The organism is Nonomuraea sp. LPB2021202275-12-8 (assembly GCF_037044575.1).
In the GTDB taxonomy this organism is placed as follows: Bacteria; Actinomycetota; Actinomycetes; order Streptosporangiales; family Streptosporangiaceae; genus Nonomuraea.
The window spans coordinates 281,797-483,527 of the sequence record NZ_JBAHWD010000005.1; the positions used below are offsets into that span (position 1 = coordinate 281,797).

Here is a 201,731-nt window from a genome sequence, read left to right on the forward strand (position 1 = left end):
GACAACTTCATGGAGACGCTGACCTGGCTGCTCTATCAGGTGGCGGGGCACGCGCCGATGATCCCGCTGGACCGTCAGCTGCGGCCGACCTGGCTGTTCGGCAAGACGGTGCACGAGGGGTGTGACCGGGCCGGTTACTACGAGCAGGGTGACTTCGCCCACGACTACAACTCGCCGAAGTGCCAGGTGAAGATCGGCTGCTGGGGGCCTGTGGTCAACTGCAACGTCACCAAGCGCGGCTGGATGGACGGCGTCGGAGGCTGCCCGAATGTGGGCGGCATCTGCATCGGCTGCACGATGCCCGGTTTTCCGGACAAGTTCATGCCGTTCATGGACGAGCCTCCCGGGGGGTCGTTGTCGGCGGGGATGGCGTCGGTGTACGGCGGGCTGGTCCGCAGCCTGAGGGCCGTCACCAACAAGTCGGCCAACAGGGAGCCGAAGTGGCGCCACAACGGCCGGAGACTGACAAGTGGCTACGATCCCCGCTGGCGGGGCTAGGAAGGGGAACGTCGAGGTGACGGCCCGATCAGTGCAGGCGCAGGAGTCCCGCGAGCTCGTGGAGATGTCCTGGGACCCGATCACCAGGATCATCGGAAACCTGGGGATCTATACGAAAATCGACTTCAAGAACCGCGAGGTCGTCGAGTGCAAGAGCACCTCGTCGCTGTTTCGCGGCTACAGCGTGTTCATGAAGGGCAAGGATCCGCGCGACTCGCATTTCATCACCAGCCGGATCTGCGGCATCTGTGGTGACAACCATGCGGTCTGCTCGATCTACGCGCAGAACATGGCGTACGGGGTCAAGCCGCCGCCGCTGGCGGAGTGGATCATGAACTTGGGCGAGGCCGCCGAGTACATGTTCGACCACACGCTGTTCCAGGACAACCTGGTGTTCGTCGACTACTGCGAGCAGATGGTCAAGGAGACGAACCCGAGCATGCTGCGCAGGGCGGAGACGACGGAGGCGCCGCGGGGCAGCATCCACGGGTACCGCACGATCGCCGACATCATGCGGGCCTTCAATCCGTTCACCGGTGCGATGTACCGCGAGGCGCTGCAGGTGAGCCGGCTCACCCGGGAGATGTGCTGCCTGATGGAGGGCCGGCACGTGCATCCGTCGACGCTGTATCCGGGTGGTGTCGGCACGATGCCGACGCCGCAGGTGTTCACCGATTATCTGGTCCGTCTGATCAGGGCACTGGACTTCGTCAAGAAGGCGGTGCCGATGAACGACGACGTGTTCGACTTCTTCTATCAGGCGCTGCCCGGGTACGAGGAGGTGGGCCGGCGGCGGGTCATGCTGGGCTGCTGGGGGGCGTTCCAGGATCCGGCGGTGGTCGACTACGAGTACCGGCACATGGCCGAGTGGGGGCGGGCGATGTTCGTCACGCCCGGCATCGTGCTGGACGGTGAGCTGCTCACGACGGACCTGGTCGACATCAACCTCGGGATCAGGATCCTGCTGGGCAGTTCCTTCTACGACGACTGGCAGCACGAGGAGACGTTCGTCGATCGGGACCCGCTGGGCAACCCGGTCGACCAGCGGCATCCGTGGAACCAGACGACGCTGCCCAAGCCGCAGAAGCGTGACCTGGACGGCGGCAAGTACAGCTGGGTGATGAGTCCCCGCTGGTTCGACTCGCGCACCGGCGACTTTCTCGCCCTCGACACCGGCGGCGGGCCGCTGGCCCGGTTGTGGACGACGGCGCTGGCGGGGCTCGTCGACACCGGCGGCGTCCGGGCGACCGGGCACAGCGTGCAGATCAACCTGCCCAAGAGCGCGTCGTTCCCGGAGATGCAGTTCGAGTGGCGGATCCCCCAGTGGGCCAACACGATCGAGCGCAACCGGGCCCGCATGTACTTCGTCGCCTACGCGGCGGCGATGGCCTTCCACTTCGTCGAGCAGGCGATGACGGAGGTGCGGGCGGGGCGGACGATGGTGTTCACCGACTTCGAGGTGCCCGACGAGGCGATCGGCTGCGGTTTCCACGAGGCGGTGCGCGGGGTGCTGTCGCATCACATGGTGATCCGCGACGGGAAGATCGCGAACTATCATCCGTACCCGCCGACTCCGTGGAACGCCAGTCCGCGGGACATGTACGGGACGCCGGGCCCGTACGAGGACGCGGTGCAGGGCATGCACATCTTCGAGGAGAACGGGCCGGACGACTTCAAGGGCATCGACATCATGCGGACGGTGCGCAGTTTCGACCCGTGCCTGCCCTGTGGTGTGCACATGTACCTGGGTGACGGGAAGGTGCTGAGGCAGGTGCACTCCCCCACGCTCGGCGCGAGCGTCTCCGGTCCGGCCGGCTGATGGACGACCAGGAGGTGGCCGAGCGGGTGGGCAGGGTGGAGGTCCTGCTGGAGGCGGCCGACGCGGGTGCGGTCGAGCTGGCGGGGGCGCTGCTGGACCTGTACGGCGAGGCGCTCGCGCGGGTGATGGCGGCGGCGGGTGACGGGCCGGACGGTGCCGGGGTGGCGGAGCGGATCGCCTCCGACGGGCTGGTCTCGCACCTGCTGCTGGTGCACGGCCTGCACCCGGTGGAGGCGCGGGCCCGGATCGAGCGGGTGCTGGCCGCGATGGGCGGCCGGCTCGGCTCGGCGGTCGTGGAGGTCGTGGCGGTGGAGGCGGACGTGGCCCGGCTGCGCCTGCGGCGTGCGGCGGGGGGCTGCGGCTCGTCGGGGGCCGCGCTCGGCGCGGCGCTGGAGGAGGCGGTACGGGACGCGGCCCCGGAGATCGAGCGGGTCGAGATCGAGTCCGTGGACAGCGCGCCGCCTGCCGTGGTGATCCCGGTCGAGAGCCTGTTCCAGGCTCCGGTACGGGACGCGGGCGCCGGGGTGAGGCGGGCGCGATGAGCGCGAGGAGCGCGAGGATCGCCGACGGCGCGCTGCGCAGGCTCATCGCGGGCAAGCCGTTCCGGCCACCGGTGGACCAGCCGGTCGCGAGCCGGCCTCAGGAGGAGCGGTGCGAGCTGTGCGCCGTCCCTGTGGAGCCGCGCCACCGGCATCTGCTCGACCTGACCAGCCGCGAGCTGTGCTGCGCCTGCCGTGCCTGCGCCGTGCTGTTCGACCGCCCGGCCGAAGACCCTGACCCGGCTGGGGACACGCCTGGGGGTACGGCTGGGGGTGCGGCTGCCGGGCGGGGTGGGGCTGACCGCTATCGGCTCGTGCCGGATCGTCGCCGGCTGCTGGAGGGGTTCGTCCTGGACGACGGCACCTGGGCGGCCCTGGACGTCCCGGTGCGGATGGCGTTCCTGCTGTGGGATTCGGCGGCGGGGCGGGCCGTGCTGTTCTACCCGAGCCCGGGCGGGGCCGTGGAGTCCGCTCTGGAGGAGGCCGTCTGGGAGCGGTTGTCGTCGGCCAACCCGGTGCTGCGGCGGTTGCTCCCCGACGTCGAGGCGCTGCTGGTGAACCGGACGGGCGCCGCCAGGCAGCACTGGATCGTGCCCGTCGACGACTGCTACACGCTCGTCGGCCTGCTCAGGACCCGCTGGAAGGGGCTCGCCGGCGGGCCGGACGTGTGGCGTGAGATCACGAACTTCTTCACCGAACTAGCCCGGCGGTCCACGACCGTGACGCCGGCCGACGACCACCTTCGCACCTGAGGGGATCCCACGATGGCCAGGAAGCGCGACGAGCACATCACCACGGGCCGTACCCACGTCCGCCCGGACACGCCCTCGCACGTCAAGGGCGTCCCGGAGGGCAACGCGGTCGGCAACTACGAAAAGCACGCCGGGCACCTGCCCGACGGGCGGTCGACCGCGGCGCGGTCCACCGGCATCAACGTCGCCGACCGCGATCCGATCGACCCCGACATGCCCAACCTGTCTCCCGCCTGACGTCGTGGACCATCCGATGACGGCCGGTGCGCCGGCCCTTTCGATCAGGGTGGACGGGGTGCGGCCGGCGGAGTTCGCGGCGGTGCCCACGCTGGAGTTCACGCTCGGGATCGTCCACGAGGGCGGGCCGGAGGTGCGCTCGCTCGCGCTGGACTCCCAGATCCGCATCTCCCCCGCCGGCCGCGCCTATGACGAGGCCAGCCGGGCGCGGCTGGCCGAGCTGTTCGGCCGCGGCCAGGAGTGGGGCAGGAACCTGCGGAGCCTGTTGTGGGCGCAGACCGTCACGCAGGTGCCCGCTTTCACCGGCGAGACGTCGGCGCTGGTGCGGGTGGCCTGCACCTACGACTTCGAGGTGGCGGTGGCCAAGTACTTCGACGGCCTGCGGGACGGCGAGGTGCCGCTGGAGTTCCTCTTCAGCGGGACGATCTTCTATCTGGTGGAGGGCCGGCTGCTGGCCGCGCGCATCGGCTGGGACACCGAGGCGCGCTTCCGGATGCCGGTGAGCGCGTGGCGGGACGCGATGGAGCGTCACTTTCCGGCGAGCGCGTGGCTGCGGCTGGATCGCGGCACGTTCGACCGGCTGTACGCCTACCGGGCGCGGCACACGCTGACCGGCTGGGACGACGTGGTGGACCGGCTTCTGAAGGAGGGCGGAGGGTGATGGACAGGGTTACGGACAGGGTCACCGACGAGGTGAGACGGCTGGCCAGGGCCGTGCTGTACGAGGGGTACCTGTTGTGGCCGTACCGGCAGTCGGCGCTGAAGAACCAGCAGCGCTGGACGATCGGTGGCGTCCACCCCGAGCCGTACGGCAGGGCGCATGACGGCAATGCGTGGGTGATGCGGACCGAGTGTCTTCTGGAGGACGGCGCGGTGCGGGAGGGCGGGGTGGCGGTCGATGTGTCGGTGCGTTTCCTGCATGTCGTCGCCTGCGAGGGGCTGCCCGGGGTGGGCGGCCGGCGGTTCGTGCCGCGGGAGGAGGCGGTGGAGCGTGAGGTGGCCGTGTGCGGGCTCGGCCTCGACGTCCTGCTGCGGGAGCCGTACCGGATCGAGATCGACGTTCCGGCGGGGCGGGAGACCGGGGAGCTGGACGGCGGCGGGGTGCTGCGCAGCTGGCAGGCGTTGCGCGGGCACGCGGAGGTGTCGGCGCGGCGGCTGCGGCCGGGGATCGTCCGGCTCACCGTGCGGGTGGTCAACACGACCCCCTGGAACGGCGAGGTCCGCGCCGAGGCGATGAGGCACACCCTGGTCTCCGCGCACACGGTGCTGCAGGTGGCGGGAGGAGAGTTCGTCTCGCTCATGGATCCGCCCGAGGAGCTGCGCATGTTGGCGGAGGGCTGCCGCAACGTGGGCGCCTGGCCGGTGCTGGTCGGCGAGGACGGGGACCGGCACACGATGCTGTCGGCGCCGATCATTCTGTACGACCACCCGCGGATCGCGCCGGAGAGCCCCGGCGACCTGTTCGACGCGACGGAGATCGACCAGTTGCTCACGTTGAGCGTGCTGGCCCTCGGCGAGGAGGAGAAGCGGGAGATCCGTGACGGTGATCCGCGCGGGCGGGAGATCCTGGACCGGTGCGCCTCGCTCACTGCGGAGCAGCTGATGCGGCTGCACGGCATCCTGCGTGAGGAGCCCGCGTCATGACGGCGATGGACGACTCCACCGGTACGGACTTCGCGGGGACAGACTTCGCCGGTACGGATTTCGCGGGGGTGGATTTCTGGGCGCGGATGGAGCGGCGCGGCCCGGCCGAGGTGGTGGTGGACGGGCGGCCCGTACGGGAGGGCAGCAGGGTGCGGTTGCGGCCGTCGAGGGTGGGGTCGCAGGCGGACATCATGGACCTGGTGCTCGACGGGCGGGTGGCCGTCGTCGAGTCGATCGAGCAGGACGAGGAGGGGGTCTTTCACTTCGCCGTGACGCTCGACGACGATCCGGGGCGCGATCTCGGGGAGGCGCGGCTGCCGGGGCACCGGTTCTTCTACTCGGCCGAGGAGATCGAGCCGGTCGGGGCGCGGGACGAGGCGGAACGGGTCGCGCGGGTGCTGGTCGCCGGGGTGGGCAACATCTTCCTCGGTGATGACGGTTTCGGCGTCGAGGTGGTCCGGCGGCTCGCCGAATCCGGGCAGGCGGCCGGGGCGGGCGCGCATGTGGATGTGGTCGACTTCGGCATCCGCGGCATGGATCTGGCCTACGCGCTGCAGCGGGACTACGACCTGGTGATCCTCGTCGACGCGGCGGCCCGCGGGCAGGCGCCGGGCACGATCACCGTGCTGGAGCCGGACCTGCCGGGCTCAGACCACGGGGGCACGCCCGGAAACGCGCCCGGGGGCATGCTCGGGGGTGTCCCGGTGGAGGGGCACGGCATGGACCCGGTCAGGGTGCTGAGGCTGGCCGCGGAGCTGGGCCGGGTGCCGGAGCGGGTGGTCGTGGTGTGCTGCGAGCCGGCCGCGGTGCTGACCGGCGGCCCTGATGAGGACGTGCTGGTGGAGTTGAGCGAGCCGGTGCGGGCGGCGGTCGGCCCTGCCGTCCGCCTGGTGATGGACATGATTGCGGAAAGTGCCGGGCCTGGCTCCCGGCCTGAGAACGCGGGATGAGGTGACCTGACATGAGGATGTCGCGTATCGCGGCGCTCGTCGTGACTTTTGGGCTGGTGGCAGTGGTTGTCCACCAGTGGCCGGAGATCCACCGGTATCTGAAGATAGAACGGATGTAGCCGTATGCATGAGCTCGGGATGTGCGAAGGCCTGGTCGACCTGATCCAGCAGCGAGCCGCCGGCAGGCGGATCACCGGGGCGCGGGTGCGCGTCGGCACCCGCCACGCCGTCGTCGGGGACGCCTTCGAGCAGGCCTTCGCGCTCGCCGCGGCGGGCACCGCGGCCGAGGGCGCGGTGGTGGATCTCGTCGTCACGCCGGTCACCGTCGAGTGCCGCTCCTGCGGTGGCCGCAGCGAGTCCCTGGACGTGCTCACCGTCTGCCCGCCGTGCGGCAGCGCCGAGGTGGACGTCCGAGACGGTGACGAGCTGGTGCTGGAGTCCGTCGACTTCGGGAAGGAGCCGGCCGATGTGCCTGGGGATTCCCGGTGAGCTCGTGGCGGCGGCCGACGAGCACCCCGACCTGGCGGTGGTGGACGTCGGCGGGGTGCGCCGCCGCATCAACGTGGGCCTGCTGGCCGACGAGGACCTGAAGCTGGGCGACTGGGTGCTGGTGCACGTGGGGTTCGCGCTGTCGAAGATCTCGCAGGCGGAGGCGCAGGCCGTGCTCGGCTACCTGGAGGGTCTCGGGCAGGACTACGACGACGAGCTCGACGCGCTGAGGGGATCGGACATCACATGAGGGGGGCCCGTGCGGTTCGTCGATGAGTACCGGGACGCCGGCAAGGCCAGGGAGCTGGCCGCGGACATCGCCGCGCGCTGCGAGCCGGGACGCCGGTACACGTTCATGGAGGTGTGCGGGGGCCACACCCACACGATCTACAAGCACGGGCTGGAGGACCATCTGCCGCCGGAGGTGGTGCTGGTGCACGGGCCGGGCTGCCCGGTGTGCGTGATCCCGATGGGCCGGGTGGACGACGCCGTCCACATCGCCTCCCAGCCGGATGTGATCATGACGTCGTTCGGCGACATGATGCGGGTGCCGGGCGGCAAGGGGTCGTTCCTGGACGCCAAGGCGGCCGGCGCCGACATCCGGATGGTCTACTCGCCGCTCGACGCTCTCAAGATCGCCAGGGAGAATCCGGGGCGGCGGGTGGTGTTCATGGCGATCGGGTTCGAGACGACCGCGCCCTCGACCGCGATGACGGTGCTGCGCGCGGCCGCCGAAGGGGTGGAGAACTTCTCGGTCTTCTGCAACCACGTCCTGATCATTCCGGCGATCAAGGCCATCCTCGAATCGCCCGACCTGCGGCTGGACGGGTTCATCGGGCCCGGTCACGTCTCGGCGGTGATCGGCTGCCGGCCGTACGAGTTCATCGCGAGCGAGCACGGCAAGCCGCTGGTGGTGGCGGGGTTCGAGCCGCTGGACATCCTGCAGTCGGTCCACATGCTGCTGCGCCAGCTCGGCGAGGGGCGGGCCGAGGTGGCCAACCAGTACGGGCGGGTGGTGTCGTGGGAGGGCAACCGCACCGCCATGGAGGTCATCGGCAAGGTCATGCGGTTGCGGCCGTACTTCGAGTGGCGCGGGCTGGGATTCATCTCGCACTCGGCGCTCGGCCTGGCCGAGGAGTACGCGGCCTTCGACGCCGAGCGGGTGTTCGACCTGCCCGGGCTGCGGGTCGCCGATCCGAAGGCCTGCCAGTGCGGAGAGGTGCTCAAGGGGGTGCTGAAACCGTGGGAGTGCAAGGTGTTCGGCACGGCCTGCACCCCTGAGACGCCGATCGGCACCTGCATGGTGTCCTCCGAGGGCGCCTGCGCGGCGTACTACAACTTCGGCCGGTTCAGCCGCGAGCGGGTACGGGAGGCGAGCCGGGCATGAGGCGTGAACCGGTTTCCGAGGGGCGGGCCGAGTGGGCGGAGCGGGCGGTGCTCGAAGCGCACGCCGACAGCGATCCGGTCGACAGCGGGCAGGCCGTGCCCGGTGCTCCGCATCGCGGGCGAGAGCAGCAGGTCCTCGATCGCATCGCCCGGGTCAGGCGGCGCAAGGCGGTCGTCAGGGAGGAGCGGATCACGCTCGCGCACGGCTCTGGCGGCAAGGCGACGCAGACGCTGATCCAGGCGGTGTTCCTGGAGGCGTTCCGCAACCCGATGCTCGCTCCGCTGGAGGACGGGGCGACGTTGCGGCTCGACACCGCGCGGGCGGTGTTCACCACCGACTCCTTCGTGGTCTCGCCGCTGTTCTTCCCCGGCGGTGACATCGGCGACCTGGCGGTCAACGGGACCGTGAACGACCTGGCGATGTGCGGGGCGCGGCCGGCGTTCCTGTCGGCGGGGTTCATCCTGGAGGAGGGCTTCCCGGTCGCCGACCTGCGGCGGATCGTGGGCTCGATGGCCGCAGCGGCGGCCGCGGCGGGGGTGTCGATCGTGACCGGCGACACCAAGGTCGTCGAGCGTGGCAAGGCAGACGGCTGCTACATCACCACCTCGGGTGTCGGCCTGCTGGAGCGGCCGGTGGAGCTGTCCGTGGCCGGGGTGCGGCCCGGTGACGCGGTCATCGTGTCCGGTCCCATCGGCGAGCACGGCGCCGCGATCATGCTGGCGCGGGGCGAGTTCGGGATCGAGGCGCCGATCGTCTCCGACACCGCGCCGCTGCACGGTCCGGTCTCCGCTCTGCTCGACGCGCTGCCGGGCGGGGTGCGGGCGCTGCGTGACGCCACGCGTGGCGGGGTGGCCACCATCCTCAACGAGGTGGCGGCCGCCTCCGACGTCGCGGTGGTGGTGGATGAGGAGGCGCTGCCGGTGCGGGCCGAGGTGACGGGCGTGTGCGAGCTGCTCGGCATCGACCCGCTCTACGTCGCCTGCGAGGGCAGGTTCGTCGCGGTCGTCGACGGCGAGCACGCCGGCCGCGCCGTGGAGGTGCTGCGCGGGCACCCGCTGGGCGCGGGCGCGGCGATCATCGGCACCGTGCGTGACGATCCGCCGGGCCTGGTCCTGCTGCGGACGGCGTTCGGCGGCACCCGCATCGTCGATCTGCTCGTCGGCGACCCGCTGCCGCGCATCTGCTGACGGACGGCGGCCCCTCGGCCTGTCCACGGCGGCCCGGCGGCCCGCTGTGCCTGGCGGCCCGCTGTGCCTGGCACTGCCCGAGCCGCCGCGGACCGGCGAGGCCCGCTAGTGGACGGCTCGCCTGCTCTCGTACCAGGCGTCGCCCACCGGTTCGCCGGCCATGTTCCAGCTCCAGGAGACGGTCGGGGTGATGCGGACGTAGATGCCGGGGCCTCCCATTCCGGTCCGTTCGACCGGCTGTTCGGCATGGCCGTAGACCCGGATGCCGCGCGCGATGAAGGGCTGCAGGGACACCAGGTCGTCGACGACCAGGGCGACCTGGTGGTGCCCGGCCCGGACGTTGCGGAACTTGCGGGTGTCCAGCACCGACGGGCCGGTGCCGCCGATCCAGAAGCACGCGCCGTCGAACTCGAACGCGAGCGGCACCACGTCGGGCTGCCCGTCCTCCGACAGGGTCGCGACGCGGGCGAGCGGCTGGGACCGCAGGTAGGCGATCTCTTCGTCTGTGAACGGCATGAAGCGGCTCCTTGCCGGGATCGGGCCGGACCCGGGCCGGCCGAGGTTCACCTGGACAGTTTCGTCACCTGCTACACGAATGGCATCCCGTCGGATCGACATCCTGGCGAGACGTTCAGCTCCGGGTTCTCAGCCGGGCGGCCGCCGCCACCGCCTGGCCGAGGCTGATCCCGCCGTCGTTGCCGGGCACCCGCTGGTGCGTCAGCACCCGGAACCCGTCGCCGCGCAGCCGGTCCGCGACGCCGCCGAGCAGCAGCAGGTTGGCGAACACGCCTCCGGACAGCGCGACCGTGGCGAGTCCGGTGTCCTCGGCGACCAGGCGGACCGCCGAGGCCACCGCGGCGGCCAGCCCGTGGTGGAACCTCGCCGCGACCACGGCCGTCGGCACCCCCTGGCGCAGGTCCGCCGCGACCGCCCGCACCAGGTCGGTGCTCCTGATCACGACGGGCCGGCCGCCGGTCACGGTGACCGGGTAGCCGTCGCCGGCACTCCGGTCGGCGTGCTGCTCCAGCTCGACCGCGGCCTGCCCCTCGTAGGTGACCGTGTCGCCGATCCCGGCCAGCGCGGCCACCGCGTCGAACAGCCGCCCGGCGCTGGAGGTGAGCGGCGCGGCCGGGCCGCCGGCCCGTGCCAGGGCCGTCACGGCCGGCCAGGCCGCCGCGTTGCGGGCATACACCTGGAGGCCGGTGGCGGGCTCGCCGGCGGCGTGCAGGAAGGCCGCCGCCATCCGCCACGGCTGGCGGATGGCTGTGGCCCCGCCCGGCATCGGCACCTGCTCCAGATGCCCGGCCCGGTCGAACCCCGCCAGATCGGCCACCAGCAGCTCGCCACCCCAGATGGTGCCGTCGGCGCCGTACCCGGTGCCGTCGAACGCGACGCCGATGACCGGGCCCGGCTCGGCGTGTTCGGCCAGGCACGAGACGATGTGCGCGTGGTGGTGCTGCACCCCGACCGGCTCCACGCCGTCGAGGTCGAGGGCGTGCTTCGTCGACAGATACTCCGGGTGCAGGTCGTGGGCGACGACGGCGGGCTCGATGCCGGTGAGCCGCCGCAGGCGGCCGATCTCGGTGATGTACGCGGCCAGCGTGCGGTGGTCGTCGAGGTCGCCGAGGTGCTGCGAGATCACGGCATGTCTGCCCTTGGCCAGGCAGAACGTGCTCTTCTGCTGCGCTCCGCAGGCGAGCACCGGCTGAGGGAAGGGCCAGGGCAGCGCCAGCGGCTCGGGGGCGTACCCTCGGGCGCGCCGCACCGGCAGCGGGGCGCCGCCGAAGACACGGACGACCGAGTCGTCGACGGGTGCGTGGATGGGCCGGTCGTGGCCGAGGAAGGCGTCGGCGATGCCGCCCAGGCGCCGCCGGGCGTCCTCGTCTTCGTAGGCGATGGGCTCGCCGGAGACGTTGCCGCTGGTCAGCACGTACGGCCGGGCGAACAGGCGGGCGAGCAGGTGGTGCAGCGGCGTGTACGGCAGCAGGACGCCCAGCTCGCGGCTGCCGGGCGCCACCGAGGGGGCGACCGGTGCGCCGGGGCGGCGGGGCAGCAGCACGATGGGCCGGCGCGGGCCGGTCAGCAGGTTCGCGGCGGCGTCGTCGAGCTCGCACAGCCGCCGCACGGCGGGCAGGTCGGCGGCCATGATGGCGAACGGTTTGCCGGTGCGGCGCTTGCGTGCCCGCAGCGTCGTGACGGCGGTGTCGTGGGCGGCGTCGGCGGCCAGGTGGTAGCCGCCGAGGCCCTTGACCGCCAGGACGGCTCCGTCCGCGAGCAGCGCGGCCGCTTCGGTGACGGGGTCGCCGGTAAGCCGGGTGCCGTCCGGGGTGTGCAGTGTCAGCTCCGGCCCGCAGCCGGGGCAGCAGACCGGCTGGGCGTGGAAGCGCCGGTCGCGCGGGTCCCGGTACTCCTGGGCGCAGCGGGCGCACATGGTGAAGCCCGCCATGGTGGTGGTGGCCCGGTCGTACGGGACGGCGGTGATGATCGTGAACCGGGGGCCGCAGCCGGTGCAGTTGACGAACGGGTAGCGGTGGCGGCGGTCGGCCGGATCGAACAGCTCGGCCAGGCAGTCGTCGCAGGTGGCGACGTCGGCGGGGATGAGGGGCCGGCCGGCGCCGGTGGCCCTGCTGGGCACGATCCGGAAGCCGTGCGCCCCGGTCGGCGGGACGGGGGTGACGCTGACCCGTTCGACGACGGCCAGCGCGGGCGCCTGGTCGCGGACCGCCTCCACCAGCGCCTTCACCGCGGACGGCGGGCCCTCCGCCTCGATGAAGACTCCGCCGGCGTCGTTGCCGACCAGCCCGGCCAGGCCGTAGGAGGAGGCGAGGGCGTGCACGAACGGCCGGAAGCCGACGCCCTGGACGATGCCCTCGACCTGGATCCGTGAGCGGACCCGGCCGGTCACGGCGCCGCCGGCGCCTGCTGGACCAGCTGCCACAGCACGTGGCAGGCGGTGGTCTGGGCCTCCTGGATGCGGTGCACCGACGGTGACGGGATGACGAACAGGTGGTCGGCGAGTCGCTCTTCGGCCATCCGGCCGCCGCCGGAGCCGGCGAAGCCGACGGTCACCATGCCGCGGCGCCTGGCCTCCCGCAGTCCGCGCAGGACGTTCGCCGAGCCGCCGCTGGTCGACAGGGCCATGGCGATGTCGCCGGGGCGGGCGAGGGCGGCCAGTTGACGGGCGAAGACCACGTCGAAGTCGACGTCGTTGGCCAGGGCGGTGAGCAGTGCCGCGTCGCCGGTCAGGGAGATCGCCGGCAGGCCGCCGGGTCCGGTGGCCGAGAACAGCTGGGCGACGTACTGGGCGTCGGTGCTGCTGCCGCCGTTGCCGAAGGCGAACAGGGTGCCGCCCGCGCGAAACGCCGACGACAGCGCGCCGGCGCAGGCGGTCAGCGAGGGGCCCAGATCCCGCAGCAGGCGCAGGCGCAGGTGCAGGCTCTCGGTGGCCTTGGCCGCGGTGGAGCGGGTGACCTCCTCCTGGGTGGTGGCGTCGCCGGAGGTGAGGAAGGGGTAGAGCGGTCCGGTCATCGGGTGTCACCGCCGAGGACCGCGATGGCCTCCTTGGCGTGGACCAGGACCATGTCGCCGACCTGTGCTTCGACCAGGGCGACGCTGATCTCCTCGGTGTCGCCCTCTCCCCCGCTGGCGGCGTCGAGTGCGGCCAGGGCGAGCCTGCCGGGCCGTAGCTCGGTGATGCGCGCGGGCACCGCGGTGTCGGCGCAGGTGAGGCAGGTGTCGTCGGTCCGGCAGGCGGGCTGGCCAGGCGGGGTGGGCGGGTCCGTGCCGGGGGTCTCCAGGAAGACGTGGGCCAGCTCCCAGAGCAGGTGGTAGGTGGTGATGTGGATCTCGCGGGCGATCAGGGGATCGCCGGATCGCGCCGCGAGCACGTGGTCGGCGTCCACCTCGGCCGCCATGCCGCCGCCCGCTGTCAGCGCGACGGTGAGCAGGCCGAGCTCGCGGGCCGCTCGCAGGGTGTCGAGGGCGCCGGGGCATGGGGCGCCGGTGAGGATGGCCATCGCGATGTCGCCGGGCCGTCCCAGCAGCCGCAGCCGGGCGGCGGGGCTGCCGGCGCCGCCGGTGAGGGGGCCGGTGATGGGGCCGGCGTCGTTGGCCAGCGAGAGCGCGGGCAGTGCCCGCTTGCCCACGATGACCGGGTGGGTGAACTCCACGGCCACGTGCCCGGCGTCGGCGGCGGAGCCGAAGGTGAGCAGCCTGCCGCCGTGCCGGAAGCGGGCCGCCATGTCGCGGGCGGCGGCGGCGACGCGGTCGGCGTCGTCGGCCAGGGCCCGGCCGGGGACGGTGCGGGCCGCGGCGGCGCGGTCGAGCGGACTGGTCGTGGGTGCGTGCTGATCCATCGCCGTTCCCGTCGCCGGATGGGTGGTCACCTTTCGGATGCCATGGTCCATCGGCGTCTCGCCGGCGGCGGGGTCCGGGCGGGCCGGGGCCGTTCAAGGTCGGGCCAAGGTTCGCCCAGGCACGTCAGAGCACGTCAGGTCAGGTCAGGTCAGGTCAGGCGTCGCCGTCGAGGGCGCTGCCCTTCTTCCACTCCTTGAACGACATCTGCCAGTAACCCCAGCCGTTGTTCCACTCGAGCGCGCGGTTGGTGCCGGTGATCTCGACGACGTCGCCGCGCTGGAACTCGTCGTAGAACCATCGGGCCTGGTCGGGGCGGGCGTTGATGCAGCCGTGGCTGACGTTGCGGACGCCCTGGGCCCAGGTGTTGTTCTTGGCGTGGACGTACTCGCCGCTGTTGGAGATGCGCACGGCGTGGTCGATCATGACGTCGTAGTAGCCGGGGTCGCCCTTCTTGCGGCCGGGCGAGATCATGCGGACCGGGCTGGCGCGCTCCATGGTGAGGTGGACGCCCGAGGTGGTGGTGTATTCGCGGGTGGTGGCCATGCCGGCGCTGATGCGCATGGTCTGCACGCGCTTGCCGTCGCGGTAGACGTACATCATGTGCTTGGAGGCGCTGATCTTGGAGATCATCTTGGCGCCGATCTTCATGCTGTAGTCGTAGTCCTTCATGCCGTACAGGCCCTTGCCGGCTTTGACGCCGTCGAGCTCGGCGTTGAAGGTGACCTTCTGGTGGGCGGGCCAGTACTTGGCGGGGCGGTAGATGGCGAAGCTGTCGTCGATCCACCGCCAGGCGCCGTCGACGGGCTTTTCCGCCTCGACCTTCAGGGCGCGCTCGACGGTGGACTTGTTGGTGACGGGCTGGTTGAACCTGACCATGATCGGCATGCCGACGCCGACGGTCTCGCCCTTGACGTTGGGGGTGACGTCGGCGATCTGCAGCACGCGCGCGGGCTTGACGGTGGTGAAGGTGCTGGCGGCGGTGGTGACGCCGGACTTGGCCGTGACGTTGTAGCTGGCGGACGGCTTCAGGGGGGTTCGCGAGATCCAGCGGGTCTTGTCGGAGCTGTACTTGCCCTCGATCTGCTCGCCGTCGCCTTCGACGACGACCTCGTCCAGGGGGCCGCCGGCGGCGGTGACGACGACCTTCTTGTCGGGGCTGACCTTGGCGCTGCCCTCTTCGGGGGTGATGGAGATGGTGGGGGCCGCGGGGGTGGCGGAGGCGGTCGCCTCGGAGGCGGCCGGGCCTGCGCCGGGGGCGCCGCCGGAGCACGAGGCTGTCAGGGCTGCCGCGGTGGCCAGGGCCACACCTGCGACGGCCTTTCTCCAGCCGGTCTCAACGTTCAACACGGACCCTCTCCCCCACTATCACGCAACGCACTAAAAACCTTAATGCTCCTGCATGTATGACGCGGATTAGTTTGGGAGAGTTCGGTCACATTTAGATCACTTCTCGTAGCGAGCCCCAGGTCAGAAAGGGTCAAGGCCCGGTAAACAACTTAACCCCCGATCAGGGCCGGTCCAGCCGGTGGGTGAGGCTCGTGTGCCGCCGTCCCGCACCCTTCGTCCGTACGGCCTGAGCCAGGGCACGGCGCGAGCCGACGATCACGACGAGCCTCTTGGCCCGGGTGATGGCGGTGTAGAGCAGGTTGCGCTGCAGCATCATCCAGGCGCTGGTGGCCAGCGGGATGACCACGGCCGGGTACTCGCTGCCCTGGGAGCGGTGGATGGAGACGGCGTAGGCGTGGGCGAGCTCGTCCAGCTCGTCGAAGGCGTACTCGACCTGCTCGTCCTCGTCGGTGAGCACGCTCAGCGCGCTGTCGTCGGGCCGGATGTCGGTGACGATGCCGACGGTGCCGTTGAACACGCCGGCGGCGCCCTTGTCGTAGTTGTTGCGCAGCTGGGTGACCTTGTCACCGACGCGGAAGACGCGGCCGCCGTAGCGGCGTTCGGGCATGCCGTCGCGGGCGGGGGTCAGCGACTCCTGCAGGGCGATGTTGAGGGCGCCGGCTCCGGCGGCGCCGCGGTGCATGGGGGCGAGCACCTGGACGTCGCGGCGCGGATCGAGGCCGAACCTGCGCGGGATGCGCCGGGCCACCACGTCCACGGTCATGGCGGCGATCTCCTCCGGCTCCTCGCACGGGAACAGGAAGAAGTCCTTCATCCCCTCCAGCACCGGATGGCGGCCGGTGTTGACGCGGTGGGCGTTGACGACGACCCCGGACTCCTGCGCCTGGCGGAAGATCTGGGTGAGCCGCACGCGAGGGAGGTCCGTGGCGGCGAGCAGGTCCTTGAGGACCTCGCCGGCCCCGACGGAGGGCAGCTGGTCGACGTCGCCGACGAACAGCAGGTGCGCGCCGGGCGCGACGGCCTTGACGAGCTTGTTGGCCAGCAGCACGTCCAGCATGGACGCCTCGTCGACCACGACCAGGTCGGCGTCCAGGGGATTGTCGCGGTCGAAGGTGGCCTCACCGCCGGGGCGCAGCTGCAGCAGCCGGTGCACGGTGGTGGCCTCGTGACCGGTCAGCTCGGCCAGCCGCTTGGCGGCCCGGCCGGTGGGGGCGGCCAGGATCACCTTGGCGCGTTTGGCGCGGGCCAGGGTGACGATGGAGCGCACGGTGAAGCTCTTGCCGCAGCCGGGACCGCCGGTCAGCACCGCGACCTTGTGCGTGAGGGCCAGCCGGACGGCCTGACGCTGCTCGGCGGCCAGCTCCGCGCCGGTCTTGCCCTGCAGCCACCCCTCGGCCGCCTCCCAGTCGACGTCGGCGAACGCCTTCAGCCGGTCGTGGCCGCCGTGCAGCAGCGTCAGCAGGCTTCCGGCCAGGGACAGCTCGGCGCGGTGGAAGGGCGGCAGGTAGACGGCCGGGACGAGGTTGTCACCGGCCGGGATCTGCTCGCGCACCGCGCCCTCCTCGGCGACGAGCTCCTCCAGGCAGGTGGCCACCAGCGGCGCCTCCACCTCCAGGATCTTGACGGCGTCGCCGATCAGGTTGGGGGCGGGCAGGTAGCAGTGGCCGTCGTCGGCGGCCTGCGACAGGGTGTAGCGCAGGCCCGCCTTGACCCGCTCGGGGCTGTCGTGCGGGATGCCGACGGCCTGGGCGATGGTGTCGGCGGTCTTGAAGCCGATCCCCCACACGTCGTCGGCCAGCTTGTACGGCTGCGCCCGCACGACGTCGATCGACTGCTCGCCGTACTGCTTGAAGATGCGCACCGCGATCGAGGTGGAGACGCCGACCCCCTGCAGGAAGATCATCACCTCCTTGATGATCTTCTGCTCCTCCCAGGCGGCGGCGATCATCTTGGTGCGTTTGGGGCCCAGGCCCGGCACCTCCACCAGCCGCTGCGGCTCCCCCTCGATCACCTCGAGGGTGTCGGTGCCGAAGTGGTCGACGATCCGCTCGGCCATCTTGGGGCCGATCCCCTTGATCAGGCCGGAGCCGAGATAGCGGCGGATGCCCTGCACGGTGGCGGGCAGCACCGTGGTGTACGACCACACCTCGAACTGCTTGCCGTAGCGGGGATGGGAGGTCCAGCGGCCGGTCAGCCGCAGCGACTCGCCCACCTGCGCGCCCAGCAGCGGCCCCACCGCCGTCAGCAGCTCGGCCCCGGACCGGGCGGTCGCGATCCGCGCGATCGTGTAGCCGGTCTCCTCGTTGGCGTAGGTGATGCGCTCCAGGACGGCTTCAAGGTGTGAACCGGGAGGACCATCCGCGCCAGGCTTCACCGAAAACCCCTTCTTTCGACCGCTTCGGGGCCAGGGTAGAGCAGCGCCGAACTATCTGCTGGAACCCCGGAAGCCGCATGCCCGATGCTGTCACTGCCCGTGTGCTCTGGTGTGTATCTGTGTGGAAGGCGTGGGAACCTGTCGTCATGAAGACCCGTGAGGATGCGCTCGCCGCTGCCGGCCGGATCCTTGCTGAGGCGCGCGCCCGCCGCGACGCCCTGTCACCGGAGGAGGCGGCCCGCGCCGCCTACGTCCCGGGCGGCCGGTACATGGAGGAATTGGCGGCGATCATCAACGGGCAGCGCCGGAGGGCAACGCGAACAATGCGGCCTGATTTCGATCAGGCTGGGTTCCCTCCGGGTTCCTAGAATGTCGTTGTCGCATCCCACTGGGAGAGCTTCTTCAGCAATCTTGAGTCGGAGAGCCCCTTTGTCTCGCTCAGGTCGGTCCCGCGCAGATCGGCCCCAGCGAGGTCGGCCCCTGTCAGGTCGGCCCAGGCTAGATCGGTTTCACTCAGGTGGTCATCAATGGATCTTTTTCGCGCTTGGCGCGGGTGTCTCGCTCCCCGTTGGCATCCTCGCGGGGCGGCGCCCACAAAATCACCCCACACACCGCCAGCATGACCCATGCAAGATCTATAGGGGATATATCGGCATTAAAGCGATTTAAAGTCCATCCCACGTAGCCTGCCGCCATGATGGTCAACACCAAACTCAAGGCGATCCTCGCCACCGCCACCACCGTTGCCAGCTTCTCGTTCGTCGGCGCACCACCCGCCCACGCAGCAGCCCTCTACAGATTCCGCAACGCGCACGTGCTTTTGGGGCGTGGGCGGCGGTGACGGCGAGGTAGGCGTGCGCGAGCATGGCCAGGGTGATGTGGCGGTGCCAGCCGTCGTAGCGGCGGACCTGATACTGGTCCAGGCCGACCTCGTTCTTGGCGGACTGGAAGCACTCCTCGATGGCCCAGCGTGGGCCGGCGATGCGCACAAGCTGATCCAGCGGGGTGCCCGCAGGTCCGAAGCACAGGTAGAAGGCGTTCTCCAGCTCGCCTTGTTCGTTCGGTGTGAGACTTCGGCGCACCAGCAGCCACCGCTGGAAGCCACCGGGCCCGCCCAGATGGTCGTCGGCGTGGGGTGGCAGGGTGGCCATCGCCCAGTCATACAGGCGCGGCCCCTTGGCAGGCGGAACTTGTGGTCCTGGCCGTAGGCCTCGTCCGCGTTCCTGCCCGGACAGGTGGGCGCCGCGCTTCACCTCCGAGTGCAGAGTGACCCACCACCGCTCGCTCGTCTTGTTGTCCAGGCCATGGGCATCGGCCCTGCTAGATCGGGAAGCGGCCGCGGCGCCAGTGCCAGTGGCGGCCGGCCTTCAGGTGGTCGACGATCGCGCGTTGGAGCACGGTGCGGCGCGGCAGCTGGTCGAGCGGCGTGGTCAGGGTGCGGAACACGAACCGCAGCACCTCAACGTCGGCGTCCGGCCCTTCCGGCTCCTCGTAGGGCTCCAGCTCGAACCTCCGCTGGAACCGGACGATGTTGGAGTCCCCGGGCAGGTACTCCTGCAGCTGCGGGTCGAGCAGCCACGAGCCGCAGGAGAACGCCGTGTAGCGCTCGTCGGGAAAGTGGCGCGGGAAGAACGTGCGGGCCTCGTCGAGCGACGCCGCGATCGCCTCCGGGGTCATCGGCCCCGACTCGGGGATGTGCAGGTCGATGGTGGTGCCGCCGCGATGGTGCTGCAGCCGGCCCAGCTCGTAGACGCCGCCGCGCGCGTGCAGCGTCAGCCAGCTCTGCATGACCGGCCAGCCCTCGCGGTGCATCCGGCGGTCGATCGCGAGGTTGCGGCCCAGATCCGCGAGGGTCACCCACGACACGGCATCGGCGATGCCGTGGTCGCGGTGGTACCTCGTGACGACGTCGACCAGGGCCAGGTACGCGTACACGTAGAGATGCCGCCAGGCGGGGCCCCGTTCGCGCGGCAACTCCGGACCGGGCGACAGCCAGCCGTGGCCCCCGAGATCGGCGCGGACCAGGGCGATCGAGCGGTCGAGCAGCCAGCGCAGCTCCGGAGTCCACAGTGGAGAGTCGGGGTCGGGCCAGCCCGCCATGATCTCGGCGGCGTCGGGCGGCGGCACCGCGAGCCGGTCGAGGATCGCGGGCGCGTCGGCCTTGGCGGGCAGCGGAGCGGACGGCCGGTCGCCGGCGAGCCGGTGCACGCGGTCGACGTCCTCGACGGATACCCCGAGCCGGGCGGCGGTGTCGTCCAGATCCACGCGGACGATTCTACTTACCCCGTGTCCTAGTTGATCTCCTGCTCTCTTCGGCGCGGCAAGTGAAGAAGCTCCAGCAGGCGCTCAAGGACCTGCTCAAGATCCATGATCGCAGGCGGGGCAGCCGCGGGTTGGCGCAGCGCTCATCATGGGGAGATGAAGTTGCGGGCGCACCCGATCGTGCGTGGCTGCGTGGCTCTGGGAGGGCTCGTTCACATGGCGCTCGGCCTGTTCTGGGCGACGACCGTGCTGGGTGTCGAGGACGGCCGCTCGCTGCCGGAGCACCTGGTCCATGCATCGTCAGTCGTCCTGGTGGCGGTGGCCGTCGTCTCGGTGCCCCTGCTGGCGGTCGGCGTCCTGGCCGTGGCGCGGGCGGCGTTCGTGGGCGTCACCTGCACCGACGCCGAGGTCAAGGTGCACAACGTGATGTGGACCCGCCGGGTGCCGGCCGAGAGGGTCATCGACGTCCGCCGTACCTGGACGGGCAAGACGGATCTGTGGTGGAGGGGCGAGAAGGGATGGCCGCGTTGGACACGGATTCCCGCGTTCAGCCTCTACCTCAGCACCCACAGGAGCGTCCGGCAGTGGCTGGAGCCGTACAACGAGCAGTGCGTCGGCACGTTGCGACAGTGGATCGACGAGCGGCGCCCGGCATGAGTCGTCGGTGAGAAGGGCCGGACGGCCCCGCGTGGGGCCGCCCGGCCATTTCGCCGTGATGGACAGGGGTCAGCTCACCGTGCGCTGTCAGTCCTCCCAGGCGCAGATGACGTACGCCGTCACGCTCCACTCTCTGTCGTCGCCGTGCATCTCGGCTGTTTCGACCCGGGCCAACGTGTTGATCGAGTAGAACGCGTCGAGGGCGATCCCACCGCGGACGCCGCCGTCGATCTCGAACCCGCTCCCCAGGGCTACCTGCCTGTCACCGGCTCCCCCACAGGCGGCTTCGACCCGCTTGGGCTCGGCGCTGCTGGGACTGGTCTCCGAGTAGATCCACAGCCCGGCGGGCGGCTCGTCGGCGCAGATCGCGTACACCCGGAGCGACCAATCGAGGGGATACGTTGTGGCCTGTTCGTTCGCTGCCCCGTACACACTGTTCAGTGTCGGGACGAGCGCGGCCATTCTGGCGCCGCCGCGAGCGCCGTCGAGTTCGTATCCGGCGCCGAGCAGCCACTCGCCCGGCTCGCAGGTGACGGTCAGCGCGTGGTACGGCGGCGAGTATCGCCCAGTTTCCACGGAGCGCGTACGAATGGCCCCGCGCACAGTGCCGCAGACCGCCCACGCCGTGATCGTCCATGAGCTCGAAGTGGAGTTGCCCTCGACCCCGAACACCTTGACCTTGTCAGCGCTCGGAATGATCTCGTCGATGACGATGTCGCCGCTCGCACTGGCCGCGCCGTCGCTGACCCAGGCGCCCCCGCTGAGTACGTGCGTCCCGTTGGGACAGGTGGCCTCCGCCCCCTTGTCGTCGGAGTTCCAGTCACTGGTGTCCTGGGCGTGGGTGAAGTTGGGAATGTCTGCGGTCGAAGCGCTGGCCGGCACGGCCACGAGGGTGGCGGCCAGCGCGATGATGAGGGAAACGGCGGTGGCCCGGCCGGGCTTTGTTGTGATGGGCATACAGCCCTTCCTGAATTGCGGGCTCGCGATTTCTCCTCGACGACCGAGGAGTACGTGCCCTGACTCCCTTCAGCATCGCCCTCAAAATTGTCTGGGACAGCGTATCTTTACCCGCTGTGACCTGGCATTTCACCCTTCGGCAATTGCGTCGTTCGTGATAGCATTAATATGAAACTTTGAGAGTATTCGGACCGTGCCTGACATGCGACAGTCAGTGATACTCGATATTCGCTGCTCTGCCTGACGCGCATGCTGATCGCTCGCTCATGGATCCCCTTTGAGCCTCGGTGACTGCGTTTCGGTGCGGCAGTTCAGAGTGACTTGAGGAAAGCGGCGCTCGCGAACATTCCGCCGGTTCGGCCCCACATGAACGCAGTCACCTCGCGGCCCGTGACCGAGAGGATGACGACCACGATGAGGACCGCGGCACTGAGCGCGCCGTAGGCCACGACGAATTCCTTCACCTTGCCTGGTTGGGTGTTCGGGTGGTAGACGTGGCCGGCCTCGGCCGTGGTGCGGCTGGGGGTCCCATGCTCTTCCTTCCATTCGCCGGTCGTGGTGCCGACGTTGGGAACCGAACGAGTTGCCCGGTATCGGCCTGGACGCACGGGTGGGTGGGGGTAGCCCCACTTCCCGGCTGACCAGGGCAGTAGCGGGCTCCGCGCGGTGCACAGTGGAAGCACCGAACGGAAAGCGAAGGAAGAGACATAATGGTCCGCTTCCTCGTCGCGAGATGGACCGCCACCGTCATCCCCCGAGCCCTCGCTCGGTCAGCTACGAGCGCACCAGCCGCGACGCCCTCAAGTACTTCGGGATCGCCGAGCTGTTGACCAACGCGGTCAAGCACGCCCATGCGTCCCGGGCGCGAATCTTCATCGCCCGGGACGACACCGGCATCGTCGTTGACGTCGAAGACGACGGCCGGGGCGGGGCCGGCGTGCGAGCCGACGGCGGGCTCGCGGGGCTACGCCGCCGCCTCGCGGGGCTACGCCGCCGCCTCGCGGTCTTCGACGGCACCCTGGAGATCACCAGCCCGTCAGGCGGTCCGACCAGCGCAAGGATGATGGTGCCATGCGCATCGTTGTGGCCGAGGACCTTTACCTCCTGCGTGACGGAATGATCCGCCTCCTCAAGGCGTACGGACACGAGGTGGTGGCGACGGCGAGACCCGAGACGCTCGACGCGCTGCTGACGTGGCGGCCGGATGTCTCCATCGTCGACGTCCGCATGCCGCCGACCCAGTCGGACGAGGGCCTGAGGGCAGCTCTCGCCGCCCGCCGCGAACTGCCTGGACTGCCGGTCCTGATCCTCTCTCAGCACGTCGAACAGCTGTATGCCCGCGAACTCCTGGCGGCATCGGCTATCTCCTCAAAGAGAGCGTGTTCGACGCCGATCAGTTCATCGATGCCCTGGAACGCGTCGCCGATGGCGGGACCGCCATGGACCCGGCCGTCATCGCGACCTTGCTGTCCTCACCTACCTGAACAAGACCTGATGTACCGCCTGCAGATCATCGACGCGACCCCTGGCGCGGCACCCGCCTGGGCCGGCACCCCGGCGAGAGGCCGCGCCAGGACGGGCTGCCCGACCATGCGTGAAACAGCTCATGATCGAGATCGCCGGAAGGCCCGGGAGGCGCTCCCGAAGTTGACCTTTGAACGGCTTCGGCGGGGGTAGTCGGAGTGCATGTCCCCCACTACCGGCCGCACCGTCGCCGTTGTCGCGCATCGCAAGAAGACCCTCGGCGCGGGCCTGGACAGGCTCCGCATGCTGATCAGCGAAGAGGATGTCGGCGAACTGCTCTGGTACGAGGTGCCGAAGAGCAGGAAGGCGCCGAAGAAGGTCCGCAAGGCCCTCAAGGCGGGCGCCGAGCTGGTGTTCGTGTGGGGCGGCGACGGCATGGTGCAACGCTGCGCCGGCGCGCTGGCCCACTCCGGGGTGCCGATGGCGATCCTCCCGGCGGGGACCGCGAACCTCTTCGCCGGCAACGTCGGCATCCCCACCGACCTGGAGGAGTCGGTCCGGATCGGCTTCCACGGCCGCCGGGAGAGGCTGGACCTCGGGCTGCTGAACGGCGAGCACTTCGCGGTGATGGCGGGAGCCGGGTTCGAGGCCGAGATGATCGCCGACGCCGACGGGCAGGAGAAGCAGCGGCTCGGCAAGATGAGCTACGTCAAGGCGGCCGTCCGGCACGTCGGCGGGCCGCTGGTGCCGATGACGGTCAAGGTCGACGGCGCGGTCTGGTTCGAGGGCGAGGCGAGCTGCCTGCTGCTGGGCAACGTGGGCACGATCGCCGGCGGCATCGAGGCGTTCGACGACGCCCGGCCGGACGACGGCTGGCTGGAGGTGGGCGTCTCCACCGCCCAGGGCCCGGTCCAGTGGGCCCGCGTGCTCGGCCGGATGGCCACCGGCCGCTCGGAGAACTCGCCGTTCGTCCGCGTCACCCGCGCCAGGAAGGTGTCCGCCCGGTTCGGCTCCCCGCTGCTGTACGAGCTCGACGGCGGCGACCGTGAGGCCGTCACCCGGCTCAAGGCCAAGGTGGCCCCGGGCGCCCTCACGGTGTGCCTGCCGCCCGGCTCTCAGCCGGGAGCTGTGAGCGAGCCGTCGTAGACGCCGCCTCTGCCGATGTACGGAAGGTGTCGTGTGCTTGAACTCTGCCCGTCCGCATGACCAGGCAGCACCTGCGCCCTCGGTGAACGGTGGTAAGAAATCTTGTGAGGCGCGGTGGGGCTGATGGGACGGATGTGAATGGGCGAGGAGTTCCGCCTGGCCATGGAGGACATGGCCAGGGAGTACAACCGCCAGGCGGCGCAGCTGAAGCAGGCCTATGCGGAGCTGCGCGAGCTGACAGCGGTCGGGCGGTCGCGGGACGGCATGGTGACCGTGACGGTGGGCCCGCGAGGCCAGGTGCGGCGGATCGAGCTCAATCCGCGCGTCTACGCGAAACTTTCCCCCTCGGAGCTGGCCGATTCGATCGTCGAGCAGGTCTCGGCGGCCACGGGTGAGGTGGCGGAGCGGACCAAGGAGCTGATGGCGCCGTTCGTCCCCGAAGGGCTGCCGCTGCAGGAGTTCTTCGGCGAGGACGCCTCGCTGGAGGCGCTGCTGCCCCAGCCGATCGAGGTCGAGGCCCGCCAGTGACTCCGCCGCCGGGTTACCTCGTGCGCACGTCGGGGCTGCGCTCGCGCGCCGGCCACGCCGACGGGGACGCGGAGACCATGCTCCGGCAGAGGAACACGCTGAGGGACGAGTTCCTGTTCGAAGGCAACCCCCTCGGCCACGACCAGTACGGCGCGGAGCTGGCCAAGCGGCTCCCACAGATCCGGGACGGCATCATGGACGCCTTCGACGCCTGCGTGACGGAGGCCGAAGGCATCCGCGACAGGCTCGGCGAGAACGCGTGGACGTACGACACGGCCGAGCACGGTATCTCCCGCACCACCGGAGGCTGAGCCGGCATGGGCTTCGACGGCCTTCTGGTGCCGGACTGGGCCAAGCCGTATGTGGGCTGGGCGGTGGGGACGCGATGGCCTGAAGGCGACGAGTCGGGCTGTTTTCGGCTCGCTGACGCGTGCGCGGCGTCGGCGAGGAACGTCATGTCACAGGACGGGCCGGAGCCGATCGCGGCACGTGGCGACGACTGGGACGGCGCGGCGCTGGAGGAGTTCCTCACGTTCGCGCGCGGCGTGTGGGGCGGCACGCGGCTGGAGCTGGTGGAGCGGCTGGTGGCGGCGGCGCTGGAGTTCAACCGGGTCGGCGTGCAGGTCGAGTACACCAAACGGATGATCGAGGTGTCGGTCTGGTTCCTGATCTTCCAGATCGCCTGGCTGCTCGCGGCGGCGATGGGCCCGTGGGGCGGGGTGTCGCTGGCGATGATCGGGCCGCGGCTGCAGCTGACCAGGATGGCCATCGCGCAACTGGGCGAGCGGCTGCTCATCAACGTGGGCCTGTTCGGCGCGCTGCTCGGCGGGATGGACCTGGCGGTGCAGGCTTCGCAGTCGCGCCGCGACGACATCGACTGGGAGCAGGTGCTGGCGTCCGCGGGTACGGGCGCGCTGACGGGGGCGTTCCTGACCGGGTTCACCGGCTTCTTCCCCACCCGGTCGATGTGGGGGCTGATGACGCGCTCGGGGCTGGCAGGCGGCGCCACCGCCGGGACCGCGGAGCTGCTGAGCGGCCGGCCGCTGGACGAGAACATGCTCCGGACGGTGTTGATGAACGTGACCGCCGGATTCGTCGGCGGGGCGGACGCGCACTGGGCGAGCTGGAATCCCTCGACGGGCACCGTGGGCGGCGGGACTCCTTCGGGGGCCGGCAACGGCGGCGATGCCACCCCGCATGCGATGGGCGGCCCCTCCGGGAGCGGTCCGGCGACGCCGTGGCTCCACCCGGCGCCGGTCACCGGCGACGCGCCGCAGCGGGCGGGAGGCATCCATGACCTCGCCGCCGCCCACCCTCCCACCGCGGCGGCTGCCGCCCACAACACGGCCTCCGCCTTCGGGCGGGGTCTGTCGGAGCTCGCGCAGACCGCCCATCCGGCCGCGAGACCGGCAGACGCCCCCGCCGGCCCCTCTCCCGTCACCGGCGCAGACGGCCACGGACCGGCGGCCGTCAGGCCGGAGCCGATCTCCGGCACGACCGCCCCAGGAGCTCGCCCCAGCATCGACTCGCTGATCAACGGCCCGGTGACGCCTCACGCGCCCGCCCCGCAACCGTTTCCCTACAGCGGCCTCACCGCCGAGGGGACCCGAACGTTCGCCGGTTCGCTCCAGAACTTCCTGGCCTCGAGCCACCTTCCCTTCGGGCCGGGAAGGCATGTCCACCTCGACGAACCCTTCGGGGCACGGATGGTCGCGGCGACGTTCGGCACCACGGTCTGGGGCCGCGTCGTCATGAGCCTGACGGACGATCAGCTGAACGCGCTCAGGGAGTACATCAGTACGTCCTACGAGATCAACGCCGTGTTGCGGGACGACGCGCTGTGGCCCGATCACAGGCAGTCGATCTTGAGGCAGGCCGAGCACATCGACGCGGCCACCCGTGTCCGTCCGCTGCCCCAGACGATCGACGTCCACCGGGGAGTGGACCGCTTCTCCTTCGCCGGCCCCCTGGACGAACTGCCGGGCACCGTACAGAGAGACCCGGGGTTCATGTCGACCAATCTTGGTACGAGACCGTCTGTCGACCGAAGTGAGGTGTATTTGCATCTGCGAGTGCCCGAGGGAACTCCGGCGATCTACCTCGGCCCGATCAGCACGTTCAAGCGGGAGCGCGAGCTGCTGCTGGGCAGGGACCGGTCCTGGTTCGTCGAGGACGTCCGGCACCGCGACGGCGTCTGGCACGTCTACGGCTGGGTGCTCCCGCAGGAGTAAGGAGAGACGACAGTGTCACGCGAGGACGAACCGCGATTCCGCACCACCTTCTCACCCGAGAGCTACGCCCGGACGACGGACTCCGCCGTCCGGTTCGTACCCGTCGGCATGGGCGGCACCGTCCTCGGCTACCTGTGGGCGTCCACCACCGACGAGGCCGCGAAATACGTCGCGCGGCGGGACGCGGGCGACGCCGGCGTCAACGCGGGCGTGGCCTGGGTGCAGAGACTACGCTGGGCCAAGGCCACCGGCCTGACCCCCCTGCAGGCCCTGCGGCACTGGGCCGGACAGCCCGAGGACACCCGCGCCGGACGGATCGACCCCGACACCGAGCGGGTACTGCCGAGCCTGCGGGCGCTGGAGGACCTGGCCGCGGACCGACCACGGAGATGATCACGAGCATTCCCCTCGTCCACCCGCCGGCGGCGTGCCGGGCACGCGAGATCCTCGACCGCGAACCGTCCATCCCGTCATGCCGCCGCACGTCGAGTACACGCTCACCACGATGGGCCGCACCCTGCTCGGCGTCGTGGGCGGCCTGGTCACCTGGGCCGAGCACAACCTCGACCAGATCGACGCCGCCCGTGCCGGCTTCGACGCCCGGGCGGCGCGAACCGGCGCGCCCGGATGACTCCGGGCGCTGGTGGTGACACCCCGCGGTCCTGCCTCAGGCCGGGGCGCGGAAGTCGATGATGTACGGCGCGGGCAGAGGCTCGTCCTGCGTGCCGGGAGCGGGGCTGCGCTCCAGCAGCCGGGTGCCGACCACGTGCCCGGCGAACACGGCGTGGAGCCTGACCGTGCCGCCCGACGTGTTGCGGAACCCGTGGGCGACCCCGGGCGGCACCATGATCACCGCGCCTGGGCCGACAGTCTGCCACTCGCCGTCGTAGAATGCCTCCGCCTCCCCCTCATCGATGATCAGCACCTCCTCGTTCGTGTGCACGTGCACCGGGATGATCTCGTCCGGCGCGAGATGTTCGAAGTTCAGCACCAGGTCCTTGACGTAGTCGCCATCGGGGCGGACCGGATCGAGCACCAGGCGGTAACGCGAGTTCGGCTTGTAGTTGTGCGGATCCTCGGGGAAGGGCAGGTGATCCAGGCCCTTGATGATGGTCATGGAACGAGCATGAGCGCCGACGCCCTCGGCGGGGAGAACGCACTTTTTCGTAACCGTGGACCGGCTCTCCACGGATTCCGAGCCGCTCATTGAGCACCTGTCCGGCACGTGGGATGGTGAACTGCGGCGAAAGGACTGCTCCATGAGATCGTTCGCGGGAAAGCTGGCCGTCGTCACCGGAGGCGGCACCGGGATGGGGCGCGAGCTGGTCGTCCAGCTGGCATCCGAAGGCTGCTCGGTCGCGGCATGCGACGTCAACGACGTCAACCTGGCCGACACGGCGGAGCGCGCCCGCAAGACCGCGGCCGGGGACGTGCGCGTCACCACCCACCGCTGCGACGTGTCGGACGCCGCCCAGGTGCGCAGGTTCCGCGACGAGGTCGTGGAACGGCACGAGACCGGGCACATCAACCTGCTGTTCAACAACGCGGGCATCGGCGGCGGCGGCAGCTTCGTCACCAGCCCGCAAGCCGAGTGGGAGCGCACGTTCAACGTGTGCTGGGGCGGGGTGTACAACTGCTCGCGCGCTTTCGTGCCACTGCTGATCGCGAGCGACGAGGGCTGTCTCGTCAACACCAGCAGCGTCAACGGGTTCTGGGCCTCCCTCGGCCCCGGCATCCCGCACACCGCCTACAGCAGCGCGAAGTTCGCCGTCAAAGGCTTCTCCGAGGCGATGCTGGCGGACTTCCGCGTCAACGCCCCCCACGTACGGGTCGCGCTCGCGATGCCCGGCCACGTCGGCACCGACATCGTGATCAACTCCCGTCGGGCGCACGGCGGCTCGGAACCGGAGGACATGACCGGCGAGGAGATCGAGGAGGCCCGCGCGCTCATCGCCGCCGGCTCCGGCCTCCCCGCCGGGCAGGTGAGCGACGACATGGTCCGCTCGACGATCAAGGCCATGGGCGAGGGCTTCCGCGACAACGCCCCGCTGTCGGCCGCCGACGCCGCGACCGTCATCCTCGACGGCGTCCGCGCCGGCACCTGGCGCATCCTGGTCGGCGACGACGCCCACGCCCTCGACGCCGCGGCCCGCGCCGACCCGCTCGCCCTCTACGAGCCGGACAACCCCGCCCTCGCCTCGATCCTCGGCATGCCGCTCCCCCAGGACACCTGACCCCGATCAGGGGACCAGCGTCTGCGCCCTCGCCGGTCACGTGTCTGTGACGTACGTACGAGTCCGGCCAGGCTCCCGTCCCGCGCCTGTCGCTCGTCCGACAGCAGCCCGATCGCCGAACGAGATCGCGGCCACCACGAGCGCGGGACCGCTCGGCGCGCGAGAAGGTCGTGTGGCAGTCTGGAGGCTTGATGATCGCGCGCGTGTTCGGGGTGGCGTCGGCGGCGCTGCTGCCGGTGCTGCTGGTGGCGGCCGACTGCGGTGCGCGCCCGCCCGTGCCCGACAGGCCCTCCGTCTCGGCCGCCCCGTCGGCGGCGCCGCCGGCCGGATGCGCGGGCGGGCCGCGGCTGAAGGCGGGGCGGCACGAGCTGGAGTTCGGCGGCGGCACCCGCGCCTTCCTGCTGTCACTGCCCGAAGGCGACGGGCCGCACCCGGTGCTGCTCAACCTGCACGGGCTCGGCTCCACCGCCCGCCAGCAGGCCGCCTACAGCCGTCTGCCCGAGGTCGGCGCCCGGCGCGGCTACATCGTCGCCACCCCGCAGGTGGCCGAGGACCGGCTCGCCTGGACCCTGCCGCACACCTACGGCCCCGACGACACCGGCTTCCTCGGCGCTCTGCTCGACCGCCTGGAGCAGCGGCTGTGCGTGGACCGGCGGCGCGAGTTCGCCGCGGGCCTGTCCTACGGCGGCGGCATGGCCACGGCGATGGTGTGCGGACTGGAGGGCCGGCTGGCCGGGGCGGCGGCCGTCGGCGGCGTCAACATCGTCCAGCCCTGCCGGCAACCGCGGCCCACCACGCTGGTCGCCTTCCACGGCACCGCCGACCGCGTCGTCCCCTACGAGGGCGGCCACCCGCTCCGCAACTCCTCCGGCGACCTGCGCAAGCTCGCCGACCTGGTGACGCTGCAGCCGGTCGAGCAGGTGACCGGCGGCTGGGCGGGCGCCCTCGGCTGCGCCTCGCCGCCCGCGCGCTCATCCCCCGTCCCCGGCGTGCTGCTGCGCACGTGGAAGGGCTGCGCCGAAGGCGCCAGTGTGCGCCTGTACGCGATCGACGGCGGCGGCCACACCTGGCCGGGGCCGATCGAGGTGCCCAGGCTCGGCGCCACCAACCGTGACCTGGACGCCACCCGGCTCATCCTCGACGCCTTCGACGCCGCCCCGCCCACCTGAACGGCTCCCGCCCGGCCATTAGGCTTGGCCCTCATGAGTCAGGTGGAACAACAGACGGCGCGGGCGCTGCTGCGCAGGCTGGCCGTCGAGCAGGCCGAATGCCGCATACCGTCGGTGACGGCGGCGATCGTGCGCGACGGCGAGATCGCATGGCAGGCGGGGCGCGGACAGGTGGGCGGGCAGCCGCCGACGCCCGCGACCCAGTACCGGATCGGGTCGATCACCAAGAGCGTCGTGGCCGTCACCGTCATGCGGCTGCGCGACGAGGGCCTGGTCGATCTGCTCGACCCGATCGGCAAGCACCTGCCCGACACCCGCTTCGGCGAGGCGACGATCGCCCAGTTGCTCTCGCACACCAGCGGCCTGACCGCCGAGCCGCCCACCGCCTGGTGGGAGCGCACCCCCGGCGTCGAGATGCCCGACCTGCTCACCCGCGTCGGCCCCGGCGAGGTCAAGCACCGGCCGGGCCGCCGCTACCACTACTCCAACGTCGGCTTCGCCCTGCTCGGCGAGCTCGTCGCCCGGCTGCGCGGCATGCCGTGGCTGACGGCGGTGCAGGCCGAGGTGCTCGACCCGCTCGGCATGGACGCCACCACCGCCCGGCCGCGCCCCCCGCACGCCACCGGCTACGCCGTCCACCCCTACGCCGACGTGCTGCTGCCCGAGCCCGAGCACGACGCGGTCGCCATGTCGCCGGCGGGGCAGCTCTGGTCCTCCACCACCGACCTGGCCCGCTGGGCGGCGTTCGTCGCCGGTGACACCGGCGGCGTGCTGTCGCCCGGCACGCTCGCCGAGATGCGCGAGCCCGCCATCGTCGACGACGCCGACGCCTGGACCTCCGGCTACGGGCTCGGCCTGCAGCTCACCCGGCACGCCGGTCGCCGTCTGGCCGGGCACACCGGCTCCATGCCCGGCTTCCTGGCCACCGTCTGGGCCGACCCCGCCGACCGCGTCGGCGTGCTGTTCATGGCCAACACCACCTCCGGCATGAGCCGCACCCTGCTCGCCGACCTGCTCGGCATCCTCGACGAGCACGAGCCCCGGCTGCCCGAGGAGTGGCGGCCCGGCGGCGCCGACCCCGCCCTGCTGGCGCTGACCGGGCTGTGGCACTGGGGCCCCACCCCCTATGTGCTGCGGCTGCTGCCCGACGGCGGCCTGTCGCTCGAGCCGATGCGCGGCGGAGGGCGCGCCTCCCGGTTCGAGCCGCAGGACGACGGCACCTGGCTGGGTCTGGACGGCTACTACGCCGGCGAGACGCTGCGCGCCGCTCCCGACCATCTCGACCTCAACACCTTCATCTTCACCCGCGAACCCTACGACCCGGCCGCCCCCGTCCCCGGAGGCGTCGAAAGCTGGACCTGATTACTTGACGTCATACGTCAAGTACTTGCTATCGTACGTCAAGCAGTGGTCGGGCGAGACGTAGGAGGCGGCATGCCGCAGGACGAGCGGGCCGAGCTCGCGCAGGACCTGGTCCGGCTGGTGACCAGCAGGCTGCTGGACCCGCTGGACATCCTCCTGCAGGCCGACCCCGCCATCGAGGCCATGCGCGACCGGGTCCGGGCCGACGCCGACACCTGGGCGGCCGAGCTGCTCGGACCCGACCCGCAGCGCGCCACGTACATGGGCGTGCGCCTGGTCGCGGTGCTCTACCCCGGTGACACCGCCTTCGACCCGCCCGCCGACTGGTGGCGCACCCCGCTCGGCAGGGCCATCGCCCGCCGCGTCGGCCACCCCTCGGCCGAGCGGGTCTCCTTCGCGGTCGCCGGAGCCATGCTCGGCATCACCCGGCAGGGCGTCCACGACCTCGTACGGCGCGGCAAACTGCGCCAGCACCCGGACGGCGGCGTCACCACGCTCTCGATTCGCCAGCGACTTGACACGCGAGACCTCGGAGGGGTCCATGGATGACGAACAGATGATCACGGGGACGGTGCCCATCGCGGTCCGCGACCACGGCGGCACGGGCACGCCCTTACTGCTGCTGCACGGCGCCGGCGGCAACCTGCTCCACTGGGAGCAGACAGTCCCGCACCTCACCGCCGCCTTCCGGGTGGTCACCGTGGACCTGCGCGGGCACGGCCACTCCGGCGACGGGCCATGGACCTGGCAGGCCGTCCTCGACGACCTCGACACGGTGGTGACCGCGCTCGCGCCCACCGCCCCAGCCGTCGCCGGCCACTCCCTCGGCGGGATGCTCGCCGGCATGTGGGCCAGGCGCCACCCCACCTGCCCGGCCGCCGTCAGCCTGGACGGCCACCGCGCCGCCGCCACCCACCCCGCCAACTACGCCGGCCTGGACCCCGAACGCCTCAAACAGGACCTGGCGGTGCTGAACGAGGCCTTCGCCACCCAGGCCGAGATGATGGCCAGGCCCATGACCGTCGAGCAGGCCGACGCGTTCCTCCAGGGCCAGCGTGCGTTCGCCGTCGCCCAGGGCGTCGACGCCGACGCGTGGGTCGCCTCGGCCGCGCGCGGGCTGGCCGAACGCGACGGCCACACCTGGATGAGACCGGGCCCCGGCATCACCGGCGCGCTGCGCGAACTGCCGGAGTTCGCCGACTCGCTGCCGATCTTCCGCGAGGTCACCAGCCCCTTCCTCATCGTGGCCGCCACCCGCAACCCGCCCGTGCCGCCCGCACTGTCCGCCCTCATGGACGCCTTCCGCGCCGGCCTGCGCCGCGACCTCGCCGACCTGGCCGCCTCCCGACCCAACATCGAGATCCAGGAGATCGACGCCGGCCACGGCATGGTCGCCGAGCAGCCCGAGGCCATCGCCCGGATCATCACCCGCTTCGTCCACGCCCACACCCCGCGGTAATCACGCCCCCGGGCGGCCGGGGCCGCGGTCAGGCCGCCAGCTCCGCCGCCAGCTCCGCCGCCGGGCCCGGCGGCAGGGCGCCGTGCAGCAGCTCCACCCGGTGCACCAGGCGGGGCGCGGCCAGCGGCACGCCCAGCCCCACCGACGCCGGCAGCAACGTCAGCCCGTGCCCCGCCGCCACCAGATTCAGCACTGTGTGCACGTCGTCACCCGTGTAGGCCAGGCCCGGCCGGAAACCGTCCCCCGCCAGGTCCCGCAGCCGCTCCACCGGGCACAGCGGCGTCTGCAGCCAGCGCGCGTCCACCAGGTCGGCCAGCCGCAGCCCTGCCCGGCCCGCCAGTGGATGATCGTCCGGCAGCGCCACCACCAGCGGCTCCTCGGCCACCCCCACCGTGGTGAGCGGCCCCACGTCCGGCAGGCGCAGCGGGTCGCTCGGCGCCGTGATGCCGTCGGCCAGCCCCAGCTCCGCCCGCCCGCGTGCCACCTGCCCGGCCACCTCCGCCCGCCCGGTCGTACACACCGTCACCGACAGCCGCGGCTGAGCGGCCCGCCCCCGTGCCAGCCGCACGGCCAGCATCGCGTTCAGCGCCAGCGGTGTCGCCGCCAGCGTCAGCCGGTGAGCCGGGGCCGCGGCGGTGCGAAGCACGTCGGCGCGGGCGGCCTCGATGCGCATCAGCAGCGGCCCGGCATGCTCCAGCAGCCGCGCCCCCGCCTCCGTCGGCGCGACCGGGCGGCGCAGCAGCAGCGGCATGCCCAGGTCGGTCTCCAGCGCGGCGATCTGCTGGGAGACCGCCGACTGGGTGTAGCCGAGCTCGGCGGCGGCGTCCGAGAACGAGCCGTGGCGGGCCACGGCCACGAACGTACGCACCAGGTGAGGATCCATCAGCAACGCTTATAGCACGTACAGATATCATCGTTGGCGCTTAAGCCTGGTCGTCGGCGAGCATGGAGGCATGAAAATCGCCCTGGTCGCAGACCGCTCGCCCGGCGTACGCTCGCACGTGCGCATCCCCCTGCTGATCGAAGCGCTGCGCGAGCGGGACGGGATCGCGCTCGATCCCTACTGGATCCCCACCCCGGACGCCGGCGACCTCGACGGGTTCGACGGCATCTGGATGCTGCCCGGCAGCCCCTACCTCAGCGAGGCCGGCGCCGTCGCCGCCATCCGCACCGCCCGCGAGCACGGCATCCCCTACCTCGGCACCTGCGCCGGATTCCAGCACCTGCTGCTGGAGTACGCGCGCCACGTGTGCGGGATGGACGCCGCGCACGCCGAATACCAGAACGCGGCCGAGGACGCCGACGTCCTGCTGACTCCTCTGGCGTGCTCGCTGGCCGGCCACGAAGCCGTGGTGAAGCTGGAGCCGGACTCCCTGATCGAGAGCATCATGGGCGTCACCGACACGGTCGAGTCCTACAACTGCTCCTACGGGCTCAACGAGGCGCACAAGCGGACGCTGACCGCCCACGGACTCGTCTTCTCCGGGCACGCCGACGACGGGACGGTGCGGGTGGCGGAGCTGCCCGGCCACCCGTTCTTCCTCGGCACCCTCTTCCAGCCCGAACTGGCCGGCGACGGCAGCCGCCCGCACCCTGTCATCTCCGCCTTCGCCGCCGCCGTGGCCCGGCGCGCGGCCACGCGAGAGGCGGCCCTGGCGACGCGGTGACCCGCGCGGCGGAAGTCGGCATCGAAGGCCCTGGCGGCCGGCCTTCTTCCTGCCGGGCAGCATGGTGCCGCTGGCTTCGCGGCGCTTGGCGGCGATTCCCTCGGCCTGACGCTCGGCGCGCAGCTCCGGCTCGTACTCCTCGGCCGCGGCCAGGACCGCGAACATGAATCGGCCCTCCTTCGTGCCCAGATCGAAGTTCTCGGTCAGCGACACCACCTTGATGCCGCGGTCGCGGAGCTCGTTGACCGTGGTCAGTACGTGTCCCGCCGAGTGACCAGGTCGGTGTGGCCGCGCACCAGGTGGTCGCTCGGGGGCGGTCAGCCGTCCGCTCCCGGCATTGAGGAGGAGCGCCTTGTTGGTGTCGGCGGCGGGCCGAGTAGGGGCGGTCACCGGAATCGGCTGAAATGAGCCGCGCTCTTCTCGACCTACGTTCCTGAACGGTGTTCGTGCAGGTGAGCCTCTCGTCCCGCACGTCCACGTTTCTGGACACCGGGTCTCATGAGGTGGGAAACCGCAGTCCGGACGGGTAGGCAACCGAAATCGCCGTATGCCGGTGACGTCCCTGGTCGGGGGCCGTATTCACGTATGACCGCCAAGTGGGGAAGGCCGTGGTGACGGTGCGTCTGATCGGGGGATCAACGACGGTGATCGGGAATTGCGGGCGAGGCCGCTGACCGGGCCGGCCGGCTGTGTCCGGAGCCTCGCGCCCGGAGACACGACCACCGTTTGAACAGGCCGACCCGTGCGGCGCCGCGCGCCCTCATCCGTACGAGAAGAAAAGAGACACCCATGAGCACGCAGAAAGTCGCCGCCATCACCGGCGCGTCCCAAGGCATCGGCGCCGCGCTCGTGACCGCGTACCGTGAGCTCGGCTACGCGGTCGTCGCGAACTCCCGCTCCATCGCGCCGTCCGACGACCCCATGATCCTGACCGTCGCGGGCGATATCGCCGACCCGGCCGTCGGCGCTCGCGTCGTCGAGCAGGGCCAGGCCGCGTTCGGGCGCATCGACACGCTGATCAACAACGCCGGCGTCTTCGTGGCCAAGCCGTTCACCGACTACACCGATGAGGACTACGACCTGGTGACCGGTGTGAACCTGCGCGGGTTCTTCGAGGTCTCGAAGCGGGCCATCACCGCGATGATGGCCCAGGGCGGCGGGCATGTCGTGAACATCTCGACCAGCCTGGTCGACAACCCCAACATGAATCTGCCGTCCGCTCTGGCGTCGCTGACCAAGGGCGGTCTCAACGCGGTCACCAGGTCCCTGGCGATCGAGTACGCAGCCCGCGGCATCCGGGTCAACGCGGTCTCGCCCGGTGTCATCCGGACGCCGATGCACCCGGCCGAGACCCACGAAGCCCTCGCCGGCCTGCACCCGATCGGTCGGCTGGGCGAGGTCAGCGACATCGTCGACGCGATCATCTTTTTGGAGAACGCCCCGTTCGTCACCGGGGAGATCCTGCACGTAGACGGCGGCCAGAGCGCCGGCCACTGAGTCCACGCCGTGGGGACACCGCGAGGGCAGCGCGCCGCGTCACCGCTTCCCGCCCCTCCTCGGACCACCTCGGACCTCGCCGTACAGGCCGCAGCGGCCGGTGCGGCGGCACAACTGAGACCTGCCCGACCACCCGCCCAGCAATGGAGGCCACCCATGACCGGCACAGAGGTTGAGATCCTCCGGACCGTTCTCGATCAGTGGAAGCGCGCCATCGGCGACCACGACCCGAAGCGCGTCGCGTCGTTGTTCACCGAGGACGCGATCTTCCAGGGCCTACGCCCGTACAGCATCGGCCCGGAAAGCGTGGCCGAGTACTACGACGCGCAGCCGATCGGCTTGACTGCCGTGTACGACATCCTGGAAACCCGGCGCCTCGCCGGCGATCTGATCCTCGGCTACCTCGGCGTCGACTTCGCCTTCACCGACCGGTCGCTGGTGACGGTGAATCTCAGCGTGATCGTGCGCCGGATCGGCGAGGCGTGGCTGATCAGCCACTACCAGGTGTCCCGACTCGGTTGATCGCGCCTGATCGGCCTCCGGGGGAAATCGGATCTCGGCGCGACGCTGAGCACTCCCCGGCCAGGGCCGCCGCGCTCCTCGCGGTCACCCAGCCTTCTCGCACCGGCAGGCGCCTTTCTCCCCCGATCGCGGGGTTCTGAGCTGGAGGGGCGTCAGTCGGCGGTCTCCGGGATGGAGGCCGCCAGTCGCCAGCCGCCCTGCGGCAGGGGACCGGCCTCCACCGTGCCACCCGCCTGGGACAGGCGCTCGGCCAGGCCGCGCAAGCCGCTGCCACCCTCGCCGGCGGAGGTGGCGGGGCCGTTGTCGGTGATCGTGACGGACTGGCCCGCCAGGGTGATCTCGGCCCGGGTGGCGCCGCTGTGCCGGATGACGTTGGTGACGCCCTCGCGCACCACCCAGCCGAGCAGCGTCTGTGCCTGACCGCCCGGCGCGGCGCCGGTCCTGCTCACCACCGGCTCGACGCCGGCTGTCCGCAGCGTGTCCGCGGCCCGGTTCAGCTCGCCGTCGAGGCTGGACGTGCGGTAGCCGGTGACCGCCTCGCGGACCTCGGCCAGGGCCTGCCTGCCGACCGTCTCGATGTCGGCGGCCTGCCGCTGGACCTGTCCGGGATCGCTCGGGGCCAGGCGGCGCACCGCCTCGGCCTTCACCACGATCACCGACAGCGTGTGCCCGAGCAGGTCGTGCAGGTCGCGCGCGAACCGCAGCCGCTCCTCGGCGACGGCGGCCTCGGCCAGCCGCTGCCGGGTGTCCCGCAGTTCGCCGATCAGGGCGTGCAGGTGCAGGATGAAGGCGGCGACGATGCCGGCGCTGAACGTCCCCCACGCGAACGCCATGATCGTCTCCACGTTCCCGCCGCCGTCCCACACCACCAGCGCCGTCACCGCGGTCAGGGCCAGCAAGGTGATCTGGACACGCCTGCCGTACAGCACGGTCCCGCACGCGATGCCGACCATCGGGAACAGGTAGAGCCAGCCCTCGCCGAAGCGGGCCGCCATGACGGTCACCACGGCGGCGAGCGCGGCGAGCGACGCCGTGGCGGGAGCGGTACGTCCCCGGAACGCCAGCAGTACCGCCGCCATGTACAGCGCGGCGGCCGCGGCCAGGCCGGACCAGGCCAGCCAGGCGGGCCGGCTGGCGCCGATGGCGGTGTCCCAGACGGCCGCGACGCCCAGCAGGACGAAGGCGAGGAGCCCCTTGGCGTCGGGCGGCCCGTACGGTTTGCCGTCCGGCGGACGGAGGTGGTCGGCGAGCATCGCCTCCACGTTAGACGGCCCGGGGCCCCGGCAGGCACGGCCGGGTGCCGGAATGACCTTGCCGTTGTGCGTATCACGCCACAGAAGCGCGGGCCCGGAGAGGCTCTAATCGGTGCGGGCCGAACGGCCCCCGGAAGGCACCGTACGGGGGGCCATCCGGACGAACGCACCAGAAGGGACACGATGAACATCACCATGACACGGTCGATCCGCGGCAGGGCGGCGCGGGCACTGGCCATCGGCACGCTGGCGGCAGTCCCGCTGCTGGCCCTGGCCGGCCCCGCGCAGGCCACCACCAACGTGTCGGTCTCCGGGGGCAAGCTGCTGGTCAACGCCGGCAACGTCGGCGACACCATCAGGATCAGCAGGCTCGGTAGCACGATCACCGTGAACAACGCCGCCGACACGCTGTCCACCGGCGGCGTCTGCGCGAACGTCAACGCCAACACGGTCAACTGCCCGGCCGCGGTGATCACCAGCCTCCAGGTCAACACCCAGGGCGGGGACGACTTCGTGACCAACGCCGCGGGCCTGCCGCTGCGCGGGTTCATGGGGGCCGGCAACGATTCCTACACCGGCGGCACGGGCCGTGACATCGTCAACGGCGACCTCGGCGACGACATCCTGCGCGGCGGGGGCGGCGACAACGACATCGTCAGCGGCGACGCCGGGTTCGACCAGGGCAGCGGCGGCAGCGGCACGGGCGACATCTGCGAGACGGAGTTCCGCAGCAGCACCTGCGAGGGATAAAGGACCTCCCCCGGCGGGCCCACGCGGCCCGGCCGCGAACCTCCCTCCAGACAGAACCAAGCCCCACAGGACACGGGTGCACTGTGGGGCCCCTCCGGTGCTACGAGGCCAGCCGGGTGTTCTGGTCGTGGACGAGCAGCCAGCCCTCCGGGGCGCGGGTGAAGACCAGGCTCACCAGGTTGCGGGCGTGCACGGCTCGCCTGCCTCGTCGACGTCGCGGTAGTCGGCCTCGAACAGCGCCACCACGGTCCCCGCCGCCTCCACCAGCGACACCTGGCGCATCTCCTGAGACCAGTCGAGGTCGGCGAACCAGTCGCGGTGGAAGTCCTCCACGGCCTGGCGGCCCTCCAGGAGGCGCCCACTGGGCAGGACCACGACGACGTCGTCGTGCAGGGTGGCGGCGTAGGCCTTCAGGTCCCGCTGCGCGATGGCCGCGAGGTGGGCGTCGAGTGTCGATCCGGCGTCAGTCATCGCCCAAGACTAGAAGATCCGCTCGCCCGCTCGAGAAGGGTCCTGGCCGCGGCTGCGGCGGGCAGCCCGGCCGTGTCCCCGGGGGTCTCCACCACCCGCGCCGCCAGGTGGCTGCCGAGCAGGGCGGCCTCCTCGTGGACGTCCCGCACGATCCCACCGGCACCCGCTCGGGTACGGTGCGGATGCCGGGAACGGGGACGGTGGCCGGCCGGGCCCACCTGACGAACACCGACCCGTCCGCGAGCGGGCCCCTCGTGGCCCGCGTCCACGAGATCGAGGTGCTGACCGTTGACTGACCACCGCTGGCGACTGACCGGCCGGATCGTCGCCGACCGGGTGATCGGCATCATCCGCGCTCCGTCGGCCCGGGACGCGGTCGAGTCGGGCACCCGCCTGACCAGTGCGGGGCTCGGCGCCATCGAGGTGTCGCTGTCGACGCCGGGCGCGCTCGCCGCGATCGGCGGGCTCGCGACCGGCGCCACGCTGGTGGGCGCGGGCACGGTGCTGGACCCGCAGCAGGCCGTCCTCGCGATCGAGGCGGGCGCCCGCTTCCTGGTCTGCCCGGCGCTCAACCCCGAGGTGATCAGGACCGCCCACCGTCACGGCGTGCCCGTCGTGGCGGGGGCGGCCACGCCCACGGAGATCCTGGCGGCGCTGGAAGCCGGAGCGGACCTGGTCAAGCTCTTCCCCGCCTCGCAGAGCTCACCCACGGTGCTGCGCGACATCCTCCAGGCCCTCCCGCAGGCCCCGCTCGTCCCCACCGGCGGCATCACGGCGCGAACGGCGCCCGAGTGGATCGCGGCGGGCGCGGTCGCGGTCGGCATGGGCGGCGAGCTGACCCGCGGCGCCCCTCAGGACGTCGGACCTCGCATCAGCGACCTGCTGGCGGCACTGCGTTCGCAGGAGTGAGAAGGGGGTCAGCGTGAAAGCAGCCGCCCCAGCTTGCGCAGCGAGTGGCGGGCCAGCATGACCGTGAGGAGACGCGCCAGCGGCCACAGCGCCCGGCCGAGGACGCCGAACGGGGGCCGCAGCCGCTCGCCCCAGATCACCCGGCTGCCGCCCTCGCACGCCTGGACGCGGATGACCCCCTCGCCGCGCACCAGGCGGCCGATGTGCCGCATCCGCACCAGCGACGGCGGATCCCAGGCGGTGATCGTCATGACGTCGAGGAATCCGAACGGCCGGATGCCGGTGTAGGCCTCGATCCGGTCCTCGGCCACCTGCCGCGCCGAGGTCATGAACATCCACTCGCGCTGCCTGGGCCAGTCGGTGACCAGTGCGAACACCTGCTCCGGCGGCGCCGGCACGTGCACCGCAGCGGCCGCGTACACGTACTCCCCCACTCAGATCCCCCTGATGTCGTGCACCTTGCCCGGCTCGGCGAAGGCCAGCAGCGCGGCGGCCTCCGCCCGGATCTCCTCTGCCTGCCCCGCCGTCACCGGCGCGAACATCTCCACCGTCACCACCCGCTTGTCCCGCTTCCACACGCCCTGGACGAAGCCGTCGATCAGGACGGTGCCGAGGACCTGGCCGTTGATGGTGATGACGCGCTTGCGGTGCTCGTCGGAGATGACGCGGGTGCGGTCGGCGTGGCTGAGCAGCACGTTGTCGAACGGCGCCAGCAGTCGCACGGGCGCGGGCGTGTCCGGGTCCGGCCTGGGCGCCTCCGGCAGGTCGAACAGCTCCTTGCCGCGTTCGTCGGTCAGGACCACGAGCCGGGGGCGCAGCCGGTCGAGGACCTCGCGCAGGCCGGTCAGCCCGGACCAGGCCTGCACGTCGGCGGCGGAGGCGGGGCCGAAGGCGGCCAGGTAGCGGGTCACCAGGTCGTCGAGCGACGGCGACGGGTGCGGTGCGCGGCCGAGCCACGACTCGACGGTGGCGTAGGCGGTCTGGCCTGCTTTGCCCCACACTGCCCGGGGTGGCACCTGCACAAGCGGCTCCAGGATCCGCATGATCTGCGACAGGTCCGCCGGGTCGGCGCCGGGGAACCGCTCGGCCAGCCTGACGCCGAGCTTGGCACCGGTCAGCGGCCCTTCCTTCAGAACCTCCCGGCCCGCCGCGACGATCATGTCCGGGTCCAGCGAGCCGATGGCCTTGCCGTATGCGCTGTGCAGGAATCTGGTGAGCATCGGCTGCGTCAGCGGCCGCAGGGTCAGGCTGTCGGCCGCGCTGACCAGGTGGACGGTGCCGCGCATGAGCACGATCCTGACCACTTCGCGCTCCTCCAGGAGCCGCGCCAGCTCCGCGGGCTGAAATCCGGTCAGGCGCGACCAGAGCCCGAAGTACGGCGGGAACGGCGCCTGGGCCTGTAACCCGACCAGGTGCTCCACGGCCTGGAGCGCGGGCATGGCGTGGCGCCGCAGCAGCAGCTGGCGGTCGAGAGTGGCGCGGTTGAGCGCGCGACGGCTGAGCACGGGGACCACCCTAGACGCACCGGAACGCGGACCTGATCCGGCGTGGAACACGCGCGGGCGAAGGTCTGGAACGCAATGACGCCATGGCCGCGCTGGCCCGCTACGAGCTCGCCCCAGCCCGGGGCCAGCCGTTCGAGACGCTGTCGGGCGGTCAGCAGGCGCGGCTGCAGATCCTGCTGCTGGAGCTGTCCGGCGCCACGCTCCTGCTGCTGGACGAGCCTACCGACAACCTCGACCTGGCCAGCGCCGAGGCGTTGCAGCAGGGGCTGGCCGCCTTCGAGGGCACCGTCCTGGCGGTCACCCACGACCGCTGGTTCGCCGCCGACTTCGACCGCTACCTGATCTTCACGGCCGGCGGCCGGGTGGAGCACGGCTCCGAGCCGGCATGGGACCGGTGACCCATCCCCCGTCACATCCGCCCGGTCCTCCGGGTCAACCCCATGACACGACGTGACGGGAGAATGTGACGCATGAACGGCAGCGAATTCCTGGCCGACCGGTTCGAAGCGCACCGCGCCCACCTGCGCGCGGTGGCCTACCGGATGCTCGGCTCAGCGAGCGAGGCCGACGACGCGCTCCAGGAGGCGTGGCTGCGGGTCAGCCGCGCCGGCGCCGACGACGTGGCCAACCTGGGCGGCTGGCTGACCACGATCGTGGCCCGGGTCTCGCTGCACGACATGTTCGCCGTGCCGTTCGACGAGATCGCGCCCATCGTCGGCCGCTCCCCGGGCGCGACCCGGCAGCTCGCCAGCCGCGCCCGCCGCCGGGTGCAGGTCGCGGCCCCGGCCCCGGACCCCGGCCTGGCCCGCCGCCGCGAGATCGTCGCCGCCTTCCTCGCCGCCTCCCGCGGCGGCGACTTCGCCGCCCTGCTCGAGCTGCTCGACCCGGACGTGGTGCTGCGCGCCGACGGCGCGGCGGTGCACGCGGGAGCCGAGGAGAGGGTGCACGGCGCCCTCGCGGTGGCCACCGCCTTCTCGGGCCGGGCCAGGGCGGCACAGCTCGCGCTCGTCGACGGCGACGCCGGAGCGGTGTGGGCGCCGGGCGGGGCGGCGCGCGTCGTCGTCGGCTTCACGATCACCGACGGCAGGATCACCGCTATCGACCTGCTCGCCGACTCCGACCATCTGCGCGAGCTCGACCTGGTGATCGGTGATCCGCTCGGCTGAAAAACGGGGAGGCCGCCCCTAGCGGATCGTCCCGATCAGGCGCACCGCCCCGTCCAGCGCCGCGCTCTCCTGCGGGGACATGTGGGGATCGGCCGCCCGCCTGGCACGCGCTCGCGGCAGGTGACCGCCGAGGCTGGGGCCGGCGGCCAGCAGGGACGCCAGCAGTGGCCGCACAGCCTCCTGGCCGGCGAGGCCGGTGACGGCCGCCTGCGCCAGGATGAGCGCGGACATCGCCCAGTCCAGCTCCGGCTCGCCCTCCTCGGTGTTGCACCAGTCGATCACGACCGGGCCGCGCGGGGTCAGCAGCACGTTGTCGGGGTGCAGATCCAGGTGCAGGATGCGATCCCCGGGCCGCGCCGACGGGGGCGGCGCGACAGCGTGCAGCCGGTGCAGCAGCTCCGCGAGAATCCGACCGGCCCGGGCGGGGGCCATCGTGCCCTCCAGCAGCGCCGCCAGCATCGTCGGCCCGGACAGCCGCTCCATCACCAGGTCGGTGGGTTGCGACGCCCCCGGAAAGATTCTCGGCACCGGGAACCCGCCTGCCGCCAGGTGCGCCATCACCGCGCCCTCGCGGCCGGCGTCGCGCCCGGCCCGGTAACGCCGCAGCACCCGATGCCCGTCGACGGCGAACACGTCGGCCGTGCGGCCGGTGCCCAGGAGCTCCCCGATCTGCATGCCGCGATCGTAACGCCGCCCCGCGAGTCAGCTTTCGAGCAGCAACTGCCGCAGCCAGCGCAGCCGGGCCGCCCGGGCGGCCTGCGACAGCGTGGCCTGCGGGACCAGCATGTCGAAGCCGTGGAATCCGCCCGGCCACACGTGCAGCTCGGCCTGGCCGCCGGCCTGCCAGATGCGGGAGGCGTAGGCGACGTCCTCGTCGCGGAAGGTCTCGGCGGAGCCGACGTCGATGATCGCCGGTGGCAGCCCGGACAGATCGGTGGCGCGAGCCGGGGCGGCGTACGGAGACACCTCCGGCCCGCCGCGCGCGTCGCCGAGCAGCGCGCCCCAGCCGGTGTCGTTGGACGTGCGGTCCCACACCCCGAGGCCGGCCATCTGCGCGGCGGACGCGGTGTCGTTGCGGTCGTCGAGCATCGGGCACATCAGCACCTGCCCCACCAGGGCAGGGCCGCCCTGGTCACGGGCGAGCAGCGCGAGCGCCGCGGCCAGCCCGCCACCCGCGCTGGCGCCGGCCACCAGGATGCGGCCGGGATCGACGCCCAGCTCGCCGGCGTGCTCGGCGGTCCACACCAGGCCCGCGTAGCAGTCCTCGATGGGCGCGGGGTGCGGGTACTCGGGGGCGAGCCGGTACTCGACCGAGACGACCACGAGCCCCAGTTCGAGCGCCCAGTCGAGCAGCTCGTCGAGCCCCGTGCGGTGGTCGCCGGCGATCATGCCGCCGCCGTGCGTGTGATAGACCACCGGCAGCGGGGTGGTGACCCCGGCGGGACGGCACACCAGCAGCGAGATCTCGGGCGCCCCTGCCGGGCCGGGGACCAGGTGCTCCTGGACGGTGAACAGCCCGCCGCGGCTGAGTTCCTCGTCCGTGACCTGCTCCATCTCCACCCCGCCCAGCCGCAGGCCGGAGATCATCTCCGGGGTGATGGCCGCGGGCAGGTGCTCTCCCATCACGGCCAGGGCCGCTGCCAGCTCGGCGTCGAAGGGCGGCGGCGGGCCGACGGGGGTGGCGGACAGCTCTGTGGTCACAGAATCTCCATTTGCGGCGTCATGGGGACAACAGGAGCTCCCCATTATCGCGAGCTACGGCGGGACGCCAGGTGGCAGGGGCCGCTGAACCACCGCCCGCCACTGCCGGACGGCGGTCAGAGTACGCGACGAGCCGGCGGCAGGCTCCGGACGAACGACGCCAGAGCCCAACACAGCGGCAGCGCCGCGGCGGACACCATGGCGAACTTCACCAGCGGATCGGCCCGGACCCCCGCGAACGCCATGGAGACGGCGACCAGCACGAGCGCGTGCAGGACGTACACGGCGTAGGCATTGCCGGCCAGGAACCGCGCCCGAGCACCCAGCGGTCCGGCGAAGCGGCGGCCGAACAGCCCGATGATCCCCACGGGCATGCCGGCGCAGTAGACGCCGTCGTACAGCCCGTGCGCGAGCTGGGCGAGCGGCAGGCCCGGATCGCTCACGGGTCGAGGCCCTGACCACCAGCCGGGCCCAGGTCAACGACCAGGCGTAGAGGGTGCTGGCCGGGGAAGCTGCTGCAGGAGGGAACCGGGCGAAGGAGCCTCTCGGTACGCGGTGACCGTTGTGGGCCACCCATGCCGTGAAGGGGCGCGGCCCAGGAGCCGCTCGGCGAGCCGAGATCATGGCAGAGGTGCCGGTCGGTGTCTACACTGTTCAGTGAGATGACTAACTCTACGAAACAGAAGCCGGGCAAGCGCGACCGGCTGGTCGCCGCCGCCGCGCGGGTGCTGCACGAGCAGGGTGTCGAGAAGACGACGCTCGCCGACATCGCGCAGGCGGCCGACGTCCCCGTGGGCAACGTCTACTACTACTTCAAGACCAAGGACCAGCTCGTCGAGGCGGCCATCGGCGCGCACGCGCAGCATCTGCACACCCTGACCGCCTCGCTGGAGCAGCACGCGGCCACACCGCAGGATCGGCTGAAGGCGCTCGTGCAGGGCTGGGTGGAGCAGCGCGAGCTGGCCGCCCGCTACGGCTGCCCCACCGGCACCCTCTGCTCGGAGCTGGACAAACGGGCCGGCGGCCTCGACCGCGTGGCCGCCGGCGTCATGGGGCTGCTGATCGACTGGGTCGAGCAGCGGTTCGCCGAGATGGGCCGCGCCGACTCCCGCGAGCTCGCGGTCGCCCTGGTCGCCGCCTATCAGGGGATCTCGCTGCTCACCAACACCTTCCGCGACCCCGAGCTGATGGTCGCCGAGGGCCGCCGCCTCGAGCGCTGGATCGACTCGCTCGCCTGAGTCACCGGCCGCCCAGCGGGACCCGGCGCGGCACGACCCTGCGATGCGTGATGCGCCAGCCACGGTCACCGCGCGCGATCACGTCCTCGTAGGTGACGCTCGCGCAGGTGCCGTCCGCGTGGATGCCTATGCCCTTGGACATGCCCCGCACCGTGCCGTCGGGCAGCCCGGTGAGGACGATGTTGGTGACGTGGTGGCCCACGGGGTTCGCCTCGCCCAGCGTGAGCGCCGCCTCCTTGAGCGCCGCCAGCCCCCGGATCGTGCCGCCGCCGAGCTCGGAGACGTCGTAGCGGATGTCGGCGGTGTAGAGCTCGTCGAGGCGGTCGAGCTCACCGCCGTCCACGAGGTGCCCGTGGAGCGAGATCAGCTCGGTGATGGCGGTACGGTCCTCTGCGGTCAGTGTCATCCCACTCCCCTCGTCGCAGAGCCACGTTACGACGCGGCAGCCCGAAACGCCTGCTCCCTCACCGCTCGGCCGAGCCGTCGGGGCGTACGTGCCGCAACAGGACGGCGGCCGGGACGGCGACCAGCGCCATGACGGCGGCGGCCGTGACGGACGGGCACGCAGCCCGGACACGAACGCGGCGGAGGCGGCCTCCAGCAGAGGCCCTCCCAGGCTTCCGGAGATCTGCTCGGCCACGGCGGCGGCCCCGGCCAGTGTCTCGCGGGCCGTCTGGGCCAGCTCGGGCGGGACGCCGGGCAGGGCCGTCGTCGCTCCCGCGACGCCGAGCAGCGCCCTGGCGGCGATGAGCTCCTGCGCGCTGGAGGAGTACGCCGCCACGGCCGAGGCCAGGCCGAACGCCGCCGCGCCGATCATCAGCAGGCGTCTGCGGCCGATCCTGTCGCCCAGCGTGCCCATCGTGATCAGGAGCCCGGCCAGCAGGAAGCCGTAGATGTCCATGATCCAGAGCGTCTGGGTGGCGGTGGGCGCGAGCTCGGAGCTCAGCAGCGGAAGCGCGAAGTACAGCACGGACATGTCCATCGAGACGAGCACGCCCGGGTGCGGTGCGGCGCTGACGGCTCCCCCGCGCGGACGCCGCCCCACCTACTGCTCACGTGCCTGCCAGGCGCGGGCCTACCGGGCACGGGCGGCGGCGCGCGGGGGAGCGTGATCGGCAGGAGGTCGCACCGGCCGGAGGAGAGCTCGACACCGGGGGCGGGCTCAGCCTGGAGCGGATCGTCAGGACGGGCATCGCGATCGCCGACGCCCAGGGGCTGGAGGCGCTGTCCATGCGGAGGGTGGCCGCCGAGCTGGGCGCGGGCACCATGTCGCTCTACCGCCACGTGCCGGGTAAGGACGAGCTGGTCGACCTCATGGCCGCCGCCGTGCTCGACGCGGCCGAGGTCGGGCCCGAGGATCCGGACGGTTGGCGCGCTCGCATGGAGTCCCACGCCCGCGCCATGTGGGGCCTGTTCCGGCGGCACCCGTGGCTGCTGCAGGTGCTGACGGTGACCAGGCCGAGGCCGGCGCCCGGCGGGCTGGTCAGGACGGAGTGGCTGCTGCGCGGCGTCGAGGGGCTGCGCGGCGACCTGCCCACCATGGCCAGGGCCGCCGTGACCGTGACCGGCTACGTGCAGGGCATGGCGATGTTCCTGGTCGGCGACCTCGAGGCCGAGCGCCGCACCGGCGTCGGCAAGGAGCAGTGGTGGTGGGCGAACCGGGAGCGCTTCCACGCCCTGATGGCCGGCGGACCGTACCCGATGCTGGCGATGATCGCCGAGGCGGGCCAGGACGACGTGGGCTTGGACGAGGAGTTCGAGTTCGGCCTGCAGCGGATGCTCGACGGCCTCGCCGCCCACCTCGGCGACGCCTAGCCGCGACGGGCGGTGGATCCCGGCCACGCCGGACGCGTGACCGGGAGCCGCCGTCCTACGGCTGGTCCACGTACATGCGCAGGTGCTGAGCCGTCAGGGACTTGCCCTCGCCGACGAGCTCGGCGGGGGTGCCGGTGAAGACGACCTGCCCGCCGTCGTGGCCGGCTCCCGGGCCGAGGTCGATGATCCAGTCGGCGTGGGCCATCACGGCCTGGTGGTGCTCGATGACGATGACCGTGTTGCCGTCGTCGACCAGGCGGTCCAGCAGGGCGAGCAGGTGGTCCACGTCGGCCAGGTGCAGGCCGGTGGTCGGCTCGTCCAGCACGTAGGTGGTGCCGTTCCTGGCCATGTGGATGGCCAGCTTGAGGCGCTGCCGCTCGCCACCGGACAGCGTGGTGAGCGGCTGGCCGAGGCCGACGTAGCCGAGCCCAACCGCGTCGAGGCGGTCGAGGATGGCCCCTGCCTGGCCGTTGGTGAAGAACTGGCGCGCCTCGGCCACCGGCATGCCGAGCACCTCGCTGATGTTCTTGCCGCGCAGCTTGTACGACAGCACCTCCGGGGTGAACCGCTTGCCCTCGCACTCCTCGCACACCGTCGCCACCTCGGCCATCATGGCGAGGTCGGTGTAGATCAGGCCGATGCCCTTGCAGGCTGGGCAGGCGCCCTCGGAGTTGGCGCTGAACAGGCCGGGCTTGACGCCGTTGGCCTTGGCGAACGCCGCCCGGATCGGATCCAGCACTCCGGTGTAGGTGGCCGGGTTGCTCCGCCGGGAGCCCCGGATCGGCGACTGGTCGGCGACGATCACGCCCTCCCGCCCGGAGACGTAACCGTGGATCAGGGAGCTCTTGCCCGATCCGGCGACACCGGTGATGACGCTGAGCACGCCCAGCGGGATGTCGACGCTCACATCCCGCAGGTTGTGCAGGGTGGCGCCCCTGATCGGCAACTGCCCGGTGGGCTTGCGCACGTCTTCGCGCAGCGTCACGCGGTGGTCGAGATAGCGGCCGGTCAGGGTGCCGGACTTGCGCAGCCCGTCGAGGTCCCCGGCGAAGCAGAGCGTGCCGCCCGCCGAGCCGGCGCCGGGACCGAGGTCGACGACGTGGTCGGCGATCTGGATCGTCTCCGGCTTGTGCTCCACCACGAGCACCGTGTTGCCCTTGTCGCGGAGCTGGAGGAGCAGGTCGTTCATCCGCTGGATGTCGTGCGGGTGCAGTCCGGCGGTGGGCTCGTCGAAGACGTAGGTGACGTCGGACAGGCTCGAGTTGAGGTGCCGGACCATCTTCACCCGCTGCGCCTCCCCACCGGACAGCGTGGCGGACTCCCGGTCGAGACTGAGATAGCCGAGGCCGATCTCCACCAGCGAGTCGAGCGTCTCGCGGAGGCCGTCGAGGATCGGCCCGACGGCGGCGTGCCCGATGCCCCGGACGAACTCGGCCAGGTCGCTGATCTGCATCGCGGAGCACTCGGCGATGCTGACGCCGTCGATGGTGGCGGACCGGGCGGCCTCGTTCAGGCGGGAGCCGCCGCAGTCGGTACAGCCGGTGAGCTTGACGGCCAGGTCGGCGAACGCGCGCGCCTGACCCTTCATCGACTCGCGGTCCTTGCCGAGATACTGCCGCCGGACCTTGGTCGCCAGGCCCTCGTAGGTGAAGTTGTTGGCCCCGAGCTTCACCTTGACGGACGGCTTGTGCAGGAAGTCGTCCCACTGGGCGGCCGTGTAGTCGCGCAGCTTGGTGTCGGGGTCGAAGAAGCCGGAGGCCACGATGATCTGCCACGGCCAGGTGTCGACGCCGTAGCCGGGGGCCCTGATCGCGCCTTCGTTCAGCGACAGGTCGCGGTCGACCAGCTCGCCGACGTCGATGTCGGTCACCTTGCCGAGCCCCTCACACGCCGGGCACATGCCCTGAGGGGTGTTGAAGCTGAAGGCGAAGGCGGGGCCGACATGCGGGGTGGCGATCCGGCTGAAGACGATGCGCAACATCGTGTAGGTGTCGGTCGCGGTGCCCACTGTCGAGCGGGCGTTGGCGCCCATCCGCTCCTGGTCGACGATGATCGCCGCGCTCAGGTTCTGCAGCGCGTCGACGTCCGGGCGGCTGAGACTGGGCATGAAGCCCTGGAGGAACGCGGTGTAGGTCTCGTTGATCATCCGTCGCGACTCCGCCGCGATCGTGTCGAAGACCAGGGAGGACTTGCCGGAGCCGGAGACTCCGGTGAAGACGGTGAGCCGTCGCTTGGGGATGTCCAGGGAGACGCCGGTGAGATTGTTCTCCCTCGCGCCACGGACCTGGATCTGGTCATGGCTGTCCGCGTCGGTGTGATCCGATCCGCGGAGGCCGTCGTGGGGGCGAACGCTGCTGTCTTGCTGACTGGGAACCAAGGAACCCTTCCATCCTCGACTGCCGACATTCATCCGTTCAAGTGTCTCATTGATGCACTGATCTAGACTTTTCATGGCACGTTCCCCCATATTCCGAGGAACAGTTCGAACAACCTTCAAATTGCTGTGTAAGCCCAGCTGTCACCAGAATGGGATCATGACAGGGTTTCGCCCCATCGATCTGGCACGCCTGGCGGGCGTCTCCACCCAGCAGATCCGCAACTACGCCACTGAGGGCATCCTGCCTCCGGTGCCGCGGACGGCGTCCGGTTATCGCACGTTCGGGGCCGTGCACCGGTGGGCCCTGCTCACCTACCAGGCTCTCTCGAGGGGATACGGCAGGGACACCGCCCGGGCGGTCATGCAGGCCGTGCACGCCGGCGAACTCCCCCTGGCGCTCACGCTCGTGGACGCCGGCCATGTCGCGCTGCACGACGAGCGGCTGTCCCTCCAGGCGGCGGGCGCGGCGCTCGAAGCGGTCGCGGAGCAGAGCCCGGACGAGGCGCCGCTGCCGCGCTCCGGCATGCGCATCGGCGAGGTGGGCGCCTATCTCGGCGTGCGTACCTCGACGCTGCGCCTGTGGGAGTCGGCCGGCCTGCTGGCCCCCAAACGCGAGCCCGGTACCCGCTACCGCAGCTTCGGCCCGGCCGACGTGCGGGACGCCCGGATGATCAACATGCTCCGCCAGGGCCGCTATCCGTTCCCCCAGATCCGGCTCGTCCTCGACGGCCTGCGCCGGACGGGCAGCAGCGACGCCCTCCGCGCCGCCATCGCCCAGCGCCAGGCGCAGCTGACCCGGCGGGCGAGGGCCATGCTCGACGGCTCCAGCCACCTGCACCACTACCTGGAGGGCGAGGCCCCTTCCCCCTAATAGGGTGCCGCTCGCCGCTCGACGAGGCCGCGTTGAAGGCCGTCGAGGCGCGGATCAGACCTGTGCTGATGTGGCGCTCAGCACCGAAACCGCACTGGACGGTTGCCGCTAGGATCGCCGGATCATGGAGGCGCGAATCGAGACGGTCGCCGTCCCGCCGGGGCAGGTGACGCTGTCGGGCGGGCGAACGCGGCGCAGTTGGACGGTCGAGCTCGCGCCCTACGAGCTCGCCACGGTTCCGGTCACCCAGGCTCTGTACGCGCGGCTCACGGGTCGGCACCCGAGCACCTCCCGAGGGGATCGGTTGCCCGTCGAGGGCGTTTCCTGGTGGGACGCGGTCCGGTTCTGCAACGCCCTGTCCCGACGCGACGGGCTCGCTCCCGCCTACCGCCTTCCTGCCGACGCCGAGGGCGTCGAGTGGGACGCCGACGCCGAGGGATACCGACTCCCGACCGAGGCCGAGTGGGAGCACGCCTGCCGTGCCGGCACGACAGGACCGCGCTACGCGCCGCTCGACGAGATCGCCTGGTACCGCGGCAATTCACATGAGCGCATCCGCGACGTCGGCGGCAAGCGACCCAACGCGTGGGGCCTTCACGACATGCTCGGCAACGTCTGGGAGTGGTGCTGGGACATCCACGACGCCGAGGTCAAGGAGACCTACCGGGTGCTGCGTGGAGGCGGCTGGTTCGACGAGCAATGGAGCTGCCGGGCCTCCGCACGACGCCGCAGTCACCCGACTTTCCAGGTCGACGACGTCGGCTTCCGCATCGCCCGTTCCCTGGTCCGTTGACCGTGTCCTGACCTGCTCAGAGCAGGACGATCGGCTCTGCGCGGAGCGCGATCCCGAGGGCTCGCACCGAACTGCCTGGCTCGTGGTCAGCCGTCGATGCCCAGCAGTTTGCCGAGGAGGGCGGTGAGCTGGTCGCGTTCTTCGGGATCGAGGTTCGTGAAGGTGCCGTCGAGGAAGGCCGGGACGGACGCCTCGGCCTCGTCGAGGCGGTGCCGCCCCGCGTCGGTGACGGTGACGGCGTAGGAGCGCCTGTCGTGGGGGTTGCGTTCGCGGCGTACGTAGCCGGCCTTCTCCAGATCGTCGCAGACGCTGACCATGACGCTTCGGTCGATGCGCAACTCCTCGCTGAGGGACTGCTGGGAGCAGGGGCCGACGGTGGTGAGCATCTTGAGCACCAGGTGCTGGCCGACCCCGAGGCCGTGCTCGCCGGCGTGGGCCTCGGCAGCACGCGCCACGGATGCCGAGGCCCGGCACAACGCGATGTCCGGCCGTTCGGCCGCGAGCTGCGGAAAGTAGGTCGGTCTGGTGCGGTCGGCGGGCTTGGTCGGCATCGATCCCCTCGTGTCTCGGCGGGCCGAGCCTACCATCAACCATCTTATCGTCAATTGTTTGACAGCAGATGATTTGTGGTCATACGGTTCAGCATCACTGCCGCCCGACCGTGAGGAAACACATCATGACCTTGGATCTCACCCCCGATGAGCTGCTGTCGACGACCCGCGCGGTGCGCAGGCGCCTCGATCTCACCCGGCCCGTCCCGCGCGAACTGATCGAGGAGTGCGTGGACCTGGCCACCCAGGCGCCGACCGGCCGCAACCGGCAGCGCTGGCACTTCCTCGTCGTGACCGATCCCGGCCGGCGGCGAGCCGTGGCCGACATCTTTCTCCGTGCCCTGGCCCAGGCGTCCGGCCAGCCGCTGACCGGACGTGACCTCTGGCGCATGGACTATCACCCCGGCTCGACCGAGCGCGTCTTCGACGGCCTGCGGCACCTGGCAGACAACATCCACCAGGTGCCCGCGTTCGTCATCCCGGCCATCGAAGGCAGGACCGACCGTGCCTCGGTGGCCGAGCAGGCCGGGACCTGGGGATCGATCCTCCCTGCCGTGTGGAGCTTCATGCTCGCCGCCCGCGCCCGCGGTCTGGGCACCACCTGGACCACGGCGCAGGCACCGCTGGAACGCGAGCTGGCCACCGTCCTCGGGGTGCCCTACGACAAGGTCATGCTCGCCGCGTTCATCCCGCTGGCCTTCACCATCGGCACCGACTTCAAGCCCGCCCGGCGCATCCCCCGTGACCAGGTCCTGCACTGGGACCGCTGGTAGGAGTCGGCGCGGGGAAAGCGCCTGCCAGCGCACATCGCGGCCCGGCGACGAGGTGGGCCGAACATCAACCGACGACTCGATCGACATTGACAATTAATTTTGTCGGCGAGAAGGTGATGATCTCAACCACCGGGACATCGACATGACGGAAGACCAGGTCGCCGACGCCCTCCCGCACGCCCGGCGGCACACCCTCGCCGGTCAGCCGCACAACGTGGCGCCCGACGCCATCGCCCCGGCCCTGATCGACTTCTTCCGGGCATAAGCAGTATTCCGGGCATGCGTGGTCGGTTCGGGGGCGTGTTCAGGTAATAGCTGAAGGAGATTTGCCATGAGGAAGCTCATCGAGTCGACGTTCGTCACCCTCGACGGCGTCATCAGCTCGCCGCATGTCTGGGGGCCGCCGTACTGGGACGAGGACCACAACGACTACGCGGGCAAGCTGCTGTTCGCCGCCGACGCGCTGCTCCTGGGCCGTGCGACCTACGAGGGGTTCGCCCAGTCCTGGCCCGGACGAAAGGGCGACCCCTACGCGGACCGGATCAACAGCCTGCCGAAGTACGTCGCGACCACCTCGTTGGAGGAGGCCGATGCCTGGAACGGCACCGTGATCCAAGGGGATGTCGCCACCGCGGTGGCCGAGCTGAAGCGGCAGCCGGGGAAGAACATCCTGAAGTTCGGCACCGGAGAGCTCGACCGCGCGCTGATCGCCAACGGGCTGGTCGACGAGTTCCACTTCTGGATGTTCCCCGCCGTCGCCGGGAGCGGCGACCGGCTCCTCGACGGCCTGGACATGACCCACCTGGACCTGCTCGAGACCACGCGGTTCAAGTCGGGCATCGTCGTCCTCACGTACGGGCTCAAAGGCCGCTGAGCAGGCTGAGTGCCGAAATCGGGCGCAGCGATGATCATGGATTCATCGGTCCACGTGTGAGGCGCTTGGCCGGGGAGCGCATGCCGGACCTGAAGTGGCAAGCTCGCGCCGAACGGATCCCAGCTCTCCGGACGCTCTCAGCGGCCGATCCCGGCGATGAGCTCCAACTGGTCGATCTGGGTGTCGAGGGTCGGCGCCGCGAGGCGGCAGACGAGGTGTTCCGCGCCCGCCATCGCGTAGTGGGCCAGCGTGGCGGCCACCCGCTCGGCCGGCCCCGCGACCATCGCCTGGATCGTCCGCACCCTCTCGTACGGCAGGCCGTACGTGGCCCGGCAGTAGGCGTCGAGCTGCCGCTCCCCCTCTTCCACGTCGTCGGTGACCAGCACTGTGATGAACAGCGCCGCGTCCACCCGGCGCCCCGCCGGCGCAGCCGCGCGCCGTACCGCCGCGAGGCCCGCCCGGTAGTCGGCGGGATCGGGCGGGTAGGGCAGCCATCCGTCGTAGAGCCGCCCGGCGCGCTCCAGCGCCGACGGGCTCGCCCCGCCCAGCCAGATCGGCGGCCCGCCGGGCCGGTAGGAGGGCGTGGACTCGGGCAGCTCGTCGAAGCGCAGCACCTCGCCGTGGAAAGCCCGCTCGCCCGCCCACAGCGCCCGCCACAGGGCCACCGTGTCGTCCAGCCGTCCGAAGCGGCGCTCCCACGGCACCTCCGACACCGCGTACTCGATCTCCGACCTGCCGGGGAAGCCCGCGCCCACGGTGACGACCAGTCGCCCGGCGGACAGGTGGTCGATGGAGGCGAGCTCCTGCGCGGCCGTGACCGGACGGCGGAAGGCGGGCAGCAGAGTCGCCGTGCCGAGCGTGACACGCTCGGTCGCCGACGCGAGGGCGGCGAGCATGGCCAGCGGCTCGACGCGCGGGCCGAGCAGGGTGTCGTTGGCCCACACCGAGTCGTAGCCGAGCCGTTCGGCGCGGGCGCCGAAGTCGACCAGCCGCCGGGCGTCGTCCCACTGGCTGCGGTTGGTGGGGAGCAGGACCCCCAGTCGCGTGTTCATGGGAACGATCGTGCTCCGCTCCGGGAATGGCGACAATTCCCTCGAAGGAATGGCAGGGCCGGCACGCTGGGCTCCGGCAGCGCCGCCGTCCCAGCCGGCTCGGACTCGCACTGCGGGCAGGCACGACGCAACGCCACCGCCCGCCAGCAGCAGCAGTCCACCTCCTGGGGCGCGTGACCTCATCGACGCGCGGTGGCCCGAGACACCGGCCTTCATCACCCTGGTCGAGGGCTTCTTCTAACTGCCAATCGACGCGCAGGCGTTCGAGTGTCGCGGCCTGGTCCCGGAGCTTCTTGGCGAAGTAGATCCTGGAGGCAGCCGCTGCTTGGGATGGTCACGCTGTCCGCGTCGTCCGGGCTCGTGTGTGGCCCGAGGTCCTAGGTCCAAGGTCGCTGTCGGCATAGGTCCATCGACCGATGAGCGTCCGGGGACATCGGAGCGATCATGGAACCTCCTCGATCCAGGGTGGGGGGAGTCATGCGGGTGAAACTGGTGGACTGGGTCGAGATCCCGGCCGGAATGCTGCGTCGGGGTACGCCCGCCGAAGAGGTGGAGGAGGTGGCACACCGCTACGCCGACACCGGGGTACCGGTGGAGTGGTATCGAAAGGAAGCCCCGCGCACAGAGATCCACCTTCCAGCGTTCCGGATCGCCCGCACCCAGGTCACTGTCGGGCAGTGGACGCTCTTCGCGCAGGCCACCCGCAGACCGGCGCCGCAGGCACCGGTGGACCACCCGGTCATCGGCGTGACCTGGAAGGAGGCAATGGACTATTGCCGGTGGCTGGAGGAACAGTTCGGCGGCCTTGACGTGCGCTTGCCCACCGAGGACGAGTGGGAGCGTGCCGCCCGCGGTGACGACGGCCGGGAATTCCCATGGGGCAACGAGTACCGCACGGGCCTGGCCAATCTGGTGGACCTGGGCATCGGCACCACCACGCCGGTCGGTTCGTTCCCCGAGGGTGCCAGCCCCTTCGGGGTGCTGGACATGGCGGGCAACGCCGATGAGTGGACCTCCACCCGCTACGCCCCTTACCCGGGCGCTCCCATCGAGGTGCCGAGCGCGGAGGACTGGGCCTTCGACCCGCATGTCACCCGGGGCGGCGCGTTCCGCCACGACCGGGACCTGGCCCGGTGCGCCCGCCGGCACGGCGCCTACGAGCAGGACCTGACGGCGATCGGCGTGGGCTTTCGTCCAGCGGCATCGGCGAGGTGAGGGGCAGTCCCGCCACCACCCGGGCCAGCACGAACCGGCCATCACGCCATGGCGGCGAAGAACGCGAAGAGTGCGGCGCCGTTGGAATCTTCTGCGTCCGAGTCGAGACGCGGGCGTGGCCGAGGCGGACCTAGAAGGCAGGACAGACTACGCGGCACACAACGCATAGCGATCAAGATGTTACAAAGCGAGCATTCCAACTGCCCACCCCAGATCCGGTCCAGCTGCGCGCGATCGGCGTGGGCGGGCTGTTCGCGGCGGTCCACCTCCAGGTCGACGGCCTGCGCTGAGGGAGAGCCGGCGCCAGCGCGATGTGGGCGAGCGGGCCGCCCTCGCGCTGTGGCGGGCCGGGAAGCGTGAGAGCGCTGCACACCTGGAGCCAGGGAGCCTCGATGCTCTTCATGGGCGTCTTGATCGCGGGTGTCGTCATCGCGGGGATCATGTGGGCGATCGATCAAGCAGGTGCGGACTCGAACGCCCAGTCTCTGCAGCTCTAGTGATCATCCGCCAGTGCTCGGCGTATGCCGGCCAGGCCGTATTCGAAGGCGCGGTCGACGTCGCCCCCGAGCCGGAAGGCGCCGATGAGTTCCATCTCGATGAAACCGGTGGCCCAAGCCGTCACCAGGCGCGCGGCTTCAAGGGCGTCCCGTTCGCCCACGAGTTCCCTTGAGACGTGCAGCACCGGGGCGGCCAACCGGGCGAGGGCCTCGGGCGGCGCGTCCGCGGAGAGCATCAGCCGGAACCCTTCTGGCCAGGAATGGGCGAACTGCCGGAAGCCGTGCGCCAGCCCCTCGAGCGACCCGTCGGTCGAGTTCAGCCGGGCGACCATGTCGTCGATGGTGGCCTCGGCGACGGCGGTCAGCAGGGCCGCGCGGTTGCCGACGTGCTTGTACAGGGACGGGGAGCGCACTCCCACCCGTTCGGCGACGCTCTGCATCGTCAGTCCCTGCTGACCGCCCGCCTCCAGCAGATCGCGTCCCGCAGCGACGATCCTGTTGAACGAGGTCTTCTCAGGGGTCGGCATCGTTCGTCCCTCCCGCAATGAAAACTATTGACGTTAGCCATCATAGCTAATTACCTTAGCCATGGAGGATCTCCCGTCCAGCCTCCCGAAAGAAGCCCCATGAAACTCGCACCCCATCTGCACCGCCTCGGTAACGATCTCGTGGCGTGCTATCTCGTCGACACCGCCGAGGGCATCACGCTCATCGACGCGGGACTGCCCGGCCACTGGCGGGATCTGCAGCGCGAACTCGGCTCCCTGGGCAAATCTGTCGACGACATCCGCGGACTCGTACTGACCCACGGCGACTCCGACCACATCGGCTTCGCCGAACGCCTACGAAGCGAACACGGCGTACCGGTGTTCGTGCATGCCGACGACGCCGTCCGCACCCGCACGGGAGAAAAGCCCAAGGTCGCGTTCGGCCCCATGCGTCTCGGCCCGACGCTCGGATTCTTCGGTTACTCCATCCGGAAGAACGGCCTGCGCACCCGCTATGTCGGCGAAGTCACCGAGTTCGGTGACGGCGACGTCCTGGACCTGCCCGGGAATCCGGTGATCGTGGGCCTGCCGGGGCACTCTCCGGGAAGCGTGGCGGTGCACGTCCCGCTCGCCGACGCGGTCTTCGTCGGCGACGCCCTGACCACGCGGCACGTCCTCACCGGGCGCGGAGGCCCGCAGCCCGCGCCCTTCACCGACGACCCAGCCCAAGCACTCTCCTCCCTCGACCGGATCGCCGGACTGTCGGCATCCTGGGTGCTCCCGGGCCACGGCGCCCCCTGGCGCACCTCGCCAGCCCAGGTGAGCGAGGCGGTCAGGAAGGGCTGAGACGCCCCTCATCCAGGCTCAGACGTCCGGGAACGTCAGGCCGGTCTTCCCGTCCCGTCCGGGAGCCGATCGGGGGTCATCCCTGCCTGACCGCCCAACAGCCCGCACACTCGCCCGAGCCCGCAACGTAGGTCTGAACACTTTCGCTTCGGCTGCTCGAACTCGCTCTGCGATGTCGGTGGCGTGCCTGTCCCGTCTCAACGAACGTGGTGTTCGAGGAAGTCGTGCCGAACGCAAACGTGCTGGAGACGTCGGCGATGCCGCTGTTTCATGGATCACGGCGCAGGCGCTCGTGCCAGGGGTGTGTGCCGTGCTCAGTCTCCAGCGCCTCGTCCAGCCAGCGCCGTTGCCCGTCGCTCAGCAGTGGGAGGACCGCCTCGAAATCGGTCTCGTCCTTCGGCCGGCTGCCCTTGGCCTTGTAGAGCAGTTGCACCTCCGGTGCGAGCCGGTGGAAGCCGTCCTCCTCGAGTGTCAGCTCGGCGAGCGGGCGGTGGATCCGGGGGTCACGCACGGTGTCGTCGACCACCTTGCCCCAGCCCTCGGGGCCGGAGTCGCCTTCCAAGTAGGTCAGGACTTCGCGGCCTTCCTCGTCGATCCCCAGGACGCGCGGCGAGTAGGGGAAGGCGACGGCTTGGAGATGACGGAGTAGGGCGTGAACGGCCGGTGTCCACGGTTGGACGGGCCTGCGGACGGTGTCGCCTATCCGCACCACCCGGCGATGCGCTCCGTCCTGCAACACGTCATCCACTGCCATGGGCTTCGAGCCCATCCCCGGGAGAGTGCCGTAGATCGGAGCCGACCGCGTCGGCGGTGATCTCTTCCCCGCCACGCACGAGAGCGTGAGACCATCGGCGATGGCTCCAGCAGCCCCTCTTCCGCTGCGATCACCAGGTGACTACGCGGCTCCGCCGGCGAACGGGGCCTCGCCCTCCTTGAGCGGCCTGAACCGCAGCGCCGACCACACCTCGTCCACCGCCACCTGCCCGTTCGGCCGCAGGCCGTACTCACCCACGATCGGCCAGAGCGTGTCGCGGTTGATGTCGGCCTGGTTGCCCTTGGGGTAGGCGACCCAGAAGGTCGCGGGCCCGGTCAGCCGGTCGTGCTGCTCGTCGAGAAGGCTGCGGGCCGAGGCGGCGTCGGCGGCGAAGAGCACCGCGACGGCGGCCTCGCGCAGGTCGTCGACGCGCTTGGCTCCCTCGGGCAGCGGGCCGAGACGGGACTCGTGCTCGTCGTGGGAGATCCACACGGTGCCGCCCGGCTTGACGAGCAGCTTGTCGGCAACGGTCTTGGTGGTCATTGTCAGGCCCTTTCGTAGGTCAGGTCGAGCACGCCGGTGTTGAAGGACTCGGACGCCGTCAGCTTGAGCGGGATCTCCCCGATCCCGTCCTCGAACAGCCGCTGCCCGCTGCCGATCACGATCGGGTGCACGAGCAGGTGCAGCTCGTCCAGCAGGCCGTCGCGCAGCAGCGAGGTGACCAGCGTGGGACTGCCGGAGATCGTGATGTCCTTGCCGGGCTGGCGCTTGAGCTCGGTCAGGCGGGCGGCGACGTCGCCGCTGATGATCGTGGTGTTCTGCCAGGAGGCGGTGTCGAGCGTGCCGCTGACGACGTACTTGGTGATGTTGTTCAGGGTCGCGGCGAGCGGCTCGGCGGGGTCCTGGTGCGGCCAGTGGGCGGCGAACTCCTCGTAGGTGCGGCGGCCCAGCAGCAGGACGTCGGCCCGCTCCATGAGCCAGCCCACGGATCGCCCCATGTCCTCGTCGTAGTAGGGGAAGTGCCATTTCTGCGGCGCTTCCACGACGCCGTCAAGCGAGATGAACAGCCCTGCGACGATCTTCTTCATCGGTCTCTTCCTTAACTTGGGGTGTGTGTCACTACCGTCTCACCGACAAATAAAATTGTCAAGACGGCCGTGATTGTCCGATCGATCCGTGCAGGAGGAGGGAGGACTCCAGGAGCGGCGCGGTCTCCGCTGAGCGACTCGGCATCACTCACGCCGGGCAGCGGGTCTTCATCGCCGGCCGCTGGTGGACCGTGACCGGATGCCGGCCCCCTGCCGCTGTCGCCGACCGCTCGGCACTGGTGGGTGAGGAACTGCCGGGCTTCGACGGCCACCCGTCCACGGTGCACGTACGCGCCACCGACGAGGCACTGGCCCGAGCGTGGTCGGTGCTCGCGGCGACGGCCGATCCCGAGCGCCCGGACCAGGTCGCGGTCAGCCGTCCCTCCGACGCGCCGGCCACTCGTTCTGCCTGGTCAGGCCCTGGCCGGGGGCGGGCTGGCGGCGCTCTGTGCCGGCGTGCTGGCCGGCCTGCATCCGGCCCGTCGCGCCGCCCGGCTCACCCCCACCCAGGCGCTCGCCCACAGCTGACTTTCCCGCTCCAGACTCAGACGACCAGCCGCAGGAAGACGATCCCGACCGGCGCGGTGACCGCTGCTCCCAGGGCCACCGCTCCCAGGGCCACCGCGCCGAGGATCCGCGCTCCCTCAGCGAGGGGCCGCATGCCGTCCCTTGCGCCGCTCGCCCAGCCGTACCCCGATGAAGACCAGCACCGCCAGGACGACCAGGCCCAGCACGACCTTCGACCCGATGCCCGCGTACGTCTCCACCAGCTCCCACTGCTCGCCCAGGAGGTAGCCTGCCATCACGAAGATGGTGTTCCAGATCGCGCTGCCCGCCGTCGTCAGCAGCAGGAACGTCACCAGCGACATCCGCTCGACCCCGGCGGGCACCGAGATCATGCTGCGGAAAATGGGGATCATGCGTCCGAAGAACACCGTCGCCTTGCCGTGCCTGAGGAACCACGCCTCGGTCTTCTCGATGTCGGAGATCTTGACCAGCGGCAGCTTGGCGGCGATCGCCAGCGTGCGCTCGCGGCCGAGCAGCGCCCCGATCCAGTAGAGGGCCAGCGCGCCGACCACGGATCCCATCGTGGTCCACAGCAGGACGTCGAGCAGGTCCATCTTCCCCCTGCTCGCCGTGAACCCCGACAGCGGGAGGATCACCTCGCTCGGCAGCGGCGGGAACAGGTTCTCCAACGCGATCGCGATCCCGGCCCCCGGCGCCCCGAGGGTGTCCATCAACTCCACAACCCAATCAACCATGCCCATAAGGCTACGGATGATCGTCCATATCGCGGTATGAGGAAGACGGCCGCCCCTGGCTGTGGTAAACCGCACCCCTCACGTACCGTACACTGTACGGCCGTGAGCCTCACACACGATTCCGTACGGCACGCGGTCGTCTTCGAACCCAGCGATCCCCCCAGATCCGGGCGAATGGCCTTCCTCGACCCTCAGGGCGACGCCACCGTCACCGTCGTCGAGCAGCACGGCGGCGAGCTGCGCACCCGGGAGGCCCCCGCCACCCGGGTCCCCGTCGCCGAGGCCGTCGCCGCCCTGGCCAGAGCGCGGGGCGACGAGGCCGCCCACCCTGCCGCACGGTTCTGGGGCGCCGCGTCACTGGTGGCACTCCAACTCGTCACCAGGGGCCGCATCCTGCCCGGTGTGACCGCCGCCGATCACGACTCCTGGCGAGCCGGGCCGTTCGACGCGGCGGACGCCCGGCGCATCCGCGAGCTGGCCGACGCCATGCCGGCCGCGGCCCGCGCCGTACCGATCGACGAGGACCTGCGCCTGCCCGAGGCGGAGAGTCACGTGCGGGCGTTCCTGGACGCGGTGGCCGACGCGATGCCGCGCTCGCCAGGCGCGGTGCGGGCCACCGGCAGCTCCGCGTTCGCCGCGGCCAAGCCGGTCAAGGTGCCCCGGCTGCGGTCCTGGGCGGCGGAGGTGTCGGCGGGGCTGGACTCCGGCGTGCGGTTGTCGCTGCGCCTGGAGACCGGCGACCTGGAGCGCGCGGAGTTCCGCGCGGTCGTCCAGCTCCACAGCCTGGCCGACCCCGCGCTGGTGGTGGACGCGGCCGAGCTGTGGGAGGGCACGGACCCCCGCTTCGGCGGGCGGGCCCGGATCGACGCGACCATCGCCATCCGCCGCGCAGCCCGCCTCTGGCCACGGCTGGAGGCGCTGCTGGACAGCGCCGTGCCGGACGAACTCACGCTGTCGGACGGCGACGTCGAGGATCTGCTCGCCGGAGCCGCCGAGCGCCTGGCCGCGGCCGGGGTCGAGGTGCATTGGCCCAGGTCGCTGGTGCGCGGCCTGAGCGCCCGCGCCGTCCTCGGCGAGCGCGACCCGGCGCCGTCCGACATGCCGTCGTTCCTCGGCGGCCCCCACCTGACCAGCTTCGACTGGCAGCTCGCCCTCGGCGGCGAGCGGCTGACCGCCGCCGAGATGGACCAGCTCGCCGAGGCGCACCGCCCGGTCGTGCGGCTGCGCGACCAGTGGGTGCTCATCGACCCGGACGTCGCACGCAAGGCCCGCCAGCGCGATCTCAAGCCCCTGACCGGCCTCGACGCCCTAGGCGCCGCCCTGACAGGGACGGTGGAGGTCGACGGCGAGCAGGTGGCGGTCGAGCCGAGCGACTGGCTTCGCGAGCTGCGCGACCGGCTGTCCGAGCCCGAGGACATCGGCCCGCCGCGGGGACTCGCCGCCACGCTGCGCGACTACCAGCTCCAGGGGCTGCGCTGGCTGGCCAGGATGACCTCGCTCGGCCTCGGCGCCTGCCTGGCCGACGACATGGGCCTGGGCAAGACCATCACGCTGATCGCCCTGCACCTGCACCGTGCGCAGGCCGGGCCGACGCTGGTGGTGTGTCCCGCGTCGTTGCTGGGCAACTGGGAGCGGGAGATCACCAGGTTCGCGCCCGGCGTCCCGGTGCGCCGCTTCCACGGCGCCGGCCGGAGCCTGGCAGAGGAGGGGTTCGTCCTCACCACCTACGGCACCATGCGGCTGGACGCCGAGCGGCTCGCCGAACACTCCTGGGGCCTGCTCGTCGCCGACGAGGCCCAGCATGTCAAGAACCCGGCCTCGGGCACCGCCAAGGCGCTGCGCGAGATCCCGGCGGCAGCCCGCGTCGCGCTGACCGGGACGCCGGTGGAGAACAACCTGTCGGAGCTGTGGGCCGTCCTCGACTGGACCACGCCCGGCCTGCTCGGTTCGCTGGCCAGGTTCCGCTCACGATGGGCCAAACCCGTCGAGTCCGGCGACAAGGCCACGGCCGAGCGGCTGGCCAGGCTCGTCGGGCCGTTCCTGCTGCGCCGGCGCAAGTCCGACCCCGGGATCGCGCCCGAACTGCCGCCCAAGACCGAGACCGACCGGCCCGTCGCGCTCACCACCGAGCAGGCAGGCCTGTACGAGGCGGCCGTGCGGGAGATCATGGGTCAGATCGAGTCCGCGCAGGGGATGGCCAGGCGCGGGCTCATCGTCAAGCTGCTGACCGGGCTCAAGCAGATCTGCAACCACCCCGCCCAGTATCTGCACGAGGCCGCGCCCCGGCTGCCCGGCCGGTCCGGCAAGCTGGAGCTGCTGGACGAGCTGGTCGACACGATCGTCGCCGAGGACGGCGCGGTGCTCGTCTTCACCCAGTACGTCGCCATGGCCCGGCTGCTCGACAAGCACCTGGCCGCCCGCGGCGTCGGCACGCAGTTGCTGCACGGCGGCACCCCCGTGGCCAAGCGGGAGGAGATGGTCCGGCGTTTCCAGGACGGCGACGCGCCGGTGTTCCTGCTGTCGCTGAAGGCGGCCGGCACCGGGCTCAACCTCACCCGCGCCGACCACGTCATCCACTACGACCGCTGGTGGAACCCCGCCGTCGAGGACCAGGCCACCGACCGCGCCTACCGCATCGGCCAGACCAGGCCCGTGCAGGTCCACCGGCTGATCGCCGAAGGCACCATCGAGGACCGCATCGCCCAGATGCTCGCCGCCAAGCGCTCCCTGGCCGATGCCGTGCTCGCCGGCGGCGAGGCCGCCTTCACCGAGCTGACCGACGCCGAACTCGCCGCACTCGTGGAGCTGAGTTGAACGCCGCCCGCGGATTCCCCGCCTTCCCCCGCCAGCGCGCCGGCGCCCGCTTCGCCACCTCCTGGTGGGGCCGCGCCTGGATCAAGGCCCTGGAGGACACCTCGCTCGACCAGGTCATGCTGCAGAAGGGCCGCGCGTACGCCAAGACCGGCCAGGTCGGCCCCATCACCGTCAGCCCCGGCCGCCTGGCTGCCGTCACCGAGGACGAGTACGACACCGTCGTCCACGTCGAGCAGCTCACCGACGCCGAGTGGGAACGCTTCCTGGACCAGGTGGCCGCCAAGGCCGGGCACATCGCCGCCCTGCTCGACCGGGACATGCCCCACGACCTCGTCGAGGCCGCCGAGGACGCGGGCGTTCCCCTGCTGCCCACGGTGGGCGACCTCGAGCCCGGGTGCGCCTGCCCCGACTGGGGGCACCCGTGCAAGCACGCGGCCGCCCTGTGTTACCAGGCGTCCTGGCTGCTCGACGGAGATCCGTTCGTACTCCTGCTGCTGCGTGGGCGCGGAGAGCAGGACCTGATCGAGGCACTCCAGCAGCGTGACGTGCCCGCCGCCGCTCCGCAGGGCACCCCGGCCGCCGAGGCGTTCGCGACGGGCGTCCCGCCGCTGCCGGCCCCTCCCCCGCTGGACGCCGCCTTCTCGCCGCTCGGGCTGGAGCCGGCCCCCGGCGTCGACGTGGCCGCCCTCGAGGTCCTCGCCGCCTCCGCCGCCTCCCGGGCGCGCGAGCTGCTGACCTCCGGCCGGCTGGTCACGCTGACGGAATACCAGGACAGGGTACGGATGTCCGCCGCGTTCGAGCTGGACCTGGGCCTCGACGCCGCCGTGGAGGCCTGGCGACAGGGCGGGATCGACGGCCTGGACGTGCTCGAATCCGCCTGGACCCCGCCGAGGCAGGTCCTGGCCAGGGCGCAGGCGCTGCTGGAGTCCGGCAGGGAGGGAGAGCGCCCCGTCGCGGTGGAGGCGTGGCGTAACCGGTGGACGCTGGGTGACCTGCAGTTGCGTTACGGCCGCGACGGCCGCTGGTATCCGTTCGAGCGGCGCGGTGACGAGTGGTGGCCCGCCGGGCAGCCGGAACGGGATCCGTCGGTCCTGGTCCACTGACCGGCTTCAGGCGAGTTGACGTCAACCTGACTTGAGGTTGCACGCTGTGGCCATGGAGAACTTCGAGATCGGCGTCATCCTCCCCGGGCCGGCCGTCCAGCGCAGGGATGGCATCGACCTGCGGGAGGCCGCCCGGCACGCGGAGGCGAACGGGCTGGACGGCGTGTGGCACGGCGACCACCTGGCCGTCGGAGGGCCGACGCTGGACGCGTCGATCGCCCTGGCCACGGCCGCCGCGTCCACCACCCGGATCCGGATCGGCGCCAGCGTGTTCGTTCCCGGGATCCGGCCCGTCGTCTGGGCCGCCAAGCAGATCGCGACCCTGCAGTACGTGTCCGGTGACCGCCTTGTCCTGGGAGTCGGTTCCGGGGGCGGCCCCGGGCAGTGGGCGGCCGCCGGGGTCCCCTACGGCGAGCGCGGCCGCCGCACCGACACGGCCCTGGAACTGCTCCCCCGGCTGCTGGCAGGCGAGGAGGTCCGGCTGCGGGACGAAACCGGCGAGCCGACGGTTCGGCTGGCGCCGGCCGCGGCGATGCCGCAGGTGTGGGTGGGCAACGCCTCTGCCGCGGCGATCAGGCGGGCGGCGCGGCTGGGCGACGGCTGGTTCCCGTCCCTCGTCTCGCCCCGCGAGGTCGCGGACGGCGGAGCGCGACTCGCCGAACTGGCCGCCGGACACGACCGGCCTACGCCGACGATCGCGATCGGAGGCGCCGCAGCCCTGGGAACCGGGGCCGGCGTCCCGTCCCGGGAGGAGATCGCGTCGGGCATCGGCAACGCCTACGGCCGCCCCCTGGAGGAGGTCGTCGACCTCCCGCTCACCGGCCATCCGAAGGAGGCCGCCGAGAGGCTGGCCGTCTACCGTGATGCCGGGGCGAGGCATGCGATCATCGGGATCTCGGGTGGAGACTGGCGAGCCCAGGTCGACCTGCTGGCGGAGGTCCGGAGCCTGCTGCGGTAGTCCGGGCATGTGCGGGAGGATGATCACCGATGACCGACGTCTACCCGGCCGAATGCCGGCTCACCCCGAGCGCGCGCGTCGGCTCGTCCTCCATCCAGGGCGCCGGACTGTTCGCCACCGCCCGGATCGACCAGGGTGACGAGGTCATGCGCTTCGGCGGGCAGCTCATCGACGATCGGACGCTCGCCTCTCTCACGCCGCCCTACAGCAGCCTGACGGTCGAGGCGGGCCTCCACCTGCTCCTCGATCCCGCCCACCCGGTGCGTTACGGCAACCACTCCTGCGATCCCAACCTCTGGCACGCCGACGCCACCACCGCGATCGCCCGGCGCGACATCGACCGGGGCGAAGAGCTGACCATCGACTACGCCACCCACACCGGCATCGAAGCATGGTCGATGACCTGCCTCTGCGGCAGTCCCCTCTGCCGCGGGACCGTGACCGGCGACGACTGGCGACTGCCCCGGCTGCGGGAGGCCTACGGCGACCACTGGAGTCCGCCCTTGCTGCACCGCATCAGGACAAGCGGATAGAGGTTCGGGCAAGTGTTCAGATCTGACATCTGTGCATGATGCACATCCTGTGCGTATGGTTTGCCTATGAAGAACGACGCGCTGGGCATCGCAGAAGCCCGCAGCAAGCTCGGCGTCCTGGTGTCCCGCGCGGTGCACGCGCACAGGCCGACGATGATCAGCCGTTCCGATGAGGAGCGGGCCGTGCTCATCTCCGAAGAGGAGTACGAGGAGTTGCTGAGGTTGCGCGAAGAGCGGGAGACCGCCGAGGTCCGCGAGGCCATCGCCGCTCACGGGCGCGGCGAGGTGCGCATGCACCGGTATGAGAGCCGCGACGCGCTCTATGCCGACTTCGGGCTGTCCGTCCCCGGCGACCGCGCTTGAAGCGGCCGCTCCACCTCGCGGAGGCCGCGCGTGAGGCCCTGCGAGGCGCCGCTGCCGGCCTGCGCGTCATGATTCTGGACACCCTGCTGGACCTCACCGAGGAGCCCGAGCCGCTCGGCGCGCGCCCCTACGGCGGCATCCCGGGGGCGTTCGAGCTGCGCGCCGACACCTTCCGGGTCGTCTACACCCACGCCGCCGATCACGTGTCCGTATGGGTCCTGCAGATCAACACATGACGGCACGAACGTCGACCACCGGCCGCGCGGCTCAGATCCTGGTCAACCCGTGGTCTCCGCACATGCCGTGCAACCACTCGTTCAGAGCGGCGTAGTCGGCGTCGCCGAGGCCCTGACCGGGGTCGACACGATGGAGCAGGGCATGTCCTCGGTGGTGTGCGGACACCCAGGCTCGGTCGATGTCAGTGATCTCGTCGTCGACCCAGGCGAATGAGCGCCCGGCTGCCCAGCCGACGAGAGCGCGGGTCTTCCAGTGCAGCCCGTCCCGCTCGTCTTGTTCGTCGACGTCGGACGGCTCCGGCCAGGTCACCACCGGCAACTGCGGCAGACCGATCCGCGGTGCGACGCACTCGTTCGCATCGTCCATCCAGGTCGTGGCCCAGACCAGGTCGCACGGTAGTGCGGTCAAGCGGGGGCCGTGCGCGGGATTGATCCTGGCCAGGAGCGGATTCGAGCCGGGTTCTGGTGGTTCGCGACTCGTCTGGTAGGTCGGGTGTCCGTCCGGATGCTGCCGCGGTGCCGGGCCGAAGGGAATGAGTGGTCCGTCGACATCGAGGAAGAGCAGCGGGCGCTGCGTGGGACCGGTCACGGCTGCACGATAGCGACCTGCCCGGGCCGGGCGTCCAGGTACGGCCGTCGGTAAGGCTGACTGCACCAGCCGCTATCTACTGTGTTTTCGCAGTTCAGGGCCACTCGCGGTCCGCGCGGCGACGACGATGTCGATCCGCTGCCGATGTCGTTACCGGAGGGGATCCCCTGCGGCGGCTTGCGTGCGTAGAACGCGGGACAGGAGGACCTCCTCGAGGTCGCGGAGTGGGAAGCTCGTATCTTCGGCAGCCAGGGACAGCCCGCCGCGGATCCCGGCGAGCAGTAGGAGGCGATCTCCCTCAGGGTCGGGCGAATGGCAATCCCGCAGAGCCTGGGCCAGGGAGTCGAGAAGGTCGACCGATTCCTCGTCGGCGTGCGCGGCGCGCAGTACGTGTCGTGCCTGGGGGTCGGCGAGCAGGGCCGAGACCGCACGCCCTTCTTCGATCTCCTCGGGGGAGGTGTCCAGGCCCAGGAGCGCCGAGCGGACCAGTAGGGCCAAGGCGGTGGCGGGTTCTGCGCCAGGGGGAGTGGCCAGGGCCGCCAGCGCGGCCCGGGTCCGGTCGCGCCAGCCGTTGGCCACGTCGAGGAGTAGGCCGTCCTTGCTACCGAAGTAGTGCGAGGGCAGACCGCTGGCCACTCCGGCCCGGGCAGCGACCTGTCGCAGGGTGGTGGCGTGGTAGCCCTGCTCGGCCATCAGCAGCACTGCCGCCTTGCGGAAGCGCGTTCCTCAACTGCACCTTCACCAATAGCGCCTTCTTCGACGCGACCTTCACCCGCTGCAAGCTCGTCGGCAGCATGTTTGACCGGTGCACCTTCGACCTGCTGAAGGTCGAGGGCGGGGACTGGTCGCTCACTGGCCTGCCCGGGGCGCCCCTGGGCTCGGCGTCCTTCGTCGATGTGAGCATGCGCGAGGCGGACCTGACCGGAGCCCGCTGCGAAGGCGCCACTCTGCGCAAGGTGGACCTGTCCGGAGCACTGCTGCACAGCGCCGACTTCACCCGCGCCGACCTCCGCGGCAGCGACCTGTCCACGCTGGATCCTCTCGTGGTGCGGCTCGGTCGCGCCCGTATCGACATCACTCAGGCCGTGACCATCGCCACGGCTCTTGGACTGAACGTCGACCCGTAGCCACCGACGGACGGGGATCAGCGTCGGCGGTGAAAGATCATGCCGCCGTGGTGGAGGGTGTCGGCATCGACGAAGGTGCCGTCGGCGGTGAAGCCGGTGTCGTCGACGTAGTCGATCTGGTTGCCGGTGATGGTGTAGCTGCCGGTGTAGGCGCTGGTACGGGTACCGCGGGCTTCGTCGTAGCGGCCGTCGGCGGTGAGCTCCTGGCGGATGTGGCCGTCGCTGGTGACCCACATGCCGACGTAGGGGTGACGGGTGGGCTTCGGGCTGGTGGTGGTCACGGCGGCCTCCTGGGGTGTCTGGTCGTTGCTGGACGGGATGGACGGGATGGACGGGGTCGACGGGGTGGGCGGTAGGGCCGCGATGGCGGTCTCGCGGTCGGAGGGCGGCGCGGTCGAGCAAGCCGGCAGCGACGCCGCCGACAGGGCGACGACGAGCACGAGATTGCGGGTTCTCGCGGACATTCGGGGCTCCGTTCCGATGGGGTGATCTCACCGTAGGAACGGCGCGAGAAGGCTGGGTAGGCGTGCCACTACCAGCCAAGGCGCCGGAGTTGACCTTGACGTAAGGGTCAAGGCTTAGCGTCGGCCACATGACGCGAACACGCGAGGTGCACCTGGCCGCCAAAGGGCGGTTGGAGATCGTCGAGACGGTGCTGGAGGCCCCGGAGCAGGTGCTGGTCCGTAATCGGCTGATCGGGCTGCGGGCTGCGATGGGGCTGCTGCTGAGGGGCGGTGCTCCCGGCATGCCGTGCTCGACACCGCGCGGGTGCGGGTACTGCCCGCCGAGGCCGATCCGGTGCTGGGGCTGGCGCAGACTGAGCTGGCCCATGCCGCGCTGACGATCGCGGCGCTGGGCGCAGGAGAGACGGTAGTCGTCTCCAGTGCGGCCGGGTCGATCGGCTCGGTGGCGGGCACCCTGGCCAGACGGCTGGGGGCCGGTCGGGTGGTGGGCAGCGTGAGCGAGCCCGTACGCCCCAGGGCGCTCAAGGGGGTGCCGGAGTCAATTGAGGGTGTCGAAGCCGAGCTGCGGGATGCGCCGGCCGTCGTTCAACGCGACGGTGTTCACGGCTCCTGCTAGGAGATCGCCGGGATACCGGGACGGGCGGCGCGAACGTCGCCCGTCCCGGTCCGGTGGGTCAGTCGCGGTAGCGGGCGCTCAGGACGTTCAGGACGTCCTGGTAGCGGCCCTCGGCCTCGGCGTTGCGCTGCCACTTCACCCGCTCGACGAGGATCTGCTCGGCGTCGGGCTGGGTCCGCAGCAGGCCCATGACCTCGGTGAGGAACTCCTCCAGCGGCATGGCGACGTCGCTGTTCTGCTGGCCCATCAGCGTGGTCCGGGTGGCCGGCGGGACCAGTTCGATCACCCGCACGTTGCTCTTGGTCAGCTGCACCCGCAGCGACTCGGTGAAGGAGTGGATCGCGGCCTTGGTCGCGTTGTAGGTCGGGGTGGCGGCCAACGGCACGTAGGCCAGGCCGGAGCTGACCGTCATGACCGTCGCCGTGGGCTGGGCGAGCAGATGGGGCAGGAAGGCGTTGACCAGGCGGATCGGCCCGAGCAGGTTGACCGCGATGGTGCGCTCGGCCACGTCGAGGGATGCCGGGTCGCGCAGGTCCTCCGGTTCCATGATGCCGGCCATGGTGACGAGGGCGTCCAGTGCCGGGTAACGCTGTGCGAGGTCGGTCTGCGCGGCGGCGATGGAGGCCGGGTCGGTGGTGTCGATCTCGACGGTGTCGATACCGGGGTGCTCGGCGGCGATCTGCTGCAGCAGTTCGGTGCGGCGTCCGCCCACGATGACGGTGCTGCCGGCGGCCTGCAGGCGCAGGGCCAGGCCCAGGCCCAGGCCGGAGGTGGCGCCGGGGATGAAGACGGTGCTGTTGGTGATGTTCACGGTGTTCCTTCTCGGTGTTGTTCAGGTCGATGGGCGAGGGCACGAGGGCGTGCCTGGGGGCCGCGGGTCCGGTCGGACCGGCGGGGGCAGAAAGTGGGCTCGGGCGGGGCGGACTCAGTCGAAGGACTGCGGTCCCAGCACGGTCAGGAAGTCGAACTTCGCGGCGGCGTCGGAACCCACACGCGGGCGGAACAGGACCAGGCGGTGCCCGGTCGCCGGGCTGAGCACCACATCGCACTGCAGGTCCAGGTCGCCGACCAGAGGGTGCAGGATGCGTTTGGGCGTCGAGGACAGCGCCGCGACATCATGTTCCTCCCACACACGTGCGAACTCCCTGCTGCGGGCCAGGAGGTCGGCCACCAGATCATGGGCGGCGACATCGCGCATCGAACGTTTGGCCAGGCCGGCGCGCAGATCTGCGGCGTAGGCGCGGCCGATGCGTTCGTGCTCGGCGGGGTCGTTCAGCTCACGCGAGGCCGGGTCGGCGAACCAGCGCCAGGTCACGTTCGACTCGTAGCCGGGCAGCCCGGTCCATGCCCCGAGCAACGCCTCGGCGGCCCGGTTCTGCGCCACGACCGTGAGCAGGTCGTCGCAGACCTGCGCCGGGGTGCTGTCCAGCACGTCGAGCAGGTACTGCATCGCCGGATCGACATGGGCCAACGGAGAGTGCGGCTCGGGCGGTCGCTGACCGGCGAGGCGGAACAGGTGCTGCTGTTCCTCGCTGCTCAGGCGCATCGCCCGCGCCAGACTCGCCAGAGCCGCCTCCGAGGGGGTCTTCACCCGGCCCTGCTCCAGGCGGGAGTAGTAATCGGAGGAGAGGGCGGCCAGCAGCGCGACCTCTTCCCGTCGCAGACCAGGAGTGCGGCGCCGCCCACTGAGGGCCAGGCCCACGTCCCGGGGGCGCAGCCGCTCGCGGCGCGAGCGCAGGAACTCACCGAGCGCGTTCCGGTCCTCCATCACCGCCTCCTTCCGTTCGTACGGTGATACGAGTGTCGGTCGCTCCGACGTTGGCTACCAGGCCACGTTCAACCGGGGACTGCGAGACCTACCCTTCGCGTCCCTGACGCCGCCAGTGCAGCGCAGTATGTGGAGGTATACGAAATACTGCGAGTTCCCCTGAGTCCGAAGGAAGCAAGCACTACGCATTGCACTGAGGGCTGTGCGAGTTCTCATGTAGCTGCCGCCACCCGACAAGTAGCGCTCGGTAACCATCGCTGCAATGCGTAGTGCTTGCTTCCTTGGAGTGCTGTCGCGGTAAATGCCGGATTTACTGCGGCGGAACCCCTACCGTGATCACCGCGACCTGCGGCGGGCCATTCCGGCTCCTGGGGCGAGGTGTACGCACTTACTGCGGCAGAGCCGGAAGGGCGGGACGGGCATGGCGATCGAACCAGTGACCGACATCGTGAGCGGGGGCGCGTTGCGGCTGCCGCGCGCCCGGGTCGTGCCCCTGTCCGCCCCGCCGGCTACGTACACCGTGGCGGTCGAGCGGTACCTCACCGGCGCGGGCATCGCGAAGTCCTCCGCCCGCATCTACCGGATCTCGCTGACAACGCAGCAAGGGCCGATGAGGTGCTGTGCCTGAACGTGGAAGACCTGTACCCGCAGGACAAGCGCGGCAGGATCACCGCCAAGGGCGGGGCGACCGAGTGGATTCACTGGCAGTCCGGCACCGCCCAACTGCTGCCCCGCCTGATCGCCCGCCGCACCCGCGGCCCGCTGTTCCTCACCGACCGCAAGGCCCCGTCCGGGACACCGACGCTCGACGTGTGCCCAGAGACCGGCCGGGCCCGGCTCTCCTCGCCACGCCTCCGTACGGTCCTGGAGCGGTACGCACGGCCCGGCGTCGACTCGGTCACCCGGCACGTCGCCGAACGCGACCCCGATGCACGTCGCCGCACGTAAATCCGAGCGGATCAGGACTTCAAGATCATCCCGTTGCCCCTTTGGCGCGTATCTCGGTCACACCCCATGAGTGCTCCTTCTCGGCGGTAGCCGCTGTGGTGGTGCTCGCGTGGTGGCTGCCCAACAGGGCCAGGGCGGTGGCCGCGGGGCTGCCCGGGTCGGCCTGGTAGACGACTAGTTGCTGGCCGGGGCTGGAGTTGACGGTCAGGGATTGGTAGCTCAGCTCCAGCTCGCCGACCAGGGGGTGGTGGAAGCGTTTGATCTCGGCGACCTTGTTGCGTACGTCGTGGCGTGCCCACAGGCGGGCGAAGTCGGCGCTCTTCAGCGACAGCTCGCCGACCAGCGCCACCATGGCTGGATCGTCGAGGTCGTGCCCGGCGCCGGCGCGCAGTGCCGCGACGCAGTTCTCGGCGATCATCGGCCAATCTAGGTAGAAGGTGCGGGCAGCGGGCAGGAGGAAGACCGCCTTGACCAGGTTGTCCTGCTCTCCCGCCCAGGAGAACAACGCTTCGCCGAGCGGGTTGGCGGCCAGCTGGTTGAGGTGCCGGTCGAAGATGAGCGCGGGATTGGTATGCCAGCCATCCATGAGCTGCATCAGCGACGCGTCGGCGTACTCCACCTTGCCGGGGCGAGGTCGCGGCGTGGGGGACGCCAGTGTACGCAGGTGGTCGGCGGCGTCCGGGCTCAGCCCGAGCGCCACGGCCAGGGCTTCGACGACCTGGGCCGAGGGGCGGCGGTCGCGGCCTTGCTCCAGCCGGATGTAGTAGTCGGTCGACACCCCGGCCAGCATGGCGACCTCCTCTCGGCGCAGCCCCGGCGTACGGCGCTGCCCCACGGGCAGGCCGTGCTCCTGAGGGCTGGCGGCGGCGCGCCTTGCCCGCAGGAACGCGGCCAGCGGACCGGCGGTCACGAGAAGGACCCCAGGCTGTCGACGCCCAAGGTCCAGGACATGGTCAGGTGCTGCCTGGCGACCTTCCAACCGGCATCGATGCGGACGAACTCCCAGGTGTAAGAGCCGCCCATGTCGAAATGCGCACCCGCCTCAGCGGAGTCGGGGACGCCGACGAACAACATGTAGCCGACTCCGGTGGCGCGGTCGCCGTCGATCTCGAAGTGGGTGTTGAGAAGGTAGTGGAACATCGCGGCGTAGGAGTCCTCCGCCGCGATCACCGTCGCCTTGATGGTGCGGGCGCCGTGCAGCGGCTCCCAGGGGCCGAAGGCCAGCTCGGCGTCCTCGGTCCAGCACCCGATCCAGGTGTCGTAGTCCTTGTGGTCCAGGGCCCGCCAACCCCGGACCAGCAAACCGTGGAGCTCCTCCTTGTCGATCAGATCGGTCAGCGCCGTGGTGCATTCGGTGGTCATGGGCTAACCGTAGGAGCGGCCTGCTCCGCCTGGGTAACCTCGCCACTCCCACCCACGCGGAACACCTCCCCGCATGACCTGCCAGAGACGTTGGGGCCCAGCGACACCCGGGTCGTGGAGAACTGCAACGGCGCCAACGACAAGACTGCGGCGGTGCGGAGCCCGTTGCTGGTGGCGTCGCGGACCGCGGCGGCGGCTTCCGGAGTTCTGGGCACGCGGTCTCCTTCTAACGATTGAACCGCGCCGTGCGGCGCACCCTGGACGAAGATGAGCTGATCGAGCACTGGCTGCTGATCGGCAAGGAGCCGGACCTGCTGACCGGCCGGACCGGTCCGTCCAAGCTGGCGCTGGCGTTATGGCTGAAGTTCTTCGCCCAGCACGGGCGTTTCCCCGAGGGCCGCTCCGAACTGCCGGACGAGGCGGTCGCGTTCGTCGCCGGCCAGGTAAAGGTCCCCGCCACCGAGCTGGGCCAACTGATTGCCCGGCGCACAGCCTCACCGGACAAGGAACCCGACGGCAAGGCCGCCTCGGAGGGCGCCGCAGCTGAGGCGATAGCCGAGGCGGGCGGGGCCCAGACTGCAGCAAACGCCAACACGACCGACCAGGCGGCTGGGCACGAGCAGGGGCAAGAGGAGCAGGACGAGGACGAGCTCGAGGGCGCCGACATCTTCGCCGCGATCCGCGAGGAGCCGGGCAACGTCAGCGTGAAGTCCATCGAGCGGGAGGCGTTCAAGCTCGGCGCGATACGAGCGATACAGCTGCCGGAGGACCTGTTCACCGACATCGCGCCCGCCGTCCTGCTGGCCTGGCGATCCCGGGTGGCCGCCGAGGCGCCCAGCCATCTGCGTGAGCACCCGGACGCCATCAAACTCACCCTGCTGGCCGCCTACCTGCACTGCCGGCAGAGGGAGATCATCGACGCGCTGGTGGACCTGCTGATCACCACCGTGCATCGCATCAACGCCCGCGCCGACACCGTGGTGACCAAGGAGTTCATCAACGAGCTCAAACGGGTCTCGGGCAAGGAGAACATCCTGTTCAAGATGACCCGGGCCGCGCTGGAGGCACCGGAGGAGACGGTCAGCGAGGTGATCTACCCGGCCGTGCCCGGCGGCGTCGACACGCTGGTCGCGCTGCTGCACGAGTACACCCACAAGGGCAGCACCTACCGCCAGCACCGCCAGCGGGTGTTCAAGGCCTCCTACACCAACCACTACCGGACCGGGCTGGTCCAGATCCTGGAGGCGCTGGAGTTCGGCTCGACCAACACCGTGCACGCGCCGATGATGACGGCCCTGGCGCTGATCAAGCGATACAAGGCCGAGGCCACCAACCGCACCAAGTACTACGCCACCGGCGAGTCCGTCCCCGTGGACCGCATCGTGCCCGCCGAGCTGGCCGAGCTGATGTATCGCACCGACAAGCGCGGCCATCAGCGCATCTTGCGCAGCGTGTACGAGTGCGGGGTGTTCCAGACGCTGCGCGAGCAGCTGCGCCGCCCACGGGCAGCCGTACGTGCTCAACTTCCGTGGCGGCCGCTGGACCAGACCGACGCTACCCGCGGGAGCCGGGTGGGCGGGGTTTGTGGACATCGTGCCGGTGCCCGGCACCACCCGGCTGTGGGCCCTGGCCCGTCGCGTCGACGGCACCTTGCTGATCTACGAGCTGGCCTGACCGCTGCGGCCGAGTACGGACTCGAGTTGCGTGCCGAGCGGCAGGCCGAGGTACGGGAGAGGGCTGCTGGTCGGTGACGACGGTGGCCCTTCCGGCGTGCGCCCCAGTAGATCCCCGGCGGGGCGTGCGATGAGTTTCCGGCCGCCGTGCCGTATCAACTCCAGAGACCTACCCGCGATGAAGGAAAGGGCGGCACGATGGCCGACTACATGGATGTGAACGGCGTGCACACGTGGTACGACGAGCGCGGAGCGGGCGAGCCGGTGGTGCTCCTGCACGGGGGCCTGACCGACAGCCGGGACTTCAACGGCAATCTCGACGCGCTGGCCGAGCGGTTCCGGCTCCTGCTCCCCGAACGCAGGGGCCACGGCCACACCCCTGACGTGCCGGGGCCGTTCTCCATGGAGGCGTTCGCGGACGACACCGCGGCGTTCATCGAGAAGACCGTCGGCGGTCCCGTGCGGCTGGCGGGATACAGCGCCGGAGCGACCGTGGCGCTGTGGACCGCCGTGCGCCGCCCCGACATGGTCGAGCGGCTCGTCCTGATCAGCGGCGGCTTCGATCCGGACGGGATGATCCTGAAGCCGAGCACTGACGGTCCGCCCCCTCCGCCGCTGATTTCCGCCTATGCCGAGGTGTCGCCGGACGGGGCGGACCACTTCCCCGCCGTGATCGCGAAGGTGGCCCGGTCGGTGACCGAGGATCGGCCCCTGGTCCAGGACGACCTGGCCGCCGTCAGGTGCCCCGTGCTGGTCATGGCCGCCGACGACGACATCATCACCCTGGAGCACACCCTGCGGATGTACCGGGCACTGCCCGCCGCCCAGCTCGCCGTCGTGCCGCAGACCTCTCACCTGCTCCTGCACGAGAGGCCCGAGCTGTGCGCTCGCCTGGTCGGCGACTTCCTGGCCGACGTCCCGGCTCCCACCTGGATGCCGATCCGCCGCGCCGCCGGCTAGACACGCCGGCGAGCAGTCAGCGATTCGGCCGCGTTTGACGACGCGGGGCCGGGTACGGCGGCGTGCCGTCAGTCGTCGACGGGGGCGTTGGCGGTGAGGGTCCTGGCCAGGTCCACGACGACGGCGCGCCGTCGGGCGAGGGCCTTGGCCGGGTCGGGCTCGTCGAGCACCAGCCTGCGCAGCTGCGGAACCGAGAAGTTCCACGCCACCAGTCCCAGGATGGTGAAGAGCCAGTCGCGGGCCTGGCGCTCGTCGGTCAGCCCGGCCGCCGCCATGTTGCGGACGTTGTCCCTGTAGGCGTCGGCGCGGGTCTGCTCGCCCTGCAGCGGACCGTCGCCTGACTCCAGCGCCTCCCAGAGCAGCAGCCGGACCAGCTCGGGATGCTCCTGATACCAGTCGAACAGGACGCCGACCATGTCCGGCAGCGAGCGCGGGTCGAGGTCGACGACGTGGCAGATCTCCTGCAGCTTGGCCGCCACCACCGCCCCGAACAGCTTCTCCTTGCTGCCGAAGTAGAGGTAGATCGCCTGCTTGTTGGCGCGGGCGCCCGCGGCGATGCGCTCGATCCTGGCCCCGGCCAGGCCGTGCTCGGCGAACTCCACTGCGGCGGCCGCGAAGATCCGCTGCTTGGTCGCCTCGGCGTCGTACGTCATGGAGGAATTAAACCATCCGGTTGACATTGGGACCGCATCACGCCATGGTTCTAAAACAACCAGTTGATTTATTTTTTGGGAGAGAACATGTCCGTAGCCGTTGTCGCGCCCATGCCGGTGAGCTCGCCCCTGCCGTTCGCGTTGTCAGGACGTACCGCCGTCGTCATCGGCGGAAGCTCGGGGATCGGGCTGGCGGCCGGGACGTTGCTGCGCTCCCTGGGCGCGCGCGTCGTCCTGGTGGCTCGCGACCAGGACCGGCTGGACCGCGCCGTGGCCGCCGTCGGGGGCGACTCGGTGCTGGGGATCGCCGCCGACGCCGGCGCCGAGGAAGCCCTGGAGCAGGTCTTCGACCAGGCAGGCCCCGTCGACCACGTGCTGGTGACGGCCGGCGGGATCCGCGGCGGGCTGCTCGTCGACACGCCGCGGGCCGGGGTGCAGGCCATGGTCGACGACCGGATCTGGGGCGCCTACGGCGTCGCCCGCGCGGCGGCGACCCGGCTGCCCGCCGGCGGCTCCATCACGTTCACCTCAGGGCTGTACGTGACCCGCCCGATCGCCGGCGCGGCGGCCGCCATCGCCGGGATCGGAGCTGTCGAGGCCCTCACCCGCGCGCTGGCGGTGGAGCTGGCTCCGCGTCGGCTGCGCGTCAACGCGGTCAGGTACGGCGTCGTCGACACCCCGCTGTCACGCGGAGCCCTGGGGCTGGCCACGGACGAGGCCGTCGCCGAAGCGGGCCGGACAATGCTGTCCGGCCGCCTGGGTACGCCCGAGGAAGCGGCCGCGGCTCCGATCTTCCTCATGGCCAACAACTACGTCTCCGGCACGGTGCTCACCGTGGACGGCGGGCAGGGCCTGGCCTGATCGACTCCGATCAGGCGAGGTTGAGCTGCCAGGACACGCCGTACCGGTCCGACACCCAGCCGAACCTGGTGCTGAACCCGTAGGAGTCGAGTGGCATCAACGTCGCGCCCTTCTCCGCCAGCGCCGGGTAGAGGCGCTCGATCTCGGCGTCGGTCTCGCACTGGACGTAGAGCGAGATCGAGGGGGTGAACGTGAACTGGTGCGACACCGCGCTGTCGATGGTCATGTACTCCTGGTCGGCCAGCCTGAAGGTGGCGTGCATCACGCTGCCTTCGACGCCGGCCTCGCCGGGGCCGTAGCGGGTGATGGCGAGCACCTCGGAGTCGTCGAACAGGGACAGGTAGAAGTTCATCGCCTCCTCGGCACAGCCCTCGAACATCAGGAATGTGGTGATCTTCTGCGACATTCGGTCACTCCGGGGTGGGGGCGTAGAAGGCGGTCGTCGCCTTGGTGGCCGCGGCGGCGTGCTCGGCGGTCGCGCCCGCCGCCAGGAACGCCTCGCCCCAGGCCTGACTGCTTTCGGTGATGAACTGCCGGCCCTCCTCGGTCTCGTGCATCCGGTCGTGATCCGGGATCATGCCCCCGGTCAGATGCATGCTCAGACCGAGCAGTGCCAGGTCCCAGCCGATGCCGACCGCACCGGGGCCGAACTGCGACCACATGTCGGGCGGCGGCACCGCGGTGTGCCGCAGCTCGAACAGGGTGCCGCCGTCCTCGGCGGTCAGGCGCACCTCGACCTCCGAGGCGGGGCCGGGACCGTAGGCCCAGGTCACCTTGAGCAGGCTGGGCCGCTCGCAGTGCAGGATTTCGCCGCCGGCGTTGTCCTTGAGCTGGTAGTTGCCGCCGAGGCGGAGGTCGCCGGTGATCGGCAGCATCCAGCGGCTGATCCGCTCGGCGTTGGTGCAGGCGTCCCAGACGTCCTCGGTGCCGGCGTCGTAGCGCCGGGTCAGCACGAGGGTCTTCGTCTCGCCGCTCTCGTGGAGCTCGCGGTGGGACCGGGTGATCTCGTTGATGATGTCCACTAGATGTCCTTCGGTGGCGGCTCTGCGGTGCGGCGCTCGCGCCTGCCACGGGTCAGCTCCGTCGCCAGCGCGTCGAGGCGCTGGTTCCAGAAACCGCGGAAGCGCTCCAGCCACTGGTCGACCTCGCGCAGCGGCCCCGGGTCCACGGCGTAGAGCCGCCGGGTGCCCTGGGCTCGGACGCTGGCGAAGCCGTTGTCTCGCAGCACCCGCAGGTGCTGCGAGACCGCGGGCTGGGAGATGCCGTACTCGCGCTGGATGACGGTGGTGACCTCGCCGGAGCTCAGCTCGCCGTCGGCGAGCAGCTCCAGGATCCGGCGCCGGATCGGGTCTCCTAGGACGTCGAATGCGTGCACGTCCCGAGTATTTCAGGCGCAGCTTATATAAGTCAAACCCGGTACTGATGGACTGTCGGTGCCCGGCGCTAGGGTCGGCTGCGTGGACCACGAAGGCGTCGAGGCGGCCGTCACCCAGGCGTTCCGTCAGGAGTGGGGGCAGGTCGTCGCGACGCTCATCCGCGTCACCGGCGACTGGGATCTCGCCGAGGAGTGTGCCCAGGACGCCTTCGCCCAGGCGCTGCGACGCTGGCCGCGCGACGGCGTTCCCGGCAGGCCCGGCGCCTGGCTGACCACGACCGCCCGCAACCGAGCCACCGACCGGTTGCGCCGGGAGGCGGTCGGCGCGGCCAAGCTGCGGGAGGCAGCCCTGCTGTCGGCTCCGCCCGAGCCCGACGAGGCGGCGGCGGTCAGCGGGGTGGTGGACGACCGGCTGCGGCTGATGTTCACCTGCTGCCATCCTGCCCTGGCGTTCGAGCTGCGGGTGGCGCTCACCCTGCGCACGCTCGCCGGGCTGACGACCGCCGAGATCGCGCGCGCCTTCCTGGTGTCGGAGGAGACCATGTCGCAGCGGCTGGTGCGGGCCAAACGCAAGATCCGCAAAGCCGGCATCCCCTACCGAGTGCCGCCCGCCCACCTGCTGCCGGAGCGGACCGCCTCGGTGCTCGGCGTCCTCTACCTGCTGTTCAACGAGGGCTATTCCGCCAGCGCGGGCGACGCCCTGGTCCGCCAGGGGCTGGCCGCCGAGGCCATCCGCCTGGCCCGCCTGCTCGTCCACCTGATGCCCGGCGAGCCCGAGGCGGAGGGGCTGCTCGCGCTGATGCTCCTGCACGACGCCCGCCGCGCCACCAGGATCGACGCCACCGGCGAGCTGGTGCCGCTGGCGGAGCAGGACCGCACCCGCTGGGACACCGGCGCGATCGACGAGGGAGTGCGCCTGCTGGAGACCGCGCTGCGCGCGGGGCGGCCGGGCCCCTACCAGGTCCAGGCCGCCATAGCCGCCTGCCACTGCATCGCGGCCGAGGCCGCCGGCACCGACTGGCCGCAGATCGCCGCCCTCTACGGCACGCTGGCCCGGCTCGTGCCCTCCCCTGTAGTGCGGCTCAACCAGGCCGTCGCCGTGGGCATGGCCGAGGGGCCCGCCGCCGGGCTGGTGCTGGTGGATCGGCTGCGGGAGTCCGGCGAGCTGGCCGGCTATCACCTGCTGCCGGCCACCCGGGCCGACCTGCTGCGCCGCCTCGGCCGCGCGGACGAGGCGGCCGAGGCCTACCGCGAGGCCCTCGACGCCGCCGGCACCGCCTCCGAGCGCAGCTTCCTCACCCGGCGCCTGGCACAGGTGTCCGCGAGATCCGTCCCGGAATCTCCGCCGGCGCCGCGACCGGCATGATGGCTGCCATGGGAGGCAGCAGGACGGTCCGGGACGGAGAACACGAGGAAGCGTCGCCGGGTCATCCTGATCGTGCTGGGCGTGCTCGTGGCGCTGCCGGCCGGGGGCACGTGCGGGATCGGGTGGCACTACAGCGGCGAGCGTCACCACCGCGTGACCGGCTCGTGGGTCAGGCGGCGGGCCTGGTGCCGATGACGACGGTGGCGTCCCACTCGTCGGAGCGGGCCACACGCGGGGTCAGGCCGTCGCGGGTCACGGTCTCGACCGCCTGGGGCACCTGACGTTCGCTGGTCTCGAACAGCAGGTGGCCGCCAGGGGCGAGCCACTCCCCCGCCGCGGCGGTCACCCGGCGAAGGACGTCGAGGCCGTCGGCGCCGCCGTCGAGCGCCACCCGCGCCTCGTGCAGGCGGGCCTCCGCCGGCAGCATGCCGATCTCGTCGGTGGGCACGTACGGCACGTTCGCGAGCAGGAGGTCGATCCGGCCGCGCAGAGCAGGGGGCAGAGGCTCGTACAGGTCGCCCTCGTACACGTGGCCGCCGGTGGCGGCGAGATTGCGGCGGGCGCAGGCCACCGCGGCCGGGTCGATGTCGGAGGCGTGCAGCTCGACCCGTTCCAGGGCCGCGACCAGCGCGGCGCCGAGGGCGCCCGTGCCGCAGCACAGGTCGACCGCGACGGTCCCCGGCCCGGAACCGGCGGCCATGGCGGACGCTTGGCGCAGGAGGAACTCGGTGCGCGGGCGGGGCACGAAGACGCCGGGGTCCACGACGATGCGCAGGCCGCAGAACTCGGCCCAGCCGAGGACGTGTTCGAGCGGCAGACCGGCGGCTCGCCGGTCCACCATGTCGATGAGGTCCGCCGGGGTCTGCGCCGCGGCGGTGAGCAGTCGGGCCTCGTCCTCGGCGAAGACGCACCCCGCGGCGCGGAGCTTGGTGACGATGGCGGGGGAAGGGAGGGACATGAGCGCCTTTCGGGATGATGTGGGCGCTCTCCCGGTCACCTATGCCAGGTGATCCGCGCGGCCGTGAGGTGAGAGCACCCGACCTGGTCTAGCGGTAATGGGTCTCACCTCCCTGATCGTGCGACTGCTGGCGTCGCGCACACTATCCGAGCCGGTCGGCGGGGCGCAAATGTCAGCGTACGAGCTCCTTGGCGGCCGTCCGGATCTCGTGGAGCAGCAGGGCCAGGTCGTCCTCGGTGGTGTCGGGACTGAGCACGCAGGCGCGCAGGGCGTCCTCGCCGCCCAGCCGGGTGCCGGTGAGGAAGACGTTGCCGCGCCGCTGGACCGCGGCAGGGAGGGCGCGGTTGAGCGCGTCCAGGTCTCGCGCCGCCGCCGGGCGGTGGCGGAAGGCGGTGATGGAGGTGGTGACCGGGGCCATGAGCTCGAAGTCCGCGGACTCCTCGACCATCGCGCCCAGGGCGCGGGCCAGCCGGGTGGTGCGGTCCACGAGCCGGACGATGCCCTCGCGGCCGAGGTGCGACATGGTCGCCCAGGTCTTCAGCGCCCGGAAGGGACGGGTCTGCTCGGGGCCGTACTCGGAGAACCAGCCGAGCTCGTCGGCGTTGTCGTCGATCAGATAGGACGGCACCAGGCTGAAGGCGGCGCGGGCCTGGGACGGGTCGCGCAGCAGGGCGCAGCCGCAGCCCACCGGGACGCCGAGCCACTTGTGCGGGTCCAGCGCCAGCGAGTCGGCCCGCGCCATGCCGGCGAAGGTCGGGGCGGCGCCGTCTGCCAGCACGCCCAGCGCGCCGTAGGCGCCGTCGATGTGGAACCACAGCCCGTGCTGTTCCGCCACGTCGGCGATCTCGTCGAGCGGGTCGACGGCGCCGCTGTTGACGGTGCCCGCGCTGGCCGCGACGCAGAACGGCCGCAGCCCGGCGGCCACGTCCTCGGCGATCATCGTGCGCAGCACCGCCACGTCCATCCGGTAGGAGCCGTCGACCGGGACCGTACGCACCCCGCGCGCGCCGAGGCCGAGCAGCTCGGCGGCCTTGCGCAGGCAGCTGTGCCCCTCCGCCGAGACGTACAGGACCAGCGGGGCGTGCCCGGCGAGCCCTTCCTCGCGGGCGTCCCAGCCGTCCCGCAGCGCCGCCTGCTGGCGGGCGGTGGCCAGGCAGATGATGGTGGCCATGGAGGCGCCGCTGGTCAGCAGTCCGCCGCCGGGCCGGTGCGGGAAGCCCACCAGGTCCGCCAGCCAGCGCACGACCGTCCGCTCCAGGAGGGGACCGGCGTGCTCCCCGCCCGCGCAGCTCGGGTTCAGGGCGGCGGCCAGCGGCTCGATGAGTACGCCCGCCGGGTTCGGCGGGGAGTTGACCCAGCCGAAGAAGCGGGGGTGCCCGTTGCCCATCGGGTAGCGCAGCACCCGGCTCCGCACGTCCTGGAGCAGCTCCTCCAGACCTCGGCCGGCGTCGGGCAGGTCCTGGCCGGTCAGCCAGAGGCGGTCCGCCTCGGGCACCGGCCGCCAGACCGGCTCCTCGCCGATGCCCGCGAGGTGGTCGGCCATGAGGTCGGCAGCCTTGCCGGCGGCCAGGCGCAGCTCATCCATCGAGCGTTTCCCTTCCCAGGTCGTGGTGCGTGACCGCGGGCCCGCCCAGCTCCATGGCCAGGTAGAACACGCAGCCGGTGCCGGCGTCGTCGGCGAAGGCGTGGCGGCGGTCGCCCGGGTAGTAGGCGGAGTCGCCGGGGTGAAGGATCTGCGGCCGGTCGGCGATCGTGAGCCGGAGCCGGCCCGACTCGACGGCCACGTACTCGCGCGATCCGGGGGCGTGCGCGGCGAACTCCCCGGCGTCGACGCCCGGGCCGAGGGTGGTCCGCATGAACTCGAACTCGACGTTCGGCAGCACGGGTGACAGCACCCGCCGCTCCCATCCCGACGGGTCGCGGACCACGCGCTGGGCGGCGTGGCGCAGCACCTGGGGCACCTCGCGGGCGGGCTCGTCCAGCAGCCGCCCGATCGAGGTGCCGAGTGCGGTCGCCAGCCGGTCGAGCACCAGCACGCTCGGTGTCTTGGCGCCCCGCTCGACCTCGGAGACCATGCTGCGGCTGATGCCGCTCAGCTCGGCCAGCCGCTCGATGGGGAATCCCCGGGAGCGGCGCTCCGACCGGATGCGCGCGCCCAGCTCGGCCATCGACAGGCCGGTGGAGAGAACCCCATCGCTATCCATGTGTCCACTATAGCGATGGTTTGTCCGCGATAGTGGCAGCGTTTCCTGGTTTGACAGGTCCTGCTGGGAGGTCGTGTAATGATCGGCAGGTCGCGTGACGCCATCCGGAGGACGGTGGCGGCATGGAGGCCGCGCAGCAAAGGGACGATACCGTGACTTCACAGTTCACAGGCAGCGCCTGATCTGATCGCGCCCGCGCGCCGTCCCCGCGCTCGGTGGTGTTGACCGCCGCCTCGCTTCGGAGCTTTTCCCCGATTCCCCGTGCCTATCGAGGCTTGCCTGCCCAACGGCCGGGCGTCGGCGTGCGATGTACCGACATTTCGCCGCATATCCCTGCGGCTTCGTACCCACGCCAGGAGAAAGCAGAGCATGCCCAACGACTTCAACCAGCAGATCATCGACCAGTTCCGCGCCAACCAGGGCCAGGTCGGCCCGCCCTTCGAAGGAGCCAGACTGCTCCTGCTGACCACCACGGGAGCCAGGACCGGCGCTCGCCACACCACCCCGCTCGGCTACCTTCCCGACGGCGGCTCGGGCCGGGTGCTCGTCATCGCCTCGGCGGGCGGCGCGCCCGCCAACCCGGCCTGGTACCACAACGTGCGCGCCAACCCGCGGGTCACCGTGGAGGACGGGGTGTTCACGTACGAGGCCGACGCGGAGATACTCGACGGCGACGAACGCGACCAGATCTTCGCCCGCGCCGTCGAGACCGATCCCGGCTGGGCCGAATACCAGGCCAAAGCGGGCCGGACCATCCCGGTCATCGGGCTGACCCCCACCGGTCCCGGCGCCCCGAACGCCTCCCGGGCCGGGGACGGTCTCAAGCTGATCCACGACGCGTTCCGCCGGGAGCTGGCCCTGATCCGCAAGGAGGTGGCCGAGTCCGGGCCCGGCCTGGGCACGCAGTTGCGCATCAACTGCCTCACCCTCTGCCAGGGGCTGGAGCACCACCACCTGATCGAGGACGCGCACATGTTCCCCCACCTCGACGGGCAGCACGCCGAGCTCGGCCCGGCCCTGGCGAGGCTGCGCGCGGAGCACAAGACGGTCAAGCGGCTCCTCGACGAGCTCCAGCAGCTCCTCTCGGCCGAGTCGGCGGACCGGGTGACGGTGCTCGCCGAGGTGGAACGGCTCACCACCGAGGTCGAGGCCCACCTCGACTACGAGGAGGAGCAGCTGGTCCCCATCCTGAACGGCATCACGCCCTAGCCGGAGACCCGCCGCGGAAGGCTTCCACTGTCCGGGAGCGGTCGCGACGCCCTGTCCCAGCCGTCGTCGATGAGAACGGCCGGGATGCGGCGCCCGCCCGGCGGGATCGGGGTGTTCCTCGCCGAGGGAGAAGCTCGCCGTGTCCGGGCTCGGACCGAGGGCTTCTCCGCCGGCGCGATCACGGGCATCGGTGTCCTGGCGGATCTGGGCCCTCTGGCTGATCCTGCCGGCGGTCACGGGCGTCGCGCCGTCGCTCGTACCCCCTGATCGCGGCGCGGCCCGTCGTCCTCATGCTTCGGCGTTGCCGTACCTTCCCAGAAGGGATACCTTCAACATCCGAATGTCCCGAACATCTGAATGGGAGGCTGCCATGTCCGGCGTGCCGGAGATCGACCTCAGCGACCCTGCCGTGCTGGCAGACCCGCTCGCCGCCTATGGCCGCGCGCGGGAGGAGTCGCCGGTGGCGCGGCTGATCGCTCCGGGGTTCGGCCCGATGTGGGCCGTGACGCGCTACGCCGAGGCTCGGGCGATGCTGGGCGATCCGCGCTTCGAACTCAGCGCCGACAGCTACATGCGCCTGCCGGTGCCCGAGGCGTACCTCGTCTACATGCGCACCATGCAGGAGATGGAGGGCCAGGAGCACCTCCGGCTGCGCAGGCTGGTGTCGCCCGCGTTCACGCCGCGTCACGTCGCGCGGTTCCGGCCGCGGATCCAGCGGATCGTCGACAGCCTGCTCGACGGCCTGCAAGGTGATGGACCGGTGGACCTGCTGGAGCACTTCGCCCGGCCGCTGCCGATGGACGTGATCTGCGAGATGGTCGGCATCCCCGAGTCCGACCGCGCCACATGGCGAGGCTACGGAGCGGCCGTGGCCTCGGGACACGGCCAGAAGCTGGCCGAGGCGATCCCCGGCATCATGGAGGGCGCCAAGGCGGCCGTCGCCCGGCGGCGGGCCGAGCCGGGGCCGGACCTCATCTCCGACCTGATCCGGGTCCAGGCCGACGACGGCGACCGGCTCGGCGACGCGGAGCTCGTCACTCTCGTCTGGCAGCTCGTCCTGGCCGGGCAGACGCCCACGAACCTCATCGCCAACGCGGTCCAGGAGCTGCTCGCGCACCCCGCCGAGCTCGCCGCGCTGCGCGCGGACGCCGATCTCATGCCGCGAGCCGTCGAGGAGCTGACCCGCTGGTGCGGGCCGCAACTGCTGGCCATTCCCCGCTTCCTGACCGAAGACGTCACGATCGGCGGGGTGCCGGTGCCCAAGGGCGTGCCCGTCACGGCCGCCATCGGCGCCGCCAACCGCGACCCGCGCGCCTACACCGATCCCGACCGGCTCGACCTGCGCCGCGACCCCGGAACGTGCGCACACCTCGGGTACGCCCACGGCCCGCACTTCTGCATCGGTGCCTCGCTGGCGCGGCTGGAGACCGAGGTCGCCCTCGGCGCACTTCTGCACCGCTTCCCCGGCCTTGGCGTCGCCGCGCCGCCGGCCCGACTGCCCGACCCCGGGACCTGGCGCGTGGCAGCGCTGCCCGTGACCCTCTGACGCCTATACCTAGGAGACGCTCGCCCGTGGCACGCAACGGCGACCTGCTCAAGTGCACCTTCTGCGGCAAGAGGCAGGACCAGGTCAGAAAGCTCATCGCGGGGCCCGGCCAGATCTGCATCTGCGACGAATGCGTCGGGCTCTGCAACGAGCTCATCGAGGAGGAACTACTCGATGACGCCACGAGCGAGCCGCCCGCACCGCCGAAGCCGCGCGAGATCCACGACTTCCTGGACCACTACGTCATCGGGCAGCAGGCGACCAAGAGAGCGCTGGCCGTCGCCGTCTACAACCACTACAAACGCGTCCGGGCACAGACCGGTGACCCGGTCGAGCTCGGCAAGTCGAACATCCTGATGATCGGCCCGACCGGCTCCGGCAAGACCTACCTCGCTCAGACGCTCGCCCGGATGCTCGACGTGCCGTTCGCGATCGCCGACGCCACCGCGCTCACCGAGGCCGGCTACGTCGGCGAGGACGCGGAGAACATCCTGGTCAGGCTGATCCAGGCCGCGGAACACGATGTCGAACGGGCCGAGAGCGGCATCGTCTACCTCGACGAGATCGACAAGATCGCCCGCCGGGGCGAGAACCCGTCCATCACCCGCGACGTCTCCGGCGAGGGCGTCCAGCAGGCACTCTTGAAGATCATCGAAGGCGCGGTCGTGAACGTGCCCCAGCAGGGCGGTCGCAGGCATCCACAGCAGGAGACCGTCCGGATCGACACGACGAACGTGCTGTTCATCGTCGGCGGCGCGTTCGCCGGCCTGGAGCAGATCGTCGAGCGGCGGACCAGCCACAAGAGCGCCGGGTTCGGCGCCACCCTCCCGGACGGACGCGACCCGCTCGCCGAGGTCATGCCGGCCGACCTACTGAAGTTCGGCCTGATCCCGGAGCTCGTCGGCCGGCTCCCGGTGGTGACCACCCTGCGCCAACCGGACCGTACGGCACTGACGAGGATCCTCACCGAGCCGCGCAACGCGCTGCTCAAGCAGTATCAGAGGCTGTTCGAGCTCGACGGCGTCGAGCTCGAATTCACCGAGGACGCCATCGGCGCGATCGCCGAGCAGGCGCTGCTGCGCCGCACCGGAGCCCGCGCCGCGCGCGCCATCCTCGAAGAGGTGCTGCTCAACGTGATGTACGAGGTGCCGAGCCGAGAAGACGTGGGCCGTGTGGTGATCACTCGGGACACCGTGCTCGACCACGTCAACCCGACCCTGGTGCCGCGAGGCCGTCCCGAGGCGGGACCACGCGAGAAGTCGGCCTGATCACGGCGTGGGGGGAACCGGCGCACCCGCCAGGCCGGCTCACCGTCATGCCGGCGGCGGAGTCGAGGTGAGCCGAGGTGGCGGCCGTGATCGGGGAATGCGAGGCCACGTGCTCCTTCATGTCGGCCGAGGGCTGGTGTCACATCGTGAGGTCGACGTGCCCGCCGGCCCGCCACTCCACCGTCAGCACCGTCGCGTCGTCCTGGAGTCTGCCGTGCTGGTGCTTCATGATCGAGTGGATCAGCCGCCGCAGGGTCTCGGGCGCTGACACCCCGTCCGCCTCGCGGCGCACGATGAAGTCGAGGAACCGGTCCAGCCCGAACTGCTCCCCGTCCGGGCTCTTGGCCTCGATGATGCCGTCGGTGTAGAACAGCAGCCGGTCGCCGCGCTCGAGCCGGTAATGCAGCAGGCCCGTTTCCAGCCCCATCCTGAACCCCATCGGGGGTTGCGGCAGCTCGCTCTCCAGGGTGGCGGCCAGGCGGCCCTGCCGGATGACCAGCGGCGGGTGGTGCCCGCGGTTGACCCAGGTGAGCTCGCCGGTGCTCATGTCGAGATTGGCCAGGATGCCGGTGGCGAACCGGGTCTGCGCGAACTGCTCGGCGATCGCCTCGTCGATCGCCTCGCTGGTCTTGAGCAGGTCCGCGCCCTGGAGCCGGTTGTTGCGGCAGGCGCCCACGGCGATGCTCGCGGTCAGTCCGGCGGACAGGTCGTGGCCCATCGCGTCGAAGATCGACAGGTGCAGCATGTCACCGGTGATGCCGTAGTCGAACGCGTCGCCGCCCACCTGGTAGGCCGGTTCGACCGCGCCGCTGAGGACCACCTTGTCGTTGGCGAAGCTGCCGTTCGGCATCAGGTTCCACAGCACCTCGGCCGACAGGGTCATCGGCTCGGACCGCACCAGCTTCTGGTAGGTGTCGCTGGAGTGGCGCTTGCTGACCACCATCAGGGAGATCACCGTGCCGAGCTGCTTCATCCGCCATTCGACGGTCTCGTCGACGCGTTGGGTGATCGCCCCCAGCACTCCGACCCGCTCGGTGCCGTCGAGGAGGGGCACCCACAGCCGCACCGCGTCCGGCCCGGACACCCGCTCGCCGGCCTCCTCGGGGCGGACCTTGACGATCTCGACGTCGCGATAGGCCCGGCCGGCGATGGTGCTGTCGATCCGCAGGCGCGTGAGCGGCTCTCCCTCCACGTCGGCCTGGCCGGGCAACGGGACGAGGTGCTGATCCCGCAGGTCGACCACGTAGATCTGGGTGTTGGAGAAGCCGACGAACGCGGCATGCTCGGCCACCAGCGGGACGACGTCCTCCAGGGTGGCGGTGTGGCTGGACCGCAGCAGCCCGCCCAGCATGCGCTCGCCGTCATTCAGCATGCGGCGCGCCTCCCTGTAGTGCTCCTCCGCCTACCCGGAAACTCTTACCCCTGACGTTGCCGCTCTCACGCTGCGGTGGCGCCCCGGCCCCCGGCGGAGGCGCGATGCGATGGAGCCGGTTGATGGGCTTCACTGGGGTCTGTACGCGCCCTATCGACCGTGAAGGAGTGACCAGCGACGATGCGTGCCTTTCTCGTGGTCGTGGCGGTGCTGCTGGTGCTGATCGGCCTGCTGTGGGCGTTCCAGCGTCAGCTGATCTACCTGCCTGACTCGCAGCCGGTGCCGCCCGCCGCCACGGTGATCCCCGGCGCAAGGGACGTCACCTTCACCACCGATGACGGGCTCCGGCTCTCTGCCTGGTTCGTCCCCGGCGATCGTGACGTGACCGTCCTGGTCACCGGCGGCAACGCGGGCAACCGGCTGCACCGCGCGCCGCTGGCGCGCGCCCTGGCCGCCCGCGGCCTGCCGGTCCTGCTGATGGACTACCGCGGCTACGGGGGCAACGCCGGCAGCCCGAGCGAGGAGGGGCTCATGCTCGACGCGCGCGCGGCCCGCCGGTTCCTCGGGGAGACGAAGGTCGTCTACTTCGGCGAGAGCCTGGGCGCGGCGGTGGCGACCCGGCTCGCCGCGGAGAGCCCGCCGGCCGGTCTGGTGCTCCGCTCCCCCTTCACCGACCTGGCGGCGGCCGGCCAGGTCAACTACCCCTTCCTGCCGGTCCAGCTGCTGCTGCGCGACCGCTTCCCGGTCGCCGAGCTCATCTCGGGGGTCCGGGCGCCCACCGTGATCCTTTACGGGACGCGCGACACGATCGTGCCGCCGCGGCTCAGCAGGTCGGTCGCCGAAGCGGCCGGAGATTCGGCCACCCTGGTCGAGGTGGCCGGAGCGGGCCACAACGACCAGGTCTTCCTTACGGGCCCTGAGGTGGTCGGCGCCGTGGTGAAGCTGGCTGACGCCGCCCCGCGATGAGTTCGCAGGGCGCCTCGTTCGAGATCGAGTCCCTGGACGTCACCGCCGGAGCCGACGTCGCCTTCGCGTACGCGCTGCTGCGTTGCGGCACCGAGGAGGAGTTCGCCGTGATTCGACGGCACGGCGGCGGTGCGGGAGTCCCGTCCCCTACGACCCGGGCGCGGGCCAAGACGGACCTGCGCCCGTGGCCACGACCCGCGCGGGTCGTCACATTCCCGCGAACCGATCCGTCAGGTAGGCGACGCCCCCGATCGGGGCGACCTGAAGGAGATCGGTCATGGAAGCAGGCACGGGCCCCCCGCCCGCCACACCAGGCAGCCGAGCCGGTGACCGTGGCACTCGAAACCCCCTGAAGCGAGGACGAACAGTGACGAACAATGATCTTCGACGTGCGGTCAAGGGCGGCGTGCTGCTGCCGGGCGAGGACGGCTTCGAGCAGGCCGCCAAGCCGTGGAACCTGGCTGTCGATCAGCCTGTCGCGGCCGTGGTGGAGGCCCAAGACGCCGACGACGTGGCCGCGGTGGTCGGACACGCCGCGCGGGCGGGGCTGGCGGTGGCCGCCCAGCCGTGCGGGCACGGCGCCTCCGGTGACGTGGACGGCGTGATCCTGCTGCGCACCAAGCGGCTCGACAGCGTGACGGTCCGCCCCGGGGAGCGGCTGGCTCGGGTGGGCGCGGGCGTGCAGTGGGGGTCACTGCAGTCCGCGACCGCGACGCACGGCCTGACCGGGCCGGCGGGCAGTTCCCCCGTGGTCAGCGTGACGGGCTTCAGCCTGGGCGGCGGCCTGAGCTGGTTCGGCCGCAAGCACGGCTGGGCGGCCGCCGCTGTCAGCGCCTTCGACGTCGTCACCGCGGACGGCGATCAGCTCAGGGTGACGGCGGAGTCCGATCCGGACCTGTTCTGGGCGTTGCGGGGCGGCGGCGGTGACTTCGCCCTGGTCACGGCCTTGGAGATCGGCCTCTTCCCGGCTCCGGAGGTGTACGGCGGGAGGGTGGTGTGGCCCGGCCACCTGGCCGGCGAGGTGTTCGACGCCTTCCGCGAGCTCACCGCCGAAGCGCCGCCCGAGCTCACCTTGTGGCTCAACCGGCTGCAGTTCCCCGGAGCGCCGCCCATGGTCGCCCTGGACATCGCCTACCTCGGAGAGGCCGGCGAAGGGCAGGCGCTGCTGAGCCGCCTGGACAAGATCGACGGCGTGATCGCCGACAGGCGCGGCGTCGTCCCGGTGGCCGACCTGGGCTCCATCGCCGACGAACCCACCGATCCGGGGCCCGGGCTGTCACGTGCGGAGCTGCTGACCGGTCTGGACGACGCGGTGGTGGAGATCCTGCTGTCGGAGCCGATCGACCCGCTGGTCAACGTCCAGCTCCGGCACCTGGGCGGCGCGCTGGCCGAGCCCGCCTCCAGCGCGATCGGCGCCGTGAGCGAGCCGTACCAGCTCTCCATGGTCGGGCTCGCGCTCGGCCCCGAGCTCGCGCGGGCCGTGACGGAGAAGCAGAGCAGGCTCGCCGAGCAGGTCGGCGAGCACGTCAGCGGACGCAAGCTGTACACCTTCCTGTCGCGTGGCGAGAGTGCCGCCGCGGCCTTCCCCGAGGAGACGCTCGGCCGGCTGCGCGAGATCAAGCGAGCCCGCGACCCGCGCCACACGATCCGCGCCAACTATCCCGTCCTGGGATAGGCGCGTCGCCACGCTGGTCTGGCCCGTCGAGGTCAGGCCAGCCCGGCGATCTGGGCCATCAGGGTGACACCGGCCACGATCACGACCGAGCCCAGGAGGTCGAACACCACTCCCGAGCGGACCATCTTGGTGATCGGCACCATGCCGGACCCGTACACGATCGCGTTGGGCGGCGTGGAGACCGGCAGCATGAAGCCGTAGGAGGCGCCGAAGACGGCGGCGAGCGCGGGGATGACGGGGTTGACGCCGGCGGCCACCGCGATCGGGATGATGATCGGCACCACGATGCCGACGCTGGCGGTGTTGCTCGTGGTCTCGCTGATCAGCACGGCCACGACGGTGGCGAGGATGGTCAGGCCGAGCAGGGACGAGATGCCGAGCAGGCCGGCGATGTTCTGGCCCATGGTCTTGGCCAGGCCGGTCTCCGACAGTAGCCCGCCGAGTGCGATGCCGGAGCCGAACAGCAGGATGGTGCCCCAGTCGATGCGGACGGCCTCGTTCCAGGTGAGCGTGAACTTCCGGGCCCGCCAGTCCACCGGCAGCACGAACAGCAGAGACGCGGCGAGGATGGCGACCACGCCCTCGTCGACGTGGCGGAGCACGCCGGTGTAGAGGTCGGAGTCGTCGCCGGCGACGATGCCGACCACGCCGGGGGCGATCCACAGGACCACGGCGGTGGCGAAGGCGATGAGGGTGTTGCGCTCGCCGCGGCTGAGACCGCCGAGCTGGGCGCGCTCGCGGGCGATGTAGTCGGAGGCGCCCTCGATGCGGCGGGCCTCGGGGCGGTTCAGCCACAACAGGACGACGCAGAGGATGACGAACATGACGAGCACGATGGGCAGCGCGATCAGGACCCAGGTGAGGAAGGGGATCCTGGCGTCGGTCGCCTCCTCGATGAGGCCGCGGCCGATCAGGTTCGGCGGCGAGCCGATCGGCGTGAGCAGGCCGCCGATGGAGGCGCTGTAGGCGAGCATCAGCATGGTCGCGGTGGCGAAACGCAGCCGCTGCGGGTCGGTTTCCTGGCCCATGAAGCCCGACAGGGTCGCCACCACGCCGAGCGCGATCGGCAGCAGCATGGCGGTGGTGGCGGTGTTGGAGATGAACGCGCTGAGGATCATCGTGGTGACGCCGAGCACAATGATCGTCCTGTAGGTGGACGAGGCCACGCCGGGCAGTGACAGCATGCGGAAGGCGAAGCGCCGGTGCAGGCCGTGTTTCATCATGGCGGCGGCGATGATGAAGCTGCCGATGAACAGGAAGATCGTCGAGTTGGCGAACGCGCCGAACACCTCGGCGCCGGGCGCCACCCCCGTGAGCACGCACAGTGCCAGCCCCAGCACGGCGGTCATCGGGATCGGGATGGCCTCGGTGATCCACGCGATGATCACGAAGGTGAGGACGCCCGCCAACCGCTGCTGAGGGTCGGGCAGGGCGGAGGTGACGAGGAAGACCACGAGGCCGGCGAGCGGCGCGAGCACGAGGCCGGACGTGCGGCGACCGCGTTCGAACCGTTCCTCGGCCGGGCTCAGCGTCTCTCTGATCTCGTCCAGTGTGCGATAGGTCACATTAAGTATCATCCGCCGCAATGATTTTCATCGCAAGGCCGATCCTGACAAGTGGTTGCCAGGACTGGTCAAGCCCGCGGCCTCAAGTGCGTCTAGGCGAGCGCCCAGGCGACATCCCTGAGCAGGGCGTGTCGCCAGCCCGCTCGATCGTGGCCGGAGGCCGACCGTGAAACCCGCACGGTCGCACCGGCCTGTTCGGCCAGGGTCTCGACCAGCTCGCAGTGCGGCAGCATCCGCGTCTCGTGTTCCCCCACGTCGAAGGCGACCCGCAGACCGGACAGGTCGGGGCGCTCCCGCAGGCGCGCGGCGATGGCCCCGCCGACCGGGCCGCCCAAGAGGTCGGCTCGGTCCATGGCGTCGGGTGTCCACCAGAACGACGCCGACTGGCAGGCGACGCCGGACACCAGATCCGGGAACTCCAGCGCCGCGTACATCGCGCTCAGCCCGCCGAGGCTCTGCCCGGCGACCACCAGCCGGTCTCGGTCGGCGGGTACGCCGCTCTCGGCCACCAGCGGCAGCAGTTCGTCCCGGATCGCCTCCCACAGCTCGGGCCTGCACCCGAACTCGGCGTCCCGGGTCCGGGTGGGCAGGAAGACGAGCGTGACGGCGGGCATCTCGCCCTGGGCGACGGCCGAGTCGAACGCGGTCATGGCCGGGTGCAGGTACAGCCAGTCGTCCCCGTCGAGCAGCAGGACCATCGGTCCGCCACCGCCCGCCGGGTGGACGCGCACGGTGCGCCGTCCGCCGAGCCTGTCGCTGGTCCAGCGGAAACGGGTGGGCGGGAGAGGCAGGACGTCGGCGGTGCCGATGGCAGGCCAGTGCGGCTGGGCAGGAGCGTCCGGGGTCGCGGCGATGGACCGGTCACTGCCCGCGCCGACCGGGTTGAACGGGTCGGCGTACGCCGCGTCGTCCGTGAGGAACTGGTAGGTCACCCGCAGCCGCGCAGGCATGGCCACCTCGGCATACCAGCAGTCCGTATCGCCCCATCGGCGCAGCCGGACCGGCTCCGACCAGCTCTCGAAGCCGATGCTCGCCGGGGAACCGCGCCACAGGAACAGGGTCACCCAGCCGCCGTCGTCGCCGGCGGATACGGACGCGGGTGTCTTCGCCGCCGCCCAGAACTCGTCGGTACCGGGTTCGCCGGGTAACCCGAACTGGGCGAAGGTGTTCTCCATCGCAGTCCTACTCCCGTCCCTACCGTCGACCTGAGGCTAAGGATAGTCTTACCTAAGTTTGAAGGATCGAAAGGGTGGCAGCCCGAGGCGATGGCCAGTGCCGCCGGCCCGTGTGTCCCCGGTGGATCAAAGGGATAACGTACGTCGAATGATTGCGACCGTGGGGAAACGTCCCGCGTCGGAGGCCACAGGGGCCCGCCGGCGGCGGGTTGTGGGCTTGGCCGCGCTTGTGGTGATTCTCCTGGTCGCGGGGGCGGCGTCGATGGCTGTCGGTGCCCGCGCGCTGAGTCCCACGGAGGTGTGGGACGGGTTGTTCGCGGCGGCGGGCTCCGACCAGCGGCTCGCCGAGATCACGCTCATCGTGCAGACCGTGCGGGTGCCCCGGACCGTCCTCGCGATCGTGGCGGGCATCGCGTTGGGGGTCAGTGGGGCGTTGATCCAGGGGTACACGCGTAATCCGATCGCCGACACGGGGTTGCTGGGGGTGAACTCCGGCGCCTCGTTCGCCGTGGTATCGGTGATCCTCCTGTTCGGGCTCGCCAATCCGTACCAATATGTCTGGTTCGCCTTCCTGGGGGCGGCGGTCGCCGGTGTCGTCGTGTTCGGGCTGGCGAGCCTCGGCCGGGGGGCGGGCAGCCCGTTGACGCTCGCGCTGGCCGGGCAGGGGATCGCGGTGTTCCTGGCGGCGATGACCACGGCGGTCGCGCTGTCGGACAAGGCGTCGCTGAACGCGCTGCGGTTCTGGAACGCGGGCACGGTGGCCGGGATCGGATTCGACGTGATCTGGCCGGTGACCATCTTCATCGTGGTCGGGTTGGCGTTGGCGTTGACCACCCTGCCCACCATCAACCTGCTCAACCTGGGTGACGACGTGGCGCGGAGCATGGGGGTGAACATCGCGATGAGCCGAACCGTCGGCATCGTCGCCGTCACCCTGCTGGCGGGCGCGGCGACGGCGGCGTGCGGCCCCATCGCGTTTCTCGGGCTCATGGTGGCCCATGTGGCCAGGTATGTCACCGGGCCGGACTATCGCTGGCTGGTGCCGTGCGCGGGTCTGCTCGGCGCGGTCGTCCTGCTGGTCTGTGACATCGTGGGCCGCGTGGTGACACGACCGGGCGAGTTGCAGGCGGGCATCGTCGTCGCTCTCGTCGGTGCCCCGTTCTTCGCGGCGCTGGTGTGGCGCGGAAAGTTCAAGACGGTATGAACGAGACAGCGGTGAAGCGGTCAGTGGCTCCGAGCGTGCGGCTCGGCCACGCGTCGTTCGTCTGGCGCCCCTGGATGGTGTTCGTCACGCTGCTGCTGGTGGCGGCGACCTTTCTGGTGTTCTGCCTGTCCATCAGCGTCGGGGACTTCCCCATCGGCCTGCCCCAGGTGATCGCCACGCTCTTCGGCCAGGGCGAGCGGGTCGACGAGTTCGTGATCATGGATCTGCGGATGCCGCGCGCCCTGGCCGGGCTCATCGTGGGGGTCGCGCTGGGGGTGTCCGGGGCGATCACGCAGTCCATCGCGCGCAACCCGTTGGCCAGCCCGGACATCCTGGGCATCACCGGGGGCGCGAGCGCGGTCGCGGTGTTCCTGGTGACGGTGTCGGGTGGAGCCGCCGCCGCGATCGTCGACTCCGTGGGCCTGTCCGCGGCGGCACTCGCGGGCGGTCTCGGCACTGGCCTGCTGGTGTATTTCCTGGCGTGGCGGCGCGGGATCAACGGCCTCCGGCTCATCCTCATCGGCATCTCGGTGAGCGCTGTGATGGAGGCGATCAGGATCTGGCTGCTGGTAACGGCCGACATCCGGGACGTGGCCAGGGCCCAGGCATGGCTGGTCGGTTCGCTGGACAACCGATCGTGGAGCGTAGTGTGGGTGGCGCTGTGGTGCATGCTCGCCCTCATGGCCGTCGTGGCGTGTGTCGCGTTCCACCTCAGGCCCCTGCACTTCGGAGACGAGGTCGCGGCGGGCCTGGGTGTCCGCTACTCGATGGTGCGGGCGGTCCTGCTGTTGTGCGCGGTGTTGCTGGCGGGCGTGGCGGTGAGCGCGGCGGGCCCGGTCCCGTTCGTCGCGCTGGTGGCGCCGCAGGTGGCGATGCGGCTTTCGCGCTACCCCACGCCGCCGCTGGTGGCCTCCGCGCTGGTGGGCGCGCTGCTGTTGATCGGTTCGGACCTGGTGGCGCGGACGGTGCTGCCGGTCACCCTTCCGGTCGGCGTGGTCACTGCCGCGATCGGCGGACCTTTCCTCGTCTACCTGCTGGTGAGGGCGAACCTCAGAAGGGGATGAGACAGGCCGCACCCCCGACCGGCCACTCATCGTGCTGATCGCTCGCACCCCCTCCCGCCCGACAGGCAAGGTTAGGCTCACCTAATTAATGCGTGTTACGGTTCTCTTGCTCCTACTAAGGGTTGCAGTGGATTGCACGAAAGCAAGGGATCCTTGATGCTCTTCCAACGACCGACAGTTACGAAGACCCTGCGGCGGTTCGCAGCGTTAGCGTCCGCTGCGGCCCTCAGCGCCGGCCTCCTCGCGGGATGCGGTTCCGACGCCGCGGAGAAGCCGAGCGGCACCACCGCGGCCACCACGGGTGGCGTGTTCCCGCTCACCGTGGAGCACGCGTTCGGGTCCACGGAGATCACCAAGGCTCCCGAGCGGGTCGTCTCCGTCGGGTACACCGACGACCAGGCCATCCTGGCCTTCGGCATCAAGCCGGTCGGCATGGTGGACCAGTACCCGAACCCGCCGGGCAAGACTCCCGACATCAACACCCAGTGGCCCTGGGTGAAGGACAAGTGGGGCGACACCCGTCCCGAGGTCATCATGAACAACGGGGACGCCGGCCCGAACTATGAGAAGATCGCCGCCCTGCGGCCCGATCTGATCATCGCGGTCTACTCCGAGATCGACCAGGCCGCCTACGACCAGCTCTCCAAGATCGCCCCGACGGTGGGCCGGACCAAGGCCGAGAAGGAGCCGTTCAGCGCGCCGTGGCAGGACAACGCGGTGCACATCGCCAAGGCGCTCGGCAAGGAGGCCGAGGGCGCGGACATGGTGAAGGGCATCCAGGACAAGCTGGACGCGGCCAAGAAGGCGCACCCGGAGTTCGCGGACCAGACCGCCGTCGCGGTGTCCTGGTACAAGAACTCGGTCGCCCCGTTCACCACCACCGACGTGCGCGGGCGCATGGTGACGGGCATCGGCTTCAAGGGCACCACGGAGATCGACAAGATCGCGGACGGCAGCTTCTACACCGTGCTGTCCCCCGAGCGCATCGACCTGATCGACGTCGACCGCATCTTCGTCATCGCCGACCAGGCGGACCAGGACGCACTGAAGAAGTTCAAGCTGTTCGCCAACCTGCCCGCGGTCAAGGACGGCAAGGTGTCGTACCTGCTGGACAGCGAGGGTCCGGCGATCGGCGCGGCCATGTCGCAGGGCACCCTGCTGTCCCTGCCGTACGCGATCGACGAGCTCGTCAAATCGGTCGGCTAGAGAGGCCCGTAAACGTGTCCCATCCCCGAACTGCTGTGGTCCGGGCATGAGCACCGCCGATACGCGCGTCGCCTCGACCATCCTGCACAGGGCGACCGGACGCGAGGCCGCCCGATGGGTCGCAGCGCACTCCCGGGAGGTGCCCTGGCTGACGGCCGCCACCGTGCTCACCACGGTGGCGGGGGCGGCGCTCCAGGTGTTGCCGGTGGTCCTGCTCGGCCAGGTGGTCGACGGGGTGGTCGAGGGCGAACCGCAGTCGATCCTGATCACGATAGGGCTGCTGATGGTGGCCGCCGCGCTGCTCGGCTCGGCGGCCACCGCGGCGTCGACGTACCTGATCGGGCGGTTGGGCGCGGATCTGCTCGCGCGGCTGCGGGAGGGCGCCGTCCAGGCGGTTCTGGGAATGCCGAGCGCGCGGATCGAGCAGGTCGGTCGGGGCGACGTGCTGTCCAGGGTCGGTGACGACGTGGCCGTGGTGTCCAAGGGCATCCGGACGGCCGTTCCCACGGTGTTCTCGGCGGGAGTGCTGGTCGTCATCGCCACGGTCGGCATGTTCGGGCTGGACTGGCGGCTCGGGCTGGCGGGTGCCGGCGCGCTGCCCGCGTACTGGCTGGCCCTCCGCTGGTATCTCCCCCGGTCCGCACCGCTCTACCAGAAGCAGCGGGAGGCCCAGGCCGACCGCGCGCAGGCGTTGATCAGCGGCCTGGACGGGATCGACACCGTCCGGGCGTACCGCCTTGAGGAAGCCTTCCGCGAGCGGGTCACCACCGAGTCGTGGCGGGTGCGCGATCTGGGCGTCGAAGTGTTCCGGTTCTTCGGCCGGTTCGTCGGCAGGGAGAACCGCGCCGAGTTCATCGGGCTGGTCCTGATCATCGTGGTGGGGTACGTCCTGCTGGAGGCCGATGCCGTCACCCTGGGTGAGGCGTCGGTGGCCCCGCTGCTGTTCCACCGGCTGTTCACTCCGTTGGGCGCCATCATGTTCACCTTCGACGAGGCGCAGAAGTCGGGTGCGAGCCTGACCCGGCTGGTCGGGGTGCTGGGCGAGGCCACGGAGGAGAGGCTGGTGGGCCGGGTGGCCGTCGCGTCGGCGGACGCCGGCCCGTACCCGGTGACGGTGGAGGGGCTGACGTTCAGCTATCCCGATTCCGACCGGCCGGTCCTGCTGGACGTCGACCTGATGATCCCGGCGGGCGGTTCCCTCGCTCTGGTGGGCGCGACGGGCGCGGGCAAGACGACCCTGGCCGCGCTGATCGCGGGCATCGGAACCCCGCAGGCCGGGTCGGTGCGCATCGGGTCGACCGACCTCGCCGATCTGGACGAGGCCGGGGCGCGGGCCTTGGTGACCATCCTGACGCAGGAGACGCACGTGTTCTCCGGTCCGCTCGCCGACGACCTGCGGCTGGCCGCGCCGAAGGCGACCGACGCCGAGCTGGTGGACGCGTTGCGCACGGTCGGCGCCGATACGTGGGTCGCGGCGCTGCCCGATGGGCTGAACACCATGGTCGGCGAGGGCGGCGAGCGGCTGGACGTCACCAAGGTCGCCCAGATCGCCCTGGCTCGGCTGGTACTGGGCCGATCACCGGTCGTGGTGCTGGACGAGTCCACTGCGGAGGCGGGCAGCCAGGGCGCCGCCGAGTTGGAGCGGGCCGTGTCGGCCGCGTGTCTGGGCCGCACCACGCTGTTCGTGGCGCACCGGCTCACCCAGGCGATGGCGGCGGACCATATCGCCGTGTTGGACGCGGGACGCGTTCTGGAGCATGGAACCCACGAGGAGTTGGTGGCTCTGGGTGGCCGGTACGCGCGGCTGTGGCGCGCATGGCAAGAAGGCAGTTAGGGATGTAAGTTAGGTTAGGCTAACCTTAATACCTGATAATAAGGGCGGCTGAGTCTTCGATGACGGAACCGAGCACTCGTCTCGCACTGCTTTCTCCCGCACGCCTGGCCGATGTGCGCCGGCGGACCGGCGAATACTCCGATAGGACCATCACCGAAGCGTGCGCCATCGGGCTGGCCTACTGGGCGACAGGCCAGAGCCCCGGCAGCCTCGACCTCACCTCCGGCACTCTGTTCACCGACGTCCTCGGATGGGTCGACAACGGCGGGGACGGGGTCGGCGGCTGGGAGGTCGGCGCGGACGGCCGGAGCATCACCGTCCCCGACGGCGTCGTGCTGACCGACGCGCAGCTCGCGCTGGACGACCTGGCCGACTTCCCGGATCGGCTCGTGGGCACCATCAGCCCTTCCAGCGTGACAGCACGGCTCGAAACCCTGGCCGAGTGGAACGACACCAAGGCCGATCGGGTCCGCCCGACCATCGTGGAGATGTTCCGCGAGCAGGTTCGCACCAGGCCGGACGCCATCGCCATCGTCGACGAACACCGGTCGCTGACCTACCGTGAGGCGGCCGAGCTGTCCAACCAGCTGGCCCACCACCTGATCGAACGCGGACTCATCGCCGAACAGGTCGTCGGTGTCTCGCTCGGTCGCTCCGCCGAGATGGTGATCGGTCTGCTCGGCGTGCTCCAGGCGGGGGGCGCGTTCGTGCCGCTCGATCCGCACTGGCCCGCCGCGCGCAGAGCGGTCGTCATCGACGACGCCCGGGTCGTGGTGCAGCTCAACGACTCCGGCGAGCACGACGCGGGTGAGCCGGAAGCCGTGGCCGTCGACCTCGACCACTGGCGGTTCGGTTCGTATCCCACCGAGAGCACCGAGGTCGCCATCCCCGGTCCCGCCCTGGCGTACGTGATCTTCACGTCCGGTTCGACCGGGCGGCCCAAGGGGGCGATGATCCGGCACGAGGCGATCAGCGAGCGCCTGCTGTGGCAGAGCCAGGAGATCCTGGGCTTCGGCCACGACGACGCGTCGCTGTTCAAGGCACCGCTGTCGTTCGACATCTCCGTCAACGAGATCTTCCTGCCGCTGGTGCGCGGCGGCAGGCTGGTGGTCCTGCGCCCCGGCGGTGAACGCGACCCGCACCACCTGCTGAGCGTGATCGCCGAGCAGCGCGTCACCTTCACGTACCTGGTGTCGTCCATGCTGGACGTGCTGCTGGAGATCGCGGGCGACTCCGGGCGGCTGGACAGTCTGAGGCACGTGTGGTGCGGCGGCGAGGTGCTGACCCCCGAGCTGTACGAGCGATTCCGTAGCCGGCTCGACATCCCGATGTACCACGGCTACGGCCCGGCCGAGACGACGATCGGTGTATCGCACGTCATCTACCGAGGCGCGGCGGAACGCCTGTCGACATCGATCGGCAAGGCCAACCCCAACACCGAGTTGTACGTGCTGGACGACGAGCTGCGCCCGGTCCCGGTCGGTGTCGGCGGCGAGCTGTACGTGGGCGGGTTCCTCCTGGGGCGCGGGTACGTCAACGCGCCCGGCCTGACGGCGTCCCGGTTCGTGGCGAATCCCTTCGCCGGGGACGGGTCCCGGCTGTACCGGACCGGTGACCTCGCGCGGTTCGCCCCGGACGGGACGCTGGACTTCCTCGGCCGGGCCGACAACCAGATCAAGATCCGCGGCATGCGGCTGGAGATCGAGGACGTCGAGGTCGGTCTCGCGGAGCACCCCCGGGTACGGCATACCTGCGTCATCGCGAAGAAGAACGCGGCGGGCGGCACATACCTGGTGGGGTACGTGATCCCGGTGGCCGGGAGCGAGGACCTGCGGGCGGACGAGGTCAGGGCGTGGGCCGTCGAGCACATGGTCGAGTACATGGTGCCCGCGCACATCGTCGTGATGGAGAAGTTCCCGCTCACTCCGAACGGCAAGCTGGACCGCGGCGCGTTGCCGGAGCCGGCGATCGAGGCGAGCTCGTCCATCCCGCCCGCCACCGACAACGAGCGCGTGGTGTGCGCGGCGGTCGCGTCGCTCTTACGGCTGGACGAGGTCGGCGTCGACCAGAACTTCTTCAGGCTCGGCGGAGACAGCATTCTGGCGATCTCGCTGCTGAGCGCGCTGCGCGACGCCGGCCTCTACGTCACGGCGGCGCAGATCTTCGCCAGCGGCACGGTGGGGGCGCTGGCGGCGGTGGCCGGCCGCGATGGTGTCTCCACCGTGGACCGGGAGGATGTCGCGACCGGCTCCGTCGCAGGGGCTCCCATCGTGCAGTGGCTCGGCGAGCGCACGGACGCGATCGACGGCTTCGTGCAGTCGGTGGTGCTGAACACCCCGGCGGACCTGACCGCCGATGCCCTCGACGAGATGCTCGCCGCCGTGGTCAGGCGGCACGACATGCTGCGCGCCAGGCTGGTGCGCGGCGCCCGTTGGGGCTTCGACATCCCGAAGGCGGACCAGGCCGTCGCGGGATGGCAGGCGAGCGACCGGCCGCTCGGCGAGTGCGTCGAGCTCGCCACCGACGGGCTGGACCCGGACAACGGCTTGATGCTTCGTGCTGTCTGGCGGCCCGAGGCCCGGCAACTGGTCCTGGTCGTCCATCACGTGGTGATCGACGGCGTGTCATGGCGGGTCCTGATGGAGGACCTGGCCACGGCGTGGCGGCAGCTCACCTCGGGCACGCCGATCGAGTTGCCTCCGGTGGGCACGTCGTTCCGGCGCTGGACACAGTTGCTTGAGAGCGCGGCGTTCGACACGGACCGCGGCTACTTCCAGCGTCCCCTGCCGGGAGCGGACGGACCCTTGGGCAGGCGCCCACTGTCCGAATCCGACACGGTCGCGCGCGAGAGGGTCCAGGCCGTCGCGGTCGACCCCGAGGTCACGGCCGCGCTGCTGGGCGAGATTCCCGCGAAATTCCACGCGGGCGTCAACGACGTGCTGCTGACCGCGCTCGCCGTCGCCCTAGCCCGGTGGCGCCGCCACCTCGGGCAGGACCAGACGTTCGCGCACATCGAACTCGAGGGCCACGGCCGCGAAGGACGGTTCGTGGCGGGCGCTGCCGGCTTCGAGCCGGACCTGTCGCGGACCGTGGGCTGGTTCACCACTCTGTTCCCGGTGACCGTGGACCCTGGCGCGACGGCCGATTTCACCGCCCCCGACTACCTGTCCGCCGCGCTCAAGTCGGTCAAGGAAGACCTCGCCCGGGTGCCGAGCAACGGGGTGTCCTATGGCGCCCTGCGGTACCTGACCGGCACCGGGTTCGACACGTCCGCCCCGCAGGTGTTGTTCAACTATCTGGGCCGCTTCGACGCGGGCACGTCCGGGGACTGGCAGCTCGCAGGCGCCACAGGGCAGCTGGGCGAGAAGCGCGACCCGAGGATGCGCCTGCCGCGCGTCCTGGAGTTCAACGCGATCGCCGAACCCGGCTCGACCGGCGCGTACGAGCTGGTCACCACGATCTCGTGGCCGGACGGAGTGTTCGCCGACGAGGACATCGCGACGATCGGCGAGTACTTCCGGGTGGCCTTGGCCGGGCTGGCCGCCCTCGACCAGGGCGGCCACTCCCCCAGCGACTTCGGCGCGGTGTCGCTCACACAGGCCGACGTCGACGCCCTGGACGGCCCGGCGCTGCGGAACATCCTCCCGCTGACCCCGTTGCAGGAGGGCCTGTACTTCCACTCGGTCTTCGACGACTCGGCGGGCAGTTACGTCGAGCAGCAGATACTGACGCTGGACGGCCCGGCGAACGGTGCTGTGGACGCCGACCGGCTCGCGGCCGCTACCACCCGGCTGCTCGCGCTGTACCCGAACCTGGCCGCGCGGTTCGTGGCCCTCGCCGACGGCCGCGTGGTCTCGGTGCTGGAGAGCGGTGTGGAGGCGCCGTTCACCACACTGGAGCGCCCCGGCATCACCGACGACGAGATCCGCGACTACGCCGAACGGGACCGTCGCGCCGGGGTCGACCTGGCGACCGGCCCGCTGATGCGCTACACCCTCATCCGGACGGGTTCCAGCCGGAACGTCCTGGTGCAGACCGTGCACCACATCGTCGCCGACGGCTGGTCGGTGCCCCCGATGCTACGCGCGCTGCTGGCCGAGTATCACGCCCCAGGGACCGTGTACCCGCAGGGCGACTTCTCCGACTACGTGCACTGGCTCGCCGCACGCGACGATGACGAGAGCGACCGCGTATGGCGCGACCAGCTCGCCGGTCTGCCCGGCCCGTCGCTGGTGGCCGAGGGGCACACCCCGTCCGACCGGTTCACCGAAACCGCTGTGGAGCCGGATGACGACATCGACGCGGCCGTGCGGTCAGCGGGTGTGCCACTGAGCGTCGCCGTGCACAGCGCGTGGGCGGTGATGCTGGGCGGCATGTTGCACGGCAAGGACGTGGTGTTCGGTTCCACGGTGTCCGGGCGTGACGCGGATGTGCCCGGTGTCGAGGACATGGTGGGTCTGCTCATCAACACGATCCCCGTGCGCGCCCGATGGGACGGCACCACCACGGCGCGCGAACTGCTCGCCTCGGTGCGGGAACACCAGAGCGCGGTGCTGCCGCACCAGCATGTCTCCCTGACCAGGATCGGCCGCCAGGTCGGCAGCGGTCCCCTGTTCGACACCCTGGTGGTGTTCGACGTCGCGACCGATGTGGACAGTCTGCGGAGGCCCGGCGACGAGCTCGTCATCACCGACATCGCGAACGAGGGCGCCCCGCACTACCCGTTGACGCTCGTGGTGGAGCGCGCACTCGACGGTCGTCCGCGCTTCAACCTGATCTACGACAGCGAACTGCTGCGGGAGACGCAGGCCCAGGCGATCCTGCGCACGTTCGCCCGGACCCTGACCGGCCTGCTCACCCGGCCGGACGACCTGGTGCCCGACGGCGCCAGACACCCAGCGCGGATCACCCCGACGACCCTGGGCGGACTGTTCGACGCCGCCGCGGGCCGCGACCCGGCCGCCATCGCCGTCACCCAATGCGGTCTCGACGGCGGCACCCGGTCACTGACCTATGGCGAACTGGCAGAGGCGAAGAACGAGCTGGCCTCGGCGCTGCGCGCGGCCGGGGTCGGACCGGGCAAACGGGTCGCCGTCGCCGTCCCGCGTTCCCTTGAGCAGGTCGTCGCCCTGGTCGCGATCGTCACCGCGGGCGGCGCGTACGTGCCGCTGGACCTGGCATACCCGGATGAACGGCTGGAGTACATCCTCGGTGACGCCGCCCCGCAGGTCGTTCTCGTGGACCGGGAACAGCGGGACCGCCTCACCGAGCTGTCGGCCAGGGCGGGCGTGCCGGCCCACGTGCTCGTACAGGAGGACGAGCTGCCGCTGGACACCACCGCGCCCGAGGTCAGCTGGCACGACCCGGCGTACGTGATCTACACGTCCGGATCGACCGGCAGGCCCAAGGGGGTCGTCGTCCCGCACTCCAGCGTGGTGACGCTGCTCGCGAACACCCAGCCTGACATGGGCTTCGGTCCGCACGACGTATGGGTCCAGTTCCACTCCTACTCCTTCGACTTCGCGGTGTGGGAGCTGTGGGGCGCGCTGGCGCACGGCGGTGAGCTGCTGGTGCCGGAGTACGGGTTGACCCGCTCCCCGTCCGACTTCCACCGGCTGGTCCGCGAGCGCGGAGTGACCGTGCTCAACCAGACCCCGTCTGCGTTCTACCAGTTCATCGAGGCCGACCGGCACGCCGGCGAGCCGGTCACATCGCTCCGCCGGATCATCTTCGGCGGCGAGGCACTGGATCTCGGGCGGCTGCGCGGCTGGGTCGAGCGGCACGGCACCGGCTCCCCCGAGCTGGTCAACATGTACGGCATCACCGAGACCACCGTCCACGTCACGCACCGGCTGCTGACCGACGACGACTTCGCCTCCGGCGACGACGTCAGCCCGATCGGCTGCCCGATCCCCGGCCTGGTCACCTACCTGCTCGACGACCGGCTCCGGCCGGTGCCGCCGGGCCGGGTCGGCGCCATCTACGTCGCCGGCGACCAGGTGTCGCTCGGCTACCTGGGCAGGCCGGAGCTCACCGCGGGCCGGTTCGTGGCGAACCCGTTCGAGGGCGACGGCTCCCGCATGTACCACACGGGCGACCTCGCCCGCCGAACCCTCGACGGCGAGCTGGAGTTCACCGGCCGCGCCGACGATCAGGTGCAGCTCAAGGGTTTCCGCATCGAGCTCGGCGAGGTTGAGTCCGCGATCAGGGAACTCGGCGGCGTGGTCGATGTGGCCGTCACCGTGGCCGGCAGCGGCGATCACCTGGTCGCGCACGTCGTGGGTCGTGTGCCCGACGACTTCACCGGCATCCTGTCGACGAAGCTGCCCGCGCACATGGTGCCGGGCTCGGTGCTGCGGGTCGACGCCCTGCCGCTGACGGTCAACGGCAAGCTGGACCGGAAGGCCCTGAGCGAGCGCGCCGCGCAGGACGACATCCCCTTGCTCGCTGGTGATTCCACGCTGGCCGCACTGGTCGGCATCTTCGCCGAGACGCTACCCGGCTGCGATGTCGACGGCGACACCGACTTCTTCCGGGCCGGAGGCGACAGCATCGTCGCCATCACCGTGGTCAACCGGGCCAGGGCGCACGGTCTGCCGATCGCCCCACGGGACGTGTTCCTGTTCAGGACGCCGCGCGCACTCGCCGGACATCTGGGGACGCGTACGCCGCAGGCCACGGAGTCAGCGCCCGCCCGCCGCGAGGACGGCCCGCTGACACCGACGCCGATCATCCTGCGCCAACGGGAACTGGGCGGCTCTCTCACCCGGTTCGCCCAGGCCAGGACACTGGTGGCGCCCGAGGGGACCGAGTTCGCCGACGCCGAGCGCGCCGCGAACGCCGTCGTGGCCGCACACCCGGCTCTCCGGCTGCGGCTGCGCGTAGAGCACGGCGTGTGGGCGCTGCGCACCGAACCCGCCCGAGAGGTCACCGTCGTCCGGACGGACGCGACCGACGCGACGGCCGCGGCGAACGAAGCCGCCGGACGGCTCGATCCCGGGTCGGGGGAGGTGATCGGGTTCTCGTGGCTGGTGGCGAGCCGGACCCTGGTGGTCACCGCGCACCACATCGCCGTCGACGCGGTGTCCTGGTTGGTCCTGCTGGACGACCTGGCCGCCGCCATGAGCGGGGCGGCCCTGACGCCGCCGACCACGTCCTATGCCGAGTACGCCGACGCTCTGACGACCCGATCCGCCCAGGCGGTCGACGGCCTCGAGCACTGGATCACCACGCTCGAAGCGCCCGTGCTGCTGCCCGTGATCGAGGGGCTGCGCGAGACCACTGTGGAGATCGCGCCCGAGGTGACCACCCGCGTGACGCGTACCGCGCCCACCGCGCTCGGCGTCGGTCTCACCGAGTTGCTGTGCGGCGCGCTGCGAACCGCGCTGACGCACATCCAGATGTCGCCCACGGATCTCGCGATCGAGTTGGAGCGGCATGGCCGGGTCCCGGTGCTCGAACACCACGACTACACCCGCACGGTCGGCTGGTTCACCTCCATCGCGCCCGTGCGGCTCACGGCGCACACCGACCCCGTCGCGGCGGCGCGCGAGGTCACCGAACGCCAGCCTGACGAGCGCGGGCATGTCGCCTACGGCCAGCTCAGATACCTCAACGCGCAGACGGCACCGCTGCTGAACGCGCGCCCACAGGTGCTATTCAACTACCTCGGCCGGGGCAGCGAGTCCCAGGCGCTGGACATCACCGGCGGCGACCAGGGCAGCCCCTACGCTGTCGAGGTCAACGCGTGGATCGACGCGGCCACCGGAAGTCTGCGCGCGGCCTTCACCCTCGCCGAAGGCATCCCCGACGAGCTGACCGAGCACTGGCGGCGTGCGCTGGAGCGAATCGCGGACGCCGCCGCGACGGCCGAGTGGACGGCACCGGTGACCCCGCTCCAGAAGGGCCTGTTCTTCCAGGCCCAGATGGCGGGCTCGGCCGGACACTACGTCGCCCAGAACTACTTCGCCTTCGACCGGCGGCTGGACACAGGCGCCCTGGCCGAGGCGATGGCGTACGTGATCGCGAGGCACCCGGTCGTGGGCGCCGGGTTCACCACCGACGGCGGCGGAAACCCGGTCCAGGTCCTCGCAGCGGGCCGGCGGGTCGATGTCCGCACGGTCACACTGTCGACGGACGCGGAAGTCGAAGCCCTGAGCGCCCAGGACCGCGACACGGGCTTCGACCCGGACGAGCCACCGCTGATCCGGTTGACCGTGGTGCGCCTGCCCGACGACCGCGACGGCCTGCTGCTGAGCTACCACCTGCTGCTGTGGGACGGCTGGTCACGCGAGATCGTGCTGCGGGACCTGTTCGACGCCTACCAGGCCGTCGTCACGGGAGAGCCGCTGGACCCGGCCCCGGCCACGCCGAGCTTCGAGAGCTACGCCCGGGCGCTCGACGCCAAGGACTTCTCCGTGTCGGAACGCTTCTGGGCGGAGCACCTGACCGGCCTCCCGGGCCCGACGCTGCTCGCCGGACCATCACCGTCGCTTTCGGACGATCTGCCGCACGCACTCGTGGACACGCTGTCCGCCGAACAGTCCGAACTGCTGCGAGAAGCGGCCAGGCTGCACGGGGTCACGCTGAACTCGGTGCTGACCGGTGCGTTCGGCCTGCTGTTGGGCGCGCACACGGGCAGGAGTGACGCCGTGTTCGGCGTGACCGTCTCCGGCCGGGAGGGCGAGGGCCTGTCCGACATCGTCGGCGTGCTGCTCAACACCGTGCCCATGTGGACGCGGGCACGGCCGGAGGACACGGTGCGGGAGTACCTGACCGGCGTGCAGGCGGCCAGAGTCGCGGCGATGGAGCACGAGCACCTGGGGCTCGGCGAGATCCAGCGGGCCGGTGGGCACGACACCCTGTTCGACAACCTCTTCGTGCTCCAGAACTTCCTGGACATGGACGCGTTCGCCAAGATGAACGCCAGGCACGGCATCACCGCGGTGCGAGCGGATGACTCCACGCACTACCCGTTCACCTGGGTCGTCACGCCTGGCGACCGGCTCACGGTCAAGCTGGAGTATCGCGACGACGACGCGGAGCGCGCCCGTCGTCTCCTGGACGACTACCTGCGCGTGCTCGAAGATCTGGCCCGCTCGACCGGGCCGGTGGGCGCGCTGCGGGGTTTGGGGCCGGAGCCTGAGCCGGCCGAGCGCACGGACGTCGGGGCGGACACCGTGGTCGACCGGTTCGACCAGGCGGCGGACCGCAGCCCGCAGCAGGTCGCGCTCGTCGCCCACGGCCGGACCATGACGTTCGCCCAGCTTCGGGACCGCAGCCGCGCGGTGGCGGGTCTGCTCGCCCAGCGCGGCATCGGTCCCGAGATGACCGTGGGTCTCGCGATCCCGCGTTCTCTCGACTCGATCGTGGCGCTGTTCGCCGTGCTGCGCGTCGGCGCCGCGTATGTGCCGCTGGAGCTGGACCACCCGGACGAGCGGATCGCCGCGATCGTCGCGGACGCCCGCCCGGACGTGATCCTCACCGTGAGCGCCGTCTCTCCCCGGCTTACCGGCGACCTGATCGAGCTGGACCGCCCCCTGCCCGAGGTCGAGCCGTTCATGACGTTCGCGCCGGACGACCCGGACCGCCTGCGGCACCCCGCGTACACCATCTACACATCCGGCTCGACCGGGAAGCCGAAGGGCGTGGTGACCGAGTACGCCGGGCTCACCAACATGCTGATCAACCACCAGCGTCGCATCTTCGAGCCGGTGCTGGCGGAGCACGCCCACCGGGTCTTCCGGATCGCGCACACCGTGTCGTTCGCGTTCGACATGTCGTGGGAGGAACTGCTGTGGCTCGCCGATGGCCACGAGGTGCACATCTGCGACGAGGAACTGCGGCGCGACGCGCCCCGGCTGGTCGAGTACTGCCTTGAGCACGGGATCGACGTCATCAACGTGACCCCCACCTACGCGCAGCAACTGGTGGCCGAGGGGCTGCTCGACGACCCCGCGCGGCGACCCGCGCTGGTGCTGCTGGGCGGTGAGGCGATCACCCCGACGTTGTGGCATCGGCTCGCCGGGACCGAGGGGACAGTCGGCTACAACCTGTACGGACCCACCGAGTACACCATCAACACCCTCGGCGTCGGCACCTTCGAATGCCAGGACCCGGTGGTGGGCGTGGCGATCGACAACACCGACGTGTACGTGCTGGACCCGTGGCTGCGGCCGGTGCCGGACGGCGTGCCCGGCGAGCTGTACGTGTCGGGTATCGGCATCGCGCGCGGCTACCTCGGGCAGCCCGCCCAGACCGCGCACCGATTCGTCGCGTGCCCGTTCGGCGAACCTGGCGAGCGCATGTACCGCACCGGCGACCTCATGGTCCGGCGGCCCGACGGCAACCTGATGTACCTGGGCCGCACCGACCAGCAGGTCAAGATCCGGGGGCACCGGGTCGAGCTGGGCGAGGTTGAGGCCGCATTCGAGGCACACCCGGCGGTGCGGTTCGCCGCCGCGGTCGCCCAGGCCGATCCGCAGGTCGACGGCGCGTACCGGCTGGCCGCGTACCTCGTGCTGGACGGCTCCGACCTGACGACGGTCGCCGCCGAGGTGGGTGCCGGGCTGCCGGACTATCTGCGCCCCACGCATTTCGCTCAGGTCGACGCCATCCCGCTGACAGTGAACGGGAAAGCCGACGCCAAGGCGCTGCCGGAGGCCAAGCCGTTGGGCGCGCTGACCACGTCGGGCGAGCGTGGCCCGGAGACCGAGACCGAGACCGTGGTGTGCGAGTTGTTCGCCGAGGCGCTGGACCTGAATGATGACGAGGTGAGCGCGGTGAGCGACTTCGTTTCCCTCGGGGGGCACTCCATGCTGGCGGTGCGGTTGATCGGGCTGCTCCGCCGCGAGTACGGTCCCGTGATCACCGTTCGCGATCTGTTCACCCTGCTGACCCCGGAAGCGATTGCCCGACATCTTGATGACAACTTCTGACAAGCAGCGGTCTCGCAGGGGATCCGACATCCTCCGGACCGCACTGCGGCGCAACGCGGGCGCCATGACCTGGGGCACCGTCCTCATGGGCATGTACCAGGCCGGCGAGACCGCCTTCCCCATCGCGCTCGGCCTGATAGTCGAGCACACGTTGCGGGACCGCAGTCTCGGCTCTCTCGCCGTGTCGATCGCCGCGCTGGCCGTGATCATCACGACCGTGTCGCTGTCGTGGCGGTTCGGGATGCGCATCCTGCAGAAGGCCAACACGACCGAGGCGCACCGCTGGCGGGTGCGGGTCGCGGCCTGCGGACTCCAGCCGGTGGCCAGGGACGTCGATCTCAAGTCCGGCGAGGTCCTGACCATCGCCACCGAGGACGCCGACCAGACGGCCGACATCATCGAGGTGGTGCCGCTGCTGATCAGCTCGTTGGTCGCGGTGCTGATCACAGCGGTCGCGCTGGGCATGGCCAGCGTCCAGCTCGGCCTGCTGGTGATCGTGGGAACCATCGCGATCCTGTCGATCCTGAGCGTGATGTCCAAGCGGATCGGCGCCAGCACCCGCGAACAGCAGGCGCGGGTGGCGCGGGCGGGTGCGAAGGTCGCCGACCTGATCACCGGTCTGCGCCCGCTGCACGGCTTCGGCGGCAACCATGCGGGGTTCCTGTCCTACCGGAAGGTCAGCACGGAGGCGAAAAGCCAGGCGATCACCGTGGCGAAGGTGAACGGCGCGTACGCCGGCACCGCGCTGGCGCTCAATGCGATCCTCGCCACCGCTGTGACCCTGACGGCGGGCTGGCTGGCGTTCGACGGCCAGATCAACATCGGGGAGCTCGTCATGGCCGTGGGGCTGGCGCAGTTCATCATGGAACCGCTCAGGTTGTTCTCGGAGATGCCGAAGTACGTGATGATCGCGCGCGCATCGGCCGAGCGGATGGCACTGGTGCTGACCGCGCCTCCGGTGATGACCCCGAGGCCGGAGCGCCCGTCCGCAGGCGGAGACCTCGAGGTCGACAGCGTCCGATACGGGTCCCTGCGCGAGCTGAAGTTCCACGTGTCCGCCGGAGAGTTCGTGGCGATCGCCGTCTACCAGCCGCGCGCGGCGGCCGACCTCGCGTCGATCCTGGCCGTGAACGTCCCGCCCGACACGTATGAGGGAGTGGTGCGGGTCGGCGGCCAGGAGATCGCGGACCTGTCGATCGAGGCGGTCCGCGAGCACATGCTGGTGAACCCGTACGACGGGGAGATCTTCGCGGGCACACTCCGCACGAACATCGACCCGGCGGGTGCCGGCCGTATGGTCCCCGAGGCCGTCGAGGCGTCCATGCTGACCGACGTCGTCGCCCTCCACCGCGAAGGACTCGACTACGGCGTCCGCGACCGCGGCGCGAACCTCTCCGGCGGGCAGCGCCAACGGCTGTCCTTGGCCCGCGCCCTCGCCGCCGACGCTGACATCCTCGTGCTGCACGACCCGACGACATCAGTCGACGCGGTCACCGAACAGCTCATCGCGCGCAACATCGCGGAGCTACGCCGCAACCGCACCACCATCGTGATCACCAGCAGCCCGGCTCTCCTGGACGCCGCCGACCGGGTCCTCGTCCTGGACGACGGCGTCATCACCGCGGAGGACACCCATCGGAACCTCCTCACCACGGACGAGAACTACCGCCTGGCCGTGGCCCGGTGACCTCCAAGCGGTCAGATTGCACATGGGCGAAGACCTGCTTTAGCATAGGTAAGCCTTACCTAATTTAATGCCGTGTCCGGGAGGCTCTTCGACAGGCCACCGTCCAGCGTCTGGCCGACGATCCGATCACCATCCTCGACGGTGCGCCGACCGCCCCGTCGGACCCCGGGAGGGACCGAGCATGACCACCAACCCGTTCGACGACGCCGACGGCCGTTTCCTGGTCCTGGTCAACGCCGAGAACCAGCACTCCTTGTGGCCTTCTTTCGCCGAGCTCCCCGCCGGCTGGGAAATCGTGTTCCCCGAGAACACCCGCGCCGCCTGCCTGGACTACATCGAGAGACACTGGACCGACCTGCGCCCTCGCTCTCTCGCCCAGTCCATGAACGACTGACCAGAGCAAGTCCTCGCCGGCGACGGACGGCTGCCGACCGGATGAGATCAACGCCGGTCCAGGATCCTGGCCGTCCGCCGCCCTTTCAGGCGTTCTCGGATCGCGCCCCGCCTCGGCCGTTCGGTCCGAGGTCGCGGTCGGGCTCACCGGCTGATCCTTTCCTGGCCCTGTAGGCACGCTGCTGGCACGCCCGCGAGCAGTAAGCGCGTGGGCGGCCGGTGGCCGACTGCTCGACGGGGTTGCCGCAGATCCGGCAGGTCGACGTTTCATCACGACTTTCGTCACGTCGCTGGACGAGGAGTTCGATGCCGTCGAGGATGCGGGCGAGGCCGAACTCGAAGGGGTCCTCCGGGTCGTCGTAGCCGCCGCTCTCCCAGAGGGAGGTCAGGACCGGGTAACGGTCCAGCTCGGCGTAGAGGGAGTCGCGCGAGCCCCACCACTCCTCCTCGCTCACCCCGCTGCTCCGCTCGGCCTGCGCGATCTCGACCAGGCGCACCGCCTCCGCCTCCACGAACCGGCCGACCAGGCCGATCGAGGCGATCGTCTCGGCGGCGGTGAGGCGGGTGCCGGCGACCGTGCTCAGCATGTGCTCGTAGCGCGCCACGCCGTTGGGGCCGGGCACCTGACGGGTGCCGCGTCTCTCCGCGAGCCAGGGATGCCTGCGGTGCAGCTCCCAGCCCTGTCGCGCGCACTCCTCAAGCCGCGCCCGCCAGCCGCCCGCTCCTTCGGGCACGGGGAGCTCCGCCATCACCGCGTCGCTCATGAGGTCGACGAGCTGGTCACGGCCCGGGACGTGGCGATACAGCGACATCGTGGTGAAGCCGAGCCGCTCGGCGACCTTCCGCATCGACAGCCCTGACAGGCCTTCGGCGTCCGCCACCTCCACCGCCGCCCGCACGATCCTCTCCAGGCTCAGCCCCCGCTTGGGGTCGGGGTCGCCGTCCCGCCACAGGAGCTCCACCCTGTGATCGGGGTCGCCTGCCTTGCCTCTCGCCATGTCATTCCTCCTCGTTTATGGTATACACCTGTGTACGGCATAAACTACGAAAGGAACGCCGATCGTGATCCAGATTGATGTCGCTCCCGCGGGAGACGACTCCGCCTCCGGCACGCCGGAGCGCCCCTTCGCCACCCTGGAGCGTGCCCGCCGCGCGGCCCGTGAGGCGGGCGGCGAGGTGGTCGTCCGCCTCAGGGCGGGCACCCACGCGCTGACCGCGCCGTTCGAGCTGACCGAGGAGGACTCCGGTGGTGAGGGCCGGCGGATCGTCTATCAGGCCTTCGGGTACGGCACCGGAGAGCAGGAACAGGTTGTCGTGTCCGGCGGCCGGGCTGTCAGCGGGTGGCGCGAGGAGGACGGCGTCTGGGTGGCCGACGTCGGCGACCTGGACACCCGCCAGCTCGACGTCGACGGTCGCCGGGCCGAACGCGCCGGCATCGATGCCCTTCCCGGCGAGGCGGCGAGAACCGTCACGGGTTACGTCACGGACAGTGCGGCCCCGCTGGACTGGCGCAGCCCGGCCGACGTCGAGTTCGTCTACAGGGGCATCTACCCGTGGACCGAGGCCCGCTGCGGAGTGTCGTCCGTCGACGCCGAGGGCGGCTCGACCGTGATCACGATGGCGCGGCCCGCGTTCGACTGGGCCGTGGACCTCTACAACTCCGCCTGGGAAGGTCAGGTCCAGGCCGGCCCCGGCCTGCCGACCCGGATCGAGAACGACGCCGCCTTCCTCACCGAGCCGGGCACCTTCGTCCTGGACCGCTCGCGCCCCGGCCACCACCTCCTGCGCTACCTCCCCCGCCCGGGCGAGCATCCCGAGCGCACCCGGGTGGTGGCCCCCGCCCTGGAGACGCTGCTGCGCGCCACCGGCACCCGCGACGTCACCTTCCAGGGCCTGACCTTCGCCGACGCCACCTGGCTGCGCCCGAGCCGGAAGGAGGGGTTCCTGCACTACCACGGCAGCGGCTTCTACGACGGCGGCCCGGTCGACAAGGTCGTGGTGGTCGAAGGCCAGGCATGGGTGACCGTGCCGTCGGAGTCGAAGACGATCCCCGCCGGCGTGGTGCTCGAGAACGCCACCGGCGTGCGGTTCGAGGGCTGCCGCTTCACCAGGCTGGGCGCGACCGGCCTGGGACTCATCGGCGGCTCGGACCTCACGGTGCGAGGGTGTGACTTCGACGCCCTGTCCGCCTCCGCCATCGCGGTCACCGGCAGCAGGGACACCCTGATCGAGGACAACCGGGTCCGGCACATCGGCCTGGACTACTCCGGCTCCCCCGGCATCGCCCTCCTGCACACCCAGGACTGCACCGTCGCCCACAACCACGTCAGCGAGGTCCCGCACTGCGGCATCGTGGCCGGTCCCGGCCAGGGCACCCGCATCCTGCGCAACCACACCGCCGGCACGATGAGCGTGCTGGCCGACGGCGGCGGCGTCTACCTGTCCCACCCGCAGGGCGACACGCACGACAACGGCGCGGTGATCAGGGGCAACGTCATCGAGGACACGCGGACTCCGTACAACTTCGGGCTCTACACCGACTACGGCGCGGCCTGGGTGACGGTCGAGGAGAACGTGGTCGTACGCGCGGACAGCACCGCGGTCCTGCAGGTCTCCCCGCCGCTGGAGAACGTCGTCTACCGGGGCAACTTCTTCGACGCCGACCCGATGGGCAGCGACGCCGTCCCCGAGGGCGTCACCTACGAGGGCAACGTCATCTCGAAGGAGGAGGGCGCCGGGGCAGCCGCCATCCGGGCCCGCGCGGGGCTCCTCCGTGACAGGAGCGACGAACTGGGCGACTGACCGGCCCGGCGCACCCGGCTTCACTCGCGCACGGTCCCCCACGGGCTGAGCCTGCGGGAGACCCTCGCGTCGATGCGCGGGGGATGATCCCGTACCCTTTGACGATGCATGTCGGGGTGAACGTTCCAAACTTCGGGCCAGGCACCGATCCCAGCACTCTGCAGCGCTGGGCGCAGGTCGTCGAGGGGCTCGGCTATGACCTGCTCCTGCTCTCCGACCATCTGGTGGTGACACCGGACGTCGCGGAGCAATATCCGGCGCCGTTCTACGAGCCGTTCACCACGCTGGCCTGGCTGGCGGGGATCACCGAACGGGTCCGGCTCGGCACCACCGTGCTGATCGTCCCCTACCGTCATCCGCTGCTCGTCGCCCGCATGGCCGCCAACCTCCACCAGCTCAGCGGGGGACGGCTGGTGCTGGGCATGGGCGTCGGCTGGGCGCGGCAGGAGTTCGAGGCGCTCGACGTCCCGTTCGAGCAGCGCGGCAAGCTGACCGACGCCCACATCAGGGCCATGCGGGCCGCCTGGGAAGACGAGGGCGACTACGGCCAGGGCCGGATCCCCATCTGGATCGGTGGCAACAGCGACGCCGGGATCCGCCGGGCGGTGCGCCTCGGCGAGCCGTGGCACCCCCTCCGCTTCACGCTGCCCTGGCTGCGCGGGGCGCTGGACCGGCAGAAGGCCGTGGCCGACGAGCTGGGCCTCCCCGTGCCGGAGCTGGTGCCGCGCATCATCCTGCGACTCACCACCGAGCCGGTCACCGGTCCCGACCGGCTGGCCGGCGAGGGCACGATCGAGCAGATCGTCGACGACCTCGAACAGCTCCGCCTGCTCGGCGCCGACACCGTCGTCCTCGACCCCTTCGCCGGCGACCCCGAAGAGACCACCCACCCCGAGGTGACCTGGCAGGCGCTGGCGGCTGTGGCCGCCAACCTGCGCCGATTCCGAACGGAGCAACTGTGAACCAGGACGACGAGCGTTTCCTCCGCAGGGCCATCGAGCTGGCCGCCTCGGCCCGGGAGGCGGGCAACCCGCCGTTCGGTTCGCTGCTGGTGAGCAGGGAAGGCAGCGTGGTCGCCGAGGAGCGCAACTCCAGCCTCGCCGACTCCGACATCACCGCTCACCCCGAGCTGAAGCTGGCCAGGTGGGCCGCGCGCGAGCTCGACGCCGAGACCGCCGCCGCCACCACCATGTACACCAGCTGCCAGCCGTGCAACATGTGCACGGGCGCCATCGAGCGCTCCGGCCTCGGCCGCGTCGTGTTCGCCCTCTCCGGCGAGCAGCTCAACGGCCTCAAGCCGAGCGGCGGCTTCCCGCAGGTCCCCAGCGAGGGCCCGGCGCTCTACGAGGAGGCGCGCGTCCCGGTCGAGGGCTACTACACCTGACCCGTACGGGCAGGTTCGGGGGCGTCACCGGGCTGCTCGCCCGGCGCGCCGCCCATGGTCGCCAGCACCGAGCCGCCCAGGATCAGCGCGAACGAGACCAGGATGGAGGCGGTGAGCGGCTCCCCCAGCAGGGCCACGCCCGCCACAACGGCGACCGCCGGGTTCACGTACGTGAAGACCAGCGCCCGGGAGGTGCCCACCTCCCGGATCAGCGCGAAGAACACGATGAAGGCCAGCGCCGTGCAGACCAGGGCGAGGCCCGCCAGCGCCGCCAGCACCTGCCCGCTGGGCAGCGCCCGCGGCCAGGTCCAGACTGCCGCAGGGGTATAGACGAGCGCAGCCAGGGTGAGACAGGCGGCGGTCATGGGCAGGGCGGGCACGTCGCTCAGCCGCCGGGCGGCGATCAGCGGCGCGATGGCGTAGCACGTCGCGGTCAGCAGCACCTCGACGATCGACCAGGGATCCCCGCCCGTCAGTTCGGGCGCCGCGAGCACCGCCACCCCGGCGAGCCCCACGCCCAGCCCAGCCCACCTCGTCCCGCTGAGCCGCTCACCACCGCCGCTCAGCCGCGCGACCACCACCGCGATGATCGGCGAGGCTGCGATCAGCAGCCCGCTCATGGAACTCGTCAGATGGCGCTCCGCGTCCGACAGCAGCCACCACGGCACGATGATCTCCAGGGCGGCGAACGCGACCAGCGGCTTCCAGTGCCTCCGCAGTCTCCCCAGCCCACCGCCGCGCAGCGCCAGCGGCAGCAGCACCGCGGCGCCCACCGCCGTCCGCGCGAACACCAGCACGGGGACGGACACGCCGTCCACCGCCACCTTGATCATCAGGTACGGGATTCCCCAGATGACGCTCATCAGCGCGAACAGCACCCAGCCACGTCTGCTCACATTCGCTCCGCTCTGTCCGATGTACGGCCACACTAGGGACTGGTTTGGCCGGGCAGAAGCTCCAATATCTTGCAAAGCAATTGGGCCAATGCGGATGTCGATCCGTGGGGAAGCCGTTCGTCTAGAGAGTGAGAAACCAGGAGGAGCACCGATGAAGCAGTATCTGCTCAGCATCTACCAGCCCGACGGCGATCCCCCTCCGCCCGAGGTCCTGGAGCCGGTGATGCGCGACCTCGCAGCCCTCGACGACGAGCTCCGCGCCGCGGGCGCGTGGGTCTTCGCCGGCGCGCTGCACCCGCCCGGCACAGCCACCGTTCTGCGGCAGCGACAGGGTGAGGTGCTCATGACCGACGGCCCGTTCACCGAGGGCAAGGAGCATCTCGGCGGATTCACCGTCATCCAGGCGCCCGACCTCGACGCCGCCCTCACCTGGGGCCGCAAGCTCGCCCGCGCCACCACCCTCCCGGTCGAGGTGCGGCCGTTCCACGAATGACCCCGCGCTCCACGATCGAGCGCGTCTTCACCGAGGAGTACGGGCGCGCGGTCGCCGTCCTGGTCCGCGTCTTCGGCGACATCGACATCGCCGAGGAGGCGGTCCAGGACGCGTTCGCCGTCGCCGTGCAGCGCTGGCCCGCCGACGGGCCCCCACCGAGCCCGGCGGGCTGGATCATCACCACCGCCCGGAACAGGGCGATCGACCGTCTGCGCCGGGAGTCCTCCCGCCAGGACCGGCACGCCCAGGCCGCCCTGCTGCACGCCAGCGACGAACCCGCCGAGGAGGGCCCCGTGCGCGACGACCGGCTCCGCCTGATCTTCATCTGCTGCCACCCTGCCCTGGCCAGGTCCGCCCAGGTGGCCCTCACGCTCCGCCTGCTGGGCGGCCTCACCACCGCGGAGATCGCCCGCGCCTTCCTCGTGCCCGAGCCGACCATGGCCCAGCGCCTGGTCCGCGCCAAGGGCAAGATCCGCGACGCCCGCATCCCCTACCGGATCCCGCACGAGGCCGACCTGCCCGACCGCCTCCACGCGGTGCTGGCCGTCATCTACCTGATCTTCAACGAGGGCTACCTGGCCGGCTCCGGCGACCGGCTGGTGCGCGAGGACCTGTGCGCGGAGGCGATCCGCCTGGGGCGGCTCCTGGCCGAACTCATGCCGGACGAGCCCGAGGTCACCGGACTGCTCGCGCTCATGCTGCTCGTGGAGTCGCGCCGGGGCGCGCGCACCTCCCCCGACGGCGAGCTCGTCCTGCTCGCCGACCAGGACCATGACGCGTGGGACCGGGCGCTCATCGCCGAGGGCCAGGATCTGGTACGGCGCTGCCTGCGGCGTGGCCGACCCGGGCCGTACCAGATCCAGGCGGCGATCAACGCCGTCCACAGCGATCCGCCGACGGACTGGCGACAGGTCGTCCTGCTGTACGACCAGCTCATGGCGGTCGCGCCGAGCCCCGTCGTGGCGCTCAACCGGGCCGTGGCGGTCGCCGAGACCGACGGGCCGCAGGCGGCGCTCTCGCTGGTCGAGGGCCTCTCACTGGACGGTTATCACCTGTTCCATGCCATCCGCGCCGACCTGCTGCGCCGCCTGGGCCGGCCCGCCGAGGCGGCCCGGGCCTACGACGAGGCCATCGCGCGCACGGGAAACGAGGCCGAGCGTGCCTTCCTGCGGCACGCCCGTCAGGCGCTCGGCTGACGGACGGGTGGTTTCCGGCAGCAGGGCCCGGCCCCGAAGGCGATGACGACGGCACCCACCCGACAGCACCGCACTGGCCGCCTGCTGCGAGCGACACTGAGAGGGCCATCAGGTGAGCTCGTAGCCTCCGTCGACCGTCAGGATCTGACCGGTGAGCCAGACCGTGTGGGCATCGGCCAGCCGCAGGATCCAGATGGCCACCTCGGCTGGGTCGCCGCGACGGCCGAGCGGGATGCGCGCGGCCTCGTTGTCCTTGATCTCCTCGATCACGGCCTGCGGAAGGCCGGAGACGGCCAGAGCCTCGCTCTCGGTCGGGCCCGGAGCCACGGCGTTGACCCGGATCCCCTCGGGCGCGAGTTCCAGGGCCCAGCTCCGGGTGAGTTGCTCCACCGCGGCCTTGGACGCCGCGTAGTGCGAGCCGCCTGCCAAGGGCCGGTGGCCGAAGGTGCTGGACACGTTGACGATCGCCCCGCGCGAGACCCGCAGGTGCTCCAGCGCGGCGGCGGCCAGGAGGCTGGGGGCGGTGACGTTGGTGGCCAGCATGTCGTTGACCCGTTTGGCGGTGATCTCGGCGAGCGGCATCGGCGTGGCGATGCCTGCGTTGTTGACCACGATGTCCAGGCGTCCCCAGCGGCCGGTCGCGGCCTGCACGATCTCCTGTGCCGCGCCGTCTGCTCGGACGTCGGCGGCGAACGTGGCGATGTCGGGATGCTCGGCCTGGGTGGCGGCGAGGGCGTCGGGCCGGCGTCCGACTCCCAGCACCCGGGCCCCGGCGTGGGCGAACGCGATCGCGGCGGCGCGTCCGATGCCGGAGCCCGCACCGGTCACGATCACCACCCGGCCGGTGAAATCGCTGGTCGTCAGGTTGGGTGCCGGCACGACGGACTCCGTCATTCGATGTTCGAAGTTCGGCGAACGACGAACGAAGTTGCATGGGAACGGTGAAGACCTACCCTGCCGAGATGACGCTTATCCGTGTTCTCGCAGGTCGGCGCCCTCATCGGCCGCACCTCATCGGTTCAGGCGGTCGGGGGGACGAACTCGGGCTGGTCGAGCACGCGTAGCCAGCTCCCGTCAGGCTGACGCCGGACGACCTGGGCGCGGGCGCCCGCGCCGTCCTTCGGCGGAGTCGAGGTGAGGGCGATGTCGCCGCTCATCAAGGTCGGCAGCGGCTGCTCCTGTTCGAAGTGGGGCCCGTTGGCCAGGACCTTCTCCCACAGTGCCTGGATCGCCGCCCGGCCCACCGTCCGGCCGCCGGGCGGGTAGGCCAGCACGGCGTCCTCCTCGTACAGTGCGGCGACTCCGGCCGCGTCACCTGCGTTCGACCGCTCGACGAACAGGCGGGTGATGTCCTCCGGTCGCATGGCCTTCTCGTGCTCGGACATGGCTTCCTCTCATCAGTTCGGTACGTCCAGCCTGGAGGCTCCTCGATCAGAAGTCCAACAGATAGATCTGATAGAAGCTAGAATTGCCAGTCATGGATCTGAGGCAGCTCGAATACTTCGTCGCCGTGGCCGAGGAGCGCAACTTCACCCGGGCGGCCGAGCGCGTGCACATCAGCCAGTCCGGCGTCAGCGCCCAGATCCGCCAGCTCGAACGCGAGCTCGGCGCCGAGCTGTTCGACCGGTCGGCGCGCGCCGCCACGCTCACCGTCGCGGGCGAGGCCGCGCTCGGGCACGCCCGCGCCGCGCTGGCCGCCGCCGGAGCGGTCGGCCAGGCGGTGGGCGAGGTGACCGGCCTGATCCAGGGCCGCCTGACCGTCGGGATGGTCATCGGCTGCACCATCACGCCCCTGTTCGACGCCCTGGCCGCCTTCCATCTGGAGCATCCCGGCGTGGAGCTCTCGCTGCTGGAGGACAACTCCGACCGGCTCGTCGAAGGAGTCCGCTCCGCCGCCATCGACCTGGCCCTGGTGGGGACCGCGACCGCTACCCCCGACGGCCTGGACGCGCTGACGATCATCAGCGAGCGGCTCGTCGCGGCGGTCCCCTCCGGTCACCCGCTGGCGAAACGGCGGCACGTCACCCTGCGCGACCTGAGTGCGCACCCGATCGTGTGCATGCCACCCGGCACCGGCCTGCGCACCGTGTTCGACCAGGTCTGCGCCGCACAGCAGCTCCAGCCCGTGATCGCGCTGCAGGCCAGCGCCGCCGACGCCATCGCCGACCTCGCGGCCCGCGGGCTCGGCGTCGCCGTCCTCAGCGACTCGATGGCCGCCCGCTACCGCGACCGGCTCACCGCGCTGCCCATTGACGACGCCACAGCGCCCGCGCTGCTCGCCCTGCTCTGGAAGGGCACGCACAACCCGGCCCTGCGGGAGCTGCTCGCGCACTGCCGCCGGGCGTTCATGGAGCTGGCCCCCCAGGCAGTGCCTAACCGATGAGGGCCTCGGTGATCTGGCGCGTGGTCTGCGCGGCGACCTTGGGATTGACGGCCGCGTAGGAGGTGTAGGCGTTCAGGCCGGTGGCCAAGGCCCAGCCGCGGCCCCGGGTCCAGGTGGCGTCGTCCACGCCGAGCGCGGCCCTGAAGGCGGCCCGGCTCGCTTCGGACATCAGGGTGAAGGCGATGGTCAGGTCGCACGCCGGATCGCCGATGCCGAACCCGCCGAAGTCGATGACCGCGCTCAGGTGGCCGTCGACGGTCAGCAGGTTGCCGGTGTGGAAGTCGCCGTGGAACCAGACCGGAGGGCGATCCCAGCCGGGGGCGCTCAGCGCGGCATCCCACAACGCGGTCATGGCCGCCGCGTCGAATGCGCCGTCGACGTCCGCGATGGCGGCCCGCGTCGCGCGGTCCCGGTCAGCCAGCGGCCGTGCCGTGAGCTCGTCGCGGGCCTCCGCGGCCGGCATGTCCCCGGGCGCGAACCGCTGAAGGGCGGTCAGGAACTCCGCCAGTTCGACGGCGGCCCCGGAGGAGTCGGCCAGCGCCTCGACGGTCGCCACCTCGCCCGCCAGCCAGCGGGACACCGCCCACCGCCACGGATAGCCGAAGTCGGGCTCACCGACGGCGACTGGCACCGGGATGGCCAGTGGCAGCTGCGGGGCGAGCCGAGGCAGCCACTCGGATTCCTTCTCGGCCTGTCCGATGGCGCCCGCGTGGCGGGGCAGCCGGACCGACAGCCCCTCGCCCAGCCGGTAGATCACATGGTCCGAGCCGGCCGGGTCGACCAGCTCCAGGGGCGAGTCGGCCCACTGCGGGAACTGGGTGTCAACCAGGCGCCTGACCAGTGCGGCATTGATCGCGGGGCGGATATCCGCGGTACTCGCGGTTGCCAAGGCGGCTCCTGCGGTCGGCCCCTCCGAACGGCGGGCGGTCGGGACCATCAAATGGCGTCGCGGGCTCGCCTGTCGACCGGATTTCTCGGCTGGGCCGATCTCTGCGGTCAAGATCGCTCGTCCCCACCCCCTCATTGAGGGATGCCTCCATGGGCCGGTTCGTGGGCGGCGGCCGCGTAGCGCTGGGAGAGGTCGCGCAGGAAGGCACGCAGCTCCGGCGGATCGAGCACCTCGAAGGGCACCTCCAGGGTGCTCAGGAACGCGGCCAGGTTGTGGAACGACTCGCCGCCGGTCTCCAGGACGCAGGTGTGCTCGCCCTCCTGGGTCAGCAAACCGGCCGTCGCAGGGAGCCGCTCGGCGAGCGCCTCCGGTGTCGCGTGCAGCCGCACCCGGGCGGGATACGGCCAGGCCTTGGAGCCCGCCCCGCGTATGACGTGGACGGCGGCGCCGCCGTCCGGAGGCTCGCGGGGGGTGAAGCGGGGCCCGTTCGGCGTGCGGGGGGTGATGCGGTCGGCGCGGAAGGTCCGCCAGTCGTCGCGGTCGCTGTCCCAGGCGAGCAGATACCAGCGCCTGCCGGTGTAGACGAGACGATGCGGCTCGGCGGAGCGGGTGCTCACGGTCCCGTCGTGGTTTCGATAGTCGAAGCGCAGCCCCTCGTGGTCGCGGATGGCGGCGGCGATCACCGTCAGGGTCCCGGCGTCCACCGTGGGGCCCCGCCCGGCGACGGACACCGTGGCGGCCCGTACCGCCTCGATGCGGTGGCGCAGCCGTGACGGCAGCATCTGCTGGAGCTTGGTGAGCGCCCGCAGCGAGGTCTCCTCGATGCCGGTCACGGTGCCGCCCGCGGCGGCGTGCAGGCTGACGGCGACCGCGACGGCCTCCTCGTCGTCGAGCAGCAGGGGCGGCAGTGCCGCGCCCGCCCCGAGCCGGTAACCGCCCGCCGTTCCCGTGACCGAGTGGATCTCGTAGCCCATGATGCGCAGCCGCTCGATGTCGTTGCGCACGGTCCTGGTGGTGACGTCGAGCCGGTCGGCCAGCTCGGCTCCGGGCCAGTCGGGGCGGGCCTGGAGCAGCGAGAGCAGGCGCAGCAGGCGGACCGAGGTATCGAGCATGTTCCCAGGATGCCGGAGTTCACCCGGTGGTGATCGGCGTCGCCCCTTCCGGGTGACGCTGCCGTACGGGGGTGAAGAGGGCGGCCACCGCGATCAGCACGCAGCAGGCCCCCGCGAACGTGAAGACCGTGGCGCTGCCGAAGCGGGAGGCGCCCCAGGTGAGGACGGCCGCGCCGATGGGGCCGAGCGAGAAGTGGATGGTCCAGAACGCCGAGGTGACCCGCCCGAGCAGATGGTCGGGGGTCACCTGCTGGCGCAGGGACATGGAGCAGATCCCCGCGACGCTCACGCAGCCGAGGTAGACGGCCATGATGGCGGCCGTCTGCCATACGGAGCCCGCGAGCCCGATGCCGACGATCGCGAGTCCCGCCACGACGATCGCGCTGATCCACGCGGGCCCGAACCCCGCGCGCCGGCGCAGGCGCGCGACCAGGAGGGAACCGATCATCGTGCCGACCGCGCCGACGCCGAGAACCACGCCGACGACGGCGTCGGGCCGGCCAAGGTCGTGCTTGACCCGGTAGATCACGACATCGGTCAGGCCGAGGGTGAAGAAGATGAAGAACGACAGCAGGATGGTCAGCACGCGCAGCACCGGGTGGCGCCACAAGAAGACGGCCCCGGCGAGCAACTCACGCCACGGCCGCTCTCGTACGACGGGCTTGGCGGGCTCGCGGGCGTGGCGGGAGAGGTTCACCAGGCGGATGCCGATCGCGGACACCCCGAAGCTCACGGCGTTCACGGCGATCGCGGCGGTCAGGCCGAACCTGGCCGCCATCACCCCGGCCAGCACCGGACCGAGCACCGTCGCCGCGGCGGCGGTCGCGTAGAGCCGGCCGTTGGCCTCCGTGACCCGCTCGTCGCCGACCAGGTTGCGCACCGCGGCCACGTACGTCACCTGGAAGAGCATGCCGACGGCCTCGGCGAGCGGCAGCACCACGTACAGCAGCCAGACCTTCGGACCGGACATCCAGCCCAGCGGGAGCAGCGCGTACAGGACGAGCCTCGCGAGGTCGCAGGCGATGAGCAGCCTGCGCCGGTCGAACCGGTCGACGAGCAGCCCGGCGAATATGCCGGCGTCTATCGCGGCCGTGCCTGCCACGCCCGTCAACAGGCCCATCTGCGCGACGGACCCCGTCACGTTCAGGATGAGCAGGGGGACGGCGATGAGCGCGAACGAGTCCCCGGCCACGGACAGCGTCTGTGCGCCCCAGAAGATGCCGAAGTCCCGGTCACGCCACAGCGAGCCGGGTAGCGCAGCCATCAGCCTCACCGCCCTCCTGATGCGGAACGGTACAACGACCCGGCGATCACGGACGCGGGGGGCAGGTGGCGGCGTGACTGAGATCACTGTGGTGATCTCAGCGAAACACGTTCGGGCGATGGAGACATTTTGGACGCTGCTTGGCGCTCCTGGCCTTTCGGGAGGAGTCCGGTGCTGGCCCAGGGCTCCATCACGCCGAAAGGCGGATACGCGTATCCGAGGGGCTTTTCGATCCCGGAAGTGATCTTCCTTGCCCCTTGGGGCAGGGGGTAAAGACCTTGATCAGATCTGGACGTGGTCGAGAGCTGATTCGCATCGCAGGATCGGCGGCGTCCGCGCCGGAAGGGACAAGTTCGCGATCGACATCGCGCTCAGAAACTACTGAACTTTCCTCACATCTGCCGCATCAAAGCCAGGCGTGACCAAGATTCATAAGCTTGCCGTCCTGTCCGCACTGCCCGTCGCCGCTGCTCTGATGGCGCCCCCCGCCCAGGCGGCGGAGCGCCCGGCCTGTCCCGTCCCGACCAAGGCGGAGGCGAAGCGGTCGTCCGGCACCAAGACCGACAAGCCGCCCAGGGGTGCCGCCGCCATCAGGGGGGTCCGCGTCAACCACATCCCGAAGGGCTTTACGTACGGCGAGGTCGGCGTCAACAAGCACGGTGGCATCACCGAGTACGGCTACCAGTGGCGTGATGACCGCTCCGACGAGGACCTCAAACATCGGTCGCTGTGGGTCAGGGTGGTGTGCTGGCCGAAGGCGAGCGAGCTGGCGCAGCTCAAGAACGCGCCGTTCGACATCGGGACGTTCTCCGGTGATACGAAGACCGTGAAGATCGGCGGCCGTCAGGTGCTCACCCAGGTGGGCGACGGCGCGCTGGGCCATGGCCGGTACGCGGGCTGGGTCGAGCGCAAGGGCGTCGTCGTCACCGTGATGGCCAGCCGGCCCCTCGTGCCGGAATTGGCGAACATCATCAAGGGCATCAAGCTCTGAGCCATGCCGCCGGCCGTACTTGGAGATCTTGCATGCGTTCCTTGAGCGCCTGTGGATACGGCTGGCTCCCTTCAGGATTGCCGCGTGCAGCCGTCGTGAGCAGGTTGGCGAACGTGAAGTCTGCTGGAGACCAGGCGTGGGGGCGTGATCTGCCCGGGTGTGCGCGACCGCGTCGAACCAGGTGCGGAACGCGGAGCCGGAGAGGCTGAACGCGGCGTCGTCCTCGCGGTCGTAGCGCGGGCCGATGACCCGGGTCCTGGCAGGCGTGTCGAGCCAAACCGCCGGGTCTCCCTGCGCCTGGTCGAGCAGGAAGGTGTCCACTTCGACCTCGCGGAAGACCGACTCGGCGAACGTGTCGTCGCTCGGCAATTTCTGCCGGCAGTCAAACCGAAAGGACGAGTGAGTGCCCAAAATTCGCAGAATCGCCACCACGCTATTTGTCGGAGCGGCGCTCCGTGGGGGCATGTTGATGGCCCCGTCCGGCGCACTGGCTGCAGCAGCCGACGCCGGTGCGGCGGCCGCTCCCACCTGCCCGGCCACGGTCGCCCAGTTCGTGATCTTCGCGTCGCCGCGCGCGGTCGCAAAGTACCTGGACAGCACGCTGGTCAGCACCTCGGTCGTCAGCGGCAAACTCCAGTGCCACTTCGTCGGGACGGCGTACGCCGCGGTGCCGGGCCGACCGCCGACCATCACGCCGAACGTCGCTTGGTCCAGGCCGGCCAGCGTGTTCTAAAACGCTGAACGAATGGTTTCGCGCGGGTGGTGCACCACCCACGCGAGACTCGCGACGTACCGCCGGCGGGACATAGATTCATCGAGCCTACGAGAAGAAACTCAACAAAGATCAAGTCCGCTCTCGGCCAGGCCGAAAAGCAGCCGTACTCTGGCGTACTACGAGCTCAGTTGCCAACTCCACCCTTTTTTGCTTGAGCGACTCCCCTTCAGCCAAGCTGATCAGCATGGTCGCGGCCGTGGCGCCCATCTCGCGCAGGGGTTGGTGGATGGTGGTGAGCGGCGGTTGGGCCCAGCGCCAGACCGGCATGTCGTCGAAGCCGATGACGCTCAGGTCATCGGGTATGTGTAGCCGCAGCTCATGGGCCGCATGGTAGACACCGATGGCCTGCCCGTCGTTGGCGGCGAAAATAGCGGTGGGCGGATCGGATAGTTCCATCAGTTGATGAGTATGGGCTACCCCGTCCTCGATCTGAAAACTTCCTTGGCGGATGAGAGCGGGGTCGACTGGCACGCCCGCGGCGTCAAGAGCGGCGCGGTAACCGTCCAGCCGGGCCCGGCTGGAAAGTGCGAATGCAGGCCCGGTAATCATCGCAATGCGCCGATGGCCCAGTTCGAGCAGGTGACGGGTAGCCTCCAGGCCACCGCTCCAGTTCGTGGCGGCCACAGACGGCACCCCGATGCCCGGATTACCCGCAGGATCCAGCACCACCAGGGGAATCTCCTCGGTTGCCAGTCGCATGCGCTGATCCTCCGCCGGCCCCGAGAACACGGTGATCACACCGGCAGGACGGCGGGTGAGCAATTCCCCGATCCATTTGGGCCCGGGAGTGTGTCGGCCACCGAACTCGGAGACCACAACGCTCAGGCCATGCGCCCATGCGGCCCGCTGGACTCCCTTGACGATCTCTATCGGGTAGTCTCCGGCAAGCTCATGGAATACGACTTCGATGAGGCTTGCCGGTTTGATGCGCCGGCGCTGCCGGCGATAACCGTGTTCCTCGATGAGTCTCTCGACGAGTGCGCGAGTCGTTGGGCCGACCTCCGAACGACCGTTGATGACCTTGGAGACCGTAGCGGTGGACACTCCTGCCAGTTCGGCCAGCTGAGTCAGGGTCAGCGGTACTGACGGTGCCGATTCGCCCATGGGGGGTTCTCCGGTCGAGGTCATATCCGGAGTGTATCCAGGTGCATTCGGCCTTCGACCGGAGCCGAATCTGCGGTTTCTCCGTGCCATAGCCCAGCCTGTCTAGCGGAGTTGGGAATGTGAACCAGACAAGGAGCGGGAATCGGACAGAAACATTCGTAGGGCTGACATCCACGACACCGGAATCGCCATGACTCCGAGGCGGCAAGTTAATTCGACGCGGCTTCCGATTCCCCTGCTGCCACTGATCGACTTCTCTGAAACTTTCACATGCGCGGGCACTCCGGCGTGATCTCCTTACGGACGAATGTCCAGGCGGGACAGCGTTCCGGCAGCAACGCCCAGGTCGGCGGGGGCTCCACTCGTTGACGCCGGATCGGGCCATCGGATGTACTCCGCGACAACGTACTTACCGAACCAGGTTGGGCAGCTCCGCCGAATTGCGTGTTAGCGCTAACAGATTTCGTGCCACCCTCTCATCTGGTCAAGGAGGCTTGGATGTCCCCCTTCACCCCCGGCGACGACACCGGCGGCTACCTGCGGCCGCGCGACTCCAACCTCTGGAGGTTCCTGTGAGGCGCGTGCTAGCGGTTCTCTCATCACTGCTTCTCGTGGGCTTGTTTCTCACGCCCCAGGCGTCGGCCGCGACGGTCGACACCAACGCGTGGTACGTGCTGGTGAACCGCAACAGCGGCAAGGCGCTGGACGTCTACAACCTGTCCACCGCCGACGGCGGCCGGATCACCCAATGGACCCGCAACAACGGCAACCAGCAACAGTGGCAGTTCGTCGACTCCGGCGGCGGCTACTACCGGCTCAAGTCCCGCCATTCCGGCAAGGTCCTGGACGTCTACAACTTCTCCACCGCCAACGGCGGCTCCATCGTCCAGTGGGCCGACGGCAACGGCACCAACCAACAGTGGCTCCTGGCCGACTCCGCCGACGGCTACGTGAGATTCATCAGCCGCCACAGCAACAAGGCCCTGGAAGTCCAGAACGCCTCCACCACCGACAACGCCAACATCGTCCAGTACGACGACTGGGGCGGCGGCAACCAGCAATGGCAACTCGTCCCGGTCGGCAACGACCCGAGAGCCAACTACACCAACCCGGTCGTCTGGCAGGACTTCGCCGACGGCGACATCATCCGGGTCGGCGACGCCTACTACTACTCGGCCTCGACGATGCACTACTCGCCGGGCGCGCCGATCCTGCGCTCCTACAACCTGGTCGACTGGGAGTACGCCGGCCATTCGGTCCCGAGGCTCGACTTCAACTCGGGCGCCTACGACCTCAACGGCGGCCGGGCGTACGTGAAGGGCATCTGGGCCTCGACCCTGAACTACCGGCCCAGCAACGGCACCTACTACTGGATCGGCTGCGTCGAGTTCAACCGGACCTACATCTACACCGCCTCCGCCGTGGACGGCACGTGGACCAAGCGCTCGCAGATTAACAACTGCTACTACGACGCCGGCCTGCTGATCGACTCCAACGACACCATGTACGTCGCCTACGGCAACGGCACCATCAGCGTCGCCCAGCTCTCGGCCGACGGGTTCAGCCAGGTGCGCGCCCAGCAGGTGTTCCAGACTCCTAGCAGCGTCGGCACCCTGGAGGGCGCCCGCTTCTACAAACGAGGCGGCTACTACTACATCTGGCTGACCCGCCCGGCCAACGGCCAGTACGTGCTCCGCTCCACCTCGCCGTGGGGCCCGTACGAGATGCGCCAGGTCCTGCTCGACATGCCCGGCCCCATCTCCGGCGGCGGCGTCCCCCACCAGGGCGGGCTGGTCCAGACCCAGAGCGGCGACTGGTACTACATGTCGTTCGTCGACGCCTACCCCGGCGGCCGGGTCCCGGCGCTCGCGCCGATCACCTGGAGCGACGACTGGCCGGCCGTGCAGACCGTGAACGGCGGCTGGGGCGTCAACTACCCGAAGCCGAATATCCAGACCGGCCGGACCGTGGCGCCCATGATCGGCCCCGACACCTTCGCCTCGGGCACTCTCGGCCACCGCTGGGAATGGAACCACAACCCCGACACCGACCGCTTCTCCACTGGCAGCGGCCTGCGCCTGCAGACGGCGACCGTCACCGGCGACCTCTACAACGCCCGCAACACGCTGACCCACCGCATTCAGGGCCCGTCGTCGACGGCGACGATCGAACTCGACTACTCGCAGATGGCCAACGGCGACCGCACCGGGCTGGCGATGCTGCGCGACCAGTCCGCCTGGATCGGCGTCAAACGCGACAACGGCGTCAACCGGGTCGTGATGACCAACGGCCTGACCATGAACAGCTCGTGGCAGACCACCGGCACCGGCACCGAGGCGGCGAGCGCGAACATCTCGGGCGGCCGGATCTGGCTGCGGGTCAACGCCGACATCAGGCCCGGTTCCGGCAGGCAGGCCCGCTTCTCCTACAGCACCGACGGCAGCAACTTCGTGAGCCTCGGCCCGGCCTTCACCTTGAACAACGCCTGGCAGTTCTTCATGGGCTACCGCTTCGGGATCTTCAACCACGCCACCCAGTCCCTCGGCGGCGCGGTGACCGTGCGCCGCTTCGACCTCACCACCCCCTGACCGGTGCCACGTGCTCGGTCCGGTCATGGCACGACGACCGCACTGGGCGACCGGCACAACACGTCGACACAGAAGGGCGCGAACCGTTCATGAAACGACTCCTTTCCCTGCTCACCGCCGGGGTGGTCGCCCTCGGCCTGTCGGTGGCGCTCACCGGGCCGGCTGAGGCCGCCTCGACGCTGGGCGCCTCCGCGGCCGAGCGAGGCGGCCGCTACTTCGGCGCCGCCGTGGCCGCCGGCAGACTCGGTGACTCGACGTACGTGAGCATCCTGAACCGGGAGTTCAACTCGGTCACCGCCGAGAACGAGATGAAGTGGGACGCCACCGAGCCGTCCCAGAACCGTTTCACCTACACCAACGGTGACCGGATCGCGAACCATGCGATCGGGCGCGGCATGAAGATCCGCGGTCACGCCCTGCTGTGGCACGCACAGATGCCCGGCTGGGCGCAGACCCTGTCCGGCGCGACCCTGCGCAGCGCCATGATCAACCATGTCACGCAGGTCGCCACCTACTACCGGGGCAAGATCCACTCCTGGGACGTCGTCAACGAGGCCTTCGCCGACGGCGGCAGCGGCGGGCGCCGTGACTCGATCCTCCAGCGCACCGGCAACGACTGGATCGAGGCCGCCTTCCGGGCCGCCCGCGCCGCCGACCCGGGTGCCAAGCTCTGCTACAACGACTACAACACCGACGGGATCAACGCCAAGAGCACCGGCATCTACAACATGGTCCGCGACTTCAAGGCGCGCGGCGTCCCGATCGACTGTGTCGGCTTCCAGTCCCACCTGGGCACCTCGCTCTCCGGCGACTACCAGGCCAACCTGCAGCGCTTCGCCGACCTCGGCGTCGACGTCCAGATCACCGAACTCGACGTCGCCTCCGGTTCCAACCAGGCCGGCATCTACGCCTCGGTGACGCGCGCCTGCCTGGCGGTCTCCCGCTGCACCGGCATCACGGTCTGGGGCATCCGGGACAGCGACTCCTGGCGCGTCGGGGAGAACCCGCTGCTGTTCGACTCCTCGGGCAACAAGAAGGCCGCCTACACCGCCACCCTCGACGCACTCAACGGCGGCTCATCCAACCCGGGGCCGATCGACACCAACGCCTGGTACGCGCTGGTCAACCGCAACAGCGGCAAGGCACTGGACGTCTACAACCTGTCCACCGCCGACGGCGGCCGGATCACCCAATGGACCCGCAACAACGGCAACCAGCAGCAATGGCAGTTCGTCAGCTCGGAGAGCGGCTGGTACCGGCTGAAGTCGCGGCTGTCCGGCAAGGTGCTCGACGTCTACAACTGGTCGACCGCCAACGGCGGCGCGATCGTGCAATGGGCCGACGGCAACGGCACCAACCAGCAGTGGCGTGTCGCCGACAGCGGCGGCTACGTCCGCCTCATCAGCCGGCACAGCAGCAAGGCCCTGGAGGTGCAGGGCGCCTCCACCGCCGACGGCGCCAACGTCGTCCAGTACGACGACTGGAACGGCGCCAACCAGCAGTGGCAACTCGTCCGAGTCGGATGAATCGGAGCACATCGTGAGATTCAGATCCCTGGCCGTCTTTGCGACGGTGGCCACCTTACTGGCGAGCCTGTTCGTCGCCATTCAGATTCAGTCCGCCAACGCGGCCACCGTCGACACCAACGCCTGGTACGTCCTGGTCAACCGCAACAGCGGCAAGGCCCTGGACGTCTACAACCTCTCGACCGCCGACGGCGGCCGCATCACCCAGTGGACCAGGAACGACCAGAACCAGCAGCAGTGGCAGTTCGTCGACTCCGGAGGCGGCTACTACCGCATCAAGTCCCGCCACTCCGGCAAGGTGCTCGACGTCTACAACTGGTCGACCGCCAACGGCGGCGCGATCGTGCAATGGGCCGACGGCAACGGCACCAACCAGCAGTGGCGGCTGGCCGACAGCTCGGGCGGCTATGTGAGGTTCGTCTCGCGCCACAGCAACAAGGCCCTGGAGGTGCAGGGCGCCTCCACCGCCGACGGCGCGAACATCGTCCAGTACGACGACTGGGGCGGCAACAACCAGCAGTGGCAGCTCGTCCAGGTCGGCGGCGGCAACCCGAGCCCGACGCCCACGCCAACCGGTACGTGCGATCTTCCGTCGACGTACCGCTGGACGTCGACGGGCCCGCTGGCGACCCCGAAGTCGGGGTGGGTCTCGCTCAAGGACTTCACCACCGCCCCCTACAACGGCAGGCACCTCGTCTACGCGACGACGCACGACACGGGGACGAGGTGGGGTTCGATGAACTTCGGCCTCTTCACCAACTGGTCCGACATGGCCTCGGCCAGCCAGAACACGATGTCTTCTGCCACTGTCGCGCCCACGCTCTTCTACTTCGCGCCGAGGAACATCTGGGTGCTCGCCTACCAGTGGGGTGGGACCGCTTTCTCCTACAGGACGTCGAGCGACCCCACCAATCCGAATGGGTGGTCATCGCAGCAGGTGCTCTTCTCCGGAAGCATCTCAGGCTCCGGAACAGGCCCCATCGACCAGACGCTCATCGGTGACAGCACGAACATGTACCTGTTCTTCGCCGGGGACAACGGCAAGATCTACCGGGCCAGTATGCCCATCGGGAATTTCCCGGGCAGTTTCGGCACGACATCGACGGTGGTCATGAGCGACACGACGAACAATCTGTTCGAAGCCGTTCAGGTCTACAAGCTCCAGAGCCAGAACCGATACCTCATGATCGTCGAGGCGATCGGCTCGCAGGGTCGCTACTTCCGCTCGTTCACGGCCACCAGTCTGGGCGGTTCGTGGACGCCGCAGGCCGCGACCGAGAGCAATCCCTTCGCCGGCAAGGTCAACAGTGGCGCCACCTGGACCAACGACATCAGCCACGGCGAACTGGTCCGCAGCAACCCCGATCAGACCATGACCGTTGATCCCTGCAATCTGCAGTTGCTCTACCAGGGACGCAACCCCAACTCCGGCGGCGACTACGGCCTCCTGCCCTACCGGCCTGGTCTTCTGACTCTGCAGCGCCAATAGCGTGACCTGCTGACGCAGACCAACTCGCCTGCTGATCACCGTGTGAACCGGGTCCTGGGCACGGCGTCTGGGAGCATCCGCCGTGCCCAGGACCCACGAACACGCCCTCCGTCACATCCCCGTCGGAGGGAGAGCATCAGTGGGACCCGTTCCGCGCACGGTCCCGAGTGTCGTGGGCCTGCTTCTTTCGACGATGCTGTTCCCTTCGGCGGCCAGGGCCGACAACCCGATCGTGCAGTCCATCTACCTGGCCGCCCCGCGCCGCTCGTCCACAACGGCCGCGTCCAACTGCACCGCCCGGGACGGGGGTGAAGGTGAAATCCGCCCCGCATCATGTTTCGACCCGCAATTTGGAATGGGTGTGGCTCTCCCTCAGTGAGCGTCTGAGCTGGTCTTTTATGGTCGTGACTGTTTGATTCGGGAACCGCCTTTTACTGTGAGTGCAGACCCGTGAGGCGGTGGTGACGATGAGCTCGTTGCTCGAGGAACTGGCACGGCGCGAAGCCGCGGTCCGCCGGCGGATCGAGGAGATCGGCGAGCAGATCGCTGCGCTCACCTCACAGATGCAGGATGAGCAGGACTGCTTGTCACGGCTGATGATCACACGGGAGACCGTCGAGGAGATCCTGGGTGAAGCGGCCCAGCTGCTCGATGAGCCCGATGGACAGGCCGGGGCCGCCGACGCGGCCGGCACCGCGCCGCCGGCACGACCGCCGGTGCTGGGTGTGGTGACGGTGCCGCACTGGCAACCCGGCATGAATACGGCGGTGCTGCCGCGCGCGTACCGAGACGCGGTGGAGATCATGGCCGATGCCGGGCGGGCGATACGGGCCGGGCAGATCGCGGTGGCGATGGGACTGCCGGATGAGGCGGCCAAGCGGGAAGGGCTACGTTCGAAGCTGAAGCGGCTGGTGGAACGCGGCTGGGCGAAGGAAGAAGGGCCGGGACTGTTCACGGTGACCGAGCCGGTGGCGCGTGAGGTGTCCGCGCAGGGCGACGGAGGGTCACGAGACGGCATCGCGCCGTCATGAGCACCACGGGCACGCCTTTGAGGAGGTGGGGATCATCCGCGGGCGCCTTGGGCGGCCCGCCGCTCACCGGAGTCATTGGTGTCTGATGCTGATCCAGGTGCTCTTCAACTCCATGTACTTGTCGAGCGCGTGGAGCGACTTGTCGCGGCCGATGCCGGACTGCCGGAACCCGCCCCAGGGTGTGGTGATGTCGCTGTCGTCGAAGTTGTTGATCCAGACGGTTCCGCTCCGCAGCCGCCGGGCGGCGTTGAGCGCCACGTCGATGTCCTGCGTCCAGAGCGCGGCGGCGAGGCCGTAGGCCGACGCGTTGGCGAGCTCGACCGCCTGGTCGGGGCCGTCGAAGTCGATGACGGCCAGCACCGGGCCGAACACCTCCTCCTGGGCGAGCCGGGTGTCGTTGCCGACCTGGTCGACGATGGTCGGCTCGACGTAGGCGCCGCCGGTCTCCACACGGGCGGCGGCGCCGCCGAGCACGAGGCGGCCGCCGGCGTTCTGGGCCTCGCACACCCGGGCGAGGATGCGATCCCTGCTGTCGTGGTCGATGACGGCGCCGAGCTCGGTCGCCGGGTCGAGGGGGTCGCCGAGCCGGATGGCGCCGGTCTGGGCGGTGACGTGTTCGAGCAGTTCGTGCTTGACGCGCCGGTCGACCAGGAGGCGAGAGCCGGCGTTGCACACTTGGCCGGCGTTGAGGAAGATCCCCCGCGTCACGGCTCGCGCGACGGCCTGGAGGTCCTGGGCGTCCGCCATGACGATGTGCGGTGTCTTGCCGCCGCATTCGAGGCTGACCCGTTTCATGTTGCTCTCGCCGGAGTAGCGCAGGAAGAGCTTGCCGACCTCGGTGGAGCCGGTGAAGGCCAGCGCGTCCACGTCAGGGTGACGGCCGAGGGCCTGCCCGGCGGTCTCGCCGAACCCGGGGACGACGTTGAGCACGCCGGAGGGCAGGCCGGCCTCGACGGCGAGTTCGGCGGCGCGCAGCGCGGTGAGGGGCGACTGCTCGGCGGGCTTGAGCACGACGGAGCAGCCGGCGGCCAGAGCGGGCGCGAGCTTCAGGCAGGCCATGTACAGGGGGAAGTTCCAGGGGGTCACGCAGCCGACCACCCCGATGGGCTCGCGAGTGACGGTCGCCAGTACGTCGCTGCCGGTGGGCGCGGTCTCGCCGTACACCTTGTCGATCGCCTCGGCGTACCAGCGGACGGTCCTGACGGCGGCGGGAACGTCGATCGTACGGGCGTCGGTGATGGGCTTGCCCACGTCCAGCGACTCGGTCAGCGCAAGCTCCTCAGCGTGTGCCTCCAGGAGATCGGCCCAGGCCAGGAGCACCCGCTTGCGCGCCCTCGGAGGCTGGTCGCGCCAGCGGCCGTCGTCGAAGGCCCGCCGGGCAGCTCGCACGGCGACATCGACGTCCGCGGCGTCGCAGGCGCTGACCTCGAGCAGGAGCCGGCCGTCGATCGGGCTGTGGTCGGCGAAGGTGGCGCCTTCCTGGGAGGAGGTCCGCACGCCGTTGATGAAGGGCGTGCCGTGGAGGCGGAGCGACGCGAGTGCTGCCTCCATCGTGTCCGTCGGCTTGGTGTGCAGGGGGCCGGTCATGGTTGCTCCGGGAGGGTGATGGAGTCGAGTGCCTGGGTGAGGTCGTGGATCAGGTCGGCCGGGTCCTCGAGTCCGACCGACAGCCGTACATAGCCCGGGGAGATGCCGAGCGAGGTCAGCTCCTCGGCGCCGAGCTGGGAGTGCGTGGTCCCGGCCGGATGGGTGACCAGGGTTCGGACGTCGCCGAGGTTGACCACGTGGCGCACGATCCGCAGGCGTGACACGAACGCGGCGGCCGCCTCGTGGCCGCCGGCCAGTTCGAGACCGATGAGCCCGCCCCGGGCGCCGAGATAGCGCCGAGCGCGCCGCGCGTCGTCACCGCTGTGTAAAGACGGGTGGTTGACGCGGCGCAGCGCCGGGTGGCCGTCCAGGTGCGCGGCGATCAGACCGGCGGTGTCACAATGGCGGGTCATCCTCAGCGGCAACGTCTGGATGCCCTGCACCAGCCGGCTCGCCGCCGGGGGCGCGAGAGCGGGCCCGAGGTCGCGCATGAGCGTCCGTCGCAGTCGTACCAGGTACGCGCTGGAGTTCGTGGCGCCGGCGAGCGCGGTCCACACCTGTCCTCGATAGGCGGGATCGGGTTCGGTGAGCAGCGGCAACCGCTTGCCGGCGGCACCCCAGGCGAAGCGGCCCGTGTCGACGATGACCCCGCCGAGGGCGGTGCCGTGACCGCCGATGTACTTGGTGGCCGAATGGACCACCACGGCGGCACCATGCCGGCCGGGGCGGCACAGCACCGGCGCGCAGGTGTTGTCCACGATCAGCGGTATGCCGAGCCGGTCGGCGACGTCGGCGACCTGCCGGATCGGGAACGTGCGCAGGGACGGGTTCGGCATCGTCTCGCCGTACAGCGCACGAGTGCATGAGTCCGCGGCGCTCGCGAACGCCTCCGGATCGCGCCCGTCGACGAACCGGGTCTCGATGCCCCATCGGCGCAGGGTGTGGGCGAACAGCGCATGAGTGCTGCCGTACACATCGGAGGAGCAGACCAGGTTGTCGCCTGCCTGACACAGATTGAGCACGCTCAGCGCGATCGCGGCCATGCCGGAGGCGGTCGCGACCGTGCCAACGCCCTCTTCCAGGGCGCTGACCCGCCGCTCCAGCTCGGCACAGGTGGGGTTGGCGTAGCGGCTGTAGGTGAACGCCTCACCGAGCCCGTCCTCACCGTAGAGCGCTGCCGCCTCGGCCACGCCCGGCAGTTCGAAAGAGGCCGTCTCGTACACCGGTAAGACCACTGGCCGGATCGCCGGCCCCGTCCGGACGGCATGGTCGCCGGCCAGCAACCGCGTCTGCACGTCCCATTCGCTGTCCTTCACGAGGAAGACCATAGTGGGTCATCATCCTCCTAATCAAAGCACTCTTTGCTAGGATGCCTTCAGAAAGAAGGAGAGTGTCGCTTAACGTCCGTCGAAAGGAAGACAGCGATGGAGATGGGAGAACGGGGCGATCTGGATGCGACCGACCTCGCGCTGCTGGCCCGGCTCGCCAATGACGGCCGCGCGAGCCTGACCGATCTCGCGCGCGAGGTCGGTCTCAGCCGGCCCTCCGTCGCCGACCGCCTCCGCAAGCTGGAGGCCGGCGGAGTGATCACCGGCTACGCGGCCCTGATCGACCCGGCCCGCCTCGGCCTCCCGCTGCGCGCGCAGGTAAGGCTGCGTCCCCACCAGCCCAACGCCCGCGCTCACGGGCTGCGCGAGAAGCTGCTCGCCCTCGGTCATGTGCTCAGTTGCGTGCACGTCACCGGCGACGACTGCTACGTCATCGAGGTGGCCGCCCGGAACCCGGCCCATCTCGAAGAGCTGATCGACAGCCTTACCGGCATCGGACGCACCACGACCCTTCTCGTCCTGTCCGATGTGGTGAGCCCGTCCGACGTCGACCTCAAGGCTCTCCTGCTCGAACCGGGATCCGCCCCATCGGCCGAACGATGACCGGCGCGAGCACAGTAACGAATTTTCAAGTGAATGGAGGGCTTCTCATGTTCTCGCTGCCGCTGCGCGACGGTGCTCGTCTCGGGCCGCTGGAGGTCTGGCACGGCGAGGCCTTCGCCGATCATCTGGACCGAGCCCGCGAGCACATCCGTCCCTGGGTCGGCTCCGCGTTCGTCACCGACGACGTGGACGGGGCGCGGGCCACGCTCAAGCGGTACGCCGAGCGCCAGGCCGCCGACGGCGCCCGCCTGTACGGCATCTGGCGGGATGAGCTGCTGGTCGGCGGGGTGATGTTCACGGCCTTCGATGCCGCTGCCGGCTCGTGCGAGATCGGCTGCTGGCTGGAGCCGTCCGCCGAGGGCCACGGTCTGATCACCCAGGCGTGTGGCGCGCTGCTCGACTGGGCGTTCACGTCCCGAGGGCTGCACCGGGCGGAGTGGCACTGCCGGGCCGACAACGACCGCAGCTCAGCGGTGGCCCGGCGGCTCGGCATGACGCTGGAGGGAGTGCGACGCGAGTCCTGGCCGTACGAGGGCGTGCGTTACGACAAGCAGCTCTGGGCCGTCCTGGCTACCGAATGGCCGGGGATCGGCCGGTGATCGGCGACGACCGCCGATCTGACAGCCCCCGCGCCACCGGCGGCGACCCCGGTCCGTGCCGTTCGGCGGGACCGTCGAGGCTTCGCTACCAGGTGCGGGGCAGCGTATCCGCGCTGGTCGTCAAGGCGTCCAGGACACAGCCGACCAGGGGATGCCGGCGAGCGCCCTGGCGGATGGCGGCATAGAGCGTGCGGTGCATGCCCGGCTGGTGGACACCGAGAAGTCTGACACCGGCGGCGTCCCCCAGCCTGGGAGACGTGGCGATGGCAGGCAGGAGCGTGATGCCATGACCCGCACCGGCCAGGGCGGCGGCCACCGCGAAGTCGCCGCTGTGCGCCACGACGTGCGGCTCGAACCCGGCCAGGGCGCAGCTACGCCGCAGCATCGTCTCGCAGGAACTCCCCGCGGCCGGGGCGATCCAGCGCTCGTCACGCAGGTGCGCCAGCTCAACCTCGGGCCCCTGGAGGGGATGATCGCGCGCTACCGCGATCATCAGTGGCTCGGCGAACAGGTCGATGCGGTCGATGTGCGCCTGCGGCCGTTGCGGCGTCAGGCCGTACTCACCGGCCAGCACCACATCGAGCTCGCCGCGCATCAGGGCAGGAAGACCGTCTTCAGGTTCGCACTCCTCCAGGCGCAGATCCACCTCGGGCGCCGTGGTGCGCAGCGCGGTCAGCGTGGCGGGCAGCAGCGTCCGGCCCAGCGTGGCGATGGCGCCCACAACGAGCGTCCCGCGGAGGTCCCCGTCGAGAGAGGCCAGGTCGGCCTCTGCAGCCTCCAGATCCGCCAAGACATGACGCGCGTGACCGGCCAGCCGATCCCCAGCGGCGGTCAGCCGGGCGGTACGCCCGCTGCGGTCGACCAGAAGCATGCCAACCTGCCGCTCCAGGGCGGCGATGTGCTGCGACACCGCGGGCGGGGTGAACGTCAGAGCTCGTGCGGCGGCGGCGATGCCGCCGTGGTCGGCCACCGCGAGCAGCACCCGCAGGCGGCGCACATCTAGCATGAAGCGATGCTACATGGGTGACGGAAAAGTTGTTACTGGTGCTTATGCGGCCGTGGCGGCAGGCTAGGGCCGTGATCCGTGATCGACGTTTGACCGCCGCCGTGGCCGTCACCGTGCTGTTGTGGTCCGCGGCCTTCGTGGCCATCCGGGTGGCTCTCCCTGGCTTCGGCGTGGCCGGCCTGTCAGTGGGTCGGCTGCTGGTGGCTTCTCTGGTCCTCGCGGTGGTCGCCCCGCTGCTGCGCGTCCGTCGGCCTGCCCGGGCCGACCTCCCCCGCATCGTCGGCTGCGGCCTGACCGGAATGACCGCCTACCAGCTGTTGCTCAACGCCGGTGAGCGCAGCGTGCCGGCCGGTACCGCGAGCTTGCTGGTCAACACCGCCCCCATCGTCGCCGCCGTGCTCGCCCTCATCGTGCTGCGAGAGCCGTTAAACCGGCGAAGCATCGCCGGCCTGGCTCTCGGGTTCGCGGGTGCCGCCGTCATCACCTTGGTACAAGGCGGCGGCCTGACGCCAAGCCTGGACGCGGGTCTCGTGCTCGGCGCGGCCGTCGCCCAGGCGTCGTTCTTCGTCCTGCAGAAGCCTCTGCTGGCCCGTTACTCCGGAGTCGAGGTCACCTCGTACGCCGTCTGGTCGGGCACTGCCCTGTCGTTGCCGCTGCTGCCCGCCCTGATCAGCGACCTGCCGCGGGCTTCCGGCGAAGCGTTCGCGGCCCTGCTCTTTCTCGGCGTCGCGCCCAGCGCACTCGGCTTCATCACCTGGGCCTACGCCCAGGCCCGCCTGCCGGTAGCCACAGCCGCCAACACGCTCTACCTCGTGCCGGGCCTGGCGATCGGCATCGCCTGGGCGGCCCTCGGCGAGAGCATCCACGCGGCTGCGCTGCTCGGTGGCCTGATGATCCTCACAGGCGTCTTCATCAGCCGGGCAAGGAGAACACCAGACGGATCTTCAGGGCGGCGGCGACCTGTTCCAGATGCTGCGGGGTGAGCGCAGCAGGTTCTCCAGGCCGTCACACGCGAAGGTCCGCTTACGCCTCACACGAGTCCGGTGCCGGTGCAAGGTCGTCACCCGGGGTGACCGGGAACACCTCCGCCCCATCGACGGCGGTGCGGGCGCCGCATGCCGGGGACAGGTGAAGGCAGCTTGATCAATCGACGCACATCGCCTCGTGGGTGGACCGGAAGACCCATGTGCCGCCACCCGGAGAGGTATAGATGCCGAAAGTGCCATAGGTCCCAGGGGTGCAGTCGTAGCCGTCGGCTTGCGCGGCCACGGGCGTAGTTGCCAGGCCGGCCGCCACCACCGCCGAAACGAGGCCGAACCGGTGGAGCCAAGTGACTTTTCGCATGCTTCTCCTTACCCGCGTTCCGCAGATGTGTAGCGAGAAAAGCACACGGATCTGTGCTCTGAGCTGCGGAATCACTTGCGGGCACGCTGCTGCGGCGTGTCACTAGGCGTGAGTGTTGTCGCTGGTCAGGCGTTTGTGGCAAGGATGGCTTCGACGATCTTCTTCGGGGTCGGGATGTCGAGTTTGGCCAGGATGTCGCGTTGGGGCTTGGTCAGCTCGGCGCGCTGACGGAAAGTGCCCGTTGGGCCGGTGAAGGTGGCGACCGTCAGGAGGTCGAACTCGTCGCGGATGCGCCTCCAGGCGGTGCCGGTGCTGGTCTCGATGATGCGGATCAGCAGCAGCGCCAGCCAGCACAAGATGACGTGCGCGCGGATGCGTCCTCCAGCCGGTGATAGACCGGGCGCAGATCGATGACCTGCTTCATGTCGCGCCAGCCCCGCTCGACCTCCAGCAATTGCTTGTAACCGACGGCGATGTCCTCGGCCAGCAGCTTGGGGTCCGAACAGCGCAGGAGGTACTTGCCGTCCAGGTTCGTCTCGGCCTTGATCTTCGCGGCGTCGATGCGCAGCAGCCCGTTCGGTGTGGTGCGCAGATACCGGTTCAGGCCGGGCTTGGTGGAGATGACCCCGCGCAGTTCGGCGCGCTGGTGGCGCTGAGCGCGTCGGTGTCGGCGATTATCTCCTCCAGCTGGGTGATCAGACGCGTCCAGATGGCGGCGTCGCGCTCGGCGCCGTCGGGGTTGAAGCAGATCACGAACCGGTCGGCTTCGCCGATCCGCACCTCTTTGACCTTCAGATTCTCGGCCACCTCCTGATAGCGGCCTTGGCGCGACAGCGCGGCCTTGGCCTCGGCCGTGCCGGAGCGTAGCCGTTCGCCGATGATGTAGTGGTGATCGCCTTGGCGCAGGTAGCGGCGGTTGTCGGCGGAGGCGAAGCCGCGGTCCCCGACCCACACGATCTTGGGCAGGGTCCAGTCCCGCATGTCGTCTTTGACCTGGCGGATCGGGGTGGTGTCGGTGGTGTTGCCGGGCCAGGACCAGATGCGGACCGGGATGCCGTCGCGGGTGACGGCCATCCCGATGACGATCTGAGGCGAGGTGAGCACCGGGGTGACCAGGACGGCGATACCCGGCCTGGGACACGGTCGCATGTTGACCACCGCCAGCCCCGCACGGAAGAGGGGGTCTTCTCCCGAACGTGGCCCCAGCCCCAAAGTAGCTCTGGGTAATCCCTGCGACGGCCCGAGAGCCCTTATAGCTGCGGCGAGCCGCCACTCCTTTGATTAGTGGGTACGGCGGCGGGGTGCCAGGGCCTCGGTGACCTTGGCTATGGCTTCGGCGCCGGGTTTGACGTAGCGCATGGCGGTGCGGGGGTTCTTGTGCCGGGTCTTGCCCATGATGAGCTGGAGCGGGACTTCGGCGTCGCCGAGGTGGGTGGCGGCGCTGTGGCGCAGCTGGTGCAGGTCAAGGCCTGCGTACTTGTCCAGCAGGACGCGGGCGCGGTCGTAGCCGAGGCGGGCGCGGCCGGTGTGCGGGCAGATGTCGGCGGCGGCCGGGCGGCGAGCGGGGACCGGGCGGCGTTCGGACAGGAACAGCGGACCGTGGGCGCGTCGGCCTCCGCTACGGGCCGCGAGCGAGTCCACCCACTTCTACCGGCGCCGGGGCGCAACGCTCATTCTCCGATGGCTCCTGGACCAGCCGGGCGCCACCTGGCAACAACGGTGGAACGCGACTCCGGCCGCAAGCTCGACCGGGGCGCAGTGGAACGAGCTCAACGCCAGTTGGGTCGGCTACGACGCGGCGAATGCGAACGGCATCCTGAACACGGGCCTGTTCGCCCTGGTCTGCGCCGATGTGCTCCGGCCGTCGCTCCACTGGCAGCTCACCCGGACCTCGACCAACCTGCGCGCCATCATCTGCCAGTACCGTGACCCTGAGGGATTTGCCCGCCTTCAGGAGTTGGTGGGGCCAGAAGCGTGGTCCTCTCACCTCGGCATTCTCGCCAAGAACGTGCTGGTCAAGCTGGTCATCGCCAAGGGCGGGGGTCTGGCCGACATCAATGTCGGAGACGCCATTGAGTACATGGAGGCGCATCGAGCTCAGCGGGCCACGTCGGGCGGTCAAAGCCTGTTCTACTCCTGGCTGAAGGACCTGGGTCACCTGCCACCCGACGCGCCCGTGTCACTGAGGCTCCTGCACCGAACGTCCGGCCAGGTCTCGGTCGAGCAGCTCGTCGACCGCTACCGGCCGCAGTCCAAGCCCATCCGGGACCTGCTGGTCGAGTACCTCAAGGAACGCCAGCCGACCATGGACTACACGTCCTTGGAGGACGCGTCACGGACGCTCGTGCGGAACTTCTGGTTGCAGATTGAGCGCATCCAGCCCGGCATCGACACACTCCGGCTGCCGCCTGAAGTCGTGAGTGCATGGAAGCAGGTCAGCCGGACGAAAGTCACGCGCCGCCGGCTGCCCGATGGCACGGTCCATGAGGCAGTAACGGAGCGTGCCAACTACGGCAGCCTCATGATCGGAGTTCGAGCCCTATACCTTGACCTGGCCCACTGGGCCGTCGAGGAACCAGAACGCTGGGGCCCGTGGGTTGCTCCCTGTCCGGTCAGCGCCGCCGATGCCAGTACCTCCAAGCACCAGAAGCGCCGCAAGGCGAAGATGGACCAGCGCACCCGTGAACGACTGCCCGCGCTGTCCACTGTTGTCCGCGCCGCCAGGGCGAACTGGACGGAGGCCCGGGAGGGGATGGAGGCTCTGCAGGCCGCCCCGCTCGGCGGTCAGTTCACGTTCAGGGGCAGAACATACACGCGCCAGAAGAAGGACTCGTCGACTCCGTTCCGGGCCTACGACGAGTCCGGTCGGCGTGTCCATCTGGGGCTGGTCGAGGAGCGGGCGTTCTGGGCCTGGGCCACGATCGAGTCTTTGCAGCACCCCGGCGTCCGGATCGAGGAGATGCTGGAGGCCAGCCATCACGCCCTGATCCAGTACAAGCTGCCCACCAGTGGTGAAGTCGTGGCTCTCCTGCAGGTCGCTCCCTCGAAAACCGACGAGGAACGGCTTCTCCTGGTCAGCCCAGAACTGGCCGACGTGCTCAGCACGATCATTGCCCGGGTCCGTGACCCTCGAACAGGTGCGATCCCGATGCTGCCCAACTACGACGTTGCGGAGAAGATCTGGAATCCGCCGATGCCGCTGCTGTTCCAGTGGACATACGGAGGCCAGCGCACACCGGTGTCCCGCCAACTGATCCGCAACGGTCTCAACGAGGTCCTGGAACGAACCGGGCTCACCGACTCCGCGGGCCAGCCTCTCGACTTCGCTCCGCACGACTTCCGAAGGATCTTCATCACTGACGCGATCCGCAGCGGCCTGCCGCCTCACATCGCGCAGGTCCTCGCAGGTCACTCCGACATCAACACCACGATGGGCTACAACGCCATCTACCCGGCAGACGCCATCGAAGCCCACCGCGCGTTCATCGCCCGTCGTCGATCGCTTCGTCCCAGCGAGGAATACCGGACCCCGACGAACGAGGAGTGGGACGCCTTCCTCGCCCACTTCGAGAAGCGCAAGCTCTCTTTGGGAACCTGCGCTCGGGCCTTCGGAACAGCATCCACGAGCACGCTTGCGTCCGGTGCTCGCTCCTCCGGCCCGAGCAGTCCCAACGGGACCGCCTGATCGAGATCCGCGACAACCTACTCGATCGGATCGCCGAAGCTCAGCGTGAAGGCTGGCTCGGCGAAGTCGAAGGCCTTGAGATCAGCCTCGCCGGCGCCGAGGACAAACTGGCTCAGCTCGACACCGCTCTCAAACCCACGGTCATTCACCTGGGCCTGCCCACCTTCGCCAACATCGCCGGACGGACCTCCACACCGGCCGCGGACCAGCCTTGAATACTCGTAGCCGCCTCGAAGGAGGACCGCCTAGGCTCCAATCCATGCGCACTGTGTTCGTGTTCCCCGCAGGTGAGCGACCTGAGACCATCGCCTCACTTGATCGACACCTGAACCAGCAGCGCCATCCGTGGACTCTGGACGGCAACCTCTACATCGACATCGACGACGAGCAGACCGGCTGCCTCTTCTCCGACTGGGACCCCGACGACGTGACGGTGCTCGAGGCGGCCGTCGAATACCACCCCACCTGGGCAGTGCAGATCGACATCTCCGGCCGGATCGACGCCACCGCAGAGGTTCACCAGATGATCGAGCTGCTACTCGAACGCGGAGGGGTGGCGATCGATGACTACTCCGCCCACCCCTGGACCCTGCAGGAAATCCAGTCCGGAACAGTCATCGACGGTCTGCGCTTCTTCGACTTCCGCGCCTACTACGAGCTCAATCGCGAGACCGGCCTCTCCTGACTCGACGAGCGCTCCAGTGTCGAACCGGTAGTTCGGAGAAGGGGTGCTGTGCAACTACTGCAACGGGCCAGTCGACCGGCGATGCCACGCCCCTGATCTCCGCGGGCGACCGCGATCCACTCCAAGCGGGCGTCTTGGGACGCTGGAAAGGGAGAGCCGGCGTATCAGTCGGGCAGGTAGCGCTGGACCGCCGCACATCCGTCCGCCACGTCCAGGCCTGCGGGGATTTCGGTGAAACCGGCGTCGCTGAGTGCGGCAGCCCTGAGGACCAGGGCTGCCGCAGGCATCTCGAAGCCGGAGTCGGCATCCTGTCCCAGTGCCTTCGGTGAGGACGCAACGAGCAACGGCATGCCGAGAGACGACCACTTGGCTGGGTCCGCCGAGCGATCGGCCGACAGGAGCAGTGTCTCGACGCGTCCTTGTGCCAGCGCGTCGGAGACCGCCGGAAGCGAGGAGACCCCACGGCCTTCACCCACGGCCGCGACGTACTCCTGGAAGGCTTCGGCGTGAGCTCGTGCGGAGACAGACGTCAGCGCTTCGTCGACCGACCGTCTGAGGCTTTCCAGGGCATCCTCACCGCCGCGCCCACCTGAAATATCAACAAACTCGACGTCCATGCCCTGCAGTGCCCGCTGCTCTCGCAGGGCGGCGGCTGCCTTGTCGTCCCCGCCGATGAACACCACGGCGGCGTCCACAGCCGCCACAGCGCCGGCGATCTCATCCGCCACGCCTGCAGCGTTCCTGTCCCATACGTTTTCGGTTCGGCGGTGATAAGAGGCCATCGATGGGCCGCCCGCCTTCACCCGCGTGATGTGCAGGGTGCTCCCGTTGAACGACCGGCTTCGCGTCGCATCGAGGGCGCCGATGGCATAGCCGTCGATATCGCCGCCCTGACGGTCGATCGCCACCATCACGTAGGGCAGTTGCCGGTCCCGGTCGAGCACCGTTTCCAGCGGGTCCGCCACGGGCCCGACCACACCGCGGTTCCGGGAGGGCGGGGCCGTCAGGGTGTGAACAGCGAGGAGGCGGCCGTTGGCGGCGAAGAGGGACTCCCCTTGCGGTCCCACGACGTCCGGCGAGCCGCCCATTTCCCCTTCCACCGCGTCCAGGGTCGCGGCGTCCGCGCCTTGGCCAGCGAGTTCCTTACGCAATTGTCGCCAGGCCAGTTCGATACGTTTGTCCGCGTCACGGTCCTCGCGGCTGGTGTCCAGATGGACTGACACAACCGGGCCGGTCACTTCGTAGAGCGGACGAAGAAACGCGAGATCCATCGACACTCCTGGCCGGGTCTTCGAGACCCTGGGAAGAACTAAACGGAATCAGATGCTCCATACGGGGTCAACCATACGAGAGTGACTCTACGCATGCAAAACGCCACGCTACGCAATCTCACGTCGATGCTTCTCGTCGATGGCCGCGGGCGCGCCTGCGTGCACGCCACCCGCCGCTTCACCGCCGACGCGGGCCATGAACTCCGCACCCCGCTGACCACCCTCGGCATGGACCTGGAGATCCTGCGGCGCGGCCCCAGCCTGTCCCCCGGCCAGCGGGAGCAGGTCCTGAACGCCATGGCCGCCGAGCACCAGCGGATCACCACCCTGCTGGAAGGACTGCAGACGCTGGCCCGCGGCGACGCCCGCGCCCTGCCCGCGCCCGACGACATCGACCTGGCCGACGTGCTCGCCCAAGCGGTCGAGCACGCGCAGCGCCGCCACCCCTGCGTCGGCTACCGGCTGTCGCTTCCGGTGCGGGAGATCCCCGCCGTCCGCGGCTGGCCCGCCGGGGTGCGCCTGGCGATCGACAACCTGCTGGACAACGCGGCCCTGCACGGCCATCCCACCGGCCAGGTACACGTCAGCCTGACGGTGACCACGGCTGCCCGCGACGCCCAGGTCGTCGTGGCCGACGACGGGCCGGGCATCCCGGACCATCAGCGGGAGACCATGAAGGAGCGCTTCGCCCGCGGCGCGCACCCCCGCAGCGACGGATCCGGCCTCGGGCTTGCGCTGGTCCAGCAACAGGCGCGACTGCACGGCGGCACCCTCCATCTGGGCCTTTCGAGCCTGGGCGGACTGGCCGCCGTCCTGACCCTGCCAGTCCAGGCCCCCGCGCCCCGCGCGCCACGATGAAAGCATGGCCCGGCCAGACTCCCCCCGAGCACGGTGACCGGCCAGCAGTTCGACCGGTCCAAGGGCAGCACCAGACATGAACGCGGGCACCACGACGCAGATCATCCGGTTGTTGGGTCGGACCGGGGCGCGGTGGCCCAGCGTGACAGAGCGACCGGCCCGGCGGACGCGACGGTCTCCGCCGCCGTTGAGAGCTTCCTCAGCTCCCTCACCGCCGCCACCACACGCACCGGTTACACCGAGACCATCAGCGACCACGGCCACCGCACGACCCTGACCGTTCTCCGGTGATGACCGCCTACCTCAACGCGGTGTGGACGACCTGGACACCCGCAGCCCACGCCTGCCTTGCCAACCGCACACCCCCGTTCAAAATCTGACCAGCCCGTACGGTCATATTCGCGTGGGGCACGTTCGCGCCGCGCAGGTCCGCGCCGAACAGGTCCGTACGGCAGCGTTTCCGCGCCATGCCATCTTGGGAATCCACCGAGCTCGATGCCGTGAAGGAGGCGCGACAGGCCCTTGAGGAGTTCGACGCCCGCCAGACCTCCGCCGATTCATCCATGGACGTCCTTCAACGCCATGGCCGAGATCCGCATGGCCGCCCCACGGGCGCTGTCACTGCTGCACAAGCAGCAGGTTCGTCTCGGTCGCCCTTCGCGGTTCGACGGCGGCGACGGCTTCTCCAGTGGTGACGGGGATCGCCGCAGGTGCCCGGCGCAGCGCACAGGAGCTGGCGCAGGCCCGGGCGCGACCGCGATGCCATCCATCTGGACAAGGCCAGTGGCGCCAAAGCCTCCCGGCCCAGCCTGGACCTGGTCCTCAAACTGCTGCGCCAGGGCGACACGCTGAAGGTCACCCGGCTGGACCGGCTGTCGCGCTCAGTCCTGCACTTGGTCACCCTCGGGGCGGACCTGCGCGAACGCGGGGTGGGCCTGCACGTGATCGAGCAGGGCATCGACACCGACACGATGGAGGGCCGCGCGATGTTCGGCATGCTGTCGGTCCTGGCCGAGCTGCAGCGCGAGTTGATCGTGGCCAACACGATGGACGGCCTGGCCTCCGCCCGTGCACGCGGCCGGGTCGGCGGACGCCGGCCCAAGCTCACCGCCGACCAGGCCGCCCTCGCCCAGCAGCTGTACGACACGCGGGACAAGACCGTCCAGCAGATCGCGAACTTGTTCGGAGTGCCACGCTCGACGGTGTACGGGCACCTGAAGGGCAACACCGTGCCCCGCCAGCCGAAGAAGACTTCAGACAGGGTGTGATCGGGGCGCGGGGACAGGGTTTTGGTTATCCGGGTGGCTCTGTATGCGGAAGATGGGACCGGATGTCGGTCAGCGAAGGCGCCACCATCCGGGCCGGACTACTGAGCTCGGGACGTGGTGGACGCCTCGTAGACCTTGGCTACTCGGGGGCCAGGCGGAGGTGCCAGGCCGGGCATCGGGTTCATCTACTCGCTTGACCAGCGGCCGGTGAAGAGCTCCTCGCCCGGCGGGGAGCCGGGCAACGGGCTATGTCCCGGCCGCAACCCGTCGAGTGCTATCGCGATAAGCCGTCGGCGAGCCTCGGCAGCGGCGGTCAGCAGATCGCCCCTGCCCTGCTTGCGAAGCTGATCGACCACCGGGGAACGGCCGAACTGCTCGATGAGCAGCGAGATGTCGACCGCGGTCACGTCCTTGCGGAGTACGTCGGCCTGGTGCGCTCGCTGTACCAGCTCGTCGAGCAGTTCGTCGCCGCGGCGAGCTTTGGCGCTCATCTCCTGGGTCACCTCGATGGTGCCGGCGACGGGCGCCAGCGAGCCCTGCCCGAACGCGACGCAGCCGTAGATGAAAGCCGTCAGTCCTGCCCACGGGTCGGGGTCGGCCAGGCCCTGCTCGGCCGCTTCGTTCCAGTGGTCGAGGGAGAGCAGGCTGAGCCGCTGGAACAGCTCTTCCTTGGTCTTGTAACGGCGGTAGAGGCTGCCGATGCCGACGCCCGCCCGGGTCGCGATGGCGGCGACGGACGCGTGCGCGCCGTCTTCGGCGAGGACGTCGCGGGCGGCCTGGAGCAACGTGCGGTCGTTGCGTTCCGCGATGTCTTTACGTGTTGTCATCGCCACACACTTTAGCAGTTGCGGAGCGATTCGCTCCGGCATAGTCTCAAGGCGGAGCGAATCGCTCCGCGAATTGAGGAGATGCGACGTGAACCCCGATATCGAGGCGATCGAGCAGGTCGTCCGCGACGCCGAAGAGCTGCAGAGCGACGTGGCCGGCTTCGCCGGGCTGCTGACCGAGGAGGCGGCCCTGGTCAACTTCACCGGGACCCGGCTGCGCGGCCGCGACCAGGTCAGGCAGGTCATGGCCAAGGCGCTGCGCACCCCGCTCAAGGACGTACTGACCAAGAACGAGCTGCTCGACGTCACGTTCCTGCGACCGGACATTGCGCTGGCCAACCTGATCAAGCACGTCAACGACGGCCGCACCGGAGCGCTGACATTCGTGCTGGTCAAAGACGACGGCACCTGGCGGATCGCGCTGGCCCAGACCACCCCGGTGGTGACGTCATGAGCGTGGCCCTGGTCATCGGCGCCACCGGCCAGCAGGGCGGCGCCACCGCGCGTCACCTGTTGAGCCGTGGTTGGCAGGTCCGTGCCCTGGTCCGCGATCCGAAGAGCCCGGCCGCCAGCCGGCTGACCGGTGCCGAACTCGTGGTCGGCGACCTGGAGGATCCCGCGTCCCTGGAGCGGGCCATGCGAGGCGTGGACGCCGTGTTCAGCATGCAGGCACTGGCGTATGAGCCGGAAACCCTCAAGGCTGAGGTACGGCAGGGCATGCGCGTCGCTGACGTCGCGCTGGACGCCGAGGTCGGGCACCTGGTCTACAGCTCAGTCGGCGGTGCCGAGCGGCACACCGGGATCGAGCACTTCGAGAGCAAGGCGGCGATCGAGGCGTACATCCGCGCTCTGGGGTTGCCCGCGACGATCCTGCGGCCGGTGTTCTTCATGGACAACCTGCTGCACTACGCCGGTGCCGAAGGGGAACGGCTGCTGGAGCTCCCGGTGCTCCCCGACCGGCCGATGCAGCTGATCGCCACCGACGACATCGGCCGGATCGCCGCGCACGTCATCGACCACCGGGACGACTACCTGGGCGTGGAACTCGAGATCGCCGGCGACGAGCTGACCTTCGCCGAGGTGGCCGGAATCTACGAGAAGGTCACCGCAGTGCCAACGCGCCTCGTCCCCCTGCCGATCGAGGAAAGGCTGTTCGAATGGTTTGCCGAGAGCGGCTACCAGGCCGACCTCGCCCAGCTGCGCAAGGACTTTCCTGGCTTGCTCACCTTCCAGGACTGGCTCGGCGGGCAGGTCCGCTAGACGTCACTGACATTCACCACCGAAAGAACGGAAGACAACATGAGCAAGGTTTGGTTCATCACCGGTTCGTCCCGCGGCCTGGGCCGCAGTTTCGTCGAGGCCGCCCTATCTCGCGGCGACAAGGTTGCCGCTACCGCCCGCAATACCGCGCACCTTGATGACTTGGCCGCCGCGTACGGCGATGCGGTGCTTCCGCTTGAGCTGGACGTGACCAGAAGGGCCGCGGTCTTCGAGAGCGTGAAGCGCGCCCGGGAGCACTTCGGCCGCCTGGACGTCATCGTGAACAACGCCGGCTACGGACTGTCCGGCGCGGTGGAGGAGCTGACCGAGCAGCAGCTGCGCGACCAGCTCGAGACCAACCTCTTCGGCCCGCTGTGGGTCGTCCAAGCCGCGCTGCCCTACCTGCGGGACCAGGGCAGCGGGCACATCATCCAAATCTCGTCGGTCGGCGGCCTCACCGTGTTCCCACTCGGCGGCGGCTATGTCGCCTCCAAGTGGGCGCTGGAAGGCCTGAGTGAAACCCTCGCTCAGGAGGTCGCCGACTTCGGCATCAAGGTGACCTTGGTCGAGCCCGGCTCCTACGCGACCGAAGGAGCCGCCGGCGGCGTCCACGCCGACGCCAACCCGCTGTATGACGGTCTGCGTGAGAGTTTCGCCGACTTCGCCAAGACGCTAAATGTCGGTGACCCGGCCGCGGCAGGCCGGGCGCTGCTCAAGGTGGCCGACTCCGGCAACCCGCCACTGCGGGTGTTCTTCGGCGCCCAGGGCAACCAGATCGTTCCGCAGGTGTACGCCGACCGGCTCAACACCTGGGCCGACTGGCACGACCTCGCCGAGGAGGCACACGGACACACCCGGATGGCACCGGCTGTCTGACCCGCCGACTGATCTGCGGTAGGGGCGCAGACCTCACCACGGGAATTTTCCAGCAAGACGACGGCTCTCCAAGCATGACTGCGGTCGGAGGTCTCCTCGCCGAGGCGGAAGTAGCGGCCGAGGCCGGCCGGGTGCCAGCGCCGGCTCTTGGCCTGGGGCTCCGGCGCAGCCCAGCCCGGCTTGGGCCAGATGCTGCAGCACCGACTGACCAAGCTGGCGCAGCGTCTACCCCCTGCCGGTACGGGTCGAGCTGGGCCGCACTACCCGCTGAGCGTGAACTCCAACAGGCCGCCGCCGGTCACTCGGCGCTCGGCCCCGGCCCGAGGTCGAGCTGTTTGCTCATGTCCAGCTCGAACCTGCCGTACAGGTTCAGATGGGACCAGAACAGAGCCGACAGGGCGCGCCGGTCGGCGTTGGTGAGCTTTTTTCGCCACTTCGGCTCGGCGAGGACGATCTGCACCATTCTGGTGTTCAGGTAGACGATCGCGGCCTGGACCAGGTGAAGGGCCAGCGCGGAGACCTCGACATGCGCACGGTCGTCGCCGGTCAGATCACCGGCCTTGCCGTAGAAGATGTCCTTGTTGGCCGAGTTCCAGTTCTCCACCACGTTCAGGCCCTCGTGGATTTCGCGGCGCAGTTCCTCTTCCGCCAGGTAGTCGCAGATGAAGACGGTGCGGATCACCCGGCCGAGTTCCTCGATGGCCCGGTAGGTGGGGTGCTTGGGGCCGCCGCGGGTGAAGCGGCGCAGCATCTGGTGGGCCTCGGCGGTGCCCAGCCGTAGCGCTGTCGCGTACTTGATCATCTGGTCGTACTGGTTGGCGATCAATTCCCAGTCGATGGTCTTGCCCGACAGCACGCCCTCCAACTGCGGCAAGGCCTCGCCTTCGGCCAGCCCAGGCCGGTACAGGCGGGCCGAGCCGATGTTCTTCAGCCGGGGCAGCAGCTTGAAGTCCAGCAAGTGTGAGAAGGCAAAGCCAACGATCGAAGCTCCGTGCGTATCGGTGTACTGGCGATCGATCTCCGCGCTGGTCAGATGACGCAGCAGCGGTGCCGGTGCCCCACCAGGCCTCATCACGCGCCCGCAGAGTAGCGTTCACCAGCGTCGCGATCGCGTTGCGCAGGTTGTCGCGGTTGACGAACAGGTAGCGAGTGGTGCGCAGCGCGGCCTCGCTCTCGCCGTGCTTGCCGCCGTCGGCCACCCGCTTGATCCCGATGTTGGTGCCCAGCGCGTACAACACCAGTAGTAGGCGTTTGCGGATCACCTCCCGCGGGGTGTTCTCCCTCGTGGCGATGGTGGAGAAGTCGTCGGTGAACTGGGTGACGAAGTCGGACTCCTTGAGGAAGTCGAGCAAGTCGATGACCCCCAGCGGGCTGCGACCGCGGCGTGCAGCGCTCGCAGGTTCTCCGGGGTCTTCAGTTTGCCCAGGTCGGGCACGTGCCACATCGGCTCACCGCGGTGGGTCTTGACCTTGGTGCCGCCTGAGCGCTTCTTGGTGATCGCGGTCGCGCAGTCGGCCATGGAGGTGCGCATCGCCTCCTTCAAGGTGGCGATGAACTCGGCTGCGTCCAGGGGCTGGCGCAGGTTCTCGTAGTGCACGTCGCGGTTGTCCTCAAAATCGGCCGGCAGGTCCTCTTCGGGGTTGCGCCAGCGGGCGGCGCCGTCGACGTAGATCTCCCGGCGGCGCAGCGCGTCCTTCACCGCGATCAGCACGCACAACTCGTAGGAGACCCGCTCGACTACCCCGTCGCTGTCGACCACCGCCTCCCGCCAGCCGTCGGGGATCACGCCGGCGATCGGCACCTTATCAACGCGTCATAGTGGCGGATCTTGCTCGGCATGTCGGCGTAGCGGCCCAGCAGGTCCAGGGCGTCCATCACCGGCCGGTAGGCGGTGTTGTTGCACTTGAACTCGATCGCAGCCAGCAGCTTAGGCAGCATCCGCCGGTAGTAGCTGGAGTAGGAGCTGGTCAGCACGGTACGCACCCGCGCCCGGTAGGTCTTGGCGTCGGCCTTGGCTTCGGCTACCAACGCCCGCAGCGTGCTCTCTCCGACCGCGGGGAAGATCACCTGCCGCACCGGCTTGTCCGGAGCGGCAAGGGAGGCCTCGGCGATCGAGTACAGCTTGGCGGTCTTGCCGTGCACCTTCTTGACCTCGGCGTACATCGCCTGCTCAACCCGGCGCTCAGCCTTCGTATTGACCTTCGAGACCAAGCCGATCAACAGGTCCACCAGGGCATCGGTGATCTCAGCGGTACGGCACCAGGCCAACGCGGCCAGCAGCGTCAGGCGCACCGGCTCGGGGTTGGCGGCGAAATCAGAAGGGTGCGACGCCATCGCCCGCGCCCGCCAGGAGGCCACCAGCTTGTCGGAGAACCCGCCGAACAGGTCCGCCGGCAGCCCCAGCGCCTTGCTACGCCGCAGTTTGACGATCTCCTCCAGCAGCGTCTCCAGCCCCAGCCGGCCCGGGTCGGCCTTCAACTCGGCCAAGAACCCGTCCGCACCAGTGGCCAGCTCCAGCAGCGCGGCGGTCGAGTCGGCCGACAGGCATCCGGTCACCCGCTCACAGAACGTCCGCTCGAACCGGGCCCGGCAGCCGCGCACGATGCGTTCGGTCCGGCCGGGCGGCTCGATCTTCAGGTTCCGGCAACGCGACAGCATCGCCGCCCGAATCCCCTCATCGGTCAGCACCATCGGGCAGATGTCACGGGCCAGCCACTCGATCAGCGCGTCCTCATCGGCCCGGGTCGACTCGCGAAAGCCCAGGGCTTTGCGGACTTGGGAGCGGTGGTACTCGATCGTGCTGCCCGTCCACTGGTAGTTGGCCAGCAGGTCCGGCTCGACCTTCACCTGTCCAGCCATGTAGTCCACCGCGGCTTTGGGGAACTCCCCGACATGACGAGGGAAGCGGGCCTCCAGCTCGAAGAACTTGAGCATCAGGCTGAAGCCCAGCCGTGTCGCGCCCGATTTGTTCGACACCAACTCCCAGTCGTCATCCAGCAACGTCCACGCTGCGATCAGCTCTTCCGGTTCCCACTCCCGACGCATCAGCACACCGCCACTCGTCGAACGATCCCCGAGGTCGAGAACCACAGTCGAAGGCCGCAGCACTGCTACCGGACGGTATGCCCGACTCGTGACGATCACGAACCGCAACCGTGATCCACCTCAGAGCTACTTTGGGGCTGCGGTCACGTTCGGGAGAAGACCCCCGAAGACGGTCCAATGCCACAGCGGTCCTCGACGGGGCTGATGAAGAAGTAGGGACACCGACAGTAGGCGCACCACTCCACCCGCGTTTTTCAATCGACATCGCGATCCATCTCGGCAACCGGGCCGTCACACTCACCCTGCCGGTGGCCGGCCAAGCCGGGCCAAAGGAAACGCGGAAGTACAGGGCAGGAATCAAACTCCCGTGCGCTGCCGCTTCGACTCACACAGAGGCCGGACCGAGGATTTCCCGACTCGCTTCCGGCGTCCAAGAACTGACTCTCACCCCGTTTCCGACTGCGAGCCGGCCCGGCCGTAAGACGGAGAACTTGGCGCCGAATGCGACCCCGCCTCCCGCCGCACGCCGGTACCTTGCGAGCGTCCGCAGCGGCTCGGGGCCTGCTTTGCCGCCGGTGTCCTGGTCGATCATTGTGACGGCGCATCGGATGGCGAGCTTGGCATATCCGAGCTCGGCTGTGCCGATGGCGACGACTCGGGCGCGATCCTCCAGGTGCGGCTCGTCCCACCCGTCGATCACGATGTTGGGACGGAAGCGTTTCATGGGCAACGGCACCTCCAGACGCCGGTTCAGCTCGTCGAGTGAAGCCTGGGAAACGGCGTGGACAGGGCTGCTGTCGGCATAGCCGGAGGTTCCTGGAGTCCAGCCATCGGTAACCCGATCGTGTTCCGGCGGCATTCGGACCAGCCGACGCCGCCCGCCCAGGAGCGCGGACAACCACGCGGCGGCGTCCGCGCCCTGGTCGATGCCGCGGTACGGCGTCCCGAACAGCCGAACGAGACACCGAGGAGAGGTGAGATCAACGCTGATGTGCAGATCTGCGACGCCAGGCGCCCGCAGCGTGAGTCGGGAGCCGTCCTCATCGATCGCAGGCCGGATGATGGCCAGGCGTGGATCGCCCCGCTGACTGCGGAAGTCTCCATCGTTGTCGACCACCATGAAGGCACGGTCGTGTTCGAGACCGGTCGCCGCCAATTTCGCGCTCGTCAGCTCGATCCCGGCGCATCCTTTGACGGGATATGTGATCAGTCGTCGGACGACCCCAGCCGCCTCGTACTCACCCATGTCTGGAAGGTACAAAGGTCATGTCGTTCTGCGGTAGGTCGGAGAGCGAAATCTTACACAATCTAGTGAACTTAGAGCGCTCTCTTCCTGCTGTCATGGTGCCGGACCGAGAGTGGCTGGTCCGCTGGCCAACGGGCGTCATCACATCCGAGCACCATGTGATCGAAGTGGGAGGCTGCCGATTGCACCGAGGACCGCTGTTGGACGTCACCAGTCTTGATCAGGTTCGGCGGCGGCTGCGGTAGGCGGCGGTCTTGGCGCGAGCCGTACACGGCGCGCCGCAATAGCGGCGCGAGGCGTTGCGGGTGAGGTCGATGTAGACCGCCTCGCACTGGTGTGCCGCGCACTGTCCGAAGCGGTCTGAGCCGTAGCCGTCCACGATGAGGGCCAGCGCCGTGGCGAACTCGCCGCCCAAGGCCTCCACCTGAGTGCCGCCCGAACCGTGGAAGTGCAGATGGAACGGCTGGCCGACATCTTCCACCAGGTACGGTTGCGCGCCGTACCTGCGGATCATGGCGTTGATGCGGGCGGCCTGGTCCGCTGGATGCTCGGCCAGCAGCGCCTGCCGCAGCTCGGTGGCCAGCTCGGCCAGGTGCCGCCCCGCGTCCGGGAGCGCGCGCAACGCCGCACTCGTGCGGTCGCCGAGGTGGGCGGCGAACGTCGTCGCCAGCTCCTCACCTGCCAGTGGTTGCACAGAGGCGCCACCCCGCCAGTGTGCCGTGGCCAGATTGACCAGCTCGGTGATCAGCGGCGACTGCCGGGTTACGTTACAGGCTATTTCCACTTGACCGGTAACACCTTCCCGTGTGTCATAGGCATAATGCAGTTAGATAGTAACGGAGTCGCCGTGTTCGCGTCCTATCGCCGCCTGCTCGCCCAGCCGGGTGTCCCCCACCTGCTTGTCACCGGGCTCATCGTCAAGCTGGGTACACCCGTGCTCAGCCTGGCCCTGCTGCTGGCCGCCGTAGACCGGCTCGGTTCTTACGCCACCGCCGGCCTTGTGCTCACCGGCCACGCGCTGGCCCTGGCCCTGTGTGCGCCACTCGGTGGGCGCATCGCCGACCGGTACGGCCCGCGCCCGGCCTTGACCGGCTACCTGGCCACCCACGCCCTCGCCTACGCTCTCCTCCTCCTCCTCGCCCCGCCTGCCTTCATGATCGGTGCCGCGGTACTGCTCGGCGCGACCACCCCGCCTGCCGGATCAGTCATCAGAGGAGCCTGGCCACGCCTCGTCCCCGGCGCCATCCTGCCCGCCGCGTACGCGGTCGACAACGCCGTCAACGAGCTGATGTTCATCGCCGGTCCCCTGCTCGTGGCGGTCCTGACCCTGGCCATTCCGGCCCACGGCGTGGTGACCGCCGCCGGCGCCGCCGTCCTGCTCGGCACCGCGCTCCTTCTGGCTTCCCCCGCGGTACGGCAAGCAGCACCCATGCCACCGGGCAGACTTCGCCTGGCCGGGCCGCTCACCCACCGGCCCACCCTCCTATGGCTGACGATCGCCGCCTTCGGCACCTTCACCTTCGGCTGCCTACGCATTGCCACCGTCGCCTCGGCCACCACCTTCGGCTCCGCCGCCTCCGCCGGCGTGCTGATGGGTTTGCTGTCGGCCGGCGCCCTGATCGGCACCCTCGGGTACGGCGCGCGGGCCTGGCCCTTCGCCGGCGGGCGCCTTCTCGTCCTCCTCTCGCTCGCCGAGGCGGCCATCCTGCTGGGCGGGGGCTGGGCACCCGGCTTCGTGACGCTTGCCGTACTGATCACTCTTGTCGGGCTGGTGACCGGGCCGCGCGACGCGGTCGTGCCGACCCTGCTCGCCGAGCATGCCAGCGCTCTCTACCGGACCGAGGTCTTCGCCTGGCTCAACACCTTCATGTGGGTCGGCTACGGCCTTGGCACCGCCTTCGCCGGCCAGCTCACGGGCCCCCATGACACGGGCATCGCCGCTTTCGGCGCAGCCGCAGCCGCCGCCGTGGCGGGTGCGATCCTGGCAGCCGTCGCCAACCGGATCGCCTCGCGCCTGCCGACGCCTGCCCAGATGCAGGCTGAAGGTCCTTCCCGTGAAACTGATCGCTCAGCTGACAGCTGAGGCGCGATAAGGCCCTGGGGCAGGTTGAGATATCGGGACATCCCGCCACGTGTCCGTGTGTCGCCGAGGTCCACCCCCGTTAGTGGCAGCATCCACGAACGTCTTGGCGCTACCCCCCTTCGAGGGTGAGGGACCGCATGACGCGCGCCGCCAGCTCGGCCTGGTCGACCCCCGCGAGGGTGAGCGCGCGCGGGACGGTGCCGGCCTGCGCCCGCAGGACTCCTAGCAGCAGGTGCGCCGGTCGCAGGTCCCTTTTGCGGTCGGCTGAGGCGAAGCCGCGTTCGAGCGCTAGCTTGGCCGAGGCTCCCAGCTGCGTCGAAGGCTTGGCGGCCCTGCTCGGCCGCGGGAGGTCGAAGGCGGCGAGGGACACTCCCGCCGCGCTCAGGCTGTGTTCGAACTCCCGGTCCAGCGCGTCGCGGATCGCCTGGTGATCGAGCCCGGCCGACGTCAGCACCTGCCGAGTGCCGGTCTCCCCCTTAACGGCGATCGCCAGCAGGAGATGGTGGGCCTCGATCGTGGCCGATCCGGTTTCCTGTGCCTCGCATCCCGCCTGCTCGATGATCGCGTTGATGTAGTGGTCGATGGTCGCCATCGGTCAGCGTCTCCTCAGCTTGACGCCTGCGGCGATGAGCCGCTTGGCATGCTTCTTGTGGACCGCCTGGCGCGTCACGCCGAGCGCCTCCGCGACCTGCGGCCAGCTCCAGCCGGCTCGCATCGCCTGCTCGACGGCGGCGTCCTCGATCTGATCGGCCAGGCGCCGCAACGCCGCCACAGCAGCCAGCGCGTCGGCAGGCTCCTGAGAAGCGGGAATCTCATCAGCGGACATGCAGCAACCGTAGTTGACTAAGTCCATATTAGTCAACTCGGGTTGCTGACCGACGGGCGCCGCCGTGGTCGCCCTCGCCGAGACGCGCGGTCTCCTCGGTCAGGTGCTCGCGGACGAGCTTGACCTGCTGTGCGCCGGCAGGGTCATCCGCCGTGACCGTCCGCACGACGTCGGCCACCTCGTCCACCACCGCCCGCGTGGGTCGCTGGCACACCAGCCACGTGGTCATCACGGCCTGGGGCAGCCCGTCGACGGGCCGCCAGCGCCAGCCGGGCAGCCGCAGCGCGGCGGCGTGCGAGGCGACCAGCGCGGCATCGGATCGGGTCGCCTGCGCGCAGGCCAGAACATGCTCGGTGAACTGGGCGAACTGCCAGTACGGCTGGACGCCGGCGGCCAGCACGGCCGCTGTGACGCTCTCGCGGGAGGGCTCCCGTTCACGGGCATGCACGAGCACCCGCAGAGCATGAAGGTCACCGATCTGATAGCGAGACTCGTCGGCCAGCGGGTGGCCGGGCCGCACCGCGATGCCGAGGACCTCCTCGCGCAGCAGCCATGAGGCGTGGTGGCCGGGCGGCTGCTGATGGACCAGGCACAGATCGAGCCTGCCCTCGTGGAGCAGGCGAAGTTGCTCCAGGCTCGTGGCTTCCACATAGTTCAGCTCGGCATGGGGCAGCGCCCGGTCCACCGCCTCGACGATGGACGACAGCCAGGAGCCGGGCGTGGCGGGAGGCACCCCTATCGAGACCACCTGGCGCGCCCGAGTCGCCTCCGAAACGATCTCCTGGGTGGCTGCGGCCAGGCCCAGGATCTGCCGGGCGTGCTGCAGCAGGGCCTCTCCGCTCGGCGTCAGCCGCACTCCGCGGGAGGTGCGCTCGAACAGCCGCTGGCCGAGCCGCCGTTCCAGATCCATGATCTGCCGGCTCAACGACGGTTGCGAGACCAGCAAGCGCTGAGCGGCCTGATAGAACGAGCCCTCCTCCGCCACCGCGGCGAAGTATCGCAGGTGCCGAAGTTCCACGGTCTCTCCTCGCCTGACTGCTCAGCTATGCCTGCGAAACATAGCAAATGTGCCTACAAGGACTTGGACTGCGAGGTATGTCCGGCCCTGTACTGATGTCGACGGTCATCACTGATGGTGACGCGACACGGTGAGCAGCTCTCCATGCTGCGTTCTTCGAGGAGAAAGATGAGGCTTGGCGTGTGTTCGGCTTGCCTGCCCGACCTGGCACCGGACGAGGCGGCCGGGGCGGCGGCCGCAGCGGGGTATGCGGGAATCGAATGGCGGGTCTCCGCCGAGACCGGATCGCCGGGACCGGCGCACTTTCTGACGAACAACCGCTGCACCCTGCGCCCGACAAGAGATGACATCCGCCGGGCGCGGGAGCTGTGTGACCGCGCGGGCCTGGCCGTCATCGGCCTGAGCGGCTACGTCCCGGCCGGCGACCTGCAGGGAGTCGAGCACCTGATGAGGCTGGCGGCCGAGGCGGGAACGCCGCGGATACGCCTGTGGGCCCCGCGCATGACGGACGGAGGGTTCCGCCAGGCGCTCGGCCAGGGGATCGAGTTCTTCGACAAGGTCGCGGTCCTGGCCGGTCGCTTCGGCGTCCAGGCGCTGCTGGAGATGCACCAGCGGACGATCTGCCCGAGTACGGCGTTGGCCATGCAGGTCGTGGGACATTTGCCGCCGCACCTGGTGGGAGTCGTCTACGACCCCGGCAATGGCGTGGTGGAGGGGTCAGAGGATCCCCGGATGGCACTGCAGATTCTCGGCGAGCATTTGGCGCACGTGCACATCAAGAACGTCGCCTTCGAACGCCCCGAGGGCGGCGGCCCGTGGCGGCATCGCTGGATGCCGATGGATGACGGCCTGCTCGACGTGCCCGCGATCCTGCGGCTGCTCGAAAGCACCGGCTACCGCGGATGGGTGTCGGTGGAGGACTTCAGCACCGATCGGCCGCCGCGCGAGGCCCTCGCCTTCAACGCCGCCTACCTGCGCGGCCATGCCGTGGCGGGAGCGCGACGGTGAGTGCGCAGGGGGCGATCGTCACCGGCGGAGCGGGCGTCCTGGGCACGGCCATCGCCGCTCAGCTGGCCGCCGACGGATTCGACGTGACGCTCTTCGACATCGACGAAGAGGCCGTCGCCGACGCGGCGAGCCGCCTGTCGTCAGCCGTCGGCCGGACGGTCAGCGGCTATCGGGTCGACGTGAGCGACCCTGAGGCGGTCCGTGACGGGATCGCCCGTCTGGAGCACGCGGGAGGACGCCTGGACTGCCTGGTGAACAACGCCGCCATCAACATCCGCCAACCCCTGGCAGGGCAGGTTCCTGGCACCTGGGACACGATGATGGCCGTGAACGTGCGCGGGCCGATGCTGCTGTGCCAGGCGATCCGGCCTTGGTGGCAGCGTCACGGCCGGGGCCGGGTGATCAACCTGAGCTCCCGCACCTGGCTCGGCGGCGGCCCCACCGGGTACGTCACCTCCAAAGCCGCTGTCGTGGGCCTGACCCGAAGCCTGGCCGTCGAACTCGGCCCCATCGGCGTCACCGTCAACGCCGTGGCGCCCAGCGTGGTGGAAACCCCGTTCACGAAGTCGGGACGTACGGACCGGGAGTTCGAGGAGTTCGCCGGCCGCCACCGGGCGATGACACCGCTGGGCCGCCTGGCCCGGCCCCAGGACGTGGCCGACGCCGTCTGCTTCCTCGCCGGCGACCGGGCCGCCTTCATCACCGGCGAAGTCCTGCACGTGTGCGGCGGCGCCCAGCTCGCACCCTCGGCCTGACCATCGACCCGCGCGAAAGAGCATCCTGTGCCCTATCTCGAACGTCCCGGCGTGCGCCTTTTCTACGCCGACTACCCTCCCGCCCCCGGGACCCGGCCGCCGCTCAACGTGCTCCTCGTGCACGGCCTGTGGGGCGCGGCCGAAGGATGGATCTACCAGATCCCCACCCTGCGCACCCATCACCGCACCGTGGCGGTGGACCTTCGCGGCCACGGACGCTCCGGCGGCCCATCGGCGGGTTATGACATCGGCGACCACGCCGAAGACCTGTCGGCCCTGATCCGCCACGCCGGACTGGCGCCGGCCGTCGTGCTCGCCCACTCGATGGGCTGCTCGGTGGCCTCGGTCCTGGCCGCCCGCCACCCCGATCTCGTCCGCGCCCTGGTGCTGATCGACCCCGACTACGCCGGCGACCCCGGTGAGCGGGAGTGGATGGCCCGCCTGGCCGACGACCTGGAGGGACCGGACGGCGACCAGATCGCCCAGGACCTGATCAGCGACCGCTTCCACACCCCGGCCACTCCCGGCCATCTGCGCACCTGGCACCTGCTGGACGTCCTGTCACGACCGGCCTGGCTCAGGGCCCGGACCTTCCGGCACAGCGCCTTCGGCCCCAACAGCCTGCGTTTCCGCCCCCAGGCCGAGCCCGTCCTGCGCCGTCGCCGCCAGCCGGTGCTGGCCTTCCACCGCCACGCGGCGCGGGCCCAGGTGGAGCGGATGTGCCTGTCGCACGACTACAGCGAGATCGTCCTGCACCCCCAGGCCGGCCACTTCCTCCACCAGGAGCTGTCCGGCGACGTCAACGACTCCCTCATGCGCTGGCTGTCCGCCCTTCCCCGATAGCCGCCCGCCACCCCCCACCGGAAAGGAACGCAAGCAGCAATGGCAGTCAACGAGAGCCTGGCGCCGCACGACGCCTCCATCCCCCGATCATCGCCGCCGTCCAAGGCCCGCGCCTGGGGCGTCACCGCCGTGCTGGTCCTCTCCGCGGTGGTGGTGTTCCTGGACAAGGCCCTGCTGGGCCTGGTCGCCAAGCCGATGAGCGCCGAACTGGGCCTCTCGGCCGCCGGTTTCGGCAGCCTGGGCAGTGCCTCCTATCTGCTGTTCGGCGCGACCTGCATCGCCGTCAGCTTCGCCGCACAACGGATCTCCCCACGGTGGGTCCTGCTGGTCTGCGGCCTGCTGTGGGCCGTCGGCCAGGTGCCCGCCGTCGTCGCCGCCACCGGCGGCATGCTGTACGCCAGCAGAATCCTCGTCGGAGCCGCGGAAGGACCGGCCAACCCGCTGTCCATGACCGTGCTGTACTCATGGTTCCCCAATGACCGGCGCGGCCTGCCCCAGGCGCTCTACACCGCGGGCGCCGCCGTCGCGAAGATCGCCATGGCGCCCCTCCTGACCTTGATCATCGTCGGATTCGGCTGGCGGGCCGGATTCCTCACCGTGGGAGCGCTCGCGCTGGGCTGGTCGCTGCTGTGGCTGGCCACCGGACGGCTCGGCCCGTACGGAGCCGCCCAAAGCGGCGGCGACCAGCCGCGGCCCGTTCGGACGGACCGCGTCCCCTGGCGCCGCGCGCTGCTCAACCGCACCTTCATCGGCTGCTTCATCGCCTACTTCGCCCAGAACGCGCTCGCCGCCATCATCTTCACCTGGCTGCCGTCCTACTTCGAGAACGCGCTGGGATTCTCCCCGGAGGCGGCCGGGTCGCTGTTCGGGCTGCCCAGCGCGCTCGGCATCGTGGCGCTGGTCGCCTCCGGAGCGGCCACCGACCGGCTCCTGCGCGCCGGCGTCACCTCCAGGCGGGCACGCGGCCTGCTCGGCGGCGCCTGCCTCACCGTCGCCGGCATCCTGCTGACGTTGCTGCCACTGATCCACACGCCGCTGCCGGCCATCATCCTGCTGATGCTCGGCTACGGCATCTCGGTCACCGTCAACACCTTCGCCAACCCGGCCGTGGCCGAGCTCGTGCCCGCCGCCCAGCGCGTCGGCATCCTCGGCGTCTTCTCCGGGCTCAGCGTCAGCGCCGGGATCGTCAGCCCCATCATCACCGGATGGCTGCTGGATCGAGCCACCACCCCGGAGTCGGGCTACACCACCGCCTTCCTCCTCAGCGGCATCGCGCTGGCCGTCGCCGGAGCGCTGTTCGCCCTGCTGGTCGACCCCGAACGTGACCGCTACGTCCCCACCAGGAGTGACCATGTCCCAGCCTGAGATCTCCCACGAGCGCCACCCCTTGCTGAACCTCACCCCGGACGAGCTTCTCAGCACGACCCGCGCGGTGCGCCGCAGGCTGGACGTGACCAAGCCGGTCCCGCGTGAGGTGCTCCTCGACTGCGCCCGCCTGGCGCAGCAGGCGCCCACCGGACGCAACCGGCAACGCTGGGACTTCGTCTTCGTCACCGACGCCGCCCAGCGACGCGCCATGGCCGATCTGTGGCGGCGCGGCCTGACCGACCCCGCCTCGGCGCACTCCCACGACGGCCCCAGCCGCCACGACTTCACGGCTGAGGCGGGCTGGCAGGCGATCGCCGACAGCCTCCACCACCTCGTCGACATCCTTGACCAGGTGCCCGTCCTGCTGGTGCCCTGCATCCAGGTGGGATCGCGGGCAGAGCTGGACGATCCGGCGACCCAGGCCGGAACCTGGGGCTCGGTACTGCCCGCCGTGTGGAGCTTCATGCTGGCCGCACGCAGCCGAGGGCTCGGCACCGTTTGGACCACGCCGCACCTCAACTACGAACGCCAGGCGGCGACGCTGCTCGGCCTGCCGTACGAGACGACCGTCCAATGCGCGTTGATCCCCATCGCCTGGACGATCGGTACGCAGTTCAAACCGGCCCGCCGCGTTCCGGTCACCGAGGTGGTCCACTGGAATCACTGGTAGAGCCGACAGAGGTGGGTCAGCAGGGCTCGGCCGATCATCCTCTGGCCCACTGTCTGCCCGGTTCACCCGCTGTCTCGTCCGGCGGGCCGGTTCTGCTCTGGGACTCACCTCTTGACGGCCTCGCGGACCGCGGGGACGATCTCCTGCGCCCACAGCCCGAGCGTGACGTCCAGGGGCGTGTCGCCGGCGGCGAAGTGGACGAAGCCGGATGCGCCATGCTCCAGCACCGCGCCGGTGAGCTCCTCGACCCACTGCCCGACCGAGCCGCCTATCCAGCGACCGTCGCCGTCGCGTGTGGAGGCGCGGGGCGTGGACGTGATGAGGCCCGGCAGGTTGTAGATCGTCGCGATGTCGGCGGGATCCCGGCCCGCGGCGGCCGCCGCCTCGTCGACGAGTGGGCGGGACTCGCGGTACCGCGGGCTGAGCCAGTCGGAGGCGTGACCGGGGATCCAGCCGTCGGCCAGCCTGCCGGTGACGGCCAGCGATTTGGGCCCCACCGAGCCGGTCCACACCGGCGGGGCCGGCTCGGTGGCCGGTTCGAGCGCGGTGACCTGGTAGAACTCGCCGTCGAAGGTCACCGGGCGACCGCCGCCGGACAGCTCTCGGATCAAGGTGATCGCCTCTTCAAGCGCTCGGACGGCGGCTGCGGGGCCCAGCCGCGGCACGCCCAGCTTGGTGATCTCGTCCCACAGGCCGCCCGCGCCCATCCCCAGGACGACGCGGCCGCCCGACAGGGCTGACAGAGAGGTGATCGTGCGTGCCAGCATGGGCGCGGGGCGGCTCGGCAGGTTGGTGACGCTGACCAGGCCCGCGATGCTCGTGGTCCGGCCGAGGGCGACCCCCACGATGGAGTAGGCGTCGAGCCGGCCGCCGACGTAGGGATGGTCGGAGACGGTGAACAGGTCGAGGCCCTGCTCGTCCGCCTGGGCCGCGAGCCGCAGTGTCTCCGGTGCCGCGCCGGCCGCGGTACTGATGCCGGCTCCGAACAGCGGCTCACGTACGGGATAGTTCGGGGTCCGAATCATATGGTTGTAATCTCCGTTCATGGAGGTGCGCTGAATGGGCAAGGCCGACGGTGAGCAGATGGGGATCGCCACCGCGCTGGTGCGCTCCTCGTTCCTGGTGAACGCCGTGTACGCCGAGGCGAGCCGGGGGTTCGGGCTGACCCCGCAGCAGGGCCAGCTGCTCTGCGTGCTGATGGCGCAGCCGTACGGGATGAGCGAGCTGGGCGCGATGCTGGGGCTGGCCAAGTCGAGCCTCACGGGCATGGTGGACAGGACCGCCCAACGCGGTCTGGTACGGCGCGAGCCCGATCCCGAGGACGGGCGCGCGATCCGGGTCGCGCTCACCGCGGCGGGCGGCGAGCTCGCCGACGAGTTCTTCGCCGAGACCTGCCGCCGGATCGAGGCGCTGCCGGCGCGGCTCGGCGACGACGACCGCGACCGGCTCGCGCACCTGCTCAGCCAGGTGGTGCGAGACAACCTGGTGCCGGTCGTCTTCCTGGAGGCGGCAGCCTACGAACGCTGAGCGCACGGGTCAGGCGACGCCGAACAGCTCGGCGAACCGGCCGGTGAGCAGGTCCTCGCCCTTGTACTCGGCGACGTCGAGATACCCGCCGTTGATGCTCACGCCGTAGCAGCGGAACCAGATGTCGGCGGAGACGTCCCCGCTGGTGGTCGCGACGGTGAAGGTTTTGGCCCGCCCCGGCTCGGCCGGTGGCTCCTCGGTCAGTGCGGTGCCGAGCCGCAGTTCCACGCCCAGCGCGTCGAGCTGGCGGTGGAGGTCTTCGCGCATCTCCGGCTCGAAGCCGGGGACCAGTTGCTCGGCCGGGTCGACGATGGTCACGTGCTTGTCCGGCCACACGGCCTTGATCTCGCCGGACAGCTCCAGGCCGACCGGCCCGGCGCCGACGAGCAGCACTCGCGCGGCGTCCGCGAGCTCGGCATGGGCCGCGTGGATCCGCTCCAACGCCTCACTGGAGAGGTCGCTGTCGATCTTGGCCGGGAAGGCGTAGCCGGAGCCGGTTGCCAGGACGAGATAGTCGGCGTCGATACGCTCCCCGGAGGCGAGGGTGACACCGTTGGGATCGACCGAGACCGCCCGCCCTCGAGCGACCCGCCCCCGCCGCAGCAGCGTGTCATAGGGGAAGAAGATGTTCGCGACCGCCGCGCCTCCGTAACCTCCGCCGATTACCGCGACTGTACTCATGTGTCCTCGCTCCAAATTACTTCGTGGAGCGAACCGAAATAGTTCGCACCCCGAACCGTAATAGTTCGTAGAGCGAACTGCAAGCGCGATCGACCGCTGGGGCAAGCGGGCTGCTCACCCTGGAAGCGGCCCTGACCGGGGTCGCGAGGCGGAGAAGTGGATGTCCTACTGGCTGCGGCCGGGCAGCCGGACGACGGTGACGAAGAACTCGTCGATCTGCCGGATGACGGCCATGAACTGGTCGAGATCCACGGGCTTGGTCACGTACGCGTTGGCGAACAGTCGGTAGCTGCGCAGGATGTCCTCCTCGGCGGAGGACGTGGTGAGCACGACGACCGGGATGGCCCGCAGGTCCGGATCGCCCTTGATCTTCTCCAGCACCTGACGGCCGTCGTACTTGGGCAGGTTGAGGTCGAGCAGGATCAGGTCGGGCCGCGGCTTGTCGGCGTACTCGCCTCGCTGATAGAGGAAGTCGAGCGCCTCCAGGCCGTCATGCACCACGTTGAGGCTGTTGCGGATCTTGTTGTCCTCGAACGCCTCCCGCGTGATGAGCTCGTCGCCCGGATCGTCCTCGACGAGGAGCACTTCTATGGGCCTGCCGATGGTCATGAGGCGGATCCTTCAACAGTCGCGGTGGCGGTGGCGATGCGGCTCTCGGACGAGGGGGTGTCCGACCGGAGAGTGAAGCAGATCCGGGCGCCTTCCCCAGCGTAGGAGGTGTCGAGCCAGATGTTGCCGCCGTGGTTCTCCACAATCTTCTTGCACATGGCCAGCCCGATGCCGGTGCCGCTGTAGGCCTCGCGGCTGTGCAGGCGCTGGAAGATGATGAAGATCTTCTCGGCGAACTCGGGTTCGACGCCGATGCCGTTGTCCAGCACGCTGAACTGCCACTCCTTGTCGTCGAGCTGCTCGCAGTCGATCCGGATGACCGGCGGCCGGTCGGGGTGGCGGAACTTGACGGCGTTGCCGATGAGGTTCTGCCAGAGCAGTGACAGCAGGGTGGGGTCGCCGATGATCTCCGGCAGGCGTTCCGGCCGCTCGACGACCGCCTCGTTCTCCTCGAGGGTGGCCGCCAGGTTCTGCAGTGCCTTGTCGAGCTTGAGCTCCAGGTCGACCGGCCTGCGGGCGTCGTAGAGGCGGCCCACCCGCGAGTAGCTCAGCAGGTCGTTGATCAGCTTCTGCATCCTGGTGGCGCCGTCGACTGCGAAGTGGATGTACTGGGCGCCGCGCTCGTCGAGCACCTCGCCGTAGCGCTTGGCCAGGAGCTGGCAGAAGGTGGCGATCTTGCGCAGCGGCTCCTGCAGGTCGTGGGAGGCGACGTAGGCGAACTGCTCCAGCTCGGCGTTGGAGCGGCGCAGCTCGGCGGCCTGCGCGTCCAGGTCGGCGGTCTGGCTGCTCAGCGTGGCCTCGTGCTCGCGTGAGGCCTCCAGCGCCGCCACGATCCTGGTGCGCATCGCCTCCACGTCCAGGGCGACCTCGCGGATGTCGGCGGGGCCGTGAGCCGGTATGTGATGGTTGAAGTCGCCCCCGGCCACATGGCGGGAGGCGACACGCAGCTCGTCGAGCGGCCGGCCCACGGCCCGGCGCAGCAGCACGGCCATCCCGATACCGAAGATCAGGAAGACCACCGGCATCGCCATGAACGCCCAGTTGCGCAGGTTCTGGACCTGGGCCAGCTCGGCTCTGGCCTGCTGCCGGGCGTCGGACAGGCGGGTGTTCTGGGCGGCCAGCAGCGCGCGGACCCGGTCGAAGGCCGGCTTGCCGCTCTCCGCCAGGGCCGTGGTGATCTCCTCGTTCGCTTGCTTCCTCGTGATGAGGGGCTCGGCGTAGTCCCTGCGCCACACCGCCGCCGCCTCGCGGATCTCGCGCAGGCCGGAGACGAGCTCTGGCCGGTCGCGCAGCAACTCCTCGATCCGCTCGTACTGCAGCCGCTCGGCCGTGACGCCGGCCTCGTAGGGCTCCAGGAACTGCTGGTTGTCGGTGAGCAGGAAGCCGCGCAGGCCCGTCTCCTGATCGACCAGGACCGCCTGGAGCTGGGTCCCGTCGATGCGGGCGGGAGACAGCCGGTCCACCAGGTGGTCGGACAGGCCGTTGGTGCGCTCCAGCATCACCGCGCCCACCACGGTGCAGATCCCGACGACGATCGTGATGGCCGCGATCATCACCACGAACCAGTGGTGCACCGTCAACCGCCGCCAGCCGCTGCTGTTCATGATTCCTCTCTCCAGCGAAGGTGCACGACGGCCACGTCGTCGGCGGAGGCGTCGGGGGCGGTGGCCTCCTCGGTGCCGGCGATCAGCGCGTCCACGAACTCCTCCCCGCTCAGGTGCGCCCAGCGGCGGGCCACCTCCAGCAGGCCCTCCTCCCCCAGCCAGCGCGGCTCGGCGCCGGGCAGGCGGCGCTCGAACAGGCCGTCGGTGAAGAGAGTCAGCCCGCCGCCCTCGGGCAGCTCGACCAGGCCCTGCGGCCAGTCCGCCTCGATGGGCAGCCCCAGCGCGGGGCCCTGCTCGGGCTCGGCCCAGGACACCTCGTCGCCGGAGTGCACCAGGAAGCCGGGATGACCCGCCCGCCACACCCTGACGGTCCGCTGGTCCGGCTCCAGCATGAGCGTGGACATCGTCACGAAGATCTCCGAGCTGGCCCGCTCGGCGCGCAGGATGCGTTCGAGCTGGCGCAGCTGCGCCGCTCCGGTCACGCCGCTGAGCACCAGCGTGCGCCAGGCGATCCGCAGGCAGACGCCGAGGGCCGCCTCGTCGGGACCGTGGCCGCACACGTCGCCGATCACCGCGTGGACGACCTTGTCGTCGGACTCGACGATGTCGAAGAAGTCGCCGCCGAGCGTGCCCGAGTCGCGGCTGGCCCGGTAGCGGGTCGCGGCCTCGATCGGCATCTGCTGCAGCAGCGGGGTGGGCAGCAGGCCGCGCTCCAGGCGCGCGTTCTCCTTGGCGCGCATCCGCTCGGCCTGCAGTGCGACCGACGCGTGCTCGGCCTGCTTGCGTTGTATCGCGTAGCGCAGGGTCCGGCCCAGCCACTCGCCCTCGGCCCGGCCCTTGACCAGATAGTCCTGCGCCCCGGCAGCGACGGCGGCGAGCCCGGCCTGCTCTTCGGACAGGCCCGTGAGCACCACCACGGCGGCGTCCCCGCTCGCCTCGCGCATGGCGGCCAGCGCGGACAGATCCTGCGCGTCGGGAAGGCCGAGGTCCAGCAGGACGCACTGCGCCCGCTGCCGGCTCAGCGCGTGCCGGGCCTCGTCCAGGGAACGCGCCCACTCCAGCCGCACCGCGAAAGCGCTGTCTTCCAGCAGTTCACGTACGATCAGCGCGTCCTGCGGGTCGTCCTCCACCAGCAGGACGAGCGGTAGAGCGTGCCCATCTCCAGAGACCATGCCGGCACCGCCATCCTTTCCTGACAGCGCCGAGCGCTTGTCGTCCTTTGACCGCACTCGGACAGTGCCACGAGGACGGCTCGTCACACGCGAACCTATGGGCCTGTCCCATAACTATCTGGACACAGGGTAGTGGATCTTGCCTGTGCCCGGCCTGCCTGGTCCAGCGAATAGTCTTCTTCCGCGGACACGTGTCCGGCCCGCGCGGCCGGCTCCGACGTCTCTGGCGAGCGGCACCGGAAAGGGCGCCGGCAGACAGAGAGAGGCACCCATGAAGTACATGATCATGATGTTCGGCACGCAGAAGGACTTCGACATGCTCGCGGGCAGGCCCGGCGACGGGCCCACCTGGTCGGCGGAGGACGTGGGGGCGCTGCACGCGTTCATGACGAAGTGGAACGACGATCTGGTCAAATCCGGGGAGTTCGTCGACGCCCAGGGGCTCACTCCTCCGGTGCACGCCAGGCGGGTGCAGCTGAAGGACGGCGTCCCCGTCGTGACCGACGGACCGTACGCCGAGACCCAGGAGGTCCTGGCCGGCTACACCATCGTCGAATGCGAGAGCTTCGACCGGGCGACCGAGATCGCCGCGCGCCTGGCCGACACCCCGCACCCGCAGGGCGCGATCCTGCAGAACGAGTGGTACGTGGACGTGCGGCCGATCGTCGACTCGATCGACGACCTGGACGCGTGACCGGTCACCGTGTCCGGTGACGGCGTCGAAGGCCTGCTGCGCGAGTCCGCGCCGCAGGTCCTCGGCGCGCTGGTGCGGCGCTTCGGGCACTTCGACACCGCCGAGGACGCGGTGCAGGAGGCGCTCCTGGCGGCTTCCGTACAGTGGCCGGAGGAGGGAGTGCCGGACAACCCCCGCGGCTGGCTGATCACCGTGGCCTCGCGCAGGCTGACCGACCTGCTGCGCGCCGAGCAGGCGCGCAGGCGCCGCGAGGACACCGTCGCCGGATGGCGGCTGTCCGGCGACTGGTCGGCGCCCGCCGCCGACAGGCCGGCGGCGGCCACCGACGACACGCTCGTGCTGCTGTTCATGTGCTGCCACCCTTCGCTGTCGCCGGCCTCGCAGATCGCGCTCACCCTGCGCGCCGTGGGCGGCCTGTCGACCGCGGAGATCGCCCGCGCGTTCCTCGTGCCCGAGGCGACCATGACCCGGCGCATCAGCCGGGCCAAGCAGCGCATCAAGGACAGCGGCCTGCCCTTCGCCCTGCCTCCTGCCGCCGAGCGCGCCGAGCGGCTCGGCGCGGTGCTGCACGTGCTCTACCTGATCTTCAACGAGGGCTACGCCAGCACCTCGGGCCCCAAGCTGCAGCGCGCGGAGCTGTCGGCGGAGGCGATCCGGCTGGCCCGCACCGTTCACCGGCTGATGCCGGATGACGGGGAGGTGATAGGGCTGCTCGCGCTCATGCTGCTGACCGACGCCCGCCGGACGGCGCGAACCGGGCAGGACGGCGCGCTGATCCCGATGGCCGAGCAGGACCGCGCCCTGTGGGACTCCACCCAGATCGGCGAGGGCGTCGCGCTCGTCTCGAGCGCGCTCCCCCGGCGTGAGATCGGCCCCTACCAGCTCCAGGCGGCGATCGCCGCGGTGCACGACGAGGCGCCGAGCGCGGCGGAGACCGACTGGCCGCAGATCGTCGCGCTGTACGAGGTGCTGATGCGCGTCGTGGACAACCCGGTGGTGCGGCTGAACCACGTCGTCGCGGTCGCCATGACACGCGGCGCGGACGCCGGGCTGGACCTGCTGGACGAACTCGTCGCCGACGAGCGGCTCGCCGGCGACCACCGGCTGTACGCGGTCCGCGCGCACCTGCTGGAGATGGCCGGAGAACGGGCAGCGGCACGGGAAGCCTACGAAGTGGCCGCCGGTCGCACGACAAGCCTGCCCAGGCAGCGCTACCTCCACAGCCGGGCCGCCCGCCTGGCGGAGAGCTCCTGACGCCGAGTACGACCCGTCACGGCGAGAGAGATCAGCGGCGCCGGATCCTGATGCTGCGCATGTCCGTCAACGCGACGCGGAGCACCTGGTAGGGGACGCCGTGCGCGTCCAGGGCCGCGAAGGCACCCCGGGTGGCCTCGCTCTCACCGTCGTCGGGGCCCGCGGGCACCTGGCAGCGGAAGGTGAACGCCGACAGGGTGCCGTCATGGGTGAACGTGCCCGCCTCGGTGAACGCGGTCCGGGTAGCCGCCAGCACCGCGTCGCGGCCGGCGTCGCTCAGCCCGTCGAACGTGCCGGAGATGGTCACTCTGAACATGGTCGATCCTTCCGTACGGCATAGCCGAGGACGCGTTCGCCGAGCAGGTCCTCGATGACATCCAGGAGCTCCAGCACCGCCTCGGCGATCGTGTCCGGGCCCTCTCCCGCGGTGGTGCGCCTGCCGATCTCGGCGAAGACCATGGCGTGCAGGGAGCCGAGCTGCCAGGCCACCACGCGGGGCAGCGGGTCGCCCGGCGTGGCGCCGGTCTCCTCGGCCAGCACGGCGGCCAGGGCCTCAGTCATCCGCCCGCCCAGATCCTCCAGCCGGGCGGTCAGGGTGGGGGCGGCCCGCATCATCTCGAAGACGCGGCCGAAGCCCTCGGTCAGCCCGACCTGGCGGTCCCGGCGGCGCACCTCCTCGCGGAGGTGGTCGAGGACGGCCCGCGCGGCCGCCGTCCCGGGCGGCCGGTCACGCACGATGCGGGCCAGCCGCTGTGGGGACGCCTCGTCCGGCGGCAGGACCAGATCCTCCTTGACCTCGAAGTAGTTGTAGACGGTGTTGACCGATACCTCCGCCGCCGCGGCCACTTCGGCGATCGTTACCCGGTCGAACCCGCGCTCCACGAACAGCCCCATCGCCACATCGGCGATGTGCTGCCGCGTCCGCAGCTTCTTCCGCTCTCGCAGCCCGCTCATGAGCCGGAAGTTTAACCACACTTCTTGGAGTCGACTCTATTTTTTGCTCAGAAGTCGAACACCGCCAGGTCGAGGCCGCGCAGACGATCGGGGTCGGCCAGGATGTCGATGCCCACGATCCTGCCGTCGCTGATGGTGAAGCTCATGATCGAGATGGGCCGCCCGTCCACGACGTTGACGATCCCGGCCGCGCCGTTCACCAACGCCGGCCGGGCGAACTGGGCGTGGCGGCGGAAGTTGAGCGCCTGCCCGGCCACGGCCTGCGAGCCACTGATCTCCGTCCAGCCGAGCATCGCTCCGGCGTCGGCGCGCAGCACCACGTCGGGGTCGAGCACCGCGACCAGCGCGCCGAAGTCGCCGCCGCGCGCGGCCGCCTGGAACGCCTCCACGACCTCCCGCTGACGACTCAGGTCCGGCTCGGGCACCGGCGCCGCCCCCTGCACCCGGCGGCGGGCCCGGCTGGCGAGCTGCCTGGCCGCCGCCGGCGTCCGGCCCACGATCGGGCCGATCTCCTCGAACGGCACCGCGAACATGTCGTGGAGCACGAACGCCAGCCGCTCGGCGGGAGCCAGCGACTGCAGCACCACCAGCAGCGCCAGCCCGACCGAATCCGCGATCAGCGCCTCGTGCTCGGGGTCCACTCCCCCGGCGGGTTTCACGATCGGGTCCGGCAGGTGCGACTCCAGCGGGTCTTCACGGCGGGAGGCCCGCGAGCGGAGCATGTCCAGGCACACCCGCCCGACGACCGTGGTCAGCCAGCCTCCCAGGTTCGCCACGTCGCCCGTGTCGGTGCGGTTGAGCCGCAGCCACGCCTCCTGCACGGCGTCGTCGGCCTCGCTCAGGGAGCCGAGCATCCGGTAGGCCACTGCTTTCAGGTGAGAGCGGTGCGCCTCGAAGCGGTCTGCCAGATACGCGGTCTGATCCACGGTCGTTCTCCTCTTCAGCGTCCTCATAGACCTGACGGATCGGACCTAGCAGGTGTGACACCCGCAGGAAACCGCGAAGACCCACCACTTCACGGCCGGACCTGTTCGCCGGTGGAGTGCGCTCGCTCCCCGCCCGGTGCGTCCGCATTGCTGATTCGGCAAGAGAATTTGCCGAATCGCCGGGCTCGGAGTGACCATCTGCCCATGCAGACAACATATGACGTCGTGGTCGTAGGCGGTGGCGCCGCCGGACTGAGCGGTGCCCTCGCGCTGGTGCGGGCGCGCCGGTCGGTGCTGGTGATCGACGGCGGCCGGCCGCGCAACGCCCCTGCGTCCCACATCCACAACTACCTGGGACGCGATGGCACTCCTCCGTCCGAGCTGCTGGCCACCGGCCGCGAGGAGGTGGCGGGGTACGGCGGCGAATTCACGGCAGGCGACGTGGTGGCGGCTGAGCGCCTGGAAGAGGGCGGCTTCCGCGCCATGCTGGCAGACGGATCCTCGGTCGAGGCGCGGCGGCTGCTGGTGACCACCGGGCTCGTCGACGAACTGCCCGAGGTGGCCGGGATCACCGAGCGGTGGGGACGCGAGGTGCTGCACTGCCCCTACTGCCACGGCTGGGAGGTTCGCGATCAGGAGATCGCGGTGCTGGCCACCGGCCCGCTGGCCGCTCACCAGGCGCTGCTCTGGCGCCAGTGGAGCGAGCGGGTGACCCTGTTCCTGCACACCGCGCCCGAGCCCGGCGACGAGGAGCGCGAGCAGCTCGCAGCTCGCGGCATCGCCGTGGTCAGGGGCCAGGTAAGCGGCCTGGACGTGACCGGCGACCGGCTCACCGGGATGGTCATGGCCGACGGCCGGGTGCTCCCCTCCCAGGCCGTGGTCGTGGCGCCGCGCTTCACCGCCAACTCGGGCGTCCTGGAGCGCCTGGGGCTGGAGACCGTCGAACAGGAGATGAACGGCTTCGTGGTCGGCCGCCACATTCCCGCTGACCCGACGGGCGCGACGGAGGTGCCCGGCGTGTGGGTGGCGGGGAACGTCGCCACCCTGACCGACGTCGTCATCACCGCCGCGGCCGCTGGACTGCGAGCCGGCGCGGCGATCAACGCCGACCTGGTCGCCGAGGACACCCGCCGAGCCGTCGCCGAGCACGCGCAGCACCACCACCGGCAGCGCCCGGGGACGCAGGAGGAATGGGACGCCCGCTACGGCGAGAGCGACCAGATCTGGAGCGGGAACCCCAACGCCATCCTGGTCCGCGAGGCCGCGGACCTGAAGCCGGGCACCGCCCTGGACCTGGGATGCGGCGAGGGCGCCGACGCCATCTGGCTCGCGGGCCGAGGATGGCGGGTCACGGGGGTCGACATCTCCGGCGTGGCCCTCGACCGCGCCGCCCGGCACGCGGCCCAAGAGGGAGTGGCCGTCGAGTGGGAGCGGCACGACCTCGCGGAGTCCTTCCCCGAAGGTGTCTTCGACCTCGTCGCCGCCAGCTTCCTGCACTCCTGGGGCGACATGCCGCGGGACCGGATCCTGCGGTCCGCCGCCGCAGCAGTCGCCCCCGGCGGGGTGCTCCTGGTCATCGGGCACGCGGGCTGGCCGGCCTGGGAGACGAACCCCCACCCCGACGTGCACTTCCCCACGCCGCACGAGGTCCTGGAGGCTCTCGAGCTGGCGGACGGGGAATGGGATGTGCAACTCTGCGAGGAACACGATCGCATCCAGACCGGCCCGGAAGGGCGACCGGGGACGCGCAGGGACAACGTGCTGAAGGTGCGACGCCGCACAGGCTGAGACCGACGACGGCCGGCCAGGAAAAGCGTGTTTCCCTGGCCGGCCGCTTCGACGGTGGCAACCTTGGCGCATATGACCACGCCTACGCGGAAGGTCAGGTCCAGAGGCGACTGCATTGACAAGTAGATTTTTTACGTACAAAATCTACTTATCATTAGTCTACGGAAGGCCCCCCATGAACCTGTTACCGCTCCGTCTGATGGCCACGACCGGCGTGATCGCGCTGATCATGGCCGCGGCGCCGGCCGCCTCCGCCTCGGCCAACGGCGGGTGGTCCAGTGCCTGGGCGACCGCTCACCAGCATCCGCGAGCCGGCAACGAGTGGGAGGGCGCCAACTGGTCGCCGTCCGGTTTCGCCCAGCAGTCGGTGCGGCAGGTCGTCCGGGTGAGCGCGGGCGGTTCGCGGGTGCGCATCCGGCTGTCGAACCTGTACGGGACCGGTCCCCTGCGGCTGGCCGGGGCGACGATCGCGCGGGCGGCGGAAGCTGCGGCGGTCCGGCCGGGGACGGCGCGGGTGCTGAGGTTCCGCGGGTCGCAGGCCGCGACGATCCCGGCCGGACGGGTGGCGACGTCCGACGCCGTTCCGCTGGCCACCCGGCCCCTTGAGAAGCTGACGGTCACTCTCTACTTCGCCGAGCCCACCGGACCGGCGACGTTCCACGAGGGTGGCCTGACCACCAGCTACCTGGCCACGGGAGACCGCCGGTTCGACCTCGACGGCCGGGCGTTCGCCGGGGCGACCAGCCATTCCTGGTACTTCCTGGCGGGCGTGGACGTCGGCGGTCGCGTCAAGGGAAGCGTGGTGGCCTTCGGCGACTCCATCACCGACGGGGCCATCACCACCCCCGGCGCCGACAACCGCTACCCGGACGAGCTGGCCGAGCGCCTGGTGGCGGCGGGTAAGCATGTGGGCGTCGTCAACGCGGGGATCAACGGCAACATGCTCCTCGCCGACTCGCCCTGCTTCGCCGGGGAGAAGGGCCTGGCCCGGTTCGAGCGGGACGCGCTCGGCCAGCCTGGGGTGCGCACCGTGATCGTGCTGGAGGGGATCAACGACATCGGCCTGGGCGGCAAGGACAGCCTCTGCGGCAAGGTCCCGGCAGTCACCGTCTCCGGCCTGATCGAAGGGCACCGGCAGCTCATCCGCGCCGCCCACGCCCGCGGCATCAAGATCATCGGTGCTACGCTGACGCCGATGAAGGGCAACCCCTACTACTACAACGCGCTCAACGAAGCCGCACGCGACGACCTCAACCACTGGATCCGCACCAGCGGCGAGTACGACGCGGTGGCCGATCTCGACCGGGCCCTGGCCAACCCCGACGATCCCGACGCGATGCTCCCGGCCTACGCCGCCGCCGACCTCCTGCACCCCAACGACGCGGGGATGAAGGCGATCGCCGCCACCGTCGAGGCCCGACTCCGGTGAACGGCTGGTACGCACGGCCCGGCGCTCGTGACTGGACCTGCTCCCCCGTCCGGCACGGGGTACGGGAGTTCCACGCCGCCCTTCCCGGCTACGCCCCCACCGCGCTGACCGAGCTGCCCGCGCTGGCGGAGGAGCTGGGCGTCGGCCGGGTGCTGGTCAAGGACGAGTCCACCCGCCTCGGGCTGCCGGCGTTCAAGGCGCTGGGCGCGTCCTGGGCGATCCACCAGATCCTGTCCCGCCGTCCGGATGCCGAGCCCGTACGCCTGGTCACCGCCACCGACGGCAACCACGGCCGGGCCGTGGCACGCATGGCGCGGCTGTTCGGGCAGCGTGCGCACGTCTTCACCGCCGAAGGCGTGCACCCGGCCGCCGTCGCCGCCATCGCGGCGGAAGGAGCGCAGGTGACCCAGGTCGACGGCACCTACGACGAGGCGGTGCACCGCGCGGCGACCGCGGCGGAGGAGCCGGGGGCCGTGCTGGTCCAGGACACCGCCTGGCCGGGGTACGAAGAGACGCCCAGCTGGATCGTGGAGGGCTACTCGACGCTGTTCGCGGAGATCGACGAGCAGCTCGGCCGGCCCGACCTGATGGTGGTCCCGGCGGGCGTCGGCTCGCTGGCGCAGGCGGCCGTCACGCACTATCGCAGCGGCGCGGCGCAGGCCACGGCGCTGCTCGCGGTCGAACCCGACACGGCGGCCTGCGTCCTGGCGAGCCTGATCCGGGGAGAGCCGGTCACCGTGGAGACCGGCGAGACGATCATGGCCGGGCTCAACTGCGGCACCCCGTCCAGCCTCGCCTGGCCGTACCTGCGCGACGGCCTGGACGCGGCCGTGGCCGTCACCGACGATGACAGCGCCCGCGCGGTCCGCGACCTCACCGGCCTCGGTGTGCTCGCGGGCCCGTGCGGCGGTGCGGCGCTGGCCGGTGCGCGTTCCGTCCTGACCGGCGAGCACGCCTCGCACCTGGGCACCGGGCCCCGCTCGACCGTCGTCCTGCTGAGCACCGAAGGCGCGGAGGCGAACCCCTCATGAAGGGCACGAACTCAGGACAGGTCCATCAAGAGGTGGCCTGTGGTCGAGATGCCCGGGCTGACGCCGCGGCGATGAGCTGCTCAGCCGTGCAGGAGCGCGACGGTGATCTGCTCAGCCGTGCAGGAAGCGCACCAGGGCGGGCGCGAGCCGCTTGGGAGCCATGACCACGGCGCCGTGGTTCAGACCCGGCAGGGTGCGGTGCTCGGCGTCGGGCAGCACGCCGGTGAGTGCCCGACCGGCGTCGTGGAATCCAGCCGGGCTCTTGCCGCCGGTCAGCACCAGGGTCGGCACCGTCGCGGCCGACCACGGGTCGGCGTCCAGCGGCTTGCCCCGCTGCGTCTCGCCCATCACCGCGGCGTCGTAGGGCAGCGTGTGCGCCAGGGCCTTGAGGTTCGGCCACACTCCGGGCATCAGCCGCATCATGGTCACCATGATCGCGGGCATGCCCTGTGCCCCGGTCATGAAGTACTTGACCGCCTCAGCGCGCCGGTCGGCCGCCAGCAGCGTGTCGAGCTGCCGGGCGTAGTCCCTGGGAGGGCCGAAGTCGCCGTCGCCGATCACGAACGGCGGCTCGTACAGAGCCAGCCGTTCGACGTTCAGCCCCACCGCAGCGGCGCGCAACGCCAGCACCGCACCTGACGAGCTGCCGAACAGCGACGCCGCTCCCCCGGCAAGGTCGATCAACGCCGCGATGTCCTCGACCTCACGCTCCACGGCGTAAGCCGCCGCATCGCCGCTGGCCCCCCGGCCCCGCCGATCGTAGTTGATCACAGTGAAGTGCTCCGCCAGCAGGGCGGCGAGCTTGCGAGCGTCGGATCGGTCGGCCAGCGCAGAGGACACCAGGATGACCGCGGGTCCGGCACCCGATCGCTCGAACGCGATCTCGGTTCCGTCCCGCGAGATGGCCGTCGCGTTCACCGTGGTCGCCTGCTTACTGCTGGTGCCCATGCTCATATCTCCGTTTCAGGTGCTCCTGTTTCTGCCCGTGTGACGGTCCTTGTCCGGAAAAGGAATCGGTCTGGTTGTGAATGACCGGAGTCGCGGTCATGTCCGGGGGGCACGTCGCAAGGTAGGCGGCACCCGCCGCCAAGGGCACTTTCTACGTCTACTTCTCCTCCTGGGAGGAGATGCTCGTCGCGGTACGGGATCGCGTGCTGCGGGACTACGTGGACCGCTTCACCGCTTCCACCGGCTCGCCGAATCCACTGAGCCGATCGACTGGTGGGCCACCCTCGACGCCGAATGCGCGGCGGCCATCGAGGCCATCGCCCGGCCCGGCGGGCTCCATGCCGCCGTCTTCCACTCCGACTCCGCTCTCGCAGCCGAGGACGGAGGGCGGCTGGACACCATCGCCGCCATCGCCAAGGCGCTGCAGCGCGGCATGGACGCACGGCGCCGCGGACGCGATCGTCGCCGGAGAGCAACCGCACCTCTGGCTGGCGGCCGTCCGCGACCTCACCCGCCACTGGCTCGCACCGCCACGAGAGCAGTAGCGCGGGCACCCGGCGATGGGCCGTGCGCGTGGCGGTGCGGGTCCTTCAGATGGATCCCCCGATCTCAGATCAGCAGAAGGGACTTGCCGGCCGTGGCACGCTCGGCGAGTGAGACATGGGCGTCCCGGGCCCGCTCCAGTGGGAAGGTCGCGCCGATCGCGGGCCTGATCGTGCCCTTCGCGGCAAGGTCCAGGGCCTGGGCGAGCACGGCGCGAACCTTGTCCTGCTCGGGCGGGCCGGCTTCCAGGGCGTTGTGAACGCCTACCCGGCGCCGCTCGGCGAGTGCCGGGTCGATGTGGGTGAACTCACCGCCGGCTGTCCCGTAGGTGATGAAGCGGCCGCCTTCGACCGTCGCCTCGAAGGCGGCCTCGCCCAGCGCACCGCCCACACCGTCGAAGACGAGGTCGGCCTCCACCTGCCGCTGCCAGCCTTCGAGGGAGTAGTCCACGACGGTCTCGGCGCCCAGCTCCCTGGCCAGGGCCAGCTTCCTCTCACCTCGCGCCGCGGCGGTGACCCGGGCTCCGGCTTCGCGGCCCAACTGCACCAGGATCGAACCCGCGCCGCCCGCCGCAGCCGTCACGAGTACCCGTTCGCCCTTCCTGATCGCTCCGTCATGGGCCAGGAGCAGCGCCGTCACCCCGTCGTGCAGAATGGCCGCCGCCTCCGGGAATCCCAGCCCATCGGGTATCTCGACCACCTCGCGCAGAGAGGCGGTGATCCGCTCGGCGTACCCGGTTGCCGATCTGGCCACCACCCGCCGGCCGATCCAGGCCGGATCGGCGCCTTCGCCGACGGCCGAGACGGTCCCCGCTCCGCCGCCGCCCGGCACGTAGGGCAGGTCCTTGGGGAAGAAGTCCGCGCCCCAGCCGGCTCGCAGCAGGGTGTCGAGGTAGATGATGTCGGCCGCGGCCAGATCCACCACGACCTCACCCGGCCCCGGGACCGGATCCGGAATCTCCACCGGCGTCAGCACTTCGGGCCCGCCGAACTCTCGAACATGAATGGCTCGCATGGGTCCACCCTGCAACCTCAAGTCCAGTTGAGGTCAACCGGGCTCCCTGACACAGGTGCTGCCAGAGGCATCCCGATCCATGGCCAATGGTGTATCTGGACACTGCCGCCTTACTGACGGGGGCATGCGCTCTCAGCGGGCTCTCAGACTGACCAGGTACGACATGGGGTCATGAAGGCGAAGGTCCTGGTGGTCGACGACGAGCCGAGCATCCGCGAACTGCTGTGCGAGGCGCTGCACCTGGGTGGCTTCGACGTGCGGACGGCGGCCGACGGGCGGCGGGCGCTGGACGCGGTGGCGCGGGAGCGGCCGGACATCATCGTGCTCGACGTGATGCTCCCCGACCTGGACGGGTTCAGCGTCGCCCGCCGGTTGCGGGAGTGCGACGACGGCCCGCTGGTGCTCTTCCTGACGGCCAAGGACGCGGTGGCCGACCGGATCGCCGGGCTCACCGCGGGCGGGGACGACTACGTCACCAAGCCGTTCAGCCTGGAGGAGGTGGTGCTGCGTGCCACTCTCCAGACCCGGACCGAGACGCTGCGATCCGCCTGACGCCCGGTTGGAGAGGTACGGCTGGACATGGTCAACCGGCTGACTACCGGAGAGCTTCGCCGGTGCCACGCAGGGGGTCGCCGTGCGCGAACCGCACGGTGATGGACAAGCCGCCTTCGGGGCGTGCGCTGGTGGTGAGGGTGGCGTGGTGAGCTTGCGTGACGGCGTTGACGATGGCGAGGCCGAGGCCGTAGCCGTCGCGGCGGCCGTTACGATCAGGCGCCAGTTTCTGGAAGGGTTGAAAAAGGCGCTGGATCTGGTCGGCCGGGATGACCGGCCCGCTGTTGGTGACCGTAAGGGCCACCTGCGTGCCGGAGGTCCGAGTGGTGACCTTTACGTGCCCGTCTGCGTGGTTGTGGCGGATGGCGTTGTCGACGAGGTTGGCGACGAGGCTTTCGATCAGTCTCGGGTCCCCGGCAGTCACTGCGGGCGTCAGGTGTTCGGCAAGGTCAATGCCTGTCTCCGTTGCCCGGTCGCGGCGGGAGGCGAGCACGCCTTCGACGACGTGGGCGAGGTCGAGGGCGTCCCAGCGGGCGACGCCGCGCTCGCTGGTGGCCAGAGCGAGCAGTGCCTGGACGAGCCGCTCCTGGTGTCCGCCCAGAGCGAGGGCCTCCTGACAGGCCGAGCGCAGGGTGTCGGTGTCGGCATCGGGGTCGGCGAGGGCGACTTCAAGGAGGGTGCGCAGGCCGGCGAGAGGGGTGCGCAACTCGTGGGAGGCGTTGGCGACGAAGTGGCGTTGGGCGTCGAAGGAGGCCTCAAGACGGGCGAACAGGTCGTCGAGGGTGTGGCCGAGCTCGGTCAGCTCGTCCGCGGGCTCGCCGAGGTCAAGGCGCCGGTGGAGGTTTCCGGCGGAGATGATTTTGGCGGTGGTGGTGATGGCGCGCAGCGGATGCAGAAACCGGCCGGCGACGTACCAGCCGAGAGCCAGGGCGACGGGAATGAGAATGACCAGGGCGACGGCGGATCCCATGAGAAGTTGGGGCAGGCTGATCCCGGGCCCGGTTTCGGTGACCGCGCCAGATGAGGGGTGGCCTTTGGGCGTGGCCATCTGGATGCTGGCCAGCGGGACGTCGACGAATATGAGCACGAAGACCCCGGCGGCGTAGATGCCGGCCGCGTAGGCGAGCGCGAGCCGCGTCTGCAGGGACCTTCTGGCGAGCCGTTGGGAGGTCATGACGGTCCGATGCGGTAGCCGCCTTCGCGGATGGTCTCGATCACGGGCGGGTCGCCGAGCTTGGCCCGTAACCGGTGCATGGTGTGCTTGACGGCGCTGCTGAACGGGTCGGCGGCCTCGTCCCAGACGCGTTCGAGCAGTTCCTCGGCGGAGATGACCAGGCCGGGTACGGCGAGCAGGCATTCGAGCAGCGCGAACTCCCTGGGGCTCAGCTCAAGGCGCCTGCCGGCCCGGAACGCGGTGCGGCGGGCCGGATCGAGGGTGATGTCTCCGCATGCCAGGGTGGGCGGTAGCGGCGGGGTGGCGCGGCGGGCGAGGGCACGGACGCGGGCGACCAGTTCGGCGAACGCGAAAGGCTTGGGCAGGTAGTCGTCGGCGCCGAGGCTGAGCCCGTCGACGCGGTCCTCGATCGTGCCGGAGGCGGTGAGCATCAGCACGCGGGGCTCACAGCGGCCGTGGGCCAGCTGCCGGCAGATCTCGTCCCCGTGGACGCCGGGCAGGTCGCGGTCGAGGATCACCACGTCGTAGCGGGTGGCGGCCAGGCGGTCGAGGGCGGCGGTCCCATCCAGGACGACGTCGACGGCCATGCCCTCGCGGCGCAGCCCGGTTCCGATGGAGCGGGCGAGGACCTCGAAGTCCTCGACGACGAGGACCCTCACCGCAACTCACCGCCGGTCGTCGTGCGGGCGGGGCCGCCGGGTCGAGGTGCCATGCCTGCAACGATGCCAGATCCCAGGTTCCAGCCGGGTCGCAGCCGCCGCGACCCAGCTGGAACCAGGTGCCGCGTACAACCGTCGGCATGAATCCATCCACGACTTGCCGATCCGGCCGACGGGTCGGCTTCCTCCAGTTGCTGCGCGCGGAGTGGACCAAGTTCCGCACCGTGCGGGGCTGGGTCCTCACCATGGCGGCCTCCGTGCTGGTCACCGTAACGCTCGGACTGCTGATCGCCGGGGGCGCCCGCAGTACCTGCGTGACCTGGAAGGGCGATGGCCCCTGCCCCGCGCCTTTGGTGGGACCCGATGGCACGGCGGTGAACGACAAGTACTACTTCGTGCACCAGCCGCTCAAGGGGAACGGCAGCATCACCGCCCGCGTGTCGGACATGACCGGGCAGGTGCGGCTGCCGGACGCCGTGCCCGGGGTGCGCAACGTCAAGGAGGGGGTGGTGCCATGGGCGAAGGCCGGGCTCCTCGTCAGGCAGAGCCTCACGCAAGGCACGCCGTACGCCGCCGTCATGATCACGGGCGGCCACGGCGTGCGGATGCAGCACAACTTCACCCACGACGTGGCCGGTGGTCCTGTGCGGGGGCCCCTGTGGCTGCGGCTGACCAGGTCGGGCGACACCCTCACCGGCTACGAGTCAGGTGACGGCAAGACGTGGACCGAGGTCAGCACGGTCAAGCTGACCGGGCTGCCGGAGACGGTCGAGATCGGGCTGTTCGCCACCTCGCCAGGCGCGTTGTGGGAGATGGCGAAAGCCTTCGCCCAGGCCACCGCCACCTTCGAACAGATCGAGCTGCAGGGCGCGAACGGTTCGTGGCGGCGGGACGACGTCGGCGTCTCCTTGGGGCCCGACGGCAAGAGCCCCCATCACCCGGGCGCGGTCGTCGAGGCCGGCGACAAGCTCCTCGTGACCGGGGTCGGTGACATCGGGCCCGCCACGGTGGAGGGCGGTCTGCGCGCTGACTTCACGCTGATCGGCGGGGCTGTGGGGCTGGTCCCGGTGCTCGTGGTGGCGGTCTCGTTCTTCACGGCGGAACACCGGCGGGGGCTGATCGGAACCGGTCTGCCGGCCGGGCCGCATCCAGCGCGGCTGCTGGCGGCCAAGGCCGTGGTGGTCGGCGTGGTCGCGTTCGTGGCGGGACTGGTGACCTCGGGGGTCGTGGTCCCTGTCGGCCTGGCGATGTTGCGTGCCAATCAGAACCCGATTCAACCGATCACCTTGGCGACCGAGCTGCGGGTGATCGTCGGCTACGCGGCGCTGACCGCGGCCGCCGCCGTGCTGGCTCTGGGCCTCGCCGCGTTGGTCAAGCGGGGCATCGTCGCCATCGGGCTGGCCATCGCGCTGGTCGTCGTGCCCTACCTGCTGGCGACCGCGGGCCTGGTGCCATGGCTGCTGATGATCACCCCTGCCGCCGGGTTCGCGATCACGCAGAGCGTCCCCACGTTCGCGCACGTGGCCGTGGACCACTCACTGCTCGGGGGCTATTACCCGCTCCCGCCATGGGCAGGCTTGGCCGTGACCTGCGGATATGCCGTTCTCGCCCTCGGAGTGGCGATTGCCGTATACCGCAGGAACGTTTCGTCTTCGGCTCCGCTCACCTAGAACCCGATGCGAGGCAGTTGGAAGAGCCCCGACAGCTTCAAGGAGGCGTCACTTGAGCCCTGGCGGCAGGGGCGTGCCGTGTCTGCCGTGGACCGGTCAGGGGCAGACACGGCGCCCTGCCCCCGCCATGTCCCGGGTGACTAGATGAGCCGCCAAGGTATGGCCCGGATCGAGATGATCACGAGCCAGGCCAGGCAGGCGCGTACGTCAGCGTGGCGATCTGGTCGTCGTTTCAAGGGGTGCCGAACCAGCCGGAGAGCGCTTCGCGCAGCGCGGGCGCCGCGCTGTCGGCGGGTTCGTCGATGGTCGCGGCCCAGGCGATGTGGGCGTCGGGGCGGATGAGCAGGGCGTCGGCCGGCCGATCATCTGTTTTGACCGTGTGGATGTCGACGTGAGGCTGCCAGTCTCGGGCGGCCTGCCGGAGGTCTGGGCGGTCGGCGAGGTCGAGGAGGATAGGCCGTGCGGCGTGCATGAGTTCCGCGACGCTGGTCATGCCCTGGTCGGTGTGCAGGGTGAGGTCGGGAGCGAAGGTGCCGGCCAACGGGTGGTGGTGGGAGCCGGGCATCGGGTAGCGGATGTCGGTGCCTGCGACCAGGGCTCCCATACGGCGCAGCGGCTGCTCGTCGGCGAGCAGTTCCTGGAAGACCTCCCGCAGCGCTTCGGCGGCCGGGTCGTGCCCGCGCCGCAGTGCCACCTGGGCTTGGGTGTGCAGCATGGTGCGGGCGCCGGCGAGGTGGCGTTCGCCGTGGTAGGTGTCCAGCAGGCCGACCGGCGCCCGGCCGTGGAGGTCGGCGGCCAGCTTCCAGGCCAGGTTGACCGCGTCCATCATGCCGGCGTTGATTGCCACACCGGTGGCGGGGAACAGGTGCGCCGCATCGCCGGCCAGCAGGATCCGCCCGTCACGGTATCGCTCGGCCTGGCGGGCCTTGAAGGTGAACCGCGACAGCCGGATCGCCTCTCCCACGGGCAACTGCACGCCGAGCACGCGGCGGAGGCTGTCTTGGAGTTCGGTCACGGTCATCGGAGTGTCGTCGTCGTATTCGGTGGTCTCGTCTTCGATGGTGTAGAGCGAGACGACGTTGGAAGCGGGCGACGCGGCGACTCCGAAGAGACCGCGGTCCGTCCGGGTGAAACCCGCGTGGATCGTGCCGAAGCCGGGGACGTCGAGATCGCCGTTGCCGAGCACGGTCACCGTATCGGGCAAGGTGACCTGGGCCAGCCGGTTGACCTCCGGATAGGCGGTGCCGGGGAAGCCGATGCCGGCCCAGTCACGGACCCGGCTGCGCGCGCCGTCGCAGCCCACGAGGTAACGGGCGCTCATCCGGTACGGCCCGTCCGGGCCACGCACGTCCACGGTCACCGCGGCGTCGTCCTGGCTCACCCCGGCCACCGCGTGTCCGCGGCGGATGTCGACGCCGAGTTCGTCGGCGCGTTCGTCGAGCAGCCTCTCAAGCTGTGGTTGCGGGAGGGGCAGGGCGTGCAGCGGGGGATCTGCCAGCTGGGTGAAGTCCAGATGCACACCGCCGAACGGGAACCGGGGAGCCGGGGCAGGGTCGGTGCAGGCTGCTTCGAATCGTTCCAGCAGGCCTCGGTAGCGCAGCAGCTCGAGGATCTGGCCGCCGAGACCACCGGCCTTGGGGGTGTTCCGACGCTGCGGCTGCCGCTCCAGCACCAGCGGTCGCACTCCGGCCAGACGCAGTTCGGCGGCCAGCATCAGGCCGGCCGGGCCGGCGCCCACAATGATCACATCGGCGTCCGTCATCGGCCGCTCCTCTCGCAGGTTTTCGTCGCGTCCTCGCCCGTCCACCTCGTGATATCGGCCCGACGGCGGCGTGGCCGGGGTGGGATCGTGATGCTTCATATCGATGGTCTTCCAATCGTGTCGTCAGGTCCCAGGACGACCAACAACCGTAGCCCCGGATCTGTTCGGCGGTGATCGTGCCGCGGCCCGTCCGAGGGCTCACCGAGTCGGTGGCGTGTGGGTCGTCGTCGCGGGTCGGCCAGGATGTGCTGACGAACGACGAGCGGGCTCGTCGTGGTCACACAGTCACGTGTGGCAGCGTCACTCTGCCCGCCTCGAGCTCCAGGTGGGAGCCGGTGAAGGCAGCCCGCATGCGCCGGTCGTGGGTGACGATGACGAGCGCACCCTCATAATCGGTCAGAGCATCCTCCAAGTCGTCCATCAGGGCCGGGGACAGATGGTTGGTGGGTTCGTCCAGGAGCAGCAGATCGGCCGGTTCGCTGACCATGCGGGCGAGTTCGAGCCTGCGGCGCAGGCCGGGAGAGAGAGCCTTGACCGGCGAGCCGAGATGGGTGGAGCGGAACAGCCCGAGCGCGAGCAGCGCATCGGCGTGTTCGGCCGGATCTCCCGGTCGCCCCGCCGCGAACGCCTCCAGGACCGTGCCTTCGCCGTACACCAAGCCGTCCTGCTGACGCAGATGACCCACCCGGGTCACCCGGCGGACCGTGCCGGTGTCGGGGGCGAGTTCGCCGGCCAAGACGCGCAGGAGCGTGGTCTTGCCCGCTCCGTTGGGGCCGGTGACCAGCAGCCGTGCTCCCGGTTGAACGCGCAGCGACTCGACGTACAGGCGCTCGCCGACCCGCACATCCGTCAGCTCCACCAGGGGGTCGGCGGTGCCGATGCCGGCGGCGGTGACGTGGGCGGCGAACCGCAGAGGCTGCGGAGGCGGCGGAACCCGGTCCAGATGGAGCCGTCGAAGCCGTTCACGAGCGCCGCGGATCCTGCTCATCGCCCCGTGCGCCCGCGATCTGGCGCGGAACGCACCCGCCCCGCTGAAGGCGGCAGGTGCCTTGCGCGGGATGACGGCCAGCCGTTTCGCATGGGAATCGGCCAGCCCCTCCTGGCGGGTCACCTCGACGCGCCACTCCTGGTGCTCTCGCGCCCAGCGCGCCCTGGCCGCCGCCTTGGCCTGCAGGAATCCGGTGTAGCCGTTGCCGTAACGATGCAAAGTGCGCAGATCATCGTCCACCTCCACGATGGTGGAGGTGACCCGCTCCAGGAAAAGCCGGTCGTGAGTGACCGCGATCAAGGTGCCCCGGTGATTTCGCAGGTGGTCCTCCAGCCAGGCGACGGCCTGGTCGTCAAGGTCATTGGTGGGTTCGTCGAGGAGCAGCACCTCGGGAGCCGGGGCCAGAATCGCGGCCAGCGCCAGCCGGGACCTCTGCCCGCCCGACAGAAGGCCCAGCGGCCGGTTGCGGTCCAGTCCGGGCAGGCCGAGTGCGTTCAGCATGATCTCGACTCGGGTGTCGGCCTGGTATCCCTCGCGGGCCTCGAACCGGGCCACCAGGTCGCCGTAGAAGGCCAGCTCGGCGGGCGTGGCGTCACCGAGACCGAGCTCGGCCTGCCGAATCCGGCGCTCCAGGTCGCGCAGGTCGGCCAGCGCGAGATCGATGGCCTCGCCGACGAGGGCGGTTCCGGGCAGATCCAGGGTCTGGGCCAGATAACCGACGCCACCGGGCGCCGCGACGGTGACAGAGCCGTTGTCGGGCCGGCTTCGTCCGGCGAGCAGGCGCAGCAGAGTCGACTTTCCGGAGCCGTTGTCGCCGATCACACCGACCTTTTCGCCGGGCCTGACCGCGAGCGAGACCTCGTTGAGCAGGATCTTGTCGTCATACCGCTTGGTGACGCCGGACAGGACGAGCTGGGTGTCGGATGAGGAATGACCGATGCGCATATGGGCGTCCTCCGGATGTCGGCGTGGCTGAGTGGACGGTCGTCGGCGGAGCGGGCGGTGTGGCGGTTCTGGCGCCGGAAGGGCCGGCGTTGACGCCGGTTCGCCGGTCAACCGGCGATTTCGGGGGCGGGTACGGCGAGTTCGGCGGCGCGGCTGACCTGCTCCCAGGCAGCCCAGGTCTCCATCCGCCGCCGGGAGATGTCGAAGGCCAGGTCGTAGACCATGCTGCCGAGCACCAGCCGCAGCGGCGGATCTTCGCTGTCGACCAGCTTCAGCAGCGCCTCGGCGGCCAGACGCGGCTCACTGTCGATCGAGCCCTCGGCCCACTGCTTCTCCAGCTCGGCGCGCAACGGGCCGTACTCCGCCAACGGCGACGTCGTCGTCATGCTGGTGTACAGGTCGGTCCAGTAACCGCCGGGCTGGAGGATGCTGAGCTTGACGCCGAACGGCGCGGCCTCCATCGCCAGTGCCTCGCTCATGCCCTCCAGCGCGAACTTGCTCGCGCTGTACATCCCGGTGCTCGGGAAGCCGCCCAGGGCGGCGATGCTGGAGACCTGCACGATGTGACCGGATGCCTGGGCACGCAGGTGCGGCATGACGGCCTGGCAGACCCACATCGCCCCGAAGAGATTGACCTCCAGTTGGGCCCGCGCCTCGGCCTCGGTGAACTCCTCGACCATGCCCGAGGACATGGTCCCAGCATTGTTCACCACGATGTCGAGCCGGCCGAAGTGCTCGAGGGCGGTGTTCACGGCGGCGAACACCGCGTCGCGGTCGGTCACGTCCAGGGGAAGGGCGAGTAGCCGATCCCCGTACCGGTCGTCGAAGTCCTGTCGCGCGATGGTCCGGGCGGCGGCGGCCACGTGATCGCCGCGCTCCAGCGCGGCGAGAGCGAACGCGCGGCCCAGGCCACGGCTGGCTCCCGTGATGAACCAGGTGCGGGAAGGGACGGTATCCGGGGTACGCATATGCAGAAATCCCATCGGTTGCGAGCTTCTTTCGAGACGATCCGTCTCGTCTCGAAGGGTGACGTTATCGGACCCTCTCTGCTGCGTCAAGACGGACCGTCTCGTCTCGCTTCGCAGGTTCACGACATGACGACACGGCGCAAGCCCCCTCCTATGAGGTATGCGGCGGGGTGGATCCGCTGGCCCGCACGGCCTACGTCGAGGCCGGCGCCCGGTTCGCCGATGTGATCCCGAAGGCCGCGCCGCACGGGCTGGCCCCGCTCAACGGCTCGGCGCCGCATGTGGGCGTCGTCGCCTACACCTTGGGCGGCGGTCTGGCCCTGCTGGGGCGCAGCCATGGCTACGCCGCCGACCGGGTGCGGGCCATGGACGTGGTGACGGCCGACGGGCGCCTGCGCCACGTCACTGTTGAGAGCGACCCGGATCTGTACTGGGCGCTGCTTGGCGGACGGGACAACTTCGGCATCGTGATCGGGATGGAGTTCGGCCTGGTTCCGGTGGCCAGGCTGTACGGCGGCGCGCTCTTCTTCGACGCGCGACAGGTGCCCGGCGTCCTGGACGGCTACCGCCGATGGACCGCCACCGTGCCCACCGAGATGAACTCCTCGGCGGCCCTGATCCCGGTCCCCGACGACCCGCAGGTGCCGGAACCGATGCGCGGCCGTCTCGCGGTCGTCAACCCGCTTTCGCCGACGACCGTCGAGGACGCTCACGCGTTCCTCGACCGCCTGTTCGGCGACCTCCAGCCCTGGACGGCCGGACGGTCCTCAACTTCATGGGCCACGGCGGCAACGCCGACCGCAGCCGCGTCCGCACCGCCTACGCCCCCCAGGACCACGAACGGCTGACCGCGCTCAAGTCCCTCTACGACCCGCACAACACCTTCCGCGCCAACTACAACATCCCACCCGCGCGCTGACCGTACGGCGGACGGGCGCGCCCAGCACTTCTGGAGACAAAATGGATCAAACGGGCGCGCTCCGATGAGCGGGCCATGGTGGCTCCTCGCTCGCGATCGCCCCTCACCTCTGGAGATCCCCTATGAAGTTGGCCATCTTCGGCGCCACCGGCGGAACCGGCCAGTTGCTGGTTCGGCGAGCGCTGGACCTCGGACACCAGGTAACGGCCGTCGTCCGGGACCCCGCCCGGCTGGCGATCGACCATCCGGCCCTTGCCACCGTCGTCGCCGACGTGTTCGACGCTGATTCGCTCAGACCCGTTCTCGACGGTCACGACGCCGCATTGTCGGCGCTGGGCCCGAACGGTCGCAAGGACACCACAGGCGTCTGCTCGGCCGCGGTCCACGCCATTCTGGAGGCAATGGACGCTACCGGTGTACGGCGCGTGATCGCCCTCAGTGCCCAACCCGTGCTGCGCGGCGGTGCCGGCGAGCCGCTGTGGCTCCGGATAACCCTCCTACCGGTCATCCGAGCGGTTTACCGCACTGTCTATGCCGATCTCGACCGGATGGAAAGGGCGCTGGCCGCCAGCACAACCGACTGGACCGTAGTGAGGCCGGGGTTTCTGAGCGGCAAGCCCCCGACCGGCCGCTACCGCACCGCCATCGAGGCCAACGTACCCGGCAGCATCACCCGGGCAGATCTTGCCCAGGCCGTCCTGGACGTCCTGGACGACTCGACCACGATTCGACACGCCGTAGGCGTCGCGGGGGGCTGAGGCGTCACGCGCCTTCGACGTCGCGGGCGCGGTAGGTGTCCTCGATCTTCGAGCCGGATTCCAGGCCCCAGCTGACGATCCGCGTCGGGTGCAGCAGGATCCGGGGCGCATCGCCCGCGATCGCCTCGGCCCGGCCGCGTACCTCCACTCCGCGCGGCCGCCATGGCGGCAGCACGTCGTCGACGACCAGGGCCGCGCGGCCGGTGCGGGCGACGTCCCGGAACTTCTTCGACCTGGCGAAGTTGCGTCCGGTGATCTCGATGACCGAGGAGGTGTCGTCGAGCGACCAGCCGACCGGCGCGACGTGCGGCATGCCGTCGGGGCCGACGGTGGCCAGCCTGCCCAGGATCGGGTGCTCGCGCAGGTAGGCGAGTTCGAGCTCGCTGAAGACGCTCATGCGTGTGTCTCGGTCCGGGAGGTGTGCCGTACGGCGAGCGGTGCGAGGACGGCCCCGAGGACCGCGGCGGCCGCGCCCAGCCAGAACAGGACGGTGAAGGCGGAGTCGGGCACCCCTGTCATGCGGCCGGAGGAGCTGGAGGCGATCACCGCGGCGGCGAGTTGGCTGCCGATGACGCCGCCGAAGGTGCGGATGATGTTGTTGATGCCGTTGGCGGTGCCGGTCCTGGTCAGCGGCACGATGTCGGCGATCAGTTTGGGCAGGGCGCCCATGACGAGCCCCGATCCCGCTCCCACCACGCCGTAGAACACCAGGTGCTGCCATGGGGCGCTGTGGCCCAGGGCGAGCAGCGCCGCCCCCACGGTGAACAGCACGAACCCGCCGGCCAGCGGCCAGCGCGGACCCAGCGCGGTGGAGATCCGGCCGACCGCCATCCCCGCCGGGATGATGGCCAGCATGCCGGGCAGCATCAGGAGCCCGGCGACCGTGACGGAGGCCCCGAAGCCGACCGGGCTCTGCTGCGCGAACAGCGGCATCGCCAGATAGAAGAAGTACGACCCGGCGCCGAAGAGCAGCGCGGCGGCGTGCGTCACCAGCATCGGCCGATCCGTCAGCTCGCCGACGTCGATGAGCGCGTCGGTCCTGCCCCGCTCCACCACGATGAGCACGGCCAGCAGCAGCACGCCGAGCGCGAACAGGCTGAGCGTCCCCGCGGAGGTCCAGCCCCAGGTGGGGCCCTGGGTGAGAGCGAGCAGCACCGCGAGCAGGCCCAGACCGAGCAGGCCGGCTCCGGGCAGGTCGAGGCCGCCCGTCGCCGTGTGCCGGCTGGCGGGCACCCACCGCCACACCATCAGCAGGCTGACGACCGCGAGCAGCGCGCCCAGGACGAACAGGTAGCGCCAGGACAGGTGGTCAACCAGCAGCCCGCCGACCACCAGGCCCGTTCCGGCTCCGGCCCCGACGATGCCGGAGACCAGCCCCATCGCGGACGGCAGCCGTTCGCGGGGCAGCGTCTCGCGCAGGATGGCCATCGACAGCGGGATCACGGCCAGGGCCGAGCCCTGGACGACGCGGGCGGCGATGAGCTGGCCGATGTCCTGCGCCAGCGCCGCCCCGGCCATCCCGGCCGCGTACGCCACCAGCACGCCGATCATCACCCGCCGCTTGCCGTACAGGTCGCCCAGGCGTCCCAGCAGCGGGGTCAGCACGGCGCTGGAGAGCAGGAAGGCGCTGAGGATCCAGGCCGACCACGTCGGGGTCGTCTCCAGCTCCCGGGTCAGCAGGCCGAGGGCGGGGACCACCACCGTCTGCATCAAGGAGTAGCCGAAGACCGCGATGACGAGCGTGACCAGGATGCCGGGCGGGTCCTCTGTCCGAGGGGTGGCGGTCATGCGAGACCTCCAAGTTCGAAGTACGTAATGTTGGTAGTACGAACAAATTAGTTGGTAGTACGAACCATCGTCAACTAGACTCATCCGCATGACCAGCACGATCGGCACGGACCTGGAGTTCGCCTCCGCCTTGGTGCGCATGTCGCACCTGGTGCAGCGCGTGTTCGCCGACGTCAGCCGTGAGCACGACACCACCCCGCAGCAGGCTCAGCTGCTGTGCCTGCTGATCGGCGGGCCGGTCGGCATGACCGAGCTCAGCAGGCTCGTCAACCTGGAGAAATCCAGCCTCACCGGACTCGTGGACCGGGTGGAGCGGCGCGGGCTGGTCGCCCGGGTCCGTGACTCCAGCGACCGCCGCACCTGCCGAGTCGCGCTGACCCCGCAGGGCGAGCGGCTCGCCGTAGACCTGCACGACGAGATCAGCGGGAGGCTGGACACGCTGGCAGAGGCGCTGCCCGACGGCGACGGCGAGCGGCTCGCCGCCATCATCACGCGCCTGCTCGCCCAGGAGTAGGACTCCGCAGGCCGACCAGCACCACGACAATCCCAGCCAGCACGATGGCAGCAGCTGCGAGCATCGCCGTGTGCAGGCCACCGAGGGTGGCCAGCGTGCCGGTCGTCGTCGTGGCCACCGCGCCGCTGAGCCAGGCTGGCCGATCCTCGCCGTCACCCTGCTGCTCACTCCTGCGGCCGGCCGCTGGTTCAACCGCCGGCGGGGCCGGCCGCGCCCTTCATCGCTCGCAACTCGCCGAGCAGATCGCGGATGATCGCCGATCCGGCCAGCTCCGGCGTGGTCACATACCCCACGTGGCGCTGCGGCGCACCGTCGCCGAGCTCGGCCGTCGCGACCTTGGCAGGCGCACCCACCGTGGACAGCCTGGGCACGATCGCCGCACCGAGTCCGTGCCCCACCATCGACATCACCACCCCGTCGTCCTCGACGGTGATGTCGCCGGGTGGAATCCACTCCTGCCGCGCCAGCCAGCGCCGGGTCTCACCCGCGCAGTTCTCATGCCAATCGATTATGGGCAGCGACCGCGGAGCCGGATGCCCTTCCGGATAAGCCAGCAGGTACGGCTCCGCGTACAGCTCCTTCGTCACCAGCCCGTCCACATACACCGGCAGCGAGACCATCCCCACATCGGCGCGCCCGTCCGCCACCTCCCCCGCGATCCCCCGCCCCAGATCAGGCACGATTCGCACGGTCACCGTCACCTTCGGATGCCGCTGCCCGAACCGCACCAGCACCCTGGGCAGCAGGTGGAAGGCCGCACTGCGAAAGGCCGCCACCCGGATCGTCCCCGTGACCTCGCCCCGCGCGGCAGTATGGGTGTCGACCTTCATGACCTCGATCAGCCTCAAGATGCGCCGTGCGTGCCCGACCGCAGCATTACCGGCGGGCGTGGCCCGGGCACCGCCCCGCCCTCGCTGGAAGAGCACCGCGCCCATCTTCTTCTCCGCCGCGCGCAGGGCATGCGAGACCGCCGACTGCGTCAGCCCCAGCCGTACCCCCGCCGCCGATACGCTGCCTTCGCCGTCCACCGCCACCAGCACGCGCAGCTCGGCCACACTCAGGTCATCCACGAGAGCGACAACGTATGAAAAATCCTCATACATTCCGCCTCATCCACAAATCCCACCTGCTACCTGCGGAACCGTGTGGCTCCTAGCGTCTACGGCATGAGAGCAATGGTTGCAAAACGCCTAGGCGAACCCGATGTCCTGACCTCCGCCTACCTTCCCGACCCGGCGCCGGGCCCCGGCCAAACCCTCCTAGACGTCGAGGCCGCCGGTCTCAACTTCGCCGACGCCGAACGCCTGCGCGGCGCCTACTTGCCGCCACAACTGCCGTTCATCCCCGGCGGCGAGGTCGTCGGTCGCGACCCGGACGGTCGCCGCATGCTCGCCTTCGCCAGCAGTGCCTTCGCCACCAAGGCGCTGGTGAAGGATCCGGTCGAGATCCCCGAAGACCTCCCTGCGGGCGCCGCCCTCGCCCTCCTGGTCCAGGGCTTGACCGCCTGGCACCTTCTGCGTACGGCTGCGCGGATCCTCCCCGGCGAAACCGTCGTCGTCAACGCCGCAGCCGGAGGCGTCGGCCACCTGGCGATCCAGCTGGCCAAGGAGTTCGGCGCCGGACGGGTCATCGGCACCGCCTCCACCCCCGACAAACGTGCCCTGGTCCTCCGGCTCGGCGCCGACGCCGCCATCCCCGGCGAGGCCGACGGCTACGCCGAGCGCATCCGCGAAGCCAACGGCGGCACCCTCGCCGACGTGATCCTCGACGCCGTCGGCGGCCCCGTCTTCGAGGCAGCCCCTCATGCGCTGGCACTCTTCGGCCGCCTGATCACCTACGGCACTTCCGGCGGGATCGACCCCGCCCCCATCGACCCCGGGATCCTCAGCGAGCGCAACATCACGGTCGGCGGCTACTGGCTGGGCGCTCACCTGCGCCTCCCCGACAGCCGTGCCGCCGCGCCGCTCCACGACCTGCTCGCCCTGACCGCCTCGGGACGCGTCCACCCCTTGGTGGGCGCCGAGTACCCTCTCGACCAGGCAGCAACCGCCCTCACCGCCCTGACCACCCGCCGCACCACCGGCAAGGTCATCCTCCGCATGGCGTGAAGCCCTTCTGCGGCAGAAGCCCGCTATCCGCCTGCCAAGCATGTGAGGAACTCTTCTTGCAGGTCAGCGCGAGATGATCTTTTCTGGCACGTAGGGCGCGTTGACCGGCTCTCACAGCATTGCGGGGACCGGAGCGGACGCTCGACTCCGTGAGCGTGGAGGCGATCTTCACCTGGAACCCGCCGCCCGCTTCGGCGTATCACCTGGCCTCCGGCGCTGACATACCGCGGGCATACCGCGCGTCTCTACTTTGGCGTGCATGTCTCGCTCGTGGCGGCAGTTCGCCGTCCTGATTCTGGTCGCCGCGTTCCTGGTGTCGGCCCCTCCGGCCGCCGCGGCCGCACTGTCCGACGCGGGCTTCTTCGGGAGGTGGAGCGCCGGCGCCTGGACGGTGGGGCCGCGGCTGAACTACGCGTACGCGGACCTGAAGCCCGTGGAGAGCGCGGTGAAGGCGGGCGACTACGCGCTGGCCAAGCAGCGGCTGCTGGATTACTACCGCGCGCGCCCGGCCATCGAGGCCGGCGGCTTCTCGCACACCGCCTGGCCGGGCGCGATCGAGCTGACCTCCAGCCACATCTGGACGCTGGGATCGGGCGAGGTCTACGTCAAGACGCTGACCTTCGGCCCAGGGGAGACGACCGTCACGACCGACGTCACCAGCAGCATCAATAGCGGCAAAGCCGGATTCTTCCTAATGAGCCGGTATAAGGACGCGGCCATCGCACTCATCAACAGCAGGAGCAAGGGGTCGGGCAAGCCCACGCTCCGCTTGACCCTGGCCGACGGCTCGTCGCAGACCCTCCACCCTGCGGACGACACCTATATCTGGGCGGCCCACCCGGGCAACGTGTACGGCGCCAAGTACTACATACAGGTCAGCGACCAGGGCGCGGGACCGTTCACCGGCGAGACACGCAAGGCGTACCTGCGGTTCGACCTCGGCGGCGTCACGAATGTGAAGAAGGCGGAGCTGACGCTGACCGGCACGGCCGACACCGCGAAGGACATCATGCTGTACGGCAACGCCGAGACCTTCGACGAGGCCACCCGCACCTGGTCCAATACCGTGCAGAACACGTTCTCCTGGGAGGGCGATCCCGGCGGCTTCGACTGGAAGCTCCCCGGCGGTGTCGACAAGGAGTACCTCATCGCCGACAAGGAGTACCTCTACCAGCTTCCCCGCTTCTACTTCGCCGGCCCGCTGGCCCTGGAGTATCAGAAGACCGGCAACGAGCAGTACGCCCGCACGCTCATCGGCCTGATGACCGACTTCATCAAGGACGCTGACGCCTACGACGCCGACCAGGGCGCCGGTTCCTACCCGGGCAACCTGCACGCCGCGCGCCGCCTGCACAACTGGATCGCGGCCTACGAGGTTCTGCGTAAGAGCCCGTCGCTGACCCCCGAGGCCAACACCGCGATCCTCAAGACGATGAACCGGGCCGGCCTGTACTTGCAGGTGAACGTCAACGGCACGCCGAACAAGATGCAGTCGCAGAAGATCACGCTGCTGCACGCCTCTGTCTACTTCCCGGAGTTCCGCGTCGCGCCAGCGTGGCGGACCAACGCCGCCGACTTCCTCTCGGCCCAGCTCAACGACTCGACCTACGCCGACGGCGGCTACAAGGAGTCCACGGACGCCTACCTGCGGGGCTACCTCAGACAGTACGTGGACGTCGTCGCCTTCATGCAGCGCAACGGCATCACGTTCACCGCCACCGCCAAGCTGCGGCAGTTGGGCCGCTTTCTCATGGATCAGAGCTATCCCAGCGGGTACGGCCCGGCCTACGGCGACAGCGATTCCCTCGATCTGCGCAGCACCCTCAGGAGCCTGGGCGAGCTGCTCAACGACCCCGAACTTCGCTACGTCGGCACCTCCGGCACGTCGGGCGAGAAGCCGGCGCACACTTCTGCGCTCTACCCGGACACCCGGGTCGCGGTCTCCCGCTCCGGCTGGACCGCCGGCGACTCCCACCTCCGGATCAACGCAGACCGCGGCAACCACAGCCATCCGGACGAGCTGGCGATCACCGCTTACGCGTACGGCCGGCCGCTCCTGCCCGACATGGGCACCTTCACCTACAGCACGGACGCCCGCGCGGAGTGGCTGCGGCGTACCACGGAGGCGCACAGCACGATAGAGATCGACGAGCAGCCGCAGACCTCGACCGCGGCTGGCGGGATCTCGCATCTGATCAGCAACCCCGCCTTCGACCTGATCGGTGCGAACACCGAGAGCTCCGTCGGCGTCCGCCACGAGCGATCCGTCCTGTCGCTGCATTCGGGCCTGTGGGTGGTCTCCGACCGGCTCAAGCCGGTGGACACCGTCAAGGAGCACCACTACGAGCAGAACTGGCATCTCGCCGCGGACGCCAATCCCTCGATCCGCTCCGGGACGGAGGCCACGACGACCGCCTTCGCGACGGGCGCGAACCTCACGATCGTCCCCGCCGACCCTGCCAAGGTGGCTTCCGAGCTGCGCGACGGCTACTACGCGCCGCGGTTCTACTCGGTGGAGAACGCGAAGTACGCCTCCTACGTCAAGACGGCCACCGGCCGGACGACCTTCGACACCCTCCTGCTGCCGTCCAAGGGCGCGGCCGACACCTCGGTGACGGTGGAACGGCTGCCCGTTGGCACCACCCCGTCGCACCAGGCGACAGCCCTGAGCCTGAACGGCGGCGCGGGGGTCTACTACAAATCCTGGACCACGAAGGCGCCGCGCGCGTTCGGCTCCTACACCTTCGACGGCAAGCTGCTCCACGCCGACGCCGGATCGATCGTGATGGTCGACGGCTCGTCGGTCGAACGTGCCGGCACGACCCTGGTCAAGGCGCCGGCCGCGGTCAAGGACCTGGCCGTGACCTTCGACGGGGACGGCACCGTACGTATCGACGGCAGCGGGCTGACCGCCAGCACCGACCCGGCCAAGGCCATCGCGATCGCGGCGCCGGAAGCCGCCAAAGTGATCCTCAACGGCGCGGTCGTTCCCTTCGAACGCGCGGGCGCGCTCATCTACGCGGCCGCCTGAAGGGGGACTCCGGCCCGGATCGTCGAGCTGTCCGGCCTGCGGTAGGCGTCCGCCGGTGCGCCGGACTCGGCCAACCCACCGCGCCCTGCTCCACGACTCCCATGCAGCCCCAGGTCCTCATCGACCACCCACGACACCGACCCGTCGGCGGCCACTGCTCGCCCAGGCCGGTACTACCGAGGTAGCGCACCTGACTTGACTGACATGCCTGAAGACCCTTCTGGCCGATCGGTGACAGGCCGATGAACACCGGCGAGTCCTTTCGTCGCTCCCTGGCGTCAATCTGGCTGATCTTGTCATCGGTGGCGGCGAGGCTGACGGTCAGTTGCTCGACGTCGCCTAGCCATCCTTCACGTTCGGCTTCGGCGATCCTGGCATGGAGGTTCTCACGGATCTCTTCCAGGCGGGGCCGTTCGCCTGGCCCCACGATCAGTACCGGGCATCGAACACAGGCGTGCTCGTGTTGCGTTTCCGGGCAGGTCATGTGACGCAGATCACTAGCTTGGGGTGCTCGTAGAGCAGGTTGTCGGTGGTGCCTGCGATCGTGTCCTGCATGGGCGAGTTGGTCGAGCGAGTGGACGAACTGGACCGCGTGCTGGGAGTCGTGGATCGCGCAGAGGCGGAGCGTCGGCGATGGATGCATCGGATCGCGACGACGATCTGTCGCGATCCGACGCGGCGGATCCTCGTGCTGCGCCGAGCGGAGCAGCTCACTCGCTTTCCCGGCCACTATGACGTGATGGTCGGCGGTGCCGTGGACGTGGGCGAGTCGTATGAGGACGCGGCAGCCCGCGAGCTGTCCGAGGAGCTGGGCGCCGGCGTCCCGGTGCGTTTCATGTTCAAGTTCCTGTGCCGGGATGGGGTCAGCCCTGTCTGGTTCGGGGTGCACGAGGCCGTGATCACTGAGCCATTGGTTCCAGATCCGTCCGAGATCGCTTGGCATGCCTGGCTCACAGAGCTCGAACTGCGGGAGGTCGTTGATCGATGGCCTTTCGTTCCCGGTGGGCGAGAGGCGGTGCGCCGATATTTGGTATTCGGGAACGAGGGCCAGCCGTCGGCTGGCTGATCGGCGGCATCACGTCGAGTGGGTGGCTCAGCTGCATGGCCCGATTCCCTCAGCCCGGGCTGGCAGCCGACTTGCGGGCATCGGGCGGAGTCACACATTCCGATGAGAGGTCGGTCAGCGGTGGGGGTACCGGCCAGCCGCAAGCAGAGTGCCCGGGAGGGGTCGGTGAACCAGCAGTAGTTCGCCGGTCCGAGGTGGAGCACCTTGGCGCGTTTGGTGAGGAGGCTGAGGATCTCCCGGTCGTTGCGCTGGATCTTCGCGGCGGAGGCGTCGGCGGGGTCGAGTTTGGTGTCGATGCGGGCGAAGAACTCTGTCAGCGCGCGGGCACCGGGTCCGGCGGGCGAGCTCGATCGCCAAAGTGCGGCGCAGCGCGCGTAGGTTCACCGGGCCGTCCGGGATCGGCGCGAGGCCGAGCCGCTGGCCGGCTGGTCCGTTCACCCAGTTCCGGAACCAGGTGTAGCGGACGTCGAAGGCGAACCGGCCCAGGAGCGTTGCCCCGTCGACCGGGTTGTCGTGAAGTTGTTCGAGGAGGCCCGCTGCGGTGTAGGCAGGCTGGATGACGACCCATTCGTCGTCAACGCCACCCAGTGCCTGGCCTTTGACGACCTTGCTGGCGATCCGGTAGCGGGATGCTGCTCGAAGAGCGGCCGGAACGCGCCGGAAAGGGGACCGGAGCGTGAGTGGTGATCGCTAAGGTGATCGTCATGGCACTGCTGTCTCGCCTCGACCATTTCAACCGGCGGCACCCGTGGAGCCACAACGACCACTACGGCCGCTGGGTCGCCGACCGAGTGGCCGCGTCCAAGGCCCGCCACGTCCTCGACGTCGGGTGCGGCACGGGCAACCTCGCCGCTCTGCTCCGCCGACGCGCCGCCGCCGTCACCGGGCTCGAACCCGATCCCGTGACCGCCCGCGCCGCGGCGGAACGCTTCGCCGACGACCCTGCGGTCACCATCGTCCAAGCCGACTTCGCCGGGCGCGAGCCGCAGCGCCGCTGGGACGCCGTCACCCTCGTCGCCGTCCTGCACCATCTCCCGCTGGTGCCCACCCTGCGTGAACTGCGCGGCTGTCTCACCCCGGGCGGGCGCCTCGTGGTCGTCGGCTGCTACCGGCAGGCCGGGCCCGCCGACCTGCTCACCGACCTGCCTGCCATGGTCGCCAACCCGATCATGGGGCTGGTCAAGCACCCGGCCCGCGCCAATGCGCTGCCCTCGCACATGACGGCGCCCACCACCGATCCGCAGGAGACTCTGGCCGACATCCGGGCCTCGGCCGCACGGGAACTGCCCGGCGCCCGGATCCGGCGTCGCCTGTTCTGGCGATACACCCTGGTCTACGACGCCCCCAACGGACAGAGCGGGGCCTGAAACCCGCCGCGGAGAGGCCGCCAACCAGCCGGAACACGCCTCCAGGCCCCCTTCCCGCCGTGTTCCGGCCTGACTTCGAAGCCTCCTGGTCGAACTCCGCACGTTTTCGGCTCTCACGAACCGAACCGGCGTGGATTCCCGATGAAAGTCCTTCAGTCCGACTGAACTCACAGCGGACGTGCCGTCGAGAAACGTGATCACCAGCCCGAACGGGTTGTTTCCGCAGTTCAGCGGGGTGGCCCGGGACCTGCCGTGCGAGATGCGACTGTCGCCCGACGGGACGGCGTCCTG

At 70.3% G+C, this 201,731-nt stretch carries 204 protein-coding genes and 6 pseudogenes (1 of these 210 running past the window's edge); 117 read left to right on the top strand and 93 right to left on the bottom strand.

Annotation, left to right across the window (positions count from 1 at the left end):
• The 13 genes in view from V5E28_RS12200 to hypE are tightly spaced (at most 17 nt apart) and all read left to right on the top strand, a layout consistent with a single transcriptional unit that may run on beyond the window.
• Window positions 1-498, top strand: the final stretch of a protein-coding gene (locus V5E28_RS12200) for a hydrogenase expression protein HypE (protein ID WP_336206909.1). It extends 546 nt beyond the left edge of the window; 498 of the gene's 1,044 nt are visible here — the last part of the coding sequence; its start codon lies off the left edge, out of view; the stop codon is at window positions 496-498.
• A 16-nt stretch (window positions 499-514) separates the two neighbouring features.
• Complete coding sequence (locus tag V5E28_RS12205; RefSeq protein WP_336206911.1) at window positions 515-2,317, top strand: nickel-dependent hydrogenase large subunit; 1,803 nt, start codon at window positions 515-517, stop codon at window positions 2,315-2,317.
• Window positions 2,317-2,859 carry a NifU family protein gene (locus tag V5E28_RS12210; RefSeq protein WP_336206913.1) on the top strand — a complete coding sequence of 181 codons (543 nt, stop codon included), beginning with the start codon at window positions 2,317-2,319 and terminating at the stop codon, window positions 2,857-2,859. Before V5E28_RS12205 ends, V5E28_RS12210 begins: the two co-directional genes overlap by 1 nt.
• Window positions 2,856-3,608, top strand: a complete 753-nt coding sequence (locus tag V5E28_RS12215; RefSeq protein ID WP_336206916.1) for a DUF5947 family protein — start codon at window positions 2,856-2,858, stop codon at window positions 3,606-3,608. The genes V5E28_RS12210 and V5E28_RS12215 overlap by 4 nt, the downstream gene beginning before the upstream one ends.
• Before the next feature lie 12 nt (window positions 3,609-3,620).
• Window positions 3,621-3,845: a hypothetical protein gene (locus V5E28_RS12220; RefSeq protein ID WP_336206918.1), complete on the top strand. Its 225-nt coding sequence runs from the start codon at window positions 3,621-3,623 to the stop codon at window positions 3,843-3,845.
• Between the two features lie 16 nt (window positions 3,846-3,861).
• Complete coding sequence (locus V5E28_RS12225) at window positions 3,862-4,506, top strand: DUF6084 family protein (RefSeq protein WP_336206920.1); 645 nt, start codon at window positions 3,862-3,864, stop codon at window positions 4,504-4,506.
• Window positions 4,506-5,489 (top strand): hypothetical protein, encoded by a 984-nt coding sequence (locus V5E28_RS12230; protein WP_336206922.1) that lies wholly within the window; start codon window positions 4,506-4,508, stop codon window positions 5,487-5,489. Before V5E28_RS12225 ends, V5E28_RS12230 begins: the two co-directional genes overlap by 1 nt.
• Window positions 5,486-6,439, top strand: a complete 954-nt coding sequence (locus V5E28_RS12235; RefSeq protein ID WP_336206924.1) for a hydrogenase maturation protease — start codon at window positions 5,486-5,488, stop codon at window positions 6,437-6,439. The genes V5E28_RS12230 and V5E28_RS12235 overlap by 4 nt, the downstream gene beginning before the upstream one ends.
• A 17-nt stretch (window positions 6,440-6,456) precedes the next feature.
• Window positions 6,457-6,558: a DUF6893 family small protein gene (locus V5E28_RS49500; protein ID WP_442945807.1), complete on the top strand. Its 102-nt coding sequence runs from the start codon at window positions 6,457-6,459 to the stop codon at window positions 6,556-6,558.
• A 4-nt stretch (window positions 6,559-6,562) separates the two neighbouring features.
• Window positions 6,563-6,928 (top strand): hydrogenase maturation nickel metallochaperone HypA, encoded by a 366-nt coding sequence (locus V5E28_RS12240; RefSeq protein WP_336206926.1) that lies wholly within the window; start codon window positions 6,563-6,565, stop codon window positions 6,926-6,928.
• Window positions 6,906-7,178, top strand: coding sequence for a HypC/HybG/HupF family hydrogenase formation chaperone (locus tag V5E28_RS12245; protein WP_336206928.1), 273 nt, complete (start codon window positions 6,906-6,908; stop codon window positions 7,176-7,178). The genes V5E28_RS12240 and V5E28_RS12245 overlap by 23 nt, the downstream gene beginning before the upstream one ends.
• Window positions 7,179-7,187: 9 nt before the next feature.
• On the top strand, window positions 7,188-8,315 hold the full coding sequence (hypD, locus tag V5E28_RS12250) for a hydrogenase formation protein HypD (RefSeq protein ID WP_336206930.1): 1,128 nt from the start codon (window positions 7,188-7,190) through the stop codon (window positions 8,313-8,315).
• Window positions 8,312-9,502: a hydrogenase expression/formation protein HypE gene (gene hypE, locus V5E28_RS12255; RefSeq protein WP_336206933.1), complete on the top strand. Its 1,191-nt coding sequence runs from the start codon at window positions 8,312-8,314 to the stop codon at window positions 9,500-9,502. The genes hypD and hypE overlap by 4 nt, the downstream gene beginning before the upstream one ends.
• 105 nt (window positions 9,503-9,607) lie before the next feature.
• Here the strand turns inward: hypE and V5E28_RS12260 are convergent, their stop codons facing one another.
• From V5E28_RS12260 to recD2, 6 genes are all read right to left on the bottom strand, one after another.
• On the bottom strand, window positions 9,608-10,018 hold the full coding sequence (locus tag V5E28_RS12260) for a PPOX class F420-dependent oxidoreductase (RefSeq protein ID WP_336206934.1): 411 nt from the start codon (window positions 10,016-10,018) through the stop codon (window positions 9,608-9,610).
• A gap of 115 nt (window positions 10,019-10,133) precedes the next feature.
• Window positions 10,134-12,407, bottom strand: a complete 2,274-nt coding sequence (hypF, locus tag V5E28_RS12265; protein ID WP_336206935.1) for a carbamoyltransferase HypF — start codon at window positions 12,405-12,407, stop codon at window positions 10,134-10,136.
• On the bottom strand, window positions 12,404-13,030 hold the full coding sequence (locus V5E28_RS12270; RefSeq protein ID WP_336206936.1) for a D-sedoheptulose-7-phosphate isomerase: 627 nt from the start codon (window positions 13,028-13,030) through the stop codon (window positions 12,404-12,406). Before V5E28_RS12270 ends, hypF begins: the two co-directional genes overlap by 4 nt.
• Window positions 13,027-13,857 (bottom strand): HypC/HybG/HupF family hydrogenase formation chaperone, encoded by an 831-nt coding sequence (locus V5E28_RS12275; protein ID WP_336206937.1) that lies wholly within the window; start codon window positions 13,855-13,857, stop codon window positions 13,027-13,029. Before V5E28_RS12275 ends, V5E28_RS12270 begins: the two co-directional genes overlap by 4 nt.
• Before the next feature lie 154 nt (window positions 13,858-14,011).
• Window positions 14,012-15,205: a L,D-transpeptidase gene (locus V5E28_RS12280; protein ID WP_336206938.1), complete on the bottom strand. Its 1,194-nt coding sequence runs from the start codon at window positions 15,203-15,205 to the stop codon at window positions 14,012-14,014.
• Window positions 15,206-15,365: 160 nt separating this feature from the next.
• A complete protein-coding gene (recD2, locus tag V5E28_RS12285) occupies window positions 15,366-17,579 on the bottom strand; it encodes an SF1B family DNA helicase RecD2 (RefSeq protein ID WP_336206939.1) in 2,214 nt (737 codons plus the stop codon).
• 146 nt (window positions 17,580-17,725) lie between these two features.
• On the opposite strand from recD2, the gene V5E28_RS12290 reads away from it, so the two are divergent.
• On the top strand, window positions 17,726-17,947 hold the full coding sequence (locus V5E28_RS12290) for a hypothetical protein (protein ID WP_336206940.1): 222 nt from the start codon (window positions 17,726-17,728) through the stop codon (window positions 17,945-17,947).
• On the opposite strand, the gene V5E28_RS49505 is transcribed toward V5E28_RS12290, so the two are convergent.
• The 4 genes and pseudogenes from V5E28_RS49505 to V5E28_RS12305 all read right to left on the bottom strand — a co-directional run bounded on the left by V5E28_RS49505 (window position 17,944) and on the right by V5E28_RS12305 (window position 19,844).
• Window positions 17,944-18,189, bottom strand: coding sequence for a pentapeptide repeat-containing protein (locus tag V5E28_RS49505; protein ID WP_442945808.1), 246 nt, complete (start codon window positions 18,187-18,189; stop codon window positions 17,944-17,946). The two genes, V5E28_RS12290 and V5E28_RS49505, sit on opposite strands and share 4 nt — an antisense overlap.
• Window positions 18,093-18,311 carry a hypothetical protein gene (locus V5E28_RS12295; RefSeq protein ID WP_336206941.1) on the bottom strand — a complete coding sequence of 73 codons (219 nt, stop codon included), beginning with the start codon at window positions 18,309-18,311 and terminating at the stop codon, window positions 18,093-18,095. Before V5E28_RS12295 ends, V5E28_RS49505 begins: the two co-directional genes overlap by 97 nt.
• Window positions 18,293-18,760 (bottom strand): annotated as a pseudogene (locus V5E28_RS12300) (hypothetical protein); the annotation flags it as partial. The gene V5E28_RS12295 and the pseudogene V5E28_RS12300, both read right to left, overlap by 19 nt.
• Window positions 18,761-18,899: 139 nt before the next feature.
• On the bottom strand, window positions 18,900-19,844 hold the full coding sequence (locus tag V5E28_RS12305) for an acyltransferase domain-containing protein (RefSeq protein WP_336206942.1): 945 nt from the start codon (window positions 19,842-19,844) through the stop codon (window positions 18,900-18,902).
• Between the two features lie 153 nt (window positions 19,845-19,997).
• Here V5E28_RS12305 and V5E28_RS12310 point away from each other — a divergent pair, with 153 nt between their 5' ends.
• Window positions 19,998-20,498 carry a hypothetical protein gene (locus V5E28_RS12310; RefSeq protein ID WP_336206943.1) on the top strand — a complete coding sequence of 167 codons (501 nt, stop codon included), beginning with the start codon at window positions 19,998-20,000 and terminating at the stop codon, window positions 20,496-20,498.
• An 87-nt stretch (window positions 20,499-20,585) separates the two neighbouring features.
• On the opposite strand, the gene V5E28_RS12315 is transcribed toward V5E28_RS12310, so the two are convergent.
• Both V5E28_RS12315 and V5E28_RS12320 read right to left on the bottom strand, forming a co-directional pair.
• Complete coding sequence (locus tag V5E28_RS12315; RefSeq protein WP_336206944.1) at window positions 20,586-21,455, bottom strand: hypothetical protein; 870 nt, start codon at window positions 21,453-21,455, stop codon at window positions 20,586-20,588.
• A 311-nt stretch (window positions 21,456-21,766) separates the two neighbouring features.
• The gene (locus tag V5E28_RS12320; protein WP_336206945.1) at window positions 21,767-21,919 is read right to left on the bottom strand and encodes a hypothetical protein; all 153 of its coding nucleotides are present in this window, start codon (window positions 21,917-21,919) and stop codon (window positions 21,767-21,769) included.
• A 269-nt stretch (window positions 21,920-22,188) separates the two neighbouring features.
• On the opposite strand from V5E28_RS12320, the gene V5E28_RS12325 reads away from it, so the two are divergent.
• From V5E28_RS12325 to V5E28_RS12360, 8 genes and pseudogenes are all read left to right on the top strand, one after another.
• Complete coding sequence (locus V5E28_RS12325; RefSeq protein ID WP_336206946.1) at window positions 22,189-22,575, top strand: ATP-binding protein; 387 nt, start codon at window positions 22,189-22,191, stop codon at window positions 22,573-22,575.
• Window positions 22,527-22,927: pseudogene (locus tag V5E28_RS12330) on the top strand (response regulator); the annotation flags it as partial. The gene V5E28_RS12325 and the pseudogene V5E28_RS12330, both read left to right, overlap by 49 nt.
• 214 nt (window positions 22,928-23,141) lie before the next feature.
• Window positions 23,142-24,065: a diacylglycerol/lipid kinase family protein gene (locus tag V5E28_RS12335; protein WP_336206947.1), complete on the top strand. Its 924-nt coding sequence runs from the start codon at window positions 23,142-23,144 to the stop codon at window positions 24,063-24,065.
• Between the two features lie 138 nt (window positions 24,066-24,203).
• Window positions 24,204-24,593 carry a YbaB/EbfC family nucleoid-associated protein gene (locus V5E28_RS12340; RefSeq protein ID WP_336206948.1) on the top strand — a complete coding sequence of 130 codons (390 nt, stop codon included), beginning with the start codon at window positions 24,204-24,206 and terminating at the stop codon, window positions 24,591-24,593.
• Window positions 24,594-24,613: 20 nt separating this feature from the next.
• On the top strand, window positions 24,614-24,904 hold the full coding sequence (locus V5E28_RS12345; RefSeq protein ID WP_336206949.1) for a hypothetical protein: 291 nt from the start codon (window positions 24,614-24,616) through the stop codon (window positions 24,902-24,904).
• Window positions 24,905-24,910: 6 nt separating this feature from the next.
• A complete protein-coding gene (locus tag V5E28_RS12350; RefSeq protein WP_336206950.1) occupies window positions 24,911-26,824 on the top strand; it encodes an ADP-ribosyltransferase in 1,914 nt (637 codons plus the stop codon).
• Window positions 26,825-26,836: 12 nt separating this feature from the next.
• The gene (locus V5E28_RS12355; RefSeq protein WP_336206951.1) at window positions 26,837-27,217 is read left to right on the top strand and encodes a hypothetical protein; all 381 of its coding nucleotides are present in this window, start codon (window positions 26,837-26,839) and stop codon (window positions 27,215-27,217) included.
• Window positions 27,218-27,251: 34 nt separating this feature from the next.
• Window positions 27,252-27,455 carry a winged helix-turn-helix transcriptional regulator gene (locus tag V5E28_RS12360; protein ID WP_442945798.1) on the top strand — a complete coding sequence of 68 codons (204 nt, stop codon included), beginning with the start codon at window positions 27,252-27,254 and terminating at the stop codon, window positions 27,453-27,455.
• 36 nt (window positions 27,456-27,491) lie between these two features.
• Here V5E28_RS12360 and V5E28_RS12365 read toward each other — a convergent pair whose 3' ends face one another.
• Window positions 27,492-27,941, bottom strand: coding sequence for a cupin domain-containing protein (locus V5E28_RS12365; RefSeq protein ID WP_336206953.1), 450 nt, complete (start codon window positions 27,939-27,941; stop codon window positions 27,492-27,494).
• 142 nt (window positions 27,942-28,083) lie between these two features.
• Between V5E28_RS12365 and V5E28_RS12370 the strand changes: the two genes are divergently transcribed.
• The 5 genes from V5E28_RS12370 to V5E28_RS12390 all read left to right on the top strand — a co-directional run bounded on the left by V5E28_RS12370 (window position 28,084) and on the right by V5E28_RS12390 (window position 33,048).
• Window positions 28,084-29,058: an SDR family NAD(P)-dependent oxidoreductase gene (locus V5E28_RS12370; protein ID WP_336206954.1), complete on the top strand. Its 975-nt coding sequence runs from the start codon at window positions 28,084-28,086 to the stop codon at window positions 29,056-29,058.
• Window positions 29,059-29,249: 191 nt separating this feature from the next.
• Window positions 29,250-30,227, top strand: a complete 978-nt coding sequence (locus V5E28_RS12375; RefSeq protein WP_336206955.1) for an alpha/beta hydrolase family esterase — start codon at window positions 29,250-29,252, stop codon at window positions 30,225-30,227.
• A gap of 33 nt (window positions 30,228-30,260) precedes the next feature.
• Entirely contained in the window at window positions 30,261-31,589 is a 1,329-nt protein-coding gene (locus V5E28_RS12380; RefSeq protein WP_336206956.1) for a serine hydrolase domain-containing protein, read from the top strand.
• Window positions 31,590-31,661: 72 nt separating this feature from the next.
• Window positions 31,662-32,138: a hypothetical protein gene (locus tag V5E28_RS12385; protein ID WP_336206957.1), complete on the top strand. Its 477-nt coding sequence runs from the start codon at window positions 31,662-31,664 to the stop codon at window positions 32,136-32,138.
• Window positions 32,131-33,048: an alpha/beta fold hydrolase gene (locus V5E28_RS12390; RefSeq protein ID WP_336206958.1), complete on the top strand. Its 918-nt coding sequence runs from the start codon at window positions 32,131-32,133 to the stop codon at window positions 33,046-33,048. Before V5E28_RS12385 ends, V5E28_RS12390 begins: the two co-directional genes overlap by 8 nt.
• A 28-nt stretch (window positions 33,049-33,076) precedes the next feature.
• Here the strand turns inward: V5E28_RS12390 and V5E28_RS12395 are convergent, their stop codons facing one another.
• Entirely contained in the window at window positions 33,077-33,916 is an 840-nt protein-coding gene (locus V5E28_RS12395; RefSeq protein ID WP_336206959.1) for a LysR family transcriptional regulator, read from the bottom strand.
• A gap of 85 nt (window positions 33,917-34,001) precedes the next feature.
• Between V5E28_RS12395 and V5E28_RS12400 the strand changes: the two genes are divergently transcribed.
• Entirely contained in the window at window positions 34,002-34,715 is a 714-nt protein-coding gene (locus V5E28_RS12400) for a CTP synthase C-terminal region-related (seleno)protein (protein WP_336206960.1), read from the top strand.
• An 87-nt stretch (window positions 34,716-34,802) separates the two neighbouring features.
• On the opposite strand, the pseudogene V5E28_RS49510 reads toward V5E28_RS12400, so the two are convergent.
• Window positions 34,803-35,105 (bottom strand): annotated as a pseudogene (locus tag V5E28_RS49510) (recombinase family protein); the annotation flags it as partial.
• Between the two features lie 399 nt (window positions 35,106-35,504).
• Here V5E28_RS49510 and V5E28_RS12405 point away from each other — a divergent pair.
• Window positions 35,505-36,212, top strand: a complete 708-nt coding sequence (locus V5E28_RS12405; protein ID WP_336206961.1) for an SDR family NAD(P)-dependent oxidoreductase — start codon at window positions 35,505-35,507, stop codon at window positions 36,210-36,212.
• A gap of 156 nt (window positions 36,213-36,368) precedes the next feature.
• Window positions 36,369-36,734, top strand: a complete 366-nt coding sequence (locus tag V5E28_RS12410) for a nuclear transport factor 2 family protein (RefSeq protein WP_336206962.1) — start codon at window positions 36,369-36,371, stop codon at window positions 36,732-36,734.
• A 152-nt stretch (window positions 36,735-36,886) separates the two neighbouring features.
• On the opposite strand, the gene V5E28_RS12415 is transcribed toward V5E28_RS12410, so the two are convergent.
• Complete coding sequence (locus V5E28_RS12415; RefSeq protein WP_336206963.1) at window positions 36,887-37,987, bottom strand: sensor histidine kinase; 1,101 nt, start codon at window positions 37,985-37,987, stop codon at window positions 36,887-36,889.
• 183 nt (window positions 37,988-38,170) lie between these two features.
• Here V5E28_RS12415 and V5E28_RS12420 point away from each other — a divergent pair, with 183 nt between their 5' ends.
• Window positions 38,171-38,737: a calcium-binding protein gene (locus V5E28_RS12420; RefSeq protein WP_336206964.1), complete on the top strand. Its 567-nt coding sequence runs from the start codon at window positions 38,171-38,173 to the stop codon at window positions 38,735-38,737.
• Window positions 38,738-38,908: 171 nt separating this feature from the next.
• Here the strand turns inward: V5E28_RS12420 and V5E28_RS12425 are convergent, their stop codons facing one another.
• Both V5E28_RS12425 and V5E28_RS12430 read right to left on the bottom strand, forming a co-directional pair.
• Window positions 38,909-39,208, bottom strand: coding sequence for a YybH family protein (locus tag V5E28_RS12425; RefSeq protein WP_336206965.1), 300 nt, complete (start codon window positions 39,206-39,208; stop codon window positions 38,909-38,911).
• A complete protein-coding gene (locus V5E28_RS12430) occupies window positions 39,205-39,357 on the bottom strand; it encodes a hypothetical protein (RefSeq protein ID WP_336206966.1) in 153 nt (50 codons plus the stop codon). The genes V5E28_RS12425 and V5E28_RS12430 overlap by 4 nt, the downstream gene beginning before the upstream one ends.
• Between V5E28_RS12430 and V5E28_RS12435 the strand changes: the two genes are divergently transcribed.
• Window positions 39,343-39,504, top strand: coding sequence for a hypothetical protein (locus V5E28_RS12435; RefSeq protein ID WP_336206967.1), 162 nt, complete (start codon window positions 39,343-39,345; stop codon window positions 39,502-39,504). The genes V5E28_RS12430 and V5E28_RS12435 overlap by 15 nt on opposite strands.
• Entirely contained in the window at window positions 39,497-40,117 is a 621-nt protein-coding gene (locus V5E28_RS12440; protein ID WP_336206968.1) for a bifunctional 4-hydroxy-2-oxoglutarate aldolase/2-dehydro-3-deoxy-phosphogluconate aldolase, read from the top strand. Before V5E28_RS12435 ends, V5E28_RS12440 begins: the two co-directional genes overlap by 8 nt.
• Before the next feature lie 8 nt (window positions 40,118-40,125).
• Here V5E28_RS12440 and V5E28_RS12445 read toward each other — a convergent pair whose 3' ends face one another.
• Window positions 40,126-40,551, bottom strand: coding sequence for an SRPBCC family protein (locus tag V5E28_RS12445; protein WP_336206969.1), 426 nt, complete (start codon window positions 40,549-40,551; stop codon window positions 40,126-40,128).
• Window positions 40,552-41,622: a winged helix DNA-binding domain-containing protein gene (locus V5E28_RS12450; RefSeq protein WP_336206970.1), complete on the bottom strand. Its 1,071-nt coding sequence runs from the start codon at window positions 41,620-41,622 to the stop codon at window positions 40,552-40,554. It abuts the gene before it with no gap.
• A gap of 29 nt (window positions 41,623-41,651) precedes the next feature.
• Here V5E28_RS12450 and V5E28_RS12455 point away from each other — a divergent pair.
• Window positions 41,652-42,020, top strand: a pseudogene (locus tag V5E28_RS12455) (ATP-binding cassette domain-containing protein); the annotation flags it as partial.
• Between the two features lie 72 nt (window positions 42,021-42,092).
• Window positions 42,093-42,788 (top strand): sigma factor, encoded by a 696-nt coding sequence (locus V5E28_RS12460; protein WP_336206971.1) that lies wholly within the window; start codon window positions 42,093-42,095, stop codon window positions 42,786-42,788.
• An 18-nt stretch (window positions 42,789-42,806) separates the two neighbouring features.
• Here V5E28_RS12460 and V5E28_RS12465 read toward each other — a convergent pair whose 3' ends face one another.
• From V5E28_RS12465 to V5E28_RS12475, 3 genes are all read right to left on the bottom strand, one after another.
• The gene (locus V5E28_RS12465; protein WP_336206972.1) at window positions 42,807-43,463 is read right to left on the bottom strand and encodes a phosphotransferase; all 657 of its coding nucleotides are present in this window, start codon (window positions 43,461-43,463) and stop codon (window positions 42,807-42,809) included.
• A 27-nt stretch (window positions 43,464-43,490) separates the two neighbouring features.
• Entirely contained in the window at window positions 43,491-44,489 is a 999-nt protein-coding gene (locus tag V5E28_RS12470) for an alpha/beta hydrolase (RefSeq protein WP_442945799.1), read from the bottom strand.
• A 116-nt stretch (window positions 44,490-44,605) separates the two neighbouring features.
• Window positions 44,606-44,932 (bottom strand): hypothetical protein, encoded by a 327-nt coding sequence (locus V5E28_RS12475; RefSeq protein WP_336206973.1) that lies wholly within the window; start codon window positions 44,930-44,932, stop codon window positions 44,606-44,608.
• 219 nt (window positions 44,933-45,151) lie between these two features.
• Here V5E28_RS12475 and V5E28_RS12480 point away from each other — a divergent pair, with 219 nt between their 5' ends.
• Window positions 45,152-45,727: a TetR/AcrR family transcriptional regulator gene (locus V5E28_RS12480; RefSeq protein WP_336206974.1), complete on the top strand. Its 576-nt coding sequence runs from the start codon at window positions 45,152-45,154 to the stop codon at window positions 45,725-45,727.
• A gap of 1 nt (window position 45,728) precedes the next feature.
• Here V5E28_RS12480 and V5E28_RS12485 read toward each other — a convergent pair whose 3' ends face one another.
• On the bottom strand, window positions 45,729-46,772 hold the full coding sequence (locus tag V5E28_RS12485; protein WP_336206975.1) for a nuclear transport factor 2 family protein: 1,044 nt from the start codon (window positions 46,770-46,772) through the stop codon (window positions 45,729-45,731).
• Between the two features lie 11 nt (window positions 46,773-46,783).
• On the opposite strand from V5E28_RS12485, the gene V5E28_RS12490 reads away from it, so the two are divergent.
• Window positions 46,784-47,542, top strand: a complete 759-nt coding sequence (locus V5E28_RS12490) for a TetR/AcrR family transcriptional regulator (RefSeq protein ID WP_336206976.1) — start codon at window positions 46,784-46,786, stop codon at window positions 47,540-47,542.
• 55 nt (window positions 47,543-47,597) lie between these two features.
• Here V5E28_RS12490 and V5E28_RS12495 read toward each other — a convergent pair whose 3' ends face one another.
• Window positions 47,598-49,832, bottom strand: coding sequence for an excinuclease ABC subunit UvrA (locus V5E28_RS12495; protein ID WP_336207123.1), 2,235 nt, complete (start codon window positions 49,830-49,832; stop codon window positions 47,598-47,600).
• A 244-nt stretch (window positions 49,833-50,076) separates the two neighbouring features.
• Here V5E28_RS12495 and V5E28_RS12500 point away from each other — a divergent pair, with 244 nt between their 5' ends.
• Both V5E28_RS12500 and V5E28_RS12505 read left to right on the top strand, forming a co-directional pair.
• A complete protein-coding gene (locus V5E28_RS12500) occupies window positions 50,077-50,790 on the top strand; it encodes a MerR family transcriptional regulator (protein ID WP_336206977.1) in 714 nt (237 codons plus the stop codon).
• Between the two features lie 124 nt (window positions 50,791-50,914).
• Window positions 50,915-51,583 (top strand): formylglycine-generating enzyme family protein, encoded by a 669-nt coding sequence (locus V5E28_RS12505; protein WP_336206978.1) that lies wholly within the window; start codon window positions 50,915-50,917, stop codon window positions 51,581-51,583.
• A gap of 86 nt (window positions 51,584-51,669) precedes the next feature.
• Here the strand turns inward: V5E28_RS12505 and V5E28_RS12510 are convergent, their stop codons facing one another.
• Window positions 51,670-52,134: a MarR family winged helix-turn-helix transcriptional regulator gene (locus V5E28_RS12510; RefSeq protein WP_336206979.1), complete on the bottom strand. Its 465-nt coding sequence runs from the start codon at window positions 52,132-52,134 to the stop codon at window positions 51,670-51,672.
• 125 nt (window positions 52,135-52,259) lie between these two features.
• Here V5E28_RS12510 and V5E28_RS12515 point away from each other — a divergent pair, with 125 nt between their 5' ends.
• From V5E28_RS12515 to V5E28_RS12525, 3 genes are all read left to right on the top strand, one after another.
• The gene (locus tag V5E28_RS12515; RefSeq protein ID WP_336206980.1) at window positions 52,260-52,907 is read left to right on the top strand and encodes a nitroreductase family protein; all 648 of its coding nucleotides are present in this window, start codon (window positions 52,260-52,262) and stop codon (window positions 52,905-52,907) included.
• Between the two features lie 142 nt (window positions 52,908-53,049).
• Entirely contained in the window at window positions 53,050-53,172 is a 123-nt protein-coding gene (locus V5E28_RS12520; protein ID WP_336206981.1) for a hypothetical protein, read from the top strand.
• 66 nt (window positions 53,173-53,238) lie between these two features.
• A complete protein-coding gene (locus V5E28_RS12525; protein ID WP_336206982.1) occupies window positions 53,239-53,781 on the top strand; it encodes a dihydrofolate reductase family protein in 543 nt (180 codons plus the stop codon).
• A 137-nt stretch (window positions 53,782-53,918) separates the two neighbouring features.
• Here V5E28_RS12525 and V5E28_RS12530 read toward each other — a convergent pair whose 3' ends face one another.
• A complete protein-coding gene (locus tag V5E28_RS12530; RefSeq protein WP_336206983.1) occupies window positions 53,919-54,833 on the bottom strand; it encodes an LLM class flavin-dependent oxidoreductase in 915 nt (304 codons plus the stop codon).
• A gap of 477 nt (window positions 54,834-55,310) precedes the next feature.
• On the opposite strand from V5E28_RS12530, the gene V5E28_RS12535 reads away from it, so the two are divergent.
• Window positions 55,311-56,048: a formylglycine-generating enzyme family protein gene (locus V5E28_RS12535; RefSeq protein ID WP_336206984.1), complete on the top strand. Its 738-nt coding sequence runs from the start codon at window positions 55,311-55,313 to the stop codon at window positions 56,046-56,048.
• A gap of 493 nt (window positions 56,049-56,541) precedes the next feature.
• On the opposite strand, the gene V5E28_RS12540 is transcribed toward V5E28_RS12535, so the two are convergent.
• On the bottom strand, window positions 56,542-57,072 hold the full coding sequence (locus V5E28_RS12540; protein WP_336206985.1) for a TetR/AcrR family transcriptional regulator: 531 nt from the start codon (window positions 57,070-57,072) through the stop codon (window positions 56,542-56,544).
• 99 nt (window positions 57,073-57,171) lie between these two features.
• Here V5E28_RS12540 and V5E28_RS12545 point away from each other — a divergent pair, with 99 nt between their 5' ends.
• Window positions 57,172-57,879: an MBL fold metallo-hydrolase gene (locus tag V5E28_RS12545; RefSeq protein ID WP_336206986.1), complete on the top strand. Its 708-nt coding sequence runs from the start codon at window positions 57,172-57,174 to the stop codon at window positions 57,877-57,879.
• 268 nt (window positions 57,880-58,147) lie between these two features.
• Here the strand turns inward: V5E28_RS12545 and V5E28_RS12550 are convergent, their stop codons facing one another.
• The 4 genes from V5E28_RS12550 to V5E28_RS12565 all read right to left on the bottom strand — a co-directional run bounded on the left by V5E28_RS12550 (window position 58,148) and on the right by V5E28_RS12565 (window position 60,983).
• Window positions 58,148-58,633 (bottom strand): hypothetical protein, encoded by a 486-nt coding sequence (locus tag V5E28_RS12550; protein ID WP_336206987.1) that lies wholly within the window; start codon window positions 58,631-58,633, stop codon window positions 58,148-58,150.
• 141 nt (window positions 58,634-58,774) lie between these two features.
• Entirely contained in the window at window positions 58,775-59,176 is a 402-nt protein-coding gene (locus tag V5E28_RS12555; protein WP_336206988.1) for a hypothetical protein, read from the bottom strand.
• A 2-nt stretch (window positions 59,177-59,178) separates the two neighbouring features.
• Complete coding sequence (locus tag V5E28_RS12560; protein ID WP_336206989.1) at window positions 59,179-59,721, bottom strand: dihydrofolate reductase family protein; 543 nt, start codon at window positions 59,719-59,721, stop codon at window positions 59,179-59,181.
• Between the two features lie 644 nt (window positions 59,722-60,365).
• Complete coding sequence (locus V5E28_RS12565; RefSeq protein WP_336206990.1) at window positions 60,366-60,983, bottom strand: DedA family protein; 618 nt, start codon at window positions 60,981-60,983, stop codon at window positions 60,366-60,368.
• Between the two features lie 102 nt (window positions 60,984-61,085).
• On the opposite strand from V5E28_RS12565, the gene V5E28_RS12570 reads away from it, so the two are divergent.
• From V5E28_RS12570 to V5E28_RS12595, 6 genes are all read left to right on the top strand, one after another.
• Window positions 61,086-63,797 (top strand): DEAD/DEAH box helicase, encoded by a 2,712-nt coding sequence (locus tag V5E28_RS12570; protein ID WP_336206991.1) that lies wholly within the window; start codon window positions 61,086-61,088, stop codon window positions 63,795-63,797.
• The gene (locus V5E28_RS12575) at window positions 63,794-64,900 is read left to right on the top strand and encodes an SWIM zinc finger family protein (protein ID WP_336206992.1); all 1,107 of its coding nucleotides are present in this window, start codon (window positions 63,794-63,796) and stop codon (window positions 64,898-64,900) included. Before V5E28_RS12570 ends, V5E28_RS12575 begins: the two co-directional genes overlap by 4 nt.
• 52 nt (window positions 64,901-64,952) lie before the next feature.
• Window positions 64,953-65,858, top strand: a complete 906-nt coding sequence (locus V5E28_RS12580) for an LLM class flavin-dependent oxidoreductase (protein WP_336206993.1) — start codon at window positions 64,953-64,955, stop codon at window positions 65,856-65,858.
• Between the two features lie 29 nt (window positions 65,859-65,887).
• The gene (locus tag V5E28_RS12585) at window positions 65,888-66,391 is read left to right on the top strand and encodes an SET domain-containing protein (RefSeq protein WP_336206994.1); all 504 of its coding nucleotides are present in this window, start codon (window positions 65,888-65,890) and stop codon (window positions 66,389-66,391) included.
• Between the two features lie 66 nt (window positions 66,392-66,457).
• The gene (locus V5E28_RS12590) at window positions 66,458-66,754 is read left to right on the top strand and encodes a type II toxin-antitoxin system prevent-host-death family antitoxin (RefSeq protein ID WP_336206995.1); all 297 of its coding nucleotides are present in this window, start codon (window positions 66,458-66,460) and stop codon (window positions 66,752-66,754) included.
• A complete protein-coding gene (locus V5E28_RS12595) occupies window positions 66,751-66,990 on the top strand; it encodes a type II toxin-antitoxin system RelE family toxin (RefSeq protein ID WP_336206996.1) in 240 nt (79 codons plus the stop codon). The genes V5E28_RS12590 and V5E28_RS12595 overlap by 4 nt, the downstream gene beginning before the upstream one ends.
• 31 nt (window positions 66,991-67,021) lie before the next feature.
• Here the strand turns inward: V5E28_RS12595 and V5E28_RS12600 are convergent, their stop codons facing one another.
• Window positions 67,022-67,579, bottom strand: a complete 558-nt coding sequence (locus V5E28_RS12600) for an HAD domain-containing protein (RefSeq protein ID WP_336206997.1) — start codon at window positions 67,577-67,579, stop codon at window positions 67,022-67,024.
• Between the two features lie 150 nt (window positions 67,580-67,729).
• A complete protein-coding gene (locus V5E28_RS12605; protein WP_442945800.1) occupies window positions 67,730-68,281 on the bottom strand; it encodes a helix-turn-helix domain-containing protein in 552 nt (183 codons plus the stop codon).
• 92 nt (window positions 68,282-68,373) lie between these two features.
• Between V5E28_RS12605 and V5E28_RS12610 the strand changes: the two genes are divergently transcribed.
• Window positions 68,374-68,706, top strand: coding sequence for a pentapeptide repeat-containing protein (locus tag V5E28_RS12610; RefSeq protein ID WP_442945801.1), 333 nt, complete (start codon window positions 68,374-68,376; stop codon window positions 68,704-68,706).
• A 17-nt stretch (window positions 68,707-68,723) separates the two neighbouring features.
• Here the strand turns inward: V5E28_RS12610 and V5E28_RS12615 are convergent, their stop codons facing one another.
• The gene (locus tag V5E28_RS12615) at window positions 68,724-69,170 is read right to left on the bottom strand and encodes an Atu4866 domain-containing protein (protein ID WP_336206998.1); all 447 of its coding nucleotides are present in this window, start codon (window positions 69,168-69,170) and stop codon (window positions 68,724-68,726) included.
• 128 nt (window positions 69,171-69,298) lie between these two features.
• Here V5E28_RS12615 and V5E28_RS12620 point away from each other — a divergent pair, with 128 nt between their 5' ends.
• Window positions 69,299-69,547: a hypothetical protein gene (locus V5E28_RS12620; RefSeq protein ID WP_336206999.1), complete on the top strand. Its 249-nt coding sequence runs from the start codon at window positions 69,299-69,301 to the stop codon at window positions 69,545-69,547.
• Window positions 69,475-69,786, top strand: a complete 312-nt coding sequence (locus tag V5E28_RS12625; protein ID WP_336207000.1) for a hypothetical protein — start codon at window positions 69,475-69,477, stop codon at window positions 69,784-69,786. The genes V5E28_RS12620 and V5E28_RS12625 overlap by 73 nt, the downstream gene beginning before the upstream one ends.
• A 58-nt stretch (window positions 69,787-69,844) precedes the next feature.
• Here the strand turns inward: V5E28_RS12625 and V5E28_RS12630 are convergent, their stop codons facing one another.
• Window positions 69,845-70,597 (bottom strand): SDR family oxidoreductase, encoded by a 753-nt coding sequence (locus V5E28_RS12630; protein ID WP_336207001.1) that lies wholly within the window; start codon window positions 70,595-70,597, stop codon window positions 69,845-69,847.
• A 114-nt stretch (window positions 70,598-70,711) separates the two neighbouring features.
• Window positions 70,712-71,554, bottom strand: a complete 843-nt coding sequence (locus tag V5E28_RS12635) for a helix-turn-helix transcriptional regulator (protein WP_336207002.1) — start codon at window positions 71,552-71,554, stop codon at window positions 70,712-70,714.
• A gap of 421 nt (window positions 71,555-71,975) precedes the next feature.
• Between V5E28_RS12635 and V5E28_RS12640 the strand changes: the two genes are divergently transcribed.
• Together V5E28_RS12640 and V5E28_RS12645 are read left to right on the top strand one after the other, a co-directional pair.
• Window positions 71,976-72,182, top strand: coding sequence for a hypothetical protein (locus tag V5E28_RS12640; protein WP_336207003.1), 207 nt, complete (start codon window positions 71,976-71,978; stop codon window positions 72,180-72,182).
• Window positions 72,183-72,184: 2 nt separating this feature from the next.
• Entirely contained in the window at window positions 72,185-72,502 is a 318-nt protein-coding gene (locus V5E28_RS12645) for a hypothetical protein (RefSeq protein WP_336207004.1), read from the top strand.
• Between the two features lie 25 nt (window positions 72,503-72,527).
• Here the strand turns inward: V5E28_RS12645 and V5E28_RS12650 are convergent, their stop codons facing one another.
• Together V5E28_RS12650 and V5E28_RS12655 are read right to left on the bottom strand one after the other, a co-directional pair.
• Window positions 72,528-73,412, bottom strand: coding sequence for a helix-turn-helix transcriptional regulator (locus V5E28_RS12650; RefSeq protein WP_336207005.1), 885 nt, complete (start codon window positions 73,410-73,412; stop codon window positions 72,528-72,530).
• Window positions 73,409-73,864, bottom strand: a complete 456-nt coding sequence (locus tag V5E28_RS12655; RefSeq protein ID WP_336207006.1) for a nuclear transport factor 2 family protein — start codon at window positions 73,862-73,864, stop codon at window positions 73,409-73,411. Before V5E28_RS12655 ends, V5E28_RS12650 begins: the two co-directional genes overlap by 4 nt.
• A gap of 245 nt (window positions 73,865-74,109) precedes the next feature.
• Between V5E28_RS12655 and V5E28_RS12660 the strand changes: the two genes are divergently transcribed.
• Together V5E28_RS12660 and V5E28_RS12665 are read left to right on the top strand one after the other, a co-directional pair.
• On the top strand, window positions 74,110-75,615 hold the full coding sequence (locus tag V5E28_RS12660; protein WP_336207007.1) for a DUF4158 domain-containing protein: 1,506 nt from the start codon (window positions 74,110-74,112) through the stop codon (window positions 75,613-75,615).
• 120 nt (window positions 75,616-75,735) lie between these two features.
• Window positions 75,736-76,497 carry an alpha/beta fold hydrolase gene (locus tag V5E28_RS12665; RefSeq protein ID WP_336207008.1) on the top strand — a complete coding sequence of 254 codons (762 nt, stop codon included), beginning with the start codon at window positions 75,736-75,738 and terminating at the stop codon, window positions 76,495-76,497.
• Between the two features lie 68 nt (window positions 76,498-76,565).
• Here V5E28_RS12665 and V5E28_RS12670 read toward each other — a convergent pair whose 3' ends face one another.
• Entirely contained in the window at window positions 76,566-77,150 is a 585-nt protein-coding gene (locus V5E28_RS12670; protein ID WP_336207009.1) for a TetR family transcriptional regulator, read from the bottom strand.
• 87 nt (window positions 77,151-77,237) lie between these two features.
• On the opposite strand from V5E28_RS12670, the gene V5E28_RS12675 reads away from it, so the two are divergent.
• Window positions 77,238-78,011 (top strand): SDR family oxidoreductase, encoded by a 774-nt coding sequence (locus tag V5E28_RS12675; protein ID WP_336207010.1) that lies wholly within the window; start codon window positions 77,238-77,240, stop codon window positions 78,009-78,011.
• Window positions 78,012-78,021: 10 nt separating this feature from the next.
• Here V5E28_RS12675 and V5E28_RS12680 read toward each other — a convergent pair whose 3' ends face one another.
• Genes V5E28_RS12680 through V5E28_RS12690 form a run of 3 tightly spaced genes read right to left on the bottom strand, consistent with a single transcriptional unit; the run spans window position 78,022 to window position 79,386 of the window.
• Entirely contained in the window at window positions 78,022-78,417 is a 396-nt protein-coding gene (locus V5E28_RS12680) for a VOC family protein (protein ID WP_336207011.1), read from the bottom strand.
• Window positions 78,418-78,421: 4 nt separating this feature from the next.
• A complete protein-coding gene (locus tag V5E28_RS12685) occupies window positions 78,422-79,033 on the bottom strand; it encodes an SRPBCC family protein (RefSeq protein WP_336207012.1) in 612 nt (203 codons plus the stop codon).
• Window positions 79,033-79,386, bottom strand: coding sequence for an ArsR/SmtB family transcription factor (locus tag V5E28_RS12690; protein ID WP_336207013.1), 354 nt, complete (start codon window positions 79,384-79,386; stop codon window positions 79,033-79,035). The genes V5E28_RS12685 and V5E28_RS12690 overlap by 1 nt, the downstream gene beginning before the upstream one ends.
• Window positions 79,387-79,468: 82 nt before the next feature.
• On the opposite strand from V5E28_RS12690, the gene V5E28_RS12695 reads away from it, so the two are divergent.
• Complete coding sequence (locus V5E28_RS12695) at window positions 79,469-80,752, top strand: RNA polymerase sigma factor (RefSeq protein WP_336207014.1); 1,284 nt, start codon at window positions 79,469-79,471, stop codon at window positions 80,750-80,752.
• Window positions 80,753-80,921: 169 nt separating this feature from the next.
• On the opposite strand, the gene V5E28_RS12700 is transcribed toward V5E28_RS12695, so the two are convergent.
• The 3 genes from V5E28_RS12700 to V5E28_RS12710 all read right to left on the bottom strand — a co-directional run bounded on the left by V5E28_RS12700 (window position 80,922) and on the right by V5E28_RS12710 (window position 83,914).
• Entirely contained in the window at window positions 80,922-81,710 is a 789-nt protein-coding gene (locus tag V5E28_RS12700; RefSeq protein WP_336207015.1) for a putative protein N(5)-glutamine methyltransferase, read from the bottom strand.
• A 172-nt stretch (window positions 81,711-81,882) separates the two neighbouring features.
• Window positions 81,883-83,295 (bottom strand): pyridoxal phosphate-dependent decarboxylase family protein, encoded by a 1,413-nt coding sequence (locus V5E28_RS12705; RefSeq protein WP_336207016.1) that lies wholly within the window; start codon window positions 83,293-83,295, stop codon window positions 81,883-81,885.
• On the bottom strand, window positions 83,288-83,914 hold the full coding sequence (locus tag V5E28_RS12710) for a helix-turn-helix domain-containing protein (protein WP_336207017.1): 627 nt from the start codon (window positions 83,912-83,914) through the stop codon (window positions 83,288-83,290). The genes V5E28_RS12705 and V5E28_RS12710 overlap by 8 nt, the downstream gene beginning before the upstream one ends.
• A gap of 369 nt (window positions 83,915-84,283) precedes the next feature.
• Between V5E28_RS12710 and V5E28_RS12715 the strand changes: the two genes are divergently transcribed.
• From V5E28_RS12715 to clpX, 3 genes are all read left to right on the top strand, one after another.
• On the top strand, window positions 84,284-85,123 hold the full coding sequence (locus V5E28_RS12715; protein ID WP_336207018.1) for a nitroreductase/quinone reductase family protein: 840 nt from the start codon (window positions 84,284-84,286) through the stop codon (window positions 85,121-85,123).
• A gap of 370 nt (window positions 85,124-85,493) precedes the next feature.
• Window positions 85,494-86,669, top strand: a complete 1,176-nt coding sequence (locus tag V5E28_RS12720) for a cytochrome P450 family protein (RefSeq protein ID WP_336207019.1) — start codon at window positions 85,494-85,496, stop codon at window positions 86,667-86,669.
• Window positions 86,670-86,695: 26 nt separating this feature from the next.
• Complete coding sequence (gene clpX / locus V5E28_RS12725; protein WP_336207020.1) at window positions 86,696-87,937, top strand: ATP-dependent Clp protease ATP-binding subunit ClpX; 1,242 nt, start codon at window positions 86,696-86,698, stop codon at window positions 87,935-87,937.
• A 139-nt stretch (window positions 87,938-88,076) separates the two neighbouring features.
• On the opposite strand, the gene V5E28_RS12730 is transcribed toward clpX, so the two are convergent.
• Window positions 88,077-89,309, bottom strand: coding sequence for a PP2C family protein-serine/threonine phosphatase (locus V5E28_RS12730; protein WP_336207022.1), 1,233 nt, complete (start codon window positions 89,307-89,309; stop codon window positions 88,077-88,079).
• Window positions 89,310-89,489: 180 nt separating this feature from the next.
• Between V5E28_RS12730 and V5E28_RS12735 the strand changes: the two genes are divergently transcribed.
• Complete coding sequence (locus V5E28_RS12735) at window positions 89,490-90,275, top strand: alpha/beta hydrolase (RefSeq protein WP_336207023.1); 786 nt, start codon at window positions 89,490-89,492, stop codon at window positions 90,273-90,275.
• Window positions 90,276-90,642: 367 nt separating this feature from the next.
• On the top strand, window positions 90,643-91,950 hold the full coding sequence (locus V5E28_RS12740) for an FAD-binding oxidoreductase (RefSeq protein ID WP_336207024.1): 1,308 nt from the start codon (window positions 90,643-90,645) through the stop codon (window positions 91,948-91,950).
• Window positions 91,951-91,982: 32 nt separating this feature from the next.
• On the opposite strand, the gene V5E28_RS12745 is transcribed toward V5E28_RS12740, so the two are convergent.
• Window positions 91,983-93,515, bottom strand: a complete 1,533-nt coding sequence (locus tag V5E28_RS12745) for an SLC13 family permease (RefSeq protein WP_336207025.1) — start codon at window positions 93,513-93,515, stop codon at window positions 91,983-91,985.
• Between the two features lie 92 nt (window positions 93,516-93,607).
• Window positions 93,608-94,690 carry an alpha/beta hydrolase-fold protein gene (locus tag V5E28_RS12750; RefSeq protein ID WP_336207026.1) on the bottom strand — a complete coding sequence of 361 codons (1,083 nt, stop codon included), beginning with the start codon at window positions 94,688-94,690 and terminating at the stop codon, window positions 93,608-93,610.
• 211 nt (window positions 94,691-94,901) lie between these two features.
• Here V5E28_RS12750 and V5E28_RS12755 point away from each other — a divergent pair, with 211 nt between their 5' ends.
• The 7 genes from V5E28_RS12755 to V5E28_RS12785 all read left to right on the top strand — a co-directional run bounded on the left by V5E28_RS12755 (window position 94,902) and on the right by V5E28_RS12785 (window position 113,016).
• Window positions 94,902-95,894, top strand: coding sequence for a FecCD family ABC transporter permease (locus tag V5E28_RS12755; protein WP_336207126.1), 993 nt, complete (start codon window positions 94,902-94,904; stop codon window positions 95,892-95,894).
• A gap of 11 nt (window positions 95,895-95,905) precedes the next feature.
• Window positions 95,906-96,958 carry a FecCD family ABC transporter permease gene (locus V5E28_RS12760; RefSeq protein WP_336207027.1) on the top strand — a complete coding sequence of 351 codons (1,053 nt, stop codon included), beginning with the start codon at window positions 95,906-95,908 and terminating at the stop codon, window positions 96,956-96,958.
• Between the two features lie 156 nt (window positions 96,959-97,114).
• Window positions 97,115-98,164 (top strand): iron-siderophore ABC transporter substrate-binding protein, encoded by a 1,050-nt coding sequence (locus V5E28_RS12765; RefSeq protein ID WP_336207028.1) that lies wholly within the window; start codon window positions 97,115-97,117, stop codon window positions 98,162-98,164.
• A 46-nt stretch (window positions 98,165-98,210) separates the two neighbouring features.
• Window positions 98,211-99,998 (top strand): ABC transporter ATP-binding protein, encoded by a 1,788-nt coding sequence (locus tag V5E28_RS12770; RefSeq protein WP_336207029.1) that lies wholly within the window; start codon window positions 98,211-98,213, stop codon window positions 99,996-99,998.
• A 59-nt stretch (window positions 99,999-100,057) separates the two neighbouring features.
• On the top strand, window positions 100,058-110,935 hold the full coding sequence (locus V5E28_RS12775) for a non-ribosomal peptide synthetase (RefSeq protein WP_336207030.1): 10,878 nt from the start codon (window positions 100,058-100,060) through the stop codon (window positions 110,933-110,935).
• The gene (locus tag V5E28_RS12780; RefSeq protein ID WP_336207031.1) at window positions 110,922-112,622 is read left to right on the top strand and encodes an ABC transporter ATP-binding protein; all 1,701 of its coding nucleotides are present in this window, start codon (window positions 110,922-110,924) and stop codon (window positions 112,620-112,622) included. Before V5E28_RS12775 ends, V5E28_RS12780 begins: the two co-directional genes overlap by 14 nt.
• A 181-nt stretch (window positions 112,623-112,803) precedes the next feature.
• Window positions 112,804-113,016 carry an MbtH family protein gene (locus V5E28_RS12785; protein WP_336207032.1) on the top strand — a complete coding sequence of 71 codons (213 nt, stop codon included), beginning with the start codon at window positions 112,804-112,806 and terminating at the stop codon, window positions 113,014-113,016.
• An 85-nt stretch (window positions 113,017-113,101) separates the two neighbouring features.
• Here V5E28_RS12785 and V5E28_RS12790 read toward each other — a convergent pair whose 3' ends face one another.
• Window positions 113,102-114,013: a TetR/AcrR family transcriptional regulator gene (locus V5E28_RS12790; RefSeq protein ID WP_336207033.1), complete on the bottom strand. Its 912-nt coding sequence runs from the start codon at window positions 114,011-114,013 to the stop codon at window positions 113,102-113,104.
• Window positions 114,014-114,077: 64 nt separating this feature from the next.
• Here V5E28_RS12790 and V5E28_RS12795 point away from each other — a divergent pair, with 64 nt between their 5' ends.
• From V5E28_RS12795 to V5E28_RS12805, 3 genes are all read left to right on the top strand, one after another.
• Window positions 114,078-115,817: a right-handed parallel beta-helix repeat-containing protein gene (locus V5E28_RS12795; RefSeq protein WP_336207034.1), complete on the top strand. Its 1,740-nt coding sequence runs from the start codon at window positions 114,078-114,080 to the stop codon at window positions 115,815-115,817.
• Between the two features lie 104 nt (window positions 115,818-115,921).
• On the top strand, window positions 115,922-116,779 hold the full coding sequence (locus V5E28_RS12800; RefSeq protein WP_336207035.1) for an LLM class flavin-dependent oxidoreductase: 858 nt from the start codon (window positions 115,922-115,924) through the stop codon (window positions 116,777-116,779).
• The gene (locus V5E28_RS12805) at window positions 116,776-117,201 is read left to right on the top strand and encodes a nucleoside deaminase (RefSeq protein WP_336207036.1); all 426 of its coding nucleotides are present in this window, start codon (window positions 116,776-116,778) and stop codon (window positions 117,199-117,201) included. Before V5E28_RS12800 ends, V5E28_RS12805 begins: the two co-directional genes overlap by 4 nt.
• Here the strand turns inward: V5E28_RS12805 and V5E28_RS12810 are convergent.
• On the bottom strand, window positions 117,192-118,097 hold the full coding sequence (locus V5E28_RS12810; RefSeq protein ID WP_336207037.1) for a DMT family transporter: 906 nt from the start codon (window positions 118,095-118,097) through the stop codon (window positions 117,192-117,194). The two genes, V5E28_RS12805 and V5E28_RS12810, sit on opposite strands and share 10 nt — an antisense overlap.
• A gap of 151 nt (window positions 118,098-118,248) precedes the next feature.
• Between V5E28_RS12810 and V5E28_RS12815 the strand changes: the two genes are divergently transcribed.
• Entirely contained in the window at window positions 118,249-118,590 is a 342-nt protein-coding gene (locus V5E28_RS12815; RefSeq protein ID WP_336207038.1) for a YciI family protein, read from the top strand.
• Window positions 118,587-119,786 (top strand): RNA polymerase sigma factor, encoded by a 1,200-nt coding sequence (locus V5E28_RS12820; protein WP_336207039.1) that lies wholly within the window; start codon window positions 118,587-118,589, stop codon window positions 119,784-119,786. Before V5E28_RS12815 ends, V5E28_RS12820 begins: the two co-directional genes overlap by 4 nt.
• A gap of 108 nt (window positions 119,787-119,894) precedes the next feature.
• On the opposite strand, the gene V5E28_RS12825 is transcribed toward V5E28_RS12820, so the two are convergent.
• Window positions 119,895-120,665, bottom strand: a complete 771-nt coding sequence (locus V5E28_RS12825) for an SDR family NAD(P)-dependent oxidoreductase (RefSeq protein WP_336207040.1) — start codon at window positions 120,663-120,665, stop codon at window positions 119,895-119,897.
• A gap of 140 nt (window positions 120,666-120,805) precedes the next feature.
• A complete protein-coding gene (locus V5E28_RS12830; RefSeq protein ID WP_336207041.1) occupies window positions 120,806-121,171 on the bottom strand; it encodes a YybH family protein in 366 nt (121 codons plus the stop codon).
• Window positions 121,172-121,263: 92 nt separating this feature from the next.
• Between V5E28_RS12830 and V5E28_RS12835 the strand changes: the two genes are divergently transcribed.
• Entirely contained in the window at window positions 121,264-122,169 is a 906-nt protein-coding gene (locus V5E28_RS12835; protein WP_336207042.1) for a LysR family transcriptional regulator, read from the top strand.
• On the opposite strand, the gene V5E28_RS12840 is transcribed toward V5E28_RS12835, so the two are convergent.
• The 3 genes from V5E28_RS12840 to V5E28_RS12850 form a co-directional block, all read right to left on the bottom strand.
• Entirely contained in the window at window positions 122,159-123,058 is a 900-nt protein-coding gene (locus V5E28_RS12840) for an aminoglycoside phosphotransferase family protein (protein WP_336207043.1), read from the bottom strand. The genes V5E28_RS12835 and V5E28_RS12840 overlap by 11 nt on opposite strands.
• 131 nt (window positions 123,059-123,189) lie before the next feature.
• Entirely contained in the window at window positions 123,190-124,170 is a 981-nt protein-coding gene (locus V5E28_RS12845; protein ID WP_336207044.1) for a helix-turn-helix transcriptional regulator, read from the bottom strand.
• Between the two features lie 19 nt (window positions 124,171-124,189).
• Entirely contained in the window at window positions 124,190-125,434 is a 1,245-nt protein-coding gene (locus tag V5E28_RS12850; protein ID WP_336207045.1) for an MFS transporter, read from the bottom strand.
• A 418-nt stretch (window positions 125,435-125,852) separates the two neighbouring features.
• On the opposite strand from V5E28_RS12850, the gene V5E28_RS12855 reads away from it, so the two are divergent.
• Together V5E28_RS12855 and V5E28_RS12860 are read left to right on the top strand one after the other, a co-directional pair.
• A complete protein-coding gene (locus V5E28_RS12855; RefSeq protein WP_336207046.1) occupies window positions 125,853-126,425 on the top strand; it encodes a hypothetical protein in 573 nt (190 codons plus the stop codon).
• Window positions 126,426-126,888: 463 nt separating this feature from the next.
• Window positions 126,889-127,158, top strand: coding sequence for a hypothetical protein (locus tag V5E28_RS12860; protein WP_336207047.1), 270 nt, complete (start codon window positions 126,889-126,891; stop codon window positions 127,156-127,158).
• Between the two features lie 111 nt (window positions 127,159-127,269).
• Here the strand turns inward: V5E28_RS12860 and V5E28_RS12865 are convergent, their stop codons facing one another.
• On the bottom strand, window positions 127,270-128,328 hold the full coding sequence (locus V5E28_RS12865; RefSeq protein ID WP_336207048.1) for a LacI family DNA-binding transcriptional regulator: 1,059 nt from the start codon (window positions 128,326-128,328) through the stop codon (window positions 127,270-127,272).
• A gap of 587 nt (window positions 128,329-128,915) precedes the next feature.
• Here V5E28_RS12865 and V5E28_RS12870 point away from each other — a divergent pair.
• The 4 genes from V5E28_RS12870 to V5E28_RS12885 all read left to right on the top strand — a co-directional run bounded on the left by V5E28_RS12870 (window position 128,916) and on the right by V5E28_RS12885 (window position 134,938).
• Entirely contained in the window at window positions 128,916-130,892 is a 1,977-nt protein-coding gene (locus tag V5E28_RS12870; protein WP_336207049.1) for a family 43 glycosylhydrolase, read from the top strand.
• Window positions 130,893-130,981: 89 nt separating this feature from the next.
• The gene (locus V5E28_RS12875; RefSeq protein WP_336207050.1) at window positions 130,982-132,418 is read left to right on the top strand and encodes an endo-1,4-beta-xylanase; all 1,437 of its coding nucleotides are present in this window, start codon (window positions 130,982-130,984) and stop codon (window positions 132,416-132,418) included.
• A gap of 46 nt (window positions 132,419-132,464) precedes the next feature.
• Entirely contained in the window at window positions 132,465-133,907 is a 1,443-nt protein-coding gene (locus V5E28_RS12880; RefSeq protein WP_336207127.1) for a non-reducing end alpha-L-arabinofuranosidase family hydrolase, read from the top strand.
• A 467-nt stretch (window positions 133,908-134,374) separates the two neighbouring features.
• Window positions 134,375-134,938, top strand: a complete 564-nt coding sequence (locus tag V5E28_RS12885; protein WP_336207051.1) for a hypothetical protein — start codon at window positions 134,375-134,377, stop codon at window positions 134,936-134,938.
• Between the two features lie 72 nt (window positions 134,939-135,010).
• Here the strand turns inward: V5E28_RS12885 and V5E28_RS12890 are convergent, their stop codons facing one another.
• Together V5E28_RS12890 and V5E28_RS12895 are read right to left on the bottom strand one after the other, a co-directional pair.
• Complete coding sequence (locus tag V5E28_RS12890) at window positions 135,011-136,525, bottom strand: aldehyde dehydrogenase (protein ID WP_336207052.1); 1,515 nt, start codon at window positions 136,523-136,525, stop codon at window positions 135,011-135,013.
• Window positions 136,522-137,841, bottom strand: coding sequence for an O-acetylhomoserine aminocarboxypropyltransferase/cysteine synthase family protein (locus V5E28_RS12895; RefSeq protein WP_336207053.1), 1,320 nt, complete (start codon window positions 137,839-137,841; stop codon window positions 136,522-136,524). Before V5E28_RS12895 ends, V5E28_RS12890 begins: the two co-directional genes overlap by 4 nt.
• Before the next feature lie 108 nt (window positions 137,842-137,949).
• Between V5E28_RS12895 and V5E28_RS12900 the strand changes: the two genes are divergently transcribed.
• Window positions 137,950-138,456 carry an Lrp/AsnC family transcriptional regulator gene (locus V5E28_RS12900; protein ID WP_336207054.1) on the top strand — a complete coding sequence of 169 codons (507 nt, stop codon included), beginning with the start codon at window positions 137,950-137,952 and terminating at the stop codon, window positions 138,454-138,456.
• Window positions 138,457-138,503: 47 nt separating this feature from the next.
• On the top strand, window positions 138,504-139,055 hold the full coding sequence (locus V5E28_RS12905) for a GNAT family N-acetyltransferase (protein WP_336207055.1): 552 nt from the start codon (window positions 138,504-138,506) through the stop codon (window positions 139,053-139,055).
• Between the two features lie 85 nt (window positions 139,056-139,140).
• Here the strand turns inward: V5E28_RS12905 and V5E28_RS12910 are convergent, their stop codons facing one another.
• A complete protein-coding gene (locus V5E28_RS12910; protein ID WP_336207056.1) occupies window positions 139,141-140,061 on the bottom strand; it encodes a LysR family transcriptional regulator in 921 nt (306 codons plus the stop codon).
• Window positions 140,062-140,132: 71 nt separating this feature from the next.
• Here V5E28_RS12910 and V5E28_RS12915 point away from each other — a divergent pair, with 71 nt between their 5' ends.
• On the top strand, window positions 140,133-141,044 hold the full coding sequence (locus V5E28_RS12915) for a DMT family transporter (RefSeq protein WP_336207057.1): 912 nt from the start codon (window positions 140,133-140,135) through the stop codon (window positions 141,042-141,044).
• A 160-nt stretch (window positions 141,045-141,204) separates the two neighbouring features.
• On the opposite strand, the gene V5E28_RS12920 is transcribed toward V5E28_RS12915, so the two are convergent.
• The 3 genes and pseudogenes from V5E28_RS12920 to V5E28_RS12935 all read right to left on the bottom strand — a co-directional run bounded on the left by V5E28_RS12920 (window position 141,205) and on the right by V5E28_RS12935 (window position 143,046).
• Window positions 141,205-141,405, bottom strand: coding sequence for a hypothetical protein (locus V5E28_RS12920; RefSeq protein ID WP_336207058.1), 201 nt, complete (start codon window positions 141,403-141,405; stop codon window positions 141,205-141,207).
• A 125-nt stretch (window positions 141,406-141,530) separates the two neighbouring features.
• Window positions 141,531-142,497 (bottom strand): annotated as a pseudogene (locus V5E28_RS49515) (IS1634 family transposase); the annotation flags it as partial.
• 189 nt (window positions 142,498-142,686) lie between these two features.
• Window positions 142,687-143,046, bottom strand: coding sequence for a tyrosine-type recombinase/integrase (locus tag V5E28_RS12935; protein ID WP_336207061.1), 360 nt, complete (start codon window positions 143,044-143,046; stop codon window positions 142,687-142,689).
• 211 nt (window positions 143,047-143,257) lie between these two features.
• Between V5E28_RS12935 and V5E28_RS12940 the strand changes: the two genes are divergently transcribed.
• A complete protein-coding gene (locus tag V5E28_RS12940) occupies window positions 143,258-145,090 on the top strand; it encodes a site-specific integrase (protein ID WP_336207062.1) in 1,833 nt (610 codons plus the stop codon).
• A 17-nt stretch (window positions 145,091-145,107) separates the two neighbouring features.
• On the opposite strand, the gene V5E28_RS12945 is transcribed toward V5E28_RS12940, so the two are convergent.
• Complete coding sequence (locus tag V5E28_RS12945) at window positions 145,108-145,239, bottom strand: hypothetical protein (RefSeq protein ID WP_336207063.1); 132 nt, start codon at window positions 145,237-145,239, stop codon at window positions 145,108-145,110.
• 110 nt (window positions 145,240-145,349) lie between these two features.
• Here V5E28_RS12945 and V5E28_RS12950 point away from each other — a divergent pair, with 110 nt between their 5' ends.
• Window positions 145,350-145,775: a hypothetical protein gene (locus V5E28_RS12950; RefSeq protein ID WP_336207064.1), complete on the top strand. Its 426-nt coding sequence runs from the start codon at window positions 145,350-145,352 to the stop codon at window positions 145,773-145,775.
• Between the two features lie 164 nt (window positions 145,776-145,939).
• On the opposite strand, the gene V5E28_RS12955 is transcribed toward V5E28_RS12950, so the two are convergent.
• Window positions 145,940-147,046, bottom strand: a complete 1,107-nt coding sequence (locus V5E28_RS12955; RefSeq protein WP_336207065.1) for a baeRF2 domain-containing protein — start codon at window positions 147,044-147,046, stop codon at window positions 145,940-145,942.
• Window positions 147,047-147,172: 126 nt separating this feature from the next.
• Between V5E28_RS12955 and V5E28_RS12960 the strand changes: the two genes are divergently transcribed.
• From V5E28_RS12960 to V5E28_RS12970, 3 genes are all read left to right on the top strand, one after another.
• Window positions 147,173-147,904, top strand: coding sequence for a sensor histidine kinase (locus V5E28_RS12960; protein WP_336207066.1), 732 nt, complete (start codon window positions 147,173-147,175; stop codon window positions 147,902-147,904).
• A gap of 33 nt (window positions 147,905-147,937) precedes the next feature.
• A complete protein-coding gene (locus V5E28_RS12965) occupies window positions 147,938-148,195 on the top strand; it encodes a hypothetical protein (protein WP_336207067.1) in 258 nt (85 codons plus the stop codon).
• Window positions 148,196-148,614: 419 nt separating this feature from the next.
• Window positions 148,615-149,172 carry a recombinase family protein gene (locus V5E28_RS12970; protein WP_336207068.1) on the top strand — a complete coding sequence of 186 codons (558 nt, stop codon included), beginning with the start codon at window positions 148,615-148,617 and terminating at the stop codon, window positions 149,170-149,172.
• A gap of 185 nt (window positions 149,173-149,357) precedes the next feature.
• Here V5E28_RS12970 and V5E28_RS12975 read toward each other — a convergent pair whose 3' ends face one another.
• Window positions 149,358-149,999: a TetR/AcrR family transcriptional regulator gene (locus tag V5E28_RS12975; protein WP_336207069.1), complete on the bottom strand. Its 642-nt coding sequence runs from the start codon at window positions 149,997-149,999 to the stop codon at window positions 149,358-149,360.
• 88 nt (window positions 150,000-150,087) lie between these two features.
• Here V5E28_RS12975 and V5E28_RS12980 point away from each other — a divergent pair, with 88 nt between their 5' ends.
• The 3 genes from V5E28_RS12980 to V5E28_RS12990 are packed head-to-tail and all read left to right on the top strand — an operon-like array spanning window position 150,088 to window position 152,135.
• Window positions 150,088-150,453 (top strand): SgcJ/EcaC family oxidoreductase, encoded by a 366-nt coding sequence (locus V5E28_RS12980; protein WP_336207070.1) that lies wholly within the window; start codon window positions 150,088-150,090, stop codon window positions 150,451-150,453.
• Entirely contained in the window at window positions 150,450-151,259 is an 810-nt protein-coding gene (locus V5E28_RS12985; protein WP_336207071.1) for an NmrA/HSCARG family protein, read from the top strand. Before V5E28_RS12980 ends, V5E28_RS12985 begins: the two co-directional genes overlap by 4 nt.
• Before the next feature lie 39 nt (window positions 151,260-151,298).
• Window positions 151,299-152,135 carry an SDR family NAD(P)-dependent oxidoreductase gene (locus V5E28_RS12990; RefSeq protein ID WP_336207072.1) on the top strand — a complete coding sequence of 279 codons (837 nt, stop codon included), beginning with the start codon at window positions 151,299-151,301 and terminating at the stop codon, window positions 152,133-152,135.
• Between the two features lie 298 nt (window positions 152,136-152,433).
• On the opposite strand, the gene V5E28_RS12995 is transcribed toward V5E28_RS12990, so the two are convergent.
• The 6 genes and pseudogenes from V5E28_RS12995 to V5E28_RS13020 form a co-directional block, all read right to left on the bottom strand.
• The gene (locus V5E28_RS12995) at window positions 152,434-153,207 is read right to left on the bottom strand and encodes a Tn3 family transposase (RefSeq protein WP_336207128.1); all 774 of its coding nucleotides are present in this window, start codon (window positions 153,205-153,207) and stop codon (window positions 152,434-152,436) included.
• A 16-nt stretch (window positions 153,208-153,223) separates the two neighbouring features.
• Window positions 153,224-153,487 (bottom strand): annotated as a pseudogene (locus V5E28_RS13000) (Tn3 family transposase); the annotation flags it as partial.
• Window positions 153,394-153,936 carry a hypothetical protein gene (locus V5E28_RS13005; RefSeq protein ID WP_336207073.1) on the bottom strand — a complete coding sequence of 181 codons (543 nt, stop codon included), beginning with the start codon at window positions 153,934-153,936 and terminating at the stop codon, window positions 153,394-153,396. The gene V5E28_RS13005 and the pseudogene V5E28_RS13000, both read right to left, overlap by 94 nt.
• Window positions 153,918-155,225: a DUF4158 domain-containing protein gene (locus tag V5E28_RS13010; RefSeq protein ID WP_336207074.1), complete on the bottom strand. Its 1,308-nt coding sequence runs from the start codon at window positions 155,223-155,225 to the stop codon at window positions 153,918-153,920. Before V5E28_RS13010 ends, V5E28_RS13005 begins: the two co-directional genes overlap by 19 nt.
• A 340-nt stretch (window positions 155,226-155,565) precedes the next feature.
• A complete protein-coding gene (locus V5E28_RS13015) occupies window positions 155,566-156,426 on the bottom strand; it encodes an MOSC domain-containing protein (RefSeq protein ID WP_336207075.1) in 861 nt (286 codons plus the stop codon).
• Between the two features lie 220 nt (window positions 156,427-156,646).
• Window positions 156,647-157,120: a CGNR zinc finger domain-containing protein gene (locus V5E28_RS13020; RefSeq protein ID WP_336207076.1), complete on the bottom strand. Its 474-nt coding sequence runs from the start codon at window positions 157,118-157,120 to the stop codon at window positions 156,647-156,649.
• Window positions 157,121-157,273: 153 nt separating this feature from the next.
• Between V5E28_RS13020 and V5E28_RS13025 the strand changes: the two genes are divergently transcribed.
• On the top strand, window positions 157,274-158,509 hold the full coding sequence (locus V5E28_RS13025; RefSeq protein ID WP_336207077.1) for an MFS transporter: 1,236 nt from the start codon (window positions 157,274-157,276) through the stop codon (window positions 158,507-158,509).
• Between the two features lie 109 nt (window positions 158,510-158,618).
• Here the strand turns inward: V5E28_RS13025 and V5E28_RS13030 are convergent, their stop codons facing one another.
• The 3 genes from V5E28_RS13030 to V5E28_RS13040 are packed head-to-tail and all read right to left on the bottom strand — an operon-like array spanning window position 158,619 to window position 160,353.
• The gene (locus V5E28_RS13030; protein WP_336207078.1) at window positions 158,619-159,101 is read right to left on the bottom strand and encodes a Clp protease N-terminal domain-containing protein; all 483 of its coding nucleotides are present in this window, start codon (window positions 159,099-159,101) and stop codon (window positions 158,619-158,621) included.
• 3 nt (window positions 159,102-159,104) lie between these two features.
• A complete protein-coding gene (locus V5E28_RS13035; protein WP_336207079.1) occupies window positions 159,105-159,335 on the bottom strand; it encodes a hypothetical protein in 231 nt (76 codons plus the stop codon).
• A 28-nt stretch (window positions 159,336-159,363) separates the two neighbouring features.
• Window positions 159,364-160,353, bottom strand: coding sequence for a LysR family transcriptional regulator (locus tag V5E28_RS13040; RefSeq protein ID WP_336207080.1), 990 nt, complete (start codon window positions 160,351-160,353; stop codon window positions 159,364-159,366).
• A gap of 168 nt (window positions 160,354-160,521) precedes the next feature.
• On the opposite strand from V5E28_RS13040, the gene V5E28_RS13045 reads away from it, so the two are divergent.
• The 5 genes from V5E28_RS13045 to V5E28_RS13065 are packed head-to-tail and all read left to right on the top strand — an operon-like array spanning window position 160,522 to window position 164,997.
• Window positions 160,522-161,361 carry a sugar phosphate isomerase/epimerase family protein gene (locus tag V5E28_RS13045; protein ID WP_336207081.1) on the top strand — a complete coding sequence of 280 codons (840 nt, stop codon included), beginning with the start codon at window positions 160,522-160,524 and terminating at the stop codon, window positions 161,359-161,361.
• Complete coding sequence (locus V5E28_RS13050; protein ID WP_336207082.1) at window positions 161,358-162,116, top strand: SDR family NAD(P)-dependent oxidoreductase; 759 nt, start codon at window positions 161,358-161,360, stop codon at window positions 162,114-162,116. The genes V5E28_RS13045 and V5E28_RS13050 overlap by 4 nt, the downstream gene beginning before the upstream one ends.
• Window positions 162,117-162,143: 27 nt before the next feature.
• Window positions 162,144-162,959: an alpha/beta fold hydrolase gene (locus tag V5E28_RS13055; RefSeq protein ID WP_336207083.1), complete on the top strand. Its 816-nt coding sequence runs from the start codon at window positions 162,144-162,146 to the stop codon at window positions 162,957-162,959.
• A 39-nt stretch (window positions 162,960-162,998) separates the two neighbouring features.
• Window positions 162,999-164,324 carry an MFS transporter gene (locus V5E28_RS13060; RefSeq protein ID WP_336207084.1) on the top strand — a complete coding sequence of 442 codons (1,326 nt, stop codon included), beginning with the start codon at window positions 162,999-163,001 and terminating at the stop codon, window positions 164,322-164,324.
• Complete coding sequence (locus V5E28_RS13065; protein ID WP_336207085.1) at window positions 164,311-164,997, top strand: nitroreductase family protein; 687 nt, start codon at window positions 164,311-164,313, stop codon at window positions 164,995-164,997. The genes V5E28_RS13060 and V5E28_RS13065 overlap by 14 nt, the downstream gene beginning before the upstream one ends.
• A 104-nt stretch (window positions 164,998-165,101) precedes the next feature.
• Here V5E28_RS13065 and V5E28_RS13070 read toward each other — a convergent pair whose 3' ends face one another.
• Window positions 165,102-166,022, bottom strand: a complete 921-nt coding sequence (locus tag V5E28_RS13070; protein ID WP_336207086.1) for an LLM class flavin-dependent oxidoreductase — start codon at window positions 166,020-166,022, stop codon at window positions 165,102-165,104.
• Window positions 166,023-166,056: 34 nt separating this feature from the next.
• Here V5E28_RS13070 and V5E28_RS13075 point away from each other — a divergent pair, with 34 nt between their 5' ends.
• A complete protein-coding gene (locus tag V5E28_RS13075; protein ID WP_336207087.1) occupies window positions 166,057-166,524 on the top strand; it encodes a MarR family winged helix-turn-helix transcriptional regulator in 468 nt (155 codons plus the stop codon).
• A 9-nt stretch (window positions 166,525-166,533) separates the two neighbouring features.
• On the opposite strand, the gene V5E28_RS13080 is transcribed toward V5E28_RS13075, so the two are convergent.
• The 4 genes from V5E28_RS13080 to V5E28_RS13095 all read right to left on the bottom strand — a co-directional run bounded on the left by V5E28_RS13080 (window position 166,534) and on the right by V5E28_RS13095 (window position 170,590).
• Window positions 166,534-167,205 carry an FAD/NAD(P)-binding oxidoreductase gene (locus tag V5E28_RS13080; RefSeq protein WP_336207088.1) on the bottom strand — a complete coding sequence of 224 codons (672 nt, stop codon included), beginning with the start codon at window positions 167,203-167,205 and terminating at the stop codon, window positions 166,534-166,536.
• A gap of 165 nt (window positions 167,206-167,370) precedes the next feature.
• Entirely contained in the window at window positions 167,371-167,814 is a 444-nt protein-coding gene (locus tag V5E28_RS13085; protein ID WP_336207089.1) for a response regulator, read from the bottom strand.
• Window positions 167,811-169,418: a sensor histidine kinase gene (locus V5E28_RS13090; protein ID WP_336207090.1), complete on the bottom strand. Its 1,608-nt coding sequence runs from the start codon at window positions 169,416-169,418 to the stop codon at window positions 167,811-167,813. Before V5E28_RS13090 ends, V5E28_RS13085 begins: the two co-directional genes overlap by 4 nt.
• Complete coding sequence (locus V5E28_RS13095; protein WP_336207091.1) at window positions 169,415-170,590, bottom strand: PP2C family protein-serine/threonine phosphatase; 1,176 nt, start codon at window positions 170,588-170,590, stop codon at window positions 169,415-169,417. The genes V5E28_RS13090 and V5E28_RS13095 overlap by 4 nt, the downstream gene beginning before the upstream one ends.
• Window positions 170,591-170,861: 271 nt before the next feature.
• On the opposite strand from V5E28_RS13095, the gene V5E28_RS13100 reads away from it, so the two are divergent.
• Together V5E28_RS13100 and V5E28_RS13105 are read left to right on the top strand one after the other, a co-directional pair.
• A complete protein-coding gene (locus V5E28_RS13100; RefSeq protein ID WP_336207092.1) occupies window positions 170,862-171,284 on the top strand; it encodes a YciI family protein in 423 nt (140 codons plus the stop codon).
• 9 nt (window positions 171,285-171,293) lie between these two features.
• Window positions 171,294-172,538, top strand: a complete 1,245-nt coding sequence (locus tag V5E28_RS13105) for an RNA polymerase sigma factor (RefSeq protein WP_336207093.1) — start codon at window positions 171,294-171,296, stop codon at window positions 172,536-172,538.
• 31 nt (window positions 172,539-172,569) lie between these two features.
• Here V5E28_RS13105 and V5E28_RS13110 read toward each other — a convergent pair whose 3' ends face one another.
• From V5E28_RS13110 to sigJ, 3 genes are read right to left on the bottom strand one after another with little or no spacing between them, the layout of a single operon-like run.
• Window positions 172,570-172,854: a DUF6204 family protein gene (locus tag V5E28_RS13110; RefSeq protein ID WP_336207094.1), complete on the bottom strand. Its 285-nt coding sequence runs from the start codon at window positions 172,852-172,854 to the stop codon at window positions 172,570-172,572.
• Window positions 172,842-173,492, bottom strand: coding sequence for a TetR/AcrR family transcriptional regulator (locus V5E28_RS13115; protein WP_336207095.1), 651 nt, complete (start codon window positions 173,490-173,492; stop codon window positions 172,842-172,844). Before V5E28_RS13115 ends, V5E28_RS13110 begins: the two co-directional genes overlap by 13 nt.
• A gap of 47 nt (window positions 173,493-173,539) precedes the next feature.
• Window positions 173,540-174,418: an RNA polymerase sigma factor SigJ gene (gene sigJ, locus V5E28_RS13120; RefSeq protein ID WP_336207096.1), complete on the bottom strand. Its 879-nt coding sequence runs from the start codon at window positions 174,416-174,418 to the stop codon at window positions 173,540-173,542.
• A 204-nt stretch (window positions 174,419-174,622) separates the two neighbouring features.
• Here sigJ and V5E28_RS13125 point away from each other — a divergent pair, with 204 nt between their 5' ends.
• The 3 genes from V5E28_RS13125 to V5E28_RS13135 all read left to right on the top strand — a co-directional run bounded on the left by V5E28_RS13125 (window position 174,623) and on the right by V5E28_RS13135 (window position 178,666).
• Window positions 174,623-176,206 carry an FAD-dependent oxidoreductase gene (locus tag V5E28_RS13125; protein ID WP_336207097.1) on the top strand — a complete coding sequence of 528 codons (1,584 nt, stop codon included), beginning with the start codon at window positions 174,623-174,625 and terminating at the stop codon, window positions 176,204-176,206.
• Window positions 176,207-176,381: 175 nt separating this feature from the next.
• A complete protein-coding gene (locus V5E28_RS13130) occupies window positions 176,382-177,635 on the top strand; it encodes an SGNH/GDSL hydrolase family protein (protein WP_336207098.1) in 1,254 nt (417 codons plus the stop codon).
• Window positions 177,632-178,666 (top strand): pyridoxal-phosphate dependent enzyme, encoded by a 1,035-nt coding sequence (locus V5E28_RS13135; protein WP_336207099.1) that lies wholly within the window; start codon window positions 177,632-177,634, stop codon window positions 178,664-178,666. The genes V5E28_RS13130 and V5E28_RS13135 overlap by 4 nt, the downstream gene beginning before the upstream one ends.
• Window positions 178,667-178,777: 111 nt before the next feature.
• Here the strand turns inward: V5E28_RS13135 and V5E28_RS13140 are convergent, their stop codons facing one another.
• Together V5E28_RS13140 and V5E28_RS13145 are read right to left on the bottom strand one after the other, a co-directional pair.
• The gene (locus V5E28_RS13140; protein ID WP_336207100.1) at window positions 178,778-179,614 is read right to left on the bottom strand and encodes an alpha/beta fold hydrolase; all 837 of its coding nucleotides are present in this window, start codon (window positions 179,612-179,614) and stop codon (window positions 178,778-178,780) included.
• 609 nt (window positions 179,615-180,223) lie between these two features.
• Window positions 180,224-181,171, bottom strand: a complete 948-nt coding sequence (locus V5E28_RS13145; RefSeq protein ID WP_336207101.1) for a zinc-binding dehydrogenase — start codon at window positions 181,169-181,171, stop codon at window positions 180,224-180,226.
• 171 nt (window positions 181,172-181,342) lie between these two features.
• Between V5E28_RS13145 and V5E28_RS13150 the strand changes: the two genes are divergently transcribed.
• The gene (locus V5E28_RS13150; RefSeq protein ID WP_442945804.1) at window positions 181,343-181,723 is read left to right on the top strand and encodes a response regulator; all 381 of its coding nucleotides are present in this window, start codon (window positions 181,343-181,345) and stop codon (window positions 181,721-181,723) included.
• Window positions 181,724-181,766: 43 nt separating this feature from the next.
• On the opposite strand, the gene V5E28_RS13155 is transcribed toward V5E28_RS13150, so the two are convergent.
• Both V5E28_RS13155 and V5E28_RS13160 read right to left on the bottom strand, forming a co-directional pair.
• A complete protein-coding gene (locus tag V5E28_RS13155) occupies window positions 181,767-182,897 on the bottom strand; it encodes a sensor histidine kinase (RefSeq protein ID WP_336207102.1) in 1,131 nt (376 codons plus the stop codon).
• A complete protein-coding gene (locus V5E28_RS13160) occupies window positions 182,894-183,556 on the bottom strand; it encodes a response regulator transcription factor (RefSeq protein ID WP_336207103.1) in 663 nt (220 codons plus the stop codon). Before V5E28_RS13160 ends, V5E28_RS13155 begins: the two co-directional genes overlap by 4 nt.
• Before the next feature lie 140 nt (window positions 183,557-183,696).
• Here V5E28_RS13160 and V5E28_RS13165 point away from each other — a divergent pair, with 140 nt between their 5' ends.
• Window positions 183,697-185,226, top strand: a complete 1,530-nt coding sequence (locus V5E28_RS13165; protein ID WP_336207104.1) for a hypothetical protein — start codon at window positions 183,697-183,699, stop codon at window positions 185,224-185,226.
• 232 nt (window positions 185,227-185,458) lie between these two features.
• On the opposite strand, the gene V5E28_RS13170 is transcribed toward V5E28_RS13165, so the two are convergent.
• From V5E28_RS13170 to V5E28_RS13180, 3 genes are all read right to left on the bottom strand, one after another.
• Window positions 185,459-186,988 carry an FAD-dependent monooxygenase gene (locus V5E28_RS13170; RefSeq protein WP_336207105.1) on the bottom strand — a complete coding sequence of 510 codons (1,530 nt, stop codon included), beginning with the start codon at window positions 186,986-186,988 and terminating at the stop codon, window positions 185,459-185,461.
• Window positions 186,989-187,265: 277 nt separating this feature from the next.
• On the bottom strand, window positions 187,266-188,921 hold the full coding sequence (gene abc-f / locus V5E28_RS13175) for a ribosomal protection-like ABC-F family protein (RefSeq protein ID WP_336207106.1): 1,656 nt from the start codon (window positions 188,919-188,921) through the stop codon (window positions 187,266-187,268).
• A 107-nt stretch (window positions 188,922-189,028) separates the two neighbouring features.
• Window positions 189,029-189,889 (bottom strand): SDR family oxidoreductase, encoded by an 861-nt coding sequence (locus tag V5E28_RS13180; protein WP_336207107.1) that lies wholly within the window; start codon window positions 189,887-189,889, stop codon window positions 189,029-189,031.
• 170 nt (window positions 189,890-190,059) lie between these two features.
• Here V5E28_RS13180 and V5E28_RS13185 point away from each other — a divergent pair, with 170 nt between their 5' ends.
• From V5E28_RS13185 to V5E28_RS13190, 3 genes are all read left to right on the top strand, one after another.
• Window positions 190,060-190,737, top strand: coding sequence for an FAD-binding protein (locus V5E28_RS13185; protein WP_336207108.1), 678 nt, complete (start codon window positions 190,060-190,062; stop codon window positions 190,735-190,737).
• Entirely contained in the window at window positions 190,734-190,808 is a 75-nt protein-coding gene (locus V5E28_RS49520; protein ID WP_442945809.1) for a hypothetical protein, read from the top strand. The genes V5E28_RS13185 and V5E28_RS49520 overlap by 4 nt, the downstream gene beginning before the upstream one ends.
• Window positions 190,809-190,930: 122 nt before the next feature.
• Window positions 190,931-191,566, top strand: a complete 636-nt coding sequence (locus V5E28_RS13190) for an NAD(P)-dependent oxidoreductase (protein WP_336207109.1) — start codon at window positions 190,931-190,933, stop codon at window positions 191,564-191,566.
• A gap of 4 nt (window positions 191,567-191,570) precedes the next feature.
• Here V5E28_RS13190 and V5E28_RS13195 read toward each other — a convergent pair whose 3' ends face one another.
• Both V5E28_RS13195 and V5E28_RS13200 read right to left on the bottom strand, forming a co-directional pair.
• The gene (locus V5E28_RS13195; RefSeq protein ID WP_336207110.1) at window positions 191,571-191,963 is read right to left on the bottom strand and encodes a PPOX class F420-dependent oxidoreductase; all 393 of its coding nucleotides are present in this window, start codon (window positions 191,961-191,963) and stop codon (window positions 191,571-191,573) included.
• The gene (locus V5E28_RS13200) at window positions 191,960-193,354 is read right to left on the bottom strand and encodes an MFS transporter (RefSeq protein ID WP_336207111.1); all 1,395 of its coding nucleotides are present in this window, start codon (window positions 193,352-193,354) and stop codon (window positions 191,960-191,962) included. Before V5E28_RS13200 ends, V5E28_RS13195 begins: the two co-directional genes overlap by 4 nt.
• An 88-nt stretch (window positions 193,355-193,442) precedes the next feature.
• Between V5E28_RS13200 and V5E28_RS13205 the strand changes: the two genes are divergently transcribed.
• Window positions 193,443-193,868 (top strand): MarR family winged helix-turn-helix transcriptional regulator, encoded by a 426-nt coding sequence (locus V5E28_RS13205; RefSeq protein WP_336207112.1) that lies wholly within the window; start codon window positions 193,443-193,445, stop codon window positions 193,866-193,868.
• A 188-nt stretch (window positions 193,869-194,056) separates the two neighbouring features.
• Here V5E28_RS13205 and V5E28_RS13210 read toward each other — a convergent pair whose 3' ends face one another.
• On the bottom strand, window positions 194,057-194,938 hold the full coding sequence (locus V5E28_RS13210; protein ID WP_336207113.1) for a LysR family transcriptional regulator: 882 nt from the start codon (window positions 194,936-194,938) through the stop codon (window positions 194,057-194,059).
• Between the two features lie 96 nt (window positions 194,939-195,034).
• Here V5E28_RS13210 and V5E28_RS13215 point away from each other — a divergent pair, with 96 nt between their 5' ends.
• The 4 genes from V5E28_RS13215 (at window position 195,035) to V5E28_RS13230 (ending at window position 201,440) form a co-directional block, all read left to right on the top strand.
• Window positions 195,035-195,976, top strand: a complete 942-nt coding sequence (locus tag V5E28_RS13215; RefSeq protein ID WP_336207114.1) for a quinone oxidoreductase family protein — start codon at window positions 195,035-195,037, stop codon at window positions 195,974-195,976.
• Between the two features lie 259 nt (window positions 195,977-196,235).
• Complete coding sequence (locus tag V5E28_RS13220) at window positions 196,236-199,007, top strand: heparinase II/III family protein (RefSeq protein ID WP_336207115.1); 2,772 nt, start codon at window positions 196,236-196,238, stop codon at window positions 199,005-199,007.
• Between the two features lie 553 nt (window positions 199,008-199,560).
• Window positions 199,561-200,073 carry an NUDIX hydrolase gene (locus V5E28_RS13225; protein ID WP_336207116.1) on the top strand — a complete coding sequence of 171 codons (513 nt, stop codon included), beginning with the start codon at window positions 199,561-199,563 and terminating at the stop codon, window positions 200,071-200,073.
• A 704-nt stretch (window positions 200,074-200,777) separates the two neighbouring features.
• Window positions 200,778-201,440, top strand: a complete 663-nt coding sequence (locus tag V5E28_RS13230; RefSeq protein ID WP_336207117.1) for a class I SAM-dependent methyltransferase — start codon at window positions 200,778-200,780, stop codon at window positions 201,438-201,440.
• Window positions 201,441-201,731 lie beyond the last annotated feature (291 nt).

Excerpts from the sequence above, each read along its gene's own strand:
- V5E28_RS12390 (WP_336206958.1), top strand. The coding sequence starts at position 32,131 with ATGGATGACGAACAGATGATCACGGGGACGGTGCCCATCGCGGTCCGC.
- V5E28_RS12420 (WP_336206964.1), top strand. The coding sequence starts at position 38,171 with ATGAACATCACCATGACACGGTCGATCCGCGGCAGGGCGGCGCGGGCA.
- V5E28_RS12865 (WP_336207048.1), bottom strand. The coding sequence starts at position 128,328 with ATGACCTCGACCGGAGAACCCCCCATGGGCGAATCGGCACCGTCAGTA.
- V5E28_RS12830 (WP_336207041.1), bottom strand. The coding sequence starts at position 121,171 with ATGTCCGAGCACGAGAAGGCCATGCGACCGGAGGACATCACCCGCCTG.
- V5E28_RS12910 (WP_336207056.1), bottom strand. The coding sequence starts at position 140,061 with ATGCTAGATGTGCGCCGCCTGCGGGTGCTGCTCGCGGTGGCCGACCAC.
- V5E28_RS13220 (WP_336207115.1), top strand. The coding sequence starts at position 196,236 with ATGTCTCGCTCGTGGCGGCAGTTCGCCGTCCTGATTCTGGTCGCCGCG.
- V5E28_RS12460 (WP_336206971.1), top strand. The coding sequence starts at position 42,093 with ATGAACGGCAGCGAATTCCTGGCCGACCGGTTCGAAGCGCACCGCGCC.
- V5E28_RS12550 (WP_336206987.1), bottom strand. The coding sequence starts at position 58,633 with ATGGCAGTGGATGACGTGTTGCAGGACGGAGCGCATCGCCGGGTGGTG.
- V5E28_RS12405 (WP_336206961.1), top strand. The coding sequence starts at position 35,505 with ATGAGCACGCAGAAAGTCGCCGCCATCACCGGCGCGTCCCAAGGCATC.
- V5E28_RS12820 (WP_336207039.1), top strand. The coding sequence starts at position 118,587 with ATGACCCCGCGCTCCACGATCGAGCGCGTCTTCACCGAGGAGTACGGG.
- V5E28_RS12240 (WP_336206926.1), top strand. The coding sequence starts at position 6,563 with ATGCATGAGCTCGGGATGTGCGAAGGCCTGGTCGACCTGATCCAGCAG.
- V5E28_RS12335 (WP_336206947.1), top strand. The coding sequence starts at position 23,142 with ATGTCCCCCACTACCGGCCGCACCGTCGCCGTTGTCGCGCATCGCAAG.
- V5E28_RS13225 (WP_336207116.1), top strand. The coding sequence starts at position 199,561 with ATGGGCGAGTTGGTCGAGCGAGTGGACGAACTGGACCGCGTGCTGGGA.
- V5E28_RS12270 (WP_336206936.1), bottom strand. The coding sequence starts at position 13,030 with ATGACCGGACCGCTCTACCCCTTCCTCACCTCCGGCGACGCCACCACC.
- V5E28_RS13045 (WP_336207081.1), top strand. The coding sequence starts at position 160,522 with ATGAGGCTTGGCGTGTGTTCGGCTTGCCTGCCCGACCTGGCACCGGAC.
- V5E28_RS12750 (WP_336207026.1), bottom strand. The coding sequence starts at position 94,690 with ATGGAGAACACCTTCGCCCAGTTCGGGTTACCCGGCGAACCCGGTACC.
- V5E28_RS12610 (WP_442945801.1), top strand. The coding sequence starts at position 68,374 with ATGTTTGACCGGTGCACCTTCGACCTGCTGAAGGTCGAGGGCGGGGAC.
- V5E28_RS12545 (WP_336206986.1), top strand. The coding sequence starts at position 57,172 with ATGAAACTCGCACCCCATCTGCACCGCCTCGGTAACGATCTCGTGGCG.
- V5E28_RS12655 (WP_336207006.1), bottom strand. The coding sequence starts at position 73,864 with ATGACCACCGAATGCACCACGGCGCTGACCGATCTGATCGACAAGGAG.
- V5E28_RS12850 (WP_336207045.1), bottom strand. The coding sequence starts at position 125,434 with ATGGCTGCGCTACCCGGCTCGCTGTGGCGTGACCGGGACTTCGGCATC.
- V5E28_RS12705 (WP_336207016.1), bottom strand. The coding sequence starts at position 83,295 with ATGGATGAGCTGCGCCTGGCCGCCGGCAAGGCTGCCGACCTCATGGCC.
- V5E28_RS12950 (WP_336207064.1), top strand. The coding sequence starts at position 145,350 with ATGCGCACTGTGTTCGTGTTCCCCGCAGGTGAGCGACCTGAGACCATC.
- V5E28_RS12975 (WP_336207069.1), bottom strand. The coding sequence starts at position 149,999 with ATGACAACACGTAAAGACATCGCGGAACGCAACGACCGCACGTTGCTC.
- V5E28_RS12775 (WP_336207030.1), top strand. The coding sequence starts at position 100,058 with ATGACGGAACCGAGCACTCGTCTCGCACTGCTTTCTCCCGCACGCCTG.
- V5E28_RS13130 (WP_336207098.1), top strand. The coding sequence starts at position 176,382 with ATGAACCTGTTACCGCTCCGTCTGATGGCCACGACCGGCGTGATCGCG.
- V5E28_RS12715 (WP_336207018.1), top strand. The coding sequence starts at position 84,284 with ATGCCCAACGACTTCAACCAGCAGATCATCGACCAGTTCCGCGCCAAC.
- hypE (WP_336206933.1), top strand. The coding sequence starts at position 8,312 with ATGAGGCGTGAACCGGTTTCCGAGGGGCGGGCCGAGTGGGCGGAGCGG.
- V5E28_RS13205 (WP_336207112.1), top strand. The coding sequence starts at position 193,443 with ATGACCAGCACGATCGGCACGGACCTGGAGTTCGCCTCCGCCTTGGTG.
- V5E28_RS12835 (WP_336207042.1), top strand. The coding sequence starts at position 121,264 with ATGGATCTGAGGCAGCTCGAATACTTCGTCGCCGTGGCCGAGGAGCGC.
- V5E28_RS12535 (WP_336206984.1), top strand. The coding sequence starts at position 55,311 with ATGCGGGTGAAACTGGTGGACTGGGTCGAGATCCCGGCCGGAATGCTG.
- V5E28_RS12790 (WP_336207033.1), bottom strand. The coding sequence starts at position 114,013 with ATGGCGAGAGGCAAGGCAGGCGACCCCGATCACAGGGTGGAGCTCCTG.
- V5E28_RS13125 (WP_336207097.1), top strand. The coding sequence starts at position 174,623 with ATGCAGACAACATATGACGTCGTGGTCGTAGGCGGTGGCGCCGCCGGA.
- V5E28_RS12585 (WP_336206994.1), top strand. The coding sequence starts at position 65,888 with ATGACCGACGTCTACCCGGCCGAATGCCGGCTCACCCCGAGCGCGCGC.
- V5E28_RS12245 (WP_336206928.1), top strand. The coding sequence starts at position 6,906 with ATGTGCCTGGGGATTCCCGGTGAGCTCGTGGCGGCGGCCGACGAGCAC.
- V5E28_RS12860 (WP_336207047.1), top strand. The coding sequence starts at position 126,889 with ATGTTGATGGCCCCGTCCGGCGCACTGGCTGCAGCAGCCGACGCCGGT.
- V5E28_RS13195 (WP_336207110.1), bottom strand. The coding sequence starts at position 191,963 with ATGAGCGTCTTCAGCGAGCTCGAACTCGCCTACCTGCGCGAGCACCCG.
- V5E28_RS12640 (WP_336207003.1), top strand. The coding sequence starts at position 71,976 with ATGGCGATCGAACCAGTGACCGACATCGTGAGCGGGGGCGCGTTGCGG.
- V5E28_RS13060 (WP_336207084.1), top strand. The coding sequence starts at position 162,999 with ATGGCAGTCAACGAGAGCCTGGCGCCGCACGACGCCTCCATCCCCCGA.
- V5E28_RS12665 (WP_336207008.1), top strand. The coding sequence starts at position 75,736 with ATGGCCGACTACATGGATGTGAACGGCGTGCACACGTGGTACGACGAG.
- V5E28_RS12515 (WP_336206980.1), top strand. The coding sequence starts at position 52,260 with ATGACCTTGGATCTCACCCCCGATGAGCTGCTGTCGACGACCCGCGCG.
- V5E28_RS12260 (WP_336206934.1), bottom strand. The coding sequence starts at position 10,018 with ATGCCGTTCACAGACGAAGAGATCGCCTACCTGCGGTCCCAGCCGCTC.
- V5E28_RS12990 (WP_336207072.1), top strand. The coding sequence starts at position 151,299 with ATGAGCAAGGTTTGGTTCATCACCGGTTCGTCCCGCGGCCTGGGCCGC.
- V5E28_RS12670 (WP_336207009.1), bottom strand. The coding sequence starts at position 77,150 with ATGACGTACGACGCCGAGGCGACCAAGCAGCGGATCTTCGCGGCCGCC.
- V5E28_RS12340 (WP_336206948.1), top strand. The coding sequence starts at position 24,204 with ATGGGCGAGGAGTTCCGCCTGGCCATGGAGGACATGGCCAGGGAGTAC.
- V5E28_RS13165 (WP_336207104.1), top strand. The coding sequence starts at position 183,697 with ATGAATCCATCCACGACTTGCCGATCCGGCCGACGGGTCGGCTTCCTC.
- V5E28_RS12890 (WP_336207052.1), bottom strand. The coding sequence starts at position 136,525 with ATGACCGGCCCCCTGCACACCAAGCCGACGGACACGATGGAGGCAGCA.
- V5E28_RS12770 (WP_336207029.1), top strand. The coding sequence starts at position 98,211 with ATGAGCACCGCCGATACGCGCGTCGCCTCGACCATCCTGCACAGGGCG.
- V5E28_RS13070 (WP_336207086.1), bottom strand. The coding sequence starts at position 166,022 with ATGATTCGGACCCCGAACTATCCCGTACGTGAGCCGCTGTTCGGAGCC.
- V5E28_RS12580 (WP_336206993.1), top strand. The coding sequence starts at position 64,953 with ATGGAGAACTTCGAGATCGGCGTCATCCTCCCCGGGCCGGCCGTCCAG.
- V5E28_RS12230 (WP_336206922.1), top strand. The coding sequence starts at position 4,506 with ATGGACAGGGTTACGGACAGGGTCACCGACGAGGTGAGACGGCTGGCC.
- V5E28_RS12210 (WP_336206913.1), top strand. The coding sequence starts at position 2,317 with ATGGACGACCAGGAGGTGGCCGAGCGGGTGGGCAGGGTGGAGGTCCTG.
- V5E28_RS13230 (WP_336207117.1), top strand. The coding sequence starts at position 200,778 with ATGGCACTGCTGTCTCGCCTCGACCATTTCAACCGGCGGCACCCGTGG.
- V5E28_RS13090 (WP_336207090.1), bottom strand. The coding sequence starts at position 169,418 with ATGAACAGCAGCGGCTGGCGGCGGTTGACGGTGCACCACTGGTTCGTG.
- V5E28_RS12765 (WP_336207028.1), top strand. The coding sequence starts at position 97,115 with ATGCTCTTCCAACGACCGACAGTTACGAAGACCCTGCGGCGGTTCGCA.
- V5E28_RS12780 (WP_336207031.1), top strand. The coding sequence starts at position 110,922 with ATGACAACTTCTGACAAGCAGCGGTCTCGCAGGGGATCCGACATCCTC.
- V5E28_RS12385 (WP_336206957.1), top strand. The coding sequence starts at position 31,662 with ATGCCGCAGGACGAGCGGGCCGAGCTCGCGCAGGACCTGGTCCGGCTG.
- V5E28_RS13145 (WP_336207101.1), bottom strand. The coding sequence starts at position 181,171 with ATGCGAGCCATTCATGTTCGAGAGTTCGGCGGGCCCGAAGTGCTGACG.
- V5E28_RS12730 (WP_336207022.1), bottom strand. The coding sequence starts at position 89,309 with ATGCTGAATGACGGCGAGCGCATGCTGGGCGGGCTGCTGCGGTCCAGC.
- V5E28_RS13015 (WP_336207075.1), bottom strand. The coding sequence starts at position 156,426 with ATGGGTGAGTACGAGGCGGCTGGGGTCGTCCGACGACTGATCACATAT.
- V5E28_RS12380 (WP_336206956.1), top strand. The coding sequence starts at position 30,261 with ATGAGTCAGGTGGAACAACAGACGGCGCGGGCGCTGCTGCGCAGGCTG.
- V5E28_RS12510 (WP_336206979.1), bottom strand. The coding sequence starts at position 52,134 with ATGCCGACCAAGCCCGCCGACCGCACCAGACCGACCTACTTTCCGCAG.
- V5E28_RS12905 (WP_336207055.1), top strand. The coding sequence starts at position 138,504 with ATGTTCTCGCTGCCGCTGCGCGACGGTGCTCGTCTCGGGCCGCTGGAG.
- V5E28_RS13115 (WP_336207095.1), bottom strand. The coding sequence starts at position 173,492 with ATGAGCGGGCTGCGAGAGCGGAAGAAGCTGCGGACGCGGCAGCACATC.
- V5E28_RS12520 (WP_336206981.1), top strand. The coding sequence starts at position 53,050 with ATGACGGAAGACCAGGTCGCCGACGCCCTCCCGCACGCCCGGCGGCAC.
- V5E28_RS12530 (WP_336206983.1), bottom strand. The coding sequence starts at position 54,833 with ATGAACACGCGACTGGGGGTCCTGCTCCCCACCAACCGCAGCCAGTGG.
- V5E28_RS13100 (WP_336207092.1), top strand. The coding sequence starts at position 170,862 with ATGAAGTACATGATCATGATGTTCGGCACGCAGAAGGACTTCGACATG.
- V5E28_RS12400 (WP_336206960.1), top strand. The coding sequence starts at position 34,002 with ATGAAAATCGCCCTGGTCGCAGACCGCTCGCCCGGCGTACGCTCGCAC.
- V5E28_RS13095 (WP_336207091.1), bottom strand. The coding sequence starts at position 170,590 with ATGGTCTCTGGAGATGGGCACGCTCTACCGCTCGTCCTGCTGGTGGAG.
- V5E28_RS12920 (WP_336207058.1), bottom strand. The coding sequence starts at position 141,405 with ATGCGAAAAGTCACTTGGCTCCACCGGTTCGGCCTCGTTTCGGCGGTG.
- V5E28_RS13215 (WP_336207114.1), top strand. The coding sequence starts at position 195,035 with ATGAGAGCAATGGTTGCAAAACGCCTAGGCGAACCCGATGTCCTGACC.
- V5E28_RS13075 (WP_336207087.1), top strand. The coding sequence starts at position 166,057 with ATGGGCAAGGCCGACGGTGAGCAGATGGGGATCGCCACCGCGCTGGTG.
- V5E28_RS12465 (WP_336206972.1), bottom strand. The coding sequence starts at position 43,463 with ATGCAGATCGGGGAGCTCCTGGGCACCGGCCGCACGGCCGACGTGTTC.
- V5E28_RS12615 (WP_336206998.1), bottom strand. The coding sequence starts at position 69,170 with ATGTCCGCGAGAACCCGCAATCTCGTGCTCGTCGTCGCCCTGTCGGCG.
- V5E28_RS12955 (WP_336207065.1), bottom strand. The coding sequence starts at position 147,046 with ATGGATCTCGCGTTTCTTCGTCCGCTCTACGAAGTGACCGGCCCGGTT.
- V5E28_RS12995 (WP_336207128.1), bottom strand. The coding sequence starts at position 153,207 with ATGAGGCCTGGTGGGGCACCGGCACCGCTGCTGCGTCATCTGACCAGC.
- V5E28_RS12375 (WP_336206955.1), top strand. The coding sequence starts at position 29,250 with ATGATCGCGCGCGTGTTCGGGGTGGCGTCGGCGGCGCTGCTGCCGGTG.
- V5E28_RS12985 (WP_336207071.1), top strand. The coding sequence starts at position 150,450 with ATGAGCGTGGCCCTGGTCATCGGCGCCACCGGCCAGCAGGGCGGCGCC.
- V5E28_RS12370 (WP_336206954.1), top strand. The coding sequence starts at position 28,084 with ATGAGATCGTTCGCGGGAAAGCTGGCCGTCGTCACCGGAGGCGGCACC.
- V5E28_RS13065 (WP_336207085.1), top strand. The coding sequence starts at position 164,311 with ATGTCCCAGCCTGAGATCTCCCACGAGCGCCACCCCTTGCTGAACCTC.
- V5E28_RS13035 (WP_336207079.1), bottom strand. The coding sequence starts at position 159,335 with ATGTCCGCTGATGAGATTCCCGCTTCTCAGGAGCCTGCCGACGCGCTG.
- V5E28_RS13155 (WP_336207102.1), bottom strand. The coding sequence starts at position 182,897 with ATGACCTCCCAACGGCTCGCCAGAAGGTCCCTGCAGACGCGGCTCGCG.
- V5E28_RS13200 (WP_336207111.1), bottom strand. The coding sequence starts at position 193,354 with ATGACCGCCACCCCTCGGACAGAGGACCCGCCCGGCATCCTGGTCACG.
- V5E28_RS12215 (WP_336206916.1), top strand. The coding sequence starts at position 2,856 with ATGAGCGCGAGGAGCGCGAGGATCGCCGACGGCGCGCTGCGCAGGCTC.
- V5E28_RS12875 (WP_336207050.1), top strand. The coding sequence starts at position 130,982 with ATGAAACGACTCCTTTCCCTGCTCACCGCCGGGGTGGTCGCCCTCGGC.
- V5E28_RS13190 (WP_336207109.1), top strand. The coding sequence starts at position 190,931 with ATGAAGTTGGCCATCTTCGGCGCCACCGGCGGAACCGGCCAGTTGCTG.
- V5E28_RS13140 (WP_336207100.1), bottom strand. The coding sequence starts at position 179,614 with ATGGGCACCAGCAGTAAGCAGGCGACCACGGTGAACGCGACGGCCATC.
- V5E28_RS13180 (WP_336207107.1), bottom strand. The coding sequence starts at position 189,889 with ATGCGTACCCCGGATACCGTCCCTTCCCGCACCTGGTTCATCACGGGA.
- V5E28_RS12480 (WP_336206974.1), top strand. The coding sequence starts at position 45,152 with ATGACTAACTCTACGAAACAGAAGCCGGGCAAGCGCGACCGGCTGGTC.
- V5E28_RS12675 (WP_336207010.1), top strand. The coding sequence starts at position 77,238 with ATGTCCGTAGCCGTTGTCGCGCCCATGCCGGTGAGCTCGCCCCTGCCG.
- V5E28_RS12720 (WP_336207019.1), top strand. The coding sequence starts at position 85,494 with ATGTCCGGCGTGCCGGAGATCGACCTCAGCGACCCTGCCGTGCTGGCA.
- V5E28_RS13085 (WP_336207089.1), bottom strand. The coding sequence starts at position 167,814 with ATGACCATCGGCAGGCCCATAGAAGTGCTCCTCGTCGAGGACGATCCG.
- V5E28_RS12525 (WP_336206982.1), top strand. The coding sequence starts at position 53,239 with ATGAGGAAGCTCATCGAGTCGACGTTCGTCACCCTCGACGGCGTCATC.
- V5E28_RS12500 (WP_336206977.1), top strand. The coding sequence starts at position 50,077 with ATGACAGGGTTTCGCCCCATCGATCTGGCACGCCTGGCGGGCGTCTCC.
- V5E28_RS13170 (WP_336207105.1), bottom strand. The coding sequence starts at position 186,988 with ATGACGGACGCCGATGTGATCATTGTGGGCGCCGGCCCGGCCGGCCTG.
- V5E28_RS13080 (WP_336207088.1), bottom strand. The coding sequence starts at position 167,205 with ATGAGTACAGTCGCGGTAATCGGCGGAGGTTACGGAGGCGCGGCGGTC.
- V5E28_RS12505 (WP_336206978.1), top strand. The coding sequence starts at position 50,915 with ATGGAGGCGCGAATCGAGACGGTCGCCGTCCCGCCGGGGCAGGTGACG.
- V5E28_RS12700 (WP_336207015.1), bottom strand. The coding sequence starts at position 81,710 with ATGTCCCTCCCTTCCCCCGCCATCGTCACCAAGCTCCGCGCCGCGGGG.
- V5E28_RS13110 (WP_336207094.1), bottom strand. The coding sequence starts at position 172,854 with ATGTTCAGAGTGACCATCTCCGGCACGTTCGACGGGCTGAGCGACGCC.
- V5E28_RS12900 (WP_336207054.1), top strand. The coding sequence starts at position 137,950 with ATGGAGATGGGAGAACGGGGCGATCTGGATGCGACCGACCTCGCGCTG.
- V5E28_RS12315 (WP_336206944.1), bottom strand. The coding sequence starts at position 21,455 with ATGCCCATCACAACAAAGCCCGGCCGGGCCACCGCCGTTTCCCTCATC.
- V5E28_RS12555 (WP_336206988.1), bottom strand. The coding sequence starts at position 59,176 with ATGACCACCAAGACCGTTGCCGACAAGCTGCTCGTCAAGCCGGGCGGC.
- V5E28_RS12425 (WP_336206965.1), bottom strand. The coding sequence starts at position 39,208 with ATGACTGACGCCGGATCGACACTCGACGCCCACCTCGCGGCCATCGCG.
- V5E28_RS12275 (WP_336206937.1), bottom strand. The coding sequence starts at position 13,857 with ATGGATCAGCACGCACCCACGACCAGTCCGCTCGACCGCGCCGCCGCG.
- V5E28_RS12590 (WP_336206995.1), top strand. The coding sequence starts at position 66,458 with ATGAAGAACGACGCGCTGGGCATCGCAGAAGCCCGCAGCAAGCTCGGC.
- V5E28_RS12885 (WP_336207051.1), top strand. The coding sequence starts at position 134,375 with ATGAGCTCGTTGCTCGAGGAACTGGCACGGCGCGAAGCCGCGGTCCGC.
- V5E28_RS12565 (WP_336206990.1), bottom strand. The coding sequence starts at position 60,983 with ATGGTTGATTGGGTTGTGGAGTTGATGGACACCCTCGGGGCGCCGGGG.
- V5E28_RS12620 (WP_336206999.1), top strand. The coding sequence starts at position 69,299 with ATGACGCGAACACGCGAGGTGCACCTGGCCGCCAAAGGGCGGTTGGAG.
- V5E28_RS49500 (WP_442945807.1), top strand. The coding sequence starts at position 6,457 with ATGTCGCGTATCGCGGCGCTCGTCGTGACTTTTGGGCTGGTGGCAGTG.
- V5E28_RS12960 (WP_336207066.1), top strand. The coding sequence starts at position 147,173 with ATGCTTCTCGTCGATGGCCGCGGGCGCGCCTGCGTGCACGCCACCCGC.
- V5E28_RS12680 (WP_336207011.1), bottom strand. The coding sequence starts at position 78,417 with ATGTCGCAGAAGATCACCACATTCCTGATGTTCGAGGGCTGTGCCGAG.
- V5E28_RS12290 (WP_336206940.1), top strand. The coding sequence starts at position 17,726 with ATGAAGACCCGTGAGGATGCGCTCGCCGCTGCCGGCCGGATCCTTGCT.
- V5E28_RS12310 (WP_336206943.1), top strand. The coding sequence starts at position 19,998 with ATGAAGTTGCGGGCGCACCCGATCGTGCGTGGCTGCGTGGCTCTGGGA.
- V5E28_RS12710 (WP_336207017.1), bottom strand. The coding sequence starts at position 83,914 with ATGGATAGCGATGGGGTTCTCTCCACCGGCCTGTCGATGGCCGAGCTG.
- V5E28_RS12735 (WP_336207023.1), top strand. The coding sequence starts at position 89,490 with ATGCGTGCCTTTCTCGTGGTCGTGGCGGTGCTGCTGGTGCTGATCGGC.
- abc-f (WP_336207106.1), bottom strand. The coding sequence starts at position 188,921 with ATGCGCATCGGTCATTCCTCATCCGACACCCAGCTCGTCCTGTCCGGC.
- V5E28_RS12235 (WP_336206924.1), top strand. The coding sequence starts at position 5,486 with ATGACGGCGATGGACGACTCCACCGGTACGGACTTCGCGGGGACAGAC.
- V5E28_RS12845 (WP_336207044.1), bottom strand. The coding sequence starts at position 124,170 with ATGCTCGATACCTCGGTCCGCCTGCTGCGCCTGCTCTCGCTGCTCCAG.
- V5E28_RS13150 (WP_442945804.1), top strand. The coding sequence starts at position 181,343 with ATGAAGGCGAAGGTCCTGGTGGTCGACGACGAGCCGAGCATCCGCGAA.
- V5E28_RS12410 (WP_336206962.1), top strand. The coding sequence starts at position 36,369 with ATGACCGGCACAGAGGTTGAGATCCTCCGGACCGTTCTCGATCAGTGG.
- V5E28_RS12350 (WP_336206950.1), top strand. The coding sequence starts at position 24,911 with ATGGGCTTCGACGGCCTTCTGGTGCCGGACTGGGCCAAGCCGTATGTG.
- V5E28_RS12785 (WP_336207032.1), top strand. The coding sequence starts at position 112,804 with ATGACCACCAACCCGTTCGACGACGCCGACGGCCGTTTCCTGGTCCTG.
- V5E28_RS13030 (WP_336207078.1), bottom strand. The coding sequence starts at position 159,101 with ATGGCGACCATCGACCACTACATCAACGCGATCATCGAGCAGGCGGGA.
- V5E28_RS12800 (WP_336207035.1), top strand. The coding sequence starts at position 115,922 with ATGCATGTCGGGGTGAACGTTCCAAACTTCGGGCCAGGCACCGATCCC.
- V5E28_RS12815 (WP_336207038.1), top strand. The coding sequence starts at position 118,249 with ATGAAGCAGTATCTGCTCAGCATCTACCAGCCCGACGGCGATCCCCCT.
- V5E28_RS12415 (WP_336206963.1), bottom strand. The coding sequence starts at position 37,987 with ATGCTCGCCGACCACCTCCGTCCGCCGGACGGCAAACCGTACGGGCCG.
- V5E28_RS12220 (WP_336206918.1), top strand. The coding sequence starts at position 3,621 with ATGGCCAGGAAGCGCGACGAGCACATCACCACGGGCCGTACCCACGTC.
- V5E28_RS12365 (WP_336206953.1), bottom strand. The coding sequence starts at position 27,941 with ATGACCATCATCAAGGGCCTGGATCACCTGCCCTTCCCCGAGGATCCG.
- V5E28_RS12225 (WP_336206920.1), top strand. The coding sequence starts at position 3,862 with ATGACGGCCGGTGCGCCGGCCCTTTCGATCAGGGTGGACGGGGTGCGG.
- V5E28_RS12635 (WP_336207002.1), bottom strand. The coding sequence starts at position 71,554 with ATGGAGGACCGGAACGCGCTCGGTGAGTTCCTGCGCTCGCGCCGCGAG.
- V5E28_RS12325 (WP_336206946.1), top strand. The coding sequence starts at position 22,189 with ATGGACCGCCACCGTCATCCCCCGAGCCCTCGCTCGGTCAGCTACGAG.
- V5E28_RS12540 (WP_336206985.1), bottom strand. The coding sequence starts at position 57,072 with ATGCCGACCCCTGAGAAGACCTCGTTCAACAGGATCGTCGCTGCGGGA.
- V5E28_RS12560 (WP_336206989.1), bottom strand. The coding sequence starts at position 59,721 with ATGAAGAAGATCGTCGCAGGGCTGTTCATCTCGCTTGACGGCGTCGTG.